Below are 230686 nucleotides of genomic sequence, written 5' to 3'. Positions count from 1 at the left end.
GTGACCACGTCGATGCGGACCTCGCGGCGCGGATCCTCGCCGGCCTGCTCCTCGAACTCCGCCGGCACGATCCAGGGGTCGCGGCCGGCCGGGATGGTGCCGAGGCGCGGCTCCGGGAACCAGGTGTCGAGGACGGTGCCGTCGGCGGCCACGGTGGCGAGCCCGTATCCCCAGGCGGAGACGGGCACGGAGGAGTCTGCGGAGTGCTCGAGGGTCATGCCGATCAGGGTAGCGCGGAGCGTCCGGCCGCTACCCTGGGGCGCATGGCCGATCCGACCACCGCCCCTCCGCTCGATCTGCGCACCGATCCGGTCGCCCTGACGCGGATCCTCTGCGACATCCCGTCCGTCTCGGGCGACGAGCTCGAGATCGCGGACGCGGTGCAGTGGGCGCTCGAGCAGTACGACCACCTCGAGGTCATCCGCGACGGCCACACCGTCGTGGCGCGGACGAACCTCGGCCTCGCCCAGCGCGTCGTGATCGCCGGGCACCTCGACACGGTGCCGGTCAACGGCAACCTGCCCGTCGTCGCCGAGACGATCGACGGCGTCGAGCACCTGGTCGGCCGCGGGACCGTCGACATGAAGGCCGGAGTGGCGGTGCAGCTCGTTCTCGCCGCCGAGCTCTCCGATCCGGCCGTCGACATCACCTGGATGTGGTACGACAACGAGGAGATCGCAGCGGACCTCAACGGCCTCGGCCGTCTCTCCCGGCACCGCCCCGACCTCTTCTCCGCCGACTTCGCCGTGCTCGGCGAGCCGACCAGCGGAGCAGTGGAGGGCGGCTGCAACGGGACGCTCCGGGTCGACGTGGTCACCCGCGGCGTCCGCGCCCACTCCGCCCGCAGCTGGGTCGGCGAGAACGCGATCCACGCGGCGGCGCCGATCCTCGACCGCCTCGCCGCCTACGTACCGCGCGAGGTCGAGGTCGAGGGCCTCGTGTACCGCGAGGGCGTCAACGCCGTGCGCGTCACCGGCGGGGTCGCGGGCAACGTGATCCCGGACCTCTGCACGGTGCAGGTCAACTACCGCTTCGCCCCCGACCGGTCCGGGGAGGAGGCGCTCGCCCACCTCGAGGAGCTCTTCGAGGGGTTCGAGGTGACGGTGGACGATCTGGCCGAGGGCGCCCGCCCGGGGCTGGACGCACCTCTGGCCCAGGCCTTCCTCGCGGCCGTCGGAGCCGAGGCGAAGCCCAAGTACGGCTGGACCGACGTCGCGCGGTTCTCCGCCATGGGCATCCCGGCTGTCAACTACGGACCGGGCGACCCGCTCCGGGCCCACGCCGACGACGAGCGCGTGGCGGTGCACGAGATCACCGAGTGCACCGAGGGCCTCCGCCGCTGGCTGACCGCGTCCTCATGAGCGCGACCGCCACGGCCGTCCCCGTCCGCCTCCGCCTGCGCCTGGTCCCGTGGTGGGCGCGGGTCCTCCTGGTGTACATCGCGACCCGCGTGGTCACGACGGTGATCCTGCTGCAGTTCGCCGCGCACCAGCTCGCGAACCCGTGGACCGGACCCTCCCCGTCCTACTCGGCCTTCGCGTCGATGTGGGACGGCCGCTGGTACGAGATCATCGCGGCCACCGGGTACCCCGGCTTCCTGCCGATCACGCAGGACGGGCACGTGGGGGAGAACGCCTGGGCCTTCATGCCGCTCTACCCGGGCGTCGTGAAGGCGCTGATGGCGGTCACCGGCCTCACCTGGGCTCCGGCCGCCGTGACCGTCTCCGTCCTGTGCGGAGCCGGAGCCTGCCTCGTCCTGTACCGCCTCTTCCGGCACTCCCTCGGCGAATCGCAGTCGCTGACGGCGGTGCTGCTGTTCTGCGTGGCGCCGACCTCGCCGCTGATGCAGCTCGCCTACGCGGAGTCGATGGCGATGCTGCTGACCGCGGTCACGCTCCTCCTCCTGGTGCGGCGGCGCTGGCTCGCGGTCGTGCCCGTCGTGCTGCTGCTGGGCCTGACCCGGCCGAGCGGGCTCGCCTTCGCCGCCGCGCTCGGCCTGTACGTCGTCTACCGGTTCGTCCGGCGCCGCACGGAGCCGTTCCCGCGGTCGGAGTGGCTGCCGGCCGTGGGCCTGACGGCGTGGGGGCTCGTGGTCGGCTTCCTCTGGCCCGCCGTGGCGTGGGCCGTCACCGGGTCGATGACCGCGTACACCGACACCGAGCTGGCGTGGCGTGCGGTCTACATCGGCTACCAGGAGCTGCTCCCGCTGACCCCGTGGTTCCAGGGCGGCGCCTGGTGGGGCTCGTGGTGGTTCGGTGCTCCGGCCGTCGGCGTCGTGCTGGTGGTGCTCCTGCTGGCGGCGTTCGTCGGGATCCTCGCCGCACCGTGGACACGGCGGCTCGATCTCTTCAGCCGGGCCTGGGTCGCCGGGTACGGCGTCTACCTGCTGGCGTTCTTCTTCCCGCAGTCGAGCACCTTCCGGCTGCTGGGCCCGATGTTCCCGCTCGTCGGAGCGCTGGCGGTGCCGCGCTCGCCGGTCTTCCGCGTCGCGCTGGTCCTGCTCGGGATCGGCGGCCAGATCGTCTGGATCTCGATCTGCTGGGCCGTCGCCGGATCGGACTGGACTCCGCCGTGATCGTGCCGCGCGCCCGCCCGGCGCGGTGCTCCTCCGGGGACTCCCGACTCCCGCACGGGTATGCTCGTCGGAATGTCTCCCCTCACGCCAGCCGGTGAGCCGCGACACGCGTCGCCCCTCCTCCGGCCGACCCGCCGGCGAGCCGCGGCGACACCCGCCCGCTCCCCGCTGACGACCCCCTCCGCCTCCTCGACGGACCGCGGGCCTCTCGCGTGAGCGCCACCGCGATCGCGCCGGAGACGGAGGACGCCTCTCCGTCCCGCTCCCGCTGGGGTCTGCTCCGGAGGATCCCGTGGTGGATCCAGGTGCTCCTGGTCTTCGCCGTGTCCCGCGTCGTCACGACCGTGATCATGCTCCGTGTCGGCGCCGTGCGTCAGGGCGTCGAGTGGACGGGACTCCGCGACACCTACGTCCGGTTCGCGACGACGTGGGACGGCGGCTGGTACGAGCGGATCGGGATGACGGGGTACCCGTCGGTCCTGCCGCTCTCGCCGTCCGGAGCCGTGGAGCAGAACCCCTGGGCGTTCATGCCCGTCTACCCGTTCACCGTCCGCGGCCTGATGAACATCACCGGGCTCGACTGGGCGAACGCGGCGGTGCTCGTCGCCCTGGTCTGCAGTGCAGCGGCGTGCCTGGTGATCTACCGGCTGTTCCGCGTCTCGCTCAGCGAGGGCCAGGCGCTGATGGGGATCGTCTTCTTCTGCGTCGCTCCGACGTCCCCGATCCTGCAGATCGGCTACGCGGAGTCCGGCGGCATCCTCCTGTCGGCCGTGCTGCTCCTCCAGCTGGTGCGCCGCAAGTGGATCTGGACGTTTCCCGTCGTGCTGGTCGTGGGGCTCCTGCGCCCGAGCGGTCTCGCGATCGCGGCGATGACGGGCCTCTACTTCCTCTACCGCGTCTGGCGGCACGTGCGCGGCACCGAGCCGTTCGCCCGCCGGGAGTTCGCCTTCACGGTCTCCCTCACGGTCTGGTCCCTCGCGGTGGGGTTCGCCTGGCTGCTCATAGCCTGGGCCGTGACCGGCTCCTTCACCGCCTACACCGACACCGAGCTCGCCTGGCGCAGCGTCTTCATCGGCGAGGGCGAGCTCATCCCCTTCACCTCCTGGTTCGCCGGTGGAGGCTGGTGGGGAGGCCTCTGGTTCGGCTCGCCGATCACGGGCATGGGCATCACCGTCGTGGTGGTGCTCGGATTCCTGGCGATCCTGTTCTCGCGGGCCACGCGCAGCCTCGACGTCTTCTCGCGGCTCTGGGTCGGCGGCTACGCGATCTACCTCTTCGCGTTCTTCTACCCGCAGTCGAGCACGTTCCGCATCCTGATGCCGATGTTCCCGCTGGCCGGGGCGCTCGCGGTGCCGCGGTCGACTCTCCTGAGGGTGTTCGTGGTGGCCGCATCGATCGTCGGGCAAATCGTCTGGGTGCTGCTGTGCTGGGTGTTCACCCCGGGCGACTGGTCCCCGCCGTGATCGGCTGACGCCCGACTTCCGGGCGCGGTTCGGAACACCCCCGCGGATGCACGATAATAGGGGGATACGTCACGAAAGGGGAACTCTATGGCGGCCATGAAGCCGAGGACCGGAGACGGACCGATGGAGGCTGTTAAGGAGGGCCGACTCATCGTCGTGCGCGTTCCGCTCGAAGGAGGCGGACGCCTCGTCGTCTCGGTCAACGATGCAGAGGCGAAAGAGCTGCACGACGCGCTCGCGTCGGTGGTGTCTCCCGCCTGATCCGCACCGTCGTGAACGCCCGTCGCACACCGTGCGGCGGGCGTTCCGTCTTTCCTCGGTCGGCCGCGCTCGTCAGGCGCGGCGCTTGTTGGCCTGCAGCAGGCCGTCGCCGATCGGCGAGAGCACGCTGACCACGGCGGGGGAGGCGCAGACCTCGGCCACCAGCGTGCGGAACGCCGTCGCGATCTCGTCGCGCTGCGCGGGGTTGGCCACGCGTCCGCGCCAGAGCGCGTGGGGGACGAGGACCGTCCCGCCCGGACGGACGAGCCGCAGCGCGTGCTCGACGTTCTCGATGACCTGCAGCGGATCGCCGTCGACGAAGACGATGTCGTAGGAGTTCTCGTTCATCCGGGGCAGCACCTCGAGGGCGCGGCCCGGGATGAGCCGCAGCCGGTTGGGCGAGATGCCCGCCTCGTGGAACTGGGCGCGCGCGTGCTGCTGGTGCACGGCCTCGGAGTCGATCGAGGTGAGCATCGCCTCGGGGGCGCCGTCGAGCAGCCACAGGCCGCTCACTCCGGTGCCGGTGCCGATCTCGATGATGGAGGTCGCGCGCGCCGCGGCGGCGACCAGCGCGGCCTGCGCTCCGATCGAGGGGGAGACGGCGTCGATGCCCAGCTCGACCGAGAGCCGGCGGGCCGAGGCGATGGCCTCCGACTCGACGACCGCGTCCTCGGCGTACTTCCAGTTGGCATCCTTGTCGGACACGGGGGCGCTCCTCTGATCGGTGCACCGAGCGGATCGCGCCCGGGCATCGTCAGGGTACGGTGGCGCGCGGGCTCCGCGAGGGAGGCGCGGCGGGTTAGTGTTGTCCTCGTGTTCGGTCTGACGTTCGACAAGCTCCTCATCATCGGGGTCATCGCTGTCTTCGTGCTGGGTCCCGACCGCCTCCCGCACTACGCCGCCCAGCTCGGGCAGCTCGTGCGCAAGGTGCGCGGATTCGCCACGCAGGCCCGGGAGCGCGTCAAGGACGAGATGGGCGACGAGTTCAACGACGTCGACTGGAAGAAGCTCGACCCGCGCCAGTACGATCCCCGCCGCATCATCCGCGACGCCCTGCTCGAGGACGATCCGGCCCCCACCGTGAAGCCGCCCACCGCTGTCGCCGCTCCGGTCGTGCCGGGCGGCACCGGCTCCGCGCAGGACAGCTACTACACGACGATGCAGCGCTCCGTCTCGTCCGGCACGCTCTCGAGCGTCGCGCCGCCGCCGATCGACTCCGAGGCCACCTGAGCCCTGCTCCGCGAGGAGCGTCGGGCGGGCGTCTCGACCGACGCCGCCCGCACGAAGCCGCGCGGAGGCGTCAGCCGACGGCGAGCGGAAGACGACGGCCGGTCAGTCCCCGCGGCCGCGCGGCGAGCGTCGCCGCCAGGGCGTCGATCGCCCGGGCGGCAGGATCCTCCGGATCGCCGACGACGACGGGCACGCCCTCGTCGCCCCCTGCCCGCAGCGCCACGGAGATCGGCAGCGACGCGAGCAGCGGCACCTCGTCGCCCGTCGCAGTGAGCCGACGCGCGACCTCGGCCCCGCCTCCGCTGCCGAAGAGCTCCAGCACCGAGCCGTCGGGCTGCGGAAGCCCCGACATGTTCTCGACCACTCCGACGATGCGCTGACCCGATTGGCGGGCGAGCGCGCCGCTGCGCTCGGCCACGTCGGCGGCCGCCGGCTGCGGGGTGGTGACGATGAGGACCTCCGCATGCGGGAGCAGCTGCCCGATGGAGATCGCCACATCCCCCGTGCCGGGAGGCAGGTCGAGCAGGAGCACGTCGAGGTCGCCGAAGTACACGTCGGTGAGGAACTGGGAGATGGTGCGGTGCAGCATGGGTCCGCGCCAGGAGACGGCCGCCCCCCGGGTGTCGCCCTCGAGGAACATCCCGATCGAGATGACCTTCACGCCGTGCGCCACCGGCGGCAGCATCAGCTCGCCGACGCGGGTGGGCCCCGCGACGCGCCCGTCGTGCATCAGGCCGAGCAGGCCGGGGATGGAGAAGCCGTGCACGTCGGCGTCCACGAGGCCGACCGCGAGCCCCCGCTGAGCGAGGGCGACCGCGAGGTTGGCGGTGACGGTCGACTTGCCGACACCGCCCTTGCCGCTGGTGACCGCGTACACGCGGGTGAGCGAGTCCGGGCCGAAGGGCATGCTCCGGCGCCCGCCTTGGAGGCGCTCGGTGAGGGCGGTGCGCTGCGCCGGCGTCATGACTCCGACCACGACGTCGACCGCCGTGACTCCGGGAGCCGAGGCCGCGGCCTCGCGCACGTCGCGCTCGATCGCGGAGGCGGCCGGGCAGCCGACGATGGTCAGCCGGATCGCGACGCGGACGGCTCCGTCGGCCCCCGCCTCGACCGACTCGAGCATGTCGAGCTCGGTGATGGGCTTCCGGATCTCCGGATCGACGACGCGGGCCAGCGCCGTCCTGACGGCGGTCTCGATGGCGGCGACGTCAGGCATCGCGCCGCTCGGGCTCCTGCGCCCGATCCTTCTCGAGCTCCTCGAGCAGGCCGCGCAGCTCCGAGCGGATGAAGTCCTTGCTCGCCATGTCGCGGATCGCCAGGCGCAGGGCCACGACCTCGCGCGCGAGGTACTCGGTGTCCGCGAGGTTGCGCTCGGCCCGCTGACGGTCCTGCTCGATCTGCACGCGGTCGCGGTCGTCCTGGCGGTTCTGCGCGAGCAGCAGCAGCGGCGCGGCGTAGGAGGCCTGCAGGGAGAGGATCAGCGTCAGCACCGTGAAGCCGAGGGCCTGCGAGTCGAAGCGCGCGTCCGCGGGCCCGTAGGTGTTGAACATCAGCCAGAAGACGCAGAAGATCGTCATCCCGACCAGGAACCACGGCGTGCCCATGCCGCGGGCGAACGACTCGGTCAGGCGGCCGAAGCGGTCGCTGCTCGGGCGGTTCCGCCGCGAGAGGACGCGGGTGCGCAAGCCCTTGGGAGCGTCGAGGCGCCGGTCCTGCTTGGTGTCCCTAGCCACGCGCGCCCCTCCGTCCCCGTCGTGTCCTGCCTGTCGCCGCGGGTGCCGGCGGCACGAGCGGGACGCCCTGCGTCGCCGTCGTCACCGGCTTCCTCGGTTCGTCGTCGTCGCCGTGGCTGCGCCAGTCGTCGGGGAGGAGGTAGTCGAGGACGTCGTCGATGGTCACGACGCCGACGAGGCGGTGGGACGCGTCGACGACGGGCACCGAGACGAGGTTGTAGCTGGCCAGGATCCGGGCGACCTCGGCCGCCGAGGTCTCGGGCGTGATCGGGTCCATGCTCTGGTCGAGCAGGGTGCCGAGGCGCTCGTGCGGCGGGTAGCGGAGCATCCGCTGGAAGTGCACCATGCCGAGGAAGCGGCCGGTCGGCGGCTCGTAGGGCGGCAGTGTGACGCAGACGGCGGCGCCGAGGGCCGGGGCGAGCTCGTGGCGGCGGATGAGGGCGAGACCCTCGGCGACGGTCGCCTCGGAGGAGACGATGATCGGCTCCGTGGTCATCAGACCGCCGGCGGACTCCGGGGCGTAGGTGAGGAGCATGCGGACGTCGTCCGCCTCCTCGGGCTCCATCAGCTCCAGGAGCGCCTCGCCGCGCTCCTCCGAGAGCTGGGCGATCAGGTCGGCCGCGTCGTCCGGCTGCATCTGGTCGAGCACATCGGCGGCGCGGTCGTCGTCGAGCCGGCCGAGGATCTCGACCTGCTCGCTCTCGGGCATCTCCTCGAGCACGTCCGCGAGGCGGTCGTCCGAGAGCTCGCCGGCGACCTCGAGCATCCGCTGCTGCGGCAGATCGAGGAGCGTGCTGGCGAGGTCGGCGGGCTTGAGCTCGGAGAGGCTGGCGACGTACTGCTCGGCGGACTGCGCCTCGGTCGAGACGCTCTCGCGGACCTCGCGCCAGCCGGCGAAGGCGGTCGCGCCCTTGGCGAAGGGGGAGGGGCTGGTCTTGGGCCGGCGGACGAAGAGCTGCGCGAGCTCCCACTCGCCGGGAGCGGCCTCCTCGATCGCGACGTCCTCGACGACCGCGTCACCGGAGCCGTCCACGAAGGTCACCCGGCGGCCGAGGAGCTCGGCGATGACGCGGACCTCGCCGCCCCGTTGCTCGAAGCGGCGCACGTTGATGAGCCCGGTGGTGATGATCTGGCCGCTGCCGATGCTGGTGACCCGGCCGATCGACACGAAGACGCGACGGCGCCCGGGGATCTCGACCACCAGGCCGACCACCCGCGGGGCGTCGTTCTGCCGGTAGACCAGGAGCACGTCGCGGACCTTGCCGACGCGATCGCCGGCCGGGTCGAAGACACTGCATCCGGCCAAGCGCGCGACGAAGACTCTGGCGGAACTCACGGCTACAAACCTAGTCCCGTGCAGCCGGGCGGACGCCGAGCGTTCCCGGCTCGCCCTCGGCCGGTTCTCCGAATCCGTTCAGAGACCTTCAAGTGGCCTGTGCGATTCTGTCCGGGTGACTCAGCAGACGCCGTTCAGCGGCCGAGGGCCGGCCTTCCCCACGATCCCGCGCGGGGAGATCCTCGCCACGTTCGACACGTACCAGGAGGCGCAGGCCGCCGTCGACGTGCTCGCCCGCGCCGACTTCCCGGTGCGCCAGCTCGCCATCATCGGCAACGAGCTCAAGAGCGTCGAGCGGGTGACCGGCAAGCTCACCTGGGGCCGCGTCGCTCTCGCCGGAGCGGCCTCCGGCGCCTGGCTCGGTGTCTTCCTGGGCCTCCTGCTCATCATCTTCTCGCCGACGACGGAGTTCTCCTTCCTCATCGCGGCGGTCCTCCTCGGCGCCGGCTTCGGGATGCTCTTCGGGCTCGCCTCCTACGCCGTGAACCGCCGCCGTCGCGACTTCACCTCGACCATGCAGGTGATCGCGACCAGCTACTCCGTGCTCGTGGACCCCGAGGTGGTCAACCGCGCGCGCAACCTGCTCGACGGCGGCACCTCCCCGGCGGAGGCGCCGCAGACGGCCTGGGCTCCGCCGCCCGCCGCGGTCGGCGACCCCCAGCCGCAGCCCGTCCGCCCCGAGGACGACCCGCGCTGACGATCCTCCACGAAAGCCCCCGGTCCGCCGGGGGCCTTATTCGTTCCCGGGGCGGGGCGGATCAGGCGGAGCCGACGGGCGGGAGGACGATGTCGACCGCGAGACCCCGGGGGGAGCGGTTGACCAGGGCGACCGTCCCGCCGGCCGAGAGCACGGTGGTGTGCACCAGGGCCAGTCCGAGACCGCTGCCGCCGGAGGCGAGGGTCCGGGAGTCGTCCGGGCGGGAGAAGCGGTCGAAGGCGACCGGGATGAAGGCGTCGGGCATCCCCGGTCCGTCGTCCGAGACGCTGAGCATCAGGCGTCCGTCCGACTGCGAGAGGGAGGCGACGACCATGCCGCCGCCGTTCATCGCCTGGATCGCGTTCCTCACGAGGTTGTCGATCACCCGGCCGAAGTCCTGGGACGCGACCGCGTAGAGCCGGGCCGGCTCGCGCTCGTCGATCTCGTAGTCGATCTCCACCCCCGACTCCGAGGCGAGCAGGCGGGTGCGGTCGACGGCGCCCACCAGCTCGTCGACGAGCTCGGCGAAGGGAGCGGTCGGGCGGACGGTGCGGCTCTCGATGCGCGAGATGTCGAGCAGGGCGGACGCGAGGCGCACGAGCCGGTCGACGCTCTTCTGCGCATCGAGGATGACCCGGTCGACCGCGACCGGATCGTCGACGCGGTGGTGGGCGATCTCGAGCTGCGCGGAGAGCGCGGCGAGGGGAGTGCGGAGCTCGTGGCTCGCATCTGACACCATCTGCTTCTCCCGGGCCAGCGACGCGGTCTGCTTGGTCAGGAACGCGTTCAGCGTCACCGCGAGCTCGTCGATCTCGTCGCGCGTGCCGACGACCGGGAGCTGGTCGCCCTGCCCGGGCTCGGCGGCGATCTGATCCGCGCGCGCCCGCATCCGGCGCACCGGGGCGAGGGCCGCGCCCGTCAGGATCCACGAGGCGAGCCCGAACGTGACGACGAGGAAGATCGCGGCGTAGACGAGCACGTGGGCGAAGTCGTCGAGGACGAGCTGCGACGCGGCCTGATCGCGGGCGGAGGCGACCTGCCAGACGCCGCGATCGCTCTCGATGGCCGTGAAGCGGACCAGGTAGCTGCCGTTCGCCGTCGTCACGTCGGCGTACCGGGGCGAGGTGTCGGCCGGCTCCTCCGCCAGAGCGCTGAGCACCTCGCCGCTCAGGCGCGAGGGCATGGTCGAGGTGCTGACGCTCCCGTCGGGAGCGAGGGCGAGGAACAGCTGGCCCGTCGACGAGCCCTGCGTGCGCGGGACGTTGCCCGCCGAGATGTCGCGGCGCACCTCGTCCTCGATCGACATCAGGATCGTCCGCTCGCTGCGGTCGACGATGCCGGTGACCACCTGGTAGAAGAGCAGCGCCGCGAGCGCGAAGAGGGCGGTCGCCACAGCGACCGTTCCCACGGTGATCCTCGCGCGGATCGAGAGCGCGCCGACCCTGCGGCGTGCCGTGCTCATCCGCGACACGGGCTACTCGACCGGGCGGAGGAAGTAGCCCTTGCCGCGGACGGTCACGATGCTGACGCCCGTGTCCTCGGTCGGGAGCTTCTTGCGCAGGTAGCTGACGTACTGGTCGACGATGTTGTTGTCGACGATCTCGCCGCCGCCCCAGATCTCGGAGAGGATCCGCTGGCGGGTCACGACGGAGCCGACGGGAGTGATGAGGAGCTTGAGGAGCTCGAGCTCCTTCGGGCTGACGTGGATGCGCGAGCCGTCGGCGGTGCGCCGGATGCTCGATCCGTCCACGGTGATGCGTCCGACGTCGATCGAGGTGGACATCAGCGACGGGCTGCGGCGCAGGAGGGCCCGGAGGCGCGCGTTGAGCTCGGTGAACGCGAACGGCTTGGTCAGGTAGTCGTCCGCTCCGGCATCGAGCCCGAAGACGCGGTCCTCGATCGCGTCCCGCGCGGTCAGCAGCATGATCGGCGTGGGCCGGCCGAGCTCGCGGATCCGGCGGCAGATCTCGAAGCCCGACATCGCCGGGAGCATGACGTCCACGATGGCGGCCGAGAACTCGGCGTTGCTGAACGCGACGAGCGCGTCGATGCCGTTCGTGGTCAGCACGGCCTCGTAGCCGGCGTCTTCGAGGCCGCCGACGAGGGCCTCACCCATGGCTGGATCGTCTTCGACGACAAGGATCTTCACGCGCTCACCCTACGGCCCGGCTCCCAGGAGGACGCACTGGGCGGGCCGTGTGTCGATCGGATGCGGGATCGACCCATCCGATCGGCGCTGGGCGACGAATGAGGAGCAACAGACCGCTCGGGGGCGTGGCGGGAGAGGCGCGATCAGTGGCGCATTTCTACTCTTCTCTCCCCGTCGACCCGATGATCCTGTTCGCGAAGTTCACCTCTACCGTCACCCGAAGGCGGCACAAAGTGCTCAATATTCTTTCCATCTGGGCGCGTCTCGCGCTGTCGGTCCTCCTGTGGAACGTCCTTCTTCCCGTCATGCTCGTCCTGCTGCCGTTCCGCACGGGCAGGAGCGCCTCGCTCCCCGCCCTGCGACCGGTGCCGGTTCCCGCACCGACGGTGGCGATCGACACCCGGAGCACCAGCGGCGCGTACCAGGCCCACTTCCCGGTCGTTCCGGGCTCGACGCCCCGCTCCCATGAGCTCCGGCGTCGTCCGCCCACCGATCCCCGACGCCCGAACAGCCGTGCCTCTCTCCGCCAGGAGGGGGCGCGGCTGTTCGTCGTTCCCCGGGTCGATCCCGACTGACCGACAGATGTCGATATCGGCTCCTCTCGATCGCGAGCCGCGTCAAGCCCTTCGCAGAATCTCAGGGACTGGCAATACAGCGCTCGCACATGGTTCACCGATCGGAAGGAACACGGATGCTTCGCGCCACGCGCGACACCGCTGGGATCCAGCTCGATTCGACCACGGGATCCCCCGTGCGCCCCGACACCCCGGTCTCGGTGGTCGCGTCGGCGCCTCAGAGCCTGATCTCGCAGATGCTCGGACGCCGCCGCTGCGAAGCCTGCGGAGCGGCCTCGGCCCGTCGCCGCGACGGCTTCTGCTCGGCCGACTGCGCCGGCACCTTCCACCTCTACGAGTGAGCCCGACCGGCCGAGTGCCGGTGGTGAACGTTTCGAAGGCCCGTGATCGACGATCGCGGGCCTTCGTGCTGTCCGGGGAGGGTCGGAGCGCCGGGTGAGGAGCGCCACGGTCGGACTCGGTCGCCCACCGGGTGACGCCGCTCGGTCCGTGGTGGAGGGGTGCGCCTCGAGGGGCGTCGAGCACCGGAGCTGAGCTCCCGCAGGCGAGGGAGGGGAGCGGAGGACCGCGGATGTGCCCCCAGTAGGATTCGAACCTACGCCCCTGCCTCCGGAGGGCAGTGCTCTATCCCCTGAGCTATGGGGGCCAGGAGTGCCTGACCACATTAGCACCCGGGCGGGGCGGGCCCCGACGCCGGGAGCGGTCCTCCCGCATGCCACGATGGAGCCATGCTGCGCACCGTCTCCGCCTCGCTGGATCTGCGTCTCAACGGCCCGACCGACCTGATCTTCCTGGTGGCGGCGACGCCCACGGGCGACTCGTTCGAGGACTCCTTCACCGTCCGGCTCGACGGGCAGGACGTGCCGGTGCGGGAGTTCCCGGCGCGGCACGGCGCCCGCGTGCACCGCGTCGCGGGGAACGAGGGCGACCTGCGGGTCGAGTACCGGGCGCGGGTCGCCGGGCACGGCGCTCCGGACGAGCCGAGCGAGCTCGAGCTCGTCGAGTACCTGCGGCCGAGCCGGTACGCCGAGGCGGACGTGCTCGGCGGGATAGCCCGGCGCGAATTCGGGCGGGCCCGGGGCTTCGAGGCGCTGACGGCCGTCGAGGAATGGGTGCACGGCCACCTGTCGTACGTCTACGGGTCGACGGTCGGCACCGGGGGAGCGGCGCAGGTCATCGAGAGCGGCCAGGGCGTGTGCCGGGACTTCGCGCACACGGTCGCCGGGCTGCTCCGCGCCCTCGACATCCCCGCCCGGGTGACGGCGGTCTACGCGCCGGGCCTCGAGCCGCGGGATTTCCACGCGGTCACGGAGGCCTGGGTGGGCGGCGCCTGGCACGTCGTGGACGCGACCCGGCTGGCTCCGCGCGGGTCGATGCTGCGCATCTCGTCCGGCCGGGACACGGCGGACACCGCGTTCCTCAGCAGCTACCTGACGGACCTGCGCCTGACCGGGATGAGCGTGGAGGCCGACTGCGACGCGGCGCTCGTCGACGACCACGTCTCGCCGGTGCGCCTGGGCTGACGCCGGGCTCAGCCGGCGAGGACGCCGATCGCCGACCGCACGAGCGGCTCGGGGTCGCCCGGCTCGACGAAGGAGGCGCTGGACGCCTCGATCCAGTACTCGCCGACGAAGGCGTCCGCGACGCCCCGCCCCTCGGCCACCTGGTAGTAGCCCTCGATCTCCGGCGGCTTGCCGTAGGTGGGGACGGCCTTGCTGGTGGTGAAGAACTCGTTCTTGAGCGCCTCGATCACCGCGGGGTCGAGGTGGGCCACGGCCAGCTGCAGCTCGGCGCCCGAATCGTCGGACCATCCGCATACCAGGCCGTCGTACTGGGCGATCTCCTCGGAGACGGCGGTGGTCCCGATGCCGTCGTCCGGGGAGAATCCGCCCCACAGGCCCGCGAGCGCCGAGGCCGGGACCAGCTGCTCGCAGGCGAGGGGGATCGGCGTGCCGCTGACGGCGCCGCTCGCGCTCGGCTCCGGGTCGGCCGCGGGGGAGCAGCCGGAGAGGGCCGCCGCGGCGAGGGCGACGAGGAGGAGGGCGGCGGGACGGCGCATGCGTCGCACCCTAGCAACGCCGCCCTGCCGAGCGGCCCCGCGGTGCAGGAGGGACGGGGGGCGCGGGCGCGGCGGCCGGTAGAATCGCTCCCCGTGACTCCCGAACAGCTCGCCGCCTCCTTGCACGCCCTCGTCCTCGACGCCGTGCAGCGACGGGGGAGCGATGCGGGCGTCGAGCTCTCGGACGTCGTGCTGGAGCGCCCGAAGAACCGCGACCACGGCGACTGGGCCTCGAACATCGCGATGAAGCTCGCGAAGCGGGTCGGCGCGAACCCGCGCGAGCTCGCCGCCGAGCTGGCCGAGGGGCTGGGCGCGGTCGAGGGCGTCGCCACGGTCGAGGTCGCCGGTCCCGGCTTCCTCAACGTCCGGCTCGAGGCCGCGGCCGCGGGCGCCCTGGCCGGCGCGATCGTCGAGGCGGGCGAGGCCTACGGCACCGGGTCCGCCTACGCCGGCGTCCGGATGAACCTCGAGTTCGTCTCCGCCAACCCCACCGGCCCCATCCACATCGGCGGGACGCGCTGGGCGGCGGTCGGCGACAGCCTGGCCCGGATGCTCCTCTCGCAGGGCGCCGAGGTGACCCGCGAGTACTACTTCAACGACCACGGCGCGCAGATCGACCGCTTCACGCGGAGCCTCCTCGCCGCCCACCGCGGCGAGCCGACCCCGGAGGACGGCTACGGCGGCGCATACATCGGCGACATCGCCGAGCGCGTCGCGGCCGCCTACCCGGGCGACCTCGCCGTCCTGCCCGAGGAGGAGCTCGCCGAGACCTTCCGCTCGATCGGCGTCGAGCTGATGTTCGGCGAGATCAAGCAGAGCCTGCACGAGTTCGGCGTCGACTTCGACGTGTACTTCCACGAGAACTCCCTGCACGAGTCGCGCGCCGTCGACCGCGCGATCGAGCGCCTCCGCGAGCTCGGGCACATCTTCGAGGCGGACGGCGCCACCTGGCTGCGGACCACCTCGTTCGGCGACGACCGCGACCGCGTCATCATCAAGAGCGACGGGGAGGCGGCCTACATCGCGGGCGACCTCGCCTACTACCTCGACAAGCGCGAGCGCGGCTTCGATCGGGCGATCATCATGCTCGGCGCCGACCACCACGGCTATATCGGCCGGATGATGGCGATGTGCGCGGCGTTCGGCGACACCCCGGGCGTGAACCTCGAGATCCTGATCGGCCAGCTGGTCAACCTGCTCCGCGACGGCGAGGCGGTCCGGATGTCCAAGCGGGCGGGGACCGTCGTCACGATGGAGGACCTCACGGAGGCCGTCGGCGTGGACGCCGCGCGCTATTCGCTGGTGCGCTCCTCGGCCGACTCGACCCTCGACATCGACCTCGACCTGCTGACCAAGCGGAGCAACGACAACCCCGTCTACTACGTGCAGTACGCCCACGCGCGCACCCGCCAGGTCGCGGCGAAGGCCGCGGCGTCGGGCGTCCCCGTCGAGCCGTTCGCGCCCGAGACGCTGGTGCATCCGACCGAGTCGGCGCTGCTCGGCGGCCTGCAGGAGTTCCCGCGCATCGTGGCGCACGCCGCGGAGCTGCGCGAGCCGCACCGCGTCGCGCGGTACCTCGAGGAGGTCGCCGGCCTCTACCACCGCTGGTACGACAACTGCCGGGTCGTGCCGCAGGGCGAGGACCCGGTCGAGGCCGTGCACTCGACCCGGCTGCGCCTGAACGAGGCGACCGGGCAGGTGCTCCGCAACGGGCTCTCCCTGCTGGGCGTCACGGCCCCGGACCGGATGTGAGCGCGTCGGGGGCTGCGCCGCGGCGCCGGCGCGGGGGACGCGCGGCCGTGGTGGTCGTCGTGGTGCTGGTGCTGCTCGTGGTCGCGGCGGTGGTGGGCGACTCGCTCGCCCGCCGCGCCGTCGCGGACCGCGCCGCCGCGAGCCTCCGCGAGGCGCTCGCACTGCCCGCGGACCGGGCGGTGGACGTCGACGTCGCCGGCTGGGCCGTGCTCCCGCAGCTCGTCTCGGGGCGGCTGGACCGGCTCGACCTGCGCAGCTCGGACGTGACGTTCGGCGAGCTCGACGGCGACGTCGCCGCGACCCTGATCGGGGTGCCGGTGAGCGGCGTCGGAGCGGTCGAGTCCGGCAGCACGACGGTCGCGATCGACGCGGCCTCGGTCTCGCGGCTCGTCACCGAGCGCAGCACCGTACCTGTCGACGAGGTGACGCTGGACGCTCCGCTCGTGCGCGTGACCGCTTCCGTCGAGGTGCTGGGCCTCCGGCTCGGCGCGGGCGTGGGGATGGAGCTCGCCGCCGTGGACGGCGCCATCCGGCTGACCCCGGCCGAGGTCTCCGCCGCCGGTGCGACCTTCTCGGCGACCGACTTCCGCGACCGCTTCGGCGCCGTCTCCGGCGACCTGCTCGCTCCGTCGTCCGTGTGCATCGCGGACTCGGTGCCGCGCGGACTGACGCTGACCGGAGTCGAGGTCGCCGACGAGTCGCTGAACGCGAGCTTCGCGCTCTCTCCGACGTTCCTCAGCGACCCCGCGGAGCAGGAACCGGGCACGTGCGCCTGAGCCCGCGCGGCGCCGCCGCCCCGGACCGGTAGGATCGGAGCCCTGTGCCGGCGTCTTCCGCGGGCAGAACACTGACATCGCTGGCTTCAGGGGTCAATCCGGACCCGCTCGCCCCGCAGTGACGCTCCCACTCTCTCCTGTGAGGTCTCACCCGTGGACACCGTCGACGCCCGCGCCCGCGCCCCCCGGCATCCGCTCGCGCCTGAGTGGCTGCACACGCCCGCCGACCCGAACGCCCTGGCCGACGGCGTGTGGCCGGACAGCGCCGAGCGCGGCGAGGACGGCGGGATCCGGATCGCCGGAGTGCCCGTCGCCGAGCTGGTGCGCGAGCACGGCACTCCTCTCTACGTGGTGGACGAGGCCGACGCCCGCCGCCGGGCCGTCGAGATGCGCGAGGTCTTCGCCCGCGAGCTCGGCCGCATCGGCACCGGCGTCACGGTCTACTACGCGGGCAAGGCGTTCCTCTCGACCGAGGTCGCCCGCTGGATGCGCGACGAGGGCCTGAACCTCGACCTCTCCAGCGGCGGCGAGATGGCAGTGGCCCTCGCCGCCGGGATCGAGCCCGAGCGCTTCGGCCTCCACGGCAACAACAAGTCGCTCCGCGAGATCGACAGGGCCGTCGAGGTGGGCGCGGGCACGATCGTGCTCGACAGCCTCGTCGAGATCGAGCGCGTCGCAGCCGCGGCCGAGCGGCACGGCCGCGTGCAGGCGGTGCGCCTCCGGGTCAACAGCGGAGTGCACGCGCACACCCACGAGTTCCTCGCCACGGCGCACGAGGACCAGAAGTTCGGCCTCGCACTCGCCGACTGCCCGGCCGCGGTCGCCTGCATCCGCTCCTTCTCCTCCCTGCGGTTCCTCGGGCTGCACTGCCACATCGGATCCCAGATCTTCGGCTCCGCCGGGTTCGCGGAGTCGGCGTCGCGCCTGCTCGACGTCCACGCGGCACTGCTCGCGGACGGCCCCGTGCCGGAGCTCAACCTCGGCGGCGGCTTCGGCATCGCGTACACCAGCGCCGACGATCCGACCCCGATCGCCGAGATCGCGGCCGCCGTCGCCGACGCGGTGGCCGAGCAGTGCGCCGCCCGCGGCGTCCCGGTGCCGCACATCGCGATCGAGCCCGGCCGCTCGCTGATCGGGCCCGCCGGCGTCACCCTCTACGAGGTGGGCACCGTGAAGGACGTGACGGTCGGCTCCGAGGGCTCGACCGCGGTCCGCCGCTACGTCAGCGTCGACGGCGGCATGAGCGACAACGCCCGTCCGGCGCTCTACGGCGCCGACTACACGGCGCGGATCGCCGACCGCTCCTCCTCGGCCGAGCCCGCCCTCGTGCGGGTTGCCGGGAAGCACTGCGAGTCGGGCGACATCGTCGTCCACGACGACTTCCTGCCCGCGGACGTGCGGCCGGGCGACCTGCTCGCCGTCGCCGCGACCGGCGCCTACTGCTGGTCGCTCGCCAGCAACTACAACTACCTCGGGCGCCCCCCGGTGGTCGCCGTCCGCGACGGGCGCTCGCGCGTCCTCGTGCGCGGCGAGACCGAGGAGGACCTCCTCCGCCGCGACGCCGGCATCGAACGAAAGGCCACCTCCCGATGATCGAGTACCGCAGCCTCCGCGTCGCCCTGCTGGGCGCCGGGTCCGTCGGTGCCCAGGTGGCGCGCCTCCTGCTCGACCACGGCGACGAGCTCGCCCAGCGCGTCGGGGCGCCGCTGGAGCTCGTGGGCGTGGCCGTCAGGGACGTGGACGCGCCCCGCACCGCCGACATCCCGAAGCACCTGCTCACCACCGACGCCGAGTCGCTGATCCTGGGCGCCGACATCGTGGTCGAGCTGATCGGCGGGCTCGAGCCCGCCCGCAGCCACATCCTCACGGCGATCTCGTCGGGCGCGGACGTGATCACAGCCAACAAAGCGCTGCTCGCCGCCCACGGCAACGAGCTCTTCGAGGCCGCCGACCAGGTGGGCGCCCAGCTCAACTACGAGGCGGCCGTCGCCGGCGCGATCCCGATCATCCGGCCGCTGCGCGACAGCCTCGCGGGCGATCGGGTCCACCGCATCCTCGGCATCGTGAACGGCACGACCAACTACATCCTCGACCGGATGGACACCGAGCACGCGAGCCTCGAGGACGCGCTCGCCCGCGCGACCGAGCTCGGCTACGCCGAGTCCGACCCGACCGCCGACATCGAGGGCTACGACGCGGCGCAGAAGGCGGCGATCCTCGCCCGCCTCGCGTTCCACACCGACGTCCCGGTCACCCTGGTGCACCGCGAGGGCATCACCGGCATCACGAAGGCGCAGGTCGACCAGGCCCGCGACTCCGGCTACGTGATCAAGCTGCTCGCGATCTGCGAGCGGTTGACCGACGCCAAGACCGGCGTGGAGGGCGTGTCCGCGCGGGTCTACCCCGCGCTCGTGCACCGCTCCCACCCGCTCGCGGCCGTGCACGGGGCCAACAACGCGGTCTTCGTCGAGGCGGAGGCGGCCGGCGACCTGATGTTCTACGGCGCCGGCGCCGGCGGGATCGAGACGGCCTCCGCCGTCCTCGGCGACGTCGTGTCGGCCGCCCGTCGCCACGTCGTCGGCGGCCCCGGCCTGGTGACCAGCGCGAGCTCCGGGCTCGCGGTCCTCCCGATCGGCCACGTCACCACCCGATACCAGGTCACCCTCGAGGTGCTCGACCGCCCCGGCGTGCTCGCGCAGATCGCGGGCGTCTTCGCCGACCACGGCGTCTCGGTCGAGACCCTGGTGCAGACCCCGCCCGGTGCCGACCCGCTGGAGGAGCAGGGCGGTGCGGAGCGGCGCGAGCCGACCGCTACCCTGGTCATCGGCACGCACGCCGCGGCGGAATCCGATCTGGCGGCCACCGTCACCGCCCTCCATTCGCATGGTTTCGTCGGCGCCGTGACGTCCGTTCTACGAGTTGAAGGAGCCTGAGATGGCCAAGCAGTGGCGCGGAGTCCTGCACGAGTACGCGGACCGCCTCGATGTCACCGAGGCGACCCCGGTCATCACTCTCGGCGAGGGCGGCACGCCGCTCATCCCCGCGGCGGCCCTCTCGGCGCGCACGGGCGCGAAGGTGTGGGTCAAGTACGAGGGCATGAACCCGACCGGCTCCTTCAAGGACCGCGGCATGACCATGGCGATCTCGAAGGCCGTCGAGCACGGCGCGAAGGCCGTCATCTGCGCTTCGACCGGCAACACCTCCGCGTCGGCCGCCGCCTACGCGACGCACGCCGGCATCACCGCGGCCGTCCTGGTGCCGGAGGGCAAGATCGCCCTGGGCAAGCTCAGCCAGGCGATCGCGCACAACGCGCAGCTGCTGCAGGTGCAGGGCAACTTCGACGACTGCCTCGACATCGCCCGCGACCTCGCGAAGAACTACCCGGTCCACCTGGTCAACTCGGTGAACCCGGACCGCATCGCCGGCCAGAAGACCGCGGCCTTCGAGGTCGTCGAGGTGCTGGGCGACGCGCCGGACTTCCACATCGTCCCGGTCGGCAACGCGGGCAACTACACCGCCTACTTCCGCGGCTACTCGGAGGAGCTGGAGCGCGGCGAGTCGACCCGCCTCCCGCGCATGTTCGGCTTCCAGGCCGAGGGCTCCGCTCCGATCGTGCACGGCGCCCCGGTCCGCCACCCCGAGACGATCGCCAGCGCGATCCGGATCGGCAACCCGGCCTCGTGGGAGCTCGCCCTCAACGCGCGCACCGTCAGCGACGGCTACTTCGGCGCGATCAGCGACGAGAAGATCCTCGAGGCGTACCGCATCCTCGCGGGCGAGGTCGGCGTCTTCGTCGAGCCGGCGTCGGCGATCAGCGTCGCGGGGCTCCTCGAGCGCGCCGAGGCCGGAGCGATCCCGAAGGACGCGACCGTCGTCCTGACGGTCACCGGCCACGGGCTCAAGGACCCGCAGTGGGCGCTCCGCACGGCCGACGGCGCGGACATCACGCCGACCGTCGTCCCGGTCGACACCGCCGCGATCGCGGACGTGCTGGGGCTGGCCGGCGCATGACCTCGGCGGTTCCCGTCGGCCGCACCGTCCACGTCAAGGTCCCCGCCACCTCGGCGAACCTGGGCCCCGGCTTCGACACGCTCGGCCTGGCGCTCTCGTTCTACGACGAGCTCGACGTGACGGCCGTCGCGGCCACGGGTGCGCGGGTCACCGTGCACGGAGTCGGCGAGGGCGAGGTGGCGACCGACGAGACGAACCTCGTCGTGCAGGCCATCGCGTACACGTTCGCCGACCAGCGGCAGGAGATGCCCGGCATCGAGGTGATCGCGCGCAACATCATCCCGCACGGCCGCGGGATGGGCTCGTCCGGCGCCGCGATCGTCTCCGGCATCATGGCCGCGAAGGGCCTGCTCGAGGGCGTCGTCGAGCTCGACTCGGACGACCTCCTCCGCATCGCCACCGAGATGGAGGGGCACCCCGACAACGTGGCGCCCGCACTGTTCGGCGGCCTCACCATCGCCTGGGTCGAGCCGCACGCCTCCGGCGCCGACGACTCGCCGCTGCGACCGCGCTCCAAGAAGCTCATGGTCCACCGCGGCGTGTCCCCGGTCGTCTTCGTGCCCGAGCACACCATGTCGACGCGGCTGGCACGCTCGCTGCAGCCGCAGAGCGTGCCGCACGAGGACGCGGTGTTCAACGTCTCGCGCTCCTCGCTCCTGATCGCCGCCCTCATCCAGAGCCCGGAGCTGCTGTTCGCGGCGACCGAGGACAAGCTGCACCAGAACTACCGCGCGGCCGCCATGCCCGAGACCTCAGCGCTGATCGCGCTGCTGCGCTCGAACGGCTACGCCGCCGTCGTCTCGGGTGCCGGACCGAGCGTCCTGGTGCTCTGCAGCGACCCCGCCCAGCGCCTCGCCGCCGCGGATCTGGTGGAGCGGGAGGCCCCCACGCCGTGGCGCGCGCACATGCTGGCCGTCGACTTCAAGGGTGCTACAGTGGGGACCGCATCCCGAGGAACCGCGTAACGAGCGGAATCTGTCCGACGGATCGTCCCGACAACCACGGCCATCACATCGTGTGAAGGGCGCCCCTGCTCCTCTTGCAGACCGGCGCCTGGTCTCCGGGCCCTCTCCTCGCTCTCTGCGGCAGTCGGTCCCGGCGGCCGAGAGCATCGCGTGGATCAGAACACGCGATGGCACCGCACGGTCGATGAGCTCTCCCGGTGAGCACTCGTTCCCGGGGGGAAGGAACCCTCTCCAGTGACAGACGTCAACACCTACGGCTCGACCGTGGACCTCACCGCCGACCTCTCCGGTCTGCGCGTCGCCGAGCTCCAGGCTCTCGCGACGCGGCTCGGCCTCGGCGGCGCCTCCAAGCTCCGCAAGGGCGAGCTGGTCCAGGCCATCTCGGACCTGCGCGCCGCCTCCGCCGAGGACGCGCCCGCCGCGATCGCCGACGCGGTCGCTCCGGACGACGCAGCGGTCGCCCCGGACGTCGACGCCACCGGCGTCGAGGCCGAGCCGGCCGATGTGGCCGAGCAGTCCGCTCCGCAGCCCGGGGCGCCGGCGGAGCTGCCGACGCCCGTCGAGAGCACCGAGGCCGACACGGCCGACGTCCTCGAGCAGGCCGCGCCCACCGTCGACGAGCCCTCCGCGACGGCCGCCGAGTCGGCCCCCGTCGAGCTCGAGCTCCCCGCGGCGGCCGAGCCGGTCGCCGAGCCCGCCGAGCGCGCGCCCCGCCGACGCAGCTCGCGCCGCGCCTCCAGCGGCACCGTCGCCGCCGGCGAGCACCTCAACATCCCCGGCGGGACCGGCGTCGAGTCGCTGATCCCCGACCTCCCCGTCATCGAGCAGGACCGCGACGCCGACCAGGCCGCGAAGCCCGTCATCGACATCGAGCTGCCCAACGGGCCGGAGTCGGACGACTCCTCCCGCGAGGGCGGCCAGCGCGAGCGCCGCGGACGCCGCCGCAGCCGCGGGGGCGCCTCCGAGCAGGCCGAGCAGGCGCCCGCCGAGAACGACGCCGACTCCTCCGAATCCGGCGACCAGCAGGAGCAGCAGGGCGGAGACCAGCAGCAGAACGGCGACCAGCAGGGCACCGGCCGCGGCCGCAACCGACGCAACCGGAACCGCAACCGCGGGGACGACCGCCAGAACGACGCTCAGCAGAGCCCCGCCGCGCAGTCCCAGCCGCAGAACGGTCAGGGCGCGCGCGCCGCGCAGTCCGAGGGCCAGCAGGCTCCTCAGCAGAACGGCTCCGGACAGCCCCAGAACGGCCAGCAGGCCGAGGGCGAGGACGGCCGCCGCAGCCGCTACCGCGACCGCAAGCGCCGCGGCGGAGCGATCGGCGACGACTTCGAGCCCGAGATCGGCGAGGACGACGTCCTCATTCCGGTCGCCGGCATCCTCGACGTCCTCGACAACTACGCCTTCGTGCGCACCACCGGGTACCTGCCCGGCGTCAGCGACGTCTACGTCTCCCTCGGACAGGTCAAGAAGTACAACCTGCGCAAGGGCGACGCGGTCGTCGGCGCCATCCGCCAGCCCCGCGAGGGCGAGGGCGGCGGCCGCCAGAAGTACAACGCGATCGTCCGCGTCGACTCGATCAACGGCCAGACCGTCGAGGAGGCCGCTGCGCGCGTCGAGTTCCAGAAGCTCACGCCGCTCTACCCGACCGAGCGCCTGCGCCTCGAGACGGAGCCCGGCAAGCTGACCCAGCGGATCATCGACCTGGTCGCCCCGATCGGCAAGGGACAGCGCGGCCTGATCGTCGCGCCGCCCAAGGCCGGCAAGACCATCGTCCTGCAGCAGATCGCCAACGCGATCGTGCAGAACAACCCCGAGGTCCACCTGATGGTCGTCCTGGTCGACGAGCGTCCGGAGGAGGTCACCGACATGCAGCGCACCGTGCGCGGCGAGGTCGTCGCCTCCACCTTCGACCGCCCGGCCGAGGACCACACGACCGTCGCCGAGCTCGCGATCGAGCGCGCGAAGCGCCTGGTCGAGCTGGGCCACGACGTGGTCGTGCTGCTCGACTCCATCACCCGTCTCGGCCGCGCCTACAACGTGACCGCTCCTCCCTCGGGCCGCGTGCTCTCGGGCGGCGTGGACGCCTCGGCGCTGTACCCGCCGAAGAAGTTCTTCGGAGCGGCGCGCAACATCGAGAACGGCGGCTCGCTCACCATCCTCGCGACGGCGCTCATCGAGACCGGCTCGAAGATGGACGAGGTGATCTTCGAGGAGTTCAAGGGCACCGGCAACATGGAGCTCCGCCTCTCCCGTCACCTCGCCGACAAGAGGATCTTCCCCGCCGTCGACGTGAACGCCTCCGGCACGCGCCGCGAGGAGATGCTGCTCAGCGCCGACGAGGTCAAGATCACCTGGAAGCTGCGCCGCGCCCTCGCCGGGCTCGACCAGCAGCAGGCGCTGGAGATCATCCTGTCGCGCCTGAAGGAGACCTCGTCCAACGTCGAGTTCCTCATGCAGGTCTCGAAGTCGGCCGTCGGCCCGGCCACCGCCGGCCACGGCAACGGCCACCACTAGCGCCCCGACGTCCGCGGTCGCCCCTGTCACCGGGGGCGGCCGCGGGCGTTTTCGCGTCCCCGGGCGATGAGCCCGACCCCGACCACCTCCGGAAGCCAGGACCCCATGTTCGAATCCGTCAGCGTCCTCCTCGCCGAGCACGAGGACCTGCAGACGCAGCTCTCCGACCCGGCCCTCCACGCCGATGCCGCCCGCGCCAAGAAGGTCAACCGGCGCTACGCGGAGCTGAGCCAGATCAAGTCGGCCCACTCCGCCTGGATCCAGGCCGGCGAGGACCTCGAGGCCGCGCGCGAGCTCGCCCGCGAGGACGAGGCCTTCGCGGAGGAGGTCCCCGAGCTGGAGGAGTCGCTGCGGGTGGCGCAGGAGAAGCTGCGGCGCCTGCTCATCCCGCGCGACCCCGACGACGGCCGCGACGTCATCATGGAGATCAAGGGCGGCGAGGGCGGAGCCGAGAGCGCGCTGTTCGCGGCCGACCTCCTCCGGATGTACCTGCACTACGCCGAGGCGAAGGGCTGGAAGACGGAGATCCTCGACCGCGACGAGTCCGACCTCGGCGGCTACAAGAACGTGCAGGTCGCGATCAAGAGCAACGCCACCGATCCCTCGCAGGGCGTGTGGGCGCACCTCAAGTACGAGGGCGGCGTGCACCGGGTGCAGCGCGTCCCCGTGACCGAGTCGCAGGGGCGGATCCACACCTCGACCACGGGCGTGCTCGTGTTCCCCGAGGTGGACGCGCCCGAGGAGGTCGCGATCAACCAGAACGACCTGAAGATCGACGTCTACCGCTCCTCCGGTCCCGGCGGGCAGTCCGTCAACACGACCGACTCCGCCGTGCGGATCACCCACCTCCCGACCGGCATCGTCGTGTCGATGCAGAACGAGAAGAGCCAGCTGCAGAACCGTGAAGCGGGCATGCGCGTGCTGCGCGCCCGCATCCTGGCCCGCCAGCAGGAGGAGATCGCCGCGGCGGCCTCGGACGCGCGCAAGACGCAGATCCGCACGATGGACCGCTCCGAGCGCATCCGGACCTACAACTTCCCCGAGAACCGCATCGCCGACCACCGCACCGGCTACAAGGCGTACAACCTCGACGGCGTGATGAACGGCGCGCTCGACCCGGTGGTGGAGAGCGCCATCCAGGCCGACGAGGAGGCCCGCCTGGCCGACATCGGCTCCGAGGAGGCGTGACCCTCGTGACCACCGGCGTCGACGCGCGCACCCTCCTCGCGGACGCGGTCGCCCGCCTCGCCGCCGCCCGCGTCCCCACGCCGGACGTCGATGCGGAGCTGCTTCTCGGGCACCTGCTCGGGCTCGGCCGCGGCCGGCTGCAGGCGCGCCTCATCACGGGGCTGACCGTCGACGACGAGCACGCCGCGGCGTTCGCGAGCGCGATCGAGCGCCGGTCGGCTCGCGAGCCGCTGCAGCACATCACCGGGATCGCACCGTTCCGCTCGCTCGAGCTCGCGGTCGGACCCGGCGTGTTCGTGCCGCGACCCGAGACCGAGGGCGTCGCGCAGATCGCGATCGACGCGCTCCGTGCGGTCGTCGACCCGGAGCCGATCGCCGTCGACCTCGGCACGGGCAGCGGAGCCCTGGCGCTCGCGCTCGCGCATGAGGTGCCGCACGCGCGAGTGATCGGCGTGGAGAACGCTCCCGAGGCGTTCATCTGGGCCCGCGGCAACCGCGAGCGGCTCGGGCTCGAGAACGCCCGCATCGTCTTCGACGACCTCGCCCGCGCACTTCCCGAGCTGGACGGCACCGTCTCGGTCGTCGTCTCGAACCCGCCCTACATCCCGGCCGCCGCCGTCCCGCGCGACCCGGAGGTGCGCCTGTTCGACCCGCCCTCGGCGCTCTACGGCGGCGAGGACGGCCTGGACGTCGTCCGCTCGCTCTCGGCGACCGCCCTCCGCCTGCTCCGCTCCGGGGGAGTGCTGGTGATGGAGCACGGCGAGCTGCAGGGCGCCGAGATCCGCGCCCTGCTCACCGCCGACGGCTGGCGCGGAGCGACCACGCAGCGCGACCTCACCGGCCGCGACCGCGCGACGGTGGCGGTGCGCTGACGCGTCGCGGAGCTCTGCTAGCGTCAGCGGCGATCCGGTGGCCGCACCGGGCAGGCAGGCTCGGGAGGCTCGCATCGCCGCCGCACGCGATCGGCCGCGCCGTGGGCTCCGCCGCCCGCTGCTGATCGTCCTGGCCGTCGTGGTGGTCGCGGCCCTCGTCGTGGTCGCCGTGCGGCTCCTCGAGCGGAGCGACGGAACTGCTCCCGTGGCCTGCGCGCCGTCGTCCGCCTCCGCGTCGCCCGCGCCTGCGATCGGCTCGGTCGACGACTACCTGGGCGGCCGGTCCTACCTCCGCGGCGTGAACGTGTTCGACCTGCAGTCGCGCGTCGACGTCGGAGTCGACTGCACCGCCGGGAATCCGGCCGAGAGCTACGAGTTCCTGGCGGACCGCGGACTCACCCTGGTCCGGCTCGCGGTGCCCTGGTCGCTCCTGCAGCCGCAGGCCGACGGGGAGAGCACCGACGACGCTCTGGCGAAGGGGCTCGATCCGGCGGCGGTCGCGCTGCTCCGGACCGAGATCGCCGCCATCGGCGCCGCCGGCATGCGCGTCGTGCTCGACCTGCACAACAACGGCACCTATCCGGCGAGCCAGGGCGATCTGCCCGAGGGGACCGTCTGGTTCGGATCCGGGCTCTCGGTATCCCAGGCGCAGAGGGTCTGGACTCTGCTCGCGGCGGAGTTCCAGGACGACGGACGCATCGCCGCCTACGACCTCTTCAACGAGGTGAAGCGGTCGCTGGTCCCCGTCGAGACCTACAAGGCCTACACGCAGGCCGTGGTGTCGGCCGTCCGGGGAACCGGCGATCGGCACACGATCTGGGTCGAGGGGATGCGGGAGGCGACGACGGGCACGGTCGCCGCGATCGCACCCGACGGGCCGTGGATCCAGGACCCGCTGGACCGGACCGTGTACTCGCAGCACTTCTACCCCGGCGGCACGGGCACGACCCTGCGCTCGGACAAGCAGGGCGGCACCGACGAGCATGTCTTCGTGGCGGCGGTGACGACCTTCGGGCAGTGGTGCCGGCGGTACGGGGTGCACTGCTCGGTCGGGGAGGTCGGCTGGCCCAGCGATCAGAGCCTCTCTCTCACCGCGGGCGACGCGGGCTCCTGGACGGACGTCGGCGAAGCCTTCTACACAGCACCGACTGGCTGTTCCCGCTGATCGAGAACGACGAGCCTCTGGTGGTGGTCGCCGTGGGCGGCACGCCGGAGTCCTCGGCCAAAGCGGCGGAGGCGGTCGCCGCCCGCACGTCCCGGATGACCTGGCTCGCGTACGACGGATTCGACCAGCAGTGGCACGGCATCGGCGAGGAGCGGCCGCTCGCCGAGTCGCTCGCCCGTGCCGATCTCGTCCTGGTCGGGATGGGCATGCCCCGCCAGGAGCGCTGGATCCTGGAGAACCGGGACCTCGCCCCGCGGGCGGCGTTCGCGAACGTGGGGGGGGCTGCCTCGACTACATCGCCGGCACGCAGGCGCTCGCCCCGCGGTGGATGGGCGCCCTGGGCGTGGAGTGGCTGTTCCGCCTGGCGCGCGACCCGCGCCGGCTCGCGGCCCGCTACCTCCTCGAGCCGCTGCAGCTGCTCCGCATCGTCCTGTCCGGCCGGTCCCGCGCGAAGCGGACGCCCGGCCCGTGCGACTCTCCGCGGCCCTCCGGCCGGGTGTCGACCGGAGTCGGTCCGCACTGATCCCCGCCGGCGGGCCGCCTCAGGCCTGAGCGGAGTACTTCTCCTCGGTGGCGGCCTTCGCGGGGCGCCACCAGTCCTCGTTGGCGCGGTACCAGTCGATGGTGGCGGCGAGTCCGGCGTCGAAGTCGGTGTAGCGGGGGCGCCAGTCGAGTTCGGTGCGCAGGCGGGTGGAGTCGATGGCGTAGCGGAGGTCGTGTCCGGCGCGGTCGGTGACGTGGTCGAAGGCGTCCTCGGGCTGTCCGAAGGCGGTGAGGATTCGGATGACGACGTCGAGGTTGCTCTTCTCGCCGTCGGCGCCGATGAGGTAGGTCTCGCCGATCTCGCCGCGGTCGATGATGGCCCAGACGCCGGTGTTGTGGTCGTCGACGTGGATCCAGTCGCGGACGTTGGCGCCGGTGCCGTAGAGCTTGGGGCGGATGCCGTCGATGGCGTTGGTGATCTGGCGGGGGATGAACTTCTCGACGTGCTGGTAGGGGCCGTAGTTGTTGGAGCAGTTGGAGATCGTGGCGCGCACGCCGAAGGAGCGCACCCAGGCGCGCACGAGGAGGTCGCTGGCTGCCTTGGTCGAGGAGTAGGGGCTGGAGGGGTTGTAGGGGGTGTGCTCGGTGAAGCGCGCGGGGTCCTCGAGCTCGAGGTCGCCGTACACCTCGTCCGTCGAGATGTGGTGGTACCGCACGTCGTGCGCGCGCACCGCCTGCAGGAGCGCGAAGGTGCCGATGACGTTCGTCGCGAGGAAGGGCGTCGGGTCGTGCAGCGAGTTGTCGTTGTGCGACTCCGCGGCGAAGTGGACCACCAGATCCGCATCGGCGACCAGCCGGTCCACCAGCTCGGCGTCGGCGACGTCGCCCTCGACCAGCCGCACGCGGTCGGCGACGGGGGCGAGGGAGTCGCGGCTGCCCGCATAGGTGAGCTTGTCGAGCACGGTGATCCGCGCGTCGGGACGCTCGCGCAGGGTGAGGTGGACGAAGTTGCTGCCGATGAAGCCGGCACCGCCGGTGACGAGGATCCGCACGGGTTCTCCTGGAGGTCGGGAAGGTCGGGGGAGGCCGGGCTCAGCGGCCCGCGTTCACGCCTTCGAGGCTGAGCAGGCGGTGGAGGTAGGCGCCGTATCCGCTCTTGACCAGCGGTGCGGCGAGCTCGGCGAGGCGGGCGTCGTCGATCCAGGAGTTGCGCCAGGCGATCTCCTCGATGCAGCCGATCTTGAACCCCTGCCTCTGCTCGATCACGCGCACGAACTCCGTCGCCTCGATCATGGAATCGAAGGTCCCGGTGTCGAGCCAGGCCGTTCCCCGGTCGAGCACCTGGACGTTCAGCCGCCCCGCCTCGAGGTAGCGCTCGTTGATCGTCGAGATCTCGAGCTCGCCGCGGGCCGAGGGCGTGATCGTCTTCGCGATCGCCACGACGTCGTTGTCGTAGAAGTAGAGGCCGGGCACGGCGTAGTTGCTGCGCGGCTGCTCGGGCTTCTCCTCGATGGAGACGGCTCGGAAGTGCTCGTCGAACTCGACGACCCCGTAGGCGCGCGGGTCGGCGACCTGGTAGGCGAAGATGACGGCGCCCTCGATCGTGGTGTTCGCCGCGAGGGCGGTGCCCAGGGCGGTGCCGTGGAAGATGTTGTCGCCCAGGACCAGGGCGACCGACTCGTCGCCGATGAACTCCTCGCCGATCAGGAACGCCTGCGCGAGCCCGTCGGGGGAGGGCTGCACGGCGTACTCGATCCGCATGCCCAGGCTCGACCCGTCGCCCAGCAGGGCGCGGAACTGGTCGTTGTACTCGGGGGTCGTGATCACGAGGACCTCGTCGATCCCGGCCATCATCAGCGTCGACAGCGGGTAGTAGATCATCGGCTTGTCGTAGATCGGCATCAGCTGCTTCGAGATGCCCTTGGTGATCGGCCACAACCGCGACCCCGAACCACCCGCGAGGACGATGCCCCTCATCGGAGCAGCCCCGGGTGAGGAGCGGCGGCGGGGGTCCGCTGCACCGCCGAGGGGAGCGTGAAGATCTGCGGGGAGAGGGTCACGGAGCCGACTCTATCGGCGGCGCCTCGGTGCCTCCGCATGCCGGTGCAGCGGGCGCGGAACCCGTGGCGGGGACTGACGGTCGAGCGACCGCTGCCGACGCGATCCGACTCCGTGAGCGGCGCGCACGCCGCCTCCGCGTCCGTATCGCGCCTCCCACTCGGAGGCCGCCGGGCACGGGGATAACTTCTCCGACGTCCGCGGCTCCGCCTGCCGCGACGGAGAGAGGTACCGCCCTGTGCACGAGGTCATCGACCAGCGGGACTCCGCGCTCCTTACGTCTCCCGGTCCCTGCCGCCGATTCCCCCTGACGGGGGGAGTCCGCCCGTGCTGACCATCGGGATCGTCGCCCTCGATGCCTGGCACGCGGCTCCGCTCGAGCGCGGCTGGCGCCGCCAGGGACACCGCGTGGTCGTGGTGACCGGTGACCCGGAGGGGTTCAGCGGGGCGGAGCTCCGCACCAGCGTGCTCGCCCGCTTCCTCGAGCCCGCCGGCCGGAGGGGCGCCGGGTCCGTCGGGCTCGCCGTCGTCACGCGCCGGGCCCGCCGACTGCTCGCTCCGGGCCGGCCCGACCTCGTGGTGGCTCTCCCGGGGACGGCCGTGGAGCTCGCCGGGCTCGCTCCGATGACCGTCCTCCTGGCCGACGACCTCCCGGCACTCCCGCGCCTCCGGTTCGAGGAGGAGCGCCGCGGTGCTGTCGTCGTCACCCCGACGGAGCGGCTCGCGTCAGCCCTCGCGGGAACGGTCGTGCCTCTGGGCCTGCCGGACGCGTCGTTCCCGACGCCGTCCGCCCCCGACGGGCCCCTCCGCTTCGCCGCCGTGGGAGCCTCCGGTCTCGACCGGGGCACCGAGCGGCTCGATCTCCTCGCCCGGCTGGACGGCACCGAGTACGTCACCGTGATCGACGACGGCGGCGGGATCGCCGACGACCTCGCATCGGGGCTGCGCTCCGTCGGCGAGCAGGACCGCGACGGCGTCGTCGAGGTGCTCCGCCACTCCCACGCGTACGCCCATCTGACGCCGTCGACGACCGGCGCGGCCGCCGGACTCGACGCGCTGGCGAGCGGGCTGCCGGTCCTCGCGATCGAGTCGAGCGTCCTGGCCGATCTCTGCGCGGCGGGGGCGGGCGTGGTCCTCTCCGACGACGCGACGCGCGAGGAGTACGAGGACGCCCTCCACCGGCTCCGACGCGAGTGGACGGCTCTCTCCCGGGGGGCCGCCGAGCTCGCGCGGGAGCGCCCGTGGTCCGTCGCGGCCGAGGAGATCCTCGCCCTCGCGGAGGGACGCGTCCGTGTCGCCTGAACCGGTCCCGGCTGTCGGCGCCTCCGCCGACGCGATGCTGCCGAACGCCGTCGCCCTGCGCCTGGCCGCCGTGCTGGTGCAGTACACCCTGCGGACGCACGGCGTCCGCAGCCTCGTGGTGAAGGGCGAGGGTCTGCACCGCCAGGGGATCCGCGCGCCGATGACGTCGGCCGACGTCGACCTCTGGGTCGACCCCGAGCGCTTCGACGAGGCTCTCGGGCTGCTCGCCTCGATGGGCTGGCGCCGCCGCGCCGAGGCTCTCAGCTGGACGCTCTTCGTCGACCACTCGATCACGCTCGTCCACCCCTCGTGGCCGTGCGACGTCGACGTCCACCGCTCCTTCCCGGGTGCCTTCGAGGAGGAGCGGATCGTCTTCGACCGCCTCTGGGCGGCCGCCGAGGATCTGCCGCTGAGCGACGAGACCCTGCGGATCCCCGGGCGCGCGCACCACCTCGTGCTGCACGCCCTGCACCAGCTGCGCAGCGCGCGCTCCGCCTCGGCGACCACGGCGCTGGCGGTTCTGAAGGCGCACGGCGCCGGCCTTCCGAGCGAGGAGCGCGAGGCGATCCGCGACGCGGCCGTCGAGCTCGGCGCGCAGACGCCGATGACGGAGCTCCTCACCTCCTGGGGAGTCCCCGCCGCGCCTGAGGAGCGCTACCGGCACGCCCAGACTCTCTGGGACGTGCGCCGCAGCTCCGACCGGCACACCTTCAACTGGCTGCACGCCGTGGCGTCCGCTCCCTGGCGCCTGAAGGGAGGCCTGCTGCTGAGAGCCGCCTTCCCCACCCGCGCGGATCTCGAGGCGAGCCATCCCGAGGCGACGACGATCCGACGTCGGCTCCGGCTCCGGGGGGAGCGGACCCTGCGGGCGCTCCGAGGCCTCCCCTCCGCCCTCACCGGTTTCGCCAGGGTGGCGCTGAGCGGCCGCAGCGAGGAGCAGGGCCCGGCGTCCTCGTTCGATGCGATCGCGGCGACCACGGCGCCGGTGAGCGACCTCCCGGCCTCGTCCGATCCCGCGGCGAGCGCCGTGCATCCGGTGGAGGCCTCCGCCGGGGCGCAGGGTGGCAGCGCGCCGCCGGCCCAGCGCTTCGCCGTCGAGCGCACGGACCGTCAGGTCTACGTGCTCGACCTGTCCCGCCCGTCGGTGCCCCCGATCGTGCTCTCGCTGAGCGCCGCCTCGGTCTTCGAGGCCGTGATCCGGCAGCGCCGACCCCGGGACGAGGTCGTCGACCTCCTCGCCGATCACTACGATGTCGACCGCGGGACGATGGGCCGCGACGTCGACGCCGTCCTGGCCGAACTCGACGTCCGCTTCCCGGGCGCGGTTCCCGACGGGGCGCTCTCATGAGGGCCGCCCGTTCCCGATCCCTGCGGATCCTGCACGTCCTCGACTCCTTCGAGGACGGCGGAGCGCAGCGTGTGGCCCTCTCCCTGGGCGCGTGGAGCCGCGAGCACGGCTGCGAGACCGCCTACTGGGGGCGTCCCGGGCCGCTCAGCGACCGCGCCGCGCAGGAGTCGCCCGTCTTCGTGGTGCCGAGACCGAGACAGGGCTTCGCCGCCGATCTCCGCGGCCTCGCTCTCGCCGTCCGCCGGTTCCGCCCGCACATCCTGCACGCCCACCAGCGCCGCGAGGCTCTGCTGGCCCTCCTCATCGGCGCCGCGCTCGGTGTCCCCGTGGTCGAGCACGCGCACACCGAGCTGCCCGGGATCGACAGGCGAGCGCTCTCCTTCCGCTCCCGGCGGGTGTTCGCCGTCTCCGCCTCCGTGGGGCGGATGGTCGTCGAGGGCTACGGCCGCCCGCAGGATCGCGTCGTGGTCACCGGCAACGCCCCGGCGAACGTCACCGCGGAGCCCGCGAGCGCGCCGGAACTCGCCGAGCCGGTCGTCCGCGTCCTCGGCATCGGGCGGCTCGCGGAGCAGAAGGACCCGGTCCGCTTCCTCGCGGCCGTCGAGGCCCTCGCCCGGGTCCGGCCCGTCACCGGCACCTGGCTCGGCGACGGTCCGATGCTGCCGGTGCTGCGCGAGCGCGCCCGGGGAGCCGGAGTGGTCGACTTCGCCGGTCCGTCGGCGGACGTGACCGGAGCGCTGGACGCGGCGCACCTCCTCCTGTCGACCTCGCGGTGGGAGGGGACTCCGCTCGTGATGCTGGAGGCGATGGCCCGCCGTCGCCCGGTCGTGGCGACCGACGTCGGCGGTGTGGGTGAGCTGCTCGCCGACGGTCGGGGCCTCCTGCTCCCCGCCGACGCCGACGGTCGGGGCCTCCTGCTCCCCGCCGACGCCGACGGGGAGCGGATCGCCGAGCTCCTCGCCGCCGCTCTGGAGCGACCCGAGGGGCTCCTGATGCAGGCCGACCGCGCGAAGGCGTGGGTGGACGAGGCCGCCTCGCCCGACGCCGTCTTCGGACCCGTCGTCGCCGCCTACCGCGAGCTCGGGGGCCGACGGTGAGCGGGGGCGTGCACTCGGTGACCGTCGTGGCTCCCTGCTACAACGCGATCGCCCGGCTCGACGGCTTCCTCGCGCGGCTCGCACTCACTCTCGGACCGGGGACGCGGGTCGTCCTCGTCGACGACGCGTCCTCGGACGGCACGGCGGAGGTGCTCGAGAAGTGGGCCGAGGGACGCGAGGACGCCCGGGTCCTGCTCCTCGAGCAGAACGGCGGCGTCGCTGCCGCCCGGAACCGCGCCCTCGACGGCATCGACTCCGAGTTCGTCTGGTTCGTGGACGTCGACGACGAGTGGGACACGGAGATCCTCCGGACCCTCACCGCCGAGGCCGAGCGGACGGCGGCCGACGTCGTCGTCTGCCGGGCGCTCTACCGCACCCGGCAGTCGACCTCCGGACGTGTGATCGACGGCCTCGACCGGCGCGAACTGGTCTCGTCCGAACTCGCTCTCGAGCGGATGGCGTCCGGGCGCCTGCACGGCTTCCTCTGGAACAAGCTCTTCCGCCGCGCCGTCCTGCAGGAGGAGCTCTTCCCGCGCTTGAGCTCCCAGTCCGACTTCGTCGGCGTGCTGCGGGCGGTCCAGGCGTCGGAACGGGTGCTCTTCGTGCCGGAGATCCTCTACTCCTACGTCTACACGGCGTCCTCGATCACCCGTCGGCGCGACCCGGACCTCCGGAACCTCCTGGTCTGCGCCGAGGAGATGCGCGCGGCGCTCGCCCGAACGTTCGAGGAGGTGCCGCGACCGCTGTCGGACTGGTTCACGACCTGGTTCTACGCCGTTCCCGTCGCGCTCACCCCGATCCGCCAGAACTCCGACGCGGCGCTCGTCGAGACCGGCGTCCGGCTCGGGTCCGAGGCGCTGCGCGACGTCCGCGTGCTCCGCTCCGCGCGGTCGCCGCGGCTGCTCGTCCTGGGGCTGGTGCTCAAGCACGTCCCCGACGCCTTCACGGCGCTCAGCCGGATCCTCTACGCCGTGCACGACACCCGCCGCCGGCTCTCCGATCGGAGGAGCACCCGGTGGACGACGTGACCGTCCCCGTGCAGGCGGCCGCGACCGGCCCCTTCCGCACACCAGCTCCGTTCCCTCCCTCCCGCACCGACCCCCGAGGAGCACCGGCATGACCTCCTACATCACCGGCCGCATCGAGCGGATGCCGGCCAGCATCACCACGCTCGACGAGGCGGCGGAGGCCGTGCTCGAGCTGTCCCGGAGCGGCCGCGACGAGCTGGTCGTCACGCCGAACACCGACCACTTCGTGCGCTGGAAGCACTCCGGCGAGTTCCGGCGGTACTACGGCCGGGCGTCCCTCGTGGTGCTCGACGGGGCGCCTCTGGTCTGGCTGGCCCGCTCGTACGGCCACCGCACGGCGAGCCGCGTGACGGGCATCGACCTCTTCACCGAGGTCTGCCGCCGCGCGGCGCTCGAGGGTGCGCCGGTCGCTCTCATCGGCGGACGCCCCGGAGTCGGCGATCGCGCAGCCGCCGAGCTGCAGCAGCGCTTCGCCGGGCTCCAGGTTCCGGTCGTCGTCTCGCCGGAGCCGGCCGAGCTCGCGGACGACGCCTACCTCGCCCGCCTCTCCTCGACTCTGCGCACGGCCGACGTCCGCATCGTCGCGCTCTGCCTCGGCTCCCCCAAGCAGGAGGAGGTTCGCGAGCGCCTGCTCGCCGTCGGCGGCACGGGAGCGGTGTGCCTCGGCGTCGGCGCCGCCGTGGACTTCCTCGCCGGCGAGATCCCGCGGGCGCCGCTCGTGGTGCAGCGCCTCGGCCTCGAGTGGGCGCACCGGCTCAGCCGGGAGCCCGGCAGGCTCTGGCGGCGCTATCTGGGCGACGCCGTGCGGGTGCTGCCGAGCGTGGTCGCGGCCCTCCGCTACCGGGTGCGCCGTGCCGTCCGCTGAGCACGCGGGCGGCGTCGCCGGCGAGAGGCCGCTGGTCCTGGTCTGGAAGCGCGCGTGGCTGCAGGACTCCGAGACGTTCGTCCGCAATCAGATGCACGGACTCGAGCGCTGGCGCGCCCTCGGAGTGGGCCTCGAGCGCACCGGCTCGGGCGTCCTCCACGACCGCACGGACATCGTCCTGCACGATCCGATCACCCCTCGCGGGCGGCGGTCCCTCCTCCTGCGATGGCTCGGAGTGTCACGACGGCTCGACGCGATCGTCGATGAGCACCGGCCCGCCCTCATCCATGCGCACTTCCTCATCGACGCCGTCTCCATCGCCCGGTACGCACGGAGGAGGCGCCTTCCGCTCGTCGTGACGGGGCACGGCTACGACGTGACCAGCTGGCCGCTCGCGACCGGAGCTCCGCGCCTGCTCCGACCCCTCGCCCGAGCTCACCGCGCCCTCGAGGCCCGCACCGTCTTCCGTACCGCGCACGCGGTGATCGGCGTGTCCCGCTTCATCACCGACGGGCTCCTGCGCCTGGGGGCGGACCCGCGGCGCACCGGAGTGGGCTACATCGGCGTCCCGACCTCCCGCCCCGAGGCCGCACCGGCTGCGGAGCGCGCGGGAATCGTCTTCGTCGGACGCCTCACCGACAAGAAGGGCGTTCCGGATCTGCTCGAGGCGGTCGCCGCCCTCCCCGGACCGATCCGGGACGTCCCCCTGACCGTCGTCGGCGACGGCCACCTGCGGGAGGCGCTCGTCGAGCAGGCGGCGCGGCTGGGCCTGCAGGTGACCTTCACCGGCTCCCTGCCCCCCGCCGAGGTCGCCCGCATCCTCGCCGGCGCCGCGGTCTTCTGCGCACCGTCGCGGACCGCGGCGACAGGCGACTCCGAGGGCTTCGGCATGGTCTTCCTCGAGGCCGCGCTCGCAGGCGTCCCCGTCGTCTCGTACCGCCACGGCGGCGTCCCGGAGGCGGTCCAGGACGGCGTCACCGGGCTGCTCGTCCCGGAGGGGGACGTGCCCGGCCTGACCGGGGCGCTCGCCGCCCTGCTCCGGGACCCGGACCGCGCGACGCGGATGGGCGCGGCCGGGCGGGAGCGCGTGCTCGCCTCGTTCGACCTCGCCGAGCGGATCCGCGACCTAGAGGACCTCTACGACCGGACGGCCGGGCGGTCAGCGTCGACGACGGACGGAGATCGCGGATGAGCCGCGCCGAGCACCGCGCCGACGATCCGCGACCGGGCCTCCGTCCGGCCTCCGCCGGGCGGGAGAGGTGAGCCTGCGCCGGAGCACCGTCGACGCGACCGCCTGGACGGCGGTCTCGTTCGCCGTCGCGCTCGTCGTGCAGCTCGGGCAGTTCGCGCTCCTGGCGAGACTGCTGGACCCCTCCGAGATGGGGATCATCGCGATCGTCGCCCTGCTCAACGCGTTCGTCGACATCTTCCTCGGAATGGGGGTCGCCCAGGCGATCATCCAGCGCCGGCGGGCGACCAGCTTCGAGCTCTCGTCGGTCTTCTGGCTCAACCTCTCCGTCGGGCTCCTGGTCACCGTCGCCGTCCTCCTGGGCGCCGCACCGATCGCCTCCCTGCTCGGGTCCGCCGCCGCGGCGCCGGTCCTCACCGTCGCCTCGCTCGTGTTCGTGGGCAGCGCAGCCGGGCAGGTGCCGAGAGCGGTGCTCGAGAAGGGGATCCGGTTCCGAGCGGTCGCCGTGTCCGAGACGATCGCTCTCGTCGGCGGCTTCGCCGTGACGGTCTGCCTCGCGGTCTCGGGCGCGGGGGCGCTCTCCTATGCGTGGGGGCTCGTCGCGACCGCGGCTCTGCGCTCCGTGCTCGCCCTCGTGCAGGCCCGCCGCTGGTTCCGGCTGCGGTTCCGGTTCCGGATCCGCGAGACCGCCCGCTTCCTCTCCTTCGGCGTCTTCCAGACCCTCGACGGCATCGTCAACTACCTGGGCTCGAACGCCGGCTCGCTCGCGATCGGCCGCCTGCTCGGACCGGCCCAGCTGGGCGGGTACACCCTGGGATACAACCTCGCCGTGAACCTCCCCGCGAGGGTCAACCCGATCGTGACGCGGGTGATGTTCCCGGTGTTCTCCTCGATCCAGCACGACCGTGAGCGCGTCGCGCGGAACCACCTCCGCGTCACCGCGGTGCTCAGCATGGCGAGCATCCCGCCGCTGATGCTGGTGGCGCTGCGCTCCGAGGAGATCGTGCGGCTGTTCTACGGACCCGGCTGGGGCTGGATCGCGGGCATGACGAGCGCACTGACGGTGGTGGGCGCGGTGCGGGCGATCGGCAATCCGGTCGGCTTCATCCTGATGGCGATGGACCGGGTGCGGTTCGGGCTGGTCGTGAACATCGTGAAGACCGCGATCACGGTCCCGATGATCGTCGGCGGGGGAGTGCTGTTCGGACTCGACGGCTTGATCGGCGGGCTGCTGCTCTCGAGCGCTCTCGGCTTCGCCGTCACCTGCGCCGTGCTGCGGGTGGTGCTCGGAGTGCGCCTCGGCGCGTTCCTGCGCGCGTGCGCCGCGGGGCCGCTGCTCGCCGCACCGATGGCGATCGTGCTGCTCCTGCTCCGCCTGCTCCCCGAGGGCGCGCCCCTGCGGCTGCTCCCGGTGGAGCTGGCGCTCGCGGGCCTCGTGCTGGGAGCGACCGCCCTCCTGGCGCCGGGGCGCGACATCGCCGAGGCGCGATCGCTCGTCCTGTCGCGACTGCCCGCCCGGCTCCGGCTCGGCTCCGCCGCCCCGGTCGAGGTCGCCGTGGTGCTGGCCGCCGAGGAGCGCTTCGACGGCAGCGGGGGAGCCGTGGCGACCTGGGTCCGCGAGACGGTGTCCCGGTCCTCGCTCCGGATCGCCGTGCACGCGCCGTGGTCGTCGGCGTCACCGGGCGTGGACGTCAGGCCCCATCGTCTGTACCGGCGGATCTACGCGGTTCAGCGGCGCGCGGCACTCCTCCTGGCGCATCGGCGCGACAGCGACCCGGGCGCCGAGCTGCGCCGGCTGTCCTTCGGCGGGCGCTTCTGGCTGCTGGTGCTCGCTCCGTCGCTGCGCCGTGTCCCGACGGTCTGGATCCACAACCGCCCCCGCTACGCCGTGCGCCTGCGCCGCCTGGGCTACCGGGGGCGGATCGTCGCACACCTGCACAACGACCTGCTCGATCACCTGCCACCCGATCCCGCCGCCGCCCGGCGCTACCTCGACGCGGTCGACGAGTGGATCTTCTGCAGCGAGTTCCTGCGCGCCCGGGCGGTCGACCGGTACGGCCTGATCGCCACAGCCGTCCTGTACAACGGGGTCGTCCCTCCGCCCGAGGTCCCGCCGGCGCCGCTCGGCGGTACTGCGGAGGCGGTCTTCGCCGGGAGGCTGGTGGCCGAGAAGGGAGCCCGCGAGGCCGTCGAGATCGTGAGGCGGATGCGGACCGAGCACGGCGCCGATCTGCGGCTGGTCATCGCCGGCGCATCGGGCCTCGGGGACGACGCGACGCCCACCCCGTACGTCCGAGCGCTCGACGAGGCTGTCGCCGCCCTGCCCGGCGTCGTGCGCCGGCTCCCGTTCCTCCGGCACGAGGACCTGCTGGAGCTGTTCGGCTCCTCGGCGCTCCTGCTCTACCCCTGCCGCTGGGACGAGCCGTTCGGGATGGTGGTGGTGGAGGCGCTCTCGCGGGGGATCCCCGTCGTGACGGTCGAGCGCGGAGGCCTCCCCGAGATCCTGCGCACCTCCGACGGAGTGGTCGACGGATCCGTCCTCGTCCCGCCGGGCACGGAGGAGGAGGTCGCGGACGCCGTCCTCGCGGAGCTCCCCGCCCTCATCGCCTCGCTGCGCGATCCCCGGCGACGCGCGGAGGTCGCTGCGGCGTCGCGGCGCCGAGCGGCGGACTTCGGCTGGCCGGGCATCGCCCGCCGCGCGGACGAGCTGCTGGCAGACCCCCGTGGCTGAGGCGCGGGGCCGCCGCGCGCACGCGGATCGACGTTCCGCGCCAAGCCCGTCGAGGCTCGTGCCGCGCGATTAGTGTCGGCGCGACATGCCACCTGCATCCCCTCTCCCGCCCGCGTCCGCCGACGCCACCGCCTCTCCCGTGCTGCTCGATCCGCCTCCCGCCCCGGACCGGCGCCCGCGGACGACCCTCCCGCCGCGAGAGGTCGGCCCGTCGTCCCGGAATCGGCGCGCCGCTCCTCCGCTCCGCCAGACGGAGGCCGCCACCAGCACCTCCGCGGAACGGCTCTGACATGGGCCGCCACGCCGACGATGCCCTCCTCCGCCGCCCGACCGCCTCTCGTCCCTCCGTCATCGCCGCGACCCGCGTCACCGACGCTCCGGAGACCCGCGGGCGGCCGTCGCGCGCGCCGGCGGATCCCGCTCAGCGGCGGCACGAGCGGATCGTCCTCGTCTTCCTCGCGGTGCTCCTGGCGCTGAGCGTCGTGCAGCTCTACACCCTGGGCCCCGTCACCGCTCCGGTCGCCTGGAGCCTGCTCTTCCTCCCGTACTCCGTGGCGCGGCTGCGCGGCGGGCGGATCGACCGGTTCGTGGTCGTGGTCCTCCTCGTGATCGCCGGCACCCTCTTCGCGCTCACCTACTCCGGAGCACGCGCGGCCGCGCTGCGCGACGTGGTCTCCGTCGTCTCCTTCCTCACTCCGTACCTGGCCGTCCGCGGGCTCGGCGACGGCGCCTGGCGTGTCGTCGGCCGCGCCCTCAACTGGGCGGCGCCCGTGTTCCTCCTCCAGGTGACGCTCACGATCCTCTTCCAGCTCGATCCCGTGCAGGAGACCGCCTACCTCCGGTGGCCGGAAGCGGTGCTGTTCTCCGACATCTACGTGCGGGACATCTTCACGACGTCCTTCAACAACGTCCTGCAGGAGAAGTCGGGAGGGTTCTTCCTCAACGGCAACATCGCCTCGATGTACATGGCCACGACCGGCGCGCTGGCCTTCGCCGTCTGGAGACGGCAGCGGGGGAGTCTCCTCCTGCTCGTCGCCGTCGCCGGGCTGGTCGGCGCCCTCTTCACGCTGTCCAAGACCGCGATCGTCCTCGCGATCGTCCTGCCCCTGCTGGTCGCCGCGATCCGCGGACTCAAGGGACGCAGCCTCGGTCCGGTCGCCTGGATGATCACCATCCCCTCCGGGATCACGGCCGTGTACGCCGTCGCCGTGTCCTTCCCGCAGCTGGCGGAGGCGGGCGTGCTCACGCTCGGGGCCCGCGGCGACTTCCTGCGCCTGGCTGCGAGCGCGTTCCCCGACAACTGGCTGCTGGGGCTGGGGTACGGCGGATGGCAGGAGCTGTGGCTGGCGCGCGGGTCGCAGTTCACCCAGCACAGCGAGCCGCGCCCGCCCCACAACCTCCTCGTCACCGCGTGGACCAACGGCGGACTCCCGATCGCGCTCCCCGTCCTCGCGTTCCTCCTCCTCGCCACCGTCGCCGTCGTGCGCCTGCTCCTCCGGGTCGCCCGGAACGAGGCCGTCGCCGTCGGTGCGCTCGCCGTCGCCGTCCTCTGGACGTTCCTGCACGGGATGGCCGACAACACCACCTGGTTCGGCGATCAGCACTCGCTCGCGACGCTCGCCGTCTCCGTGGCGCTCGTGGGCGTCCTGTCGGCGGAGGCGCCCGCGCCGGGCCGAGTGCCTCACGGAAGCGCTCCGGCGGCCTCGGCCGGCGCGGGTCGGGCGCCGCTGCGACGGCCGCCGAGCCCCGGCCTCGGGCGGCGCTGACGCGACCGCCGCGCCGCAGCCGGTCCGGACACGGACCGCGCCGGTATCATCGACCCGTTATGGCACGCATCTACGACTGCTCCGTCGACACGGACCTCCTGACCGGCACCCGTCTCGCGCGGACGGCCATCGGCCGCGGCGAGCTCGTGGTGATCCCCACCGACACCGTCTACGGCGTCGCGGCCAACGCGTTCGACGCCGCCGCGGTCCAGCGCCTGCTCGACGCGAAGGGACGGACGAGGCAGTCGCCGCCGCCCGTCCTGATCGGGGACGTGGCCGCCCTCGACGCCCTCGCCGAGAACGTGCCGGAGGCGGTGCGCGACCTCGCGCGCGAGTTCTGGCCCGGCGGGCTCACCATCGTCCTGCACGCCCAGCCCTCCCTGGTCTGGGACCTGGGCGAGACGCGCGGGACCGTGGCGCTGCGCATGCCGGACAACCCGGTGACGATCGAGCTCCTCGCCGAGACCGGTCCGCTGGCGGTCTCCTCCGCCAACCGCACGGGGCAGCCCTCGGCCACGACCGCACAGGAGGCGTTCGACCAGCTCGGCGACTCCGTCGACGTCTATCTCGACGCCGGCGCCGCCGGATCGCGCTACAGCGACCGCCCCGCGGGCGCCAGCGAGTCCTCGACGATCGTCGATGCGACAGCGCTGAGCTTCGAGGGCGGCACCCTGCGCATCCTGCGCCAGGGCGTCGTGTCGGCCGAGCGGATCCGCGAGGTCGTCGGCGACCTGCTGCCGGATCCGGACGCGCCCCGCGCCGAGACGTCGGAGCCCGACGCCTCCACGGTCGGCGCGGCGCAGGCCGGGGACCAGCAGGAGCCCGCCGAGACCGCGACCGGCAGCGACCCGTACGCCTTCGAGCGGACCCCGACAGCGCGCCCCGACTGGGCCTCCGGTGCCCGCCTGCAGGACGACTCCGCTCCCGTCGATTCCGCCGATGCGCCGGACACGGGTTCGTCGAGCACGAACGCGCCGACGCCCAACACCGGCACCGGCGCCGCCCGCACCGACTCCGCTCCGGGTGAGTAACCGGTGATCACCTTCGCCCTCGTCTCGCTCGCGGTCGCGCTCGTGACCGGAGCGCTGTCGTGGGTCATCTGGAAGCTGAGCCTGAAGTACCGGCTCTACCCGAAGATCCGCGTCAGGGACATGCACACGCGGCCGACCCCCCGCCTGGGCGGCATCGCGATGTTCCTCGGGATCCTCGTCGGCTTCGGCATCGCCTCCCAGCTGCCCTACTTCCGGCTGGTGTTCGCCAATCCCGAGCCGATCCTCGCGATCCTCGGCGCGAGCCTGCTCATCGTCCTCATCGGCGTCGCCGACGACATCTGGGACCTGGACTGGACCACGAAGCTGGCCGGTCAGCTGATCGCCGCGGGCCTGATCGCCTGGAAGGGCGTGCAGATCGTCTCCCTGCCGATCGGCGGCCTGACCGTCGGCTCGCCGTGGATGTCGCTGATCATCACCGTGCTCGCGATCGTCCTGGTCACCAACGCTCTCAACTTCATCGACGGCCTCGACGGCCTCGTGGCGGGCGTCGCCCTGATCGCCAACGGGGTCTTCTTCCTCTACAGCTACCTGCTGGTGCAGCAGACCTCGCCCACCGACTACTTCAACCTGGCCTCGCTCATCGCGGTCCTGCTCGTCGGCGCCTGCGCCGGATTCCTTCCCATCAACTGGCGTCCGGCGCGGATGTTCATGGGCGACAGCGGCGCACTGCTGATCGGGATGCTGATGGCCACCTCCGCGATCGCGGTCACCGGCCAGATCGACCCGGCCCAGCTCGCGGCGAAGGAGCTCCTGCCCGCGTTCATCCCGATCATCCTGCCGTTCGCGATCCTCGTGGTGCCGCTGATGGACTTCGGCCTCGCCGTGATCAGGCGCCTGCGCGCGGGAAAGTCGCCGTTCAGCGCCGACCGGAAGCACCTGCACCACCGCCTGCTCGACATGGGGCACTCCCACCTGCACGCCGTGCTGATCTTCTACGCGTGGACCGCCGTCGTCGCCGTCAGCTGCCTGCTGATGTTCGTGGTCGACGTGCTGTGGGTCCCGCTCGTCTTCCTCGGAGTCGGTCTGCTGGTCTGCACCGTCGTCACGCTCGCCCCGCTCAGCCGCCGCAAGCGGCTCGAGGCGGCGGCGCAGTCCGCGGAGGCCTCACCCGTCCTCGACCCCCTCGACCGCGCGTCCTCGACGGAGCTGCTCCGTCCGCCGGCCGGACTCCCGATCGACCGGGACACGACAGCGCCGACCACGGCGCGGAAGGAAGCATCATGACCGGAGCCTCCCCGGCCACCCCCCGTCCGCAGCCCGCGTCCGTCCCCGTCCTGCGCCGCGCGCTGGTCGTGGGCGGCCTCTTCGTGCTCGCCCTGGCCGTTCTCGGCACCGTCGTCGGCGGGATCGCCGCCGGGGGAGAGGGCGCGATCGGAGCCCTCCTCGGCGCGATCGTCGGCGGCGTGATGGTGCTCCTCACCGCCGCGAGCATCCTCGTCGCCAACCGCCTCGACATCGGCGGGTTCTTCGCCGTCGTCCTCGGCACGTGGCTCGCCAAGTTCGTGCTGTTCGTGATCGCCGCCCTGGTCCTGCGCGATCAGCCGTGGCTGAACAGCACCGCGATGTTCGTCACGATCATCGTCGCCGTCCTGGGGTCCCTGGTGATCGACGTCCTCGTCGTCTCGCGCTCGCGCATGCCGAACGTCAGCGACATCGCTCGATGAGGACGAGCCGAACGGTTCCTGAGAGGACCACGATTCGGCTCTCAGGCCGTTCTGTTGCTACAGTAGGGACGAATCCCGCAGGCGAACGTGTCCTCAGATCGTCTCATCGTTGATGGCGGTCGTCGAGCACGATCGCCGTCCGAGCGGAAAACCCCACCTTTCGTCGTCGCGAGAGCGTTGCGTCCGAATGATTCGATTCGGTCGGCTGCAACGTGCCACGCCCCGAATTCCAGGAGCTAGCGCTGTTTGCTAACGCTGTGACCCTGTTGGTCTCGTCCTCGACCGGTGAGAGTGACTTCCACACCCCGTCGATCTCCGAGTTCTTCCCGCCCGGTTTCCTCTTCGAGGGAACCCCTTTCGAGATCAACCGCGTCATGCTGGTCCGCTTCATCGCGGTCATCGCACTGATGCTGTTCTTCTGGCTCGGGACGCGCAAGCTGCGCCTCGTCCCCGGCCGCTTCCAGAACGTCGTCGAGCTCGCGTTCGACTTCGTCCGCGTCACCATCGCCAAGGACATCCTCGGCGAGAAGGACGCGCGCCGGTTCCTCCCGATCCTCGTGACGATCTTCTTCGCGATCATCTCGATGAACCTGACCGGCATCGTCCCGTTCCTGAACATCGCGGGGACCTCCGTGGTGGGCATGCCGCTCTTCCTCGGCCTGGTCGCCTACGTGACGTTCATCTACGCGGGCATCAAGGACCGGGGGATGGGCTTCTTCAAGAACGCCCTGTTCCCGCCCGGAGCGCCGTTCCTGATCTACTTCATCCTCACGCCGATCGAGCTGCTGCAGACGTTCATCATCCGTCCGCTCTCGCTCGCACTGCGGCTCGTGATGAACATGATCGTCGGCCACCTCCTGCTGGTGCTGTGCTTCTCGGCCACGCAGTTCTTCCTCTTCAGCTCCCAGATCGACCCGGGCTTCAAGCTCTTCGGCGTCGTGACCTTCGCCTTCGGCGGTGCGTTCACGCTCTTCGAGCTCCTCGTCGCCGTGCTGCAGGCCTACATCTTCACCCTCCTCGCTGCGGTCTACATCCAGTTGGCCGTCGCCGAGGAGCACTGACCCCACTACTCACGGGCTCCCGCCCGTTCTCACGATCACCCCACTGAAAGGACCCACTCGTGGACTCAGTCACCGTTCTCGCCGAACTCACCGGCAACATCGCGACGGTCGGTTACGGCCTCGCAGCGATCGGCCCCGGCATCGGTGTCGGCATCGTCGCGGGCAAGACCGTCGAGGCCATGGCGCGCCAGCCCGAGATGGCCGGCCGCCTCCAGACCACGATGTTCCTCGGCATCGCGTTCACCGAGGTGCTCGCGCTCATCGGCCTCGCCACCTACTTCATCTTCGCGGCGTAGTCGTGTTCAGCACCGCTGTGAACATCGCTGCGGAAGAAGGTGACGTCCCCGCGGTCATTCTGATCCCGGAGTTCTACGACTTCTTCTGGTCGGGGGTGATCTTCCTCATCCTGCTGTTCTTCTTCTGGAGGCTGGTCCTGCCGCGCCTGCAGAAGATGCTCGACGCGCGCTCCGCCGCGATCGAGGGGAACATCGCGAAGGCCGACGAGGCCCAGCGACAGGCCGAGGCCGCCCTCGAGAAGTACACCGCCCAGCTGGCCGAGGCCCGCGCCGAGGCCGGAGTGATCCGCGAGAAGGCGAACGCCGACGGCAACGCGATCGTGGCGGCGAAGAAGGAGCAGGCGCAGGTCGAGGCCGAGCGCATCCTCCACAACGCGCACGCCCAGATCGAGGCGGACCGTCAGGCCGCCGTGGTCTCGCTCCGCTCCGAAGTCGGAACCCTCGCCATCGACCTCGCCTCCGGCGTGATCGGCGAGAGCCTCAACGACGACGCGAAGGCGTCCGCGATCGTGGACCGCTTCCTCGCCGACCTCGAGGCCTCGGAGAAGGCGAACAACTGATGGGCAGCGCGTCCAGGCAGGCACTCGCATCGGCGAAGGCGGAGCTCTCCGCCCTCGCCGGTCAGGCGTCCCTCGACACGGCCCAGCAGCTCTTCGAGGCCGCACGGGTCATCGACGGCCAGGCGCAGCTGCGCGCGGCCCTCGCCGACCCGAGCGCCGACTCGAGCAGCAAGCAGGCTCTCGTCGCCCGCGTGTTCGGTCCCTTCGGCGAGCCGGCCAAGCGCCTGCTCACCGTGACCGTCGGCCACCGCTGGTCGAGCCCGAGCGACATGGTCGCCGGGGTCGAGGAGGTCGGGGTCCGCGCGATCGCGTCCTCCGCTCCGGAGGGCGTCAACCTCGAGAAGGAGCTCCACTCCTTCGGCGAGGTCGTCGCCTCCGACGCCCAGCTCGAGCTCGCGCTCGGCAGCAAGCTCGCCGCCGCCGACTCGAAGGTCGCGCTCGTGCAGCGCCTCCTCGAGGGCAAGGCCGCGGCCGAGACGCTGGCGATCCTCCGGCAGCTGATCGCGCACCCGCGCGGTCGCCGCATCCCGGAGCTCGTCCGCTTCGCAGCAGGCGTGGTCGCCGACCAGGGCGGGTTCATCCTCGCCACGGTCTCGGTCGCCGCACCGATCGCCCCCGAGCAGCTCGACCGGCTCCGCTCGGCGCTCACGCGCCAGTACAGCCGACCGGTCTCCGTCAACGTCGTGGTCGATCCCTCCCTCCTGGGCGGGATGCGCCTGCACGTCGGCGACGAGGTCATCGACGGAACCGTCTCCGCACGGCTGTCCGACCTGAAGCTCCAGCTCGCGTCCTGACGGGCGCACGTATCCTCAGAGGGCACTGCCCTCGACCCCCGCACCATCCAGGTCAGGCCCCGACGACCTCTTCGGCTCGCACGGACCCAACGAATAGGAATTCCCATGGCAGATATCACCATCAGCCCGGATGAGATCCGCGACGCGCTGAAGGACTTCGTCTCGTCGTACGAGCCGGGCAAGGCCTCCACCACCGAGGTCGGCTACGTCATCGACGCCGCCGACGGCATCGCCCACGTCGAGGGCCTCCCCGGCGTCATGGCCAACGAGCTCATCCGCTTCTCCAACGGCGTCCTGGGCCTGGCCCAGAACCTCGACGAGAACGAGATCGGCGTCGTCGTCCTCGGCGAGTTCTCCGGCATCGAGGAGGGCATGGAGGTCACCCGCACCGGCGAGGTCCTCTCGGTCCCCGTCGGCGACGGCTACCTCGGGCGCGTCGTCGACCCGCTCGGCAACCCGATCGACGGACTCGGCGAGATCGCCTCCGAGGGCCGCCGCGCCCTCGAGCTCCAGGCTCCCGGCGTCATGTCGCGCAAGTCGGTCCACGAGCCGCTGCAGACCGGCATCAAGGCCATCGACGCGATGATCCCGGTCGGCCGCGGCCAGCGCCAGCTCATCATCGGGGACCGCCAGACCGGCAAGACGGCCATCGCGATCGACACGATCATCAACCAGAAGGCCAACTGGGAGTCGGGCGACACGAACAAGCAGGTCCGCTGCATCTACGTCGCGATCGGCCAGAAGGGCTCGACCATCGCCTCGGTGAAGGGCGCGCTCGAGGACGCCGGAGCGATGGAGTACACGACCATCGTCGCGTCCCCGGCCTCCGACCCCGCCGGCTTCAAGTACCTCGCCCCCTACACCGGCTCGGCCATCGGCCAGCACTGGATGTACGGCGGCAAGCACGTCCTGATCATCTTCGACGACCTGTCGAAGCAGGCCGAGGCCTACCGCGCCGTGTCGCTCCTCCTGCGCCGCCCGCCGGGACGCGAGGCGTACCCGGGTGACGTCTTCTACCTGCACTCCCGTCTGCTGGAGCGCTGCGCGAAGCTGTCCGACGAGCTCGGCGCCGGCTCGATGACCGGTCTACCGATCATCGAGACCAAGGCGAACGACGTCTCGGCCTACATCCCGACCAACGTGATCTCGATCACCGACGGCCAGATCTTCCTCCAGTCCGACCTCTTCAACGCCAACCAGCGTCCCGCGGTCGACGTGGGCATCTCGGTCTCGCGGGTCGGCGGCGACGCGCAGGTCAAGTCGATCAAGAAGGTCTCCGGCACGCTGAAGCTCGAGCTGGCGCAGTACCGCTCGCTCGAGGCCTTCGCGATGTTCGCCTCCGACCTCGACGCCGCCTCGCGCCGTCAGCTCGCCCGCGGCGCCCGCCTGACCGAGCTGCTCAAGCAGCCGCAGTACTCGCCGTACCCCGTCGAGGAGCAGGTCGTCTCGATCTGGGCCGGAACGAACGGCAAGCTCGACGAGGTTCCGGTCCCCGACGTGCTGCGCTTCGAGCGCGAGCTCCTGGACTACCTGGGCCGCAACACCCAGGTGCTGAACACCCTCCGCGACACCAACGTGCTCTCCGACGACACCGTCGCCGAGCTCAACCGTGCCGTCGACGGCTTCAAGCTGGAGTTCCAGACCGGTGAGGGCAAGCCGCTCGCCTCGGTCGGGCGCGAGGAGCACCAGGCCATCGCGGCCGACGAGGTCGGCCAGGAGAAGATCGTCAAGGGCCGTCGCTGACCAGCGGCACCCCGTCGATTCGCCACTTTTAGGACAACAGGAGACACATGGGAGCGCAACTCCGGGTCTACCGGTCGAAGATCCGCTCGGCCCAGACGACCAAGAAGATCACTCGGGCCATGGAGCTGATCTCGGCCTCGCGCATCCAGAAGGCGCAGAACCGCGTCGCTGCCGCGGCGCCGTACTCGAACGCGATCACGCGCGCCGTGTCCGCTGTCGCCACCTACTCGAACGTGGAGCACCCGCTCACGACCGAGCGCGAGAAGCTGGACACGGCCGCGATCGTGATCTTCACCTCCGACCGCGGCCTCGCCGGCGCGTTCTCCTCGAGCGTGCTCAAGGAGGCCGAGGAGCTGGCCGCGCTGCTGCGCAGCGAGGGCAAGGAGGTCGTCTTCTACCTGGTCGGCCGCAAGGCGAACGCGTACTTCTCGTTCCGGAAGCGGGCCAGCGTCCGCGTCTGGACGGGCGGCACCGACCAGCCCGTGTTCGAGACGGCGAAGGAGATCGCGGACGCGGTCGTCGAGTCGTACAACCTCGATGACGAGGAGGGCGGCGTGGACGAGATCCACCTCGTCTACAACCGCTTCGTCAGCATGGTCACCCAGCAGCCGACCGTCGTCCGGCTGCTGCCGCTCGAGGTCGTCGAGGGCGCAGAGGAGCAGAACAGCGAGCTGTACCCGCTCTACGAGTTCGAGCCCGACCCCGAGACGGTCCTCGACCGCCTCCTGCCCGTGTACGTCGAGAGCCGCATCTTCAACGCGATGCTGCAGTCGGCAGCCTCGGAGCACGCGGCACGCCAGAAGGCCATGAAGTCGGCGAGCGACAACGCGGACACGCTGATCAAGACCTACACCCGTCTCGCCAACAACGCCCGCCAGACCGAGATCACGCAGCAGATCGCCGAGATCGTCGGCGGCGCCGACGCCCTGTCCTCCTCCAAGTAAGAGGGCTCCGCTCCACACAGTTTCGACTCCGCCCTCCGGGAGCGGTGAGACCACAGAAGGAAGTAGCAATGACACTGACCGCACCTGAGGCGGCGACCGGGACGTCGGGCGGGGCCATCGGCCGCATCGCCCGCGTCACCGGCCCCGTCGTTGACATCGAGTTCCCCCACGACGCGATCCCCGAGGTCTACAACGCGCTCTACACGCACGTCGAGGTCGAGGGCGTCTCGAGCAAGCTGACCTTCGAGGTCGCGCAGCACCTGGGCGACGACCTCGTCCGGGCCATCTCCCTGAACCCCACCGACGGACTCGTCCGCGGTCAGGAGGTTTACGACACCGGCCTGCCGATCTCGGTCCCGGTCGGCGACGTGACCAAGGGCAAGGTCTTCAACGTGATCGGCGAGGTGCTCAACGCCGACGCCGACGGGAAGATCAACGGAGAGTCGTTCGAGATCACCGAGCGCTGGCCGATCCACCGCAAGCCCCCGCAGTTCGACCAGCTCGAGTCCAAGACCGAGCTGTTCGAGACCGGCATCAAGGTCATCGACCTGCTCACTCCGTACGTGCAGGGCGGCAAGATCGGCCTGTTCGGCGGCGCGGGCGTCGGCAAGACCGTCCTCATCCAGGAGATGATCCAGCGCGTCGCGCAGGACCACGGTGGAGTGTCCGTGTTCGCCGGCGTCGGCGAGCGCACCCGTGAGGGCAACGACCTCATCGCCGAGATGGAGGAGGCGGGCGTCTTCGACAAGACCGCGCTCGTCTTCGGCCAGATGGACGAGCCGCCGGGAACGCGTCTGCGCGTCGCCCTGTCGGCACTGACCATGGCGGAGTACTTCCGCGATGTGCAGAAGCAGGACGTGCTGCTCTTCATCGACAACATCTTCCGCTTCACGCAGGCCGGCTCGGAGGTGTCGACCCTCCTGGGCCGCATGCCCTCCGCGGTGGGCTACCAGCCGAACCTCGCCGACGAGATGGGTGTGCTCCAGGAGCGCATCACCTCGACGCGCGGACACTCGATCACCTCGCTGCAGGCGATCTACGTCCCCGCCGACGACTACACCGACCCGGCGCCGGCGACCACCTTCGCCCACCTCGACGCGACCACCGAGCTCTCCCGTGAGATCGCGTCGAAGGGCCTCTACCCGGCCGTCGACCCGCTCACGTCCACCTCGCGCATCCTCGACCCCCGCTACCTGGGCGCCGACCACTACCGCGTGGCGACGAACGTGAAGCAGATCCTGCAGAAGAACAAGGAGCTGCAGGAGATCATCGCGATCCTCGGTGTCGACGAGCTGTCGGAGGAGGACAAGATCACGGTGTCGCGTGCGCGCCGGATCCAGCAGTTCCTCTCGCAGAACACCTACATGGCGAAGAAGTTCACCGGTGTCGAGGGATCGACCGTCCCGCTGAAGGACACGATCGAGTCGTTCGACGCGATCACCAAGGGCGAGTTCGACCACGTGGCCGAGCAGGCGTTCTTCAACGTCGGCTCGATCTCGGACGTCGAGGAGAAGTGGACCCAGATCCAGAAGGAGAACGGCTGATCATGGCCGGGACCCTGAAGGTCAGCGTCGTGTCCGCGAACGCCGAGGTGTGGTCCGGAGAGGCGAAGCAGCTCACGGCTCGCACGGTCGAGGGCGAGATCGGCATCCTCGCCGGCCACGAGCCGATGCTCGCGATCCTCGCCACCGGCGAGGTGCGCGTCACGGCCCTGGACGGCACGCGTCTCACCGCGCAGGCCGACGACGGCTTCCTGTCCGTCGAGAACGACGTGGTGACCGTGGTCGCCCGTCAGGCATCGCTGGTCTAGTACACCGCCGCTCACCGCGGCACGGAGGGGCCGGACGATCATCGCGATCGTCCGGCCCCTTCGTCGTTCCGCCCGTCCCTCTTCTCCGAAGGAGTCCTGTGCACGTCCTGCTGCCACCGTCCGAGACGAAGCGCGACGGCGGCGACGAGCCGTTCGTGCTCGAGTCGCTCGCCTTCCCCGAGCTCCACGCGAAGCGGCGCGAGCTGGCGGAGGCGCTGATCGCGCTGGCCGGGGACCCCGAGCTCTCTGCCCGGGCGCTGAAGCTCGGTCCGCGTCAGTTCGGCGAGATCGATCGCAACGCGGGGCTCGCGACCGCGACAGGTCTCCCCGCGGTCGACCGCTTCGACGGGGTGCTCTTCGATGCGCTCGACGCGCGCAGCCTCGATCCCGGTGCACGGGAGGTGCTCGGTCGGACGGCGATCGTGCAGTCCGCGCTCTGGGGGCCGATCCGCGCCCTCGACCTGATCCCTGCATACCGTCTGTCCCACGACTCCCGTGTGCCGGGCAGACCGCTCAAGCGGTGGTGGGCGGCGGAGTCCGGGCGGGTGCTGAGCGCGCTCGGCGGGCTCGTCCTCGATCTGCGGAGCGAGGCGTACGCGGCGCTCGGACCGGTCCCTGCGGGCGAGGGGCGGTTCTTCGTCCGCGTCCGCTCGCGCGGGGACGACGGCGTCCTCCGGTCGCTGAACCACTTCAACAAGCAGGGCAAGGGACGCTTCGTCAGGGCGCTGGCGGAGGACCGGGTGGCGACGGAGTCGCTCGGCGAGCTCTCGGCGTGGGCGGCCGGGCGCGGGTTCCTGCTCGCCGAGAACCGGCACACGGGAGAGCTCGACCTCGTCGTGCCGGAGTCGTAGGCGTCAGCGTCGGCGCCAGCAGCCGGTGAGGTGGTCGTCGACGACTCCGGCCGACTGCATCAGCGCGTACGCGGTGGTCGGTCCGACGAAGCGGAGCCCAGCGGCCTTCAGCGCTCGCGCGAGCGCCGTCGACCCGGGCGTCGTCGCAGGGACGTCGGCGGCTCGGACCACCCGGTCCTCGACGTCCGGATCGTGGAAGGACCACACGAGCTCGTCGAGCGCGCCCTCGCCTCTCTGCTCCAGGAGCGCGAGCACGGCCCGGGCGTTGTCCCGGGTGGCGATGATCTTCGCGCGGTTCCGGATGATGCCGCTGTCCTCCATCAGCCGCTCGACATCGGTGTCGTCGTACCGGGCGACGCGGGCCGGATCGAAGCCGTCGAAGGCCTCGCGGAACCTCGGCCGCTTGCGGAGGATCGTGATCCAGGAGAGGCCGGACTGGAACGCCTCGAGGGAGATCTTCTCGAACAGCGGGCGATCTCCGTGCAGCGGGGTGCCCCATTCCTCGTCGTGGTAGCGGCGGTACTCCGGATCCGCGCCGCTCCAGGCGCAGCGGACCAGGCCGTCCTCTCCCTCGACGAGTCCGTCGGCCGTGCTCATCGGTGGGGGATCCCCTCGTGATCGAGAAGCCAGGCTTTCGTGGCGACGCCCTCGCCCGCGCTGAAGCCGGTGATCCGTCCGTCGCTCGCGAGGACGCGGTGGCAGCCCACGATGATCGGCACCGGGTTCGCACCTACCGCTCCGCCGATCGGCCGGCCCGCCCGGGGGCGACCGGCGGCCGTGCCCAGTGCGCCGTAGGAGGTGATCTCCCCGAAGCCCAGAGCCTGGAGCCGCTGCCAGATCTCGAGCTGGAAGGGCGTGCCGCGCAGAGCGACCGGCAGATCGAAAGAGCGGCGGGTCCCGTCGAAGTACTCGTCCAGCTGCTCGACGGCCCGCAGGAGCACCGGGAGGTCCGACTCCGGGAGGTGCTCGTGCGGGAGCAGACCGGCCTGCTCGATGGCGAGCGAGACGATCGCATCGCCGTCGCTGCCCACTTCGATGCGGCCGAGGGGGCTCGTCGTCCGTCGGACGTGAAGGGGAGTCGTTCTCATGCGTCGAGAGTATCCGCGGGACTCCCCACCGACCGGCGGGAATCGGACACCGGTGCAGAACTCGGCCGATCGGTCCCTGTGGAGGGATTCCTGGGGGCCGGAGGGCGCCATCCGTGCGCCGGCGATTCGGTGTCGATGGGACCTCTCCCTCCACAGGCGGCGATCTCGAGATCCTTCCGATGATCCCGAGGGCCGTCGCTCCCGGCGGGTGCGAGGGTCGGCAGGATCGCAGCATGACCTCCTCAGCGATCTTCCTCCACCCCGCTCCCGCTTCGCGTGTCCCGGCCTCACCCGACGACGCCGCCCTGTTCCACGCCGCTCACGGGTCCCGGCGGGGTGCGGCCGAGGCGAGCCTCGTGCTCGTCCCGTTCCGGGCCGGCGCGCTGAGCGGCTCGCTCCGCTTCGAGCTGTCGGGGGCGGATCCGTCCCTGATCGCGCGGGCCAGCCTCGGTGCGCTCGGCCGGTTCGGGCGGGTGCAGCGAGCACTCGCGCTGGTGCATCCCGGCGAGGCGGGTCCGGAGTCGTGCGAGGGACTCGTCGCCGCCCTCGAGGAGCGTGCGCGCCGGCTCCCCGGCCTCGCCCTCCGCGTCGCCGTGCTCCCGTCGTCCGGCCGCGACGACGGGCTCGAGGCCGGCGACCGGGACGACCCGCGAGCGGTGGCCGCCGCGGTCGACCGTCTCCTCGACCGCCACCCGCGGGCCGAACTGCCCGACGTGCTGTTGCACGGCGTCGACGACCTCGTCCGGCGAGCTCTCACCGGTCCCGATCCCGAGGTCCGGCCTGCGGGCCTGGCTGCGCTCGTCGTGGCCGTGCAGCGCAGCCGCGGTGCGGACCGCGTGTTGCGGTCGGCGCGGAGCGGTGACCCCGGCGCGGCGGGAGCGCTCGCCCCGCTGCTCCGCCGTGCCGCCGTCGTCGCACCCGCGAGCGAGCGAGCCGGAGTGCTCGTCCTCCTCGCGCGGATCCTGGCCGGTGAGGGCCGTGCCGACGAGGCCGGACGGCTCGCCGACGAGGCCGTCGCTCTCGATCCGCACCACGCAGGTGCGCGCCGGGTCGCGGCCGCACTCGCCGCCGATCGGCGGGAGCGCGCCGCGTGAGGTCGCTAGAGCCGCGACCAGGCCTCGGTGAGAACGCTCCGGAGGATCTGCTCGATCTCGTCGAACTCGCGCGGGCCGATGGTGAGCGGCGGTGCGAGCTGCACGACGGGATCGCCTCGGTCGTCCGCTCGGCAGTACAGCCCCGCGTCGAAGAGCCCCTTCGAGAGGAATCCGCGCAGCAGCCGCTCCGACTCGTGCTCGTCGAACGTCTCCTTCGTCGCCTTGTCCTTCACCAGCTCGATGCCGAAGAAGTAGCCGTCGCCCCGGACGTCGCCGACGATCGGCAGGTCGAGCAGCTTCTCGAGCGTGGACCGGAAGACGGGCGAGTTCTCTCGCACGCGCTCGTTCAGGCCCTCCTCCTCGAAGATGTCGAGGTTCTCGAGCGCGACCGCGGCCGAGACGGGGTGGCCGCCGAAGGTGTAGCCGTGCGGGAAGACGACCTGACCGTGGCGGAAGGGCTCGTAGATCCGATCGCTGACGATCGTCGCGCCGATGGGGGAGTAGCCGCTGGTCATCCCCTTCGCGCAGGTGATCATGTCCGGCACGTAGCCGTACTCGTCGCAGGCGAACATGTGCCCGATGCGGCCGAACGCGCAGATCACCTCATCGGACACCAGCAGCACGTCGTGCTTGTCGCAGATCTCGCGGACCCTCTGGAAGTACCCGGGAGGGGGCGGGAAGCAGCCGCCCGAGTTCTGCACGGGTTCCAGGAACACGGCGGCCACCGTGTCCGGCCCCTCGAACTCGATCATCTCCTCGATGCGGTTCGCCGCCCACAGGCCGAACGCCTCCAGGTCGTCGCCGTGCTCGGGAGCCCGGTAGAAGTTGGTGTTGGGGACACGGAAGCCGCCCGGCACCAGCGGTTCGAACATCGACTTCATCCCGGGGATGCCCGTGATCGCGAGCGCTCCCTGGGGAGTGCCGTGATACGCGACCGAGCGCGAGACGACCTTGTGCTTGCCCGGCTTGCCCTGCAGCTTCCAGTAGTGCTTGGCGAGCTTGAACGCCGTCTCCACCGCCTCGCCGCCGCCGGTCGAGAAGAAGACCCGGTTCAGGTCGCCCGGCGCGTGGTCGGCGAGCCGGTCGGCCAGCTCGATCGCCGAGGGGGTCGCGTAGGACCAGAGCGGGAAGAAGGAGAGCTCGGACGCCTGCTTCGCCGCGGCCTCCGCCAGTCGGCGCCGCCCGTGTCCCGCATTGACGACGAAGAGGCCGGACAGGCCGTCGAAGTACTTGCGCCCGGTGCTGTCCCAGATGTGGTGTCCCTCGCCGCGCGTGATGATCGGCACGCCCGCGCCCGAGTCCATCGTCGACTGACGGGTGAAGTGCATCCAGAGGTGGTCCTTCGCCTTCTTCTGCAGGGAGGCGTCGTCGGTCCCCCCAGGCGCGTCGGTCCCGCGGACGGGATCGCCCGACTCGAGGCCGGAGGTCGAGAAGGCTGTCTCGGTGGTCATCTTTTACCGCGTTCCCCAGTTGTAGAACTGCTTGTGGAGCTTCAGATAGACGAAGGTCTCGGTCGAGAGCACGCCGGGAAGCGACCGGATCTCCTGGTTGAGCAGGGCGATCAGATCGTCGTCGTTCTCGCACACGACCTCGGCGAGGATGTCGAAGGAGCCGGCCGTCAGCACGACGTAGTCGACGGCGGGGATGGAGGCGAGCCGGTCCGCGACGTCGCGGGTGTCGCCGGTGACGCGTACACCGATCATCGCCTGGCGGTAGAAGCCGAGCTGCATCGGATCCGTCACCGCGACGATCTGCATGACGCCCGACTCGGTGAGCTTCTGCACCCGCTGCCGGACGGCCGCCTCGCTCAGGCCCACGGCCTTGCCGATCTCGGCGTACGAGCGCCGACCGTCGGCCTGCAGCTGCTCGATGATCGCCTTCGACACCTCGTCGAGCTGGACAGGACGCTGAGAGGGCGGGCGAGACGGGGCCATGCGGCGATTCTGGCAGTCCACGGATGCCCGGGCAAGTGGATCCGCACGTCGGAGCTCGATCCGGCATCGGATCCGGTGGTCGGAGCGTCGACCCGTCTGCGCGACGGACATCGGGCGACAGCGATGGCGGCCGGCTCGGCGGAGGGCCGTCAGCGACTACCATCGGGAGGCGGCCGGGCACCCCTGGCGCCGGCGGTCACGGGCCGTCGGACCGGACGGCCGCGGGCCACGGGGATGCGAGGAGCAGCGATGACGCAGATCGGCCGCAGCCGCGCGTCCGTCACCGTCCCCGTCTCCGCCTGGAGCTCCGACGCACCCTCGGCCGAAGTCACCCTCGGCTGGGCCGCGCGCACCGAGACCGGCCACGTGCGCAGCGCGAACGAGGACAGCTACCTCGCCAAGAGCCCGCTCTTCGCTGTCGCCGACGGGATGGGCGGGCACGCGGCAGGAGAGGTCGCCAGCGACGCGGTCGTGTCGCGCCTGTCCACCGCGGCGCTCGGCGCGACCGTCGGAGCGGAGGAGATCGACCGGGCGCTTCGAGAGGCGGTCGGGGACATCGCCCGGCAGTCGCACACGGCCGATGTCGGCACCGGGACCACGGTCACCGGGATCGCGCTCACGGTGGTCGGGGGAGAGCCCTACTGGTCCGTCTTCAACATCGGCGACTCGCGCGTGTACCTGAGCGTCGCCGGGACCCTCGTGCAGCTCACCGTGGACCACTCCATCGTCCAGGAGCTGGTCGACGCGGGCCTGATCTCCCGCGACGAGGCCGACGTGCATCCGCACAGCAACGTGATCACCCGCGCGGTCGGCTTCCACGAGGCGCCCGTCCCCGACTACCGGCTCGTGCCCGTCCTCGCCGGATCGCGTCTGCTGATCTGCTCGGACGGACTCACGAAGGAGCTGACCGATGCCGGCGTCGGCCACCTGCTCAGCGGCACCGGCTCCGCTCAGGAGGCGGCCGACGCCCTGGTCGACGCCGCGCTGGACAACGGCGGGCGCGACAACGTCACCGTGATCGTCGTCGACGTCCTCGCGGTCACCGGCGACGAGGAGGCCGGCGCGCCGGTCTGACGAGCAGCGCTCCGGCACGGGACGGCCGCGGTCGCGGTGCCGCCGGACCGCCCGCACGCGCCGAACGGCCGTACGACGGTCCTGCGCCTGCCGGTTCGCGTCGGGTTCGGCCGGCTCGAGGCTCCCCGCGCCGGCGCTGGGTACGATGGTGAGCGGAAGGGCGTTCTCGGTGATCTGCAGCACGTGTGGCTCCAACCTCGCTCCCGGGGCGATCCTCTGCGGCGAGTGCGGTTCGTCGGTGGCGGCGCATGCCACGACGGGTGCGTCCCGCCCCTCGTCCTCCGGCGACACGACGGTCCTCGATCCGTCCCGCCGTGCCTGGCTGCCGGGCCTGGCCCCCGGCCGGCATCGGCGTCCCGCCCCCGGCGCTCCGATGGCGCCGCCCTCGCAGGGGCTCGTGCGCCTCAGCTTCGCGACCGGGCAGCACGCGATCGTGACCGGCAACGGCCTGATCGGACGTCAGCCGCTCCCGGACCCCAACGAGACGTTCCGGCACATCCTCGCGATCCCGGATCCGTCGCGATCCCTCTCCAAGACCCACCTCGAGTTCGGCTTCGACGAGGGCGGGCTCTGGGTCAGGGACCGCTGGTCGGCCAACGGGTCCGTGCTGGTCGCACCGACCCAGGCGCCGCTCCCGCTCGAGGCCGGCCGCCGCTACCGCGCGAAGCTCGGCAGCCGGATCCTGCTCTCCTCGGTCGAGATGGCGGTCGAGCGCGTCGACGGGTCCGCCGGCGGCTCGGGACGCCCGCCCCTCACCCGCTGACGGCACGGCCTCCGGGGACCGAATCGGCGGTCGACACGGCCTCCGGGTGCGGAATTCGTGACGATCATGTTTCCGGATGAGCGTTCTCCTCCGTTCGCCGTGACAGGCGGATGAGCGCTGTGCCAGTATTTCCCCACGTTCGGCCCCCGAGGCACGAGCCCCGACGCAGTCAGGAGCCCCCGCCATGACCCGTCCCCTCCCGAGGGATCCCGTCCTCCGCCGGGCCGTCGCCGCGGCACGCTCGCACGAGCGCGAGCGCCGGGCGGTCCTCTCGCGTCGGGCGGTCCTCGGCGGGATCGGCCTCGGAGCGGGTGCCCTCGCCCTGGCCGCCTGCGCCCCGCAGACCCGTGCCGCTCCGACCGCCGCCGCCGACGGATCGGCCGGCGACCCGCGCCTGGTGTGGGACAACTGGCCCGCCTACATGGACGAGGACGACGACGGGAACCACCCCACGCTCCAGGGCTTCGAGGAGCAGACGGGCATCGCGGTGACCTACAACGTCGCCGTCGACGACAACAACTCGTACTACGGCAAGGTGAAGGACCAGCTCGCGCTCGGGCAGTACATCGGCGCCGACACGGTCTGCCTGACGGAGTGGATGGTCTCGCGCCTGGTCCGCCGCGGCTACGTGCAGGAGCTCGACCACGCGAACATCCCGAACTTCGCCAACCTCACCCCCTCGCTGGCGAACCCCGACTTCGATCCGGGCCGCCGGCTCTCCCTCCCGTACCAGGCGGGGTTCTCGGGCATCTGCTGGAACAAGGAGAAGCTGCCGAAGGGCCTCTCGAGCATCGAGGAGCTGTGGGATCCGTCGCTCCGCGGCCGCGTCGGCGTGCTGAGCGAGATGCGCGACACGATCGGGCTCATCATGCTCGCTCAGGGGACGGACATCGCCGGCTCCTGGGGCGACGACGAGTACATGAACGCGATCGACGTCTTCCGCGAGCAGGTCGACGCCGGACAGATCCGCAACATCAAGGGGAACGCGTACCTCAACGACCTGCAGAACGAGGACACCCTCGCGGCGATCTGCTGGTCCGGCGACATCACCCTGATCAACGCCGAGGCCGGCGACAAGTGGGAGTTCGCCTTCCCCGACTCGGGCGGCGCGCTCTGGAACGACACCTTCGTGGTCCCGATGGGCTCCGAGCGCAAGGCCAACGCCGAGGCCCTGATGAACTACTACTACGAGCCCGAGGTCGCCGCCGAGGTGGCCGCCTGGGTCAACTACATCACCCCCGTGGATGGAGCGAAGGACGTCATGGAGAGCATCGATCCGGAGCTGGCCGAGAACCAGCTGATCTTCCCCGACGAGGACACGCTCGCGCAGGCGCACGTGTTCCGGACCCTGACCGCCGCAGAGGAGAAGGAGTACCAGGCCGAGTTCCAGAAGGTGCTCCTGGGCATCTGATGGCGATCGGGACCTTCGCCGAGAGCGGCGCCGACCTCCAGCTGGTCGGGATCAGCAAGCAGTACCCGGGCTTCACGGCCATCGACTCCCTGGACCTCACCATCCCGGCGGGCTCCTTCTTCGCCCTGCTGGGCCCCTCGGGCTGCGGCAAGACGACGACGCTGCGCCTGGTCGCCGGGCTCGAGGAGCCCTCCGCCGGCCGGATCCTCATCGGCGGGCGGGACGTCACCGAGACGAAGACGTACCAGCGGCCCGTCAACACCGTGTTCCAGTCGTACGCGCTGTTCCCGCACATGTCGATCCTCGAGAACGTCGCCTTCGGCCTGAAGCGGCGGAGGATCGCCGACCCCGTCGGCAAGGCGCACGAGGCGCTCCGCCTGGTCGAGCTCGACCACCTCGCCCAGCGCCGCCCCGCGCAGCTCTCCGGTGGTCAGCAGCAGCGGGTCGCCCTCGCGCGCGCCCTCGTCAACCGGCCCGCCCTGCTCCTCCTCGACGAGCCGCTCGGCGCCCTCGACCTCAAGCTCCGCCGACAGATGCAGCTGGAGCTCAAGTCGATCCAGGAGGAGGTGGGCCTCACCTTCCTCCACGTCACGCACGACCAGGAGGAGGCCATGACGATGGCCGACACCGTCGCGGTGATGAACAAGGGCAGGATCGAGCAGATGGGCGCGCCGGAGGAGCTCTACGAGCTCCCGCGCACCGCGTTCGTCGCGAACTTCCTCGGCCAGTCCAACCTCTTCACGGGCGAGGTGGTCGGCAGCACCGACCGCGCACTCACCGTCGACGCGGGCGGGCACCGGATCGTCGTGCCCGTCGCCCGCTGCGCCCGCACGAGCGGGGAGATCACGGTCGGCGTCCGCCCCGAGAAGCTCCTGCTGCTGACGCAGGAGCCGCCGGCGGACTCCGGCCGGAACGTGCTCGGGCCCGGTCGCGTGGTCGACGTCTCCTTCAGCGGGGTCAGCACCCAGTACACGATCCGGATGCCGGGCCTGGGCTCGGTGGTCGTCTTCGCGCAGAACATGGTCTTCGGGCCGGTCGTCGGCGAGGGAGCGGAGGTGTGGGTCGGCTTCAGCACCGAGCACGGCTTCGGACTCGCGGACGAACCGGGCTCGGTCCCGCGCTTCGAGGCGGACGACTCCACCAGCGCCATCGCCGTGCAGCGCCGGGGGCTCCTGGCCGGTCGCAGCGGGGGAGCATAGGCATGGCCTTCGCCGCCTTCGCCACGGGGCAGGCGGATCCTCAGGACGCTCCGGTCCGCCGGCGGTCGACGATCGCGCTGGTCCTGCTGCTGCCGGGCATCGCCTACATGCTGCTGTTCTTCCTGGCGCCGCTCATCTCGCTCGTGCTCACGTCCTTCCAGGCCGAGGTGCCGGACGGGGACATCGGCGAGTACGCCCCCGGCTTCGCCTGGCAGAACTACCTCGTGGTGATGGGCGACTACTGGCCGCACGTGCTCCGCTCCTTCGGCTACGCGCTGATCGCGACGGTGCTCGCGCTGGTGATCAGCTACCCGCTGGCCTACTTCATCGGAGTGAAGGCGCGGCCCTGGCCGCTGCTGCAGAACCTGCTCCTGACGCTGGTGATCGCGCCCTTCTTCATCAGCTTCCTGCTCCGGACGCTGGCGTGGAAGCAGATCCTCGCGGACGAGAGCCCGCTCGTGCAGGCGCTCAAGGCCGTGGCGGTCCTGCCGAGCGACGGCCACCTCACGGGGACGCCGATCGCCGTGATCTTCGGCATCACCTACAACTTCATCCCGTTCATGACGCTGCCGCTGTACACGACGCTCGAGCGCCTCGACGTGCGCTTCCTGGAGGCAGGGTCGGATCTCTACGCGCACCCCGCCTCCGTGTTCTGGAGCGTGACCGTCCCCCTGTCGATGCCGGGCATCGTCTCCGGCACGCTGCTGACGTTCATCCCGGCGGCGGGCGACTACATCAACGCGAGCCGGGACTTCCTCGGCTCGTCGCAGACCTCGATGGTGGGCAACGCGATCGAGGCGAACTTCCTCACGCTCGAGAACTACCCGGCGGCAGCCGCGCTCTCGATCGTGCTGATGGCCGTGATCCTGGTCATCGTCGGCTTCTACGTGAAGCGCAGTGGAACGGAGGACCTCCTGTGACCGCGACGGCCGACCGTCCGCTCGCGAGCGCCCAGGAGGCGCTCGGCGCGCCGCCCCCCGCCCCGGTCCGGGGCCGCCGCCGCTTCCGCGGCCTCGGGCTCGGCGTCTACACGGCGCTGGCGCTGCTCTTCCTGCTCATCCCTATCGGGTACACCTTCGTCTTCTCCTTCAACGACTCGGGGAAGAGCAACCTCGCCTGGCGCGGGTTCACCCTCGACAAGTGGGTGTCGGCCTGGACCAGCGAGGAGGTGATGACCGCCTTCGGGAACAGCCTGCTGGTCGGTGTGATCGCCACCGTGCTGGCCACTGCGCTCGGCACCATGATCGCCATCGCGCTCGTGCGGTTCCGCTTCCGGTTCCGGTCGGCGATCAGCCTGCTGCTGTTCCTCCCCATGGCGACTCCGGAGGTGGTGCTCGGAGCCGGCCTCGCCGCGCAGTTCCTCAGCGTGGGCGCCGAGAAGGGGCTGGTCACGATCGTGCTGGCGCACACGATGTTCTGCATCAGCTTCGTCGTGGTCACCGTGAAGGCGCGGGTGGCGAGCCTGGACCCGAAGCTGGAGGAGGCGGGACGCGACCTCTACGCGTCGCCGAACCAGGTCTTCTGGCGGATCACCTTCCCGCTGCTGCTGCCCGGCATCCTCGCCGCGGCGCTGCTCTCGTTCGCGCTGAGCTTCGACGACTTCATCATCACGAACTTCAACTCCGGATCGGTCACCACGTTCCCGAAGTACATCTACATCGCGGCGGCGCGCGGCATCCCGGCGGAGGCGAACGTCATCGCATCGGCGGTGTTCGTCCTGGCGATCCTCGTGGTGGTGATCACGCAGGTCTCCGCGGCGGCCCGGGCGAAGCGCCTCGCGCGCGAGCAGTAGCTCAGGGCGTGCCGGGACGTGCGGTCAGACGTAGGAGGCGCGGATCGCGCCGACCGGGCGCCCGCCGCCCGACACGACCGGGTTCAGCCGCACCAGCACGTCGTTCGCCGCGGTCCGGTCCACCGCGTCCGCCTCGACCAGGAGCTTCAGCGCGACCACGGTCGCGGCGCGCAGGCTCCCGTCGAGGATCTTCAGGGCGACGGTGGTGCCGTCGGGCGAGGCCATCACGAGCACGCCCTCGGCGCCGAGCTTGGCGACCAGGCCCAGGCGCTCGATCACGACGGTGTTGTCCCGGCCCGGGCCGTCGATCGCCCACGCGTTCTCGAGGATCGCGGCCGTGAGGACGCCGGCCTGGCGGTAGAGGCCGAACGGTGAGGCGGGGGAGGAGGACACGATCCGTGAGACGCCCTTCGCCAGCGCGGTCAGAGGAAGGGCGTGCACGGGAGCTCCGCAGCCGTCGATCCCCGAGGCCACGACGCGCTCGCCGGTGAGGCGCTCGATCGTGTCGACGATGTGCTGCTGCAGCGGGTGCGTCCGCTCGAGGTAGTCCTCGGTGCTCCAGCCGTTCTGCACGCAGGCCAGCAGCATCGCCGCGTGCTTGCCCGAGCAGTTCATGTAGAGCGGGTCCGGAGTCGCGCCCGCCCGCAGCAGCTGAGCGCGGGTCCCGGAGTCGCCGGGCCAGTCGGCCGGGCACTGCAGGGCGGTGTGGTCCAGGCCGGCGCGGAAGAGCAGGTTCTGCACCAGCGCCACGTGCTGGGGGATGCCGGCGTGGCTCGCGGTGGCGATGACCGCCTCCGCGCCGTTCAGCTCGACTCCGGCGGTCATCACCGCGAGGGCCTGGAACGGCTTGAGGCAGGAGCGGGGGAAGACGGGAGCCGTCGGGGTGCCGAGGCTGCGGGCGACGCGGCCCTCGGAGTCGAGGAGGACGGCGGAGCCGGCGTGGCGCGACTCGACGAACCCGGATCGCTCGACGACGGCCAGCTCGACGGACTCGGCGACGGTGAAGGTTCCTGCTGGCATCCCCCCATCCTGCCCGATGCGTGGACCGGTCCCGCGTTCCCGGAGACGCCGAAGGCCACCGGGGAGCGCCTCGGCGCCCGCGGTGGCCTTCGGAGGATCGCGCCTAGAGGGTGGCGAACGCGTCGGCGATGACCGACACGGCGTCGTCGAGCAGCTCGTCGGTGAGGGCGAGGCTCGGCAGGAAGCGGACCACGTTGCCGTAGGTGCCGGCGCTCAGCACGAGGACCCCGTGCTGGGCGGCGTAGTCGATGATCGCCTGGACCGCGACGGCGTTCGGCTCCTTCGTGGTGCCGGCGGTGCCGGGCTGCACGAGCTCCATCGCCATCATCGCGCCGATGCCGCGGACGTCGCCGATGATGTCGTAGCGCTCCTGCAGGCCTCGAAGCGCCGCGCCCAGGCGTGCGCCGATCCGATCGGCCTCGGCGAGGAGGCCCTCGCGCTCGATGCGCTCGAAGACCGCGACGGCGGCGGCGGCGGCGACGGGGTTCCCGCCGAAGGTGCCGCCCAGTCCGCCGGCCTGCGCCGAGTCCATGATCTCGGCGCGGCCCGTCACGCCCGCGAGCGGCAGGCCGCCGGCGATGCCCTTGGCCGAGAGGACGAGGTCGGGGACGAGGCCGAGGTGCTCGCTGGCGAACCAGGCGCCGGTGCGGGCCATGCCCGACTGGATCTCGTCGGCGACGAAGACGATGCCGTTGGCCGTGCACCACTCCTGCAGTGCCGGGAGGAAGCCGTCGGCGGGGACCATGAAGCCGCCCTCGCCCTGGATGGGCTCGGCGACGAGGCAGGCCAGGGCGGACGCGCCGACGGTCTTCTCGAGGTACGAGATCGCGCGCTGGGCGGCCTCGGCTCCCGACAGGCCGTCGTGGTACGGGTACGAGCTCGGCGCACGGTGGACGTCGCTGGCGAAGGGTCCGAAGCCCAGGCCGTAGGGCAGCGCCTTGAAGTTCATGGCCATCGTGAGGTTCGTGCGTCCGTGGTACGCGTGGTCGAGCACCGCGACGCCGGGGCGGCCGGTGTGCTTGCGCGCGATCTTGACGGCGTTCTCGACCGCCTCGGCACCGGAGTTGACCAGGACGGTCTTCTTGGCGAAGTCGCCGGGGGTGTGCTGGGCCAGCAGCTCCGCGACGCGGATGTAGGGCTCGTACGGAGTGACGGTGAAGAGGGTGTGCGTGAGGCGCGCGAGCTGCTCCGCGGCGGCCGCGACGACGGAGTCGTCGGTGTGCCCGATCGTCGTCACGCCGATGCCGGCGCCGAGGTCGATGAAGCTGTTGCCGTCGACGTCGACCAGGATCGCGCCGTGCGCGCGGTCGATGTAGACGGGGAGCGCTGTGCCGACGCCGGTGGGCACGACGGCGAGGCGGCGCTCGTGCAGGGCCCGGGATCGCGGCCCGGGGATCTCGGTCGCGACGCGCCGCTCCTGGGGGACTGCGGACGTGGGAACCTGGGGGGCGAGCGTGTCTGTCATGGTCCTCGGAGTCTACCCGCGGGGGTTCCGCGTCCAGGGGTCCAGACCGGCGCGACCGGCCTGATCCACCGCCGTCGAGGAGGAGCCCGATGAAGTCCGAGCACGAGTACGCGGTGTCCGTCGTCTGGGAGGGCGACCGGGGCACCGGCACGAGCGGCTACCGCGAGTACGGGCGCCAGCTGACCGTCACGGCGGAGGGCCCGGCGCCCATCCTCGCCTCGGCCGACACGCCCTTCCGGGGCGACGCCGACCGCTGGAACCCGGAGCAGCTGCTCCTCGCGGCGCTCGCGCAGTGCCACCTCCTCTCCTACCTGCACGTGGCGGTCAAGAACGGAGTCGTCGTCACCGGCTACACGGACGACGCGGTGGGCTCGATGCTGCAGGAGGGGGAGAGCGGCCGCTTCACCTCGGTGACCCTCCGGCCCCGCGTCACTGTCGCCGAGGAGTCGATGGTGGCGATCGCCCAGACGCTGCACGCCGAGGCCTCCCGGCTCTGCTTCATCGCCAACTCCGTGAACTTCCCCGTCGCCCACGAGCCGGAGGCGTCCGCGCGCTGAGGCTCAGCGGCGCTCGTGCGGGAGCGCCCGGCGGATGCGCTCGACCGTGGTCGTCGGCGGCGACTCATTGTACGCACCGGCGAGCTCCTGCCCGGAGAGCGCGTGGACGGCCGCCATCACCTCGTCGGTGGCGTGGCGTCGGGCGCGGCCGGAGTCGGCGGAGCCGTGCCGCGAGAGGTCCAGCGGAGCCCCGAAGCGGACCGTGATCCGGTGCAGGCGCGGCACCCTCGTGCCCACCGGCTGGAGCTCCTGCGTGCCGATCATGCCGACGGGGACCACCGGCGCGCCCGTGGTGAGGGCGAGCCACGCCACTCCGGTGCGGCCCTTGTAGAGGCGCCCGTCGCGGGAGCGGGTGCCCTCGGGGTAGACGGCGAACGCCTCGTCCCGCTCGAGGATCGCCCGGCCGAGGTCCAGCGCCTCCTGAGCGGCCTGGCCGGCGCCGCGCTCGACCGCGACGGCTCCGACGCTCGTGAAGAAGGCGCGCGAGAGGGCGCCCCGCACGCCGGTCCCCGTGAAGTAGTCCGACTTGGCCAGGAACTGCACCGGCCGCGGGGCGAGCAGCGTCAGCACCGGGGAGTCGATGAACGAGAGGTGGTTGGCCGCCAGGATCACGCGTCCCTCGGCCGGGACGTTGTCGCGCCCCTCCACGATCGGCCGGTAGACCAGCCGGCCGACGCCGCCGATGGACAGGCGCGCCAGACGCGCGGAGAGGCCGATCCCCGGGGGAGTCGGCCTCTCGTGGTCGTCGTCGATCCGCATTCCGACGAAGCTACCGGGGCGTCCATGCCGCTCCGGTCATGCGGCGGATCAGCCGAACTGGGCGAGCGCCTCCTCGATGACCGTCGCGGCGTCGTCGATGAGCTCCTCGCTGATGACCACGCTCGGCATGATCCGCAGCACGCTGTCCCAGCTGCCCGCGTCGAGGACGATCACGCCGTTCGTGGTGGCGTGCTTCAGAATTGCGGTGAGCGCCTCCGGGTACTGCTTCTTCGTGCCCGGGTGGACGAGCTCGACGCCCCACATGGCGCCCTTGCCGCGGACCTCGCCCACGACCGCGAAGCGCTCGGCCCAGTCGCCGATCCGCGCCTGCAGCAGGCGCTCGACCCGCTGCGCCTCCTCCAGCAGGCCCTCGGACTCGATCGCCTCGAACGTCGCGAGCGCCGCGGCGGTGGAGACGGGGTTGCCGCCGAACGTGCCGCCGATGCCGCCGGGCTGCACGGCGTCCATGATCTCGGCTCGGCCGGTGACGGCGGCGAGCGGGAAGCCGCCGGCGATGCCCTTGGCCGTCGTGATGAGGTCCGGGACCACGCCGTGGTGCTCGATGGAGTACCAGGTGCCGGTGCGGGCGATGCCGGCCTGGATCTCGTCCGCGACGAAGACGATGCCGTTCTCGGTGCAGAACTCGGACAGGCGGCGGAAGTAGCCCGGCGCCGGGATGATGATGCCGCCGTCGCCCTGGATCGGCTCGACGAAGAGCGCGGCCAGCTCCTGCGCGCCGATGTGGGTGGTGATGTAGTCGATGGTGCGCTCGGCAGCCTCCTCGCCCGTCATGCCCTCGGGGTCGCGGAACGGGTAGCTGATCGGGAGGCTGTAGATCTCTCCCGGGAAGGGGCCCATGCCCGCGCGCTCCGGCCAGGGGCGGTAGGTCATCGCCATCGTGAGGTTGGTGCGGCCGTGGAAGGCGTGGTCGAGCGTCGCGATGGCGCGGCGGCCGGTGAACTTCCGCGCGATCTTGACGGCGTTCTCGACCGCCTCCGCGCCGGAGTTGACCAGGATCGAGTGCTTCTCGAAGTCCCCGGGGGTGATCTCGGCGAGCTTCTCGGCGACCCGGACGTAGTTCTCGTACGGAGTGACAGTGAAGAGGGTGTGCGTCAGCTTCTCGGCCTGCGCGGCGGCCGCCGCGGCGACCGCGGGGTGCGCGTGGCCGATGGTGGTCACTCCGATGCCGCAGCCGAGGTCGATCAGGCGGTTGCCGTCGACGTCGACCAGGACCGCGCCCGACGCGTGGTCCATGTAGATGTTCGCGAGCGTCCCGGCGCCGCGGGAGACGCTGGCGACGCGGCGCTCCTGGAGGGCGACGGAGCGCGGGCCGGGGAGCTCGGTGACGAGCTCTCGGGACTGGGGGACCGAGAATTCACGCATGCCCCGATGGTAGGCCTGGGACCGTTCGAGGACCCGCACCCAGCGCGTTGCGAGGCGCGCCGTGCAGGATGGAGGCGATCCCCGAACGTCCACCGGCCGCCGCCGGTCACGAAAGGTGCCCCTGTGCGCAGAACCCTCGCGATCCTCGCCGTCCTCGGCGCCTCCCTGAGCCTGGCGGCCTGCACCCCCGGGGAGCCGGATGCAGCGCCGTCCGCCTCCGCCACCCCGCTCGGCTGCGCGACCGAGGGCGAGGCGACCGCCGCGGTGCAGACCAGCGGCGACTTCGCCACCAAGCCGGTCACCGTGTTCCCCAGCCCGGTCAGCGTGGACGCCACCGAGCGCTCCGTCGCGATCGAGGGCACCGGCGAGGAGGTCGCCGAGGGCGACACCGTGCTGGTCGACTACACGCTCTACAACGGGACGAGCGGTGCCGAGTTCTCGGCGAGCAGCTACGCGTCCGGTGGCCGCGCGGCCTTCGAGGTCGACACCGACCAGTACCTCGCCGGCCTCGTGAAGGCCGTCAACTGCGCGACCGTCGGCTCGCGCGTCGTCGCCGTCGTTCCCCCGGCCGACGCGTTCGGCGACGCCGGGCAGAGCCAGTTCGGCATCGCCGCGACCGACTCGATCGTCATGGTGATCGACGTCGAGCAGATCGTGCCGACCGCCGCCGACGGCGAGCCGCAGCCCCCGGTCGACGGCCTGCCGACGGTGGCGCTCGCCGAGGACGGGGCGCCCACCGTCACCATCCCCTCGACCGACCCGCCCGCCGACCTGCAGCTCGCCGTCCTCAAGAAGGGGAGCGGCGCGACCGTGGCCGACGGCGACCAGCTGATCGTGCAGTACCAGGGCGTGGTCTGGGGCACCGGCGAGGTGTTCGACCAGAGCTGGGGGAAGCCCGCTCCCGCCGCCTTCGGCACCGGCGACGTGATCGAGGGCTTCAAGGAGGCCGTGGTCGGCCAGACCGTCGGCTCGCAGGTGCTGGTCACCATCCCGCCGTCGAAGGGCTACGGCGACCAGGGCAACCAGAACGCGGGGATCAGCGGGACCGACACCCTCGTCTTCGTGGTCGACATCCTCGCCATCAGCTGACGGGGAGGCGCTGGGTGCTCCGTGCCAGGATGGGCGGATGCGCAGGGTCATCATCCTCGGCTCGACCGGGTCCATCGGCACGCAGGCTCTCGACGTCATCGGCGCGAACCGCGAGCGGTTCGAGGTCGTCGGCCTCGCCGCCGGCTCGAACCGGGCGGCGGTCGCCGAGCAGGCGTCCGCGTTCGGCGTCGAGCACACGGCGTTCGGTGCGGACGAGGCCGAGCAGCTGATCCGCTCGGTCGACGCGGACGTCGTGCTGAACGGGATCACCGGCTCGGTGGGGCTCGGCCCGACGCTCGCGGCGCTCGAGGAGGGCAGGACGCTCGCCCTCGCCAACAAGGAGTCGCTGATCGTCGGCGGCGAGCTCGTCACCTCGCTCGCCGGTCCGGGCCAGATCGTGCCGGTCGACTCCGAGCACTCCGCGATCGCCCAGGCCCTCCTCGCGGGCGAGCACCGCGAGGTCCGCCGCCTCGTGCTGACCGCGTCCGGCGGGCCGTTCCGGGGACGCGACCGCGCCTCCCTCCGCGACGTCACCCCGGCGCAGGCGCTCGCACACCCGACCTGGGACATGGGCCTGGTCGTCACGACCAACTCCTCCACTCTGGTCAACAAGGGGCTCGAGGTGATCGAGGCGCACCTGCTCTTCGACGTGCCCTACGACCGGATCGACGTCACCGTGCACCCGCAGTCGGTGATCCACTCGATGGTCGAGTACGTCGACGGCTCGACGATCGCCCAGGCGTCGCCGCCGGACATGCGGCTCCCGATCTCGCTCGGCCTCGACTGGCCGCACCGCGTCGCCGGGGTCGGCGTCCCGCTCGACTGGACCCGCTCCCACTCCTGGACGTTCGAGCCGCTGGACGAGGAGGCGTTCCCCTCGGTCCGGCTCGCGAAGCGCGTCGGGGAGGCGGGCGCCTCCTACCCGGCCGTGTTCAACGCGGCGAACGAGCAGGCCGTGCAGGCGTTCCACGCGGGGCGGATCGGCTACCTCGACATCCTCGAGACGGTGGAGGCGGTGGTCGACGCGCACAGCGTCGACGGCACGCTGACCCGCGAGTCGCTGGCCGCGGCGGAGGAGTGGGCGCGCCGCACGGCGGACGAGCGGATCGCCGGAGTCTGACCAGGGGTCATCCGAACGGGCTCCTTCTCCGCGGATCCGTGTCGGCGGACGTCGCGCCGCTGATCCGCTCGGCCGCGGAGTTCATCGGATCCGTGCAGGCGCACCCCAGCGTGGACGGGCGGGCCCGGCCTACAGTGTGTCGGTGGAATCCGTGCTGCTCTTCGTCCTCGGCGTCGTCATCATCGCCGTCGGCGTCGCCCTCTCCATCGCCCTGCACGAGGTCGGGCACCTGCTCCCCGCCAAGCTGTTCGGGGTCAAGGTCACGCAGTACATGATCGGGTTCGGGCCGACCCTCTTCTCCCGGCGCCGAGGCGAGACGGAGTACGGCGTCAAGGCGATCCCGCTCGGCGGCTACATCGCCATGATCGGCATGTACCCGCCGAAGCACCCGGGGGACCGGCCCACGGAGTCGAGCACAGGCTTCTTCAACGGCCTGGCGTCCTCCGAGGCCCAGCTCGAGGAGCCCCGGCGCGGCGCCTACGCCACGATGATCGACGAGGCCCGTGCCGCCAGCGCCGAGACGATCGGCGACGGCGAGGACCATCGCGCGTTCTACCGGCTCCCCGTGTGGAAGCGCGTGATCGTCATGGCCGGCGGCCCCTTCATGAACCTCGTGATCGCCACGGTCCTCTTCACCGTCCTCCTCTGCGGCATCGGGATCCCGCAGAGCACCAGCACCCTCGCCGCGGTCTCGCAGTGCGTGGTCCCGGAGTCGCAGCGCGCGACCGCGACCTGCACCGCCGACGACCCGCTGGCACCCGGAGCCGCGGCCGGCCTGCTGCCGGGCGACACGATCACGGCGATCGACGGCACTCCGGTGAGCACCTGGAACGACCTGACCCCGATCATCCAGCGCTCCGCGGGCGTCCCGCTCAGCGTGTCCGTCCAGCGCGACGGCGCGCCGCTGACCCTCACGATCACCCCCGCCGAGAACGAGGTCGCGGTGACCGACGCGAACGGCGCCCCCGTCACCGACGCCTCCGGTGCGATCGAGACGCAGACGGTCGGCTTCATCGGCATCTCGCCCACATCGGCCCTCGCGCAGCAGCCGGTCACCGCGGTGCCCGAGACGGTCTGGTCGAACATCACCAGCGTCGCCCACGTCATCCTCAACCTGCCGCAGCGCCTCATCGACGTCGCCCAGGCGGCGTTCGGCTCGGAGGCGCGCGACGCCAACGGCCCGATCAGCGTCGTCGGAGTGGGCCGGATCGCGGGCGAGATCGCCGCCTCCGACCAGCTCCCCGTCGTGTCGAAGGTGCAGACGATGGTCGGCGTCCTCGCCTCGCTCAACGTCGCCCTCCTCGTCTTCAACCTGGTGCCGCTGCTCCCCATGGACGGCGGCCACATCGCCGGCGCCCTCTGGGAGGGCCTGCGCCGCCGGATCGCCAAGCTCTTCGGACGCCGCGACCCCGGCCCCGTCGACATCGCCCGCCTGCTCCCGCTCACCTACGTCGTCGTCCTCGTCCTCGGCGGCATGAGCGCCCTCCTCATCTACGCCGACATCGTCAAGCCGATCACGCTGTTCTGAGTTGGATTCCACGCCGGTCCTCGCCCGGCGTGGCGCGGTCGGCTTCTCGGGGTGGGGGCGTGGGTGGAGCGGGGTGCGGACGGCTGGGGCGAAACGCTGGGATGCGATTCACCCGTTCGCCTCGGGGCTGCGACCGTCTGAGGTGAATCGCTGGGACGGGATCGGCGGTTCGGCTCGGGAGCGAGGCGACCGCGGATCGTCGTGCGGTCTCGGGCTGAGAGCAGGTGCGGTGGGCGGGTTCCGAGGCCCGCAGGAGGGGCGGCGGCTGGGAAGGTGCGGCGAGCGGACGAGGGGTACCGCGGCGCGCGTACGATGGGGCGCGTGCCAGCAGTGAATCTGGGTCTTCCCAAGGTCCCCATGACCCTCGCCCCCCGCCGCAAGTCCCGCCAGATCAAGGTGGGCAAGGTGCTCGTGGGCGGTGACGCGCAGGTCAGCGTCCAGTCGATGTGCACCACACCGACGACGAACATCAACGCGACCCTCCAGCAGATCGCCGAGCTCACCGCGTCCGGCTGCGACATCGTCCGCGTCGCGGTGCCGAGCCGCGACGACGCGGAGGCGCTGCCGATCATCGCCAAGAAGAGCCAGATCCCGGTCATCGCCGACATCCACTTCCAGCCCAACTACGTCTACGCCGCGATCGACGCCGGCTGCGCCGCGGTCCGCGTGAACCCCGGCAACATCCGCAAGTTCGACGACCAGGTCGGCAAGATCGCCGCCGCCGCGAAGGCCGCCGGCGTCTCGATCCGCATCGGCGTCAACGCCGGCTCGCTCGAGCCGAGCATCCTGCAGAAGTACGGCAAGCCCACCCCCGAGGCCCTCGTCGAGAGCGCCGTCTGGGAGGCCAGCCTCTTCGAGGAGCACGACTTCCACGACTTCAAGATCTCGGTCAAGCACAACGACCCCGTCGTCATGGTGAAGGCCTACCGCCAGCTCGCCGAGCGCGGCGACTGGCCCCTCCACCTCGGCGTCACCGAGGCCGGCCCCGAGTTCCAGGGGACGATCAAGTCCGCCACCGCCTTCGGCATCCTCCTCGGCGAGGGCATCGGCGACACCATCCGCGTGTCCCTCTCGGCCCCGCCCGCGCAGGAGGTCAAGGTCGGCCTGCAGATCCTCCAGTCGCTGAACCTCCGCGAGCGCAAGCTCGAGATCGTCTCCTGCCCCAGCTGCGGCCGCGCGCAGGTCGACGTCTACACGCTCGCCAACGACGTCACCGCCGGCCTCGAGGGCATGAGCGTCCCGCTGCGCGTCGCCGTCATGGGCTGCGTCGTCAACGGACCCGGCGAGGCCCGCGAGGCCGACCTGGGCGTCGCCTCCGGCAACGGCAAGGGCCAGATCTTCGTCAAGGGCGAGGTCATCAAGACCGTCCCCGAGGCCGAGATCGTCCAGACCCTCATCGAGGAGGCCAACCGCCTTGCCGCCGAGATGCCGGCCGACGACACCTCGACCGGAGCCCCGGTCGTCACCGTCGGCGCGAACTGACGGCGCGGGGCGGATCGACGTGGTCCGCCCCGCACTGCGCCTCGCGCTCGTGGTCGTCGCCGCCGCGCTCCTCGCCTCCGGTGTCGCCGCGCTCCGCAGCGGCCCGTCCTCCGAGGCCGGCGAGTGCATCGACAGCCGCAGCCCGCAGGACCCCTTCGGCTGCGACCGCTGGGTGCTGACCGCGGCAGAGGGGGAGACCCCGTACACGGCCTGGGTCGAGGACGCCCGCGTCCGCCTCCGCTCGGAGAGCGTCGGGGGTGCGCCGACCCTGGTCGTCGGCACCGGCTGCCTCGTGGTCAGCGCCGCCTACCGGATCGACGACGGCGTGCTGATCCCCGGCGACGAGGTGACCGGCTCCGACACCTGCTCCGACACGCCGAGCCCCGAGGCCATCCGGCTCCGGGCGCTCCTCTCCGGCCCGATGACGATCGGCGGCACCCCCGACGACGTGCTGCTGGACGGCACGGGCGGAGCGGTCGTCTTCTCGCGGATCCCCGACTGAGGCTCCCGGCGCCCTCGCGAGCCGGGGGAGCGCAGCGGATAGGATCGTCCCTCGTGGTCACCCGTCTCTCGCATCTGTTCGTCCGCACGCTCCGGGAGGATCCCGCCGACGCCGAGGTCGCGGGCCACCGCCTCCTCGTCCGCGCGGGCTACATCCGCCGTCAGGCGCCCGGCGTCTTCGCCTGGCTGCCGCTGGGACTGCGCGTCAAGCGCCGCATCGAGCGGATCATCCACGAGGAGATGGAGGCCGCCGGCGCCCAGGAGGTGCACTTCCCCGCGCTCCTGCCCCGCGAGCCCTACGAGCTCTCGGGCCGCTGGACCGAGTACGGCGACGGCGTGTTCCGCCTGAAGGACCGCAAGGACGCCGACTACATGCTGGCTCCCACGCACGAGGAGTTCTTCACGCTGCTCGTGAAGGACCTCTACTCCTCCTACAAGGACCTGCCCCTGTCGATCTACCAGATCCAGGACAAGTACCGGGACGAGGCGCGGCCCCGCGCGGGCCTCCTGCGCGGCCGCGAGTTCACGATGAAGGACGCGTACTCCTTCGACTACACCGACGCCGGCCTCGACGCGAGCTACCAGCGCCAGCGCGACGCCTACGAGCGGATCTTCGCCCGTCTGGGCCTGGAGTACGTGATCGTGCAGGCCGACGCCGGAGCGATGGGCGGCTCCCGGAGCGAGGAGTTCCTGCACCCCACCCCCGTCGGCGAGGACACCTTCGTCCGGTCGGCGGGAGGGTACGCGGCGAACGTCGAGGCGTACCGCACGCCCGTCCCCGCGGCGCTGCCCGTCGAGGGCCTGCCCGAGGCGCGCGTCTTCGACTCGCCCGACACCCCGACCATCCAGACCCTGGTCGACCTGGCGAACGCGACGCAGCCCCGCCCCGACGGCCGCGCCTGGACCGCCGCCGACACCCTGAAGAACGTCGTCCTCGCGCTCACCGCGCTCGACGGCACCCGCGAGCTCGTGATCGTCGGCCTGCCCGGCGACCGCGACGTCGACCTCAAGCGCGCCGAGGTGGCGTTCGCCCCGGCCGAGGTCGAGGCCGCCACGGCGGAGGACTTCGCGAAGCACCCCGGACTGGTCAAGGGCTACATCGGACCCTGGTCGGCCGAGGGAGCCGTCCTGGGCGAGGAGTCGGCGACCGGCGTCCGCTACCTGCTCGACCCGCGCGTGGTCGACGGCACCGCCTGGATCACCGGGGCCAACGTCTCCGGGCAGCACGTCCTCGACCTGGTCGCCGGCCGCGACTTCCACGGCGACGCCACCGTCGAGGTCGCGGACGTCCGCACCGGCGACGAGGCGCCCGACGGCTCGGGCCCGATCGAGACCGCCCGCGGCATGGAGATCGGCCACGTCTTCCAGCTCGGCCGCAAGTACGCCGACGTCCTCGGGCTGAAGGTGCTCGACGAGAACGGGAAGCTGGTCACCGTCACGATGGGCTCCTACGGCATCGGCGTGACCCGCATCCTCGCCATCATCGCCGAGGCCACCCACGACGACCGCGGACTGCTGTGGCCCGCGAACGTCGCGCCGTTCGACCTGCACGTCATCGCGACCGGCAAGGACGCGGCGGCTCTCGAGCTCGCCGAGTCGGTCGCCGCCTCCCTCGAGGCCGCCGGCCGCGACGTGCTGATCGACGACCGCCCGAAGGTCTCGCCCGGCGTCAAGTTCGGCGACGCCGAGCTGATCGGGGTGCCCGTGATCGTCATCGCGGGGCGAGGAGCGGCCGACGGGATCGTCGAGCTGTGGGACCGCCGGTCCGGCGAGCGCGAGCAGCTCCCGGTCGCCGAGGCGCTCGCCCGACTGGGCGCCTAGACCCGACACGCCGAGGGCCCCGCCACCGCTTCCCGTGGCAGGCGGGGCCTCCGTGCGTCGGCAGGATCCGCGGGTGGAACCCCGGGCCGCGTCGGGTACCCTTGAGGGCTGATCCGGGTGAGAGCCCGGCAGGCGAACGACCGCGGTCACCACCGCGGCATCCAAGTGAATAGAGAGAAAGGCCCGCCCGTGGACATCGACCTGAGCGTTCTGCGACTCATGGAGCGCGAGCGCGAGATCCCCTTCGAGGAACTCGTGCAGATCATCGAGCAGGCGATCCTGACCGCCTACCTCAAGCACATCGGCCAGGCCGACGACGCCGACAAGGCCACCGCCGTCGACGCGCGAGTGCACCTCGACCGCAAGACCGGTCACGTCTCGGTCTTCGTGCCCGAGCTCGACGAGGAGGGCGCCGTCGTGGGCGAGGCCGAGGACTCCCCGCGCGACTTCGGCCGCATCGCCGCCTTCGCCGCGAAGCAGGTCATCAACCAGCGCCTGCGCGACATCGCCGACGAGCACGTGCTCGGCGAGTTCAAGGGCCGCGAGGGCGACATCGTCGCCGGCGTCATCCAGCAGGGCCCCAACCCGCGGATGATCCACGTCGACCTCGGCTCCATCGAGGCGATCCTCTCGCCCGAGGAGCAGGTGCCCGGCGAGGACTACAGCCACGGACGCCGCATCCGCGTCTACGTCACGAGCGTCGGCCGCGGACCCAAGGGCCCGTCGGTCCAGGTGTCCCGCACCCACCCGTCGCTGGTGCGCAAGCTGTTCGCCCTCGAGGTCCCCGAGATCGCGTCCGGCGTGGTGGAGATCGTCTCCCTCGCCCGCGAGGCCGGCCACCGCACCAAGATCGCGGTGCGCGCGACCGAGCCCGGCGTGAACGCCAAGGGCGCCTGCATCGGCGAGCTCGGCCAGCGCGTGCGCGCGGTGACCGCCGAGCTCAACAACGAGAAGATCGACATCGTCGACTACTCCTCCGACCTGCCGACCTTCGTCGCCAGCGCGCTCTCGCCCGCCAAGGTGACCAGCGCGTTCGTGATCGACCAGAGCCTCAAGGCCGTCCGCGCGCTCGTCCCCGACTACCAGCTCTCGCTCGCCATCGGCAAGGAGGGCCAGAACGCCCGCCTCGCCGCCAAGCTGACCGGCGCGAAGATCGACATCCAGCCCGATTCGGTGATGGACGGGGAGTGATCCCCGAGCATCGGCCGTGCGGGGGAGCGGTCCCGGAGGGGAGGGAGTAGAGTGGAAGCCGTCAGAACGTGCGTCGGCTGCCGTCTGCGCGCCCCCCGGGCCTCTCTTCTGAGGCTGGTCCTCCACTCGAACGTCCTCGCGGTAGACCCGCGTGCCGTTCGTCCTGGTCGGGGAGCGTGGCTCCACGACACAGCCGACTGCTACGAGCTCGCGGTCAAGCGCCGCGCGTTCGGAAGAGCGTTCCGGACACGCGAGAGCGTGGACGCGAGCGAGCTGGAGCAGTACATCGCACGATCCGACCGGCTCGGCCCCTCGACCGGAGGGGCCGGAGCAGCGCACGATCACACCATAGAGAACAGGCAGAACGGCCCGTGAACTGATCATGAGCGAAGACTGATGAGCGGCTCGAAATGAGACCCGTCCGTTCGTGACGCCTGCCCCCGTCTTGGGTGCAGGCCCAAGACAGGAGAGAAGTGGCAAAACCACGCGTACACGAGATCGCATCCGAACTGGGTGTCGATAGCAAGGTCGCACTTGCGAAGTTGAAGGAGCTCGGCGAGTTCGTCAAGGGCCCGTCCTCGAGCATCGAACCCCCGGTGGCGCGCAAGCTCCGCCAGGCCCTCCAGGGCCAGGGCGGTTCCTCCGCGGGAGCGTCGGCGACCCCGGCCGCCCCCGCCGCCGGCGCCCGTCCCGGGGCCCCGCGCCCCTCCGGCGCGCGTCCGTCCGCGCCCACGCCCGGACCGGCCAAGCCGCCCGCTCCGGCGCCGGCACCGCCGATGTCGGTCGCCGAGCGCCAGGCCCAGGCTCAGGCCGCCCAGGAGGCCGCGGCCGCTCAGCGCGCTCAGGCAGCCAAGGACGCGCCCGCCGAGGCCGCCGCTCCGGCTCCGACCGAGGCCCCCGCGGCTCCGGCCGCCGCCGAGAAGCCGGCGTCCGGCGCGACCCCCGGCGGACCCAAGCCCGTGACCCCGCGTCCGGCTCCCGCCGCGAACACCCCGCGCCCCGGCGGCGCCTCGGGCGGCTCCAACCGCCCCGGCGGCACCCCGCGCCCGGGCAACAACCCGTTCGCCAGCAACCAGGGCATGGGACAGCGTCCCGCCGCCCCGCGCCCCGGCAACAACCCCTTCGCCAGCTCGCAGGGCATGGGATCGCGTCCGACCCCGGGCAACATCCCCCGCCCCGCTGCTCCGCGCCCCGGCGCGCCCCGACCCGGCGGACCCGGCATGGGCCAGCGCCCCGCCGGCTTCGGCCAGCGTCCCGGAGGACCCGGCGGCGGAGCAGGACGTCCCGGCGGTGCCGGTCGTCCGGCCGGCGGCGGCTTCCAGCGCCCCGGCGGCGCTCCCGGTGCCGGTGGCGGCTTCGCCCCGCGTCCCGGTGGCGGCGGCGGTCGCGGTCGCGGCCCCGGCGGTGGAACCGCAGGAGCCTTCGGTCGCGGCGGCGGCAAGAGCAAGGCCCGGAAGTCCAAGCGCACGAAGCGTCAGGAGTTCGAGCTCAGGGAGGCCCCGTCGCTCGGCGGTGTCAGCGTCCCCCGCGGCGACGGCAGGACGGTCATCCGTCTGCGCCGCGGCGCGTCGATCTCGGACTTCGCCGACAAGATCGAGGCCATGACCGGCGTGCCGGTGCCCCCCGGCAACCTGGTCACCGTCCTCTTCGCCCTCGGCGAGATGGCGACGGCCACCGAGTCGCTCGACGAGGCCACCTTCGAGGTGCTCGGCTCCGAGCTCGGCTTCAAGATCCAGGTCGTCTCGCCCGAGGACGAGGACAAGGAGCTCCTCGAGGGCTTCGGTCTCGACCTCGAGCAGGAGCTCGACGACGAGACGGACGAGGACCTCGAGATCCGTCCCCCCGTCGTCACCGTCATGGGTCACGTCGACCACGGAAAGACGCGCCTGCTCGACGCGATCCGCAACGCCAACGTCGTCGCCGGCGAGGCGGGCGGCATCACGCAGCACATCGGTGCGTACCAGGTCGTCGCGGAGCACGAGGGCATCGAGCGCCCGATCACCTTCATCGACACCCCGGGTCACGAGGCGTTCACCGCCATGCGAGCCCGCGGTGCCCAGGTCACGGACATCGCGATCCTCGTGGTCGCGGCGGACGACGGCATCATGCCGCAGACCATCGAGGCGCTGAACCACGCCCAGGCGGCCAACGTGCCGATCGTGGTCGCGGTGAACAAGGTGGACAAGCCCGACGCCAACCCGGCCAAGGTGCGCCAGCAGCTCACCGAGTTCGGGCTCGTCGCCGAGGAGTACGGCGGAGACGTCATGTTCGTCGACGTGTCGGCTCGCGCGGGTACCGGCATCCAGGACCTCCTGGACGCCGTGCTGCTCACCGCGGACGCCGGTCTCGACCTGCGCGCCAACCCCAACAAGGAGGCGCGCGGAGTCGCGATCGAGGCGAAGCTCGACAAGGGACGCGGTGCGGTCGCGACCGTGCTCATCCAGTCGGGAACGCTGCGCGTCGGAGACGCGATCGTCGCCGGAACGGCCTACGGCCGCGTCCGTGCGATGGCGGACGAGAACGGCAACGCCGTCCTCGAAGCCGTGCCGTCGCGTCCGGTGCAGGTGCAGGGACTCTCGTCCGTGCCCCGCGCCGGCGACACCTTCCTCGTCACCGAGGAGGACCGCACGGCCCGTCAGATCGCCGAGAAGCGCGAAGCCGCTCAGCGCAACGCCCTGCTGGCCAAGGCCCGCAAGCGCATCTCGCTCGAGGACTTCACCCGTGCTCTCGAGGAGGGCAAGGTCGAGTCGCTCAACCTCATCATCAAGGGCGACGTGTCCGGTGCCGTCGAGGCGCTGGAGGAGTCGCTCGTCAAGATCGAGGTCGACGACTCGGTGCAGCTGCGCATCATCCACCGCGGTGTCGGTGCGATCACGGAGTCGGACGTCAACCTCGCGACGATCGACAACGCGATCATCGTGGGCTTCAACGTCCGCCCCGACCCGAAGGCCCGCGAGCGCGCTGCTCGAGAAGGAGTGGACATCCGCTTCTACTCGGTCATCTACAACGCGATCGAAGAGGTCGAGAACTCGCTCACGGGCATGCTCAAGCCCGAGTTCGAGGAGGTCCAGTCCGGTGTCGCCGAGATCCGCGAGGTGTTCCGCTCCTCCAAGTTCGGCAACATCGCGGGTGTCATCGTCCGCTCCGGCACGATCACCCGCAACTCGAAGGCGCGCGTCATCCGTGACGGCGTCGTGGTCGGGGACAACCTGGCCATCGAGTCGCTGCGTCGCTTCAAGGACGACGTCACGGAGGTCCGTACGGACTACGAGGCCGGTATCGGACTCGGAAAGTACAACGACATCCAGATCGGCGACGAGATCGAGACGATCGAGATGAAGGAGAAGCCGCGAGGCTGATCCGCTCCACTGGAAGGCCCGGGTCCGCCCGGGCCTTCCGGCGTCTCACGGCGCTGTTCGTGCGGGATCGGGAGGGGACTCTCGTCCTCTCGCGCCCTGCGGGAGGAATCGGGGGCCGCCGGTGTCCCGGAGGTGCGGACCCTCCAGTGGGCGCTTCCCCACCCCCGGGTGCGGGAGACCGACCCCGATCAGGCGCTCCTGTCTCGGTGGGTGCGCCCGCTGAGCGAGCAGCTCGCGAGCAGCGAGCCTGCGGGCGACGTCCGGCTCCCGATCCGGCACCTGAGCCTTCCCTCCCCACCCGGTCCCCGAGGATCAGGGAGCCGCGAGAAGGCACCCCACCCGTGCCGTCGCAGACGCGCGGTCGAGGGGCATCACGCCCCAGAAGCAAGGCCCCCTCGGACGCGACCGGTCGTCCGGGCGGAGAGTGGTTGAATGGCGAGCTGAACGGTTCGCCGAGAGAGATGTGAGGACCAGCCATGGCAGATCCGGCCCGGGCGAGGAAGCTCGCCGAACGTATCCAGGTGATCGTCGCGAAGCGGCTCGAGCGCGGTCTCCGCGACCCGCGCCTCGGCTTCGTCACCATCACCGATGTCCAGGTGACCGGCGACCTGCAGCACGCCTCGGTGTTCTACACGGTCTACGGCACCGACGAGGAGCGCGCCGATTCGGCCGCGGCCCTGAAGGCCGCCACCGGAATGCTCCGCACCGAGGTGGGCAGGAACATCACGTCCCGGCTCACGCCGTCGCTCGAGTTCATCCTCGACGCGGTGCCCGAGAACGCGAAGCACATCGAGGACCTGCTCGCCGCCGCGCGCAGCCAGGACTCGCAGGTGCAGTCGCTCGCCGCTCAGGCGGACTACGCCGGCGAGGCCGACCCCTATGTGAAGCCCCGCGAGGACGACGAGGACTAGGCGCCGAGCCCGAACACCGCGGAGCCCGTGGCGACGTCGACCGATTCCAGGACGACGACGACACGGGCTCCCGGCGTGAGCGGGGCCGGGACGTCGACGGTGATCTCCGGGTCGAGCAGCTGGACCGAGGAGCGGGTGCGCGCCGAGGAGACGACGATCCCGCTGAAGGAGGCTCCTTCGCGGCCGCGGAGGACGGCGGCCTCGACGATCGCGGTCGCCGCACGGGAGGCGGCTCCGGCCCGGCGGTCGCTCGCGGCGAGGAGCGGCGGGAGCAGGGGCAGCGCCTCGCGCAGCTGCGAGGGGATCGTTCCGCCCCGGGACACCGCGAGGCAGACGGCGAGGCCGAACCGGTCGACCAGGCGCCGCAGCGGCGCGGTGACGTGCGCGTACGGCGCGGCGAGGGCCGCCTGCGCGGGATGCTCCGGCGGGGCGCCGTCGAAGGCGGTGTAGCCGGCGCCGCGGAACAGGCTCGCCGCGGCGTACATGATGGCGAGCTGGGCGGGGTCGTCGGTGTCGAGGCGGCGCAGGTAGGCGCCGTAGGCCTCCTCCTCGGGCCACGGGACGCCGAGCGCCGCGGCTCGGGAGCGGAAGGCCGCGACGGTGGCGGGGTCGGCCTCGGGCATGGTCCGGAGGATGCCCACCCCCGCGTCGAGCATCATCGTCGCCGCCGCCATGCCGGTCAGCAGCGAGACCTGGGCGTTCCAGCCCTCGACGGCCAGGGGAGCGCGGCGCTCGACCCGGTAGCCGCCGTCGGCGGCGACGATCTCCTCCTCGGGCAGCGTCAGGCTCGCTCCTCCGCGCTCGGCCTCGCGCGCCAGGCGCTCGCGTCCGAACCAGGGGAGGAGGGCGAGGGAGGGGTGCGGATCGCCCGCGTCGACGCTGCGCTGCACGCCCTCGTAGTCGAGCCGGGCCACGCTGCGCACGAGCGCCCGCTCGAGGTGCACCGAGCGCGGCTCCGCCCGCTCGTCGAGGGTCAGCGTCCAGACCAGCGCTCGGCGCGTCTCGTCCGGCAGGAGCGACGCGGTCCCCTCGGAGAGGACCGCGGGGTGCAGCGGGACGCGGCCGTCCGGGAGGTAGTAGGTCTGGCCGCGACGGCGCGTCTCGGCGTCGAGCGCTCCGCCGGTGCGGACGACCGCGGGCACGTCCGCGATGGCGTAGCGGAGGACGACGCCCTCCGACGTGCGCTCCAGGTGGCGGGCCTGGTCCAGGTCGAGCGAGCCGGGCGGGTCGATCGTCACGAAGGGGAGGTCCGTCCGGTCGACGCGGTCCTCGTCGTCCGCTCCGGCGTCCGCGTGCTCGGCCTCGGCCAGCGCGGCCGGCGGGAACGGGCCGGGCATGTCGTTCTCGACGCGGACCGCGGCGAGGGCGCGCTGGACGTCCTGGGCGAGGTCGACGTCGAGGGCGCGCTCGACGGCGGCGTCGGGGCGGGGGAGGCGGAGGCGGCGACCGGTCACGGCGCCGACCCTACCCGCCTCCTCCGGCGCGGACGGCGGTCGACGGGCCCTCAGGAGCCGGGGAGGAGGTAGCCGTCCTCCGGGCCGCCCGTCGCCAGGCCGTCGGCGAGGAGCCCGGCCAGGGCGCGACCGCGCTGGTCGGCGTCCGGCCAGAGAGACTCCACCTCGGCCGCGGTGACCGGGCCGTGCGCGGCGCGCAGCTCGGCGAGGATGAGGCCGCGGACCTGGCGGTCCGAGCCCTCGAACCGCTTCTGCTTCGCCTTCACGGGCCCGGTGTGCTCGGGGTACCCCTCCGCCCGCCAGCGGCAGAGGTCGCGGATCGGGCACTCGTCGCAGCGCGGAGCGCGGGCGGTGCAGACGATCGCCCCCAGCTCCATCGCGCCCGCGTTGAAGGCCGCCGCCTCGGAGAGCGACTCGGGCAGCAGCGCCGACATCGCAGCGAGGTCGGCCCTCGCGCGGGGCGGGCCGGGCTCCGCCGCTCCGTCGACCGCGCGCGCGAGGACCCGGCGGACGTTGGTGTCGACCACGGGATGCCGCCTCCCGTAGGCGAAAACGGCGACGGCGCGGGCGGTGTAGTCGCCGATGCCGGGCAGCGCGAGGAGGGTCTCGACGTCGTCGGGGACCACGTCGCCGTGCTCCTCGGCGATCGCCACGGCACAGGCGTGCAGTCGCAGGGCCCGCCGCGGGTAGCCCAGGGACTGCCAGGCGCGCACCGCCTCGCCGGGCGGGACGGCGGCGAGTGCGGAGGGTGTCGGCCAGCGCTCCAGCCACTCCGCCAGACGCGGGACGACGCGGACCACCGGGGTCTGCTGCAGCATGAACTCGCTGACGAGCGTGCCCCAGGCGGGGAAGCCCTCGCGGCGCCACGGCAGGTCGCGGGCGCTCGTGCGGAACCAGGCGGTGATCGCGTCGGCGAGAGGGTCGGAGGGCATCAGCCCACACTAGGCGGCGGCGCGTATCGTGGGCGGATGACCAGGTGGGCTCCGCAGAAGGCCGATGTGCTCGACGCTCTCGCGGCGGAGGTGCTGCACAACTACGGGCGCGGACGGGTCAAGGTCGGGATCGACGGCGACGACCCCGCGGTGAGCGCGGCGTTCGCGCTCGACCTCGCGGAGGCGCTCCGCCGGGCCGGCAAGGACGCGATCGTCGCGCACCTCGCCGACTTCCGACGTCCCCGCGCCGATCGGGACGACCCCGCCGTGCCCGAGGAGCAGCGCTCCTACGCGGCCGGGTACGACTACGAGCTCCTGCGCCGCGTCCTGCTCGATCCGTTCACCCTCGGCGGCAGCACCGGGTTCGTGCTCGCGGGCTTCGACGCGGTGCGCGACGAGGCGCGGCAGGCGCGCTGGCGGACCGCCGGCCGCGACGCGGTGCTGCTCGTCGACGGCGAGTTCGCCCTCCGGCCGGAGCTGCGCGGCGCGTGGAGCACCAGCATCCGCCTCGACACGCAGGAGCCGCCGGTGGACGCGGCGTACCGCGCCACGACGGATCCGCGCCGGCTGGCGGGGATCCTCGTCGACATCCGCGATCCGGAGCAGCCCCGGCGCCTCTTCGCCGACTCCTGCTGAGCCTCGGGACGGAGGCCGCCGCCGCGGGCGGCGTCCGTCCGACAGGGCCGCGGGCTCAGACCAGGGCGGCGCGGCGCACGACCTCCGCCGGCGGCACGAAGGCGCCCGCCCGCTCGACCTCGTGCACCAGGTCGACCAGCAGCTGGTTGACCGGTGCCTCGCGCCCGCCGCGGTGAGCGTTGCGGACCACGGCCCCGGCCAGGTGGTCGATCTCGCTCGGCACTCCGCGGCGGACGCTCTGCAGCGTCGACCCGGGGTTCGGCACCTCGCCCATCCGCGCGGCCATCCGGCGGGGGAGCAGCTCGACCAGGGGCAGGGGAGCGGCGGCCAGGGCGCGGACGGACGTGTTCGAGAGTCCCTGCAGCGAGCCGAAGCGGACGCCCGACGCGAGGCCCGTCCGGGCGGCCTCGCGCATCGACCGGGCGAGGACGCGCCGCAGCCCCGGATCGTCGATCGTCTCCTGGACCGAGAGCCCGGTGATCGCGGGCAGGGCGTTGACCTCGTTGATCAGCAGCTTCGTCCACTGCGCTCCGGTGAAGTCGTCGGTTACGGCGGTGGGGACCGCCTCGCCGAGGACGGCGGCGGCCCGTCGGACGTCGTCGTCGGCCGGGCGGCCGGGGACGCCGAGCGTGGTCGTGGCAGGAGCCGTGACGGTGACCCGGCCGGGTTCGAGGTGGCTCGCGGCGAAGAGGGCGAGAGCACCCACGAGCCGGGCGTCGCGCACCTGCCGGGCCGCCGCGGTGAGTCCGTCCAGTCCGTTCTGGACGACGACGACGAGAGTGCCGTCGACCGTGCGGCGGTTGGTGCGCAGCGCGTCCTCGGCGTCCTGCGCTTTCGTGCAGACGAAGGCGAGATCGGGCACGAGGTCGAGGGACTCGCCGCAGCGGACCCAGGCGGTGTGCTCGCCCCACGCCCCGTCGAGCCGGATCCCCGACCGGCGGATCGCGGTGAGGTGGTCGCCTCGGGCGGTGACCTCGACGTCGTGCCCGGCGCGGTCGAGAAGGGCGGCGATGGTGCCGCCGACGGCGCCTGCTCCGAGTACTGCGATCCTCATCCGGACAGCCTAGGACGGGCGGGGGAGGGCTCCGGCTCCACCCCGGGAGTACTCCCGATCCGTCCGTGTATCCTCGCACCCGTGCTCGAGACCCCCGCCCCGGCTCCGAACGGGATCCTCCTGCTGGACAAGCCCGGCGGCATCACCAGCCACGACCTCGTCTCGCGGACCCGCCGTCGCGCGGGGACCCGCAAGGTCGGCCACGCGGGGACGCTCGATCCGATGGCGACCGGGCTGATGATCCTCGGTCTCGGCCCCTCGACGCGCCTGCTCACCTACCTCGTCGGCCTCGACAAGCAGTACGAGGCGACGATCCGGCTGGGCTCCTCCACCACCACCGACGACCAGGAGGGCGAGGTGCTCGCCTCGGCGGAGCCCGCCCTCGTCGCGGCCCTCGCCCCGGAGTCGGTGTCCGACGCGATCGCGGCCCTCACCGGAGCGATCGAGCAGGTCCCGAGCACGGTCAGCGCGATCAAGGTGGACGGCCGCCGCGCCTACGCCCGCGCCCGCGACGGCGAGGAGGTCGTGCTCGCCTCCCGCCCCGTGACCGTCTCGGAGTTCGCCGTCCTGGCGAGCCGCCCGGTCGAGGGGTTCCTCGACCTGGACGTGCGCGTCACCTGCTCCTCCGGCACCTACATCCGCGCGCTCGCCCGCGACCTGGGCGCGTCCCTCGGAGTCGGCGGCCACCTGACCGCGCTGCGGCGCACCGCGGTCGGCCCCTTCTCCGTGGCCCAGGCCGGCGAGATCGACGAGCTCGACGTCCCCGCCGCGCTCCTGCCGCCGACGCTCGTGGCGGGCGAGCTGTTCCCCCTGCTGCGCCTCGACGCCCAGGAGGCGGGCGATCTCGCGAACGGCAAGCGCATCCCGGCCCCGGAGGCGGTGGCGGGCGCGAAGGGCCTCCTCGCCGCGGTCGGCCCGGGGGAGCGGCTGATCGGCCTCGCCGAGCGGCGCGGCACCCAGCTCAAGAGCGTCGTCAACTTCCCGACCGAGGACCTGCGGACGGCCGCCTCGTGATCGAGTGGTTCACGATCCTCCAGGTGGGGATCGCCGTCGCGGCCGGCCTGCTCTGCCTCGTGCTCGGGCTGCTCGCCCGCCGTCCCTCGGACGTCTCGGTCGGCGCGACGGCGATCGTCGAGCTGCTGCTGATCGTCCAGCTGGCGGTCGCGATCGTGTCGCCGCTGGTCGGCAACCGCCCGTCGGGGAGCCTGCCGGAGTACTACATCTACCTGATCTCGGCGCTGCTCCTGCCGCTCGCTGCCGGGTTCTGGGCGCTCATCGAGCGGAGCCGCTGGAGCACCGTGATCCTGGGCGTCGCCTGCCTCTCGATCGCGGTCATGGTCTACCGGATGCACCAGATCTGGTTCTTCCAGAGCGCCTGATCGGGTCCGCCACCGGGCCCGGCCCGGCGAGCGCCTAGCATGGACGTGCGATGTCGAAACCAGCCAGCGATGCGTCCGGACGGGCCGCTCACGACCCCTCAGTCCCCTCGGCCCCCGGGAGCGGAGAGCCGAACCGTTCCGCCCGCTCGCGCGGGATCGGCAGCCTCCTGGTCGTGGTCTACGGGATCCTCGCGCTCGCCGCGACGGGGCGCTCCGTCTTCCAGATCATCGACCGGTTCGACGAGGCGCCGCTGGCGTTCTCGCTCTCGGCGCTCTCGGCCGTCGTGTACATCGTCGCGACTGTCGCCCTGATCGTCCCGGGCCGCGCCTGGCAGCGCGTCGCGTGGGTGACGATCACCTTCGAGCTGGTGGGCGTGCTCGTGGTCGGCGCGCTCAGCCTCCTCGCTCCGCAGCTCCTCGGGCTCGCGAGCGCCGACCCGTTCGGGCGCCAGTCGACGGTGTGGGCGGCCTTCGGCGCCGGCTACCTGCTCATCCCGCTCGTCCTGCCCGTGCTCGGCCTCTGGTGGCTCCGCGTGCAGGGGCGGCGCACGCCCCGGGCGGCCGCCTGATGCGCGTCGAGACCCGCCCCGGCGACCTGGCCGGGATCGGACCCTCCGCCGTCACGATCGGCAAGTTCGACGGCGTCCACTCCGGGCACCGGGCCGTCATCGGCCGGCTGCACGAGCGGGCCCGCGAGCAGGGGCTCGCCGCCGTCGTCGTCACCTTCGACCGCAATCCGCTCAGCGTGATCGCGCCGGAGAAGTGCCCGCCCGTCCTGGTCGGCAACGAGCAGAAGCTCGAGCTCCTCGCCGGGACCGGCGTGGACGCGACCCTGCTGCTCACCTTCGACGAGGCGTTCCGGGCGCTCTCGCCCGAGCAGTTCGTCGAGCAGGTGCTGGTGGAGGCGCTCGAGGCCCGCGTGGTCCTCGTCGGCTCCGACTTCCGCTTCGGCGCCCGGGGAGCGGGCGACGTCGACCTGCTGCGCGTGCTCGGCGGGCAGCACGGATTCGATGTGGAGCTGATCGACGACGTGCGGCCCGAGGACGGGCGCCGCGTCTCCTCCACCTGGATCCGCGAGCTGCTGGCCGAGGGCGACGTGGAGCACGCGACGCGCCTGCTCGGGCACGAGCCCGTGGTCCGCGGCGTGGTCGTGCACGGAGCGAAGCGCGGCCGCGAGCTGGGCTTCCCGACCGCGAACCTCTCGCCGCAGTCGCAGGGCCTGATCCCGGCCGACGGCGTCTACGCGGGCCGGCTCACCACCGACGGCGTCACGCATCCCGCCGCGATCTCGGTCGGCAGCAACCCGACCTTCGTCGGAGTGCCGCCCAAGCAGGTCGAGGCGTACGTGCTCGATCAGACGCTCGACACCCTCGACCTCTACGACCGCGTGGTCGACGTGGCGTTCGTCGGCCGGATCCGCGGCCAGGTCGCCTACGAGGGCGTCGAGCCCCTCATCCGCCAGATGAACCACGACGTGGTGCAGGTCCGCGAGGTCCTCGGCATCGACTGAGCGGGATGCCGGCCGCCGCCTAGCAGGGGCCGCGGGCCCGCACCAGCGGGAGAGGTCCCGGGGCCATCGGCGTACCGTGGCCGCATGAGCGAAACCCCCTCCGACTCGGCGCGCCCCCTCGCGCTCGTCACCGGCGCGACCGGCTACATCGGCGGCCGGCTGACGCCGCGCCTCCTCGAGGCGGGCTTCCGGGTGCGCGTCCTGGTGCGCGACCCGCGCAAGCTGGTCGACGTGCCGTGGGCGGAGGAGGTCGAGGTCGCCCAGGGCGATCTCGGCGATCCGGAGTCGCTGGAGGCCGCGGTCGAGGGCGTCGACGTCCTCTACTACCTCGTCCACTCGATGGGCTCGGGCAACGACCACGCCCACTTCGAGGAGGTCGAGAGCCGCGCCGCGCACAACGTCGCCACGGCCGCGGAGTCGGCCGGCGTCGGCCGCATCGTCTACCTCGGCGGCCTGCACCCCGAGGGCCAGGAGCTCTCGAAGCACCTCCGCTCGCGCGCGGAGGTGGGCCGGATCCTGATGGAGTCGGGAGTGCCGACGATCGCCCTGCAGGCGGGCGTGATCATCGGCTCCGGGTCGACCTCGTTCGAGATGGTGCGCCACCTCACCGACGTGCTGCCGTACATGCCCGCGCCGCAGTGGGTGCGCAACTTCATCCAGCCGATCGCCGTGCGCGACGTGCTGCACTACCTGATCGGCTCCGCGTCGCTCGAGGACGCCGCGCTCAACCGCACCTTCGACATCGGCGGGCCCGACGTGCTCCGCTACGGCCAGATGATGAACGGCTACGCGGTCGAGGCCGGGCTCCCGCAGCGGCCGATCGCGTCCCTGCCGGTGTTCACCCCGTGGCTGGCCTCGCAGTGGGTCAACCTGGTCACGCCGATCCCGCGCTCGCTCGCGGTGCCCATCATCGCCTCGCTGCAGTACGACTGCGTCGTGCACGAGCAGGACATCCGCGCGCTCATCCCCGACCCCGAGGGCGGGCTGACCTCCTACCGCCGCGCCGTCCGGCTCGCGCTGGGAAAGATGCAGGCGGGCGAGATCGAGACGAGCTGGCAGAACGCGGAGGTCGTCGGCGCTCCCAGCGATCCGCTGCCGAGCGACCCGGAGTGGGCCGGCCACACGGTCTACGTGGACCTCAAGGAGCGCCGCACCCAGGCCGACCCGGCCAAGCTCTGGCGCGTCATCGAGGGCATCGGCGGCACCAACGGCTGGTACTCCTTCCCGCTCGCGTGGGTGATCCGCGGCTGGATGGACCGCCTCGTCGGGGGAGTGGGCCTGCAGCGCGGGCGCCGCGACTCCGCGCGCCTGCACGCCGGCGACGCCCTCGACTTCTGGCGCGTCGAGGAGATCGAGCGGCCGAAGCTCCTGCGACTGCGCGCCGAGATGAAGGTGCCCGGCGGGGCCTGGCTCGAGATGCGCGCCGAGCCCTCCGGAGACGGCGGCTCGGTCTACACGCAGCGCGCGGTGTTCTTCCCGCAGGGCCTCGCGGGCAGGCTCTACTGGTTCGCGATCCTGCCCTTCCACGGCATCATCTTCAACGGCATGGCCAACCGCATCACGGCCACCGCAGCCGACCTGCCGGACTCCGGCGACGAGCGCTCCCCTGGCGGGCGCCGGGTGCAGCGGTGACAATGGAGGGGTCCGGCGGCGGCGAGGCCGCCCGGGACGCCGACGAGAGGAGCACGATGAGCGAACGGTCGAGTACGGACGCGGGGCGCGGACTCCAGCTGGGGAAGGTCCTCTTCATCGGGGACAGCATCATCCAGGCGGGAGCCTGGGGCGAGTGGCTGACGGAGTCGACGGTCGTCGACGAGGGAGTCGGAGGGGCCACCACGGCGGACGTCGTCGCGCGGCTCGCCGAGCTGGTCGCGCAGGAGCCGGACACGGTGGTGCTGCTGATCGGCACCAACGACCTCGCCTGGCACCGCACGACGGAGCACGTCGTGCGCAACATCGAGACGATCGTCGCGACGTTCCGGCGCGACCTCCCGGACGTGCGCATCCTGGTGACCTCGGTCCTGCCGCGCGGACACGAGTTCGCGCCGCAGATCCGCGAGATCAACCGCCACCTGTGGCAGTTCGCGCCCACGGCGCACGCGGGCTACCTCGACCTGTGGCCGGTGCTCGCGGGCGAGGACGGCGGGCTGCTCGAGCAGTACTCGCCGGACGGCCTGCACCTCAACGAGGACGGCTACCGCGCCTGGCGCGAGGCACTGGGCCCGGCGCTCGAGGCGGTCGTGCGGATGCCTCCGCGGACCCGCCCGATCACGCTGCCCTACGACGAGTTCGCGCGGCCGAAGACGGCCTAGCGCAGCACCGTGGAGGGGGAGTCGACCGCAGGGTCGGCTCCCCCTCCGTCATTCCGCGGCCAGGGCGGCCTCGAAGGCCGCGAGGGCGTCCGCGGAGAAGAGGACGAACCGGACCTCGTCGAGTGCGCCGTCCGCGGTCGCCTCGCGGACCGTCTCCACCGCGATGCGCGCCGCGTCGTCCATCGGCCAGCCGTAGACGCCCGCCGAGACGGCCGGGAAGGCGAGCGTCCGCGCGCCGAGACCGACGGCGGTGCGCACCGACTCGCGGTAGGCCGAGGCGAGGACGGCGCTGCGGTCCTCCGACCGCGAGTGGACGGGACCGACGGTGTGCACGACCCAGCGGGCGGGGAGGCGGCCGGCGGTCGTGGCGACCGCGGAGCCGGCGGGCAGACCGTCCGGCAGCTCGGTCCCGCGGAGCCGGCGGCACTCGGCGAGGATCTCCGGTCCGCCCGCGCGGTGGATCGCGCCGTCGACGCCGCCGCCGCCGAGGAGCGACGAGTTCGCCGCGTTCACGATCGCGTCGACGTGCTCGCGGGTGAGGTCGCCGCGCACGGCTCTCAGGGTGGTCACGACTCCTCCTCCAGGCTTCGTCCGAGGGCAGCGATCGCCGCAGGTCCCACGCGGCAGCAGCCGCCGATCAGATCCGCTCCCGCCGCGCGCCAGGAGGCGACCAGCGCGGGGTCGAAGGCCGCGTCGCCTGCCCAGCGACGCTCGACGGCGTCCCACTCCTCGCCGCTGTTCGGGTACACGACGACCAGCTTGCCGGTGACGGAGCGGGCGATGCGGACCGCCTCGGCGACGTCGCCGGGCGGGCAGCAGTTCACTCCCACGCCGACGACCTCCTCGGAGGCGGCGGCGACGGCGAGCGCCTCGGCCAGGGGCTCGCCGGACGCGGTGCGGCCCGAACGGCCGCTCACGCAGATCCAGGCGGGGACCGAGGAGCCCGCGAGGGCCTTCACGACGGCCCGCACCTCCCGCACCGACGGGATGGTCTCGACGGCGAGCAGGTCGGGCCCGGCCGCGGCCAGGGTCTCCAGGCGCGGGCGGTGCCAGGCGGCGAGCTCGCCGACGGTGAGGCCGTCGTCGCCGCGGTACTCGGAGCCGTCGCCGAGGCTCGCACCGAAAGGGCCGACGGAGGCGGCGACCCAGCCGCTCTGCGCGCGCCGGGCCAGGTCGACGCTCTCCCGGAGGGCGCGCTCGACGAGGCCCGGGGCCAGCCCCGCGGCTGCGAATCCGCTCGCGGACACCTGGTAGCTCGCGGTCACCGCGACCCGGGCGCCCGCCTCGGCGAAGGCGCGGTGCGCGGCGACGACCCGGCCGGGCTCCTCCAGCAGGACCCGGGCGCTCCAGAGCGAGGAGTCCACCGCGGCGCCCTGCGCCTCCAGCTCCGTGCCCAGGCCCCCGTCGAGCAGCAGCGGGCGCACCCGCGCCGCGGCGACGAGGCCGGCGGTCACGAGCGGTTGTTGGAGAGCTCGAAGATCTTCACGAGCTCGGCGATGGCCGCCTCGCGGGCGTCTCCGCCCTCCTCGAACATCGCGGTGATGTGCGTGCGGAGGTGGTTCTCGACGATGAGCTTGTTGAGCGAGCCGAGCGACTTCTGGATCGCGAGGGACTGCGTGACGATGTCGACGCAGTAGTCCTCGTTCTCGATCATCCGCTCGAGGCCGCGCATCTGGCCGCCCAGGATCCGGGCACGGTGCAGCGAGCGCTTCTTGAGGTCCTCGATCACTCCTCCAGCCTACGCGCCGCAGGCGGTACCCGGGCGGGGTATGCGCGCCTACGATCGAGGGGTGAGCACCCGCAAGCCGTCCCGCGCAACCGCCGCCCGCTACCCCTCGCGCGACCGCGCCCGCATGGCGCTCGCGCCCGGGATCCTCGGCGCGATCGTGCTGCTGGCCGGGCTCGCCCTCGTCGGCTCCGACGCCTACGACTTCATCCGCTACCCGGTCGCGATCCTCGCGGCGGTCATCGGCTGGTTCGCGATCCAGGCGCGCGCACTCCTCTGGCTGATCGGGCTCGTCCCCGTGCTCGTGCTGTGGAACCCGGTGCTGCCGTTCGCGTTCCCGGACGCGATCTGGTCCTCACTGAGCCTCGCCGCGGTCGGCGTCTTCGTGGCGGCGGGCCTCGTCATCCGCGTCCCGACCCCGGAATGACGACGAGCGCGACCGTCCGCGCGGCGGAGCGCCGACCGGACCGCCTCGAGGAGTAGACTGGCGCCGCACCCGCACGCCGGGGATGCTGCGACCGGGTCCCAGACCCGTTGCTCGGAGCTCCCGACGGCCACCGGATGCACCGACGCCCGACACCTCCCCGGAGGCGATCCGGCGGATGCACGGCGACGGCAGCGCGCGGGAACCCCTCCTCCGCCCCCGTCACACATCGAGGAGGAGCATGGCTCGCAGCGGCCAGCGTCAGTCCGGTCAGACGCGACGAGCGTCGAACGCCGCCGGGAGCCGACCCCGATCGCGCTCGCGCGGCGTGGACAACGCGGGGATCATCCCGATCCTCGCCCGCCGCGTCCGCGAGGTGGAGGCGAAGGCCCAGACCGGCAAGGTCGGGCCGACCAACCGGACGAAGTTCCTGGTGATCGCCCTCCTGATGCGCGAGGAGCGCAAGCGGGTCAAGGTCGATCCCTCGCTCAGCGACGCGCAGCGCGCCGAGGAGATGAAGCGCCTCGACGGCATCGCCACGATCCTGGCCAAGACGGCCGCCCGCGACACCAGCCTGATCGCGCTGCTCGAATCGGAGGCCGGCGTCACGGCGGCCGCGCAGAAGCTCCGCCGCGACTGGCTGCTCGAGGCGGGCGCGGAGCTCAGCCCCGACGAGCTGCTCATCGTGACCGAGCCGGAGCCCAAGCCCGAGGTGCCGGTCAACCAGGTCGTGCCGCAGTCGGTGCGCGCCCGCCAGCTGGCGAACCCCTTCCTCCCGCCGGACTTCTCGATCGCCGAGGCCTCCGCTCCGGCGCCGCGTCGCAGGCTCGACGACTGGGAGCTGCTCGGGCCGCTCTTCAAGGCGTTCGAGTACGGAGCGGGCGGACGGGCCGCGAGCATGGAGCTCCCGGAGCCGCCGAAGCTCGACCGGGTCTCGCCGCGCGGCCGCGAGCTGATGCCGCACCAGGCGCGCTTCATCGAGAGCGCCCGCGAGGGGCACCGCAGCTTCCTGCTCGCCGACGAGCCGGGTCTGGGCAAGACCGCGCAGAGCCTCCTCGCCGCCTCGGTGGTCGGGGCGTACCCGCTGCTCGCGGTGGTGCCGAACGTGGTCAAGATGAACTGGGCGCGCGAGGTGGAGCACTGGACGCCGCAGCGGCGCGCCACGGTGATCCACGGAGACGGCGGCACGCTCGACGCGTTCGCCGACGTGGTCATCGTCAACTACGACATCCTCGACCGGCACATCGGCTGGCTCGGGAGCCTGGGCTTCCGCGGCATGGTCGTCGACGAGGCGCACTTCATCAAGAACCTCCGCTCGCAGCGCTCGCAGAGCGTGCTCGCGCTGGCGTCGAGGATCCGCGAGACCACTCCGGGGCACGATCCGCTGATGATCGCGCTGACCGGCACCCCGCTGATCAACGACGTCGACGACTTCCGCGCCATCTGGCGCTTCCTCGGCTGGATCGACGAGACCAAGCCGGGACCGGAGCTGATGGGCCGCCTCGAGGAGACGGGCCTCACCCCCGCCGACACGGGCTTCTACCCGGAGGCGCGCGAGGCCGTGATCGACCTCGGCATCGTCCGGCGCAAGAAGATCGACGTCGCCGCCGACCTGCCGTCGAAGCGGATCGTCGATCTGCCCGTCGAGCTGGACGACGACCTCGGCCGCTCCATCCAGAAGGCCGAGCGCGAGCTCGGCGCCCGCATGCTGCAGCGCTTCAGGGCGGTCACCTCCTCGATCACGCACGAGCTCGACGACGACGAGCGCGAGCGGTTCATCCGCATCGTGGCGCAGAGCGAGCTCGAGGAGTCGAAGTCGGCCAAGACCGGCGAGAACGTCTTCACCATGGTGCGCCGGATCGGCCAGGCCAAGGCGGCGCTGGCCGCCGACTACGCCTCGCAGCTGGCCCGCTCGGTGGGCAAGGTCGTCTTCTTCGCGAAGCACATCGACGTGATGGACCAGGCGGAGGACACCTTCGAGAAGCGCGAGCTGACGTCCGTCTCCATCCGCGGCGACCAGACCGCGGCGTTCCGCCAGACGCAGATCGACGCCTTCAACGAGGACCCCGACGTCTCGGTCGCCGTCTGCTCGCTCACCGCGGCGGGAGTCGGCGTGAACCTGCAGGCGTCGTCCAACGTGGTGCTCGCCGAGCTGTCGTGGACCTCGGCCGAGCAGACGCAGGCGATCGACCGCGTGCACCGCATCGGCCAGGAGGAGCCGGTGACGGCGTGGCGGATCATCGCGGCGCACACGATCGACGCGAAGATCGCCGAGCTCATCGACGCCAAGGCCGGTCTCGCCGCCCGCGCGCTCGACGGCGCGGACGCCGAGACGGCCTCGGCCGACACGGTGCAGCTGGACGCCCTCATGCACGTCCTGCGCGAGGCGATCGGCTGAGCGCACCCGGCCGGGCCGGCTGAGAGCTCAGCCGGTCCGGGCGAGCGGTGCGGCGAAGAAGTCCTTCTCGAACGAACTCGACCGCAGGAACGCGTCCCTCATCGCGGCGCGCTCCCTCGGTGAGGCGTCGCGGGCGGCCTGCTCCGTGAACTCGATCGCCCGCTCGGTGGCCGTCGCGAAGACCGGGTCGCCGTAGGTGAGCAGCCAGTCCGCGTAGGGGTGCTCGGGGTGCCCGGAGGCGGCGAGGCGCGACCCGACGTCGGCGTAGAGCCAGAAGCAGGGGAGCAGGGCGGCGACGATCTCGCCGTAGCCGCCGCGCGCGGCGACCGCGAGCAGGTGGTCGGTGTAGCCGCGGGTCACGGGTGCGGGAGCCGCGTCCCTGGTCCCGAGCCGGTCGCGGTGCAGCTGCGCCTCCGCCGCGAGGGCGGACGCCGAGCCCTCGGCCCAGAAGACCTGCTCGGCGGTGGTCGGCGCGCGCTGCGCCGCGACGGCCAGGACGCGGGCGTACTCGGTGAGGTAGAGAGCGTCCTGCTCGAGGTACCACTCGAAGTCCTCCCGCCCGAGGGAGCCGTCGCCGAGGGCCCGCACGAACGGGAGCGCGTCGATCTCGTCGCGGAGGGTCCGCGTCCGCTCCCAGACGTCCGCGCAGAACGCCGGAGGACGTTGCCGGTGGAAGTGGTCGATCGGGCCGTTGCCGGTGCCGACCTCCAGGGCGTCGGCGGCGCGCAGGGCGCCGGTCAGCCACTCCTTGGCCTCCGTCAGCGCCTCGACCAGGGCGTCGGAGGAGGCATCGCGCCCGGCCAGGAGCGTCGCCATCGCGGACGAGAGCGAGCACCCGGTGCCGTGCGTGTTCGAGGTGGCGACGCGCTCGCCGGGGACCTCGCGCACGAGGCCGTCGGGGGTGACGATCGCGTCCGGGGTGGCGGGGCCGTCGAGGTGGCCGCCCTTCACCAGCACGGCGGCGTCGAGGGCGCGGGCGAGTGCCGCTCCCTGCGCGAGCGCGGCCGGCCAGTCGGAGGCGGTCGGCTCTCCGGCCAGCACGCCCAGCTCGGGGAGGTTCGGCGTCACCAGGTCGGCGCGGCGGAGCAGGTCGCGCACGGCGTCCTCGGCTTCGGGAGCGAGAAGCCGGTGACCGCTGGTCGCGACCATCACCGGATCCACGACCACGACGGGCGGGCGGACCTCGTCGAGCCACTCGGCGACGACTCCGGCGTACTCGGCCGTGGCGAGCATCCCGATCTTCACCGCGTCGATCGTGACGTCGTCGCTCACCGCGTCGAGCTGCTCGCGGAGGAACGCGGCGGGCGGCAGGTGCACGGAGCGGACTCCGTGCGTGTTCTGCGCGACGAGCGCGGTGACGACCGCCATGCCGTAGCCGCCGAGCGCGCCGATCGACTTGAGGTCGGCCTGGACGCCTGCACCGCCGGTCGGATCGGTGCCAGCGATGCTGAGGACACGGGGGACGCGGGCGCCGGCGGTCACCGGTCCCACTCCGCTCGGATCAGGCGGGCGGCCGCCGCGGGGTCGGCGGCCGTGCAGAGCGCCGACACGACCGCGAGGCCGGCCGCACCGGCGAGGCGGAGTGGCCCCGCGTCCGCGGCTCCGACTCCGCCGATGGCGACGCAGGGCAGCGCCGTGGCCGCGGCGAGGGCGGCGAACCCGTCGACACCGAGGGGAGCGGGGTGGTCGGGCTTGGTCGCGGTGGGCCGGATGACGCCGACGCCGAGGTAGTCGACCGTCCCCGCGGGCAGGGCGCGGACGGCGGCGAGGTGCTCGGGGGTGTTCGCTGTGAGCCCGATCACCGCGTCGGGTCCGAGCAGCGAGCGGGCGGCGGTGACGGGGAGGTCGGACTGCCCGAGGTGGACGCCGTGGACGCGGGCGCCCGCGAGGCGGGCGGCGAGGGCGACGTCGACGCGGTCGTCGACCAGCAGGGTCGTGCGCTCGTCGAGGACGGCGGCGACGGCCCGGGTCAGGGCGACGAGCTCGGCGGCGGAGGCGTCGTGATCGCGGATCTGCACGGTCGTGACTCCGCCTCGGACGGCGGCAGCGGCCACGGCGGGCACGCCGCGCGGGCCGCACTGGGCGGTGTCCGTGACGAGGTAGAGCGAGAGGTCGAGGCTCATTCGATCCGCGCCCCGGCCTCGGCGTCGGCCGGCTGGAGGGCAGCGAGGGCGTCGAGGAGGCCGACGGCGAAGGACCCGGGACCGCTGCTCGCGGCGGCGGCCCGCTCGGCGGCGAGGCCCCAGACCGCGGAGGCGCTGACGGCCGCGTCGAGCGGGCGGGCGCCCGCGCCGAGGAACGCCGCCATCACGGCGCCGAGCGCGCAGCCGCCGCCGGTCACGCGGGTCAGCAGCGGGTGGCCCCCCGTGACCCGGACGATCCGCTCGCCGTCGGTGACGAGGTCGACCGCTCCCGAGACGGCGACCACGCCGCCGGTGCGGCGGGCGAGGACGCGGGCGGAGTCGAGCGCCTGCTCGGCGGTGTCGACGGCGTCCACACCGCGGCCGCCCGCACCGGCTCCCGCGAGGGCGAGGATCTCGGAGGCGTTGCCGCGGATGATCGCCGGCCGCGCCTCGAGCAGGTCCACCGCCAGAGCGGTGCGGACGGGCAGCGGGCCGACGGCGACCGGATCGAGCACCCACGGGGTGCCGGCGCGTCCGGCCGCGGCGACCGCCTCGCGAGCACCCTCGCGCTGCTCCGCTCCGGGCGTGCCGAGGTTGACGAGCACCGCGGAGGCGAGGCCCGCGAAGACGCCCGCCTCGCCGGGCAGGTCGCACATCGCCGGGCTGGCGCCGAGGGCCAGAAGGCTGTTGGCGGTGAAGCCGGTGACGACCGCGTTCGTGATGCACTGCACCAGGGGCCCGGCGGCGCGGAGCTCGGCGAGATCGCGACCCACGGAGGCCGGGTCGGGCGCCGTGTCGGCGGGGAGGGTCGGGTGGACAGGCGTGCGAATGCTCATTCGCGACATCCCTTCGCTAGTACGAACTAGATCAGGTTCAACGGGTCTTCTCTCAGCCCTGGCGGGCACCCCGTGTCACTGCGCACGACCCTAGCAGCGGGCGCGGGCGCGCTCGCTGCTGCAGTGCGAGAGGAGGGAGCGGGCCGTCGTCGCCCCTTCGCCCGGGAGCGGCCGCTCAGCCGGTGAGGATCGTCGAGTCGCCGTGCGGCCCCACCGCGACGCGGAGGCCGATCGGCAGCCGCTCGCGCATCGCGTCGACGTGGCTGATCAGGCCGATCGTCCGACCGCCCGACCGCAGCTCGTCGAGCGTGCTGAGCGCCGTCTCGAGCGTCTCGGCATCGAGCGAGCCGAAGCCCTCGTCGATGAACATGGTCTCGAGCGAGATGCCGCCGGACTGCGCCGTCACCACGTCGGCGAGGCCGAGGGCGAGGGCGAGCGAGGCGAGGAACGTCTCGCCGCCGGAGAGCGAGGCGGGCTGCCGGCGGACGCCGGTGAAGGCGTCGAGCACGTCGATCCCGAGGCCGGAGGCGGCGCCGCGGTAGGCGAGCGAGTCGTCGTGGGCGAGGGCGTAGCGGCCGCTGGTCATCGCGTCGAGGCGGAGGTTCGCCGCGGTCACGATCTCCTCCAGGCGTCCGGCGAGGGCGAAGGCCTCGAGGTCCATCCGGCGCGTGTTCTGCCCCCGGCCGGAGACGGTCTCGGCCAGCGCGCGCAGCTCCTCGTGGCGGTGGAGACGCTCACCCAGCACGGCGAGGCGGCCCGCGGCCGTCGCGGCGAGCTCGGCCAGGCGCTCCGAGCGGTGCTCGAGCACGGAGAGGCCGGCTCGCGCCTCGTCGCGACGGGCGGAGGCCTCGCGCGAGCGCTCCTCGGCGGCGGCGAGGTCGACGGCCGTGCCCGGCAGTCCGCGGAGTTCCGGGTCGGCGAGCACCGCCTCCGTCGCGCTCCGCCGTCGCTCGTGCTCGGCGACGACGGCCTCGGCCCGCGCCCGGTCCCCGCTGGCCAGCGCGGCCGACTCGGCCTCCTCGGCGGTCGTGAAGCCGCGCTCGGCGAGGACCTCGGCGAGCTCCTCCCGGGCGGCGGCGGCGGCCTCGGACCGCGAGACGGCCGCCTCCTCGGCCTCGACCAGGGCGACGGCACGACGGCGCTGGGCGTTCAGCTGCTCGACGCGCGAGGCGACGCTCGTCGCGCCGTCGCGGAAGGCCTCGACGCGCTCCCGCAGCAGCCGCAGCGCTTCAGCGGCGAGGGCGGACTCGTCGGCGCGGGCGCGGTGCTCCTCGCGAGCGGCGTCCCGTCCGGACGTGAGAGCGTCGATCCGGGTGCGCAGCCGGGTGCGCTCGCGCCGCAGCTCCTCCATGCGGGCGGCGGCGCGGCGCGCCGAGGCGAGCCGCTCCTCGTGCGCCGGGCGGAGCGACTCCGGATCCGCGTCCTCGCCCACACGCTCCTCGAGCGCCGCGAGAGCCCGAGCCGCGGCTCCCTCGCGCTCGCGGGCGCCGTCGAGGGCGGCGGCGGCGCGCTCCACCGCGACGCGGGCCCGGTCGAGGTCGTCGGTGCCGACCGTCGTCGGGCCGTCGTGCTCGGCCGGGCGGGGGTGCTCGCACGAGCCGCAGACGGGGCAGGGCTCGCCCGGCTCCAGCCGCTCGGCGAGCTCCCCGGCGAACCCGGCGAACCGGCGCGCGATCAGGGCGGCCTGCTCCGCGGCGCGCTCGCCGTGGACGCGCGCCGCGTCGGCGTAGGCCGTGCGGAGCCGCTGCAGACCCGCCGCAGTGAGATCGCGCTCGAGGGCCGCGGCGATCCTCCGCTCGAGCGCGGCGAGCTCGTCGACGCGCGTGGGGACAGCGGCGGCCTCCCCGGCCAGGGACTCCTCCTCGGCGGCGAGCGCGTCGACGCGGGCGGGCAGCTCGCGCAGCTCCGCCTCGATCCCCGCGAGCGCGGTCGCCGCCGCCTGCTCGGCGCGTGCGGACCGCTCGGTGACGCGCTCCGCGTCGGGGAGCCGGCGCTCCTCTGCCAGCGCCTCGGCGAGGGCGCCGAGGACAGCGGCGAGCCGTTCGGCCGTCTCGGCGGCCGGGCCCCCGGACGCGTCCCCGTAGGCGTCGGCGGCGAGGTCGCGCTGCTGCCGGGCGGCCCGCTCCTTCTCGGCGGCTGCCCGGGCGGAGCGGAGCAGCGGCAGCACGCCGTCGGCCCGGCGCGCGCGCTCGATCGCGGCCCGCTGCTGCTCGACGTGCGCCTCGGCGACCACGAGCTCCTCCGCCTCGATGAGGGCGCGCCGGCGCCGCTCCTGGCCCCGGGCGATGCGCCGTGCCTCGTCGAGAGCGGTGCCCGCGGCCTCGTGCGCCGCGTCGGCCGCGGCGGAGCCGGCCCGGGCCGCCTCGAGCGGAGCGGCGAGCCGCGCCGGCAGCCCGGCGAACCAGGCGGCGTCCGGCAGAGGCGGCTCGGCTCCGTCATCGAGGAGCCGGACGGCCTCGTCCGCGAGCGCCGTCACGGCCGCGCGCTCCTCCTCGAGCCCGACGGCGCTCGCGTCGCGCTGCTCGAGCAGGCGGCGGCGGAGCAGATCGAAGCGCTCGGTCGCGAAGAGCGTGCGCAGGAGCCGCTGCCGGTCGTCGTTCTTCGCGAGCAGGAACTCGTGGAAGCGGTTCTGCGCCAGCAGGATCACCTGGAGGAACTGGTCCTTCGTCAGGCCGACGATCCGGCCGATGTCGGCGCCCACCTCCTTCGCGCTCGACGAGAGCCCTACCCAGGCGCCGTCGACCTGCTCCAGCAGCTCGACCTTCGCCGGCTGGGTCGTGGTGCCGGTGCCGCGCCGTTTCGGCCGCTCGTACTCGGGCGAGCGCCGGACGCGGTAGACGCGCCCCGCCGCCTCGAAGTCGAGCTCGGCGAAGGTCTCGTCCTCGGGGCCGCTGTGGTCGCTCCGGAGGCGCGAGGCGGTGCCGTCGAAGCGGGGGACCGAGCCGTAGAGCGCGAACGCGATCGCGTCGAGGATCGTCGACTTGCCCGCTCCGGTGCGCCCGGCGATGAGGTACACGCCCACGTCCTCGAGCCGGTCGAAGTCGACGCACTGCTCGGCGCGGAACGGTCCGAGTCCGGCGAAGGCGAGTCGGCGGATCCTCACCGCAGAGCCTCGGCCTCGACGGCCGCGAGCGCGTCGAGGGTGAGGGCGCGCTCGGTCTCCGTGGCGCCGTGACCGCCGCGGACGTGGGCGAGGAAGTCGTCGACGACCTCCACGTCGCTCCGCCCGCGGATCCGCTCGGCGTACGCGCGCGGCTCGGCCGCGGCGTGCGGGGGCCGGTGCTCGAGCGTGGCGCAGCCGGGGAAGCGCGACTGCAGGCGCGCCATCGCGTCGAGCGGGCGCACGGGATCGGTGAGCACCGCCGAGACCCAGTCGCCCTCCACCTCGGCCAGGGAGGGATCGCGCAGCAGCTGCTCGAGCTCGCCCTCGATCACGCTGAGCCTCCTCGGCACGGGGAGCGGCGACCACTCGACGCCCTCGAGCCCCTCGGGCCCGATCGTCACCAGCCAGGCGCCGCGCGGCTTCGACGCCTCGCCGAACGAGTAGTGCAGCGGCGCTCCGGAGTAGCGCACGCCCGGCAGCAGCTCGGCGCGTCCGTGGATGTGCCCGAGCGCCGCGTAGTCGGCCGCGGCGAAGTGCTCGACCGAGACGTAGTCGAGCCCGCCCGCCGTGATGTCGCGCTCGAGGACCGCGGCCGGGGCTCCGACCGCGAAGCAGTGCGCGAGCACGACCCAGGGACGGCCCGCCGCCTCGGCGGCGGCGCGCACCCGCGCCATCGCGAAGGCGAGCACGTCCTCGTGGCGGCGCAGCTGCTCCTCCGGGTGCCGGTGGCGGTAGAGGGCGGGCTCGAGGAAGGGGATGCCGTGGACGCCGACCTCGAGCCCGGACGCGTCGCGCAGCACGACCGGCTCGGCGTACGCCTCGGGGTCGGTGAGGACGTGGACGCCCGCTCCGCGAAGGAGCCCCGCCTGGAAGCCGAGCCGGGCGGGGGAGTCGTGGTTGCCGCTGGTGAGGACGACCTCGGCGCCGGCCGCGCGGATCGCCTCGAGCGTGCGGGTGAGGAGGGTGTAGTGCTCCGCGGCGGGCACGGCGGAGTCGAAGACGTCGCCGGCGATCAGCACCGCGTCCACGCGCTCGGCCCGCACCGTCTCGACCAGGGCCTCGAGCACGGTCGCGAGCGCCGCCGTCGTGGAGTGCCCGTGGAAGGTGCGGCCGATGTGCCAGTCCGAGGTGTGCAGCAGCTTCACGGTCGTCCTTCCTCTGCGTCGTCCGGGGGAGCGACTCCAGGCTAGTGAGGCCCTCCGACACCGGCGGCGCAGCGGACACCTCCCGTTCACCGGGAGGTGCACAATAGGGCGTCGGTCGAGCAGAGGAGATGGTCGTGAAGCTGCCCCGCGTCCCCGCGACGATCCTGGGTCTGGGCTCGCGCACCCGCGCCGCCGCCGAGGACACCGCTCCCATCCAGCGTCTGCGCCCGGACGACGAGCCGGCCCGCACCAGCACGGTCGACAACGCGATCTACCAGGACGGCCGCCGGGTCGTCTCACCCGGCAGCATCCCGGAGGCGCTCGCCGCCCTGCAGAAGCTGCCCGACGCGATGGCGTGGATCGGGCTGTACCGGCCGAACGCGGCCGAGCTCGCCGCGCTCGAGGACGAGTTCTCGATGCACCCGCTCGCCCTCGAGGACGCGATCAGCGCGCACCAGAGGCCCAAGCTCGAGCGGTACGGCAGCGACATGTTCGTGGTGCTGCGCGCCGCCAGCTACTCCGACCAGCGCGAGGAGGTCGACTTCGGCGAGCTCCACCTGTTCGTGGGGTCGAACTTCGTCGTCACGGTCCGCCACTCCGAGAAGCCCGACCTCTCGCTGGTGCGGCGGCGGATGGAGGCCGATCCGGAGCTGCTGCGCGTCGGCCCGGTCGCCGTGCTGTACGCGATCCTCGACGCCGTCGTGGATCAGTACTCGCCCGTCGTCGCCGGTCTCGAGAACGACATCGACGAGATCGAGGCGCAGGTCTTCGAGGGCGACCCGGCGGTGTCCCGACGCATCTACGAGCTCAGCCAGGAGGTGCTGGACTTCCAGCGTGCGGTCGCTCCGCTGACCGGCATGCTCGGGCGGCTCGTCACCGACTTCGAGGTGTTCCAGTCGGATGTGGAGCTGCGCCGCTACATCCGCGACGTCGCCGACCACGTCGCGCTCGTCACCGAGCGGGTCGACGGCTTCCGCACCACGCTGCGGGAGATCCTGGCGGTGAACGCGACCCTCGTCGCCCAGCGCCAGAACGAGGACATGAAGAAGCTCGCGGAGGTGGGCAACCAGCAGAACGACGAGGTCAAGCGGATCTCCGCCTGGGCGGCCATCTTCTTCGCGCCGACCATGATCTCGAGCATCTACGGCATGAACTTCGACGTGATGCCCGAGCTGCACGTGGCGTGGGGGTACCCGGCGGCGCTCGCGGCGATGCTCGCCTCGAGCGTGGTGCTGCACCGGCTCTTCAAGCGGTGGGGCTGGCTCTGAGCCCGCGTCCCGCGACGTGTCAACACCGTGACGGTCCCGGAGGCTCCGCGTAGCGTCGCTCGCGGGCCGTCCGGCCCCTGAACGGAGGGACTCCCGATGACTCCGGAGGACACGACCACGACGGCCCCGCGGCCCCGCTCCCTCTGGCGGGCGGGCGCGGCTCCGATCCCCTCCGACGAGTTCGTGCCGGGCGCGCACTACGACGACGTCGTGGTCGGCGCCGGGCTCACCGGGCTGGTCACCGCGCTCCTCCTGCAGCGGACCGGCCGGCGCGTGCTGGTGCTGGAGGCGCGGGAGGTCGGCGCCGTCACGACCGGGAACACGACGGCGAAGCTCAGCCTCCTGCAGGGAGCGCACCTCTCCCGGATCTCGGAGCGCAACATCCCCGCGGTGACCGAGGCCTACGTCGCGGCGAACCTCGCGGGCTTCCGCTGGCTGCTCGACTACTGCGAGGGCGCGGGCGTGCCGGTGCAGAGGCGCACCGCCTACAGCTACGCGCAGACGCCCGAGGGCGTGGACGCCGTCCTGAAGGAGCACGCGACCGCGCGCCGCTTCGGCCTCGCGACCCGCCTCGTCGGCGAGCTCGACGTGCCGTTCCCCAGCACGGCGGCCGTCGCCCTCGACGACCAGGCCCAGTTCGACCCGATGGACGTCCTCACGGCGCTCGCCGCCGACTTCCGCGCCGCCGGGGGCACCCTGGTGCAGGGCGTCCGGGCCCTCGGGATGCGAGCGACCGCTCCCGTCCGGGTCCGCACCAGCGCGGGCCCGGTGACCGGGGACCGGGCCTACCTGCTCACGGGGACGCCGATCCTCGACCGCGGCCTGTACTTCGCCAAGATCGCCGCGCTGCGCTCGTACGCGGTCGCGTTCCGCACCGACGTGCCGATCCCCGACGGCATGTACCTCTCGGTCGACGAGCCGTCCCGCTCGGTGCGCGACGCCGAGCGCGACGGCGAGCGGCTCCTCCTGATCGGCGGCAACGGCCACCCCGTGGGGCGCAGGCCCGTCACCTCGGAGGCGGTGGACGACCTGGTCGCCTGGACGCGGCGGTCCTTCCCGGGGGCGGAGCCGGTCGTGCAGTGGAGCGCCCAGGACTACGAGCCGTTCCACCGTGTGCCGTTCGTGGGCTGGCTGCCGCGGGGCCGCGGACGGATCTTCCTGGCGACCGGCTACGACAAGTGGGGGATGACCAACGCGGTGCAGGCCGCGCTGACGCTCGTCGCCGACCTCGAGGGCGGGACGCCGGCCTGGGCGAGGACGCTGCACCGCCGGCCCACGCTGCCGCGGGTGATGGCGGAGGGGCTCGGCGCCGGGCTGGCGGTGGGCGCCTGGTACGCCCGCGGGTGGTCGACAGCGCTCCGCGCGCCCCGCTCGGCCGGGGTGGTGCCGGCGGAGGGCCAGGGCTCGCTCGCCCGCGACGGCCTGCAGCCCGTCGCGGTCTCCACCGTGGAGGGGCGGCGCTGCGCGGTGTCGGCGGTGTGCCCGCACCTGGGCGGGATCGTCACCTGGAACGACTCGGAGCGCAGCTGGGACTGCCCGCTGCACGGCTCCCGCTTCGCAGCCGACGGGACGGTGCTGGAGGGGCCGGCGGTCGAGCCGCTCGCCCCGCTGGGCTAGGACGGCCGCCGGCTCAGCGGAGCCGACGGCCGAGGCAGGCCCCGCGGAGCAGGCGGCTCAGTCCTCGTCCGCTCCGGGCTCCGCGACCTCGTCGCCGTCCGCGCCCGAGGCGTCGCCGGTCGTGTGCAGATCGGTGTCGCCCGGGATGCTGAAGTCGCTCAGCGGGTCCAGGGGCTTCTTGTCGTCGGTATCGTCGCTCATGCCTGCCACCCTACGAGCGTCCGGCGAGGCGCTGCACCGCGGCGACCGGGATCGACAGCCACTCCGGCCGGTTGCGCGCCTCGTAGATCGCCTCGTAGACGGCCTTGTCGAGCTCGAACGCGTCGAGCACCGCCCGGTGCGCGGTGACCGCGTCGCCCGCTTGCTCGGCGTAGCCCTCGAGGAACGCGGCACGGCTCGCCGCCGCCCACGCCGCCCTCGAGGCGCCCGGCTCGGCCTGCTCGTGCGCACCCGCCGCGTAGTCGAAGGAGCGCAGCATCCCCGCCACGTCGCGAAGGGCCACGTCGGGAAGACGGCGCTCGTGCATGGGCCGCAGCGGCTCGCCCTCGAAGTCGAGGAGCACCCAGCCGCGATCGGGCACGGACAGGACCTGCCCGAGGTGGTAGTCGCCGTGGATGCGCTGGAGCCTCGGCCACGGCGCGGTCTCGGCGGCGCGGAACACGGCCTCGATCGCCTCCGAGTCCTCGGCGATCACGGGGACCTCTGCCGAGGCGATGCGCAGGCGACGGCGCATGGCCGCGACCATCCGCTCGACGACCTCGGACGTGGTGTCCTCGGTCGGCATGACCTCCGCCAGCGTCGCGTGCACCTCGGCGGTGGCGCGGCCCAGCTCGCGGGCGGGTCCGGTGAAGTCGGAGTCGGCGGCGACCGCCTCGAGGGCGACGCGCCACGCGTCCTGGACCCCGGGGAGGAACTCCTGCGCGAAGGCGAGGTGCCCGAAGGCGCGGCCCGTCTCCTCGCCCTCGTCGTCCCACTCGCCGGTCACGTTGCCGATCACGGGCGGGACGAGGGCGCTCCCGGCGGCGTTGAGCGCCGACTGCACCGTCACGTCCGGGTTGTCGCCGTGGTGGAGGGCGCGGAAGACCTTGACGATCACCGGGGTCGCGTCGGATCCGTCGTCGGCGGTGGTGCGGACGATTACCGAGGTGTTCGACTGCTCGCCGCTGAGCACCTTCGAGGACGCGAACGCCCCGATCGCGGCACCCGGCTGCCGGTGGCCCTCGGCGCGGGCGCCGCCCTGGGCGCCGTCCTCGTCGGAGCGGCCACCGTCGGCGATCATCCCGAGCAGGGCGCGGGCGAACACCGGGTCGCGCGGAGCGTCGTACACGTAGTGCGAGTCGTCGGAGTAGACGAGGGCGTCCTCGAGCCCGGGCACCGGAGCCGCGTGGACGGTCACCGGCACCTGGTACAGCACCGGGCTCGTGCCTGCCCGGTCGATGAAGAGGTGGTCCACCACCTCCGCCTCTCCGGGGTGCAGCGACCAGGCGCCGCGGACCTCCAGCTCGGGGCGCCGCCCCTTGCTCGCGTACCACCTCTGGTCCGCCACCCATGCGGCGATGCGGTCGATCGACAGGCCTGCGCTCATGCTCTTCCCTCCGTCGGCACCCCGAACCCTACTGGCCGCGGACGACGGGCGGAGGGGCTTGCGGCGGGGCGCTCAGGCCAGCTCGAGCACGTCCAGCGTCCAGGCGTACTCGAACGCGATCTCGCGCCAGCGCTCGTAGCGTCCGCTCACCCCGCCGTGTCCCGCGGTCATCTCGGTGCGCAGCAGCGCGGGAGCGCCGACCTCGCGGAGCCTGGCCACCCACTTCGCCGGCTCCACGTAGAGCACCCGGGTGTCGTTGAGGCTCGTCGTCGCGAGGATCCGGGGGTACTGCACGTCCTCGCGGACGTTCTCGTAGGGCGAGTACGACTTCATGTAGGCGTAGACCTCGGCGTCGTGCAGCGGGTCGCCCCACTCGTCCCACTCGATCACCGTGAGCGGGAGCGACGGGTCGAGGATCGAGGTGAGCGCGTCGACGAACGGGACCTGCGCGAGGACGCCGGCGAACGCCTCCGGGGCGAGGTTCGCGACCGCGCCCATCAGCAGGCCGCCGGCCGACCCTCCCTGCGCGACCAGGCGGTCCGGAGTGGTGAAGCCCGCGTCGACCAGGTGCCGCGCCGCGGAGACGAAGTCGGTGAAGGTCGTCCGCTTCGCCAGCGTCTTCCCGTTCTCGTACCAGGAGCGGCCCATCTCCCCGCCGCCGCGGACGTGCGCGACGGCGAAGACGACGCCGCGGTCGAGCAGCGAGAGGCGCGCGATCGAGAAGCCCGGGTCGATGCTCGCCTCGTACGAGCCGTAGCCGTAGAGGAGGAGCGGCGCGGGGGCCGAGTCCGGATCGGCGGCGTCGCGGCGCCAGACGAGCGAGAGGGGCACCCGCGTGCCGTCCTCCGCCACGGCCCACTCCCTCCTCTGCACGTACAGCGCGGGGTCGTAGTCGCCGAGCACCGGCTGCTGCTTGAGCACCGTGCGCTCGCCCGTCGCGACGTCGAGCGCGAGCACGGTCGAGGGGGTGACGAACGAGGTGTAGGCGAGGCGGAGGGAGGGCTGCTCCCACTCCGGGTTCCCCGCCAGGCCCGCGTCGTAGAGCGGCTCGTCGAAGACGATCTCCTCGAGCCGCGCTCCGGCGCCGTCCTCGCGGAGCAGCCCGAGCCGGGTGGCTCCGTCGGCGCGGTACGAGACGACGACGTGCCCGGCGAAGGCGTCGACGCCCTCGATCCGGCGACCCTCGCGGTGCGGCACCACCACGCGGCGCTCGCGGGCCCGGGCGTCGGCGTCGAGCGACAGGTCGGCCGGCTCCTCGACGATCTCGAAGTCGAGGGCGCCGTCGTTGTGCACGATCAGCAGGCGGTCGCGCCCGTCGACGACGGCGTGCTCGACCTCGTACTCCACGCCCTCGCGGCGCGGCCACACCGAGCGGAAGGAGCCGGTCGGGTCGGACGCGTCCAGCAGCAGGCACTCGCTCGTGATCTTGCTCCCGATCTCGATGACGAGGAAGCGGCGGCTGCGGGTGAGGCCCACGCCGATCCAGTAGCGCTCGTCGGGCTCGGCGAAGACGACCTCGTCCGGAGTCCCGGCGCCGACCTCGTGCCGCCAGATCGTGTCGGGGCGCCAGGACTCGTCGACGGTCGGGTAGAAGACGAAGCGCGCGTCCGCGCCGAAGGTCGCTCCGCCGCCGGTCCCCTCGATGACGTCCGGCAGGTCCTCGCCGGTCTCGAGGTCGCGGATGCGGAGGGTGTAGCGCTCGTCGCCCTCGACGTCGGTGCCGAAGAGCAGCCGTCGGCCGTCCGCCGAGACGTCGAAGCTGCCGAGCGAGAAGAAGTCGTGTCCCTCCGCCTCCGCGTTGCCGTCCAGGACGACCTGCTCGCCCTCGAGCGGGCCGCCCTCGGCGATCGACGGCGGCGTCCAGTCGTCCGGCCCGCTGATCGGCGCCCGGCAGTGCACGGCGTACTGGCGGCCCTCGTAGGAGCGCGAGAAGTACCACCAGGAGCCCTCCCGGACGGGGACCGAGAGGTCGGTCTCCTTCGTCCGCGAGCGGATCTCCTCGAACAGGCGCTCGCGCAGCGGGGCGAGAGGAGCCAGCACCGCCTCGGTGTACGCGTTCTCGGCCTCGAGGTGCGCGATCACCTCGGGGCTCTCCTTCTCGCGCAGCCACTCGTAGTGGTCGACCACCACGTCGCCGTGGTGGCGGCGCTCGAGGGGGACGCGGCGGGCGACGGGCGGAACGGGCGCGGTCATCGCTCCAGCCTAGGGCGAGGGCGCCCCTGGCCGCCCGGGGTGCCGCAGCGGCGCCGGGCGTGATCACAATGGAGCATGGCCAGCGGTGCGGAGAACGAGTCGGCGACGTCCCGGGCGGGCGGTGCGCGGAGAGTGCAGACCGAGGTCGAGCGCAAGTACGACGTCGACGCGGGCACCCGGCTGCCCGACCTGACCGGCACCGGGAGCGTCGCGAGCGTCCGCACCGAGGAGCCGGTGACCCTCCACGCCGAGTACTTCGACACCGCCGAGCGCACTCTGTCCCGGGCGCGGATCACGCTGCGCCGCCGCGAGGGCGGATCCGACCAGGGCTGGCACGTCAAGCTGCCCGGCTCCTCCGGCCGGACCGAGATACACGCGGAGCTCACGGCCTCGCGCACGGTCCCGTCCGCCGTCCGCGAGCCGGTGCTCGGGCAGGTGGGGCGCGCGCCGCTCGAGCCGCTGGCGCTGCTCGAGACGGTCCGCTCGATCACCCGCGCCCTCGACTCCCACGGGCGGGAGCTCGCCGAGATCGCCGACGACCTGGTGACCGCGCGCGACCAGCGCACCGGCCGCGAGCGGCGCTGGAGGGAGTGGGAGGTCGAGCTCGTCGACGTCCCGGGCGACGAGGGCGAGCGGGTCCTCGACGCGATCGAGCAGCGCCTCCTCGCCGCGGGCGCCCGCCCGGCCGCCAGCGCCTCCAAGCTCGCCCGGGCCACCGGCGGCCCGATCGAGGAGGCGGTCACGGATCCGCGGAACGGCGGGGAGGCGGCGCTCGCCGCGGTCCGCTCGCTCCTGCGCGAGCTGCGCGCCGTCGACCCGCGGGTGCGCCTCGAGGCCGACGACGCCCTGCACCGGATGCGCGTGCTCGCGCGCCGGCTCCGGTCCGTCCTCGCCGCCTCCCGCTCCGTGCTCGACCGTGCGGCGACCGACCCCGTGCGGGACGAGCTGCGCTGGCTGGGAGGGGTCCTCGGCGCGGCCCGCGACCAGGAGGTGCTCGCCGAGCGGTTCCGCACCTCCCTGGCGGCCGTCGAGGGCGCCCCGAGCACCCCCACCGCCCTGCTGGAGGAGATCGAGCACCGGCACGCCTCGGCGCTGCGCCGCGTCGACCGCACTCTGCGCGGCGGCCGCTACCTCGCGCTCCTCGCCTCGCTCGACGCCCTGCTCGCGGATCCGCCCCGCACCGCGCGGGCGGGCTCGAGCGCGACGGCGCTGGTGCGCCGCTCCGTCGCGAAGGACCTCGCGCGCATCTCCGCGGCGGGCTCCGCAGCGGCCGGCGGCTCGCTCGAGGCTCGTCACGACCTGCGGAAGGCGGCGAAGCGGCTCCGCTACACCGTGGAGGCGTGGCGGGCGGTCGTCCCCGAGGCCGTCGGCGCCCGGCGCCGCTCGCTCGCCGAGGCGGGAGAGGACCTCGCCGACGCCCTGGGGGAGGAGCGCGACGCGCTCGCCGCCCGTGCGCTGATCCTGGAGGAGGCCGATCGCAGCGGGGAGGGAGCCTTCGCGCTGGGGGTCGTCGCCGCCGAGGAGCGGCACCGCGCCAGGCGGGCCGCGAAGGCCGCGGAGAAGGCGGGGGACCGTCTGGGGTCGCTCTCGCGCTGACCGTGCGGCCCCGCGGTCGCTGTCAAGCCGACGGCCCGGTCACACGGACGAAATCCACGGCGGATAATGTGAATCATGCCTTCCGTCCGTGCTCTTCCGTCACCGCTCCTGCGCCCGCGCCACTTCGACCGCGACGACGTCGTGGTCCATGCCGGCCTGTTCTCGCTGGTGAACTCGAGTACGACGCCCCGTGCGGCCTGGACCGAGGATCTGATCGCCATCGGCGAGGTCCTCGACGCCGCCGAATTCCCCTACCGCCTCATCCGCGGCACCGACGGCTCGCCCTTCCTCGCGGTGGACCGCGTGCTCGGCGCCGAGCTGGCGACGCTGCTGGCGCGCGCCTTCGCGACCGAGCCCTTCTACGCCAAGACGGTCGACAAGCGGGGCACCCCGCCGCAGCTCCTGGCCGAGGGCGTGCTCGCGCCGTATCCGCGCGCCTCCGTCTTCAAGCTCTTCCGCCCGCGCGTCTCCTCCACGGGATCGCTGCGCTACGGCGCCCGCAGCGGCGTCCGCCTCGAGCTGTGGAAGGTGGGCGAGGAGGAGATCATCACTCCCGCCGAGAACGCGCTCATGCGCAACAGCCTCCCCGTCGCCGAAGCCATCGACGCCCACGTCGAGGCGTACGGCCGCACCTGGCCGACGTTCGAGGGCATGTTCGAGCCGCTCGTCAGCGACATCCGCTTCGAGGTCGACATCGTCTTCTCGTGGGTCGACGGCACCGACCTGGAGTTCCAGCGCGCCCGTGCGGCCCGCATGGCGAGCTACGTGGTGGGCGAGGGCGACGACGCTCCGGCGCGCTTCCGTCAGATCGACGAGCTCAAGTACGCCCTGCGCAGCGTCTACATGTACGCGCCGTGGATCCGGCACATCTACATCGTCACCGACTCCCCGCGCCCGCGCTGGCTGGACGAGCACCCGGACGTCACCCTCGTTCGCAGCGAGGACCACTTCCGCGACCTCTCGGTACTGCCGACGCACAACTCCCACGCGGTCGAGAGCCAGCTGCACCGCATCCCGGGGCTGGCGGAGCACTTCCTCTACTCCAACGACGACATGTTCTTCGGGCGCCCGGTCGATCCGTCGATCTTCTTCTCGCCCGGGGGCATCACGAAGTTCATCGAGGCGACGACGCGCATCGGCATGGGCGACTCCAACGCCTCCCGCAGCGGCTTCGAGAACGCGGCCCGCGTCAACCGGCGCCTGCTCCGCGAGCGCTTCGGCGCGATGACGACCCGTCACCTCGAGCACGCCGCCACGCCGCTCCGCAAGACCGTGATGGCCGAGCTCGAGGCCGAGTTCGAGCCGGAGTTCACCGCGACCGCCGCGAGCCGCTTCCGCTCCGCGAGCGACGTCTCCGTCACCAACTCGCTCTACCACTACTACGCGCTGATGACCGGGCGCGCGGTCGTGCAGGAGAACGCCTCGGTGAAGTACGTCGACACGACGATGCACCAGGGGCTGAAGGACATGCGCAAGCTCCTCAAGAACCGCGGAGTCGACTTCTTCTGCCTCAACGACGGCAGCTTCCCCGAGATCTCGGCGGAGGCGCGCACCAAGGCCGTCATCGGGTTCCTCGAGGAGTACTACCCGATCCCGGCTCCGTGGGAGCGCGAGGTCTGACCGTGGGCTGGGCCGTCGGGGGAGCGGTGGCCGGGCTGCTTCTCGGCCTGGCGAGCTCGCTCGTGTTCCCGGGCATCGGAGTGGGAGCGGGCGTCGGCGTGGGCGTCGCGCTGGCCGCGGCGCTGGCGTTCGCCGGATGGCTGTTCGCGCGGGACCGCGCCGGCGGGCGCTGATACCGCCGGCCGTGTCCGAGGACGCGGTCGACGCGGCGCCCGGAGGCGTCAGGGCGACCCCGACGCCCCGTCGCGTCGCTACGCGCTGACGCCCACCCGCTCCACGAGCGGCGGGTAGAGCTCCTCGTCCCGGGCGACCGGGGCCGCCGTCGCCGCGGCGATCTCGACGCCGTGGTCCGCGAGGATCCGCTGCGTCTCGTTCGCCGAGACGTAGGACACCTCGGTCGAGGCGCCGATCGGCACCACCGAGTGCAGCACCGTGCCGTCGTAGACGTGGATCAGGTTGAACGCCTGGGCGCCGTTGCGGGCGCGGGTCGCTCCCACCGGCACGTTGAGGTCCTGGGTGTAGCAGGTGGCCGACGCGACCGAGACCGGGATGCCGGCGAACATCGCCGTCGACGAGTAGTGCAGGTGGCCCGCGATGATGCTGCGGACGTCGGAGCCCTCGAGCACCTCCGCGAGGGCGGGCTGGTCGCGCAGCTCCACGAGGACCGACAGGTCGAGCACGCTCGGCACCGGCGGGTGGTGCAGCGCGAGGATCGTGCCGTGCGGGGCCGGGCTGGAGAGCTCCTCCGCCAGCCAGTCGAGCTGCGCGTCCGAGATCTCCCCGTAGTGGGCGCCGGGCACGGTGGAGTCCAGCGCGATGATCCGCAGCCCGTTCACGTCGTGCACGCGGTCGACCGGCTGCGTGGTCGGGAGCTGGTCGAGCAGCCCCGAGCGGAACGCGCCGCGGTCGTCGTGGTTGCCCATCACCCAGATCACCTCGGCGCCGAGGCGTGCGGCCGCGGGCTCGACGACGGCGCGCAGCTTCGCGTACGCCTCCGGCTCGCCCTTGTCGGCCAGGTCGCCGGTGACGACGATCGCCTCCGGACGTCCGCCGGACGCCTCCAGCTCGTCGAACAGGAGCCGCAGCTGGGCCTCGCTGTCGACGTCGGAGCCGTACAGGCCGCCGTCTCCGGCGATGAAGTGGGTGTCGCTCAGGTGAAGGATGAAGTGGTTGGGCCGGGGGTACTCGGCCTGGCGGAGGGACATGATCCTCGGGTTCCACGATCGGCGGGAGCCGGATCACGCGACCCGGCGTCGGCACTTGCGCACTGCTCCAGCGGAGGCGACCCCGCTGCGATCAGTCCATCATCGCGGGGTGAACTCCGGGCCAACACCGGTCGGCGCGTCATCGAACGGTTCTCCCAGGTTGCCGGTCGCTGCGCGGTCCTCCCGGACCCCGGAGGATCGCCGCGATCAGAGTCGGGCGAGCAGCCGCGCGTAGAACTCGATGGCGCGCTCGAACTGGTCGGCCTCGACCGACTCGTCGACCCCGTGGATCCCGAGCTGCTGACGCGGGCTGATCTCGAACGGGATGAAGCGGTAGACGTGGTCGCTGATCGCGTGGAAGTGCCGCGCGTCGCTGCCGCCGGTCTGCACGTACGGAGCGACGACCGCCTCCGAGAACGACTCCTGCACGACCGCGCGGAGCAGGTCGTAGGGTCCGCCGTCGCCGCGCTCGCCGGTGGGCGAGACGGGGGAGGGCTCGTGGGCGACCTTCACCTCGACCTCGACCTCGGGGTCGTCGATCACGGCGCGGATGCGCTCGACCACGCCCGCCACCGTGCCTCCGGGGTTGATCCGCACGTTCGCCGTCGCGCTGGCGCTGGAGGCGAGGACGTTCGCGCCGGTGCTGCCGCGCAGCTCGGTGATCGCGACGGTCGTCCGCAGCATCGCGGCCGAGCGGTTGGAGTGGGCGGCGAGCGCGCCGATGACGGCGTCCGGATGCTCGTGGGGCCGGCTGTACCAGACGGCGTGGGCTGCGTCCGCGTGGTCGGCGGCGGCGCGCACCAGCTCGGCGATCGGCTCGGGGAGGGTGGAGGGGAACGGGTTCTCGGTGAGGCGGTGGATCGCCCGGGCGAGCCGCTGGGTCGCCAGCAGGCCGGGCGGGGGCGGCGGGGCGGACGCGTGGCCGCCGGCGTCGCGGCAGGTCAGCTCGAGGTTCATGATCCCGCGCTCGGTGACCCCGATCACGGCGAGGGGGGTCGTGACTCCGGGCAGGATGCCGCGCCGCACGTTCCCGCCCTCGTCGAGCACCAGGCGGGGCCGCACCCCGCGCGCGCCCAGCAGGGCGACGACCGAGGGGGCGCCGTCGCCCGCCGTCTCCTCGTTGTGGGTGGAGAGCAGGTAGACGTCGTTGCGGGGCCGCTCGCCCCGCAGCACGGCCGCCTCGACCGCTTCGAGGAGGGCGACGAGCGAGCCCTTGTCGTCGAGGGCGCCGCGGCCCACCACGGAGGTGCGCCCGTCGGCTCCGACGACCGTCTCGGCCGCGAAGGGGGCGTGCGACCACTCCGCGGCAGTGACACTGACCACGTCGTAGTGCGCCATCAGGACGGCCGGCTCGCCCGGCTCCTCGCCGCGCCAGCGCCAGAGGAGCGAGTGCCCGGCGACTGTCTCGAAGTCCAGGGCCGCGTGCAGTGCCGGGTAGAGCTCGGCGACGAGCGTGCGGAACGCCTCGAAGCGGCTCCAATCGGTGGCCGTCTCGTCCGAGTGGGACACCGTCTCGACGCGCAGCAGGGCTTGGAAGCGCTCGAGCGCGGTCGTCGTCACCGGGCTAGCCTACGACGGCGGTGCCGGGCTCCCGGCCCCGGCGAGCGGAGGTGCGCGGTGGGACTGCCCGAGGTGTGCGTCGTCTACGTCCTCCGCGAGGGCCCGCGGGGCGCGGAGGTGCTGCTCGGCCGGAAGCGCCGCGGCCTCGGCGAGGGGCGCGTGGTCGCTCCCGGCGGCAGGCTCGAGCCCGGCGAGTCGCCCGTCGCCGCCGCCGTCCGCGAACTGCAGGAGGAGGCCGGGCTCGTCGCCCGAGCGGCCGATCTGGAGCCGCGCGGCGTGCTCGACTACTCCTTCCCGCACCGGCCGGCCTGGAGCCAGCGCTCGCACGTCTTCCTCTGCCGCCGCGTCACCGGCGAGGTCACCGAGTCGAGCGAGCTCGCCGCCGCCTTCGTCCCGGTCGAGGAGGTGCCGTTCGAGCGGATGTGGGATGACGCCCGCCTTTGGCTGCCGGGCGTGCTGCGCGGGGGCGCGCCCGTGCGCCTCCGGGTCGAGTTCGGCGCCGACCTCGCGAGCGTGGCCTCGTGGGGGCCGGCCGACGCTCAGACGAACGTTCCCGCCACCAGCAGCGCCAGCAGCGAGATCACCGAGGCGATCGAGAGCGTCAGCGAGTAGGCGGTGAACGTGCCCCGCACGGTGAGGCCGAGCACGGACTTGAAGAGCCAGAACGCGTTGGCGTTGACCATCCCGAGGAAGAGCGCGCCGGAGCCGGCGGCCAGGGCGATCAGCGCCGGGTTCACGTCGAGCACGGGGATCAGCGGGGCGACGATGCCGACCGCGGTGATCGCGGCCGTCGAGACCGAGCCGATCGCCGCGTGCAGCACGGCCGCGACGACCCAGGTGAGCAGGATCGGCGAGAGGGCCCGCCCGTCGAAGGCGCCGGCGAGCGCGTCGCCGACCCCGGTTCCTCCGACCACGGCGGCGAGGCTGCCGCTGACCCCGGTCAGGACGACGATCGGGCCGCTGCGGGTCAGTGCTCCGCCCAGTGCCGTGGCCACGGCGCCCTTCGGGAGCGTCCGCAGTGCCGTCGCGTAGGCCAGCACCAAGCCGGCCAGCAGCGCGATGTGCGCGTCGCCGAGGAACCGCAGGAGGGGGACGTCGAGCTCGGCCAGCTGGGTGAGCGAGTTCGCGGCGATCAGCACGATGGTGAGGGCGATCGGAGCGACGGCCAGCGCGAGCGGCACCCGCCGCGTCGCGAGCGCCGTGCCTCCCGTGGCCGCGCCCGCCTCGGGCTCGAGAGCGGGCCCCGGGACCGCCCCGCCCTCGAGGTCGCGCTCGTCCCGCCAGCCGCCGCGCTTCACCAGGGCGCTGTACACCAGCACGGTCAGCACGATGGTGACGATGCCCAGCGGGGCGCCGATGGCGACCATCGACGGCAGGGGAGCGCCCGCGATGCCTGCCGTGGCCAGCGCGGCGGCTCCGGGGACGACGAAGACCACGCCCACGATCATCCCGACGATGGAGGAGCCGGCCAGCAGCCCGTAGCCACCGGCACCGAGCCCCCGCGAGGCCAGACGAGTCAGCGGTGCGCTCATCACGACCAGCACGTCGGAGTAGATCGAGGGGAAGGCGACGCCCAGGGTCAGCGCGTAGGCGACCGGGAGCGCGCGCCGACCGAAGCGCTTCACGAGCCAGCGGGCGAGCAGCGGGGCCACGCCCAGCGCCTCCAGGAGCGATCCGAGCAGCAGGCCGAGCGCGATCAGCAGGCCGATGTCGCCGAGGACCGCGCCGAATCCGGACGTCATCGCGGTCACCGTCCCCTCGCCGCCCTGCCCCGAGACGAGGCCGAGCCCGAGGGCCGAGACGAGGAGGGCGATCACCGGCTCGACCTTCAGCACGACGATCAGGACCACGACGGCCACGATCGTGAGCAGGATGAGGAGCACGGGCCAGTAGTCGGTCATGGGCGGTCCTTCTGTCGAGGAGCGGGAGGGCACGGAGACCGGGTCGCCGCGAGCCGTCCAGCCCCGGCCGTGGTGCGCCGCCAGACGGACGATCGCGCGGATCCGCGGAGCCGGGAGAACGCCGCGGAGATGCGGCGCGTCAGCGGAACATACCGATCCCCGACCCTGCTCCCCGACGTCGACGACTTCTTTCGTCATGCAGCATCGCGAACACGCGGGCCGGATGCGCACGGTGCTACTTTCACCGGGCAGACGTCCTCGGGGGGAGGACGCAGCCGCATCTCTCCTCCGTGGTCACCCGCATCCGGACGGCCTCCGCCGTCCGACCCGCCAGGCGCCCTCCGTGGGGCGCCGCCGTCAGCGGGCCACACGACAGCGACGCGATCCGGCCCCGCCCGGACGCGCCCGAGCGCAGCAGGAGCACTACCCATGACGGCACAGATCATCGACGCGACCGATCTCGACGAGCTCCGGCGCGTCGGGCAGGAGCTCCGCGAGGGCGCGACCGTCATCGCGCAGACCGACACGAACTACGGCGTGTTCGCCAGCCCCTTCTCGCGCAGCGCCTGCTTCCGCCTCTACGACATGAAGAAGCGGGACGGCGCGAAGCCGCTCACCCTCTTCGTCTCCGCGCCCCGCGACTGGGCGACCTGGGCCTTCGCCCCGGAGACGGCCGACATGGACGCGCTCGTCGCAGCGTTCTGGCCGGGGCCGCTGAACGTCATCCTGCGCCGCAAGCCCGTCGTCCCGGACTGGGTCACCTCGGGCCAGGACACGGTGTCGGTCGTGCACAACCTCAGCGCCCCGATCAACCTGCTCTCGATATTCGCGGGCCTGCCGCTCGCGGCCACCTCCGCCAACATCAGCGGCACGGTGTCGACCGGACTCGTCGACTTCGACCTCGCCGCGGAGCACCTCGGCGGCGACAGCGACTACCTGATCCGCAGCACCACCGCCCCCGACTCCACGATGAGCAGCACGATCGTCTCCCTCGTGGGCGGCGCGTCGATCGTCCGTCAGGGCGACGTGGGCGCCGACGCACTGCGCGTCGTCGTGCCCTCCCTTGTCTGACCTCGGGCGCGGGGACGCCCCGCGCGGCCGCAGCGCCGCCGGGCTGATCACGGTCTACCGGATCGTCTCGCGCGCCTACTTCCACCTGCCCGTGGTCGCGGTGTTCCTGCTGGCGCGGGGCTACCCGATCCTGGCCGTGGCGCTGCTGCTGGCGCTCTACGGAGTGGTGGCGGCGCTCGCCGACGGCCCGCTCTCGCCGCTCACACGCCGCCTGTCCTCGGCGGGCGCGCTCGTCGTCGGCGAGGGCGTGAAGGCACTGGGCCTCGTCGTGATCGTGCTGGACGCGGATCCGGTCGCCGTCGTGATCAGCCAGCTGCTCGCCGGCTGCGGCTTCTCGCTGACGGCCGGGCGGGACGCCGCGCTGGCCTCCTCGCTGCGCGCCGGAGCCGATGCTCGCCGCCAGGAGACGCGGGTGCAGAGCGGAATGTTCCTCGCCTCCTTCGGCGCGGGAGTGCTCGGGGCCGCCTCGCTCGCGCTCTGGGACCGGCTGCCGTTCCTCCTCAGCGCGCTCGTGTCGTGCGCCGCGCTGGCCGTGGTGCTCCTTGCCCGCCTGCCGCTCGGCGCGAGCGCCGCCTCGGGAGTGGCGGCGCGCGCCGTGCGGCCGGCCGTCCTGCCCGCCGCGGTGCGCTTCTGGTCCCTCTACTACTCCGTGAACCGCGCCGTCCTGCTCGCCGCTTACACCTTCGTGATCCCGCTGCTGCTGTTCCAGGAGCTGCGTCTGACGCTGCCCGCGTTCGGCCTGGTGCTCGGCCTCTACACGCTCGCCGGCCTGGCCGCCGCCCGGCTCTCGCCGCTCATCGCCGGCACGCCCCTGGTCTTCCGGCTGACGGCGCTCACCCAGGTGCTGGGCCTCGCCCTGACCACCCTCGGGGTGCTCGGCGCCGCGATCGCCGGCCTGGCCCTGCTCGGGATCGCGGGCGGCTTCGTGCGGCCCGCGACGATGATCGCCCTGGCGCCGGCGATGAACGGGCTCGAGGACGGCGCCCGGGTCGCGGTGATGCGCGGACTGGAGCGCAACCAGGGGATCCTCCAGGCCGTCCTGCTCGTCGGCGCCGGGATACTCGTCCCCCTCACGGGAGGGACCGCGCCGACCCTCATCGTCCTCGTCGTCCTCGCGGTCCTCGCGCAGACGATCGGGGCCGTCTCGATGCGACGACAGGAGAGGAGGGCCGTCAACGCGGAAGCGGAGTGACAGAGGAAGTCCGGGACGAGCCCGCCGGCGGCGTCCCTCATCCACGTGCAAGGAGTGAAGCAATGCAGCCCATCTACACGTTCTCCGATTCCGACAGATCGACCCTCCAGCAGTCGCTGCTGGCGGTCGCCATCGACCCCTACAAGGACTACGACCGCTTCCGCGACGCGATCGCCGCGCTGATCGACAGCGGCGACGTCCCGCAGGGCTTCGTCGACGCGCTCGCCCGCATCCGGCGCGAGCGCGACGAGAAGATCACCTACGCGCACCTGATCTCGAACAACCCGGTCGACGACGAGATCCCCTGGCTCGACCAGGACGACGCGCTCGAGGACAAGTACCGCAAGAAGCTGACGTTCGTCGGCGAGGGCCTGCTCGAGCTGCAGTCGCAGTACCTCGGCTCGCCGCTGCTCGCGTACGCCACCCGCAACAACGGCGACTTCTTCCAGGACGTCTACGCCGACAACCGCTTCTCGAACACCCAGACGCAGAAGACCGACGGCGAGCTGTACTGGCACAACGAGCGGACCGCGCACCCGGTGCGCGCCGACTTCATCTCGCTCCTGGGACTGCGCACGCCCGAGACCGACCTCGTCTACACGAAGTACGTCGACGGCCGCGAGATCCTGCGCTTCATCTCACCCGAGAACCAGGCGCTCCTGCGCGAGGCGGTCTACATCACCCCGTTCGACGAGCTCTCGCGCGCCCAGAACAAGAACCAGATCGTGTCGGACCAGCACGCTCTGCTCGAGAACGAGCACAGCTTCCGCTACTACGACACCCGGACGGTGCCGGCCGACCCGGACGACCTGCCGCACCTGTGGGCGCTCTGGCAGTTCCGCGATGCGCTCTCGAAGGTCAGCGAGCAGTACCACCGGATCCGCGACGCGGACCTGCTGATCATCGCGAACCAGGACGGCCTGCACAGCCGTCAGCTCGTCGACGTCCAGGACCGCGACAAGACCCGCTTCCGCTGGCTGCTGAAGACGTACTCGTTCCGCGACGCGGCGACCGCGGACCGCCACTCCGACTACTGGCTCGACGGCGTCCGCGGCCGAGTCACCGACTGAGAGAGAAGGAGAACGACATGACCGATCTGACCAGGAGCACGCCCCCGCACCCGCTCGACTTCCTGCCCGCGACGGCGCCCCTGGAGGTGTCCAGCGACGACGTGACCGACGGCGAGCGGCTCGCCGAGGCCCAGGGGAGCGGCGACACCAGCCCGTCCCTGCGCTGGAGCGCCGGCCCCGAGGGCACGCAGTCGTACGCCGTGACCGTGTTCGACCCCGATGCGCCGACCCTCGGCGGCATCCACCACTGGGTCCTGGTCGACATCCCGAAGGAGGTCACCGAGCTGGCCGCCGGCTCGACGGAAGTGGGGCGCCCGGCGCTCAACGACCTCGGGTCGCTCGCCTACGCCGGTGCGGCCCCGCCGCCCGGTGACCGCCCGCACCGCTACCTCTTCACGGTGCACGCGCTCGGAGTGCCGACGCTGCCGGTCGACGAGTCGACTCCGGCCTCGCTGGTCGGCTTCCATCTGACCGTCAACACGCTCGCGCGAGGCTCGCTCACGGCCCTCGCCTGAGCCGTCCCGTCGGCGCGCCCGTCCGCGGCATCACCGCCGCGGACGACGGGAGGCGATCCGCTAGGCTTCCGCTCGGCCGGGGCCCCGCCCATGGCGTCTCTGGACACCACGAAAGGGAAAGAATGACCAGCACGACGGTGATCGAATGGCGTGAGCAGGCTCCTGCGGAAGCGGTGGACGCGCTCTACGCCCCCGGTGGACTGGTCGTCTGCGCGACCAAGGTCGGCTACATCCTGATGACGACCGACGGAGCGGGCCTCGAGCGCAAGTTCTCGGCCAAGCAGCGCAACCGCAACAAGCCGGGCGTCGTGCTCTGCTCCAGCATCGAGCAGCTCACCGAGCTCGCCGAGCTCAACGAGGAGGTCCTCGCCTTCTACCAGAAGCACTGGGACCAGGACGTCCTGCTCGGCTGCATCCTCCCGTGGAAGGCCGAGGCCGTCGACCTGATCGACGAGGACGCCCGCGAGCTGGTCCGCGACGGACGGGGCACCAGCTGCTTCGTCATCCGCTTCGGCCGCCCGGCCGAGCAGCTGGTCGCCACCATGTGGGAGCGCGACCGCACCCTCACCTTCGCCAGCTCGGCCAACCCCTCGGGCGTGGGCAACCGCGGCCGCGTCGCGAACATCGGCGAGCGGATCGAGAACGAGGCCGACGTCATCGTCTCGGCCGACTCCTACGTCTCCTCGATCCAGCCGGACAAGGACGAGGACTCCCGCCACGAGCAGGGCGTCATGGTCTCGATGGTGGACGCCTCGGGCGCCCTCATCCCGGTGCAGGGCGGCGAGCGCTCGATCACCCCGGGTCCCGTGCTCATCCGCCGCGGGCTCGACTACGAGCGCATCATGCTGAACCTCGCCGAGCAGTTCAACTCCTGGGACTACCGCCAGGGCGAGTACTACTGATCCGCTAGCGGATCGCGACGACGGCCGGGCCGGGGCTCGCCCCCGACCCGGCCGTCGTCGTCCCCGGCGTCAGAGCTCGAGCACGTCGCCGGGCTCGAGCGCGTGGTACTCCCCGCCCCCCTCGCGCACGGCCCAGCCGAGCCTGTCGTGGCCGAGCGCGCGTCCCGCCTCCGAGAGGACCTGCTCGTGGGTCGCGAAGGCGTGCCGCGGCGCGATCTCGAGCACGTAGTCCATCGCCTCGGCGATCTTCATCCACGGCGCGCCCGACGGGGCCGCGAGGACCTCGACGTCGACGCCCTCGGGGACGGTGAAGGAGTCGCCGGCGTAGTAGACGCGGCCGCTGACGAGGACGCCCACGTTGTCGATGACGGGGATGCTCCGGTGGATCACCGCGTGACGGGAGCCGAAGAAGCGCAGCTCGAACGGGCCCACCGTCACGACATCGCCGTCGGCGACCGTCTCGACGTCGAAGCCCTCGGCGGCGGCGGCGACCCCGGCCGGGCCGAGGATCCGCAGCGACGGGGCCGCGTCGCGCAGGCGCTGCAGCTGCTCCGGGGTCCAGTGGTCGGCGTGCTCGTGGGTGAGCACCACGGCGACGGTGTCGGTCGTCCCCTCGACGGGCCGGGTGAAGGACCCCGGATCGATCACCAGCCGGGCGCCGTCCTCCTCGATCAGGACGGCGGCGTGCTCGAGTTTCGTCAGTCTCATGCCCCGAGCCAACCGCCTCGGCGGGCGGCGGGCAAGGCCGGGGCCGAGCGGAGACCGGATGGGCCGGGCGCTCGATTTGCGTCGATGCGGATCCGTGTGCAACACTCTTCGAGTTGCAAAAACGCGGCCCCATCGTTTAGCGGCCTAGGACGTCGCCCTCTCACGGCGGTAACGCGGGTTCAAATCCCGCTGGGGTCACCACGGCAACACGAGAAGAACCCCCGGTCTGACCGGGGGTTCTTCTCGTTTAACAACCGGGTGCTCGCCACGCGGCACCCGCTCGACGCATCGCGCCGATCGCCTCGTTCCCGCTCCGCCTCCCCGGGGCCGCATCCCGCCGGATCGGCGCTAGGATCGCATCCGCGAAGGGGAGTATCCCGCCTTTCCGCTCCCGTCAGTACGCACCGCCCCTGCGCGGCGCCGGGGCGGGACGGGTGACGCGGACCGGCACGGCCGTCCGCTCCCCGGGGAGAGACTTTCGGCCCCTCATCCACTCGGAAGGCCCCCATGCTCGATCTGCCCGTCTGGTTCGTGATCGGCTCGTTCGTCGTCCTGAGCCTGATCCTCGCCGCCGACCTGCTGCTGGTCTACAAGCGCCCGCACGTGCCGAGCCTGAAGGAGTCGGGGCTGTGGGTCGGCTTCTACGTGTCGCTGGCGCTCGTGTTCGCGCTGCTGATGCTGATCCTCGGCGGCGGCGAGCTGGCCGGCCAGTTCGTCGCAGGCTGGCTGACCGAGTACAGCCTCTCGGTCGACAACCTGTTCGTCTTCGTCATCATCATGGGCCGCTTCGCGGTGCCGGCGAAGCTCCAGCAGGAGGTGCTGATGGTGGGCATCATCATCGCGCTGGTCTTCCGCGGCGTCTTCATCCTGCTCGGCGCGCAGCTCATCGAGAGCTTCAGCTGGATCTTCTACCTCTTCGGCGCGTTCCTGGTCTACACGGCCTGGAACCAGGCGTTCGGCGCGGAGGACGAGGACGAGGGCACCGACAACCTGCTCATCCGGCTCCTGCGCCGCCGCGTCAAGATCTCGGACTCGTTCGACGGCTCCAGGATCCGCACCACGATCGACGGCACGCGCCACTTCACCCCGATGCTGATCGTCTTCCTCGCGATCGGCTCGACCGACCTGCTCTTCGCGCTCGACTCGATCCCGGCGATCTTCGGCATCACCGAGAGCCCCTTCATCGTGTTCACCGCGAACGTCTTCGCGCTGATGGGGCTCCGCCAGCTCTACTTCCTGCTCGGCGGGCTGATCGACAAGCTCGAGTACCTCAAGTACGGGATCGCGTTCATCCTCGCCTTCATCGGCGTGAAGCTCGTCCTGCACGCCCTGCACGAGAACGACCTGCCCTTCCTCAACGGGGGCGAGCCGGTGCCGGTGTGGGACATCGACACGATCACCTCGCTCGTGGTCATCGTGCTGAGCATGACCGTGGCGACGCTGGCGAGCCTGGCGAAGATGCGCCGCGAGCACCGCCACATCCAGCTGCACGACGGGCACCCCGAGGTCGTCGCGGACGACGCCCGGTCCTCCGCCGAGGAGAAGTGATCCCGCGATGACGACGACCACGGTCGACCTGCCCCAGGGGGCGCTGCGGCTCGCCGTCAGCAGCAGCACCGACGTCGGCGCCGTCCGCCGCGTCAACGAGGACGCCCTCCTCGCCGACGAGCTGCTCCTGGCAGTCGCGGACGGGATGGGCGGGCACGCACGAGGGGACCTCGCGAGCGCAGCCGCCGTCGAGGCGCTGCGCGAGAACCGGCCGACGAGCCTGGGTCCGGTGGACGCGGTGTTCGACCTGGTGGAGGGCGCCAACACGGCCGTGCGCGCGCTCGACGTGGGCGGTGCGCTCTGCGGCACGACGCTGACCGGGCTGATGCTCGTGCTCCCCGAGCCCGCGGGCCCGGCCCGCTGGGCGCTGTTCAACGTCGGGGACTCCCGCGTCTACCGCTGGGACGGTGCCGAACTCCAGCAGCTGACGGTGGACCACTCCGCCGTGCAGGAGCTCGTCTCGGCCGGCCTGCTCACCCCCGAGTCGGCGGAGTCGCATCCCGACCGCAACATCGTCACCCGCGCCCTCGGCGCCGACGAGGAGGTCGAGACGGACGTCTGGACGCTGCCCGTCGTGCCGCGCGCCAGCTACCTGCTCTGCTCCGACGGGCTGACGAAGGAGCTCTCCGACCAGCGGATCGCCGCCCTGTTCGCCCGCCGCGACTCCGGCGACCCTGCCGACCTCGCTCAGGCGCTCGTGCGTGCGGCGGTCGAGGCCGGCGGACGGGACAACGTCACCGTCGTCGTCGTCGACGCCGTGCTCGACGCCCGCGCCTGAGCCGGGCGACTCCGTGCCGCGCCCGCCCGGGAGGCGGGGGAGCGCGGTGCTATTCTCGGTCCATGCTGAGTGGCCCGCACCTCCTTCCGTGCCGCGACGAGACCTCGAACTGACGGCCTCCCTCGTCGCGGTGCCTCGCCCGGCCGAGCAGCGACTCCAGGAGGAGAAGGAACCGTCATGATCGAGACCACACCCGGCACAGCCGCGCCCGCGTCGAGTGGAGCAGGGACCGGCAGGAGAGCCGAGAAGCCGCGCACCCTCGCCGAGAAGGTCTGGGACGACCACGTCGTCGTCGCGGGCGAGAACGGCGCTCCCGACCTGCTGTACATCGACCTGCACCTGCTGCACGAGGTGACCAGCCCGCAGCCGTTCGACGGCCTGCGTGCCGCGGGGCGCCCGCTGCGCCGGCCGGACCTCACCATCGCCACCGAGGACCACAACACGCCGACCCTCGAGATCGGACGCCCCATCGAGGATCCGATCAGCCGCACCCAGATCGACGCGCTGCGCCGCAACGCCGGCGAGTTCGGCGTCCGCCTGCACTCCCTGGGCGACGTCGAGCAGGGCATCGTGCATGTCGTCGGCCCCCAGTTGGGCCTGACGATGCCCGGCGTCACGGTGGTCTGCGGCGACTCGCACACCTCCACGCACGGCGCGTTCGGCGCGATCGCCTTCGGCATCGGCACGAGCGAGGTCGAGCACGTGATGGCGACGCAGACGCTGCCGCTGCAACCCTTCAAGACGATGGCGATAACGGTCGAGGGCACGCTGAAGGAGGGGGTGACGGCCAAGGACATCATCCTCGCGGTCATCGCGCGCATCGGCACCGGCGGCGGCCAGGGCTACATCCTCGAGTACCGCGGCTCCGCGATCCGCGCGCTCTCGATGGAGGGCCGGATGACGATCTGCAACATGTCGATCGAGGCGGGTGCGCGGGCCGGCATGGTCGCGCCGGACGAGACGACCTTCGCCTACCTGCACGGCCGCCCGCACGCTCCGGCGGGCGAGGACTGGGACGCCGCGGTCGCCTACTGGCGGACGCTGCCGAGCGACGAGGGCGCCGTGTTCGACGCCGAGGTCGTGATCGACGCCGACGCGCTCGAGCCGTTCGTCACCTGGGGCACGAACCCCGGCCAGGGCGTCTCGCTCTCGCAGGCGGTACCGGACCCTGACGTTCTCGACGATCCGAACGAGCGCGCCAGCGCTCTGCGAGCGCTGGAGTACATGGCGCTGGAGCCCGGCACGCCGATGAAGGAGATCCCGGTCGACGTGGTCTTCATGGGCTCCTGCACCAACTCGCGGATCGAGGACCTGCGGGCCTTCGCTGCCGTCGTCGAGGGGCGCACCAAGGCCCCCGGCGTCCGCGTGATGGTCGTCCCCGGCTCCGCCCGGGTGCGGCTCGAGGCCGAGGCCGAGGGGATCGACCGGATCGTCACCGCGTTCGGCGCGGAGTGGCGCTTCGCCGGCTGCTCGATGTGCCTCGGGATGAACACCGACCAGCTCGTCCTGGGGGAGCGCGTGGCCTCCACGTCCAACCGCAACTTCGAGGGTCGTCAGGGCAAGGGGGCGAAGACCCACCTCGTCTCGCCCCTCGTCGCCGCGGCCACGGCCGTGCGCGGCACCCTCTCCAGTCCCTCCGATCTGGAGCCGGTCCGCGAGAGAGCAGGAGTCTGACCGTGCAGAAGTTCGAGACCGTCACGGCCCTCGCCGCGCCACTGAAGCGCGCCAACGTCGACACCGACCAGATCCTCCCCGGCATCTACCTCCGCCGCATCACGAAGACCGGCTTCGAGGACGCGCTCTTCCACGGCTGGCGGCAGGACGCGGACTTCGTCCTCAACCAGGAGCGCTACCGCGGCGCCGGCATCCTCGTCGCCGGCCCCGACTTCGCCATCGGCTCCAGCCGCGAGCACGCCGTCTGGGCGCTGCGCGACTTCGGCTTCCGGGTCGTCATCTCCCCCCGCTTCGGCGACATCTTCCGGGGCAACGCCGGCAAGCAGGGACTGCTCGCGGCCGTCGTCTCGGAGCCCGACGTCGAGCGGCTGTGGGAGATCATCGAGGGCACCCCGGGAATAGAACCGACGGTGGATCTGGTTGCGCGTACGGTCACCGCCGGTGGCGAGACCTTCGACTTCGAGATCGACGACTACACTCGATGGCGCCTGATCGAGGGCCTGGACGACATCGGCCTGACCCTGCGCGACGAAGCGCTCATTTCCGAATTCGAGACCCGCCGCGAGAGCTGGCGGCCCAAGACATTGCCGGTGAAATAGCGTGAACACACTTCTTCAGGACGCCAAGGCCCTGCAGGACGCCAAGGCGTCGGGAGCACGGGTGGGAATGACGACCGAGCGGATCACCATCAACGGCGGGCGACCGCTGGTGGGCCGGATCGAGCTCAAGGGGGCCAAGAACCTGGTCACCAAGGCGATGGTCGCGGCGCTGCTCGGCGAGACCGCCTCCACCCTCCGCGACGTGCCCGACATCAGCGACGTCCGCGTCGTGAAGGGCCTGCTCGAAGTCCACGGCGTCAAGGTGAAGCAGGGCGCCGAGGTGGGCGAGCTGATCCTCGACCCCTCCAACGTCGAGTCCGCGCACTTCGCCGACATCGACGCGCACGCCGGCTCCAGCCGCATCCCGATCCTCTTCTGCGGCCCGCTGCTGCACCGCCTGGGCGAGGCGTTCATCCCCGACCTCGGCGGCTGCCGCATCGGCGACCGCCCGATCGACTACCACCTCGAGGTGCTGCGCAACTTCGGCGCCGTCGTCGAGAAGCTGCCCTCGGGCATCCGGATGTCGGCACCCGAGGGCCTGCACGGCGCCAAGGTGTCGCTGCCCTACCCGAGCGTCGGAGCGACCGAGCAGGTCCTCCTGACCGCGGTGCGCGCCTCCGGCATCACCGAGCTCTCGGGCGCGGCGATCGAGCCCGAGATCATGGACCTGATCAACATCCTGCAGAAGATGGGCGCCATCATCTCGGTCGACACCGACCGCGTGATCCGCATCGAGGGCGTGGACCGGCTCACCGGCTACTCCCACCGCGCGCTCTTCGACCGCAACGAGGCGGCCTCCTGGGCGGCCGCGGCCCTCGCGACCGACGGCGACATCTTCGTCGGCGGCGCCCGCCAGCAGGAGATGACCACCTTCCTCAACGTCTTCCGCAAGGTCGGCGGCGCGTTCGAGATCGCCGAGGACGGCATCCGCTTCTACCACCCGGGCGGCGAGCTCAAGCCGGTCATCATCGAGACCGACGTGCACCCCGGCTTCATGACCGACTGGCAGCAGCCGCTGGTCGTGGCGCTCACGAAGGCCAAGGGCGTCTCGATCGTGCACGAGACCGTCTACGAGCAGCGCTTCGGCTTCGTCGACGCGCTCGTCGAGATGGGCGCGACCATCCAGATCCACCGCGAGTGCCTCGGCGGGCAGGCCTGCCGCTTCGGGCAGCGCAACTTCATGCACTCGGCCGTGATCTCGGGACCCTCGAAGCTGCACGGCGCCGACATCGTCGTGCCGGATCTGCGCGGCGGCTTCTCGCACCTGATCGCGGCGCTCTCGGCCGAGGGCACCTCGACGGTCTCGAACGTCGGCATCATCAGCCGCGGCTACGAGAACTTCCTCACCAAGCTCGAGCTGCTGGGCGCCGACTTCTCGCTCGACGCGTAGCCGCCCACCGGGACCCCGGTGCCGCTGAGGACGACCGTCCTCAGCGGCCCGGGGTCCTGTCGCGCCCGGGCGCGCCCCACGCGGGCAGTTCCGCGTCCTCCTCCAGGCGTCCCCGGATCCGCTTCTCGAGGAGCGCGAGCGTCGTCTCCGGCGCGGGCCGGAGGCTCAGCGGTCCGGGCGACTCGACCAGGACCAGCGTGAGGCGTCCGCGCCGCGTGCCGGCCAGGACGACCTCGAGGGCCTCGCGCGGACGCAGGCCCACCAGCACCCACCGGCGCTCCAGCCGCGCGATCCGCGCCCAGGGCACGACGACGCCCCAGTCGCCGAAGGAGACGGTCAGTCCCCGGCGGCGCGGCACGACCACCGCGTAGGGCCGCAGCGTCGGCAGCGGGAACCGCGGCTCGACACGACGGAGGCCCGCTCCGAGCCGGCCGCGTCCGAGGACCGCGACGCCGCCGGTCGCCTCCGCCTCGACGTGGGCGAGCGGTGCCACCGCCACGCGCCAGAGGGCGTCGACCCCACCGATCACGAGGGCGACGGCCGCCGAGCCGCCGACGAGGACCGCGAGCGTCAGCAGGAGGCCGTCGCCGAGCGCGGCCGCGTCGCGTCCGGCCTGCGTGGCGAGCAGCACGACTCCCCACACGAGCAGGAGCACCAGGCCGGACTGCGCGATCGGCGAGTCGGCGAGGCGGCCGAGCGCTCGGCCGACGGCGTCCCACGGCGACGGGCGGCGACGCGGACGGGGCGTGCCGGTACCGTACCCGGCGGCCGGGCCGCTCCTCCCACCGCGGGGCCCCGCTGCTCCCGGGCGTGGGGACGCGGCCCCTCCGATGCGGGATGCGAGGATGGGCGGGTGTCTGAGCGAAGCCGTCCGTCCATCTTCTGGTTCCTCGCGGCGGCGGTGATCCCCGTGATGACCGCCTCGGTCGACCTGCGGATCCGGAACGGCGACAAGATCCCGAGCACCGGAGCCTTCGTGTTCGCGCCGAACCACTACAGCGAGATCGACCCGATCATCACGGGCTGGACCCTGTGGCGCGCCGGCCGCGCACCGCGCTTCCTCGCCAAGGCCTCGCTGTTCTCGGTGCCCGTGCTCGGCTCGATCCTGCGCGGCTCCGGGCAGATCCCCGTCGAGCGCTCGGGCTCGGTCCGCGGCAGCGAGCCGCTGAAGACCGCCAAGGCTCTCGTGGACGAGGGCCGCTCGGTCATCATCTACCCCGAGGGCACCCTCACCCGCGACCCCGAGCTCTGGCCGATGCGCGGCAAGACGGGAGCGGTGCGGATGGCGCTGCAGTACGGCCTGCCTGTCGTCCCGGTCGCGCACTGGGGTGCGCAGCAGCTGATGGGCCGCTACTCCAAGCGGATCACCCTCTTCCGCCGCAAGCGCGTCGACGTGATCGTCGGCGACCCCGTCGACCTGTCCGCCTTCCGCGGACGCAGCCTCGACTCCGCCACACTCAACGAGGCCTCCGCGGTCGTGATGGCGGCGATCACCGCCCTGCTCGAGGAGCTGCGCGGCGAGGCGGCGCCCGAGAAGCGCTGGAACCCCTCCGAGCACAACCAGAAGGGCACGGGTCGCTTTGAGTCCGAGCAGTAGGAAGGCGCCCATCCCCGTGCCCCGCCGCGTCGCCGTCCTCGGCGCCGGCAGCTGGGGCACCACGTTCGCGAAGATCCTCGCCGACGGCGGCTCCGACGTCGTGATGTGGGCGCGCCGCGCCGAGCTGGCCCGCGAGATCACCGAGGCCAAGCGCAACAGCGACTACCTCCCCGGCATCAACCTCCCGCGCAACATCCGGGCCACGCCGCGCATCGAGGAGGCGCTGGAGGGCGCGGACCACGTCTACCTCTCCATCCCGTCGCAGTCGCTGCGGAGCAACCTCGAGGCGATCACGCCGTTCCTCACCGAGCGCACGGTGCTGGTGAGCCTGATGAAGGGCGTCGAGAAGGGCACCGGCCAGCGGATGAGCGAGGTGATCGCGCAGATGCTGCCGGTCTCTCTCGACCGGATCGCCGTCGCCTCCGGGCCCAACCTCGCCCTCGAGATCGCCAAGGAGCAGCCGACCGCGGCGGTCATCGCCTCCGAGAGCCTCGTCACCGCGCAGGAGGTGGCTCTCGCGGCGACCAACCGCTACTTCCGCTCCTACGTCAACACCGACGTGATCGGCACCGAGTTCGGCGGCGTGCTGAAGAACCTCATCGCCGTGGCGATCGGCATCGTCGACGGCGTCGGCTACGGCGAGAACACGAAGGCATCGATCATCACGCGCGGTCTCGCCGAGATGACCGACTTCGCGGTCGCGTACGGCGGACAGGCCGAGACGATGGCCGGACTCGCTGGGCTCGGCGACCTCATCGCGACGTCGAGCTCGTCCCTCTCGCGCAACAACACGGCCGGGCGCCTGCTCGGCCAGGGCTACAGCTTCACCGACGTGGTGAAGTCGATGCAGCAGACGGCGGAGGGGCTCGCCTCCGTCGCGCCGGTCCTCGAGCTGGCGCGCGCCAGGGGAGTCGACATGCCCATCGTCGAGCAGGTGTCGCAGGTGCTCGCCGGTACGCTCGATCCGAAGGACATCGCGCCGCACCTGACCACGGATTCGGACGAGCCACAGGGTGAGAGGAACCTCGATGACCAGCAAGCTCCGCGTGGCCGTTCTGTTCGGGGGGCGCTCCAGCGAGCACTCGATCAGCTGCGCAACGGCGGCCGGGGTGCTGCGGGCGATCGACCGTGACCGCTTCGAGGTGATCACCGTCGGGATCACCTCCGACGGCGCCTTCGTGCTCGAGGAGGACCGTCCTGAGAAGTTCGCTCTCGATGCCGCGTCGCTGCCCCGCGTCGAGGACGACGGCTCCCGTGTGCGCTGGCCGGAGTCGGCCCTCTCGCGTGAGCTCACCGTGACGACCGAGGACGGCGCGACGCGCTCGCTCGGCGAGGTCGACGTGGTGCTGCCGATCCTGCACGGCCCGTGGGGCGAGGACGGCACCGTCCAGGGGATGCTCGAGCTCGTCGGGCTGCCCTACGTCGGCTCGGGCGTGCTCGCGTCGGCGCTCGGCATGGACAAGCACTTCACCAAGACGGTGCTGCGGGCCGCGGGCCTCGCGGTGGCGCCCTGGTACCTCGTGACCGAGGCGGAGTGGCGCGCCGACCCGGGCGACGCCTCCTCGGCCCTCGACGAGCTGGGCCTGCCCGCGTTCGTGAAGCCGGCGCGGGCCGGCTCGAGCGTGGGCGTCAGCCGGATCGACGAGCGCGAGCAGCTCGAGGCCGCGCTGGAGGAGGCGTTCGCGCACGACTCGCGGGTGCTGATCGAGTCGGGCATCGTCGGCCGCGAGGTAGAGATCGGCGTGCTCGGCGGCCGCCGCGGTGCTCCGGCCCGCGCCTCCGTCGCCGGCGAGGTGGTCGTCACCGGCCGCGGCTTCTACGACTTCGAGGCGAAGTACCTCGGGGCGTCCGGCATCGAGCTGGTCTGCCCGGCCGATCTCACCGACGGCGAGCTCTCCGAGATGCGGTCCCTCGCGATCCGCGCCTTCGACGCGATCGGAGCCGAGGGCCTCGCCCGGGTCGACTTCTTCCTCACCGTCGACGGCTTCGTCGTCAACGAGATCAACACCATGCCCGGCTTCACGCCGGTCTCGATGTTCCCGCGCATGTGGGGCGCGAGCGGCGTGGACTACCCGGACCTGATCAGCGAGCTGCTCGACTCGGCGCTCGACCGCGTCCCGGTCGCCGCCCGATGACGTCGGCGCTCGCGCTCCGCGTCGAGGCGGGCGCGGCCGCGGCGCCCTTCGAGCAGATCCGTGAGCAGATCACCGCTCTGATCGCCGCGGGCGAGCTGCCGGTCGGCACGCGGCTGCCGCCGGTGCGCGCGCTGGCCGAGACGCTGGGCGTCGCCGCGGGGACGGTCGCCCGCTCCTACCGGGAGCTGGAGTCGGCGGGCCTGGTCGAGACGCGCGGCCGTGCGGGCACGGTCGTCGCGGGAGGCGTGGACGCGCTGGAGCGCGAGCTGCAGGCCGCGGCCGCCGTGTTCGCGTCCCGCGCGCGCGAGCTGGGGGCGACCTCCGATGGTGCGCTCACCGCAGCGAGTCGAGCCCTCGGCGTCTGACGCTGAAGCTCAGCCGGTGGGCGTGTCCGTCGGATCGAGGGTGTCGGCGTCCGAGACGTCGGTGCACTCGCGCGTCTGCGGGACGTAGGAGACGGCGTTCGCCAGGTCGAGCGCGGCGGAGGATCCGGACGCGCGGCTCTGGTCGACGGTGATCTCCACCGCGGGATCGCGACCGTAGGTGGTCAGCGTGTAGATGTCCTCGTCCTTCTGCGTCTCGTCGATGATCCAGTCGACTCCGCTGACGTTCACGCAGAGGTCCGTCGTCGGGCCGGGCACCTCGACTCCGCAGTGGAGGATGACGGCGGCCGGGGTGCCCCAGGCGGCGGTGCCCTGAGCGTTCGTCTCGCGCTCGGGCTGCTCCGCGACCACGTCGGGCAGGCGCACCGAGACCTCCGCGCAGCCGGTGCTCGTCGCATCGGCGGCGGGCTCGAGGGCGACGCTGGCCGAGCAGCCCGAGAGCAGCAGGACGGCGGCGGCGGCGAGAAGGGGGGAGCGGAGTCGGCGGGGGGACATCGCCGTCAACGCTAGCGTGTGAACCATGGCAGAGGATCGGAGTCCCACCCTGGCCGAGCTCAGCGAGGGCGAGGTGCTCGCGAGGGTGCTGGCCCGGCTCGGCGGCCCGGGCGCGGAGACCCTGGTCGGGCCCGGCGACGACTGCGCGGTGCTGCGCGCTCCCGACGGCCGCTTCGTGGTGACCACGGACATGATGGTGCACGGCCCCGACTTCCGGCTGGCCTGGTCGCGCCCGGCGGACCTGGGCTGGAAGGCGGCGGCCTCGAACCTCGCCGACGTCGCGGCGATGGGGGCCCGTCCCACCGGGCTCGTCGTCGCGCTCGCGGCACCCCAGTCGCTGGGCGTCGACGTGCTGGAGGGGATCGCGGGCGGCCTCGCCGCCGGCTGCGCCGCGATGGCGCCGGGATGCGGAGTCGTCGGGGGAGACCTGTCCGCCTCCGCGACGCTGACGCTCTCGATCACGGCGTTCGGCTCGCTCGACGGACGACCGCCGGTGCTCCGCAGCGGTGCGAGGCCGGGGGACGTGCTCGCCGTGGCCGGTCCGCTGGGACGAGCGGGGCTCGGGCTGCGCCTGCTGTTCGAGCAGGCGCGGCGGGACGGGGAGCCGTCGGCCGACCTCGCCGCCCGGCTCCGCGAGCGGCATCCGTCCCTCCTTGAGGCGCAGCTGCGCCCGACCGCGCCGATCTCCGCGGGCGAGGCCGCGGGCGGGACCGCCACCGCGATGATGGACGTCTCGGACGGCGTGGTGCTCGACGCCCGTCGGATGGCGCGTGCGAGCGGAGTGGCGATCGACCTCGATGCCGCGGCGGTCGACGTGCACGCGCGCGGGCTCACGGGCGTGGAGGGCGTGGACCTCGACCTGGCGAGGGCGTTGGTGCTGGGAGGCGGCGAGGACCACGCGATGCTCGCGTGCTTCCCGCCCGCCGCGGCGCTGCCGGAGGGCTTCGTCCCGCTCGGGGTCGTCCGCGAGGGGGACCCGGAGGTGCGCCTGGGCGGGGTCGCGCTCGAGGGGCGCGGGGGCTGGGACCCGTACCTCGGCTGGGACGGCGCGGCGGGCTGAGGCCGGTCAGCCGGCCGCGGAGGAAGCGGGCGAGACGGGCGACGCCGGTGAAGCCCACCAGATCGTGGTCTCGCCGTAGTCCTTCCTCCGCTCCCGCTCCAGACCCGCGGGCCAGCGCGGCTCCGGGCTGCGGGAGCTCCGCTCCACGACGACCACCGCGTCCTCGCGCAGCAGCGGCAGCACGCCGGCGAGATCGGCGGCGAGGTCGTCCTCGCCGAGGTCGTAGGGCGGGTCGAGGAACACCGTGTCCGTGTTGAGGGCCGGGGACCCGTCGAGGAAGGAGCGGACCGAGCCGGTCACCACCTCGATCCGCGGGGCGGGCCGCTTGTTCTTGGCAGCCGCGGTCACGATCGCCCGTGCGTTCTCGCCCGCGGTCCGGGCGGCCTTCGGGTCGCGCTCGACCAGGACGACCGCGCTCGCTCCGCGGCTGGCCGACTCGAGCCCGAGGGCGCCGGAGCCCGCGTAGAGGTCGACCACCGTCGCGCCGTCGAGGGCGTCCCGGGCCTCGAGGGCCGAGAAGACGGCCTCGCGCACGCGGTCGCTGGTGGGGCGGGTGCCCGCGCGCGGGACCCGGAGGGTGAGCGAGCCGGCGAATCCGGCGATGATCCTGGTCACCGGATCGAGCATAGGGCGGCACCCCTGCCCACGGCGTCCGGCGGCCGCCGCGCGCTCCCGCCTGGCGGCACACTGCGAACTCTCGGAACCTGGACCCTTTTCCCGTCAGGACTGCGAGAATCCCTAGCTATGACGTCGCTCGAAGACACCCGCTCCGCTGTCGGCCGCCGAGCGGCTCCCGAGACGCCCCTGACCCGCGAGGAGTTCACGGCGCACTGCGGCGCCGTCCTCGGGAACCTCACCCGCGTGATCGACGGCAAGTCGGCCGAGGTCTCGATGGCGCTGACGGTGTTCCTCGCCGGTGGGCACCTCCTGATGGAGGACGTCCCCGGCACCGGCAAGACGGTCCTGGCGAAGTCGCTGGCGGCCTCGGTCGGCGGCAGCGTCGCGCGCATCCAGTTCACGCCCGACCTGCTCCCCTCCGACGTCACGGGGGTCTCGGTCTACAACCAGGCGACCCGCGACTTCGAGTTCAAGCCGGGCCCGGTCTTCGCGAACATCCTGATCGGCGACGAGATCAACCGGGCCTCGCCCAAGACGCAGTCGGCGCTGCTGGAGTGCATGGAGGAGCGCCAGGTCTCGGTCGACGGCACCACCCACCTCCTCCCGCGCCCCTTCGCCGTGATCGCGACGCAGAACCCGGTCGAGATGGAGGGCACCTACTCGCTGCCCGAGGCCCAGCGCGACCGCTTCATGGCCCGCCTCTCGCTCGGCTACCCCGATGAGCGCGCCGAGCTCGAGATGATCCGCACCCGCGACTCGGCCAGCCCGCTCGAGGAGCTGCGGCCCGTCGTGGGCCTCGCCGAGCTCGAGCGGATGATGGCCTACGTGCGCTCCGTGTACGTCGCACCACCCGTGCAGGAGTACGTGGTGGCGATCATGCAGGCCACGCGGGTCGACCCCGAGCTGCGGCTCGGGGGGAGCCCGCGCGCCACGCTCCAGCTGATCGCCGCCGCGAAGGCTCTCGCCGCCCTCAGCGACCGCGACTTCGTGGTGCCGGACGACGTCGACGCGCTCGCCGTCCCCGTGCTCGGCCACCGCCTCCTGCCCGCCACGCGCCTCCCCGGCCGCTCCGGCGCCGGATCCTCGCACTCGGTCACCGAGATCGTGCAGCGCATCGTCGCGGCCACCCCCGTCCCCTTCGGCAACCGTGGCGACTGAGGCCCGCGCCGCCGAGACGCCGTCGTCCCGTCTCGGCGGTCTGCCCGCGCTCCGCGGGGTCGCGCTGACGCTGCGCGGCTGGGCGCTCGTTCTGCTGGGCGTCGCGGGAGTGGTGATCGCGCCGCTGTCGGAGTTCCGCGAGCTGCTGTTCGTCGGCCTGGTGCTGCTGGGCCTGCCCCTGGGCGCGCTCGTCTCCCTGCTCCTGGCGCCGGCGTCGTTCCGAGTGCAGCGCCGCTTCGCTCCCCAGACCGTCGCGGCCGGCGACGTGGTGGAGGTCGACGTGCTGCTCGAGAACCGCGGCCGCGCCGTCCGCAGCGGGGCGCGCGCCCACGACCGGCTCGAGCGCGTGGAGCGCGGGGTCGTCGTCGGCCGGCCGGTCGCCGAGGGCGTCTTCGGGCTGCCGGGCGTCCCGTCGGGCGGCCGCGTGCGCGCCCGCTACCGTCTGCCCGCCGAGCGGCGCGGGATCCACCGCATCGGCCCGCTGCGCCTGGTGCGCGGCGACGGCCTCGGGCTCGCGCTCCGCGAGAGCGTCGTGGGGGCTGCGCAGCCGTTCGTCGTGACTCCGCGGGTCGTGCCGCTCCAGAGCGACGTCCTGGACGCGCACGGAGCAGGCGGATCGAGCCCGGTCGCGCACGCGACGGCCGGCGCCGGCACGGACGACGTGATCCCGCGCGACTACCGCCCGGGGGACGCCATGCGCCGGGTGCATTGGCGGGCGAGCGCCCGCTCCGGTGAGCTCATGGTCCGCCAGGACGAGCAGAACACCGATCCGCACGCGTGGATCCTCCTCGAGACCCGGGCCGAGCGCGTGCTCGAGCGGCGCGGCGACGACCGGCTCGAGTGGGCGGTGTCGATGACGGCCTCCCTCGCCGTGCACCTGCTCGACCGCGGCTTCGAGACCCACCTCGTCGAGACGGGTGCGGACGGCGAGCCGGAGCACTCGGAGGACGAGCGCGAGGTGGCGCACGACGTGCTGCTGCGCCTGGCCGAGCTGGCGCCCTCGCGCGAGTCGGTCGACGCGGTGACCCGGATCTCGGCCGACATGCGCGACACCGGGGGAGTGCGACCGGTCTTCGCCGTCCTCACCCGACTCCTCGAGTCGGACCTCGACGCCCTCGGCTCCCTGGCCGCGCAGTCGCGCCCCGCGATCGCCTTCGTCGTCGCCGGCACCGCTGAGGAGGAGGCGGCTCTCGCCTCGCTCGGCTGGTACGCGGTGTCCGTCGACCCGAGTGCCTCCGTCGAGGAGGCGTGGGCGCAGGCTCTCGCTCTGCGGGTGGTGGCGTGAGCCGCCGCGTCGAGAGCGATCCGCGCGCCGGGTCGGCTCCTCTGAGCGGTCTGCTCTTCCTCGCGATCACGGCCGCCGCCGCCGGGATCGGGCGGCTCCTCGTCGGCGTCGACTGGCTGGTGCTCCTCGCGAGCGCGGTCGCCGTGGTGCTCGGCGTCCCGGCCGCCGCCCGGGCTCTGCGCGTGCACCCCGTCGTCCCGCCGATCCTCGGCACGCTGACGATGGTCGGCGTGCTGACCGCGATGTTCGTGCCCGGTCGGGCCCTGCTGTTCGTGATCCCCACGCCCGGCGCCGTCGCGCAGGCGGAGGCGCTCGCGCAGGGCGGCTTCCAGTCCATCGCCCAGCAGGGGCTCCCGGCCATCGCCGACGACGGCATCTCGTTCCTCCTGATCGGCGGGGTGGTCGTGCTCGCCTGGGCGGCCGACCTGTTCGCCTTCTCCGTCCGCCTCCCCGCCCTGGCCGGTCTGTTCCCTGCGGCGCTGCTCGCGGTGCCGGCGATCGTGGACCCCTCCGAGGTGTCCTGGGCGAGCCTCGTCGTCACTGCGCTCGCCTACGCGGGCGTGCTCGCCGCCACGGCCGCCCCTCGCCGCCCGAGCGGCCCGAGCGCGGCCGCGGCCGTGCTGCCCGCCTTCGCGGCCGTGACCGTCGTCGTCCTGGGCGCGGGAGTCGTCGCCGGGTCGGCGGCAGGCTACGCGCGCACCACCGCCCCCTCGGGCGTCTCCGGCAGCCTCTTCAACGGCGCGATCGACCCGGTGGTCGCTCTCGGCGCGGACCTGCGCCGCCCGAACCCCGTGACCGTGCTGCGCTACGCCACCGACTCCGACCTGCCCGTCTACCTCCGCGTGCTGACCGTCTCGGACTTCGACGGTGACGACTGGGCGCCGAGCGAGACGGAGCAGACCGCTCCGATCGAGGCGCCGATCGCGCCCGAGGGGCTCTCCGAGAGCGTGCCGCGCGAGGCGGAGGAGGTCGACGTCTCGGTGGAGACGCTGCGGAGCCAGTGGCTCCCCGTGCCGTATCCGGTCTCGTCGCTGACGGGCGTCGGCGACGGCTGGCTCCAGGACGTGCAGGACGGCTCGATCCGCGGCGACGCGACGACCCGCTCCGGAGACGACTACCAGGTGCAGGCGCTGCGGCTCGAGCCCGACCCGCAGCAGCTGCTCGCCGCGCCCGCGCCGTCCGGCGTCGACCGGTACCTCTCGCTCCCCGACGACGTGCCCGAGATCGTCCGCACCACCGCCGAGGAGGTCACGGCGGAGGCTCCGACCGCCTACGACCGGGCGCGCGCGCTGCAGACGTACTTCCGCTCGTCCGAGTTCCGCTACTCCGAGGACACCCCCGCGGAGGAGGGCTACGACGGCGACGGAGTCGGCGTGCTCTCGGCGTTCCTGACGACGAAGGAGGGCTACTGCGTCCACTTCGCCTCGGCGATGGCGGTGATGGCGCGCGAGCTCGGGATCCCGTCGCGGCTCGCCATCGGCTACCAGCCCGGCTCCGTCGTGCCCTCCGGCGGCAGCGACCTGACCACCTACCGCGTCCTCTCCTCCGACCTGCACGCCTGGCCCGAGCTGTACTTCGAGGGAGTCGGCTGGCTGCCCTTCGAGCCGACGCCCAGCCGCGGCGCTCCGGCCTCCTACACCCTGCCGAGCGCGACGGCGTCCTCGGGCCCCACCGCCCCGGGCTCGACCGCGACCACCGCGCCCGGTGCGACCAGCGCTCCCGCCGCGACACCCACTCCGACGGCCGCGTCGGCGACGCCGACCCCCGGTGCCGTCGGCGCCTCGAGCACCACGGCGGCTCCCGCGGCCACGCTCTGGGTGCTGCTCCTGCTGCTCGTGCTCGTCCCCTGGCTGATGCGCGCCGTCCAGCGCGCGCTGCGGCGCCGGTCCGCGCGCTCCGGCTCCGTCGAGGCCGCGTGGGCCGAGCTGCTGGCGACCGCCCGCGACCTGGGCGTCCCCGTGGAGGACACGGAGTCTCCGCGCGCGCAGGAGGCCCGCATGGCTCCCGCCCTCGACCCCGGAGCGGCGGCACGTCTGCAGGGGCTCCGGGAGCGCGTCGAGCGCCGGCGCTACTCGCCGTCCGCGAGCGAGTCGGAGGCGTGGGACGACGCGACCGCCGTGGCCGCCGCGCTCCGCGGCTCCGCGGGTGCCGGTCGTCGGGTGCTCGCGTCGGTCGTGCCGCGCTCGGCGCTGGACCCGGTCGCCCGGCTCGCGCGCCCGAGGTCCGACCTATGATCGCTAGGTGATCCCGGACCCCCTCGACGCCTCGCTCGCGCCGCTGATCGGGCCGCGCACGGCGAGCGCGGTCGAGAAGGCCTTCGGGTACCGCACGGTCGGCGAGCTCCTGGGCCACTACCCGCGCCGCTACGCGAAGCGGGGCGAGCTGACGGCGCTCTCGCGCCTCCCCGTGGGCGAGAGCGTGACGATCGTGGCGGAGGTGCGCGAGGTGCGCGAGCGGCCGATGCGCAACCGGCGCGGCACCCTGCTCGAGGTCGTCATCTCGGACGGCTCGGGCACGCTCTCGCTGACGTTCTTCGGACAGCCCTGGCGCGCGGCGAAGCTCCACCGCGGCGTGCGCGGGATCTTCGCGGGCACGGTCTCGATGTTCCGCGACACCCCGCAGCTCACGCATCCCGACTACCGCCTGTTCGACGACGAGGAGGCCGCCGCGACGGAGACGGGAGGCGGTGAGCTCGCGAAGGACTGGGCCGAGCGGCCGATCCCGATCTACCCGGCGACCAGCGCGCTCTCGAGCTGGCAGCTCCAGGCCGCGATCGGCGTGCTGCTGGACGGCTTGCGCGACGTGCCCGACCCGATGCCCGAGCAGGTGCGCGCCGGCCGCTCGCTGCTGGGCCTCGGCGAGGCGCTGGAGCTGATCCACCGCCCGCAGCGGGAGGGCGAGGAGGCGCAGGCGCGCGAGACGCTGCGCTTCCACGAGGCGTTCCTCCTGCAGCTCGCCCTGCTCGAGCGCCGGGCCTCGGCGCGCAGCAGCCCCGCGACCGCCCGCGTGCCCGGCCCCGGCGGGCTGCTCGAGCGCTTCGACGCCGCGCTGCCCTTCGCCCTCACCGGCGACCAGACCGCGGTGGGGCACGAGATCGCCGCCGACCTGGCCGCTGAGAGCCCGATGACCCGGCTGGTGCAGGGCGAGGTCGGCTCCGGCAAGACCCTCGTCGCGCTCCGGGCGATGCTCGCCACGGCCGAGAGCGGCGGGCAGGCGGCTCTGCTCGCTCCCACAGAGGTGCTCGCGGGGCAGCACCTCCGCTCGATTGCGAGGACCCTCGGCCCGGAGCTCGCGGCCGAGCTGGTGCCGACCCTCCTCACCGGCGGGCTGGGGGCGGCGCAGCGCCGTGCGGCCCTCCTCCGGATCGTCTCGGGCACGGCGAAGATCGTCGTCGGCACGCACGCCCTCCTCGGCGACGCGGTCTCCTTCTACGACCTGGGCCTCGTCGTGATCGACGAGCAGCACCGCTTCGGCGTGGACCAGCGGGACGCCCTGCGCCGGAAGGGCGCCACCCCGCCGCACGTGCTGGTGCTGACGGCCACGCCCATCCCGCGGACCGTCGCCATGACGGTCTTCGGCGATCTCGACACCTCGACCATCCGCGAGCTGCCCGCCGGGCGCCCCGGCATCACGAGCCACGTGGTCCCGCTCGCCGACCACCCCGCGTGGATCGCGCGGGCCTGGGAGCGCGCCGAGGAGGAGATCCGCTCGGGGCACCAGGTCTACCTCGTCTGCCCGGCGATCGAGCCGGGGGAGCCCGCCGAGGGCGCGCAGCCGCCCGAGGAGGACGCCGCCGCGCCGCTCACGACCGTCGCGGCCACGCTGGAGGGCGTGCGCGCGCATCCGCTGCTCGGGAAGCGGCGGTCGGCCGCGCTGCACGGGCGGATGACGACGGAGGAGAAGGACGCCGTGATGCGCTCCTTCGCCGCGGGGGAGATCGACGTCCTGGTGTCGACGACGGTCATCGAGGTCGGCGTGGACGTGCCGAACGCCTCGATGATGGTCGTGCTCGACGCGGAGCGGTTCGGGGTCTCGCAGCTGCACCAGCTCCGCGGGCGCATCGGGCGCGGCGGCGTCGCGGGGGTGTGCCTGTTCGTGACGGCGGCGGAGGCGGGGACGGTCGCGCGCGAGCGGGTGGAGGCGGTCGCCGCGACGCTCGACGGCTTCGCGCTCGCCGAGGTCGACCTCGAGCTGCGCCGCGAGGGCGACGTGCTGGGCGACTCGCAGTCCGGCGGGCGCTCGTCGCTCCGCCTGCTGCGGGTGGTGCAGGACGCGGACGTGATCGTGGAGGTGCGGGCGCTGGCCGAGCGGCTCCTCGCGGAGGACCCGTCGCTCGCCGCGCACGACCGGCTCCGTGCCGCGCTCGCGCGCCGCGTGCAGGACCGCGACCGGGAGTTCCTCGCCAAGAGCTAGGCGGTGCCCGCCCGCTACTCTGTCGGCATGGCCCGCATCGCCGTCGTCCCCGGCTCCTTCGACCCCGTGACCCTCGGTCATCTCGACGTGATCGAGCGGGCCGCGCGCCTGGTCGACGAGCTGCACGTCGTGGTGGTGCACAACCCCGCCAAGACGGCGCTGCTGCCGATCGCCCAGCGCGTCTCGCTGATCGAGCAGTCGATCGCGGAGGCCGGGGTCGAGGGGCGGATCGTCGTCGCCTCGTGGAGCATGGGCCTGCTCGTCGACTACTGCACCGACGTCGGCGCGAGCATCCTGGTGAAGGGCATCCGCTCGCAGGTCGATGTGGCGTACGAGACCCCCATGGCGATCGTGAACCGCAACCTCGCGCACGTCGAGACGGTGTTCCTGCTGCCCGATCCCGCGCACGCCCACGTGTCGAGCTCGCTGGTGCGGCAGGTCTCCTCCCTCGGCGGCGACGTCGCCCCCTACGTGCCGCCCGCGGTCGCCGCGTACCTCGCCGCCGGCTGAGGCGCCGCCGATCGTCCACCCGGGCGATCCCGGGCCGTGGACCCGTGCGCCCGCGGCAGCCGGGAGAATGGACCGGTGAGCGAGACGCGCGTGCAGACCTGGGCCCTCGACGGCATCCCGGAGGTGACTCCCGGTGACGACCTGCTCGAGCTGATCCTCGCGGCCGTCGCCGCCGCCGCCGAGGAGGACCGGCCCGCGGACGGCGACATCCTCGTCGTCACGAGCAAGATCGTCTCGAAGGCGGAGGGGCGCGTCGTCCCCGCGGCCGACCGCGAGGACGCGATCACGGCCGAGACCGTCCGCGTCGTCGCCACCCGGGCGCACGGCTCCGGCGTCACCCGCATCGTGGAGAACCGCCTCGGGATCGTGCAGGCGGCGGCCGGAGTCGATGCCAGCAACGTCGCGGAGGGGACGGTCCTCCTCCTCCCCGTCGACCCGGACGCCTCGGCGCGGGCCCTCTGCGCGGGCCTCCGGGAGAGACTCGGCGTGGAGGTGGGCGTGCTCGTCAGCGACACCCTGGGCCGCGCCTGGCGGGTCGGGCAGACCGACGCGGCCATCGGAGCCGCGGGCGTCCTCGTGATCGACGACCTCCGCGGCGGGGTCGACGCCCTGGGGCGCACGCTGGGAGTGACCATGCCGGCCGTCGCGGACGAGATCGCCGCGCTCGGCGACCTGGTGAAGGGCAAGGCGAGCGGACGCCCCGTCGCCGTCGTCCGCGGGCTCGCCCGCCTGGTGACGAGGGTCGAGAGCCCGGGTGCCCGCACGCTGACCCGCACGGGCCCCGACGACATGTTCCGCCTCGGCGCCGACGAGGCCTTCGCCGAGGGCTTCGCGGCCGGAGCAGCCTCGCGCGAGGAGCGCGCGTGACCGGCTGGAGCGCGGTCGTCGTGTTCAAGGGCCGCGGCGGCTCGAAGACGCGCCTCGACGTGCCGGGCCGCGCGGCGCTGGCCGAGGCGTTCCTCCTGGACACGCTCGCCGCCGTGGCCGCCGCGGAGCCGGTGGCGAGCCTTCTCCTGGTCACCTCCGACGCCGGTGCGTCCGACCGCGCACGGGCGGAGCACCCGCAGCTGGTGGTGGTGCCCGACCCGGGGACCCTCGACGCCGCCGTGTCCGGGGGAGCCGAGGCCGCCCTGCACCGCCGGCCGGGCGCCCCGGTGATCGTGCTGACCGGGGACCTGCCCGCCCTGCTGCCGTCGGACCTCTCCGAGGCGCTCGCGACGCGGTCGCTCCCGGCCGTCGTCCCGGACCGTGAGGGGAGCGGCACCACGGCGCTCCTGCTGGCGGCCGGGGCCCTCGTCGCTCCGGCGTTCGGCCCGGGCTCGCTGGCCCGGCACCGCGACGCGGGCTGCGCCGTCGTCGTGCTGCCCGGCTCGTCGACGCTGAGGCTGGACGTCGACACGCTCGCCGATCTCGGAGACGCGGAGGAGGCCGGCGTCGGCCCGCACACCTCCCGCGCGCTGGCCGCAGCGGCCTGACGCGCAGGGAGTCCGGGCCGCGGACGCGATCAGCCGGCGAGCAGCCCCGCCTCGAACGCCGCCGTCAGGCCCGCGTCGATCGCGAGCGGTGCGCCGTCGACCGAGCGGACGGGGATCGCCCGCCGGGTGCTCGACACCAGCCACGCCGCATCGGCACCGGTGAGCGCCGAGACCGGCAGCTCGCGGCGCGACGACGCGAGCCCGCGGCGCTCGCCCAGCGCGAGGACCTGCTCGACCGTCGTGCCGGCGAGCACGCTGTCCGAGAGCGGCGTCGCGAGCACCCCGTCGCCGAGGAGCACCAGGCTCGATGTCGCCCCCTCGAGGAGAAGCCCGTCGCTCGTGCGCCAGACCACGTCGTCCGCGCCCCGGGACGCCGCCTCGCGCAGCGCCGCCCGGGTGACGGCGCCCGAGGTGGTCTTGACGCCCGGGAGCAGCCAAGGCGCGAGCGGACCGCTCGCGTACCCGCGGTCCAGCACGACGACGGCCGCGCCCTTCTCCCGGAGCGCTCTCGAGTCGGGAGTCGGAGTCGCGCGCACGGTGCACCGGGCGGAGTCGCCCGACCCGTGGGCGGCGATGAAGCGGACCGTCAGGTCGTCGACCCGGTCGTGCTCCGCCACGGCGAGGTCGACCGCTCGGGACCAGAGCGGCGCCTCCGGGATCGTCAGCCCGACGGCCCGGGCCGATCCGGCCAGCCGCTCGAGGTGCTCGCCGAGAGCGCGGGGACGTCCGTCGAGGACCGCGACGGTCTCGAAGACCCCGTCGCCGCGGAGGTAGCCCGCCTCGTCGACGCGGACGAGCGGACCCTCCGGGTCGCGGAGGACGACGGCGCCGGAGGTGATCTCGACCAGGACGGGGGTGCTCATCCGCCCATCCTGCCCCCGGCGGGGCCTCAGCGGGGGAGGAGGCCGCTCGCCACGTCGGACGGCTCGACGATCTCGCGCCACGGCTCCGGCCGGAGTCCTGCCGAGCCGAGCACGTCGGCCCCGGCGAGGAGGTCCACGTCGAGACCGGTCAGCTCGCCGATCGCGGCGACGGGCAGCTGGAACGTCCTGAAGCCGCCGAGCGGCACCAGGCCCTCGCGCACCCGCTCCACGAGCTCGCTCTGGTCGAGCAGGTACGCGCTCGTCGCGAGCGTCGATCCGTCCGGGCTCCACGCCGCGATCTTCCAGAAGTGGCGGGGGATGCCCGTACCGCGGTAGACCGGGTCGTCGTCCGCGAGCACGGGCCCGGTGAAGACGCTCAGGCGCGTGCGCCAGGTCTGCGCGTACTCGAGCACCAGCGTCTCGAGCCCGAGCCACAGCTCCTGCGACTGGTTGAAGCCGCTCGCCTGGGGCGCGGCGTTCGTGTAGCAGAAGCTGTCGCGGTTGGCCGCGGCGGCCTCGTCCCGGTCGCCCCAGACGGGGTCGCGGCGGCGGACCAGGTGGCCGCGGTCGAGGTCGTTGCGGGCGTACACCTCCGGCCCGGTCTGCTCGGAGGCGGGAATGCGGTCGTCGAGGTGCCAGTCGTCGCCACGGCCGAGCTCGACCAGGCGCGCGCCGTCGATGTTCACGGCCGTCGAGACGGCCAGGCGCCGCTCCGGATCCAGCAGCACCTCGAAGTGCGTGTACGGCAGGAGCCGCACCGGGCGCTCGACCCTCAGGCGCGGCGCACCCGCGGGGACGCCGAGGAAGTCCGCGTCGAAGCTCACTCCTCGACCTCCGCCGTCGGAGTCGCCGTGGCTGTCGCTGTCGGGGTCGCCGTGGGCGTCGCCGGGGGAGCCTCGGTCGCGGGGACTCCCGTGCCGGTCGGAGCCGGAGCCGGTGCCTGGGTGGCGGGAGCCGGGACCTGCGAGCCGTTGCTGATCAGCAGGGCGATGTCGGAGTAGCGCGCGACGGTCGTGCCCGCGGCCGGGTCGGTGCCCGCCACCACGCCGGCGGGGAGCGACGAGTCGATGGTCGCCCCCTCCTCGACGTCGAAGCCGAGGTCCTCCAGCGCCTCCGTGGCGTCGTCGACCGAGCGGCCGGAGACGGTCGGCACGGCGATCTGGCGGCCGTTCAGCAGGGCGCTGCTGGGCTCCTCGAAGTCGTCCCCGCCGTACTTCTGGTCGGCGCGGGTCATCACCGAGTTCCAGATGTAGTGGCGGATGTTGGAGGCGTACGGGCGGCTCTCGAGCTCCGAGTTCGGGAAGCGGACCTCGCGCATCGAGGTGTGGCCGTCGATGTTGCCCACCCAGACCACGGTCGCGACGCGCGAGCTCGCCCCGTCCATCCAGGTCGACTCCGCGTTGTCGGTGGTGCCCGTCTTGCCGATGTGCTCGATGCCGTCGTCCGGGTCGGACTGGGCGGCCGTGCCGCCGGTGACGACGCGCTGCAGGGCGTAGTTCGCGACCGCCGTCAGCTCGGGGCTGAGGGCCTGGTTGCAGGTGGAGGTCGGCGGCTGGACGGCGGCGCCGGTCGCGTCGGTGATCGAGTCGATGGCGATCGCGGAGCAGGCGGTGCCGTTGTTGGCGAAGCCGGCGAAGGCGGTGACCATCGAGAGGGGGGAGATGAGCGTGTCCGAGCCGAGGACGGCGGACGGCTTGTAGTCGACCTCGCCGCCGTCGGCCGCCTTCACGCCGAAGCCGACCGCGCGGTCGCGGATCGCGCAGAGGTCGAGCTGCTGCGCCATCGAGACGTAGACGGTGTTGATCGACTGCATCGTGCCGGTCAGCACGCTGTAGCTGCCGTTCTCGCTGTCGTCGTTGTTGACCTCGTAGGAGGTGTCGAGCTCGCCGCCCGGCGCGCAGCTGGCGGGGAAGCCCGAGAAGGTGCGCTCGCGGCCGTTGATCGTCTCGTTCAGGGTGCGTCCGCTCGCGAGCCACTGCGCGAGCGTGAACACCTTGTAGGTCGATCCGACCTGGAACCCGGCGGAGCCGCCGTAGGCCGTGTCGGTGTTGAAGTTGACGGCGGAGAAGTTCGCGCCGTTCACGGCGCCGGCCGCGTCGTAGTCCTTGTTCTGCACCATCGCCAGGATCCGGCCGGTGCCGACCTCCATCGAGACGGTCGCGCTGCCGATGTTGGTGTCGAGGGTGGGGACCTTGGGGACGGCGTTGTTCGTCGCGTTCGCCGCGGTGTCCTGCAGGTCGCGGTCGAGCGTCGTGTAGATCTTGTAGCCGCCGCGCTGGAAGTTCGCGAGGCGGGTGTCCGCGTCGTCGCCGAACGCCGGGTCGTTCTGGACGACGCGGGTGATGTAGTCGCAGAAGAAGGCCGCGTTGCCGGCGGTCTGGCAGCCCGTGGGCGTCTGCGTGATCGCGGGGACGACCTCCTCGGCGACGGCGGCGTCGTGGTCGGCCTGCGAGATCTTCCCCTCCTGCAGCATCTGGTCGAGGACGTAGTCGCGGCGGATCTTGTTGTCCGGGATGTTCTCGGGCTGGTCGATCCTGAGGCCGTTGGGGTTGTTGACCGTGGCGATCAGGCTCGCGGCCTGCGCCAGGCTCAGGTCGGCCGCGGTGGTCGAGAAGTAGTACTCGGCCGCCGCCTGGATGCCGTAGACCTGCCCGCCGAAGCCCGCGATGTTGAGGTAGCCGAGGAGGATGTCGTCCTTGCTGTACTTCTTCTCGAGGTCGACGGCGAGCTTCATCTCCTTGAGCTTGCGGCTCGGAGTGGTCGCGGTCGCCTCCTCGTAGGCGGCCTCGGAGGCCGCCTCGTCGGTCGCGCTCAGCGACTCCGCCTTCTGCACGAGGACGTTCTTGACGTACTGCTGAGTGATGGAGGATCCGCCCTGGAGGTCCCCGCCGACGATGTTGCTGAGCACCGCGCGGATCGTGCCCTGCAGGTCGACGCCGCCGTGGTCGTAGAAGCGCGGGTCCTCGGTCGAGACCGCCGCGTCCTTCACGGACTGGCTGACCTGGTCGAAGGCGACCTCCTCGCGGTTCTGCGCGTAGAAGGAGGCGAGCAGCTCGTCCGAGCCGTCGGTGCGCTTGGCGTAGATCTCGGTCTTCTGGGCCAGCTGGCCGAGCTCGAGGTACTCCGGCACCGTCTCGAACAGCCCGATCGGGTTGTTCTCGGCGAGACCGGTGACGGCGAGGGCGGGAGTGACCCCGACCGTGATCAGCAGGCCCCCGGCGAGGCTGGCTCCGACGATCCCGAGGACCCGGGCGAGCACGCCGCCGCGGGCGGTTCCTTGCGCAGACATGGCTACGAGAGTAGGCGACGAGTCTGGATCCGTCGTGCGGCCGCGCTCGGGGGCCCGGATGCCCGCCCTCCCGGCCCCGGGAGCGGCGGCCGCCGGTACGGTGAGCGGGTGACCAGAGCCCGAGCATGACCGCCTCCGCCGACCCCGCCGAGACGCGCCGCCGCGCGGTGCTCGTGGTGGCCGTCCTCGCCTCCTTCGTCGCCTTCCTCGACGGCACCGTCGTCAACGTCGCCCTGCCCGCCATCACCCGCGAGCTCGGCGGCGGGCTCGCGGTGCAGCAGTGGGTGGTCGACGGGTACCTGATCACGCTCGGCGCGCTGATCCTCGTGGCCGGCTCGCTCGCCGACCGCATCGGCCGGGCCCGCAGCATGACCATCGGCCTGATCGGCTTCGGCGTCACCTCGCTGCTGTGCGCGCTGGCCCCCACCGCCGAGGTCCTCATCGTGGCGCGGATGCTCCAGGGTGCCGCCGGCGCGATCCTCGTGCCCAGCTCGCTCGCCCTCATCATCGCGACCGTCCACGGCGCCGCGCAGGCTCGGACCATCGGTGCGTGGACGGCCTGGACCGGCACGGCGACGATCGCCGGGCCCGTGCTCGGCGGCCTGCTGGTGGACGCGGGCTCGTGGCGGTACGTCTTCGCGCTCAACCTGCTGCCGATCGCGGTGACGCTGGTCCTGCTGCGCAGGCTCGGCGCGGTCGACTCGGGGACCCGGGTGCCGATCGACGGCGTCGGCGCGGTGCTCGGGGTGATCGGCCTGGGAGGGCCGGTGTTCGCGCTGATCGAGCAGGAGCGGCTCGGGATCCAGCATCCGCTCGTGCTGACCGCCCTGATCGGGGGAGTCGCCGCCCTCGTCGCGTTCGTCGTGTGGGAGCGGCGAGCGGCGCATCCGATGCTGCCGCTGTCGCTCTTCGCGTCGCGGAACTTCACCGTCGGCAACGTCTCGACGGCGTTCGTCTACGGCGCGCTCTCCTTCGGCTTCTTCGCGCTGGGCCTGTTCCTGCAGCAGACCCTGGGCTTCTCGGCGACCCTGGCCGGGCTCGCGACGCTCCCGCCGACGATCCTGCTGCTCCTGCTCTCGCAGGTCTCCGGGTCGCTGTCGGCGCGGTTCGGCCCGCGGCTCTTCATGGGCGTCGGACCGCTGATCGCCGCGGCCGGGTTCCTCCTGCTCTCCTTCGTCGACGAGGGCGCCGACTACGCCACGCAGCTGCTGCCGGGGATCCTCCTCTTCGGCTTCGGCCTCGCGGTGACGGTCGCCCCGCTGACCTCGACGATCCTCGGCGCGGTCGAGGACGGGCACAGCGGAGTCGGCTCCGCCGTGAACAACGCCGTCTCGCGCATCGCCGGGCTGGTCGCCATCGCCGCGACCTCGCTCGTGGTCGGCGACTCGCTCGACGTCGAGGGCTTCTCCCGTGCCGCCGTCGCGACCGCTGCCCTCCTGATCGCCGGCGGCGTCGTCTCCCTCCTCGGCATCCGCAACCCGGCTCCCGCCGACCGCTGACGACTGCTCGGGGAGCGTCTCCGACCCCCGTCCGGGGTGCGGCGCTCCGTGTTCACGCGGTGTCCGCCGATCCTTCGACGGAACGTGGATGAAATAGTTGTCGCTACATGGAATACTGATCGACGTCGATGCGCTTGCATACATCGGACGGGGACGCTCTCCCCGCGACGACCGTCACACTCGAGGAGAAACCATGACCGACACCGTCACCATCCCCGGCTACAAGGCCGGCACCTGGGTCATCGACCCCACCCACAGCGAGGTCGCGTTCAGCGTCCGCCACCTGATGATCAGCAAGGTCAAGGGCAAGTTCGAGCGCTTCACCGCCACGTTCACCACCGGCGAGAACCCGCTCGACTCCAAGGTCGAGGCCACCGCCGAGGTCGCCTCCGTCAACACCAACGAGCCCAACCGCGACGGCCACCTCCGCACCGGCGACTTCTTCGAGGCCGAGAAGTACCCGGAGATCCACTTCGTCTCGACCGCCGTCCGCCCGAACGGCGACGACTTCCTCGTCGACGGCGAGCTCACCATCAAGGGCACCACCAAGCCCGTCACCTTCGAGGTGGAGTTCGGCGGCTTCGGCACCGACCCCTACGGCAACTACAAGGCCGGCCTCACCGCCAAGGCCACCATCGACCGCACCGACTTCGGTCTGACCTACAACGCGGCCCTCGAGACCGGTGGCGTGCTCATCGGCGAGAAGGTCACCATCACCCTCGACCTGCAGGCCGCCCACCAGGCGTAGTCCGAGCCGATCGACCGGAGCCGTCCCTCCCCCCGGGGAGCGGACGGCTCCGTCGTTCCCGGAGCCGGTCCGGGATCAGAGGATGCCGAGCTCCGTCAGCTGCTCGGAGATGCCCGCGCCGTCGGGCGCGAAGACCCAGGTCGTGCCGCTGGTCAGGGAGCGGTCCTCGGCCTTGGAGCGGCCTCCCGCGAGCACCGCCTCGCCGGTGGAGAGCTGGCGGATCGCGATCGCCGCGACCTTGTCGGGGTGCTCGTCCGCGAAGTCGGAGTAGATCTCCTCGTCGTGCTGCCCGTCGTCGCCGACCAGCAGCCAGCGCACGTCCGGGAACTCGGCCGCGAGTCGGCGGAGGTTCATCTCCTTGTGCTGCTTGCCGCTGCGGAACCAGCGGTCGTGCGTCGGGCCCCAGTCGGTCAGGAGGAGCGCTCCGGCCGGGTACAGGTGCCGCGAGAGGAAGCGGGTGAGCGCCGGGGCGACGTTCCACGCGCCGGTGGAGAGGTAGATGACCGGGGAGCCCTCGTACTGCCGGGCGAAGCGGTCGAGGAAGACCGCCATGCCGGGCGTGGGCATCCGGGCGTGCTCGTCGAGCACGAAGGTGTTCCAGGCGGCGACGAAGGGGCGGGGGAGCGCGGTGACCATCACCGTGTCGTCCACGTCCGACACGACGCCCAGCCGCGACTCCGGACGCACGATGAAGACGGGCGCCTCGACGGGCTTCGAGCCCGCGGTCGAGAAGGTGATGGTGTGCCAGCCGGGCTCGAGCGTGATCGGGAGGTCCGCGTCGACGACTCCGCCGCGGTCGGCCGTCACCCGGTGGGTCTGCCCGTCGGCCTCGACGGTCACGACGGCCCCGCTCACGAAGACGCTGGTGAAGCTCCGCCAGCCGCGCACGCCCTCGACGGGGCGGACCTCCTCGACCCCGGGAGGGGTCGGCCGCGTGTAGAGGACGCGGGCCAGGACGCGCAGCTGCGTCGTCGAGCCGTAGCCGGTGTAGGGGATGACCCTCGGGACGTAGCCCTTGCGCTTCACGCGCCTCATCCGGAAGGAGTGGAGTCGGTCCTCGAGGCGGGCGGCGCGGTGCATGACCTCCGCCTTGCCTGCGCTCAGGGGCTTGCTCTCGGGCGTCAGCGGCATCCACCCAGTCTGTCAGACCGGATGCCGGACCGCGGATCGCGCTCTCACGCGACCGTCAGGCTCCGGTGGGCTCGATCAGCTCGGGGCCGTTCGCCGAGACGGAGCCCACGGCCGCGCCGACGCCGTGCACCTCGAGCTCCTCGGCCAGCTCGGCCGCGCCCTCGGCGGCCGCGCGCAGCAGCTCGCCGTCCCCGGGGGACGCCGGGTCCAGCCAGTCCTCGATCAGCTCCGGCTGCAGCAGCACGGGCATCCGCTCGTGCACCTCGGCGAGCGGCCCGGCGGAGGGGCGGGTGAGGACCGTCGCCGAGAGCAGCCACGGAGAGCCCGGCTGGGCCGAGCGCCACCACTCGTAGAGACCGGCGAACAGGAGGAGCGAGCCCTCGCCCGGCGAGACGTAGACGGGTGCCTTCGCCCCGTCCGCGCCGACCCGCCACTCGTACCAGCCCGAGGCGGGCACGATCGCGCGCCGGGAGGCGTAGGACTCGCGGAACGACGGCTTCTCGGCGACGGACTCGATCCGCGCGTTGAACAGCGGCGGCCCCGCGGACGGGTCGGCGGCGGAGCGGGGCACCAGGCCCCAGCGGGCTCCGGCGAGCCGACGCCGCGGCGGGCTGCCCTCCTCGACCCCCTTCATCGACTCCGCGACGACAGCGATCCGCTGGGTCGGCGCGATGTTCCAGGACGGCTCCGGAAGGTCGGCGCCCGGCTCGTCGATGTCGAAGAGCGCCACCAGGTCGGCGGTGGTCTGCGAGAGGACGAAGCGTCCGCACATGGTTTCTCCCGGGTGGATCGGACCCGCGGAGCCGTCGCCCTTCCGGGGGCGCGAAACACGAGGGACTTTCGATGAGACGACCCCGACCGGCGGTCGCCGTGCGTACGATTGTAGGAACCACGACCGAAGGAGCCCGCCGTGCCTCTTGGAAACCTCGTCGATCGACCGTTCGGTGAATCGTCCCAGGTCCGCAACGAGCCGGTGCAGGTGCGCAGCGCCGCCCGTCTCGCCTCGCTGCTCGACGCGGCGGCCGCCGTCGTCGACGAGGTCGGCTTCGACCGCCTGACCACGGCGATGGTCGCCGAGCGCGCGGGAGCCGCGATCGGCACGGTCTACCGCTACTTCCCGGACCGCATCGCCGTCCTCCAGGCGCTGCGCGAGCGGGCTCTCGAGCGCTTCCGCCGCCGCGTCATCACCGAGATCCGCGACACCCACCCGGGCAACTGGTGGGGCGCGGTCGACTGCGCGATCGACGCCTTCTGCGAGATGCACCGCAACGAGCCGGGCTTCCGCTCCATCCGCTTCGTCGACACGATCCACGCCCCCGAGGTCGCGGGCGAGGCGTTCGAGGCCGGCTTCTTCGCCCGCCGCTTCGCCGAGATCCTCGCGTCCGAGTACGGCCTCCCGGGCGGCGCGCAGCTGTCCTTCCGCCTCGAGGTGACCATCGAGGTCGCGGACGCGCTGCTCACGCGGGCGTTCCTCATCGACCCCAACGGCGACCAGCGCTTCATCGACGAGAGCCGCTCGCTGCTGCGCCACTACATGACCTCGCACTACGGAGCCGTCGAGGAGTCCTGACCGGCTAGGACTGTCAAGGCCCTAGTCGCTCCCGGAACATCCCGCAACACTTCGCGGTCCGGGTTGGCAGGCGGCTGCTATTGGTGTTTTCCTTGCCGCCTGGCCCCGTTCGGGGCCGCGGGCCGTGCAACGGCCGGACGCGCGGAGCGAGAGCGGGCACAGTCGTGGACCAGGGACAGATCGGCGAGCACACCGCCGGACGGCGGGCGGCCTCGTGATCGAGTTCCGCAACGTCAGCAAGCAGTACCCGGACGGCACGCGGGCGGTCGACGACTTCTCGCTCGTGCTGCCCTCCCGGCAGACGACCGTCTTCGTCGGCTCCTCGGGCTGCGGGAAGACCACGATCCTCCGCATGATCAACCGGATGATCGAGCCGACCTCCGGCACCATCGAGATCGACGGCGAGGACATCTCGTCCCTGCCCGCCGTCGCGCTCCGCCGCCGCATCGGCTACGTGATGCAGAACTCCGGCCTCCTGCCGCACCGCAAGGTCATCGACAACATCGCGACCGTGCCGCGGCTGAACGGGGTCGCCAAGAAGCAAGCGCACGCCCGCGCGCTCGAGCTGATGGACACGGTCGGACTGGACCGTGCGCTCGCCGCCCGGTACCCCAGCCAGCTCTCCGGCGGCCAGCAGCAGCGCGTCGGCGTGGCGCGCGGCCTCGCGGTCGACCCGAACATCCTGCTGATGGACGAGCCGTTCGGCGCGGTCGACCCTCTCGTGCGCGCCGACCTGCAGCGCGAGACCCTGCGACTCCAGGACGAGCTCGACAAGACCGTGGTCTTCGTCACCCACGACATCGACGAGGCGTTCCTGCTCGGCGACCAGGTCGTCATCCTCGAGAAGGGCGGCCGGATCGCGCAGAAGGGCTCGCCCGCCGAGATCCTGGCGAACCCCGCGAGCGAGTTCGTCGCCGGCTTCGTCGGCGCCGACCGCGGCAAGCGCTCGCTCCGGATCGAGGAGCGCGACGGCGCCCGCATCGTGGTCGACGGCGACGGGCGCCCGACCGGAGTGCTGCGCGCGCAGGACGGCCCCGCCGCGTGAACTGGGTCGTCAACAACACGGACGCGATCGTCGCGAACCTGCTGGCGCACCTGGCCCTGTCGGTCCCGCCGATCCTGCTCAGCTTCCTCGTCTCGCTGCCGTTCGGCTGGTTCGCGAACCGCTACCGCTGGAGCCGCGGCACCCTGCTGACAGGGCTCGGCGTGCTCTACGCCATCCCCTCGCTGGCCATGTTCATCCTGCTGCCGGTGCTGCTGGGCATCCCGCTCCGCTCGACCGCCAACGTGATCACGGGCCTCACCCTCTACGGCGTCGCGCTGATGGTCCGCACCACCTCGGACGCACTGGGCGCGGTGTCGGACGACGTCCGCCAGTCGGCGACCGCGATGGGCTACTCCGGCTGGGCGCGCTTCTGGCGGGTCGAGTTCCCGCTGGCCGGTCCGGTCCTGCTCTCGGGCCTGCGCGTGGTCACGGTCAGCACGGTCAGCCTGGTGACGGTCGGCGCGGTGCTCGGGATCCAGAGCCTCGGCCTGCTCTTCACCGACGGCTTCCAGCGCGGCATCACCGGTGAGATCGTCACGGGCATCGTCCTCACGATCGTCCTCGCGCTGGTACTCGACGGACTGCTGGTGCTGATCGGCCGTCTCCTCATGCCCTGGACGGCTCTGGACCGCACGCGCCGCTCGCGCAGACCGGTCGCGGTCGAGAGGGCGGTGACGTCGTGAACCTCATCGCCGAGGCCTTCGCCTGGATCGCCGACCCCGCGCACTGGACCGGGGTCTACGCGATCCCGACCCGTGTCGCCCAGCACGTCGGCATCAGCCTGCTGGTGCTTGTGATCGCGGCCGCGATCGCGATCCCGATCGGCTACCTGATCGGGCACACCGGGCGCGGCAAGGGCATCGCCGTGCCGGTCGCAGGCGGCCTGCGCGCCCTGCCGACACTGGGCGTGCTCGTCCTCGCGGCGATGAGCCTGGGGCTCGGCCTCGGCGCTCCGGTGATCGCCCTCGTCGTGCTCGCGATCCCGTCGGTGCTCGCCGGCGCGTACTCCGGGCTCGAGGCGGTCGACCGCCGCACGGTCGACGCGGCGCGCTCGATGGGCATGACCGAGTGGCAGATCCTGACGAAGGTCGAGATCCCGCTGGGGCTGCCGCTGCTGATCGGCGGGCTCCGCTCGGCGGCGCTGCAGATCATCGCGACCGCCACGCTCGCCGACTACATCGGCGCCGGCGGCCTCGGGCAGTACATCTTCCGCGGAGTGAAGTCGGGGGACTACCCGCAGATGCTCGCCGGCTCGATCCTGGTGATCGTGCTGACGCTCCTCAGCGAGGTCCTGTTCGCCCTCCTCCAGCGGCTCGCCGTGCCGCGCGGAGTCGTGCTCGGCCTGGCCGGCACCGCCGGCCGCACAGGTTCCCGCGCTTCGTCGCCCCGACGACGCGCGGTGATGGGAATCCCCATCGAAGAAGGGAAATAGCAATGTTCACAGCACATTTCACGAAGGGCCGTGTCGCGCTCAGCGCACTCGCGGTCGGTGCCGTCGTGGCACTGGCAGGGTGTTCCTCGAGCGATCCGCTCGATGAGGGATCGGGTGCGACTGCGGGCAGCGAGACCATCGTGGTCGGCTCGCAGGACTACTACTCGAACGAGATCCTCGCCGAGATCTACGCGCAGGCGCTGGAGAACGACGGCTTCACCGTCGACCGCCAGCTGCGCATCGGCCAGCGCGAGATCTACCTGCCCGAGATCGAGAGCGGATCCATCGACGTCTTCCCGGAGTACGACGGCAGCCTCCTGCAGGCGCTCGAGCCCGACGCGACGGCCACCACCGCCGACGACGTGTACTCCGCGCTCGGCGACGCGCTGCCCGACGGCCTCCGCGCCCTCGACGCCGCCGAGGCCAGCGACCAGAACTCGTACACCGTCACCCAGGCCTTCGCCGACAAGTGGGACCTGACCGACATCGCGTCGCTCAAGAACGTCACCGACCCGATCGTGGTCGGCGGCAACTCCGAGCTGCAGACGCGGCCCTACGGGCCCGACACCCTGCAGTCGAAGTACGGCATCACGACCACCTTCCAGGCGATCGAGGACAGCGGCGGATCGACCACCGTCGACGCGCTCACCAGCGACCAGATCCAGCTGGCGAACGTCTACACGGCCGACCCGAACATCCAGAAGAACGACCTCGTCGCTCTCGAGGACCCGGACGGACTGTTCGTGGCCGACAACGTCGTGCCGATCGTCTCGAGCAAGATCACGGACGACGCGGCCGAGGTGCTGAACGCGGTCAGCGCGAAGCTCACGGCGGACGACCTCGTCGCCCTCAACTCCGAGAGCGTCAACGAGCAGAAGTCCGCGTCCGCGATCGCGGGCGAGTGGCTGAAGTCGGCGGGTCTCGTCGACTGATCCTCCCCGGATCCACGCCCGGAGGCGCGTCACTCGTCGAGGTGACGCGCCTCCGCTCTGTTCAGGAGCTTCTTCCCGAGGAGCACGAGCAGGGCGAAGACGACGATGACGCCCACGAAGACGTAGCCGGCGCCGTGCAGGCTCTCCGAGAGTTCCCGGTAGCTGCCCGCCGCGGCCGCGCCGACGCCGACGTAGGCGGACGACCAGAGCACGCACGCCGGGATCGTCCAGGCCATGAAGGTCCGATAGCGCATCCCGCTCATCCCCACCGTCAGCGGGATCAGCGAGTGCAGCACCGGCAGGAAGCGCGAGAGGAACACGGCGAACCCGCCGCGCCGCGCGAGGTAGCGCTCGGCCTTCAGCCAGTTCTTCTCGCCGAGCCGGCGTCCCAGGCGCGACGCGCGGATCCGCGGCCCGAACCAGCGGCCGAGGTAGAAGCCGACGGACTCGCCGCAGAGGGCGCCGATGACGACCGTGACGGCCAGCGCCGCGAACTGCAGCGGGCTGGTCACGCCGGTCGCGCTGACGATCACGATCGTGTCGCCGGGGACGACGAGGCCCGCCAGGATCGTGGTCTCGAAGAAGATCGCGAGTCCGGCGAGGAGCGTCCGCCAGACCGGGGGGACGCTGACGACGAAGTCCAGGATCCCGGTGAGGGTGTCGTTCACCGGGCGCCCCCGCCCGCCGGGGACTCGATCGGGGGCTGGGGCCGACGGCGGCTCCGGATGCTCGGCATGGCTCGATCGTAGGGGCGCACGGCTGGGCGGCGGCAGGGCTGCGCCCGGGAGGCCGGTGGACGCCGGGCGGTCAGGGGACGGCGACGAGCGCGGAGGCCGCCGGGCCGGTGCCGTTCGCCGTGACCGCCTGCACCGAGAGGGTGTAGCTGCGGCCCGGGACCAGCTTCGTGAAGGTCTGCGAGCGCTTGGTCGCGGCGACCACGGCGCTCCAGGCTCCGGCTCCGCTCGTGTCGGAACCGTCGCGTGACACCCGGTAGCCGGTGACCGCCGAGCCGCCGGTCCCCGCGGGGGGCGACCACGCGAGCGTCGCCGTGCCGTCCGAGCCCGCCGTGGCGGTGACCGCGGTCGGCGCGCCGGGGAGCCCGGCGGAGACGAGGGTCGCCGTCAGCGTGGTGCTGCTCCCGGGAGTGACGACGCTGTGCGAGGCGGCGCCGCCGTCCGACCAGGACGAGAACCGGTAGGCCGTGCCCGACGCGTCGGTCTGGTCCGGGACCTCCAGCTGGAGGGCCGAGCCCGCCCACGAGACGACGGTCGTGCCTCCGGCGACCTCGGTGCCGTTGACGACGACCGTCCGGCCGGCGGGAGCGGTGGCCAGGGTGACGGAGACCTTCTGCGGGGAGAACGTCCGCGTCGCCGTCGTCGACACTCCGCTCGAGTCCGTCGCCGTGACGCTGATCAGGAGGTCGCTGTCCGCGGCGGCGGCGAGGTCCTCCGGGCCGGGGGCGACGAAGGAGAGGTCGTTCCCCGTCAGCGGCCCGAGGAAGGGATGCGTGTGCTGAGCGTGGCGGCGCTGGACGGTCCAGGTGAGCGCCGAGGCGGGCAGGACGCCGTCCTCGGCGTCGGTCGCCGTGGCGCGGAGGCCGTAGCTCCGGCCCGTGACGAACATCCCTCCGTCGGCGGGTGCGGTGATGCTCACCGTCGGGGCACTGTCGCCCGAGGTGATCCTCGTCGTCGCGGGGGCGGAGACGGCTCCCTTCGGATCGCGGACGCGGAGGGACGCGGTCCAGCTGCCGGCGGCGTAGCTGTGGGTGAAGGTCGGGCCGGTCGTGATGCGGTCGGGGGTGCCGTCGCCGAACGACCACAGGTAGGTCAGGGCACCGCCCTCCGGGTCGCTGCTGCCCGAGCCGTTCAGCCGCGCGGCGAGAGGAGCCGCGCCGGAGGAGGGGGCGGCGGTGAGGGCCGCGGTCGGAGCGCGGTTCGCCGCGGCGGTGTAGGCGAGGCGCCGGACCTCGCCGCCGTTCGCGTAGCTGGTGTAGAAGAGGTCCTGGGTCCCGCGCGAGGGACCGAAGGCCATGGCGACGGCGCTGCTGCCGCCGAGGCCGGTCACGAGGTCGCCGGCCGCGCCGGTGCGCCCGAGGGTCCGGATCTTCCCGCACACGTAGTCGCCGAAGAGGTACGCGCCGTCGTAGGCGGCCGGCCAGACGCCGCGGGGGACGTAGGCGCCGCCCGTGATCGAGGCGCAGCCGCTGCTGTGCGCGTAGTCGTGGACCGGGTCGGTGAGCCCGGCGGGCGCCGCGGCTCCGCAGTTCGAGGCCGAGCCGGTCTTCGCGCAGTGGCCCTCACGGGTGTTCCAGCCGTAGTCGGCGCCGGCGACGCCCTGGTCGATCTCCTCCCAGGCGTCCTGGCCCACGTCGTTGATGCGGAAGACGGTGCCGGTCGCGTTCGGGTCGAAGGCCATCCGGAACGGATTGCGCAGGCCGCTCGCGAAGGTCTCGCGGCAGCGCAGGCCCTCGGCGGCCGGGGCGAGCCGGCAGGAGGCGGTCCCGGTGCCCAGGTAGGGGTTGCCGGCCGGGACGCCGCCGGTGAGGGTGATCCGGAGGATCTTGCCGTTCAGGATGTTCGGGTCGCGGGCGGCGTCGTTCCGGCCGCCGCAGCCGCTGCCGCCCGGCGAGCCGACTCCGCCGCGGTAGTCGCAGCCGCCGTCGCCGACGCTGACGTAGAGCAGGCCGTCCTTGCCGATGGCGAGGTCGCCGCCGTTGTGGTTGCTCGCGGGGGAGTAGATGCCGTCGAGGAGGACGCGCTCGGAGGCCGGGTCGATGCGGTCGTCGGTGCCGAGCTGGAACGAGGAGACGCGGTTGCGCGGGGCTCCCGCGGGGTTCACCGTGCCGCCGGCGTTGGTCGGGCAGGAGGAGTCGGAGCCCTTCGCGGTGTAGTAGACGACGACGGTGCGCGAGCCCGGTGCCGGGTCGACCGCGAGGCCGAGCACGCCGCGCTCGCCGTTGGCGCAGACCTTCGAGCGCAGGTCGAGGGCCGGGGTGGCGATAAGGCTGCCTCCGCGGATCACCCGGATCGCTCCGGTCTGCGAGGAGACGAGGGTGCGCCCGTCGGTCGTGAAGGCGAGGGCGGTCGGCGCGGGGACGGCCGCCACCCGGGAGTCGGTGAAGCCGGCGGGCACGACGGGAGCGGCGGACGCCGGACCCGCGGGCCCGGCGACGAGCGCGGCGGCCGTGATCGCCAGGACGGTGAGCAGGGCGAGACCGCGGGGGCGGATCCTCGAGCGGGGCATCGGTGACTCCGAGACGGTCGGCGCTGCTGAGCGAGCGGCGGTCTGCGGCGGTGCAGAGGGCGCTGTCGGCGATGACGCGGGGCCAGGATAGGCGCGCGCGGCGGAGGGGCCGTGTCCCCCTTCAGGGTCAACACTGGGGGCTCCGGGCGCGGTGTCCCCGGGCCGCTCACGTCGAGCGGGGCTGCAGTGCGTCGGCCCGCCGGTTCACTCCAGAGCGGGCAGGACCACCGCGCGGACCGCCTCCGAGAACCGGGCGTAGCCGGCCTCGTCGAAGTGCAGGCCGTCGTCGACGAAGAGGGAGGGGTCGACAGAGCCGTCGGAGGTGACGAGCGCGTCGGCGGTGGGGACGAAGGTGACGCGGTCGTCCGTCTCGGCGTAGGCGCTGACCGCGGTGTTGGCGGCGCGGACCTCGGCGCCGACGGAGGCGCGGGCGGGCGTCTCCGCGATCTCGACGTAGAAAAGCTCGGCGTCGGGGGCGACCTCCTCCACGCGCTGGAGGTACTCGACGACGGCGCCGGCGGTCTGGGCGCCGGTGCGCGAGCCCTCCTCGCCGCTGATGTCGTTCGCTCCCACGTACACGATCACGGCGCGGGGATCGAAGGGGACGACCATGCGGTCCAGCCACGCGAGGTGATCGGCGACGGTCGTGCCGCCGATCCCGATGTTGTAGGTCTCGAGCGGACGCAGGTCCTCCTTGGAGGTCGTCCAGCGGCCGATCGTGGAGCTGCCCGTGAGGACGATGCTGTGCTGCGGGAACCCGGCGGCGAAGCGCTTCTCGAGACCGGCGACGCGCTCGGCCATGTCGACGGAGGAGGTCGGGCCGGGGTCGGGGGAGCTCGCGGCCGGAGCGCCCGCGCCTCCGCTCCGCGAGGCGAGCGAGAGGGCGATGCCCGCGCCGGCGAGGACCAGCGCGAGCACCAGCAGCGCGACCAGGAGGCGGAGGCGGATGCGGCGGGGGCCGGGGGCGGAGCCGGAGGGCGTCGCTCGAGTCATGGCTCGATCCTCGGGCATCGGCGGGGGCGCGTCGTCCACGATGAGGCCGTCCGAGGACCCGCGCACCCGGTGGCCGTCTCTCCGTCACCGGATCGCCGTGATCGAATACGCGCAGAACATCACAGAGGATGCACAGCCGTGCGACACTTGCACATCGCCATCGCCATCGTCGCCGCCGGCCGACTTCCGATGGACGATCACGACGAGGACTCATGGCACGCGCACGCATCACCTGGGTGGACACGGCGAAGGGCATCGCGATCATCCTGGTCGCCCTGGCCCACTCCGTGCAGTGGACCACGACGGCCGGGATCGCCCCCGACTCGTGGAACGAGATCAACCTCCTCCTCATCACCTTCCGGATGCCGCTGTTCTTCCTCGCCTCGGGGCTGTTCGCCGGCTCCGTGCTCACCCGGTCGTGGCCGGAGCTCTGGCGTTCGCGGCTGAGCCTGCTGGTCTGGGCCTTCCTGCTCTGGTCCGTGGTGCGGTTCCTCTTCTTCCTGGTGGTGCCCAACCCGGGCGGCACCGACGAGTCCGACCCGCTCGCGCTGCTCCTCCAGCCGGTGATGCCGCACAACGGGCTCTGGTTCCTCTACGCGCTCACGATCTTCTTCGTGGCCGCCAAGCTCGCGCAGGGCCGGATCGACTGGCGGGTGCAGATCGGCATCGCGACCGCGATCGCCGTGGTCTGGTACGCCGTCCGCTCCAGCACCTCCGAGGGCACCGGGAACATCGCCTGGGACGGCATGGCCCGCTACCTGATGTTCTTCCTGCTCGGCCTCTACCTGCGGAACGCGGTGATCGCGTTCGTGGAGCGCCGCGGGATCCTCAGCGGAGTCGGCTTCGGCGTGCTGTTCCTCGTGCTCGCCGGCGTGATCCTCGCCGTCCGCGCCCGCTTCCCGCTGCTGACGATCGGGCTGGTCCTGGTGAGCGTGCTGGCGGTCCTCGCCGGGCTCGTGGTCGCCCGCTTCCTCTCGAACCGGCGCGGCGCGGGCTGGATCACCTTCATCGGCCGCAACACGCTCCCGGTGTACGTGGTGCACGTCCTCTTCGTCTCGCTCGCCACGAGCGCCCTGCTGCTCTTCGACGGAGAGCGCTGGCTCGACGTCATCGGGCCGGTCGTGCCGCTCCTGGTCTGCGGGATAGGCGTCGCGGCAGCACTGGGCTACTGGCGCCTCACCCGCGACCTGCCCGTGCTGAAGTACGGCTTCCAGGCGCCCGCCTGGTTCTCCGGCTCCCGCTCGCGCGTCGACGCCGGCTGACCGCGGGGCGCCCGCCGACGGCGCCTCGGCATCGGCCCCGGGAGTCTCTTGAACGGTTTCCCAGAGCCGATCTCGCGGATGTGCGCCTGGGAATCCGCTGAAGGCCCGTGAGAGGAAGTCTCAGCGCTCCGTCGCCCGCCTGATCGCTCGGCGTCGAGAGGCCGGCGGCGGCTGGTCCGACGGAGGCGAGCCCCGCTCGGCAGTCGCCGCGCGGTGGACTCCCTCGACGTCGAGAGGGACTGTCTCGACGTCGAGCGACCGGTCGGCGGGAGCGCTCGGAGGGGCGTCCGGGGCCACCCCGGAAAGGGTGCCGCCAGGAGCTCGCGGAAGGCCGCACATCCGCCCCAGTACTGGGATCGGAGGCCGTCGGACCCCTTCCGCCGACCTACTCTCGGAGCTGTGAACGAACTCCTGGACCCGCTCCTGCTGTCGAGATGGCAGTTCGGTCTGACGACGATCTACCACTTCCTGTTCGTGCCGCTCACGATCGGCATGGCGCTCACCGTCGCGATCTTCCAGACCTGCTGGGTGCGCACCGGGAAGGTGCACTACCTGCAGCTGACGAAGTTCTTCGGGAAGCTCTTCCTGATCAACTTCGCGATGGGCGTCGTGACCGGGATCGTCCAGGAGTTCCAGTTCGGGATGAACTGGAGCGACTACTCCCGCTTCGTCGGCGACGTCTTCGGGGCCCCGCTGGCGTTCGAGGGCCTGCTCGCCTTCTTCCTCGAGGCGACCTTCATCGGCCTCTGGATCTTCGGCTGGGACAAGCTGCCCGAGAAGCTGCACCTGGCCACCATCTGGCTGACCACGCTCGGCACCACGCTCTCGGCCTACTTCATCATCGCCGCGAACGCGTTCATGCAGAACCCGGTCGGCTTCCGCATCAACGAGACCAAGGGCCGCGCGGAGCTCACCGACATCTGGGCGCTCCTCACCAACAAGGTCGCTCTCGCCGCGTTCCCGCACACGATCTTCGCCTGCTTCATGGTCTCGGCCGCCGTCATCATCAGCGTCGCGGCCTACCACCTCTCGCGGAACCAGCACCTCGAGACCATGCGCCCCGCGCTGAGGTTCGGCGCCTGGATGATGCTCGTCAGCGGCGGCCTGACCCTGTTCACCGGCGACTCGCTCGGCCTCGCGATGGTCGACACGCAGCCGATGAAGATGGCGGCCGCGGAGGCGCTCTACAGGACCTCCACGGGCGTCGACGCCTCCTTCTCCGTCTTCACCTGGGGCACGCCGGACGGCTCGAGCGAGCTGTTCTCGATCCGCATCCCCTACCTGCTCTCCTTCCTCTCGACGCACACCTTCACCGGCACGGTCGAAGGCATCAACGACCTCCAGGCGCAGTACACCCAGGTCTACGGACCCGGCGACTACACGCCGATCATCTGGGTCACCTACTGGTCGTTCCGCTGGATGATGGCCCTCGGCGTCCTGGCCATCGGCATCGCCGCGGCCGGCCTCTGGTTCACCCGGAAGGGCCGCGAGCCGAAGCAGTGGATGTGGAAGGTCGCGATCTGGGCCGCCCCGCTGCCGCTGATGGCGATGATCGTGGGCTGGGTCTTCACCGAGATGGGCCGCCAGCCGTGGCTCGTGTTCGGACTGCTGAAGACCGCCGACGGAGTCTCGCCCGGAGTGAGCGGCCTCGAGGTCCTGATCTCGCTGCTCGCCTTCACCGCGATCTACGGCACGCTCGCCGTGGTCGAGTTCCGCCTGATCAAGCGGGCCGCGCAGGCCGGCCCCGACGACGCTCCCGAGGTCGACGAGGAGAGCGGTCGCCCGCAGCTCGTCGGCACCGTCTACTAGGAGGCACCCCTCATGGATCTCGCCGTTCTCTGGTTCTGGATCGTCGCGTTCTTCTTCATCGGCTACTTCGTCCTCGACGGGTTCGACTTCGGCGTCGGCATGTCGCTCCCGTTCCTCGGGCGCGACGACACCGACCGCCGCGTGCTGATCAACACGATCGGCCCGGTGTGGGACCTGAACGAGACGTGGGTGATCGTCGCCGGCGCCGCCCTGTTCGCCGCGTTCCCGGAGTGGTACGCCACGCTCTTCAGCGGGTTCTACCTGCCGCTTCTGCTCATCCTGCTCGCGCTGATCGCCCGCGGCGTCTCGTTCGAGTACCGGCACCAGCGTCCGGAGGCGCAGTGGAAGCGGCGCTTCGACACGATGATCGTCGTCGGCTCCGCGGTGCCCGCCTTCCTCTGGGGCGTGGCCTTCGCGAACATCGTGCAGGGCGTCCCGATGGACGCCGACCACAACTTCACCGGCACCGTCCTGGACCTGCTGAACCCCTACGCGCTCCTGGGCGGAGCGACGACCCTCCTGCTCTTCTTCACGCACGGAGTCGTCTTCGTCGCCCTGAAGACGGAGGGGGAGATCCGCGAGCGTGCGCGCCGCCTGGCGACCCGCGCGGGGCTGCTCACCGTGGTCGTCGCCGCGGTCTTCCTGGCCTGGACCAACCTCGGCCAGGGGAGCACCGCCTCCTGGGCGCTCTCGGCGGGCGCGGCCGCGACCCTCGTCGGCGGCTGGCTCGCGATCACGCGAGGCCGGGAGGGACGCGCCTTCGCGCTGCTGGCCGGCACCATCGCGCTCGCCGTGCTCGCCCTCTTCGCGACGCTGTTCCCCGCGGTGATGCCGGCCTCGAACGTCCCCGCCTACGGGCTGACGATCGAGAACGCCTCCAGCACGCCCTATACGCTGGCGGTCATGAGTTGGACCGCCCTGGTGTTCGTGCCGCTCATCGTCGGCTACCAGGCCTGGACCTACTGGATCTTCCGCAAGCGCATCAGCCGCGCGCACATCCCGGTCGACGCCCACTGACGTGAAGCCCCTCGATCCGCGCCTGCTCCGCTACGCCCGGGCGGCCCGCGTGTTCCTCCTGCTCGGCGGGGTGCTCGCGCTGGCGAGGACCCTGGCGATCGTCGCCTTCGCGTGGCTCGTGGCGCAGCTGGTGGCCGGTGCGGTCGACGGGAGGAGCGCCGACGATCTCGCGCCGCTGCTGGCCGCCCTGCTCGCGGTCGTCGCGGCGCGGGCGGCTCTCGCCTGGGCGACCGAGGTGAACGCGGTGCGCGGAGGAGCAGGAGCGAAGGCGCAGCTGCGGCAGGCGGTCCTCGCCGCACTGGTCGAGCTCGGCCCGGCGGGCCGCTCCGAAGGGGGCTCGGGCGGGGTCGTCGCGCTGCTGGGCGGCGGACTGGACTCCCTCGACGGCTACTTCGCCCGCTACCTCCCGCAGCTGATCGCCACCGCGGTGGCGACGCCGCTCCTGACGCTCGTGGTCTTCCTCGCCGATCCGCTCAGCGCGGTGTTCCTGGTGGTGACCCTGCCGCTCATCCCGGTGTTCATGGTGCTGATCGGCTGGGCGACTCAGGTCGTGCAGGCGCGGCAGTGGGAGCGGCTGCAGGCGCTCGCGTCCGGCTTCGTCGACACCGTCGGCGGCCTCGCAACACTCAAGATCTTCGGGCGGGCCGAGCGGCAGGCGACGCGGATCCGCGCGCTGACCGAGGACTACCGCGTGCACACGATGAAGGTGCTGCGGGTGACCTTCGTCAGCGGCTTCGTGCTGGAGCTCGCCGGCTCGCTCTCGGTCGCACTGGTCGCCGTCTCGATCGGGCTGCGGCTCGTCGACGGCTCGCTGGGGCTGGCCGTCGGGCTGTTCGTCCTGGTGCTGGCGCCGGACGTGTTCCTGCCGGTGCGCCAGGTCGGTGCCGAGTTCCATGCGGCGGCGGACGGGGTGCAGGCGGCGGACCGCGCCTTCGCCGTCCTCGAGCGCGCGGCGGCCCTGCCCGCTCGCGGGAAGGCCCCGGCGGCGACGGGGGCGCTCGAGCTGCGGGGTCTCGCGGTCGACGACGGACGCGGGCGGACGCTCGCTCCTGTCGACGCGGTGCTCCCCGTCGGGTCGATCACCGTGGTGACCGGGCCCAGCGGGTCGGGGAAGTCGACGCTGATCGCCGCGCTCGCGGGCTTCGTGCCCTTCTCGGGCACGCTGCTGCTCGGCGGGTCGCCGGTCGCGGATCTGCGGTCGACGCTCGCCTGGGCGGGCCAGCGGCCCGACCTTCTCCCGGGGAGCGTCGCCTCCGCCGTCGGGCTCGGAGCACTCTCGCCGGACCCCGAGCGCGTGCGGCGGGCCCTGGCGATCGCCGCCGTCGACGTGGACCCCGAGCGCCGGCTCGACGCCGAGGGGACGGGCCTCTCGGGCGGGCAGAGCGCCCGTGTCGCCGTCGCCCGCGCTGTGCACCGCCTGCTCGAGCGCGGGTGCGCGGTGCTGGCCCTGGACGAGCCGACCGCCGCCCTCGACGACGAGTCCGAGCGGGCGCTGCTCGCCGGACTCAGGTCGCTGGCGGAGAGCGGGACGATCGTCGTCGTCGCCAGCCACCGGCCCGCGACCGTCGCGGCGGCCGACGCCGTGATCGCCCTGGCGCCGGCGGAGGCGGTCGCGAGGTGAACCGCTCCGACGTCCTCCGCGCCGCGATGCCCGGGCCGCGCCGCTTCCTGCCGGGTCTGTCCTTCGGGCTGCTCTCCTCCTCCGCCGTCGTGGCGCTGCTGGCCTGCTCCGCCTGGCTGATCGTCCGCGCGGCCGAGCAGCCGCCGATCCTGTTCCTCTCCATGGCCGTCGTGGGCGTGCGGGCCTTCGCGCTGGCGCGGGCCTTCTTCCGCTACCTCGAGCGGCTGACCGGCCACGACGCCGCCTTCCGCGCGCTCGCGGAGCTCCGGGCGGGCGTCTACGAGCGCCTGGTGCCGGTCGCGCCGGACGGGCTGGGCCGCGTGCGCCGCGGCGACCTGGTCTCCCGGGTGGTGGCGGACGTCGACGCCCAGCAGGACGTGCCGCTGCGCGTCGTGCAGCCGCTGGTCGTCGCGGCGCTGGTCGCTGCGGTCTCGGTGGTCGGCGTCTGGCTGCTGCTGCCGGCGATGGGCGCCGTGCTGCTGGCGCTGCTGGTCCTCGCCTTCGCCGGTGGGGCCCTGGGCGCCGGCCGGCTCTCCGCGCAGGCGGATCGCGAGCTGGCGCCGCTGCGCGGGGAGCTCGCCGAGCGCCTCAACCTGCTGGTCACCCGCCTCGACGTGCTCATCGCCTTCGATGCGGCGGGTGACGCTCTGGCGGACGTGGCACGCGCGGAGGAGTCGCTCGCCCGGGCGGCGCGTCGGCGGGCGGCCTCCGCCGGACTGGCCGCGGCCGTCCTCGCCCTCTGCTCGGGCGGTGCGGTCTGGGCGGGCCTCGCGCTCGGGATCCCGGCGATCGGCGACCTCGGCGGTCCGGCGCTGGGAGTCGTCGCGCTCGTGCCGCTCGCGGTCTTCGAGGTCGCCGCCGCCGCGCCGCTCGCCGTGCAGGCGGCGCGCACCGCGCTCTCGAGCGCTCAGCGCCTGGCCGATCTGGACGCCGAGGCGGCGTCGCCGGCGCTCGCGACCGACGCGGACGTGGACCCGGATGCCCCGGCTCCCCGGGGCGCCGGCATCGTCCTGCGCGACCTGTCGGTGAGCTGGCCCGGCGCGCACACGCCCGCGCTGCGGGGCGTCTCGCTCGACCTGCCGGAGGGTGCGCGCGTCCTCGTCACCGGCGGCAGCGGCTCCGGGAAGACGACGCTCGCGCACGCTCTGGTGCGCTTCCTCGACCACTCCGGCAGCTACCTCCTGGGCGGGGTCGAGGCGCGGACGCTGCCGCAGGCGGAGGTGCGGAAGCGGGTCGGACTCGTGGAGCAGCAGCCGTACCTCTTCGACGACACGATCCGGCAGAACCTCCTCTTCGCGCGGCCCGAGGCCGATGGCGCCGTGCTCGAGGCGGTGCTCGAGCGGGTCGGGCTCGGGCCCTGGGTCGCTGCACGCGGCGGGCTCGACGCGCGGGTGGGGGAGCGGGGCTCGCTCGTCTCGGGCGGCCAGGCTCAGCGGATCGCCCTCGCACGCGCACTCCTGGCCGATTTCCGCGTCCTGGTGCTGGACGAGCCGACGGCGTCGGTGGACGCTCCCGTGGCCGACGCCCTGCTCGGGGATCTGCTCCGCGCCGCCGAGGGGCGGACGGTGGTCCTGATCGCGCACCGGGTCGATCCGGGCCTGGAGTTCGACACGCGGATCCGGGTGGCGGACGGCACGGCGGCTCAGGAGTACCGGGCCGCCTGAGCAGGCGTCCGGCTCCGCGGGGCGGTCGGTCCGAGCGGCCGTTCAGCCGTGCTCCGTCCGGACCGAGGCCCGCGCCAGGGAGGCCGCGCGCGCCAGGCGCCCGCCCTCCGCCTCCCAGCGGTCGAGGACCGCGTCCGCCCGGGTCCGCGCCGCACCGCGCAGCCCGGCCAGGAGCGGAGCGACGACGTCGCGGGCCAGCGGGTCGCTCAGCTCGTCCACGCGGGAGTCGCGGACGAAGCCCTCGAGCCGGGTGAGGTCGGAGCCGCGCAGCCACTCGGCTCGGGACTGCAGCAGCACGACGGCCGCCAGCCGCGGCTCGAACACCGCCTGCTCCCACAGCTCGGAGGAGAGGGCGGTCACGTCGTCGTGCTCGAGCGAGCGGAACTTCCTCAGCGCGTCGCGGACGGTGCCGCGGACCGCCCCGACCGAGGCGCCCGTCGAGTCGAGCCCTGATCCCAGGCGCTCGCGCACGTCCTGCGCGCGCCAGACGTCGCCCTCGTACTCCAGGGCCGAGCGGATGAAGTCGCCGGGGTCGCTCACCCCTCCATCATGCGTCGCGCGTCAGCCCCTGCTGGCCCAGACGGCCCGTCCGATGCCGTCGTACTCGACGAGGCGGCCGTCGTCCTGCAGCACGAGGCGGTAGGGCGCGACGACGCCGCTCTGGCCGATGCCGAAGGAGATCCTCGGGAACCGCAGCCAGAGGATCCGGGAGTCGGCCACGTCGAGCCGGCCCTCGGAGCTCATCGAGAAGGCGGCGCCGGAGGCGGAGGAGGTGTTCGTCGCCCAGTCCGCGCCGTTCGGCCCGTAGACGACGAAGTTGCCGTCGCGCTGCATCTCAGCCCGCCACTGCCCGCTCGCCGAGGTCAGCCGCGTGCCCGCGACGACGAGGCCGCTCGGGGAGAGCGAGTCGCGCACGACGAGCGCGGCACTGCTCCAGAGGACGCCGGAGTCGTCCGCGATCCGGAGATCGCCCTCGCGGAGGACCATCGTGGCGCCCGGCTCGCCGGACGTGTCCGAGGCCCAGACGGGCGCGCCGTCCGCGGTGTAGACCACGGCGTTCCCGTCGTCCTGCATCCGGAGGACGTTGCCCCGGCCGCGGGTGCCGCTCGCCCAGAGAGCCCCGCCCTGCCCGTAGACGACGAGGTTGCCGTCCGCCTGCATCACCGCCGTGGTGCCTCCCGGGGTGGCGAGCCGGTTCCCCGCGTAGAGGGTGCTGCCGCGGCGGAGGGTGTCGGTGCGCGGCTCGTCGATCCGGCCGCCGATGCTGCTGGCCCACGCGGCCGAGCCGCTGCGGCGGTAGATGACGAGATTGCCGTCGTCCTGCATCCGCAGCTCGCCGCCGGGGTCGGCCACCGTGCCGCTCGCCCAGACCGGGCGCCCGTCCGCGGCGTACACGACGAGGTTGCCGTCGTCCTGCATCCGCAGGCTGTCGCCGCGCCCCTGCGTGCCCGAGGCCCAGGTGGGACGGCCGCCGGCGGCGTAGACCACGGCGTTGCCGTCGGTCTGCATCACGAGGGAGGAGGCGCCGTCGGGGGACACCAGGCGCTCGCCGCGCGCGAGCTGCTCGCCGGCACGGAGGACCGCGGCGGAGGCGACGGCGGAGGACGCCGAGGGCGGGGCCTCGACCGCGGCGGCGGGCAGCGAGCCCAGCAGGAGCGCGCTCGTGGCGGCGAGCGCCGCGAGGGAGGCGGTCAGGGAGCGGCCGGAGGGGAGGTGCGTCATCGCAGGGGTCCTGTCGGGGAGGGCGGCGGGGTCGGGGAATCGTCCCACGGCGGGGGAGACGACGACGCCCCCCGGTCCGGGGACCAGGGGGCGTCGTGGCGGAGGGGCGTCAGCCGCGGCTGGCCCAGACCGCGCGGCGGCTGTCGTACTCGACGAGGTTGCCGTCGTCCTGCATGACGAGCTTGTAGGGGCCGACCGACGCGGCGGGCGGGACGACCGACCATCCGCTCGTCGTCTCGGTGCCCACGGCGATCTGCCCGCTGGTGTCGAGGGCGAAGAAGCCGCCTGCGCGGGTGGTCTTCGACGCCCAGATCGGGCCGTTCTTGCCGTAGACGACGAAGTTGCCGTCCGCCTGCATCACCGCTCGGTAGACGCCGTTCGCGGAGCGGAGGAAGCTGCCCGCCTCGAGCGAGTTCGCCGCGTAGAGGGTGGTCGAGGGGAAGGCGGCCTGGCTGGTCCAGATCACGTCCTCGGACGGGTTCACGATGATCAGCGAGCCGGCGTTGTTGATGCCCAGGCGGAGGTCCTTGCCGCGCGTGCCCGAGAACCACTTGACGGAGCCGTCGGAGCCGTAGATGACGGCGTTGCCGTCCTTCTGCATGGTGATGCGGTTGCCGGAGCCGCCGGTGCCGGTGCCCCAGACGGCGCCCTGGGGGCCGTAGCCGACGAAGTTGCCGTCGTTCTGCATGACGGCGCTGAAGCGGCCGTCGGCGGAGGTGAGCTGGTGGACGGGGCGGAGGGTCTGCTCCGTGAACAGCGTGTCGGTCACCGGCTCGGCGATGACGCGGCGGACGCTGCTCGCCCAGGCGGGCGAGCCGTTCTCGCGGTAGACGACGAGGTTGCCGTCGGGCTGCATGATCACCGAGGCGCCCGCCTCGTTGATCGTGTTCGTGCTCCACACGGGGCCGCCCTTGGCGGAGTAGACGACCATGTTGCCGTCGGTCTGCATGACCAGGTGGTCGCCGCGGCCCTGGGTGTTCGTCGCGAAGGTGGGGCGGCCCTGCGGGTCGTAGACCACCGCGTTGCCGTCGGTCTGCATCCGGAACGAGTAGCCGTTCGTGCCCGAGACGATCCGCTGTCCGGCGGCCAGCTCCTCGCCGCCGACGAGGGCGTTGTAGTAGCTGACGGCCGCGCGGGCGGTCTGCTGGGCGGCCTCGGGCGACTCGCTCGCGGGAGCGAGGCCGGTCGGCGCCTCCTCGGAGGAGGACAGGGGCTTCTGCGGGTTCTCCGCGGCGAGGGCCGGGGTCGCGCCGAAGAGCAGGGCACCGGTCGCGACGAGCGCGATCAGCCCGGAGGCGAGGGGGCGGGGGGAGGGGGAACGCGTCATCGCAGGACTTTCTCGAGTGGCCGGCGGGGGCCGGAAGAGGGGGTACTCGATGCTCGCACGGCGGACGCACGAGTGCGACCGGAACGGGGGCCCTCCGTCTGGGGGACGCGCGGGAGCTGAGGTCCTCCGCGGGTCAGAGCGCCGGGAGGGGCCGCCTGAGAGCGTCCAGCCGCTTCCGCCAGGCGTCCAGGCGACCCGGCTCCGCGGCGAGCGCCGGTCCGTCCACCCAGGCGGTCGCCAGCCGGAGACCGTGCAGGGCGTTGGCCGTCCAGACCTCACGGCCCTCGAGCGACTCCGGCTCGGCCGGGGCCTCGATCACGTCCACGCCGAGCGCGCCGGCGAGCACCGAGACGGTGCGAGCCGTCACGCTGCGCACGCGCGTACTCGTCGCCGGAGGGACGACCAGCGCATCGCCCAGCCACCACAGGATCGCGCTGCTCGCTCCGTCGATGACGGCGCCGTCGGCGTCGAGCAGCACGGCCTCGTCCGCTCCCGCGGCGTGCGCGCGCGTCCGCAGGAGGGCGAGACGTGCGATGTCCGGCCCCTTCCAGGACGGCGTCCGGCGCGGATCCACGGGGCTCGTCCACAGCACCACGGAGCGGGTCGTCGGCGGGGCGGATCGCAGCCGGAGCCGCAGGGCGCCTAAGGAGAGCTCGACGCGGGGGAAGGAGCGGCCCTCGCGGGGCAGGGCGGCGATCGCGGCGTGGAGGAACGGCTCGACGTCCGGGTGCCCGCCCGCCGAAGCGACGGAGGCGGCGAACCGCTCGCGGTGCAGGTCGAGCCCGCGGACGCGTCCCTCGTCCACCAGCCAGGAGTCGGCCGCGTCCAGGGAGGTGCCGGGCGGCTCGGGAACGCTCGTCAGGGCCCGCCCGTCCCACTCCCGAACCTGCTCGCCGTCCACGACCGCCTACGCTAGCCCAGTGGTCTCGGAGGATCGGCACGTCCGCTCGATCGAGCTGCCCTGGGTCGATCCGGAGCTCGCGCACCACGCCCTGTTCGCCACGGCCGAGGCGTCGTTCTGGCTCGACTCGGGCCTCGGAGCGACGAGCGGCCGCTCCTACCTCGGCGCGTGCGCCCGCGGGGACGTGCTCCTCGTCGAGGCCGGCGGCGACGTGGCGGCGGCGCTCGCCGCGGTCGACGACGAGGCCCCCGCGGGCGACCGCGCGCTCGGCCGCTACGGCTGGATCTCCTACGAGGCGGGAGCCGCCTCCGTCTCCCTGCCCTCGGCGCCGACCGGCCCCGCGGATCCGCCGGCCCTCGCCCTGCTCCGGGGCGACCCCGTGCTCGAGTTCGACCACGGCACCCGGACCGTCCGCCTGGTCGCCACGGGAGACGTGCAGGAGCTCACCGCGCGCCTGCTCGAGCTCGTCGGCGCGCCCGCACCCGCGGACCCCGCGGATCCCGAGCCCGCCGGCGACCCGGTCCGCCGCCACTCCGCCGCCGAGTACACGGCGCTGATCGGCCGCTGCCAGGAGGCCATCCGCGCGGGGGACGCCTACCAGCTCTGCCTCACCGACGAGATCGTCGTCGAGGGCCGGTTCGATCCGGTCGAGGCGTACCGTCGCCTCCGCCGCTCCAGCCCGAGCCATCACGGCGGGCTGATCCGCCTCGACCCGCTCGCGCTCGTCAGCGCCTCGCCCGAGCGGTTCCTCACCGGCGGGGCCGACGGACGCGTCGCCACGCATCCCATCAAGGGCACGCGCCCCCGGGGCCGGGACGCCGACGAGGACCGCGCGCTCCGGGACGAGCTCGTCTCGAGCGTGAAGGAGCGGGCCGAGAACGTGATGATCGTGGACCTCGTCCGCAACGACCTCGCCCGGATCGCCGCCCCCGGCTCCGTCGTCGTCGACCGCCTGCTCGAGGTGGAGAGCTACCCGCACGTCCACCAGCTGGTCAGCGAGGTCTCGGCCCGCCGCGCGCCGGGCGTCGGGATCGCCGAGCTGATCGCAGCCCTCTTCCCGGCCGGCTCGATGACGGGAGCGCCCAAGCGCCGGGCGGTGGAGCTGCTGCGGGAGTGGGAGGGCGGTCCCCGCGGCGTCTACTCCGGCGCCTTCGGCCGCCTGGGCTCGGACGGCTCGCTGGACCTCGCGATGACCATCCGCACCCTCGTGCTCGACGGCGAGCGCGCCCGCCTGGGGACCGGCGGCGGCATCACCGCGCTCTCGGTGCCGGAGGAGGAGGTCGAGGAGACGCGGCTGAAGGCGCGGGCGCTCCTCGCGGTGCTGGGCGCCGCCGAGGAGTGAGCGGGCGCCGCGTTCGTCTCCCGTGCGCGCAGGGCCAGTAGGGTTGATGGTCGAACGCAGCCGCCCACGCGTGCGCGTTCTCCCCCTCCTTCAGAAGTGAGAAGCACCTGTGGCAGAAGACACCTCCCGGCAGACCGGCGCGAGCGACGAGGAGCGCTACGACTTCCGAGCGCTCCAGGAGAAGTGGCTCCCGATCTGGGAGGAGACGCGCCCGTTCGCGACGGACGACCCCGACGACAAGCGCCCCCGCAAGTACGTGCTCGACATGTTCCCGTACCCCTCGGGCGACCTGCACATGGGCCACGCCGAGGCGTACGCGCTCGGAGACGTGATCGCGCGCTACTGGCGCCAGCAGGGCTTCAACGTCCTCCACCCGATCGGCTGGGACAGCTTCGGCCTGCCCGCCGAGAACGCCGCGATCAAGCGCGGGCTGAATCCGGTCACCTGGACCTACGACAACATCGAGCAGCAGAAGCGCTCGATGAAGCGCTACGCCGCGTCCTTCGACTGGGACCGCGTGCTGCACACCTCCGACCCCGAGTACTACAAGTGGAACCAGTGGCTGTTCCTCAAGATGTACGAGAAGGGCCTCGCCTACCGCAAGGACAGCTGGGTCAACTGGGACCCGGTGGACCAGACGGTCCTGGCGAACGAGCAGGTCCTCGCGGACGGCACCTCCGAGCGCTCCGGCGCGGTCGTGGTCAAGAAGAAGCTCACGCAGTGGTACTTCAAGATCACCGACTACGCCGACCGGCTGCTCGACGACCTGAACCAGCTCGAGGGATCCTGGCCGTCGAAGGTCATCGCCATGCAGCGCAACTGGATCGGCCGCTCCATCGGCGCCGACGTCGAGTTCGAGATCGAGGGCCGCGACGAGCGCGTCACCGTCTTCACCACGCGCCCCGACACGCTCTACGGGGCGACCTTCATGGTCGTCGCGCCCGACTCCGACCTCGCCTCCGAGCTGGTCGAGGGCTCCGAGCCCGCGATCCGCGACGCGTTCCGCAGCTACCTCGAGACGGTGCAGAAGTCGAGCGAGATCGAGCGCCTGACCGCCGACCGCCCCAAGACCGGCGTGTTCCTCGGCCGCTACGCGGTGAACCCCGTGAACGGCGAGCGGCTGCCGATCTGGGCCGCCGACTACGTCCTCTCCGACTACGGCCACGGAGCCGTCATGGCCGTGCCCGCGCACGACCAGCGCGACCTCGACTTCGCCCGCGCCTTCGACCTGCCCGTGCGCGTGGTCGTCGACACCAACGCGTCCGTCACCGGGGCGATCCCGGTCATCCCGGAGGACCCGGAGGAGCTGGCCGCGCTCGAGAAGGAGTACTCGCTCGACCCCGCCACGACCGGCGAGGCGCTGACCGGCGACGGCCGCCTGATCAACTCCGGGCCGCTCGACGGGCTCTCCAAGCGCACCGCCATCGAGCGCGTCATCAGGATGCTCGAGGAGCGCGGCCGCGGCCGCTCGGCCAAGAACTACCGCCTGCGCGACTGGCTGATCTCGCGCCAGCGCTACTGGGGCACCCCCATCCCGATCATCCACGGAGCCGACGGCGAGCTCGTGCCGGTGCCCGAGGACCAGCTGCCCGTCGTCCTGCCCTCCACCGACGGCCTCGACCTGCAGCCGAAGGGATCGTCGCCGCTCGGAGCGGCGGAGGACTGGGTGAACGTGCCGCACCCGGTGGACGGCTCGCCCGCCCGCCGCGACCCGGACACGATGGACACCTTCGTCGACTCCTCGTGGTACTTCCTCCGCTTCCTCTCGCCGAAGGACGACACGCAGGCCTTCGATCCGAAGCTCGCCGAGAAGTGGGCGCCCGTCGACCAGTACGTCGGGGGCGTGACGCACGCGATCCTGCACCTGCTGTACGCGCGCTTCATCACCAAGGTGCTGTTCGACCTGGGCTACGTGTCGTTCACGGAGCCGTTCACGGCGCTGCTCAACCAGGGCATGGTGCAGATGGACGGCGCAGCGATGTCGAAGTCGAAGGGCAACATCGTCCGCCTCTCGGACCAGCTGGACGAGTTCGGCGTCGACGCCGTGCGCCTGACGATGGCGTTCGCCGGCCCGCCCGAGGACGACATCGACTGGGCCGACGTCTCGCCCGGCGGCAGCGCGAAGTTCCTCGCCCGCGCCTGGCGCCTGGCGAAGGACGTCACCTCGAGGCCCGACGTCGAGTGGAAGTCGGGCGACGCGGCTCTGCGCCGCCAGACCCACCGCTTCCTCGCGGAGTCCCCGTCGCTGATCGAGGCGTTCAAGTTCAACGTCGTGGTCGCGCGGCTGATGGAGCTCGTCAACGCGACCCGCAAGGTCGTCGACTCGGGTGCCGGGGCCGGGGACCCCGCGGTCCGCGAGGCGGTCGAGGTGGTCGCGATGGCTCTCAACCTGTTCGCGCCGTACACGGCCGAGGACATGTGGCACCGTCTGGGCTACGAGGGCACCGTCGCGCACGCCCTGTGGCGCAAGGCCGACCCGTCGCTGCTGGTCGAGGAGAAGGTCACGGCGATCCTGCAGGTCGACGGCAAGGTCCGCGACCGGCTCGAGGTCTCGCCGAAGATCTCCTCCGACGAGCTCGAGGAGAAGGCGCGGGCCACGGCCGGCGTCGCCCGGGCTCTCGTCGGCCGCGAGGTCGTGAAGGCGATCGTGCGGGCGCCGCGCCTGGTGAACCTGGTGACGAAGGCGGTCTAGCCGCCGATCCGTCCCGACGGGGCTCCTCCTCTCGCAGGAGGGGCCCCGTCGTCCGTCCTGCGCCGGTGCTGCTCTCTCCTCCACAGGGAGGCGATCCGGCGGGCTGTCCCCGGATCGGTGTCGGCGGCCGCGCCGGGCGGTGACGCGGGTCCTACCGTCGGCGGATGCCAGAGACCAGCGGGACGGACGACGAGCAGCTGACGGCGCTGCTGCGGCCCCGCCGCGCCCGCCCGCGCTGGCGCGTGGGAGTGGGAGCGGCGGTCGTGCTCGTCATCGGCGCCGCGGTGGTCGCGGTGCTGCTCGCGGGAGCGCGGTCGAGCGGTCATGAGCGGGTCCTGGAGCCCGCCGTGTCGACGAGCGCGCCCGCTGCTGCGGCGGTCGAGTCGCTGTACGTGCACGTGGCCGGCGAGGTCGCCTCTCCGGGGCTGTACGTCCTGTCGCCGGAGGCGCGGGTGGCGGACGCGGTCGCCGCCGCCGGAGGGTTCCAGGAGTCGGCGGAGCGCGCGGCGGTCAACCTGGCCCGGAGGCTCGTGGACGGCGAGCAGATCGTCGTGCCGGCCGTGGGAGCGGCGCCGGCCGCGGCGGGAGCGGCTCCGGGCGGGGCCGCTCCAGGAGGAGCCTCCGCCGCCGGATCCGTGCTGAGCCTGAGCACGGCGACGGCGGCCCAGCTGGAGGAGCTGCCCGAGATCGGCCCGGCGACCGCGAAGAAGATCGTCGCCCACCGGGAGGCGAACGGCCCGTTCTCCTCCGTCGACCAGCTGCTCGAGGTCCCCGGGATCGGCGAGAAGACGCTCGCCGCGTTCCGCGACCAGGTCGGGCCGTGAGGAGCGTGCGGGCGGCGGACCTGCGGCTCCTGCCGGCAGCGGCGGCCGCGTGGACCACCGCGTGGGCGGCCGGGATGCTGCCGGTCGCGGCAGTGCTCGACGGGGGCCTCTCGTGGTGCGCCGCGGGCTGGGTGCTCCTCGGGGCGGCGTGCGTCCTGCTCCGGCGCGGTCTCGGCGGGCGGCTGGTCGGAGCGGTGCTCGTCGCGGGCGCGGGTGCCGTCCTGGCCCTCACCTCCGTCGTCGCTGCGGCGCCCGGTGGCCACCCGGCGTCGCTGCGGGAGGCCCAGGAGGATCGCGCCCTCACTCCGGTCACCGTGCGCGTCGACACGGGTGCCCGACCGCTCGCGACCGGGGGAGTGTGGTTCGACGCGACGGCGCTGCGGGTAGGAGACGCGTCGACCGCGGCCCCCGTCCGCGTGCTGCTCGCCGATCCCGGCGGTCGTCTGCCCGTGGGCGCCGAGCTCGACCTGGAGGCGCGTGCTGCGGCGCAGGAGGCGTCTGTCGGCGAGGCGACGATGCTGAGGGCGGCGTCCGTTCAGGACCGGCGCGGTCCCGGGGGAGCGGCGGCCGTCGCGGAGGTGCTGCGCTCGCGCTTCCTCGAACGCGCGGCGCTGGTCGGCGGCGACGTGGCGGGGCTGCTGCCGGGCCTCGCGACCGGCGACACGTCCGCGCTCGACGCGGGGCTCGAGGAGGCGATGCGCACCGCGTCGCTCACCCACCTGACCGCCGTCTCGGGCGCCAACTGCGCCGTGGTGGTGGTCGCCGGCTGGACGATCGCGGCGCTCCTCGGCGCCGGGCGCCGCCTCCGGACCGTCGCCGCCCTCGCCCTGCTCGCCGGCTTCGTGGTGCTGGTGACCCCCGAGCCGAGCGTGGTGCGGGCCGCCGTGATGGCGACGGTGGTCCTCCTCGCGCGGCTCGGGCGTCGCTCCGGAGCGGCCGTGCCCGCCCTGCTCGCGACCGTCGTCGTGCTCGTGGCCGCCGACCCCTCGATCGCGGGGAGGCTCGGCTTCGTGCTGTCCGTCCTCGCCACCGCCGGACTCCTGCTGCTCGCCGAGCCGATCGCGGGCGCTCTCGGTCGAGTGCTGCCCCGGCCTCTCGCCCTGCTGCTCGCGGTGCCGACCGCGGCGCAGCTCGCCTGCCAGCCCGTGCTGCTGCTCGTGGACCCGTCGGTGCCGGTGTACGGAGTGCTCGCCAACCTGCTCGCCGAGCCCGCGGCACCCGCCGCGACCGGGCTCGGGCTCATCGGCTGCCTGCTCGCCCCCTGGTGGCCCGGAGCCGCCGACGCTGCGATCCGGCTCGCCGCCGTCCCCGCCTGGTGGATCGCCTCGATCGCCCGCGCCGTCGACTCGTGGCCCGCCCCGAGGATCGCCTGGTGGCCCGGAGTAGGAGGAGCGCTCACGCTCACCGTGCTGACCCTGCTCGCCCTCGTGCTGGTCACGCAGTCGCCGCGGCTCGCGCGGGTGCGCCGGGTCGCCGCCGTCGGGCTGGCGTGCGCGATCGCCGCCGCCGGCGGCACCACCGTCGCCACGCCGCTCCTCCGCGCCGCCTCGGTTCCCGAGGACTGGCGTGTCGCGATGTGCGACGTCGGGCAGGGCGACGCGGTCCTCCTCCGCGGAGACGCGGGCGTGCTGCTCGTCGACACGGGGCCCGAGCCCGCACCGCTCGAGGCCTGCCTCCGCCTGATGGGAGTGGACCGGATCCCGCTGCTGGTGCTCACTCACTACGACCTCGACCACGTCGGCGGGCTCCAGGCCGTCCTCGGACGGACCGACGCCGCGCTCGTCGGGCCCGCCGCGGGCCGCGACGACGAGCGCGACCGGGCGGCGCTCACCGGCGCGGGGGTCGCCGTGCAGGAGGCGGTCCGCGGCGACAGCGGCGCGCTCGGCTCGCTGCGCTGGCGGGTCGAGTGGCCGGAGCGGCGGAGCGCGCTGCGGGGGAACGAGGCGAGCGTGACCCTCCGGGTCGACATCGGCCCGGACGCCCGCGGCGGCCCGCTCTCCGTCGCGCTCCTGGGCGACCTCGGCGAGCAGGAGCAGGGACGCGTCTCCCGGCTGCCGGTCGGCCGGGTCGACGTCGTCAAGGTCGCGCATCACGGCTCCGCCGACCAGTCGCCCGCCCTCTACGACGCGCTCGGCGCGAGCGTCGGGCTGATCTCCGTCGGGGCGGAGAACGACTACGGACATCCGAATCCGTCGCTCCTCGCTCTGCTGGCCGAGCGCGGGGTCGAGGCGCTGAGGTCGGATGTCGAGGGTACGGTCGTGCTCGCGTCCCGCAGCGACGGGATCGCGGTCTGGGTGAGCGGCGCGACGGCTCCCGCGGCGGCCTCGGGGCGCCGTGAGCGGGCCGTAGGGTGGAGGGCGCTCGGACGGGCGCGGCACGGAAGGACACGGCATGGCAGGCAGGGCCCCGGCGCGCGCGAAGGCAGCGCCCTCGAAGGCGGCCATCCCGCAGCTCGCCTGGAACCAGACCCGGCCGGCGCCGATCGTGCTGATCACCGGCCCGGAGCAGTTCCTCGCCGACCGCGCGCTGCGCTTCCTCCGTGAGTTCCTCCGGGCCGAGGATCCGAGCCTCGAGGTCAGCGACATCGACGCCGGCGGCTACGCGCCGGGGGAGCTGCTGACGCTCGCGAGCCCGTCCCTCTTCGACGAGCCCCGCCTCATCCGCGTCTCGAACGTCGAGAAGTGCACGGACGCGTTCCTCCTCGAGACCCTCGACTACCTCTCGGCGCCCGCGGACGGGGCGACCCTGGTGCTCCGCCACGGCGGCGGCAACCGGGGCAAGAAGCTCCTCGACGCCATCCGCTCGGGCACGGGCGGCGGCATCGAGATCGTCTGCGCCGAGCTCAAGCGCGAGAGCGACAAGGTCGACTTCGCGATCGCCGAGTTCCGCACCGCCGGCCGCACGGCGACCACCGGTGCCGTCCGAGCCCTGGTGTCTGCCTTCTCCGACGACCTCGACGAGCTCGCGTCGGCGTGCCAGCAGCTGCTGTCCGACGTCACCGGCGAGATCACCGAGGCGACCGTCGCGAAGTACTACGGCGGCCGCGTCGAGACCACGGCCTTCACCGTCGCCGACTCCGCGATCGCGGGCCGTCACGGCGAGGCGCTGCTCGGGCTCCGCCACGCCCTCGCCTCCGGTGCCGACCCGGTACCGATCGTCGCCGCGTTCGCGAGCAAGCTGCGGACCATGGCGAAGGTCGCCGGCTCGCGCGAGGGCTCGGGCCAGGTCGCCTCGCGTCTGGGCCTCGCTCCGTGGCAGGTGGACCGGGCCCGGCGCGACCTGCAGGGCTGGACCGGCGAGGGGCTCGGCACCGCGATCCTGACGGTCGCCGACGCCGACGCGAACGTGAAGGGCGCCACCCGCGACCCCGTCTACGCCCTCGAGCGCATGGTCTCCGTCGTCTCCGCCCGGGGCCTCTGACCCGCCCGAAAGGCCCTGCTCCCGCGATCAGCACCGACCTCGTCCCCGGCGGGTCTCGACCCGTTGCTCCGCGGCTACTCGACCAGCAGTGAGGGGATCACCTCCCCTCGCAGGGTCGCACCGCGGCCGACGAAGAGTCGGACGACGACCTCGCAGGGTCACCGGCGACCCGCGTGTCAGCGGATCGTCGTACCCGGAACGGAACCCGCTCCTCCCACCGCGACCACCCCTGTGAGCCGACCGCGCGACGGGCGACGAGGAACGAGGAGCCCGTCGAGATCGGTACGGGTCACCGCCGATCCGCGTGTCAGCGGATCGTCGTACCCGGAACGCAGGACGCTCCTCCCACCGCGACCCTCCGCGGTAGCCGACCGGGCCGCAGCCGATCGAGAGCCGGACGATGCCCTCGCAGGGTCACCGGCGATCCGCGTGTCAGCGGATCGACGTACCCGGAACGGAACCCGCTCCTCCCACCGCAACCAAGCGCGGAAGCCGACTGCGCGACGGGCGACGAGGCACGAGGAGCCCGTCGACCGCGAAGCGGAAACGACGAAGGGCCCGGCCAGAGGCCGGACCCTTCGTCGTTGCAGCTTCGCGCAGTATTACAGCGCGGCGACCTGCTTCGCGATGGCCGACTTGCGGTTCGCGGCCTGGTTCTTGTGGATGACGCCCTTGCTGGCGGCCTTGTCGAGCTTCTTGGCGGCGAAGGCGAGGGCGGTGCCGGCCTTCTCGGTGTCGCCGGCGGCGATGGCGGTGTGGACCGAGCGGATGGCGGTCTTCAGCTCGCTCTTGACGGCCTTGTTGCGCTCGTTCGCCTTCTTGTTGGTGAGGTTGCGCTTGATCTGCGACTTGATGTTTGCCACGTGGATTACCTTCTTCTCGGATGTGCGTGTGTGCAGCCGGCTACTCGACGGAGTGCCCCTTCCGCGGGCGTCTGAACGCCCTGCGGTGCGACTGGAGGTCGCCGGCTTCTGATCACTCCACGCCTGCCGGGTGTCCGGAGGGGGAGCGCAAGCCAACAAGGAACTTTAGCGCACCCGTCGTCACCCTTCAACCGCGCCGCGCCCGCGGGTGCGGCGCCGTCCGGGTCGGGGCCGCCGGCGCGACACGCCAGGGGAGGCGGACCGCCGTGGCGTCTCGCGGTCCGGGCCCGCCGGTAACGTGACGCCGGTGCCCCGTCTCGCCGATCACCTCTCCGCGGTGCCGCCCTCGGGCATTCGCCACCTGTTCGAGATCGCGCTGCGGCTCGACGGAGTCACCCTCCTCGCGGTGGGCGAGCCCGACGTGCCGACCGCGCCGCACATCATCGAGGCGGCCCGGGCGGCGTGGGCGGCCGACGACACCCGCTACGGGCCCAACGGCGGAGTCCCCGAGCTCCGGCGCGCCCTCGTGGAGAAGCTGGCGCGAGACAACGGCATCGAGGCGGACGTCGAGCAGGTGTGGGTGACCGTCGGCGCCACGCAGGCGCTGCACCAGGCGATGACGCTCCTGCTCGGGCCCGGCGACGAGGTGCTCATCCCCGACCCGGGCTACACCGTCTTCACGACCAACGCGCGGACCATCGGCGCCGTCCCCGTGCCGTACACGCTGCGCGCCGAGAACGCCTTCCTCCCCGATCCCGAGGAGGTCGAGCGCCTGATCACCGACCGGACCCGCGTCCTGATCGTCAACAGCCCGTCCAACCCGCTCGGCGTGGTGTTCCCGAGGGAGGTCCTCGAGCGCCTGCTCGACATCGCCCGGCGCCACGACCTGTGGGTGCTCAGCGACGAGGTCTACGAGTACTTCACCTACGGGCGCCCGCACGTGAGCCTCGCGGCGATCGCGCAGGAGCGCGGGGACGACGCCGACCGCGTCCTCAGCGTCTTCTCCTTCTCGAAGACCTACGCGATGACCGGCGTCCGCGTCGGCTACCTCGTGGCGCCTCCCGGCTTCACGTCGATCATGGTCACGGTGCAGGAGGCGGCGATCAGCTGCGTCGCCACTCCGGACCAGCGCGCCGCCCTCGCCGCTCTGACCGGGCCGCAGGACGCGGTGGCCGCCGCCTCCGACCACTACCTCGCCAACCTGCGGCTCGCGACGGGCGTGCTCGACGAGCGGGGGATCGCCTACCGCGAGCCCGAGGGCGCGTTCTACCTGTGGATCGACATGGCGCACGCGACCGGCGGGGACGTCGCCTCCTGGGTCGAGTCCTTCCTCCTCGAGACCCTCGTCGCCGTCGCGCCCGGCAGCGCCTTCGGCCGCACCGGCGAGGGCTGGATCCGCGTCTGCCTCGCCGCTGACCCCGCGGCGCTGGAGCACGGGCTGCGCGCTCTCCCGGCCCCGGTGCGCGGATGAGCGCCGCCGAGGTGCTGGTCCGGCGCGTCCGGGCGGAGGAGTACGACGAGGTCTCGCGCCTGCGGCTCGCCGCCTACGCCCACGACTACGAGCTGGGGGAGGAGTACGCCGCCGACGTCGCCGCGGTCGCCCGGCACGACGTCGAGGGCGAGGTCTGGGTCGCCGTCGAGGGCGACGGGCGGATCCTCGCGACGGTCACCACTGCGCGCCCGGGCGCGAACCTGTACGAGCTCGGCCGCCCCGGCGAGCTGGACTGGCGGCTGCTCGCCGTCGCCCCGGAGGCACGCGGGCGGGGTCTCGGGCGGCTGCTCACCGAGTTCGTCGTGATGCTCGCCGCCGAGCGGGGCCTCCAGCGGGTCGTGATGAACAGCGGCACGCTGATGACGACCGCGCACGCCCTCTACGAGAGCATGGGCTTCGTCCGCCTCGGCGAGCGGGAGAACCCGCCCGGCGTCGAGCCCACCCGCACCTACGGACTCGATCTGTAGCCGCCGGTCCCGGCCTCCGCCGCCGGGCATGGGACACTGGTCCCACGATGTCTCCACGTGCACACTCCGGGCTCGAGCCCGCCGCGACCGATCCGGCGTCCATCCGCAACTTCTGCATCATCGCCCACATCGACCACGGCAAGTCCACCCTCGCCGACCGGATGCTCGGCATCACGGGTGTCGTCGAGGACCGGGCGATGCGCGCGCAGTACCTCGACCGCATGGACATCGAGCGCGAGCGCGGCATCACGATCAAGTCGCAGGCCGTGCGGATGCCGTGGGAGCGCGACGGGCGCACGTTCGCCCTGAACATGATCGACACTCCGGGCCACGTCGACTTCTCCTACGAGGTCAGCCGCTCGCTGGCGGCCTGCGAGGGCGCGATCCTCCTGGTCGACGCGGCGCAGGGCATCGAGGCCCAGACGCTCGCGAACCTCTACCTCGCGCTCGAGAACGACCTCACGATCATCCCTGTCCTGAACAAGATCGACCTGCCGGCCGCGGACCCCGAGAAGTACGCGAAGGAGCTCGCGAGCCTCATCGGCGGCGACCCGGACGACGTCCTCCGCGTCTCCGGCAAGACCGGCATGGGCGTCGAGGCGCTGCTCGACCGCGTCACCGAGCTCATCCCGCCGCCCGTCGGCGACCCCTCCGCCCCTGCGCGCGCCATGATCTTCGACTCCGTGTACGACGCCTACCGCGGGGTGGTCACCTACGTTCGGATGATCGACGGCAAGCTCTCGCCGCGCGAGAAGATCCAGATGATGTCGACCCGCGCCACGCACGAGATCCTCGAGATCGGCGTGTCGAGCCCCGAGCCCGTCGCGACGCAGGGTCTTGCGGTCGGCGAGGTGGGCTACCTGATCACCGGTGTGAAGGACGTGCGCCAGTCGAAGGTCGGCGACACCGTCACCACGGCGTCCAAGCCCGCGACGCAGGCGCTGCCCGGCTACACCGAGCCGCTCCCGATGGTCTTCTCGGGCCTGTACCCGATCGACGGCAGCGACTACCCGGACCTGCGCGAGGCCCTCGACAAGCTCAAGCTCTCGGACGCGGCGCTCGTCTACGAGCCCGAGACGTCGGTGGCGCTCGGCTTCGGCTTCCGCTGCGGCTTCCTCGGCCTCCTGCACCTCGAGATCATCACCGAGCGCCTGCAGCGCGAGTTCGGTCTCGACCTCATCACCACGGCGCCCTCGGTCATCTACGAGGTCTCGACGGAGGACAAGAAGACCGTCACCGTCACGAACCCGAGCGAGTTCCCCGTCGGGAAGATCGCCGCTGTCACGGAGCCGATCGTCAAGGCCGCGATCCTCGCGCCGAAGGACTACGTCGGCACGATCATGGAGCTCTGCCAGAGCCGCCGCGGGACCCTGATCGGCATGGAGTACCTGGGCGAGGACCGGGTCGAGATCCGCTACCACATGCCCCTCGGCGAGATCGTCTTCGACTTCTTCGACAACCTCAAGTCCAAGACCGCCGGCTACGCCTCGCTCGACTACGAGCCCGCCGGCTCGCAGGAGGCCGACCTCGTGAAGGTCGACATCCTGCTGCAGGGCGAGCAGGTCGACGCGTTCAGCGCGATCGTGCACCGGGAGAAGGCCTACGCCTACGGCGTGCTGATGACGGGGCGCCTGCGCAAGCTGATCCCGCGTCAGCAGTTCGAGGTGCCGATCCAGGCCGCCATCGGCGCCCGGATCATCGCCCGCGAGTCGATCAGCGCGATGCGCAAGGACGTCCTGGCCAAGTGCTACGGCGGCGACATCACCCGCAAGCGCAAGCTCCTCGAGAAGCAGAAGGAGGGCAAGAAGCGGATGAAGATGGTCGGCCGCGTCGAGGTCCCCCAGGAGGCGTTCATCGCCGCGCTCTCGGGTGACGTCGAGACCAAGGACAAGAAGTAGGACTCCTCCAGCGGAGGCGCACCCCCCGAGAGGGGACCTGCGGTGAGGGGCCATTGCGGCGCCGATCACTTCCCAGGTAGCTTTCGAGCGCTGGACGCGGCTGCGGATCGAGGACGATCCGCTCGGGGGCTGGAGCGTCGACGGTCGGCCCTCTCATCACGATCAAGGGGGAAGCCCGTGGACTCTGCACGCACGAGGAAGCACTGGATCAGATCGGGGGCGGCGCTGCTGGGCGTCGCAGCGGTGACGGCGGGATCGCTCGTCGCCGCCGCACCCGCATCAGCCGCGAGCCGTGAGGTGCAGGCGTCGCCCGCGCCCTTCGTCTGGGAGGACATCGACCAGTTCGGCGTCGCGAAGGGCCTGTCCGTCTCCTCCGACGCGGAGACCATCACCGTCGAGCTCCCGGCCGCGAGCGCGTCCGCCGGGTTCACGGAGTGGTCGCACCCGGGGTACGAGACCGTGGACTGGCGCCTCAGCACCAGCGATGCCGACTTCGTGTCGGGCTCCTCGGCTGTAGACGCCGCCGCCAACACCATCGAGATCCCGCTCGAGCGCACGGTGGGCTCGTTCGAGCAGCCCGCGGTGAGGCTCGACCTCACCGCGGAGGCGCCGCAGGCGGACGACGCCTACGTCCCCCCGGCGCTCGAGTCCACGACGGGATTCGACCTCAGCGTCACCGCCGGCCTGACCGTCGCTCCGGCGAGCGGCGAGGACGCGGCCGTGGTCGACCTGTCCGCGACCACTCCGAGCTCGACCCGCCACGACGGCGTCTTCTGGGCCGGCGGCGGCAGCCTGACCGACGCGGGCGCCGGCGACGTCGTCGTCGTCGAGACGGGCGTGCCCGGCTTCTTCGGCACCTCCGTCCGGGCCACCGTCGGAACGGACGGCACCCCGGCGCTCACCGCCCCCGCTAGGGTCCTCGACGACGGCTCGTCGGTCGCGGTGAAGCCGAACCAGGACTTCTACGACCGGTACCAGAACTTCGGCGACACTTCGCTCACGGGCGCTCCCTCCATCCGCGTCACGGGAGCCGGCCGCGGTGTCGAGCAGCCGGCGGGCTCCGCCTTCGTCGTCCGGGTGCCCCTCAGGGTCGTCGCGTCGACGACTCCGCCGACCACCGGGCCGACCCCTGGCAACGGTCCGACGGTGACCCGCCTCGCGGGCACCGATCGCCAGGGCACCGCCGTCGAGATCTCGAAGGCGACCTTCGCCACCCCCGGCGTGCCCGTCGTCTACATCGCCACCGGCGCGAACTTCCCCGACGCGCTCAGCGCCGGTCCCGCCGCCGCGAAGCAGGGCGGCCCGCTCCTCCTGGTCGACCGCGACTCGGTGAGCCAGGTCGTGCGCGACGAGCTCACCCGTCTCAAGCCCCAGCGGATCGTCGTCGTCGGCTCCGACCTCAGCGTCAGCGACGCCCTCGCGACCGACCTCGGCCAGTACGCGAACGGGAGGGTCTTCCGCCTGGGAGGCACCGACCGCTACGACACGTCGCGGAAGATCATCGAGAGCGCCTTCGAAGGCACCTCGCCGAAGGGGGCCTGGCTCGCGACCGGCGAGAAGTTCCCCGACGCGCTCAGCGCCACCGCCGCCGCGGGCAAGAACTCGGCCCCCGTCGTCCTCGTGAACGGCGGCCTCCCGGCGGCCGACCCGACCACTGTCGGGATCCTGACGCGGCTCCGGCCGCCGGTGCTCACCATCGCGGGATCCGAGCTGTCGGTCAGCGCCGGCATCCAGAACTCCCTCACGGTGCCGGCCGGACCGGTCGTCAACCGCATCGGCGGGGTCGACCGCTACGACACCTCGGAGCAGCTCAACCGGGCGGCCTTCCCCCGCGGGTCGAAGACCGTGTTCCTGGCCACCGGAGAGAACTTCCCCGACGCCCTGGCGGGAGCCGCGGCCGCCGGGCGCACGGGGAGCCCCCTCTTCGCCGTGCCCCCGACCTGCGTGCCGGTCAAGGTGCTGCAGGACATCAAGGCCGGCGGAGCGACGAGCGTCGTCCTCCTCGGCGGCACCGGCACCCTGTCCGACGCCGTCGCGAAGCTGACTCCCTGCAGCTGACCCGACCCGCACCACGACGAGGGCCCTCCTCCCGCTCCGGCGGGGGAGGGCCCTCGGTCGTTCCCGGCTCGGGACGCCGACGGTCGGATACGCTGGGTCGGATGGACAGCACCACCCGGCACGCGGACTCGACGCGCGCCGCGCTCGAGGAGTCCGGGAAGAAGGTCGGGACGTGAGCATCCGCCGCTCCAACTTCGAGGGCCAGCCGCAGGTCACCTACGCGGCCGTCGGCGGCACTCTGGCACCCGACCTGCTCGAGTACCCGCCGGACGGCTTCACGGCCGAGCGCTTCGAGGCCCGTCTCGGCTCGGGCGACGAGCGCTTCGCCATCACCACCGCCTCCCTGATGACCTGGGGCGTGCAGCGCGGCAGCGGCATCGAGGTGACCGACATCACCAGCGGGAGCGGCGTGCAGTACACCGGCGTCAACTTCGACGCGGCGGGCACCCCGATCGACCTCGTCAGCCGGCCGACGGAGGAGCATTTCGCTCCCGACGGCACCCCCTACATCACCGCCGGCGTGACCGCCGTGCTCCGCGTGACCCTGCTCGGCCGCGTCTTCGACGCCCCGGTCCGCGTGGTCTACGTCGTCGACGAGCCCGACCAGGTCGGCTTCGCCTACGGCACCCTCGAGGGCCACCCCGAGAGCGGCGAGGAGTCCTTCGTCGTCGAGAAGCGCGCGGACGACTCGGTCTGGCTCGTCATCCGGGTCTTCTCGCGTCCCTCCACCCGCCTCTACCGCCTGGGCGCGCCGGTGCTGCGCGCCGTGCAGAAGCGCCAGGTCGCCAAGTACCTGCGCGCGCTGCTGCCGGCGCGCGTCACCTGACGTGGGGAGCGCCCTCCCGATCGCCGATCCTGCTCCGCTCGACGGCGGACTGCCCGCGTCCGTCGTCGACGGCGTGGAGCAGCGCGACCTCGGCCTCTACGTGCACGTGCCGTTCTGCCGGGTCCGCTGCGGGTACTGCGACTTCAACACCTACACGGCGACCGAGCTCCGCGGGGCGAAGCAGCAGGACTACGCCGACGAGGCGATCACCGAGATGGCTCTCGGTGCCGAGGTGCTCGAGCGCGCGGGCCTGCCCCGGCGCCCCGCCCGCACGGTCTTCTTCGGCGGCGGGACGCCCACCCTCCTGCCCGCCGGCGACCTGGTGCGGATGCTGGACGGTCTCCGCACCCACTTCGGGGTCGCGCCCGACGCCGAGATCACCACCGAGGCGAACCCGGACTCCGTCGACGCCGCCTACCTCCGCGCGCTGGCCGAGGCGGGCTTCACCCGCGTCAGCTTCGGGATGCAGTCGGCCGTGCCGCACGTCCTCGCCACGCTCGAGCGCACCCACGACCCGGAGCGGGTCCCGCTCGTGGTCGAGTGGGCGCGGGAGGCCGGCCTGCAGGTCAGCCTCGACCTCATCTACGGCACGCCGGGGGAGTCCCTCGCGGACTGGGAGCGGTCGCTCGACTCCGCGCTCGCCAACCGGCCGGACCACCTCTCGGCCTACGCCCTGATCGTGGAGGACGGCACGAAGCTCGCCCGGCAGATCCGCCGCGGCGAGGTCGCGACCCCGGACGACGACCTCACGGCCGACATGTACGAACTCGCCGACGCGCGCCTGGCCGCTGCCGGGTACTCCTGGTACGAGGTCAGCAACTGGGCGCGCGACGACGCCCACCGCTCCCGGCACAACCTCTCGTACTGGCTCGGCCACGACTGGTGGGGCGTCGGTCCCGGCGCCCACAGCCACGTCGGAGGCGTGCGCTGGTGGAACGTGAAGCACCCGGCGGCCTACGCCGACCGGCTGAGCACCGGGGCCTCGCCCGCTGCCGGGCGGGAGACGCTCGACGCGGGGACGCGGCGGGTGGAGGACGTGCTGCTGCGCTCGCGCCTGGCGGACGGGCTGCCCATCGACGCGATCGACGCCGGTCGGCGCAGCGAGGTGGCGGGGCTCATCGCCGACGGCCTCGTCGACGGCCGGGCGGCGCTCGGCGGCCGGATCGTGCTGACCCTGCGCGGCCGTCTGCTGGCCGACGCGGTCGTGCGCCGCCTCACCGACGGCTGAGGCCGGATCCCGGGGCGGCCGACGCACGGCCGCCCCGGTTCCGCGGCTACTTGAAGAACGGGATGCTGAGCGGATAGGTGTAGTACTCGCCCGCGCTGGCGCGCACCGAGGCGATGATCGCGAAGACGATCACCAGGATCGGCACGACCAGGAACACGATGAAGCCGACGAGGACGAAGGACAGGATCGTCCCGGCGACGTAGGCGATCAGCGTCGTCAGGTGGAAGTTGAGGGCCGTCTTGGCGTGCGCCTCGAGGAACGGTCCGCGCCCCTTGAAGACCAGGAAGACGATCAGCGAGGGCAGGAAGCTGAAGAAGATGCCGGTCACGTGCGTGACGATCGCCCAGGTCTTCTCGTCCGCCGGGTTCAGCGGCGGAGCCGGGGTCCCGTAGACGGGGGGCGGGGGAGGGGTGGCCGACATGATGGTCTCCGTTCCGGCGGCGGCGACGGGCGTCCCCCGTGCGCTCGGCGTCCATCGTGGCATGCGGCGACTCTCTCCGCACCGGGCCGCGCGGGACCTCCTCCTCGGGGATGACGGGGCTCCTCCCCGCGGCCCTGCAGGAGTGCACCCCGGCCGATCCCCGCGCAACCCCGCCGGGCGGTCCGCCTCCCGGTTATGATTGGCACTCAGAGTTGCGGAGTGCCAGGCTCCGCGCGGCGTCAGCGCCGCAGACGGTCGTGCCCGCGGGCACTCGGAGTCCGGCGGGAGGTCGGTCGTATGGTCACGGAGCGCGGTCTCCAGGTCCTGCGCGTGATCGTGCAGGACTACGTGGCGAACCGGGAGCCGGTGGGCTCCAAGTCGATCGTCGAGCGCCACGCGTTCGGCGTCTCGGCCGCCACCATCCGCAACGAGATGGCCCAGCTGGAGGAGGAGGAGCTGATCGCGGCTCCGCACACGTCCTCCGGACGCGTGCCGACCGACAAGGGCTACCGCCTCTTCGTCGACCAGCTCGCCGACCTCCGCCCGCTGACCTCCGCGCAGCGCCAGGCGATCGAGACGTTCCTCGGGCAGAGCCCGGACCTCGACGAGGTGCTGGTCAAGACCGTCCGCCTGCTCTCGCAGCTCACCAACAGCGTCGCGCTCGTGCAGTACCCGTCGTTCGGAGCCGCGCGGCTGCGCCACGTGGAGCTCGTCGCCCTCGCTCCCCGCCGCCTCCTGTCGGTGCTGATCACCGACACCGGCAGGGTTGACCAGCGCGTGCTCGAGACCCCGGAGGACGTGGACGACGCGCTCCTCGGCGAGATCCGCGCGAAGCTCAACACGGCCGTGCTGGGCCTCGGGCTCCAGCAGGCGGCCGAGACGCTCGGCTCCGTCGCGGAGCGCTTCAGCCCCGAGCGGCGCCACGTGCTGACGCCGATCGTGCAGACCCTGCTCGAGCAGGTCGGCGCCAACCGGCAGGACCGCCTGGTCATGGCCGGCGCCGCGAACCTCGTCCGCACCGAGGAGGACTTCTCGGGCAGCATCTATCCCGTGCTCGAGGCGATAGAGGAGCAGGTGGAGCTGCTGCGCCTCTTCGCCGAGATGACGCCGGACCCCCGGGGCATCTCGGTGCGCATCGGCCGCGAGAACGCGCCGTTCGGGCTGCAGGAGACCTCGGTGCTCACGAGCGGGTACAACACCGCGGGCGGCCAGGTCTCGCGCCTGGGCGTGCTCGGCCCGATCCGGATGGACTACTCCGGCAACATCACCGCGGTGCGCGCCGTCGCCCGCTACCTCTCCCGCCTCCTCGGCGAGGAGTAGGCCCGACCTCCCGGCCCCCGCCGGATCCCCCCGGTGCGCCGTGCCCGGCCCACCGACCCACGAACGAAGGACGAAGCCACCTGTGGCCGATCACTACGAAGTGCTGGGCGTCGACCGCGACGCCTCCGCCGACGAGATCAAGAAGGCGTACCGCCGACTCGCCCGCGAGCTGCACCCCGACGTCAACCCGAGCGCGGACGCCTCCGAGCGCTTCAAGCTCGTCACGCACGCCTACGACGTCCTGAGCGACGCCCAGCAGCGGGCGCAGTACGACCGCGGGCCCCAGGAGGGCTTCGGCGGCGGCGGCCAGGGCTTCGGCGGGTTCGGCGACATCTTCGAGACCTTCTTCGGGCAGGGCGCGCAGGGCTCGTCCCGCGGGCCGCGCTCCCGCCGCGAGCGCGGCCAGGACGCCCTGCTGCGCGTGGAGGTCTCGCTCGACGAGGTCATCTTCGGCACCCACCGCGACCTCGAGGTCGACACGGCGGTGCTCTGCGAGACGTGCCAGGGCTCGTGCTGCCAGCCCGGCACCTCGCCGGTGACCTGCGACATCTGCCACGGCTCCGGCCAGATCCAGCGCACGGTCCGCTCGCTCCTGGGCAACGTGATGACGGCGAGCCCCTGCGGCACCTGCCGCGGCTACGGCACCGTCATCGCGACCCCCTGCTCCACCTGCCAGGGCCAGGGACGCGTCCGCGCCCGCCGCACCATCCCCGTCGACGTCCCCGCGGGAGTCGACACGGGCCTTCGCCTGCAGATGCCCGGCAGCGGCGAGGTCGGCCCGGCCGGCGGCCCCAACGGCGACCTGTACCTCGAGATCAAGGTCAAGCACCACGACGTCTTCAGCCGCAACGGCGACGACCTGCTCTGCACCCTCGAGGTGCAGATGACGGACGCGATCCTCGGCTCCACGGCGTCGCTCAAGGCGCTCGACGGAGACATCGAGATCGAGATCAAGCCGGGCACGCAGAGCACCGAGATCGTCACGATCAAGGGCCGCGGAGTCACGCGCCTGCGCGGCAGCGGACGCGGCGACCTCCGCATCGGCATCCAGGTCGTCACCCCGACGAAGCTGGGCCACCGCGAGCGGGAGCTGGTCCAGGAGCTCGCGAAGCACTACAAGCCGCAGAAGCCCGCGCTGACCCACTTCCAGCAGGGCCTGTTCTCCAAGCTCCGCGACCGCTTCCTGGGCTGAGCCCGTGGCGCACCACTACATCGACGAGTCGCTGGACTCCGGCGGCTTCGTCGTCGGGGGCCGGCTCGCGCTCACCGGCGCGGAGGCGCGGCACGCCGCGACCGTCAGCCGGATCCGCGCGGGCGAGAGCGTTCGGGTCGGTGACGGGCGCGGACTCGTCGCGACCGCGGTCGTCGAGAGCGCGGAGCCGGCGCGAGTGGTGCTCGTCGTGGAGTCGGTGCAGGAGTCCCCGGTTCCGTCCCCGCGTCTTGTCCTCGTGCAGGCCCTCGCGAAGGGCGACCGCGACGAGCTCGCCGTGCAGGCGGCGACCGAGCTCGGGGTGGACGAGGTCGTCCCGTGGCAGGCCGCGCGGTCGATCTCGCGGTGGTCCGGCCCGAAGGAGGAGAAGGGGCGCGAGCGCTGGCGCGCCATCGTGCGCGAGGCGAGCAAGCAGTCGCTGCGCCCCCGGGTGCCCGAGGTCGCGCCGCTCGAGCAGGTGCGCGGTCTCGTCGCGCGCGCTGCGACGTCCCGCGTGCTGGTCCTCGAGCCCTCGGCGCAGGCGCGGCTCTCCCAGGTGGTCCCGGACGGACGCGACCTGGTGCTCGTCGTCGGGCCCGAGGGCGGCATCGCTCCGGAGGAGCTGCGGCTGCTCGCGGAGGCGGGCGCCGAGGCCGTCGCGCTCGGCGACTCCGTCCTGCGCACCTCGACCGCAGGTCCCGCTGCCATCGCCGTCCTCTCGGCCCGCCTGGGCCGCTGGTGACGCTCCTCCACAGCCGCCTCGGGGCGCCGGAGCAGGGTGCCGTGGGCGAACGCGGCGCCCGTCGCGCACGGGCCCCGTTTAAGATGAGTGCATGAGCGAACCCACCGTCTTCACGCGCATCGTCCAGGGCGAGATCCCGGCCGATGTGGTGTTCGAGAACGAGCGCATCCTCGCGATCACCGACATCGAGCCGAAGGCGCCCGTCCACCTCCTCGTCTTCCCGAAGACCCAGGAGCACGCCACGGTCGCCGCCCTCGCCGCCGCCGATCCCGCCCTGCTCGCCGAGATGGTGCAGGTCGCCCAGTCGCTCGCCGACGCCCACAGCAACGGTCAGTTCCGCCTCGTCTTCAACTCCGGCGAAGAGGCGGGCCAGACCGTGTTCCACGTGCACGCCCACGTCCTGGGCGGCCACCAGACGGAAGGCTCCCTTGCCACCGGTTGAGAACACGGGCGCGAGCCCCGACGAGCGTCCCGCCCCCGGCGCGGACGCGTCCGAGACGACGCGGCGCGTCGTCGCCGTCGACGGAGTCGCGATGGTGCGCCTCCTCGGACCCCAGGACCGCCTCATCCGAGCGGTCGAAGGACGATTCCCCGATGTCCGGGTGCACGTGCGCGGCAACGAGGTGACGCTCGACGGCGAGCGCGAGCCCGTCGCCGCTGCGACGCGCCTGGTGGAAGAACTGGTGCGCATGACCGCGAGCGGGCACGATCTCGATCCGGAGGGCGTGCGCGAGTCCGCCCGCATCCTGCAGAACGGCGGGCCGGTGAGCCCGGCCGAGGCGTTCGGCCAGGCCATCCTCACGGCGCGCGGACGGAGCGTGAGGCCCAAGACGCTCGGGCAGCGCGAGTACGTCGACGCGGTCGATCAGAACACCATCGTCTTCGGCATCGGCCCGGCCGGAACCGGCAAGACCTACCTGGCGATGGCGAAGGCCGTGCAGTCGCTGCAGCGCAAGGAGGTCGAGCGGATCATCCTGACCCGCCCGGCGGTCGAGGCGGGGGAGCGGCTGGGCTACCTGCCCGGCTCGCTCACCGACAAGATCGACCCGTACCTGCGCCCGCTCTACGACGCGCTGAACGAGATGATGGACCCCGAGATCGTCCCGAAGCTGCTCGCGGCCGGCACGATCGAGGTCGCTCCGCTCGCCTACATGCGCGGGCGCACGCTCAACAACTCGTTCGTCGTGCTCGACGAGGCGCAGAACACGACGCCCGAGCAGATGAAGATGTTCCTCACCCGCCTCGGCTTCGGCTCCAAGATGGTCGTCACCGGCGACATCACCCAGGTCGACCTGCCGACCGGCGCGAGCGGACTCCGCCTCGTGACGCGCGTGCTCGACGGCATCGACGACATCCACTTCTCGCGCCTGACCAGCGAGGACGTGGTGCGCCACAGCCTGGTCGGCCGCATCGTGGACGCGTACACCGAGTACGACCAGCAGAAGCAGGCGCAGCACTTCGAGCGCGAGCAGGCCCGGGAGTTCGCGAACCGCGCCGAGCGCCGCGGCCAGGCCGCCCTGCTGCGCCTCGCCGGCTACGCGCTCGACTCGCTCCACGTGCACCCCGACGCCGAGCTCGCGATCGTGCTGGTCGACGAGGGCGCGATGGAGCAGCTGCACGTGCAGTGGATGGACGAGCCGGGACCGACCGACGTGCTCAGCTTCCCGATGGACGAGCTGCGTCCCGGGACCGAGGACGAGCAGACCCCCGCGGGGCTCCTCGGTGACATCGTGCTCTGCCCGCAGGTCGCGCAGTCCCAGGCCGAGTCGGCCGGCCACTCCGTGCTCGACGAGCTGCAGCTGCTGACCGCCCACGGGCTCCTTCACCTGCTCGGCTTCGATCACGCCGAGCCGGAGGAGGAGCGCGAGATGTTCGGCATCCAGCGCGACATCCTGGTCGGCTTCCACATCAGCGAGCGACGCCGCTAGAGCGCGCCGTGCCCACTCTCCAGCTCCTCATCGCCGCCCTCGCGCTCGTCGCCGTCGGCGGCTGGTTCGCCGCGACCGACGCCGCACTCGGCGTCGTCTCGCGCAGCGACCTGCTCGACATGGCCCAGCACTCCCGCAGCGCCCGCGCTCTCCGCGCGATCGCGGGCGACATGAGCGCCCACGTCAACGTCGTCAACTTCTCGCGGATCGCGGCCGAGACGACGGCCGCGGTGTTCGTCACCACGGTGCTGGTCGTCGAGGTCCCGCAGCTCTGGCTCGCGCTCCTGCTGGCGGTCCTGATCATGGCGGCGGTCTCGTTCGTCCTGGTCGGCTCCAGCCCCCGCAGCGTCGGGCGCGCGAACGCCCGCGCGGTCCTGTCCACCAGCGCCTCGCTCGTGCACGTGCTCCGGCTCGCGCTGGGCCCGGTCGCGCACGGGCTCGTGGCCCTCGGCAACCGGGTGACGCCGGGGACCGGGCGCTCGGCGGGGTTCTCCTCCGAGGAGCAGCTGCTCAGCATGGTCGACGAGGCGACCGAGCAGGACGTGCTCGAGCAGGACGACCGCGAGCTGATCCACTCGATCTTCGAATTCAACGACACCTTCGTCCGCGAGGTGATGGTGCCCCGCACCGACATGGTGACGATCGAGGCGACCTCCTCCGTCGGCGCCGGCATGGGGCTCCTGCTGAGCCGCGGCATCTCCCGGCTCCCCGTCATCGGCGACGGCGTCGACGACGTCCTCGGCGTGCTCTACCTGCGCGACGTGGCCCGGCACACCTACGAGCGGCCGGACGACGACGACACGGTCGCCGATCTCGCGCGCCCCGCGCTGTTCGTGCCCGAGTCGAAGAAGGCCGACGAGCTGCTCCGCCAGATGCAGCTCGAGTCCAACCACCTCGCGATGGTGGTCGACGAGTACGGCGGCATCGCGGGCCTGGTGACGCTCGAGGACCTGATCGAGGAGCTCGTCGGCGACATCTCCGACGAGTACGACCGCGAGGTCGACCTCTTCGAGGAGACGGCGCCAGGGGTCTACCGCGTCTCGGCGCGCCTGCCGGTGGACGAGCTCGGCGAGCTGTTCGAGCTCGACCTCGAGGACGACGACGTCGACTCGGTCGGCGGACTGCTGACCAAGGCCTACGGGCGCCTCCCCGAGCGCGGCGCGACGGCGCGGATCGGCGGAGTGCTGCTCGAGGCCGAGCAGGCGGACCCGCGCCGTGGGACCATCTCCACGGTGATCGTCCGCCGCGATCCCGATCTGGACACCGCCGGCGAGCCCGGCACCGGCCCCGTCGCGATCATCGCGGACGGCGGCACCACCACCCCCAGCCCGAGCACGGCTCCCACCCGCGGAGCCACGGGCGATCAGCACGAGGACGCACGATGACCGACACCACTCCCGCCGCCGCTCCCTACCGGGCGGGCTTCGTGTCCTTCGTCGGCCGCCCGAACGTGGGCAAGTCGACGCTCACGAACGCCCTCGTCGGCGAGAAGATCGCCATCACGAGCTCGAAGCCCCAGACCACGCGGCGCGCTATCCGCGGAGTGGTGCACCGCACCGACGGCCAGCTGATCGTCGTCGACACCCCCGGCATCCACCGGCCGCGCACGCTCCTCGGCGAGCGGCTGAACTCGCTCGTCACCTCGACCCTCGGCGACGTCGACGTCATCGGGATGCTGTTCCCGGCGGACGAGCCGATCGGCCCCGGAGACCGCTTCATCAACGAGCAGCTCGACTCCTTCCCGCGCGCCCGAAAGGTCGCGATCGTCTCGAAGGTGGACCTCTCCTCGAAGAAGTCCGTGGCGAAGCAGCTGCTCGCCGTCTCGGAGCTGCGCGAGTGGGACACGATCGTGCCGATCTCGGCCGTGACCGAGGAGCAGCTGGACGTCCTGGCCGTCGAGCTCCTGCGCCTGATGCCCGTCTCGCCCGCCCTCTACCCGGAGGAAGCGGTGACCGACGAGGACCTGTCCTCGCGGATCGCCGAGTTCATCCGCGAGGCCGCCCTCGAGGGCGTCTCGGACGAGCTGCCGCACTCCCTCGCCGTGACGCTCGACGACATGGTCGAGCGCGAGGACGGCTCGCTGATCGACATCTACGCCAACGTCTTCGTGGAGCGCGACAGCCAGAAGGGCATCATCATCGGCAAGGGCGGCCAGCGCCTGCGCGAGGTGGGAGCCGTCTCCCGCGAGCAGATCGAGCGCCTGCTGGGCCGTCGCGTGTTCCTCTCCATCCGGGTGAAGGTCGCCAAGGAGTGGCAGCGCGACCCGAAGCTGCTCGGGCGCCTGGGCTTCTGACGCCGGAGGGACGACGGCGGTCACCCTCGCGGACGACGCCCCCGGGCGCGCGGACCCGTAGCGTGGTCCTCATGCGCGCCCTCCTCGACCGACCGGCGGCCCTGCCGATCGCCGGGGCGCTGCTCGCCGCCCTCCACCTGCTGCTCGGGCTCACCGGGGTCACTCCGACCGAGCGGATCGCCGGCGGCCTCGTGCTCGCGCTGGCCCTCGCGGTCGCGGGATTCCTGCCCGCGCTCGCCCCCTCGCTCGTCGCGGTCGGCGCGCTCGCCGACGGAGGCGTCCTGCTCGGCGGCGTCCCCGTCGACGGGGTGCTCGTCGGCCTGGTCGTCCTCTGGCAGACGACCCGCCGGGTGGGCCCCTGGACCCGTGCCCTGGCGCTCGCGGGCGGCCTGATCCTCGCCGGGATCGGCGGCGTCACCGTCGCGCTCGGCCTCTCCGGCCCGCTCGATCCGGCCGGGCTCCCGGCGCGCGTGGAGTTCGTGGTCCTCGCCCTGGTCGCCCTCGCGGTCGCCTCCGTGCTCGGTGCGGCGAAGGTCCTCGTGTACCTCAACGCGCTGCGGGCGCCGGTCCTCGCGGGCGATTGGATCGACGCGCTGCTGACCAGGGTCGCCGGTCCGCAGGACCCCTTCGCGGTGGGGGTCGCCGGTGGTCAGGCGCTGGTGCTCCTCCTCGTCGCCGGCCTCCCGTTCGCCGGGGTGGAGGGCGCGATGCAGCTGCTGGTCGCGGGCGTGCTCGCGGTCGCGCTGGTGCTGCACCGGCGGTCCCCGGTCCTCGCCCTCTCGATCGCCTGGGCCGGTGCCGCCCTGCAGATGAGCGCGAGCCTCGCTCCCGGACCCGCGGATCTGGCCATCCTGGCCGTCCTCTTCGGCGCCGGCGCGTCGGAGTCGCGGCGGATGCGGATCGCGGGAGCGGTGTCGGCCGTCCTCGGCGCCGTGGTCGCCGTCGTCTACCTCGTCCTCGTCTTCGACCTCGTCGCTAGCGCCTACGACGGCCTCCTGTCGGCCGGAGCCACCTTCGGCGGGATCCTCGCGACGCTCGGCCTCTCCTGGACCATCGGACTGCTCTCCCGCTCGGTCCGCCGGGCGCGTGAGGGCCAGACCCTGCGCGCGCAGGCCGAGCAGGAGCGCGCCCGGGCGCAGCGCGAGCTCGACACCGTGGAGGAGCGCAACCGGATCGCCCGCGACATGCACGACGTCGTCGCCCACTCCCTCGCCGTCGTGATCGCGCAGGCGGACGGCGCGCGCTACCTCGGCGCCACCAGCCCCGAGCAGACCGACGCCGCGCTGCTGACCATCTCCTCCGTCGCCCGGGACGCCCTCGGCGACGTGCGCGTGCTCCTCGCCCAGCTGCGGCACTCGCAGAGCGACGGCCCGCAGCCCGGCGCCCGCGACCTGCCGGCCCTCCTCGACAGCGTGGGCGGAGCCGGAGCCCCCGTCCGCGCCGAGCTCGCCGTCGACCTGGAGGCGGTGCCGCGCGCCGTCGGTCTGGCCCTGTACCGGATCGCCCAGGAGGCGACCACGAACGCTCTCCGCCACGGCCGCCCGGGCTCGCCGCTCGACATCGCCCTGCGCCAGGACGGCGGCGAGCTCGCCCTGACCGTGCGCAACGCCCGGTGCGCCGACGTCGAGCGCGACTCCCTGCCGGGCGAGGGCCACGGATTGGTCGGCATGCGCGAGCGCGCCGCGCTCGTCGGGGGAGTGCTCGCCGCCGGCCCGGTCGGGGACGACTTCGTCGTCGACGCGCGCCTGCCCTCCTCCCCGTCCCTCGCCCGCACCGCCCCACCCCTCGCCTCCGGAGGCAGCCCCGCATGACCGACACCATCCGCCTCGTCCTCGTCGACGACCAGGCCCTCTTCCGCGCCGGCATCCGCATGCTGCTCGGCTCGCAGCCCGACCTCGAGGTGGTCGGCGAGGCCTCGGACGGGGCGGAGGGCGCGGAGCTGGTCGCGCGGCTGGCCCCCGACGTCGTGCTGATGGACATCCGGATGCCCGGCGTCGATGGGATCGAGTCGACCCGGCGGATCCTCGCGGACGCGCAGGAGCGGCGGGTCGAGCCTCCGCGCATCCTCGTGCTGACCACCTTCGACCTCGACGAGGCGGCCGCGCGCGCCATCCGGGCGGGCGCGAGCGGCTTCCTCCTGAAGGACACGGAGCCCGGCTTCCTCCTCGCCTCCGTCCGCACCGTGCACGCGGGGACCGCCGTGGTCGCCGCCTCCGCGACCCGCGAGCTCTTCGAGCACTTCGGAGCGGCGGGCAGCGGACGCGAGACCCCGCCCGCCTTCGCGACCCTCACCGACCGCGAGCGCGAGATCTTCCACCTGGCCGCGCGGGGGATGAGCAACACCGAGATCGCCCGCGCCGAGTTCCTGAGCGAGGCGACGGTGAAGACGCACATCAGCCGCACCCTCGGCAAGCTCGGCCTGCGCGACCGCGTGCAGCTGGTGGTCTACGCCTACGAGAACGGCCTGGTCTCCTAGAGCGGGACGCCGGGGTGACGCGCCGCGGGGGCGGTGCTACCCTGACCGGGTGCGCTTCGGACAGCTCCTCCTTCTCCGCCGCGACGAGATCTGATCCTCAGGCCATCCTCGTCGCGGAGTCCGTCGTCGGCTGAACCATCCCTCGCCCGCGAGGTCGATCCGCATCCGGATCCCCGCGAGACCGCCCGACCGGCACCGCCCACCAGCGGAGCCGCATGCGAGCGGGATCGGTCACGAGCGAGAACAGACACGTGCGCACCACTGCGCCGGGAGAGCACCTCATGCTGAACAACCAGAAGCCGTCGCCCATGCCGATCGGCAAGTACCGTCCCTTCCACGAGCTGATCGCCGTGGACCTGCCCGACCGCACCTGGCCGTCGAAGCGCATCACGACCGCGCCCCGCTGGTGCGCCGTGGACCTCCGCGACGGCAACCAGGCGCTCATCGACCCGATGAGCCCCGAGCGCAAGCGCATCATGTTCGATCTGCTGGTCCGGATGGGTTACAAGGAGATCGAGGTCGGGTTCCCGAGCGCGAGCCAGACCGACTTCGACTTCGTGCGCAGCCTCATCGAGGAGGGCGCGATCCCCGAGGACGTCACCATCCAGGTGCTGACCCAGGCCCGCGACCACCTGATCGAGCGCACGTACGAGTCGATCCGCGGCGCGCGCCAGGCGATCGTGCACCTCTACAACTCCACGAGCGTGCTGCAGCGCGAGGTCGTGTTCCGCAAGGACCGTCAGGGCATCATCGACATCGCGCTGGCCGGCGCCCGCAAGTGCCGCGAGATGGAGTCGACCGTCCCCGGCACGGCCGTCTACTACGAGTACTCGCCCGAGAGCTACACCGGCACCGAGCTCGACTTCGCCCGCGAGATCTGCGACCGGGTCGTCGAGGTCTTCGAGCCGACTCCCGAGCGCAAGGTCATCCTGAACCTGCCCGCCACCGTCGAGATGGCCACCCCGAACGTTTACGCAGACTCGATCGAGTGGATGAGCCGCAACCTCGCGCAGCGCGAGAACATCGTGCTGTCGCTGCACCCCCACAACGACCGCGGCACGGCCGTGGCGGCGGCCGAGCTGGGCTACCTGGCCGGTGCCGACCGGATCGAGGGCTGCCTCTTCGGCAACGGCGAGCGCACCGGCAACGTCGATCTGGTCGCGCTGGGCGTGAACCTGTTCACCCAGGGGATCGACCCGCAGATCGACTTCAGCGACATGGACGGCATCAAGCGCACCGCGGAGTACTGCAACCAGCTGCCCGTGCCCGAGCGCAGCCCCTGGGCGGGCGACCTGGTCTTCACCGCCTTCAGCGGCTCGCACCAGGACGCCATCAAGAAGGGCTTCGAGGCGATGCAGGCCGAGGCCGAGCGGACCGGCCGCAGCGTCGACGAGCTCACCTGGGCCGTGCCCTACCTGCCGGTGGACCCGAAGGACCTGGGCCGCTCCTACGAGGCGGTCATCCGCGTCAACTCGCAGTCCGGCAAGGGCGGAGTAGCGTACCTGCTGAAGACGGACCACGCGCTCGACCTGCCGCGCCGGCTGCAGATCGAGTTCTCGGGCGTCGTGCAGGCCAAGACCGACGCCGAGGGCGGCGAGGTCACGAGCGAGCAGATCTGGACGGTGTTCCAGGACGAGTACCTGCCGGCGCCCGCCGAGCGCGCCGACGAGAAGTGGGGCCGCTTCGAGCTGCTGCGCACGAACACGTCGAGCGATCTGGGCGGCAGCATCGCGCTGGACGCGGTCCTCCGGGTGGGCGACGAGCGCGTGTCGGCCAGCTCGCGGGGCAACGGCCCGATCAACGCCTTCGAGGCCGTGCTGGAGCAGCAGGGCGTCGAGGTCCGGGTCCTCGACTACGTCGAGCACGCGCTCAGCGCCGGCGGCGACGCGCTGGCCGCCTCGTACGTCGAGTGCACGGTGAACGGTCGGACGCTGTGGGGCGTGGGCGTGGACGCCGACATCTCGACGGCCTCGCTCAAGGCCATCGTCTCGGCCGTCAACCGCGCCCTGCGCGAGGAGGTCCCGGTCCGCGAGCTGGCCGGCGCCTCCGCCTGATCGGGCCCGATCCCCGCCGGGGGAGCCGTGACGGGTCGCGGCTCCCTCGGCGTTCTGGTGCGCGGACCGCGCGGAACGCCGCTCCCTGCGGCCGAGTCGGGCGCCGCTAGGTCCGGCGGCGCCAGCGCAGGCGCGGCACGCCGCTGAGCGCGCGCTGCTCCGGCAGGCTCCAGCCGTAGCGGACCGCGAGCAGCCGGATGACCGTGGTCACGCCCACCGCGAGCGGCGCGGCGAAGTCGATCGTCACTCCGAAGCGCAGCGTGAGGACCAGGACGCCGGTGCCCACCGAGGCGGCGACCGCATAGAGCGAGCCGACGTGCATCAGCGCGATCGGCCGGTTCAGCAGGATGTCTCGGACGACGGATCCGCCGACGGCCGAGACGGTGCCGACGAACACGGCCGGCACCTCCGGCACGCCGAGCGACAGGGCCTTCGTGGTGCCGATCGCGCCGAAGAGCCCGAGGGTCAGCGCGTCGAGGGCGGTGATCGTCCCGTCGACCCGGTTCAGCAGGTGCTGGAGCAGCATCCCGAGCAGGGAGGCGGTCACCGCGACGATCAGGTACGCGTCGGTGTGCAGGGCCACCAGAGGCGTCTGGAGCAGCAGATCGCGGAGCACGCCGCCGCCGAGGCCGGTGGCCGTGCCGATGATCGTGACGCCGAGCAGGTCGATCCGGCGGTCGCGGAACTCGCCCGCGAACATCGCGCCCTGGAGGCAGCCGATGGCGATCGCGAGCAGGTCGGCCCAGGCCGGGATCTCGAAGAGGGAGGCTGCCACCCGGACATCGTTCCACGGCGCGGGCCCTGCTCCGGCCGGGCTGCCAGCCGGGTGTCGGGGGTCGGGGGGATAATCGGAGGATGCCCACCTATCGCGACGAAGCCGTGGTGCTCCGCACGCACAAGCTGGGCGAGGCCGACCGCATCGTGACGCTGCTCTCGCGCAGCCACGGCAAGATCCGCGCGGTGGCGAAGGGCGTGCGCAAGACCGGCTCCAAGTTCGGCTCGCGGCTCGAGCCGTTCATGGTCGCCGACCTCCAGCTCTACGAGGGCCGGAGCCTCGACATCGTCACGCAGGCCGAGTCGCTCGGCGCCTACGGTGCGCTGATCGCCGCCGACTACGACAGCTACACGGCGGCGAGCGCGATGGTCGAGACGGCGGACCGCCTCACCGACGCGGACGCCTCCCTGCAGCAGTACCTGCTGCTCGTCGGGGCCCTGCGCTCGCTCTCGAAGCACGAGCACGAGCCGGTGCTGACGCTCGACTCCTACCTCCTGCGGGCGCTCTCGATCGCGGGCTGGGCGCCCAGCTTCGAGGACTGCGCGCGCTGCGGCGCCCCCGGGCCCCACGGCGCGGTCGTGGTGCAGCTCGGAGGCGTCGTCTGCGCCGACTGCACGCCGCCCGGAGCACCGCGGGTCGCTCCGGAGGTCGTGGTCCTGCTGGGTGCGCTGCTCACGGGAGACTGGGCCCACGCCGAGACCACCGAGCCGACCACGCGGTCGCGGGCGAGTGGAGTGGTCGCCGCCTACACGCAGTTCCACCTCGAACGCGGTCTGAGATCCCTGGAGCACGTCACCCGATGAAGCCCTTCACCCACAAGGACGCCGAGCCGTACCGCCCTCTCGACTGGACCGGGATCCACCCGCCCGCGATCCCGCGGAAGGCCGTTCCGGGGCACGTCGCCATCGTGATGGACGGGAACGGCCGCTGGGCGAACTCCCGCGGCCTGACGAGGATCGAGGGGCACAAGCGCGGCGAGACGGCGCTGCTGGACGTCGTGGCCGGAGCGATCCAGATCGGCGTGAAGCACCTCAGCGTCTACGCGTTCTCGACCGAGAACTGGAAGCGCTCGCCCGAGGAGGTGCGCTTCCTGATGGGCTTCAACCGCGACGTGCTGCACCGCCGCCGCGATCAGCTCAACGAGTGGGGCGTGCGCATCCGCTGGGCCGGGCGGAAGCCGCGCCTGTGGGCGTCGGTGATCAACGAGCTGCAGTTCGCCGAGCGGATGACCGCGGACAACGACGCGCTCACCCTCACCATGTGCGTCAACTACGGCGGGCGCACCGAGATCGCCGACGCGGTGCAGCGGCTCGCCGCCGAGGTCCAGGCGGGGCGGCTCAAGCCCTCCGGCATCTCCGAGAAGACGATCGCCAAGGCGCTGTACGTGCCGGAGATGCCGGACGTCGACCTCTTCGTGCGCTCCTCCGGCGAGCAGCGCACCAGCAACTTCCTGCTCTGGCAGAGCGCCTACGCCGAGATGGTGTTCCTCGACCGGCTCTGGCCGGACTTCACGCGGACCGACCTCTGGGACGCGATCGAGCACTACTCCGGCCGCTCCCGCCGCTTCGGCGGCGCGGTCGACGTGCCGGGGGCCTCCTCGTGATCCGGGCCGGAATCGTCGGCTTCGGGCTCGCGGGCAGCGTCTTCCACGGTCCGTTCCTCGCGGCGGATCCCGCTTTCGAGGTCGTCGCCGTCTCCACCCGCGACGCCGGTCGGAGGGCCGCGGCCTCCGCCGCGCATCCCGAGGCCCGGATCGTGCCCGACCTCGACGCGGTGCTCGCCGAGCGGCCGGAGCTGGTCGTGCTCGCCTCGCCGCCGTCGGTGCACCGGGAGCAGGCCGTCCGAGTGCTCGAGGCCGGAGTCGCCGTCGTGATCGACAAGCCCTTCGCACCGAGCACGGCCGACGCGGACGCGATCATCGCCGCCTCCGAGCGGAGCGGTGCGCCCGTCTTCGTCTTCCAGAACCGGCGCTGGGACGCCGATCTGCTCACCCTCCGCCGCCTCCTGGGCGAAGGGGTCCTCGGCGAGGTCCTCCGCTTCGAGTCGACCTTCGAGCGCTGGAGCGCGCCGAAGACGGGCCGGTGGCAGAGCGAGACGGGTCCGGCCGAGGGTGGCGGGATCCTCTTCGATCTCGGCAGCCACCTGGTCGACCAGGCGCTGCTGCTGTTCGGCCCGGCGGTCGTCACGGCGGCCGAGACCCGGACCGTCCACGAGGGCTCCGCGAGCGAGGACGACGCGTTCGTCTCGCTCCTGCATCACAGCGGCGTCCGCTCCCACCTCACCATGAGCCGCGTCGCCCGGGCGACCGGCCCCCGCTTCCGCGTGCTCGGCACCCGCGCCGCCTTCAGCGTCGACGGTCTCGATCCGCAGGAGACCGCGCTCCGCACCGGCGGCGCCCGACCGGACGACGACGGCTTCGGCGAGGTCGCGCCGGAGGGATGGGGCGTCCTCGTCGACGACTCCGGCGCACACCCCGTGCCGAGTGAGCGGGGACGATACGCCGCGTTCCTCGAGCAGGTCGCGCGGTCCCTCCAGGACGGCGCTCCCTCGCCGGTCGACGTCCGCGAGGCCCGCGAGGTCGTCGCCGTGCTCGAGCAGGCGCACGCCCTCGCCGCCCGCTGACCGGGCCCGCCGCCGGCGCGCCCGGTCGCTCCCCGGTCTTGGCGATCCGGCTCCGGAGCGTCATCCTCGAGAGGTGAGCACCGCACTGCCGAACTCCGCCGACCTGCGCGCGCGCTTCGCCGGTGCCCGCGGCTACCACAACGCCTGCACCCTCGGCCTGCCGCCGCGGGAGACCGTCGAGGCGCTGCGGGCGGACCTCGACGGCTGGTCGTCCGGGGAGAGCACGGCCGCCGCCTACGGCGCTGTCGCCGAGCGCGCGCGTGCCTCGTTCGCCGCGATCGCCGGCGTCCCGGTCGACCGTGTCGCGATCGGCTCGCAGACCTCCGCCATGGCCGCCGTGCTCGCCGCCTCGCTGCCCGACGGGGCCCGCGTGCTCTGCGTGGACGGCGACTTCTCCTCCATCGTGTTCCCCTTCCTCGCCCAGGCGCACCGCGGAGTGACCGTGCGCTCCGTCGCGCTCGAGGCGCTGGCCGACTCCGTCGAGGACGGGGACGACCTCGTCGTCTTCTCCGCCGTGCAGTCCAGCAGCGGAGCGCTCGCCGATCTCGACGCCGTCCTCGAGGCGGCCGCGCGCCACCGAGTGCGGACCGCGTGCGACCTCACGCAGGCGGCCGGCGTCCTGCCGGTCGACGCCTCCCGCTTCGACGCGACCCTCACCCACGCCTACAAATGGCTGTGCTCGCCGCGCGGAGTGGCGTTCCTCACCGTCTCGCCCGCCTACGCGGCCGAGCTCGTCCCCGTGCAGGCGGGCTGGTACTCGGGGGAGGACGTGTGGTCGTCCTGCTACGGACCGGCCATGCACCTGGCCGAGAACGCCCGCCGCTTCGACGTCTCGCCGGCCTGGCAGGCGTTCGCCGGCGCCGAGGCGTCGCTCGCTCTGTTCCGCTCGCTCGACCTCGACGCGGTCTGGGCGCACGCCTCCGGCCTCGGCGACCTGCTGTGCGAGCGGCTGGACCGGGAGCCTCAGCACCGGGCGCTCGTGTCCTGGCCGGACGAGGGGGGAGCGGACCTGGAGCTGCTGCAGGCCGCGGGTCTGCGCGTCTCGGGCCGCGGCGGCCGGCTCCGCATCGCCTTCCACCTCTGGAACGACGAGTCCGACGTGGACGAGCTCGTCCGCGTGCTGCGGGAATAGCGGGGCGCCCCCTCCGTTGTCCTGGGGGTGAGTGCTGAGCCGAGCCCCCTGTCCGTCGACGTCTGGTCCGACATCGCCTGCCCCTGGTGCTACATCGGGAAGCGCCGGTTCGAGCGCGGGCTCGAGGCCTTCCGCGCCGCGCACCCCGAGGCTCCGGAGGTCGTCGTGGAGTACCGTAGCTTCGAGCTCTCGCCGGACACGCCGGAGGACTACCGCGGGGGAGAGGCGGCGTTCCTCGCCGAGCACAAGGGCATCCCGGAGGCGCAGGCGCAGCAGATGCTCGACTCCGTCACGGCGATCGCGGCGAGCGTCGGCCTCGACTACCACTTCGAGTCGGTGCGCCACGTCAAGACGGTCACCGCCCACCAGGCGCTCCACCACGCCAAGGAGAACGGACTGCAGCTCGAGCTCGTCGAGCGTCTCCTGAGCGCGTACTTCGTCGAGGGCCGCGACCTGGCCGATCCGGAGGTGCTCGCCTCGCTCGCCGGCGAGGTCGGGCTCGACCCGGCGGAGACGCGCCGCGCTCTCGAGGACCGGCGCTACCTCGGGCGGGTGCAGTCCGACATCGCGCAGGCCCGCGAGTACGGGATCTCGGGGGTGCCGTTCTTCGTCCTCGACGGGCGCTTCGGCGTCTCCGGCGCCCAGGAGCCGGCGGCGTTCACCGAGGTCCTCGAGCACGTGCTGGAGCAGCGGGCGGCCGTCGCGTGAGCGGGCCGTTCGAGATGCTCGGCGACTCCGGCGGGCCGCTGTGCGAGGACGGCGTCTGCGCCGTGCCGCAGGCCGCGGAACCGCAGGCCGAGGTGCCGCCGATCAGCGCGGAGGCTCCTCCACGGTGATGTCGGCCACGGTCGCGCCGTAGGCGGCCACGAGGGCGTCCGCGTCGACGAAGGCGCTGCGCCCGTCGGCGCCGGCTCCCATCGCCACGCGGCGGCCGAGGATCCGCTCGTCGGCGTAGACCGGCCAGGCCGTCGTGGAGCCGATCGGGGTGATGGTGCCGCGCCGGTAGCCGGTCGCCTCGAGGGCGGCCGTCTCGTCCGGGAGGCGGAGCTTGTTCACTCCGACCACCGCGCGCAGCTTCGGCCACGCGATCTGCCGCCCGCCGGGGACCAGGGCGAACAGGTAGCCGCCGTCGTGGCGCTTCACCACGAGCGACTTCACGATGTCGCCGGGCTCGATGCCGAGCAGCGCGGCCGCCTCGTGCAGGCTGCCGGCAGCGGGCCTCTCCACGATCTCGACCGCAAGGCCGCGGGCGGACGCGTCCGCCTCCAGCCGCTGCGAACCGTCCTCCACAGGTGTGCTCCCGTTCATCTCTCCACCTCTCCGCTCGTCACTCCGCCTTCCCCAACACAGGATCTGGGAGAATCGATACCGATGTCCTCCACTCTCACGGCCGCCCCGCCCGCGCGCACCGCGCCGGCGCTCCGGATCGGCCCCCTCGAACTCGACGCGCCGGTGGTGCTCGCCCCCATGGCGGGCATCACCAACACGGCGTTCCGCCGCCTCTGCCGCGAGTTCGGCAACGGCCTCTACGTGAGCGAGATGATCACCTCCCGCGCGCTCGTCGAGCGCACGCCGGAATCGATGCGCCTCATCCGCCACCACCCCAGCGAGTCGGTGCGCTCGATCCAGCTCTACGGAGTGGACCCGGTCACGGTCGCCGAGGCGGTCACCATGCTCGTCGCCGAGGACCGGGCCGACCACATCGACCTCAACTTCGGCTGCCCCGTGCCCAAGGTCACCCGGAAGGGCGGGGGAGCGGCCCTGCCGTGGAAGCTCCCGCTGTTCCGGCAGATCGTCGAGGGCGCCGTGAAGGCCGCCGGCGACGTCCCGCTCACCGTCAAGATGCGCAAGGGCATCGACCCGGACCACCTCACCTACCTCGAGGCCGCCCGTGCCGCCGAGGGCGCCGGAGTCGCGTCGATCGCGCTGCACGCGCGCACCGCCTCCGAGTTCTACAGCGGGCACGCCGACTGGTCGGCGATCGCCACGCTCAAGGAGACGGTCACGAGCGTGCCCGTGCTGGGCAACGGCGACATCTGGTCGGCCGAGGACGCGCTGCGGATGATGGCCGAGACGGGCTGCGACGGAGTCGTCGTCGGTCGCGGCTGCCTCGGGCGCCCCTGGCTCTTCGGCGACCTCGCCGCCGCGTTCGCCGGCTCCGACGAGCGGTTCCGCCCTTCGCTCGGACAGGTCGCCGAGGCGTTCCGCCGCCACGCGGAGCTGCTCGTCGACTTCTTCGAGAGCGAGGAGCGCGGCTGCCGCGACATCCGCAAGCACGTCGCCTGGTACTTCAAGGGCTACGCCGTCGGCGGCGACCTCCGCGCCCGCCTGGCCACGGTCGAGTCGCTCGCGCAGCTCGACGAGCTCCTGGCGACGCTCGACTGGACGCAGCCCTACCCGGGCGAGGCGGCCGAGGGGCAGCGGGGCCGCGCCGGCTCGCCCAAGGTCCCCTCCCTCCCGGACCGCTGGCTCGAGTCCCGCGAGCTCGACGCCGGGCAGCGCGACGCGGTCTCGGCCGCCGAGATCCACAACAGCGGTGGATGACCGCGCGCTCTGGGGGTACTCGCTCGTCGACACCGAGCGATTCCTGCCGGAGGACCACTCGACCCGCCGCTCCGACTTCGCCCGCGACCGCGCCCGGCTCTTCCACTCCAGCGCGCTCCGCCGCCTGGCCGCGAAGACCCAGGTGCTCAGCCCCACGGCGGGCGTCGACTTCGCGCGCAACCGCCTGACACACTCGCTCGAGGTGGCGCAGATCGGCCGGGAGCTCGCCACGAGCCTCGACCTCGACCCCGACGTCGTCGACACGGCCTGCCTCGCGCACGACATCGGGCATCCGCCGTTCGGGCACAACGGCGAGCGCGCGCTCAACACCTGGGCCGAGGGGATCGGCGGCTTCGAAGGCAACGCGCAGACCTTCCGGCTGCTCACGCGGCTCGAGCCGAAGGTGTTCGGCGACGACGCCCGCCCCTACGGGCTGAACCTCACCCGCGCCAGCATCGACGCGAGCTGCAAGTACCCCTGGCCCGACACGCGCTCGGTCGCGGACCCGTCGGGGCGCGCCAAGTTCGGCTTCTACGCCGACGACGCCCCCGCGTTCGCCTGGATGCGCGAGGGCGCCCCCGAGGGGGTGCGCTGCATCGAGGCCGAGGTGATGGACCTCTCGGACGACATCGCCTACTCCGTGCACGACTTCGAGGACGCGGTGGTCTCCGGCTACATCGACGTCGAAGCACTCGGCTCCCGCGCCGACCACGAGGACCTCGTGCAGTCGATGCACTCCTGGGTCGGCGGGGAGGTCGGACACGACGAGCTCGTCGCCGCCTTCGACCGTCTCGACTCGCTCGACGTGTGGGTCTCCTCCTGGGACGGCTCCCGCCGCGACCAGGCCCGGCTCAAGAACCTCACCAGCCAGCTCATCGGCCGCTTCGCCGCCGCCGCCACCGAGGCCACCCGCGAGGCGTACCAGCACCCCGACCTCGTCCGCTTCGGCGGCCACGTCGTCGTCCCCCGCGAGCAGCAGGCCGAGATCGCCGTGCTCAAGGGGATCGTCGCGACGTTCGTGATGTCGCGGAACACCCGCCAGCCCATCTACGCCCAGCAGCGCGAAGTCCTCACCCGCCTCGCCGACACCCTCCTCGACCGCGGCCCGGGAACCCTCGAGCCCGGCTTCGCCGAGGACTGGCACGCCGCCCCCGACGACGACGCCCGCCGCCGCGTCGTCGTCGACCAGGTCGCCAACCTCACCGACCAGAGCGCCCTCGCCTGGTTCGAGAGGCTGTGCTGATGCGCTGAGCCGGGCGGCGCCCGGCTCAGCTGTGCCGCCGGTCCCTGCCCGGCGTCACCGCGGTCGGCTTGTCGAGGTGGTGCGTTCCAGGGAGCGGGGTGCGTCCGCCTGAGGCGATCCGCTGTTACGCGGATCGTCCGTTCGGCGGTGCTCGATTGCACGCCGGTCCTCGCCCGGCGTGGCGCGGTCGGCTTCTCGGGGTGGTGCGGTTCGTGGAGCGGGGTGCGTCCGCCTAGGGCGATCCGCTGGCACGCGGATCGGCCGTTCGGCGGTGCCGGTGCACGCCGGTCACCGCCAGGCGTCGCCGCGGTCGGCTTGTCGGGGTAGTGCGATTCGTGGAGCGGGGTGCGTCCGCCTGGGGCGATCCGCTGGCACGCGGATCGGCCGTTCAGCGGTGCCGGGGCACGCCGGTCACCGCCAGGCGTCACCGCGGTCGGCTTGTCGGGGTGGTGGGTTCCAGGGAGACGGGTGCGTCCGTCTGAGGCGATGCGCTGGCGTGCGGGTCGGCGGGTACGGTGAGGGCGTGGGAGCGGAGCGGACACGGCAGCGGATCCTCGAGGCGGCGACGGAGGAGTTCGCGGCGCACGGGCTGGCGGGAGCGCGGGTCGACCGCATCGCGGCACGGTCGGGGATGAGCAAGCCGATGCTGTACTCGCACCGGCCGACGGCGCGCGAGGCCGTCGCCGCCGTCGTCCGCGTCAGCGCGGAGGGGTACTCCGCGCCCGGCACTCCTGCCGGCTGCTTCGTGCTGAGCGAGCCGCGGCTCGAGGCCCGTCGCCGCGAGATGGAGGCGCTCGTCGCTGCCCGGGTCGAACGCGGGATCGAGGAGGGCGACGTGCCGCCGGAGACGGACGCCGGATCCGTCGCCGCCTTCGTCGTCGCCGTGCTCAGCGGGATGTCGACGCAGGCCCGCGACGGAGCACCGGCGGACCGCATCGCGGTGATCGGCGAGCTCGCACTCGGCGCGCTGCCGGCGGCCACGGGCGTGCGAGCCGCAGGGCGCACGCCGGGAGCTCCCGGATGAGGCCGCGTCGGCCCCGTCTCGGCCTCCTCGCCCTGGTCGTCGCGGGGCTGCTGCTGGTCCAGCCCGCCGCGGCCTCGGCGGCACCGCTGCTCCCTCCCGCGAACGGCGTCCTCGACTACCAGCTGGGAGGCGCCTACGCTCCGGCGTCGAGCGTCACCATCGTCGACCGCGACCGCACGGACGCGCCCGCCGCCGGTCGCTACAGCATCTGCTACGTGAACGCCTTCCAGACCCAGCCCGGCGAGAGCGCCGCCTTCGCGAAGCGGCACCCCGAGCTCCTGGTGAGGCGAGCGGACGGGAAGCCCCTCGCCGATCCGGGCTGGCCGGACGAGTACCTCTTCGACGTCTCGACCTCCGCGAAGCGGACCGCTCTGCTCGCGATCGTCGGCGCCTGGATCGACGGCTGCGCCGAGGACGGCTTCGACGCCGTCGAGGCCGACAACCTGGACAGCTACACCCGCTCGGGCGGGAGGCTGACGAAGTCGCAGGCTCTGGCGTTCGCCACCCTCCTGGCGGCGCGCGCTCACCGCTCCGGCCTGGCGATCGGCCAGAAGAACGGAGCCGACCTCGCCGCTGCCGGGAAGAGGACGGTCGGCTTCGACTTCGCCGTCGTCGAGGAGTGCCAGGTCTACGACGAGTGCGCGGGATACACGGACGTCTACGGGCGCCAGGTCTACGAGATCGAGTACACCGACAACGGCCGGTCCGCCTACTCCGAGGCCTGCGCCGCGCAGGGCCGGAGCATCTCGGTCACCCTCCGCGACCGCGACGTCGTCCCCCGTGGCGCACCGGGCTACGTGAACCGGCACTGCTGACGCCGGGCGGACGCTACCGCAGGGCTCCCAGCACGACGGCCGCGGCGCGGGCGACCAGCGCGACGTCGTAGTCCGCCTCGGGGTCGTTGCGCGTCGAGAGGATCGACAGCACGACCGCGTCCCGCCCGGGAGGCGTCACCACGGCGACGTCGTTGCGGATCCCGCCGGCGCCCCCGGACTTGTCCGCGACGCTCCAGCCGGCCGGAGCGCCCGCACGGACGAGAGTGTCGCCGGTCGCGTTGCCGCTCATCCAGTCGAGCAGGAGCGCCCGGTCCTCCGCGGACAGCACGTCACCTGTGGCGACCGCGGCGAGGTCCGCCGTGAACGCGGCCGGGGTGGTGGTGTCCTCGGTGCTGCCGGGCTCGATCGTGTTCAGCGCGGGCTCCTCGTTCACCACCTCGGTGGTGGTGTCGCCGAGAGCCTCGAGTCCACGGTCGAGGGCGGAGGGTCCGCCGAGGCGCCGGAGCACGAGATTCAGCGCTGTGTTGTCGCTCCGGCGGACGGCCGCCTCGGCGAGCTGCGACAGCGGCAGGCCGGTGGCGGTGGTCTCCTCCGTGACGGGGGAGTAGCCCGCCGCCTCGACGTCGGCCACGGTCCAGGTGACCACCTCGTCCCGCTCGGCGGCGGGGACGGTGCGCAGGAACTCCGCTGCGGCGAGGGCTTTGAGGCTCGAGGCGAAGCCGAAGCGCTCGTCGGCCCGGTGATGGACCCGGCGGCCCGAGCCGGTGTCGACGGCGCTGACGCCGATCCGGGCGTCGAACTCGTTCTCGAGCGCGGCCAGCTCGGCGGAGACGTCGATCGGAGGAGGGGTGGCGGAGGACACCGACGACGGCACCGAGGCGGACGACGGCGGCGCGACCGGGGTGTCCGCCGTGGTGGTGCACCCTGCGAGGGCCAGGAGGAGGGCGGAACCCGCGAGTGCGCGGAGGGTCAGCGACGACCCTCTCGAACGGTTCACAGCGCGGAGTAGACGACGAAGAAGGCGACGGCGGCCGCCGCGGTGACGCCGAGCGCCGCGAGCGAGACGAGTGCGCGCGGCCTCCTCCGCACGACGGCCAGGACGAGGAAGCCCGCGCCCAGGACGATCTGGAGCCACCAGTACACCGGACTCGTGGTGTCGGCGACCGCGCCCAGCGCCCAGACGCCCTCGCCGATCAGCACGCCCGAGAGCGGCGCGACAGCCAGGACGCGCCACGTCCTCGAGCCGTAGAGGGTGAGTGCGGCGGCGGCGCCCAGGATCGGCCCGGCGGGGACGGCGAGCAGCCAGAAGACGTCCGTGAAGGGAGGCGAGTAGCCGAAGCCGCGCGCCGCGGTCACCAGGTCGTAGCCCTCGAGCAGCGCCCAGAAGCTCAGCAGGCCGAGAGCGGTCGCCGCCGCCGGTCGGGCGCCGCCGAGGCGTACGAGCGCGAACACGAGCATGGACCAGCCCCCGGAGGAGTTGGCGAACGAGCTCACCGACGGCGGGAGGGAGCCCTGCAGCAGGCTGGTGAGCCCGCCCAGGACGAGACCGCCGAGCAGGGCGACGAGCAGAGCACGCAGGAGAGGCGGGCGGGAGGCGGCAGGGGGCATGGGTCGATTCTCGGAGACGGCGGGCGGGTGCGGATCAGGGATGACCCTGATCTCGGGGTGCGGGTGGATCACAGGTCTCGGGGTGATCCGCGCCGCCCTGGTGCAGTTCTCCCCACCCCGGCTCGGCGGCCCCGGCGGCCGATACGATGGACCCCATGCCTCGGATCCGACAGTCAGATGTCGAGGAGGTCAAGGCGCGGGTGAACATCGGCGACGTGATCGGCGAGTACGTCACGCTGAAGTCGGCCGGCATCGGCTCGCTGAAGGGCCTCTGCCCCTTCCACGACGAGCGCAGCCCCAGCTTCCACGTCCGCCCGCAGGCCGGCTTCTACCACTGCTTCGGCTGCCAGGAGTCGGGCGACGTCTACAGCTTCATCATGAAGATGGACCACAGCTCGTTCAGCGAGACCGTCGAGCGCCTCGCCGGGCGGATCGGCTTCCCGCTGCAGTACGAGGACGGCGACGGCCGCGCGCCCGAGACCGGCGGGCGAGCGCGCCTCCTCGCCGCGAACGACGCCGCGGAGGAGTACTTCCGCGAGCAGCTCGCGACCCCGGGCGCCGACGTCGGTCGGCGCTTCCTCGGCGAGCGGGGCTTCGACCGCGCCGCCGCCGACCGCTTCGGCGTCGGCTTCGCACCCGACGGCTGGGACGGGCTCACGACCGCGCTCAAGCGCCGCGGCTTCTCGGAGGAGGAGCTGACCACGGCCGGCCTGGTCAGCAGCAACAACCGCGGCGGCGTCTACGACCGCTTCCGCGGCCGCCTCGTCTGGCCGATCCGCGACGTGACCGGCCAGACCGTCGGCTTCGGCGCCCGCCGCCTCCTCGAGGAGGACAAGGGCCCCAAGTACCTCAACACCCCCGAGACGCCCGTCTACCACAAGTCCCAGGTGCTCTACGGGCTCGACCTCGCCAAGCGGGACATCTCCCGCGGGCACCGGGTGGTCGTCGTCGAGGGCTACACGGACGTCATGGCCTGCCACCTCGCCGGCGTCACCACCGCGGTCGCCACCTGCGGCACCTCCTTCGGCGTCGACCACATCAAGGTGCTGCGCCGGGTGCTGGGCGACGACAGCGGCGTCGGCGAGGTCGTCTTCACCTTCGACCCCGACGCGGCGGGCCAGAAGGCGGCGATGCGCGCGTTCCAGGAGGAGCACCGCTTCGCCGCGCAGACCTTCGTCGCCGTCGCGCCCGAGGGCCTGGACCCCTGCGACCTCCGCCTGAACCGCGGAGACGACGCCGTCCGCCGCCTCATCGACGACAAGAAGCCGATGTTCGAGTTCGTGATCCGGCAGTTGCTGGACCGCTACGACCTCGAGACGGTCGAGGGCCGGATCGCGGCCCTGCGCGCGGCCGCCCCGGTCGTCGCCGAGATCCGCGACCCGGCGCTGCGACCCGGCTACTCCCGCGAGCTCGCCCGGATGCTCGGCCTGGACATGGCCGAGGTCAACTCCGCCGTGCGCTCCGCCGGATCCCGGCCCCGCTCCTCCGGACCCGAGGGCCGCGACCAGCAGGGCGGGCGGGGCGGCGGCGAATCGTCCGCGGCCGAGGCGCCCCTCGGCGCGCGCATCGCCGACCTCCCCGTCGACGTCGTCACGCGCATCGAGCGCGAGGCGCTGATGGCGATGCTCCAGCTGCCGCAGGCGATGGGTCCGGAGCTCCTGGCCCGGGCGGCGCACGCGGCGGTCACCAACGAGACCCTCCGCGTGGTCCGCGACGCCGTGGTCGCGAACCTCGAGCGGGCGGAGGACCGCGACTGGGTCGAGCACGTCGCCGACGACGTCCCCGGCCCCTTCGCCTCGCTGGTGCGCCAGCTCGCGGTGGCGCCGATCCCGGCCGCCGACGAGGAGGGGCTCGCCCGCTACTCCCGCGACGTGGCGATCTCGCTCATCGAGCGCGACCTGCTCCGCGAGATCGCCGAGCTGCGCGGGGCGCTCCAGCGCGCGTCCGCCGATCCGGTGATGGCGCGCGCAGTGCAGGTGCGACTGGTCGAGCTCGAGCGCGAGAAGCGGGCGCTGCGCACGGAGTGAGCGTGTTGCGGTCGTGTGAAGAATTCGGCCGCACGCCCGTGCCGGTTCGGAGAGCGCTTCCAACTGTGTTACCCATGAGGAACAGCAATGCGGGCGTCCAGTGTCGTGACGCCACAGCCCACAGGAGATCTGTGTGCCGAGAGTCCGCGCGCCCGGAGCGCGCCCGCATCCCATCCTTGACAGGAAGAGGCAGACGGAGATGAATTCCGCATCCACTCGCGGCACCCGTGCACTGGCCGCCGCCGCAGGCTTCGCCGCGGTCGCGCTCGTGCTGACGGGCTGCGCCGCCGGCGGGAACGACTCGTCCGGCGGCAGCGCCGGAGGGGCCCTGACCATCGGCACCACCGACAAGATCACGACGCTCGACCCCGCGGGCTCCTACGACAACGGCTCGTTCGCCGTGATGAACCAGGTGTTCCCGTTCCTGATGAACACCCCGTACGGCAGCCCGGACGTCGAGCCCGACATCGCCGAGTCGGCGGAGTTCACCGCTCCCACGGAGTACACCGTGAAGCTGAAGGAGGGACTGAAGTGGGCCAACGGCCACGACCTCACCTCCTCCGACGTGAAGTTCTCCTTCGACCGCCAGGTCGGCATCGCGGCCGAGAACGGCCCGTCCTCGCTCCTGGCGAACCTCGACAGCGTCGCGGCTCCGGACGACACGACCGTGGTCTTCACGCTGAAGTCCGAGAACGACCAGACCTTCCCGCAGATCCTCTCGAGCCCCGCCGGCCCGATCGTGGACGAGGAGGTCTTCTCGGCCGACGAGCTGACCGCGGACGCCGACATCGTCTCGGGCGACGCCTTCGCCGGCCAGTACACGATCGCGAACTACGACGTGAACAACCTCATCCAGTACAAGGCGTACCCGGACTACCAGGGCGTTCTCGGCGAGGCGAAGACGGACACCGTCAACGTCAAGTACTACGCGGACTCGTCCAACCTCAAGCTGGACATCCAGGAGGGGAACATCGACGTCGCGTTCCGCAGCCTCTCGGCGACGGACATCGACGACCTCCGCGGCAACGACACGGTCAAGGTCGTGGACGGCCCCGGCGGCGAGATCCGCTACATCGTCTTCAACTTCGACACCCAGCCCTTCGGCGCGACGACCGGTGAGGCCGACAGCGCCAAGGCCCTTGCCGTGCGCCAGGCCGTCGCCGACCTGATCGACCGCGACGAGATCGCCGACCAGGTCTACAAGGGCACCTACACCCCCCTCTACTCCTACGTCCCCGCCGGCCTGACCGGCGCGGTCGAGCCGCTCAAGTCGCTCTACGGCGACGGCAACGGCGCGCCCGACGCCGACAAGGCGAAGGCGACCCTCGAGGCCGCCGGCGTCACCGCTCCGGTCACCCTGAACCTGCAGTACTCGAACGACCACTACGGTCCGTCCTCGGGCGACGAGTACGCGCTGATCAAGGACCAGCTGGAGTCGACCGGCCTCTTCACCGTGAACCTGCAGACCACGGAGTGGGTGCAGTACTCGAAGGACCGCTCGAGCGACGTCTACCCGGCGTACCAGCTCGGCTGGTTCCCCGACTACTCCGACGCCGACAACTACCTCTCGCCGTTCTTCATCAAGGAGAACTTCCTCGCGAACCACTTCGACGACGCCGAGGTGCAGAGCCTGATCGCACAGCAGGTCTCGACCACCGACGCCGACGCGCGCACCGCGCTGATCGAGCAGATCCAGGAGAAGGTCGCGGCGCAGCTCTCGACCGTCCCCTACCTGCAGGGCTCGCAGGTCGCGGTCGTCGGCAGCACCGTGAGCGGAGCCGAGGACACCCTCGACGCCTCGTTCAAGTTCCGCTACGCGGCACTCAGCAAGGGCTGATCCACCCCCTCGCGGCCGGCGCCTCCCCGACAGGAGGCGCCGGCCGTTCTCCACGAAAGGCATCACGTGACGACAGCCACGACGGCTGCGGCGACGGCGCCCACCCGGCGACCGCGCGGCTCCGGGGGCGGACTCGGGCGCTACCTGCTCGTCCGCTTCCTGCTCATCATCCCCACCGTCTTCATCCTCGTGACGCTGGTGTTCCTCCTCATGCGCTCCACGGGCGACCCGATCACGGCGGCCCTCGGCGGCCGCCTGACCGCGGACCAGCTCGCCGAGCGTGTGGCCGCCGCCGGCTACGACCGGCCGCTGATCGTGCAGTACCTCGAGTACCTCGGCAAGCTGCTGACCGGCGACTTCGGCACCACTCTGAGCGACAACCGCCCCGTGACCGAGGTGCTCCTCACCTACGGCGCTGCGACGGTCGAGCTCGCCTTCTACGCCCTGATCGTGGCGTTCCTGGTCGGCATCCCGCTCGGGATGCTCGCCGCCTACCACCGCGACCGCACCCCCGACGCGGTGCTGCGCATCTTCGCGATCCTCTGCTACGCGACTCCGGTGTTCTTCGCGGGCCTGCTGCTGAAGCTGGTGTTCTCCGTCTGGCTGAAGTGGTTCCCCGTCGCCGGGCGCGCCTCGACGAGCACCGAGCTCTCGCTCCAGTTCCTCGAGAACAAGACCGGCATCTACCTGATCGACGCGATCCAGACCGGCGACCCGGCCGCGATCTCGGACGTGCTCTCGCACGCGGTGCTCCCCGCCGTCGCACTGGGACTGCTCACCGCGGGCATCTTCCTGCGCCTGGTGCGCACCAACGTGATCGGCACGCTCGGCACCGATTACGTGGATGCGGCGCGCTCGCGCGGCGTCAGCGAGTTCCGGCTCGTCCGCACCCACGCCTACCGGCCCGCGCTCATCCCGATCATCACCGTGATCGGCCTGCAGATCGCCCTGCTGCTCGGCGGCGCCGTCCTCACCGAGACCACCTTCGAGTGGAAGGGCCTCGGCTTCCAGCTCGCCGAGTACCTCCAGGCCCGCGACTTCGTGGCCGTGCAGGGCATCGTCGCCCTGCTCGCCGTCATCGTGGCGCTGACCAACTTCATCGTCGACGTCATCGCGGCGCTCATCGACCCGCGAGTGAGGTACTGAGCATGAGCACCACCTCCCCGGCGCGTCCGCGCCGTCGTCTCGTCGACCGTCTGCCGGTCGTCCACCAGCTCCGGCAGAGCGTCGGCCTCCAGCGGGGGATGCTCGTCACCGGCCTGATCATCACCGGCGCGTTCCTGCTGGTGGCCCTGTTCGCGCCCCTCATCGCGCCCTACGGATACTCGCAGCTGCGCTCGGGCGGCGAGTCGTTCGGCGCGCAGGAGCCGCCGAGCGCGGAGCATCTGCTCGGCACCACCGTGGGCGGCTACGACGTCCTCTCGCGAGTGTTCTGGGGAGCGCAGACCGCGTTCCTCGTGATCGTCGTCGCCGTGGTCCTGTCGATCTTCCTCGGCGTCTTCCTCGGCCTCGTCTCCGGCTACCTCGGCGGCTGGCTCGACCGCGTGCTCGTCGTGATCTGCGACGCGATCTACGCGTTCCCGACCCTGCTGCTGGCGATCGTGATGTCGATCGTCATCTCCGGCGGGCAGTCGAACCTCTGGGCCGGCATCTTCGCCGCGGCGGTCTCGATCACCGTGGTCTACATTCCGCAGTACTTCCGCGTGATCCGGGCCGAGACCGTGCGGATCAAGGGCGACGCCTTCGTCGAGTCGGCGAAGGTCATCGGAGCGTCGACGCCGCGGATCATGTTCCGCCACGTCCTGCGGAACGCGACGCGCACGCTGCCGCTGATCTTCACGCTGAACTCCTCCGAGGCGATCCTGACCCTCGCGGGCCTGGGCTTCCTCGGCTTCGGCATCGAGCCGACGTCGGCCGCGGAGTGGGGCTACGACCTCAACAAGGCGCTGTCGGACGTCACGAGCGGCATCTGGTGGACCTCGGTCTTCCCGGGCCTGGCGATCGTGCTCGTGGTGCTGGGCATCACCCTCGTGGGCGAGAGCCTGAACGACCTCGCCGACCCGCGCCTGCGCGGTCGGCGCGCGGTGGCCGCCGGTGCCGGCGACGTCGCCGCGACGTCCGTCGTGCCGGGCGGCGTCCTCGCCGCCGACGGCCTGGAGACGCCGGGGCACGACCCCGTCGCCGGAGTGGAGGAGACGCGATGAGCGACCAGCGCATCGTCCGGGACGCCTCAGCGCGTCCGATCGTGGACATCACCGACCTCGAGGTCGCGTTCGCGAGCGACCGCGGCGCCGTCCGCGCCGTCGCCGGGGTGAGCCTGCGCGTCGAGCGCGGCGAGGTCCTGGCGATCGTCGGCGAGTCCGGCAGCGGCAAGACCGTGACCGCGAAGACCATCCTCGGCCTCCTGCCCGAGACGGCCACCGCCTCCGGAGTGGTCCTGCTCTCGAAGAAGGACGGCAGCGCGGCGACCGACGTCGTCTCCGTGCCCAAGGCCCGCCTCCGGGAGCTGCGCGGCACCGACGTCGCCATGGTCTTCCAGGAGCCGGGCACCGCCCTCAACCCGGTCTTCACGGTGGGCTGGCAGATCGCGGAGGGACTGCGCGCTCACGGCTCTGTCTCGAAGAAGGAGGCGCGCAAGCGCGCGGTCGACGTCCTGCGCACCGTCGGCATCCCGGAGCCGGAGAAGCGGGTCGACTACTACCCGCACCAGTTCTCGGGCGGCCAGAAGCAGCGCGTCGTCATCGCGATGGCCCTGGTCCTGGATCCCGGCCTGATCGTCGCGGACGAGCCGACCACCGCGCTCGACGTGACCGTGCAGGCCGAGATCCTCGACCTGCTCCGCCGGTGCCGCGACGAGTTCGGCACCTCGATCGTGCTGATCACCCACAACATGGGCGTCGTCGCCGATCTGGCCGACCGCGTCGCCGTGATGTACCAGGGCGAGCTGGTCGAGGAGGCGACGGTCTCCGAGCTGTTCTCGGCGCCGAAGGCCGAGTACACGAGGAAGCTCCTCGCCGCCGTCCCGCACGTGGGCCAGGGCGTCGAGCGCGCCCGCGTCCGCGCCGTCGAGCGCGCCGAGGCCCCCGAGGCCGAGACGCTCGTCGCCGCCGAGGGCCTGCGGATCCAGTACCCCGGCCGGCTCGGCCGTCCCGGCTTCGTCGCGGTCGACGGCGTCTCGCTGCGCATCCGAGCCGGCGAGGTGCTGGGCCTAGTCGGCGAGAGCGGCTCGGGCAAGACCACCATCGGGCGCGCCATCGCGGGCCTGACGCCGGTGACCGGCGGGTCGCTGAAGGTCCTCGGCAAGGAGATGCGCGGCATCCGCGAGCGCGCCTTCCGGCCGGTCCGCGGCGACATCGGCTTCGTGTTCCAGGACCCGGCGTCGAGCTTCAACCCGCTGCTCACCATCGCGGAGTGCGTGGCCGAGCCGCTGATCGTGCACGGGCGGGCCGGCGACGCCGCCGGGGCGCGCTCGCGCGTCGACGAGCTCCTGGAGGCGGTGCAGCTGCCGCGCTCCTACGGCGACCGCTACCCGCACGAGCTCTCCGGCGGCCAGCGCCAGCGCGCCAGCCTCGCCCGGGCCCTCGCCCTCGAGCCGAAGCTGCTGATCGCCGACGAGCCGACCTCGGCGCTCGACGTGTCGGTGCAGGCCCGCGTGCTCGAGCTGTTCGCCGAGCTGCAGCGCGAGTTCGGCTTCGCCTCGCTGTTCATCAGCCACGACCTCGCCGTGGTCGACCTGCTCGCCGACCGCATCGCGGTGCTCTACCGCGGCGAGCTGGTCGAGGAGGGGACGGGGGCCGAGGTGCTCGCCGCGCCGAAGCACCCCTACACGCAGCGCCTGCTCGCCTCCCTGCCCGTGCCCGACCCGGTCGAGCAGGCCTCGAGGCGCGAGCTCCTGCGCAGCATCGTCGAGGCGGAGCGCCGGGCGTGAGCCGGACCGCCGAGGATCAGGCCCCCATCGTCGTCGACGACCTCAGCGTCGAGTACCCGCCGCGCGGCATCAGCCGCCGGTGGACGGCGCTGCGGGGAGTGAGCCTCCGCGTGGAGCCGGGGGAGGTGCTCGGGATCCTCGGAGGCAGCGGCTCGGGCAAGTCCACGCTCGCGCGCGTGCTCGGCGGCGACGGCCTGGGGCACGACGGAGGCCGCACGCGCCCGGTGATCATCGGAGGGGACGCGACGGTCGCGGGGCACCGCCTCCGCTCGCTCCCCGCCCGCGAGCTCAAGCGCTTCACCGTCGACGTCGCGCATCTCGCGCAGGACGCCGGAGCGGCCCTCCGCCCCGAGCTGACCGTCTCGGAGCTGATCGCCGAGCCGATCTTCCTCCGCGACCGCCACTACGACCCGAAGGCCGCGGCGGTGCGGGTGGCGACGCTGCTCGACTCCGTGCACCTGCCGCTGTTCCTGCTCGACCGCTACCCCTACGAGCTCTCCAGCGGCCAGCGCCAGCGCGTGGCCGTGGCCCGCTCGCTCGTGCTCGGGCCGAAGGTGCTGATCGCCGACGAGCCGACCTCGGGCATCGACGCGACGGTGCGCGAGTCGATCGTCGACCTCCTCGCCGACCTGCGGCGCCGGGAGGGATTCGCGGCCGTCGTGGTCAGCCACGACATCGACGTGCTGAGCCGGGCGACCGACCGGATCGCCGTGCTCGTCGGCGGCGAGGTCGTCGCGTACGGGCCGCTGCTGGACGTGCTGATCGAGGCCCGGCACCCCTACGTGCGCGAGCTCGGAGCGGCCTTCGCCGAGTACGAGCGCTTCGACGCCTCCCGAGCGCAGCGCGTCGAGGCGGCCGACCAGTGACCGTCCCGCGCGTCGCGGTGCTCCCGCGGCCGAAGCCGGTGTTCGCCGAGGCGGTCGAGTCGGGCGGGGGAGTGGTCGTCGGACTCGACGGGAGTCCGGACGCGCTGCTCTGGCTGTCCTACGGCCGCACGGACGAGCTGGCCGCTGTGCTGGAGGAGCACCCGTCGATCCGCTGGGTGCAGCTGCCCTGGGCCGGCGTCGACGTCTTCGCGCCCGTGCTCGCCGCGTCTCGCGCGGACGTGGTCTGGACCAGCGCCAAGGGCGCCTACGCGGAGCCGGTGGCGGAGCACGCGCTCGCGCTGGTGCTCGCCCTCCTGCGCTCGCTGCCGGAGCGGGCGCGCGCCGCGTCGTGGGGGCCGAAGAAGGCGGTCACGCTGCACCGCGCCTCCGTGGTGATCGTCGGAGCAGGAGGGATCGCTCGCGAGCTCCTGCGGCTGCTCGCCGTCTTCGACTGCCGGGTGACGATCGTCCGCCGCGGAGACGAGCCGGTGGAGGGCGCGGCCCGCACCCTGCCGGCGTCGCGGCTCGCCGAGGCCGCGGCGGACGCCGACGTGCTGGTCCTTGCCGCCGCCGCCACCGCGGGCACGGAGCGGATGGTCGACGCGGGTCTGCTCGCGCGGCTCCCCGCCCACGCCGTGCTCGTCAACGTCGCCCGGGGGAGCCTCGTCGACACGGACGCGCTCGTCGCGGCCCTCGCCGAAGGCCGTCTCGCGGGCGCCGCGCTCGACGTGACGGACCCCGAGCCGCTGCCGGACGGGCATCCGCTCTGGAGCGAGCCCCGGTGCCTGATCACGCCCCACAGCGCGGACACCCCCGAGATCACCGCGCCGCTCCTGGCCGAGCGCGTGCGCGCCAACGTGGCCGCCTGTGCCGCCGGCGGGCCGTTCGTCGGCCGCGTCGACCCGGGCTCCGGCTACTGAGTGCGCGCCCGATTTTGCGTTCGCGGAGAGTTTGCTAAAGTAGTACCGCGCTGATCGCCTCCGGGCGGTCGGATGATCCTCGATAGCTCAATTGGCAGAGCAATCGGCTGTTAACCGGTAGGTTCTTGGTTCGAGTCCAAGTCGGGGAGCGAAGGGTCCGGGACTCCACTCTCGGGCCCTTTTTTCGTGCCCGCGAGCGGTCGCCCTCGAGGGCCCACCCGCTCGGACCGACGATCGGAGGGGCGATGCGCGAGGACGTGCTCGCTCTCCTGCGCCGCCGCCCCGACGTCGAGGCGCCGGATCTCGTCGCCGTCGACGCCAGTGACCGTCTGCTGCTCGACCTCGCCGCCGATCGCGGCCGCCTCGCCGTGATCGGGGACGCCTACGGGGCACTGAGCCTCGGCCTCGCCGCCGACGGCCGTGCCGTGCGCGTCGTGCAGGACTCGATCACCGCCGAGCGCGCTCTCGCGCAGAACCTCGAGACGGTGCGGGGGTCGGGCGTCGATCTCGCGCCGATCGAGATCGTCGACTCCGTCGCGGAGGCCGTCCGCGACGCCGACGCGGTGCTCCTGCGCCTGCCGCGCTCGCTCGACGCGCTGGCCGCCGTCGCGGCCGGGACCGCACTCGCGAACCCGGCGGCGACCCTGATCGGCGCCGGCCGCATCAAGCACATGACCCGCACGATGAACGACGTGCTCGCCGTGCGCTACGAGCGGATCGACGTCTCCCTCGCCCGGCAGAAGTCGCGCGCCCTGCTCGCGAGCGGCGCGCTCCCCGACCAGCCGCCCGCGCCAGGGCCCGAGCGGCGCCGTCTGGACGAGCTCGACCTCGAGGTCGTCGCACTGCCGGGAGCCTTCGCAGGTGCACGACTGGACCTCGGCACCCGCGCCCTCCTCGCCGCCCTCGATCTCGACTCCCTCCCCGCGGGCACCGCACTCGACCTCGGCTGCGGAACCGGCGTGCTCGCCGCCGTGGTGGCCCGGGCCCGCCCCGACCTCGCCGTGACCGCGACGGACACCTCGCGTGCCGCGGTCGAGTCCGCCCGGGCGACTGCGGCGGCCAATGGGCTGGCCGTCCGCGTCCTCCGCGACGACAACGCCTCGACTCTGGAGGCGTCCTCCGTCGACGTCGTGCTCTGCAATCCGCCGTTCCACTCCGACGGAGCCGTCACCGACCTCGTCGCCCGGCGCATGCTGCGCGCGGCCGGCCGCGTGCTGCGCCCCGGAGGCGTGCTGTGGACGGTCTTCAACTCCCACCTCGCGCATCCGGCCGAGCTGCGCCGCGCGGTCGGGCCGACCACGGTGGTGGCGCGCGACCGCCGCTTCACCGTCACCCGCTCCGTGCGCTCCGACGGCTGAGTACGGCTCCGCAACCCCCTCCGCGGCCTCAGGTCCGCTGTCCGCGGCGCGGGTACGATCTCTCTCCGGCGCTCCTGTGCCGAACCCGTCCCGTCCCCCCGGAGGCCGTCGTGCTCGAAGTCGTCCTCGTCCTCGCCCTGATCGCCCTGGTCGCGGTCGTCGTGCTGTGGCGCCGCGCCGTCGGCGCCGAGCGCCGTGCCGCCGAGAGCCGTGCGGAGGAGGCGGCGCGCGTCGTCCGCCTCGAGCTGGCGGTCGGCGAGCAGGAGGCGAGGCTCCGCATCGTCGGCGAGCTCGAGCAGCTCGCGGTCCGCAGCGCCGCGCACGTCGTCGAGGAGGCCGAGAGCGTCCGTCTCACGATCGACCGCGACCCCGCCGCAGCCGCGCGGTCGGCGCAGCGTGCCGTGCGGGCGGCCGAGGCCTCGCTGGCGCAGCTGCGCCGCATCGCGACCGTCGCCTCCGTCGATCCGGGGGAGCTGCCGCGCACCGGCGGCTCCGTCCCCCTGATCGAGGGCGCCCGCGAGCGAGGCCTGAGCGTCCGCGAGGAGTCGTTCGGCGAGCCGTTCCCGCTGCAGGACGGCGCCGAGGTGGCCGTGCTCCGGGTGCTCGAGTACGCCTTCGACTCGGCGCTGGAGACCGGCGGCGCGGGGACCGAGGTCCGCATCAGCTCCCGATGGACGACCACCGGCCTCCGGGTGGAGGTCGACGACGACCGCGAGCAGCACGGCGCTGCGGAGCAGGACGCCAGCGCTCTCGAGGCGGATCTGCGCTCGCTCACCGAGCGCATCGACAGCCCCGCGCTCGCCGAGCTGCGCGAGCGGGCCGCCCTCTTCGGCGGTGACGTGACCGAGAAGCGGACGCCCGGCGTCGGCCGGAGCGTCACCGCCTCGTTCCCCGCGATCCGCCACCACAACGGCGTGCACGGGGTCGACCTGGCCTGAGTCAGTCCTCGAGGTGCTCCACGCCGGGCAGCCACGAGACGCCGGGGCCGCCCCAGCCGCGCTTCCGGGTGATCTTCGCGACCGGCTTGTGGTAGTCGTGCTCGAGGCGGTCGATGTAGAGCACGCCGTCGAGGTGGTCGAACTCGTGCTGGAACACGCGGGCGAACCAGCCGTCCGCGACGATCTCGAACGGCTCCTGCTCGAGGTCGACCGCGCGGAGGATCGCGCGCTCGGAGCGGCGGAGCGGGAAGCGCTCGCCGGGGAAGGAGAGGCACCCCTCCGACTCCGTGTCCTCGTCCGCCTCGCCGAGCGGGGTCGGCGTGACGAACAGCTCGGGGTTGATCGCGACGCCGCGGCGGGGGGTGCCGTCGTCGTCGGCGTAGTCGTAGACGAACAGGCGCAGCGGGACGCCGACCTGCGGGCCGGCGAGGCCGACTCCGGGGGCGGTGTCCATCGTCTCGAACATGTCGGCGACGAGGGTGCGCAGCGCATCGTCGAACTCGGTGACGGGGGCGGCGGGGGAGTGCAGGACGGGGTCGCCGGCGATGCGGATGGGGAGGACGGCCATGGTGGACAGGGTACCGCGGGGCCGCCGACCGGGTCCGCGAGGATCATCCGCTGGGCTCAGCCCCTCACCCGTGCGTCGGAGGACTCCCGGAGGCGTTCTGGGTAGGGTCGACCCATGCCCGCCGATCTCGCCGAACTCCTCAACGACCCGGCGAAGTTCATCGGCATCCCGATCGCTCTCGTGGGCGCGGTGTTCCTCTCCCTCGGCGCGCAGTTCCAGCACCGGGGAGTGGCGAAGGTGGAGCGGTTCTCGAAGCGCTCCGGCTCCTCCGGGCTCAGCGGCGGCCAGCTGGTCGCGCTGCTCTCGCGCCCCTCGTGGGTGATCGGCACCCTGCTCCTGGGTCTCGCGATCGTCTTCCAGCTGACGAGCCTCGGCTTCTCCCCGCTCATCGTGGTGCAGCCGCTCGGAGCGGTGGCGCTCGTGATCACCGCGGTCGTCAACGCGCGGGTCAGCCGGGTGCGCCTGAACGCGGCGTCGATCCGGGCGATCGTGCTCTGCGTCGGAGGCGTCGGCACGTTCGTCCTCGTAGCGGCGTTCAACGCGGTCGACAAGTCCATCCAGACGCCCGAGCTCATCACGATCCTCGTGATCCTCGCCGTGGTGCTCACGGTCTTCGTCGTCGCCTTCCGCGTCTTCCGCCGCGGAGCGAAGGCGATCTTCTACATCGTGGGCGCCGGAGTGGTCTACGGCTTCGTCGCGACTCTCGCGAAGGTCGTGCTCAACCGCATCAAGTACGGCGAGTTCGACCCGCTGACGGTGGTCTGCATCGTGGCGCTCCTGGCCGCGACCGCGCTCGGCGGGTACTTCGTTCAGAACGCCTACTCCTCCGGCCCGCCGGACCTCGTCGTGGCGGGCCTCACCGTCATCGACCCGCTGGTCGCCGTCGCGATCGGCATCGTCGTGCTCGGAGAGGCGCAGTACGCGGCCCCGTGGGCGATCCCGCTCTTCATCGCGGCCGGTGCCGTCGCCATCTACGGCGTCTTCCTCCTCGCCAAGCACCACCCGCAGGCGCGCTGACGGCGCGGGATCCCGAGTGGTGAGGACTCCTCTGCCTACAATGGGTCCGCGCCGAGAGCCACGAAACCGACCGACCTCCGCCGATCGCTCCCTTCTCTCCCCGAGCGGCACGACACCGATAGGACCTCCCGTGTCAGATCCCCGCGACGCGTCCCGACCGGGATCGCCCGACTCCCGACCGCTGACGGTCGTGATCGGCTGCGACACCTTCGCTCCCGACGTGAACGGAGCCGCGAAGTTCGCCGAGCGCCTCGCCGCCGGTCTCGCGCAGCGCGGCCACGAGGTCCACGTCGTCGCCCCCTCGGCCGACGGCTGGAGCGGCACCCGGGTCGAGACGCACGAGGGCCAGCGGATCATCGTGCACCGGCTCTACAGCTGGCGCTGGTACCCGCACGACTGGCTGCGCTTCGCGATGCCGTGGCGCATCCGGCAGAACAGCGCGCGCATCCTCGACGAGGTGAAGCCCGACGTCGTGCACTTCCAGTCGCACATCATCGTCGGCCGCGGCCTCGGGATCGAGGCGGCCAAGCGCGGCATCCGCATCGTCGGCACGAACCACTTCATGCCCGAGAACATGCTCGAGTTCACCCTCCTGCCGAAGGCCGTGCAGGCCAAGGCCGTGGCGATGGCGTGGCGGGCCGCGCGCCGCACCTTCGGCCGGGCGGAGGCGGTCACCACGCCGACCCGCAAGGCCGCGCAGTTCCTCGAGAAGTACACGGGCCTCCGGGGCGTCCACGCCATCTCCTGCGGCATCGACGCCGACAACTACACGCCCGACTTCACGGCGCGCGCCGGCGACTCGATCCTCTTCGTCGGCCGCGTGACCGGCGAGAAGCACATCGACGTCCTGCTCCGCGCCGTCGCCCTGCTCGATCCGGCGCTCGACGCGAAGCTCGAGATCGTCGGCGGCGGCGACCAGATGCGCAACCTCCAGCAGCTCGCCGCGACCCTCGGCATCGCCGACCGCGTCCGCTTCACGGGCTACGTCTCGGACGCCGAGCTCAAGGAGGCGTACACGCGCGCCACCGTGTTCGCCATGCCGTCCATCGCCGAGCTGCAGAGCATCGCGACCATGGAGGCGATGGCCTCGGCCCTCCCCGTCGTCGCCGCCGACGCGATGGCCCTCCCGCACCTCGTGCACGACGGCGAGAACGGCTACCTCTTCGCTCCGGGCAGCGCACAGGCCCTCGCCGAGCGCCTCACCGCCGTGCTCACGGCCGACCAGGAGGACCTCGAGGCGATGAAGCGCGCGTCCCTCCGCATCGTCGCCTCGCACGACATCAACCGCACGATCAGCACCTTCGAGAGCCTGTATCGTGGGGAGCCGGTGGCCGATCTGGCCTCCGACGCAGCGTCCGCACCCGCCGCCACCTGACGGCCGCTCGAACGGCCGCCGCGGGGCGTTAGCTCAGCCGGTCAGAGCAGCGGACTCATAATCCGTCGGTCACGGGTTCAAGTCCCGTACGCCCTACTCCGCTCCACCCGCGGTGGTTCCTCCTCTCCAGCGCCGGGTCGGGCATCCACCTGCTGTCGGTCTCGTCGGAGCGGGCGCTCCGGCCCTGTCGGACCGGCGTGCCGTGCCTCAGGACGCCGCCGACGCGGTCCTCGCCGGCACGCCGACCGCGGACGAGTCGGAGGCGACGTCGCGGACGACGACGGCGCCGGCTCCGACCCGCACACGGTCGCCGACGGTCACGTCCCCGACGATCGTCGCGCGGGCGCCGATGTAGACGTCGTCGCCGATCACGGGCGTCCGACCCTTCGACTCGCCGATGGTGACGCCGTGGTAGATGAACGCGTTCCTCCCGATGCCCGTGCGCGGGTGCAGGATCACACCGCGGCCCCAGTGGGGGAGACGCAGGCCGGGCCCGACCTGAGCGGCCGGCGGCAGCTCGGCTCCGACGATCATGCGGGTCCAGACGAGATCGACGAGGCGGTAGACGAGGTGGAGGGGGAGCCGGGTCCTCCGAGAGCTCGAGTACTGCCCGAGTCGGAGGACGAGGACGGTGAGCCGGTCGGAGGCGTGGCCCTTGGCGGCCAGGTCCGCGCGGACGACGGCTCGGAGGTCAGTGAGATCCATGCTCCCAGTCTGAGTGGGAGCCTCGAGGGTGAGGCCGGGCCGTCGGAGATCGTCCGGGGCGTGGCGAGCATCCGCGAGCGGACGACACGGTGGCGCGATGCGCTAGCACGTCCCGACGCGCCGCGCCCGTACTGGCCGCTCTCCGCTCGACGTGATTGCCTGATCCCGTGCCTGATCTTCCGATGTTCCCGCTCGGCTCCGTGCTCCTGCCGCACATGCCGCTCCCGCTCCGGCTGTTCGAGCCGCGGTACCTGCGGATGCTCGGCGACGTCCTCGAGGACGAGACCCTCGCGTTCGGCGTCGTGCTCATCGAGCGCGGCCAGGAGGTGGGCGGCGGCGACCAGCGGTTCGCGGTCGGCGCCCGCGCGCGCATCCTGAACATCGACGGGGCGGAGTCGTTCGTCACGCTCGACTCCGTGGGCGAGGAGCGCTTCGAGGTCGTCCGCTGGTACGAGGACGACCCGTACCCGCGCGCCGAGGTCCGCCTGCTGCCCGATCTGGAGTGGGACGAGAAGCACGCCCCCGCGCTGGCTGCGGCGGAGTCGGCGGTCCGCACGGCACTGGCGGTCGCGAGCGAGTTCGTCGAGCAGCGCTACGGCGCGGTCGTCGAGCTCGCCGAGGATCCGGCCGCGCACGCTTGGCAGCTCGCCGGCGTCGCACCGGTCACCGAGCTCGACCGCCTCGCGTTCCTCCGCAGCTCCACCATGGAGGAGCTGCTGGAGTCGGTCCGGGAGCGCTCCGCCGAGGCGACCGAGTCGTTCCGCGCCGGCTGGGCCTGAGCCCCGTCCCGGCGTCCCACGACGAGCCCGTCAGTCCTCGAGGCTGACGCCGCGCTCCTCCGCCAGCTTGACCAGGTCGTCGACGACCACGAGCGCCATCCGCACCGAGCGGTCGCGGCGGTACTCCTCGTCGTCCGGGTCGATCCGCGAGGTGCGGTCGAGGGTCTCCTCGATCGACTGCGCGAGCTCGCGCCACGCGTCCTGACGGGCGTCGTCGACGAGCGTCGCGAGGTACTCCTCGTCCTGCGCCCGCCTGTGGAGGGAGTCGGCGACCAGGAGCGAGAGCCGCTCGCGGTGGTCGAGGTTGTCGACGTCGGCCGAGCGGTAGTCGTGCACGTGGTCGGAGCGGCCGCCCACCGAGGTCACGTCGGCGGCGATGCCGCGCAGGCGCTCGGCGGCTGCCTCGGACTCGCGCGCCAGCTTCTCGAGCTCCTCCGCGGCGACGACGGAGTAGCGGCCCGAGTCGAAGGGGACGTCAGCACCGAGGCCGTCCATCAGCACACGGTTCTTCACGGCCATCCGGCTCGCGTACTGCGCGAGCATCAGGCCCTCCTCGGCGGCCTCCTCGACGGAGGCGGGCTCGCGCGACGGGTTCTCATCGGGGTCGTACGGCTCCATCTTGAACCTGCGTCGACGCCGGAACCACACGTGCGTCACCTACATCCCGGAGCAGGCGCCCCGCCCGCCGGAGCACCTCTTCGAGAGTACCCGGCGGGCGGGCGCCGTGGTCGGCGGCTCAGGCCTCGCGCCAGTCGTCCTGCCGGAGGTGGGAGCCGGCCTGCGGCCCCATCTGCAGCATCCCGCCGTCCACGACGTACGAGGATCCGGTGATGTAGGAGGCGGCGGGAGAGGCCAGGAAGGCGACCACCGCCGCGATCTCGCGGGCGTCGCCGGGGCGGCCGAGGGGGATGCCGGGGCGGTCGATCGTGACGGGGTCCACATCCTCGGCGTCGTTCATCGGCGTCGCGATCTCCCCGGGGGCGACGGCGTTGACGGTGATGCCGAGGGAGCCGAGCTCGAGTGCGGCCACCTTCAGCAGGCCGCCCAGCCCGTGCTTGGCAGCGGTGTAGGCGACGGAGCCGACCCGCGGCTGGTGCTCGTGGACACTGGTGACCGCGATGATCCTGCCGCCCGTGCCCTGGGCCGCCATGCGCCGCGCGGCGCGCTGGAGGCAGACGAACGCTCCGTCGAGGTTCAGGGCGACGGTCGAGCGCCAGCTGTCGAGGCTCTGCTCGAGGAAGGGCTCGCCTCCGCCTCCGCCCGCATTGCTGACGGCGACGTCGAGCCCGCCCAGTCGATCCGCGAGGTCGTCGATCACGTCGCCCGCGCCCTCCAGATCCGTCGTGTCGAGGCGCGCGATCTCGGCGCGCCGGCCGAGGGAGCGCACCTCCTCCGCCGTGCCCTGCGCGCCCTCCTCGTCGCTGTGCCAGGTGATGCCGACGTCCATGCCCGCCTCGGCCAGTGCCACCGCGGTCGCCCGGCCGATGCCGGAGTCAGAAGCGGTCACCAGTGCACGGGTGGGCTGGAAGTCTCGAGGTCCCTGGGTCATGTCGTCTCCTGTCTCGATCGGGCCGCCGATCCGGCGGACACGGGTCGATCCCATCAGCGGATCCGGCGCGCTCGGGAGCCGGTTGACAGGTCCGGGCTTGCGCGAGACGCGTGGCGGTGTCCCCGCTGAGCGCCCCGATCGCGTTGACTGGGCGGATGGATCACCGGCGCATCTCGGTCGTCGTCCCCGTGAAGGACGACGCCCGCCACCTCGAGCAGCTGCTCGAGCTCCTCCGCGAGCAGACGCTCGCTCCGTTCGAGATCGTCGTCGTCGACGACGGGAGCACCGACGACAGCGCCGCCGTCGCGCGAGCGGCGGGCGCGCGGGTGGTGCGGCACGACGGAGCCGGGATCCCGGCGAGCACGGCGCACGGCTTCGACGAGGCGCACGGCGACGTCCTCGCACGGCTCGACGCCGACTCCCGCCCGGGACCCGACTGGCTGGCGCGCCTGGCCGGCCACTTCGCCGATCCCGAGGTCGGAGCGGTGACCGGTCCCGGACGCTTCGACGAGCTCGGCCCGATCGCCCGGGTGATCGCGCGGGTCGCCTACATGGACGCCTACTTCGTGCTGATGGGGTCGGCGCTGGCCAACTGGCCGCTCTTCGGCTCCAACTGCGCCGTCCGCCGGTCGGCGTGGGAGGAGATCGCGGAGGAGATGCACCGGCACGACGCCTACGTGCACGACGACGTCGAGATCAGCGTGCACCTGGGACTCCGGCACCGGATCGTGCTCGACCGCCACCTCGAGGTCGGCATCTCGGCCCGCCCCTTCGGCGCCTTCGCCGACATGCTCCGCCGGTTCGACCGCGCTTTGCACACGCTGGCGCGGCACC

General features: G+C 72.7%; 211 protein-coding genes, 4 tRNA genes, 2 pseudogenes and 1 riboswitch (2 of these 218 running past the window's edge). Of the genes and pseudogenes, 155 read left to right on the top strand and 62 right to left on the bottom strand.

The annotated features are described in order from the left end of the window. On the bottom strand, positions 1-218 hold the beginning of the coding sequence (gene dapD / locus C5C44_RS01345) for a 2,3,4,5-tetrahydropyridine-2,6-dicarboxylate N-succinyltransferase (RefSeq protein WP_104335112.1). Its footprint begins 763 nt before the window's first position; the window shows 218 of its 981 coding nt (coding positions 1-218); it begins with the start codon at positions 216-218; its stop codon lies beyond the left edge, outside the window. A gap of 45 nt (positions 219-263) precedes the next feature. Here dapD and dapE point away from each other — a divergent pair, with 45 nt between their 5' ends. The 4 genes from dapE (at position 264) to C5C44_RS01325 (ending at position 4299) form a co-directional block, all read left to right on the top strand. Then, the gene (gene dapE, locus C5C44_RS01340; RefSeq protein ID WP_104335111.1) at positions 264-1361 is read left to right on the top strand and encodes a succinyl-diaminopimelate desuccinylase; all 1098 of its coding nucleotides are present in this window, start codon (positions 264-266) and stop codon (positions 1359-1361) included. Further along, positions 1358-2575, top strand: a complete 1218-nt coding sequence (locus C5C44_RS01335) for a hypothetical protein (protein ID WP_258066599.1) — start codon at positions 1358-1360, stop codon at positions 2573-2575. The genes dapE and C5C44_RS01335 overlap by 4 nt, the downstream gene beginning before the upstream one ends. 212 nt (positions 2576-2787) lie before the next feature. Then, positions 2788-4038 (top strand): hypothetical protein, encoded by a 1251-nt coding sequence (locus tag C5C44_RS01330; protein ID WP_104335110.1) that lies wholly within the window; start codon positions 2788-2790, stop codon positions 4036-4038. An 87-nt stretch (positions 4039-4125) separates the two neighbouring features. After that, positions 4126-4299 carry a DUF3117 domain-containing protein gene (locus tag C5C44_RS01325; protein WP_068208299.1) on the top strand — a complete coding sequence of 58 codons (174 nt, stop codon included), beginning with the start codon at positions 4126-4128 and terminating at the stop codon, positions 4297-4299. A 72-nt stretch (positions 4300-4371) separates the two neighbouring features. Here C5C44_RS01325 and C5C44_RS01320 read toward each other — a convergent pair whose 3' ends face one another. Next, positions 4372-5004 (bottom strand): O-methyltransferase, encoded by a 633-nt coding sequence (locus C5C44_RS01320; protein WP_104222989.1) that lies wholly within the window; start codon positions 5002-5004, stop codon positions 4372-4374. Between the two features lie 108 nt (positions 5005-5112). On the opposite strand from C5C44_RS01320, the gene C5C44_RS01315 reads away from it, so the two are divergent. Beyond that, a complete protein-coding gene (locus C5C44_RS01315; RefSeq protein WP_146076468.1) occupies positions 5113-5529 on the top strand; it encodes a twin-arginine translocase TatA/TatE family subunit in 417 nt (138 codons plus the stop codon). Between the two features lie 70 nt (positions 5530-5599). Here the strand turns inward: C5C44_RS01315 and C5C44_RS01310 are convergent, their stop codons facing one another. From C5C44_RS01310 to C5C44_RS01300, 3 genes are read right to left on the bottom strand one after another with little or no spacing between them, the layout of a single operon-like run. Then, a complete protein-coding gene (locus C5C44_RS01310) occupies positions 5600-6745 on the bottom strand; it encodes an Mrp/NBP35 family ATP-binding protein (protein WP_104222990.1) in 1146 nt (381 codons plus the stop codon). Beyond that, positions 6738-7262, bottom strand: coding sequence for a DUF1003 domain-containing protein (locus C5C44_RS01305; RefSeq protein WP_104222991.1), 525 nt, complete (start codon positions 7260-7262; stop codon positions 6738-6740). Before C5C44_RS01305 ends, C5C44_RS01310 begins: the two co-directional genes overlap by 8 nt. After that, positions 7255-8598: a magnesium transporter MgtE N-terminal domain-containing protein gene (locus C5C44_RS01300; RefSeq protein ID WP_104222992.1), complete on the bottom strand. Its 1344-nt coding sequence runs from the start codon at positions 8596-8598 to the stop codon at positions 7255-7257. The genes C5C44_RS01305 and C5C44_RS01300 overlap by 8 nt, the downstream gene beginning before the upstream one ends. 115 nt (positions 8599-8713) lie before the next feature. Here C5C44_RS01300 and C5C44_RS01295 point away from each other — a divergent pair, with 115 nt between their 5' ends. Beyond that, a complete protein-coding gene (locus C5C44_RS01295) occupies positions 8714-9295 on the top strand; it encodes a general stress protein (protein ID WP_258063423.1) in 582 nt (193 codons plus the stop codon). Between the two features lie 61 nt (positions 9296-9356). Here C5C44_RS01295 and C5C44_RS01290 read toward each other — a convergent pair whose 3' ends face one another. Together C5C44_RS01290 and C5C44_RS01285 are read right to left on the bottom strand one after the other, a co-directional pair. Beyond that, positions 9357-10757: a cell wall metabolism sensor histidine kinase WalK gene (locus C5C44_RS01290; protein ID WP_146084280.1), complete on the bottom strand. Its 1401-nt coding sequence runs from the start codon at positions 10755-10757 to the stop codon at positions 9357-9359. Positions 10758-10769: 12 nt separating this feature from the next. Further along, positions 10770-11444 carry a response regulator transcription factor gene (locus C5C44_RS01285; RefSeq protein ID WP_258059273.1) on the bottom strand — a complete coding sequence of 225 codons (675 nt, stop codon included), beginning with the start codon at positions 11442-11444 and terminating at the stop codon, positions 10770-10772. Positions 11445-11590: 146 nt separating this feature from the next. Between C5C44_RS01285 and C5C44_RS01280 the strand changes: the two genes are divergently transcribed. Both C5C44_RS01280 and C5C44_RS01275 read left to right on the top strand, forming a co-directional pair. After that, positions 11591-12019 (top strand): hypothetical protein, encoded by a 429-nt coding sequence (locus C5C44_RS01280; RefSeq protein ID WP_104335108.1) that lies wholly within the window; start codon positions 11591-11593, stop codon positions 12017-12019. A gap of 116 nt (positions 12020-12135) precedes the next feature. Next, a complete protein-coding gene (locus C5C44_RS01275) occupies positions 12136-12360 on the top strand; it encodes a hypothetical protein (RefSeq protein WP_104335107.1) in 225 nt (74 codons plus the stop codon). Positions 12361-12593: 233 nt separating this feature from the next. Here C5C44_RS01275 and C5C44_RS01270 read toward each other — a convergent pair. After that, positions 12594-12665: transfer RNA gene (locus tag C5C44_RS01270), tRNA-Arg, on the bottom strand. An 82-nt stretch (positions 12666-12747) separates the two neighbouring features. Between C5C44_RS01270 and C5C44_RS01265 the strand changes: the two genes are divergently transcribed. Continuing rightward, positions 12748-13542 carry a transglutaminase family protein gene (locus C5C44_RS01265; RefSeq protein ID WP_104232730.1) on the top strand — a complete coding sequence of 265 codons (795 nt, stop codon included), beginning with the start codon at positions 12748-12750 and terminating at the stop codon, positions 13540-13542. A gap of 8 nt (positions 13543-13550) precedes the next feature. Here C5C44_RS01265 and C5C44_RS01260 read toward each other — a convergent pair whose 3' ends face one another. After that, complete coding sequence (locus C5C44_RS01260) at positions 13551-14078, bottom strand: hypothetical protein (RefSeq protein ID WP_104237561.1); 528 nt, start codon at positions 14076-14078, stop codon at positions 13551-13553. 93 nt (positions 14079-14171) lie between these two features. On the opposite strand from C5C44_RS01260, the gene argS reads away from it, so the two are divergent. The 12 genes and pseudogenes from argS (at position 14172) to C5C44_RS17495 (ending at position 27847) form a co-directional block, all read left to right on the top strand. After that, positions 14172-15830, top strand: a complete 1659-nt coding sequence (argS, locus tag C5C44_RS01255; RefSeq protein WP_104222999.1) for an arginine--tRNA ligase — start codon at positions 14172-14174, stop codon at positions 15828-15830. 47 nt (positions 15831-15877) lie between these two features. Next, on the top strand, positions 15878-16606 hold the full coding sequence (locus tag C5C44_RS01250) for an LmeA family phospholipid-binding protein (RefSeq protein ID WP_104262485.1): 729 nt from the start codon (positions 15878-15880) through the stop codon (positions 16604-16606). 153 nt (positions 16607-16759) lie between these two features. After that, complete coding sequence (lysA, locus tag C5C44_RS01245) at positions 16760-18199, top strand: diaminopimelate decarboxylase (RefSeq protein ID WP_104335106.1); 1440 nt, start codon at positions 16760-16762, stop codon at positions 18197-18199. Continuing rightward, on the top strand, positions 18196-19539 hold the full coding sequence (locus tag C5C44_RS01240) for a homoserine dehydrogenase (RefSeq protein WP_104223002.1): 1344 nt from the start codon (positions 18196-18198) through the stop codon (positions 19537-19539). The genes lysA and C5C44_RS01240 overlap by 4 nt, the downstream gene beginning before the upstream one ends. Before the next feature lies 1 nt (position 19540). Next, a complete protein-coding gene (gene thrC / locus C5C44_RS01235; protein ID WP_104223003.1) occupies positions 19541-20617 on the top strand; it encodes a threonine synthase in 1077 nt (358 codons plus the stop codon). Further along, the gene (gene thrB, locus C5C44_RS01230) at positions 20614-21582 is read left to right on the top strand and encodes a homoserine kinase (protein WP_104225562.1); all 969 of its coding nucleotides are present in this window, start codon (positions 20614-20616) and stop codon (positions 21580-21582) included. The genes thrC and thrB overlap by 4 nt, the downstream gene beginning before the upstream one ends. A gap of 234 nt (positions 21583-21816) precedes the next feature. Further along, on the top strand, positions 21817-24099 hold the full coding sequence (rho, locus tag C5C44_RS01225; protein ID WP_104335105.1) for a transcription termination factor Rho: 2283 nt from the start codon (positions 21817-21819) through the stop codon (positions 24097-24099). Positions 24100-24204: 105 nt separating this feature from the next. After that, positions 24205-25287: a peptide chain release factor 1 gene (gene prfA / locus C5C44_RS01220; protein WP_104225564.1), complete on the top strand. Its 1083-nt coding sequence runs from the start codon at positions 24205-24207 to the stop codon at positions 25285-25287. Then, complete coding sequence (gene prmC, locus C5C44_RS01215) at positions 25284-26159, top strand: peptide chain release factor N(5)-glutamine methyltransferase (protein ID WP_104232723.1); 876 nt, start codon at positions 25284-25286, stop codon at positions 26157-26159. The genes prfA and prmC overlap by 4 nt, the downstream gene beginning before the upstream one ends. Positions 26160-26196: 37 nt before the next feature. Further along, a complete protein-coding gene (locus C5C44_RS01210) occupies positions 26197-27324 on the top strand; it encodes a glycoside hydrolase family 5 protein (RefSeq protein WP_104335104.1) in 1128 nt (375 codons plus the stop codon). Positions 27325-27344: 20 nt separating this feature from the next. Next, positions 27345-27587 (top strand): annotated as a pseudogene (locus tag C5C44_RS17500) (WecB/TagA/CpsF family glycosyltransferase); the annotation flags it as partial. Positions 27588-27652: 65 nt separating this feature from the next. After that, on the top strand, positions 27653-27847 hold the full coding sequence (locus C5C44_RS17495) for a hypothetical protein (protein WP_219812626.1): 195 nt from the start codon (positions 27653-27655) through the stop codon (positions 27845-27847). Between the two features lie 19 nt (positions 27848-27866). On the opposite strand, the gene rfbB is transcribed toward C5C44_RS17495, so the two are convergent. Beyond that, positions 27867-28859 (bottom strand): dTDP-glucose 4,6-dehydratase, encoded by a 993-nt coding sequence (gene rfbB / locus C5C44_RS01200; protein ID WP_104225567.1) that lies wholly within the window; start codon positions 28857-28859, stop codon positions 27867-27869. A 40-nt stretch (positions 28860-28899) separates the two neighbouring features. Beyond that, positions 28900-29784 (bottom strand): glucose-1-phosphate thymidylyltransferase RfbA, encoded by an 885-nt coding sequence (gene rfbA, locus C5C44_RS01195; RefSeq protein ID WP_104223010.1) that lies wholly within the window; start codon positions 29782-29784, stop codon positions 28900-28902. A 408-nt stretch (positions 29785-30192) separates the two neighbouring features. Here rfbA and C5C44_RS01190 point away from each other — a divergent pair, with 408 nt between their 5' ends. The 20 genes from C5C44_RS01190 to C5C44_RS01095 all read left to right on the top strand — a co-directional run bounded on the left by C5C44_RS01190 (position 30193) and on the right by C5C44_RS01095 (position 51966). Continuing rightward, complete coding sequence (locus C5C44_RS01190; RefSeq protein ID WP_104335103.1) at positions 30193-31167, top strand: hypothetical protein; 975 nt, start codon at positions 30193-30195, stop codon at positions 31165-31167. Beyond that, positions 31157-32515, top strand: a complete 1359-nt coding sequence (locus C5C44_RS01185) for a PqqD family peptide modification chaperone (protein WP_104225569.1) — start codon at positions 31157-31159, stop codon at positions 32513-32515. Before C5C44_RS01190 ends, C5C44_RS01185 begins: the two co-directional genes overlap by 11 nt. Beyond that, positions 32512-33612 carry a glycosyltransferase family 4 protein gene (locus C5C44_RS01180; protein WP_104335102.1) on the top strand — a complete coding sequence of 367 codons (1101 nt, stop codon included), beginning with the start codon at positions 32512-32514 and terminating at the stop codon, positions 33610-33612. Before C5C44_RS01185 ends, C5C44_RS01180 begins: the two co-directional genes overlap by 4 nt. Positions 33613-33620: 8 nt before the next feature. Next, entirely contained in the window at positions 33621-34640 is a 1020-nt protein-coding gene (locus C5C44_RS01175; protein ID WP_181132647.1) for a glycosyltransferase family 2 protein, read from the top strand. 88 nt (positions 34641-34728) lie between these two features. Further along, positions 34729-35505 (top strand): WecB/TagA/CpsF family glycosyltransferase, encoded by a 777-nt coding sequence (locus C5C44_RS01170; protein ID WP_104223015.1) that lies wholly within the window; start codon positions 34729-34731, stop codon positions 35503-35505. Further along, complete coding sequence (locus C5C44_RS01165) at positions 35492-36697, top strand: glycosyltransferase (protein WP_104291523.1); 1206 nt, start codon at positions 35492-35494, stop codon at positions 36695-36697. Before C5C44_RS01170 ends, C5C44_RS01165 begins: the two co-directional genes overlap by 14 nt. A 67-nt stretch (positions 36698-36764) precedes the next feature. After that, positions 36765-39425 carry an MOP flippase family protein gene (locus tag C5C44_RS01160; protein ID WP_104297147.1) on the top strand — a complete coding sequence of 887 codons (2661 nt, stop codon included), beginning with the start codon at positions 36765-36767 and terminating at the stop codon, positions 39423-39425. Between the two features lie 290 nt (positions 39426-39715). Continuing rightward, entirely contained in the window at positions 39716-41191 is a 1476-nt protein-coding gene (locus C5C44_RS01155) for an O-antigen ligase (RefSeq protein WP_104323883.1), read from the top strand. A 59-nt stretch (positions 41192-41250) separates the two neighbouring features. Beyond that, positions 41251-42222, top strand: coding sequence for an L-threonylcarbamoyladenylate synthase (locus C5C44_RS01150; RefSeq protein WP_104323882.1), 972 nt, complete (start codon positions 41251-41253; stop codon positions 42220-42222). A 3-nt stretch (positions 42223-42225) separates the two neighbouring features. Further along, positions 42226-43467 (top strand): MraY family glycosyltransferase, encoded by a 1242-nt coding sequence (locus C5C44_RS01145; protein ID WP_181065442.1) that lies wholly within the window; start codon positions 42226-42228, stop codon positions 43465-43467. Then, a complete protein-coding gene (locus C5C44_RS01140) occupies positions 43464-43907 on the top strand; it encodes a hypothetical protein (protein WP_104223021.1) in 444 nt (147 codons plus the stop codon). The genes C5C44_RS01145 and C5C44_RS01140 overlap by 4 nt, the downstream gene beginning before the upstream one ends. Positions 43908-44164: 257 nt before the next feature. After that, positions 44165-44968, top strand: a complete 804-nt coding sequence (gene atpB / locus C5C44_RS01135) for a F0F1 ATP synthase subunit A (protein ID WP_068254016.1) — start codon at positions 44165-44167, stop codon at positions 44966-44968. A gap of 59 nt (positions 44969-45027) precedes the next feature. Further along, positions 45028-45264, top strand: coding sequence for an ATP synthase F0 subunit C (locus C5C44_RS01130; RefSeq protein WP_055794702.1), 237 nt, complete (start codon positions 45028-45030; stop codon positions 45262-45264). Between the two features lie 2 nt (positions 45265-45266). Then, complete coding sequence (locus tag C5C44_RS01125) at positions 45267-45824, top strand: F0F1 ATP synthase subunit B (RefSeq protein WP_244229449.1); 558 nt, start codon at positions 45267-45269, stop codon at positions 45822-45824. Then, entirely contained in the window at positions 45824-46618 is a 795-nt protein-coding gene (locus tag C5C44_RS01120) for a F0F1 ATP synthase subunit delta (RefSeq protein WP_104335100.1), read from the top strand. Before C5C44_RS01125 ends, C5C44_RS01120 begins: the two co-directional genes overlap by 1 nt. Positions 46619-46723: 105 nt before the next feature. Next, a complete protein-coding gene (gene atpA / locus C5C44_RS01115) occupies positions 46724-48361 on the top strand; it encodes a F0F1 ATP synthase subunit alpha (protein ID WP_104223023.1) in 1638 nt (545 codons plus the stop codon). A 47-nt stretch (positions 48362-48408) separates the two neighbouring features. After that, positions 48409-49305 carry a F0F1 ATP synthase subunit gamma gene (locus C5C44_RS01110; RefSeq protein ID WP_104223024.1) on the top strand — a complete coding sequence of 299 codons (897 nt, stop codon included), beginning with the start codon at positions 48409-48411 and terminating at the stop codon, positions 49303-49305. A gap of 68 nt (positions 49306-49373) precedes the next feature. Then, the gene (atpD, locus tag C5C44_RS01105) at positions 49374-50849 is read left to right on the top strand and encodes a F0F1 ATP synthase subunit beta (protein ID WP_104335099.1); all 1476 of its coding nucleotides are present in this window, start codon (positions 49374-49376) and stop codon (positions 50847-50849) included. A gap of 2 nt (positions 50850-50851) precedes the next feature. Next, on the top strand, positions 50852-51115 hold the full coding sequence (locus tag C5C44_RS01100) for a F0F1 ATP synthase subunit epsilon (protein ID WP_104223026.1): 264 nt from the start codon (positions 50852-50854) through the stop codon (positions 51113-51115). A gap of 98 nt (positions 51116-51213) precedes the next feature. Further along, positions 51214-51966 carry a YaaA family protein gene (locus C5C44_RS01095; protein ID WP_104335098.1) on the top strand — a complete coding sequence of 251 codons (753 nt, stop codon included), beginning with the start codon at positions 51214-51216 and terminating at the stop codon, positions 51964-51966. Between the two features lie 3 nt (positions 51967-51969). On the opposite strand, the gene C5C44_RS01090 is transcribed toward C5C44_RS01095, so the two are convergent. Both C5C44_RS01090 and C5C44_RS01085 read right to left on the bottom strand, forming a co-directional pair. Then, positions 51970-52563 (bottom strand): DNA-3-methyladenine glycosylase I, encoded by a 594-nt coding sequence (locus tag C5C44_RS01090; RefSeq protein WP_104260210.1) that lies wholly within the window; start codon positions 52561-52563, stop codon positions 51970-51972. Further along, complete coding sequence (locus C5C44_RS01085) at positions 52560-53054, bottom strand: methylated-DNA--[protein]-cysteine S-methyltransferase (RefSeq protein ID WP_104223029.1); 495 nt, start codon at positions 53052-53054, stop codon at positions 52560-52562. Before C5C44_RS01085 ends, C5C44_RS01090 begins: the two co-directional genes overlap by 4 nt. Before the next feature lie 233 nt (positions 53055-53287). On the opposite strand from C5C44_RS01085, the gene C5C44_RS01080 reads away from it, so the two are divergent. Continuing rightward, entirely contained in the window at positions 53288-54148 is an 861-nt protein-coding gene (locus tag C5C44_RS01080; RefSeq protein WP_104335097.1) for a hypothetical protein, read from the top strand. Between the two features lie 5 nt (positions 54149-54153). Here C5C44_RS01080 and C5C44_RS01075 read toward each other — a convergent pair whose 3' ends face one another. Both C5C44_RS01075 and C5C44_RS01070 read right to left on the bottom strand, forming a co-directional pair. Further along, positions 54154-55599 (bottom strand): aspartate aminotransferase family protein, encoded by a 1446-nt coding sequence (locus tag C5C44_RS01075; RefSeq protein ID WP_104335096.1) that lies wholly within the window; start codon positions 55597-55599, stop codon positions 54154-54156. Positions 55600-55602: 3 nt separating this feature from the next. Then, positions 55603-56082, bottom strand: a complete 480-nt coding sequence (locus C5C44_RS01070; RefSeq protein WP_104223032.1) for an Lrp/AsnC family transcriptional regulator — start codon at positions 56080-56082, stop codon at positions 55603-55605. 249 nt (positions 56083-56331) lie between these two features. Here C5C44_RS01070 and C5C44_RS01065 point away from each other — a divergent pair, with 249 nt between their 5' ends. The 6 genes from C5C44_RS01065 to C5C44_RS01040 all read left to right on the top strand — a co-directional run bounded on the left by C5C44_RS01065 (position 56332) and on the right by C5C44_RS01040 (position 62321). Then, complete coding sequence (locus tag C5C44_RS01065) at positions 56332-57156, top strand: PP2C family serine/threonine-protein phosphatase (RefSeq protein ID WP_104225583.1); 825 nt, start codon at positions 56332-56334, stop codon at positions 57154-57156. Positions 57157-57394: 238 nt separating this feature from the next. Next, on the top strand, positions 57395-57919 hold the full coding sequence (locus tag C5C44_RS01060) for a hypothetical protein (RefSeq protein ID WP_104223034.1): 525 nt from the start codon (positions 57395-57397) through the stop codon (positions 57917-57919). A 184-nt stretch (positions 57920-58103) separates the two neighbouring features. Continuing rightward, complete coding sequence (locus C5C44_RS01055) at positions 58104-59330, top strand: PotD/PotF family extracellular solute-binding protein (RefSeq protein ID WP_104335095.1); 1227 nt, start codon at positions 58104-58106, stop codon at positions 59328-59330. After that, complete coding sequence (locus C5C44_RS01050) at positions 59330-60529, top strand: ABC transporter ATP-binding protein (protein ID WP_104335094.1); 1200 nt, start codon at positions 59330-59332, stop codon at positions 60527-60529. Before C5C44_RS01055 ends, C5C44_RS01050 begins: the two co-directional genes overlap by 1 nt. Before the next feature lie 2 nt (positions 60530-60531). Beyond that, a complete protein-coding gene (locus tag C5C44_RS01045) occupies positions 60532-61449 on the top strand; it encodes an ABC transporter permease (RefSeq protein ID WP_104223037.1) in 918 nt (305 codons plus the stop codon). 116 nt (positions 61450-61565) lie between these two features. After that, the gene (locus C5C44_RS01040) at positions 61566-62321 is read left to right on the top strand and encodes an ABC transporter permease (RefSeq protein ID WP_258060352.1); all 756 of its coding nucleotides are present in this window, start codon (positions 61566-61568) and stop codon (positions 62319-62321) included. Between the two features lie 24 nt (positions 62322-62345). On the opposite strand, the gene C5C44_RS01035 is transcribed toward C5C44_RS01040, so the two are convergent. Beyond that, positions 62346-63341: an asparaginase gene (locus C5C44_RS01035; protein ID WP_104223039.1), complete on the bottom strand. Its 996-nt coding sequence runs from the start codon at positions 63339-63341 to the stop codon at positions 62346-62348. A 103-nt stretch (positions 63342-63444) separates the two neighbouring features. Next, positions 63445-64806, bottom strand: a complete 1362-nt coding sequence (gene gabT / locus C5C44_RS01030) for a 4-aminobutyrate--2-oxoglutarate transaminase (RefSeq protein ID WP_104223040.1) — start codon at positions 64804-64806, stop codon at positions 63445-63447. 89 nt (positions 64807-64895) lie between these two features. Between gabT and C5C44_RS01025 the strand changes: the two genes are divergently transcribed. Next, positions 64896-65363, top strand: coding sequence for an OsmC family protein (locus C5C44_RS01025; protein WP_104223041.1), 468 nt, complete (start codon positions 64896-64898; stop codon positions 65361-65363). A gap of 3 nt (positions 65364-65366) precedes the next feature. On the opposite strand, the gene C5C44_RS01020 is transcribed toward C5C44_RS01025, so the two are convergent. Together C5C44_RS01020 and C5C44_RS01015 are read right to left on the bottom strand one after the other, a co-directional pair. Then, positions 65367-66122 carry a 1-acyl-sn-glycerol-3-phosphate acyltransferase gene (locus C5C44_RS01020; RefSeq protein ID WP_104223042.1) on the bottom strand — a complete coding sequence of 252 codons (756 nt, stop codon included), beginning with the start codon at positions 66120-66122 and terminating at the stop codon, positions 65367-65369. 48 nt (positions 66123-66170) lie between these two features. Continuing rightward, positions 66171-67505, bottom strand: coding sequence for an aminotransferase class III-fold pyridoxal phosphate-dependent enzyme (locus tag C5C44_RS01015; protein ID WP_104223043.1), 1335 nt, complete (start codon positions 67503-67505; stop codon positions 66171-66173). Between the two features lie 123 nt (positions 67506-67628). Between C5C44_RS01015 and C5C44_RS01010 the strand changes: the two genes are divergently transcribed. From C5C44_RS01010 to rbfA, 10 genes are all read left to right on the top strand, one after another. Continuing rightward, positions 67629-68594, top strand: coding sequence for an FKBP-type peptidyl-prolyl cis-trans isomerase (locus C5C44_RS01010; protein WP_159939270.1), 966 nt, complete (start codon positions 67629-67631; stop codon positions 68592-68594). Between the two features lie 37 nt (positions 68595-68631). After that, entirely contained in the window at positions 68632-69714 is a 1083-nt protein-coding gene (locus C5C44_RS01005) for a 1-deoxy-D-xylulose-5-phosphate reductoisomerase (protein ID WP_104335093.1), read from the top strand. A 142-nt stretch (positions 69715-69856) separates the two neighbouring features. Next, the gene (locus C5C44_RS01000) at positions 69857-71242 is read left to right on the top strand and encodes an RIP metalloprotease (protein WP_258062217.1); all 1386 of its coding nucleotides are present in this window, start codon (positions 69857-69859) and stop codon (positions 71240-71242) included. A gap of 321 nt (positions 71243-71563) precedes the next feature. Continuing rightward, on the top strand, positions 71564-72724 hold the full coding sequence (ispG, locus tag C5C44_RS00995; protein ID WP_173244694.1) for a flavodoxin-dependent (E)-4-hydroxy-3-methylbut-2-enyl-diphosphate synthase: 1161 nt from the start codon (positions 71564-71566) through the stop codon (positions 72722-72724). A gap of 19 nt (positions 72725-72743) precedes the next feature. Next, a complete protein-coding gene (locus C5C44_RS00990; protein WP_104225178.1) occupies positions 72744-73226 on the top strand; it encodes a hypothetical protein in 483 nt (160 codons plus the stop codon). Positions 73227-73279: 53 nt separating this feature from the next. Further along, entirely contained in the window at positions 73280-75046 is a 1767-nt protein-coding gene (locus tag C5C44_RS00985) for a proline--tRNA ligase (protein WP_104327283.1), read from the top strand. 189 nt (positions 75047-75235) lie between these two features. Further along, the gene (gene nusA / locus C5C44_RS00980) at positions 75236-76237 is read left to right on the top strand and encodes a transcription termination factor NusA (RefSeq protein ID WP_104225180.1); all 1002 of its coding nucleotides are present in this window, start codon (positions 75236-75238) and stop codon (positions 76235-76237) included. A gap of 51 nt (positions 76238-76288) precedes the next feature. Continuing rightward, positions 76289-76612: a YlxR family protein gene (locus tag C5C44_RS00975; protein WP_104225593.1), complete on the top strand. Its 324-nt coding sequence runs from the start codon at positions 76289-76291 to the stop codon at positions 76610-76612. Positions 76613-76710: 98 nt separating this feature from the next. Next, complete coding sequence (infB, locus tag C5C44_RS00970; RefSeq protein ID WP_104246572.1) at positions 76711-79596, top strand: translation initiation factor IF-2; 2886 nt, start codon at positions 76711-76713, stop codon at positions 79594-79596. 476 nt (positions 79597-80072) lie between these two features. After that, entirely contained in the window at positions 80073-80507 is a 435-nt protein-coding gene (gene rbfA / locus C5C44_RS00965; RefSeq protein WP_104223052.1) for a 30S ribosome-binding factor RbfA, read from the top strand. Here the strand turns inward: rbfA and C5C44_RS00960 are convergent. Then, positions 80504-81961, bottom strand: a complete 1458-nt coding sequence (locus tag C5C44_RS00960; protein WP_258066597.1) for a ribonuclease catalytic domain-containing protein — start codon at positions 81959-81961, stop codon at positions 80504-80506. The two genes, rbfA and C5C44_RS00960, sit on opposite strands and share 4 nt — an antisense overlap. A gap of 50 nt (positions 81962-82011) precedes the next feature. Further along, positions 82012-82893, bottom strand: coding sequence for an A/G-specific adenine glycosylase (locus tag C5C44_RS00955; RefSeq protein ID WP_104335092.1), 882 nt, complete (start codon positions 82891-82893; stop codon positions 82012-82014). Positions 82894-82929: 36 nt separating this feature from the next. Between C5C44_RS00955 and C5C44_RS00950 the strand changes: the two genes are divergently transcribed. Next, a complete protein-coding gene (locus tag C5C44_RS00950) occupies positions 82930-83529 on the top strand; it encodes a hypothetical protein (RefSeq protein ID WP_146082085.1) in 600 nt (199 codons plus the stop codon). Between the two features lie 55 nt (positions 83530-83584). Here the strand turns inward: C5C44_RS00950 and C5C44_RS00945 are convergent, their stop codons facing one another. Then, positions 83585-84583: a ketopantoate reductase family protein gene (locus C5C44_RS00945; RefSeq protein WP_104335091.1), complete on the bottom strand. Its 999-nt coding sequence runs from the start codon at positions 84581-84583 to the stop codon at positions 83585-83587. 81 nt (positions 84584-84664) lie between these two features. On the opposite strand from C5C44_RS00945, the gene truB reads away from it, so the two are divergent. From truB to C5C44_RS00915, 6 genes are all read left to right on the top strand, one after another. Beyond that, complete coding sequence (gene truB, locus C5C44_RS00940) at positions 84665-85597, top strand: tRNA pseudouridine(55) synthase TruB (protein WP_104223057.1); 933 nt, start codon at positions 84665-84667, stop codon at positions 85595-85597. Next, positions 85594-85962 (top strand): hypothetical protein, encoded by a 369-nt coding sequence (locus tag C5C44_RS00935; RefSeq protein WP_104223058.1) that lies wholly within the window; start codon positions 85594-85596, stop codon positions 85960-85962. The genes truB and C5C44_RS00935 overlap by 4 nt, the downstream gene beginning before the upstream one ends. Before the next feature lie 50 nt (positions 85963-86012). After that, entirely contained in the window at positions 86013-86531 is a 519-nt protein-coding gene (locus tag C5C44_RS00930) for a hypothetical protein (RefSeq protein ID WP_258066596.1), read from the top strand. Further along, on the top strand, positions 86531-87472 hold the full coding sequence (locus C5C44_RS00925; protein WP_104249656.1) for a bifunctional riboflavin kinase/FAD synthetase: 942 nt from the start codon (positions 86531-86533) through the stop codon (positions 87470-87472). The genes C5C44_RS00930 and C5C44_RS00925 overlap by 1 nt, the downstream gene beginning before the upstream one ends. Positions 87473-87556: 84 nt before the next feature. Further along, a complete protein-coding gene (locus C5C44_RS00920) occupies positions 87557-89104 on the top strand; it encodes an SDR family oxidoreductase (protein ID WP_104246567.1) in 1548 nt (515 codons plus the stop codon). A 56-nt stretch (positions 89105-89160) separates the two neighbouring features. After that, positions 89161-89784, top strand: a complete 624-nt coding sequence (locus C5C44_RS00915) for a GDSL-type esterase/lipase family protein (protein WP_104225671.1) — start codon at positions 89161-89163, stop codon at positions 89782-89784. Positions 89785-89832: 48 nt separating this feature from the next. Here the strand turns inward: C5C44_RS00915 and C5C44_RS00910 are convergent, their stop codons facing one another. From C5C44_RS00910 to C5C44_RS00900, 3 genes are read right to left on the bottom strand one after another with little or no spacing between them, the layout of a single operon-like run. After that, complete coding sequence (locus tag C5C44_RS00910) at positions 89833-90354, bottom strand: O-acetyl-ADP-ribose deacetylase (RefSeq protein WP_104225600.1); 522 nt, start codon at positions 90352-90354, stop codon at positions 89833-89835. Continuing rightward, positions 90351-91238 (bottom strand): homocysteine S-methyltransferase, encoded by an 888-nt coding sequence (mmuM, locus tag C5C44_RS00905; protein WP_104266982.1) that lies wholly within the window; start codon positions 91236-91238, stop codon positions 90351-90353. Before mmuM ends, C5C44_RS00910 begins: the two co-directional genes overlap by 4 nt. After that, the gene (locus C5C44_RS00900) at positions 91235-91513 is read right to left on the bottom strand and encodes a metal-sensitive transcriptional regulator (protein WP_104223062.1); all 279 of its coding nucleotides are present in this window, start codon (positions 91511-91513) and stop codon (positions 91235-91237) included. Before C5C44_RS00900 ends, mmuM begins: the two co-directional genes overlap by 4 nt. Before the next feature lie 61 nt (positions 91514-91574). On the opposite strand from C5C44_RS00900, the gene C5C44_RS00895 reads away from it, so the two are divergent. Both C5C44_RS00895 and C5C44_RS00890 read left to right on the top strand, forming a co-directional pair. Further along, positions 91575-91937 carry a DUF6804 family protein gene (locus tag C5C44_RS00895; RefSeq protein WP_244229446.1) on the top strand — a complete coding sequence of 121 codons (363 nt, stop codon included), beginning with the start codon at positions 91575-91577 and terminating at the stop codon, positions 91935-91937. 238 nt (positions 91938-92175) lie between these two features. Further along, the gene (locus tag C5C44_RS00890; protein WP_104225603.1) at positions 92176-94332 is read left to right on the top strand and encodes a DEAD/DEAH box helicase; all 2157 of its coding nucleotides are present in this window, start codon (positions 92176-92178) and stop codon (positions 94330-94332) included. A 27-nt stretch (positions 94333-94359) separates the two neighbouring features. On the opposite strand, the gene thiD is transcribed toward C5C44_RS00890, so the two are convergent. The 5 genes from thiD to C5C44_RS00865 all read right to left on the bottom strand — a co-directional run bounded on the left by thiD (position 94360) and on the right by C5C44_RS00865 (position 101539). Then, positions 94360-95814, bottom strand: a complete 1455-nt coding sequence (gene thiD / locus C5C44_RS00885) for a bifunctional hydroxymethylpyrimidine kinase/phosphomethylpyrimidine kinase (protein WP_104335090.1) — start codon at positions 95812-95814, stop codon at positions 94360-94362. Continuing rightward, the gene (thiE, locus tag C5C44_RS00880) at positions 95811-96455 is read right to left on the bottom strand and encodes a thiamine phosphate synthase (protein WP_104291503.1); all 645 of its coding nucleotides are present in this window, start codon (positions 96453-96455) and stop codon (positions 95811-95813) included. The genes thiD and thiE overlap by 4 nt, the downstream gene beginning before the upstream one ends. Next, complete coding sequence (thiM, locus tag C5C44_RS00875) at positions 96452-97291, bottom strand: hydroxyethylthiazole kinase (RefSeq protein WP_104309730.1); 840 nt, start codon at positions 97289-97291, stop codon at positions 96452-96454. Before thiM ends, thiE begins: the two co-directional genes overlap by 4 nt. Continuing rightward, positions 97283-97374, bottom strand: a riboswitch (TPP riboswitch). It overlaps the preceding gene by 9 nt. A 92-nt stretch (positions 97375-97466) precedes the next feature. Further along, complete coding sequence (locus tag C5C44_RS00870) at positions 97467-100394, bottom strand: AAA family ATPase (RefSeq protein WP_104335089.1); 2928 nt, start codon at positions 100392-100394, stop codon at positions 97467-97469. Continuing rightward, entirely contained in the window at positions 100391-101539 is a 1149-nt protein-coding gene (locus tag C5C44_RS00865) for an exonuclease SbcCD subunit D (RefSeq protein WP_104223069.1), read from the bottom strand. The genes C5C44_RS00870 and C5C44_RS00865 overlap by 4 nt, the downstream gene beginning before the upstream one ends. A 128-nt stretch (positions 101540-101667) precedes the next feature. Between C5C44_RS00865 and C5C44_RS00860 the strand changes: the two genes are divergently transcribed. Then, positions 101668-102807 (top strand): magnesium and cobalt transport protein CorA, encoded by a 1140-nt coding sequence (locus tag C5C44_RS00860; RefSeq protein ID WP_104223070.1) that lies wholly within the window; start codon positions 101668-101670, stop codon positions 102805-102807. A gap of 96 nt (positions 102808-102903) precedes the next feature. Further along, positions 102904-104424 (top strand): FAD-dependent oxidoreductase, encoded by a 1521-nt coding sequence (locus C5C44_RS00855; protein ID WP_104335088.1) that lies wholly within the window; start codon positions 102904-102906, stop codon positions 104422-104424. Between the two features lie 57 nt (positions 104425-104481). On the opposite strand, the gene C5C44_RS16845 is transcribed toward C5C44_RS00855, so the two are convergent. From C5C44_RS16845 to C5C44_RS00845, 3 genes are all read right to left on the bottom strand, one after another. After that, the gene (locus tag C5C44_RS16845; protein WP_159914626.1) at positions 104482-104625 is read right to left on the bottom strand and encodes a hypothetical protein; all 144 of its coding nucleotides are present in this window, start codon (positions 104623-104625) and stop codon (positions 104482-104484) included. Positions 104626-104635: 10 nt separating this feature from the next. Continuing rightward, positions 104636-106009, bottom strand: a complete 1374-nt coding sequence (locus C5C44_RS00850) for a phosphotransferase (RefSeq protein ID WP_104223072.1) — start codon at positions 106007-106009, stop codon at positions 104636-104638. 72 nt (positions 106010-106081) lie between these two features. Then, positions 106082-108202, bottom strand: a complete 2121-nt coding sequence (locus C5C44_RS00845) for a S9 family peptidase (RefSeq protein ID WP_104309734.1) — start codon at positions 108200-108202, stop codon at positions 106082-106084. Positions 108203-108277: 75 nt separating this feature from the next. Between C5C44_RS00845 and C5C44_RS00840 the strand changes: the two genes are divergently transcribed. The 3 genes from C5C44_RS00840 (at position 108278) to C5C44_RS00830 (ending at position 111591) form a co-directional block, all read left to right on the top strand. Next, a complete protein-coding gene (locus C5C44_RS00840) occupies positions 108278-109798 on the top strand; it encodes a CYTH and CHAD domain-containing protein (protein WP_104335087.1) in 1521 nt (506 codons plus the stop codon). A gap of 75 nt (positions 109799-109873) precedes the next feature. Next, on the top strand, positions 109874-111418 hold the full coding sequence (locus C5C44_RS00835) for a stealth family protein (protein ID WP_104225612.1): 1545 nt from the start codon (positions 109874-109876) through the stop codon (positions 111416-111418). Next, entirely contained in the window at positions 111400-111591 is a 192-nt protein-coding gene (locus tag C5C44_RS00830; RefSeq protein WP_104237889.1) for a hypothetical protein, read from the top strand. The genes C5C44_RS00835 and C5C44_RS00830 overlap by 19 nt, the downstream gene beginning before the upstream one ends. A gap of 78 nt (positions 111592-111669) precedes the next feature. Here C5C44_RS00830 and C5C44_RS00825 read toward each other — a convergent pair whose 3' ends face one another. Next, entirely contained in the window at positions 111670-112623 is a 954-nt protein-coding gene (locus C5C44_RS00825; protein WP_104225613.1) for a phosphodiesterase, read from the bottom strand. 207 nt (positions 112624-112830) lie between these two features. Next, complete coding sequence (locus C5C44_RS00820; RefSeq protein ID WP_181132645.1) at positions 112831-114183, bottom strand: M20/M25/M40 family metallo-hydrolase; 1353 nt, start codon at positions 114181-114183, stop codon at positions 112831-112833. 57 nt (positions 114184-114240) lie between these two features. On the opposite strand from C5C44_RS00820, the gene C5C44_RS16840 reads away from it, so the two are divergent. After that, positions 114241-114795: an 8-oxo-dGTP diphosphatase gene (locus C5C44_RS16840; protein WP_181132643.1), complete on the top strand. Its 555-nt coding sequence runs from the start codon at positions 114241-114243 to the stop codon at positions 114793-114795. On the opposite strand, the gene C5C44_RS00810 is transcribed toward C5C44_RS16840, so the two are convergent. Further along, complete coding sequence (locus C5C44_RS00810; protein WP_181028702.1) at positions 114723-116084, bottom strand: GntP family permease; 1362 nt, start codon at positions 116082-116084, stop codon at positions 114723-114725. The genes C5C44_RS16840 and C5C44_RS00810 overlap by 73 nt on opposite strands. A gap of 429 nt (positions 116085-116513) precedes the next feature. Here C5C44_RS00810 and C5C44_RS00805 point away from each other — a divergent pair, with 429 nt between their 5' ends. The 5 genes from C5C44_RS00805 (at position 116514) to C5C44_RS00785 (ending at position 120834) form a co-directional block, all read left to right on the top strand. Then, on the top strand, positions 116514-117155 hold the full coding sequence (locus C5C44_RS00805) for an L-threonylcarbamoyladenylate synthase (protein ID WP_104225616.1): 642 nt from the start codon (positions 116514-116516) through the stop codon (positions 117153-117155). Further along, entirely contained in the window at positions 117148-118347 is a 1200-nt protein-coding gene (locus C5C44_RS00800) for a hypothetical protein (protein ID WP_104223081.1), read from the top strand. Before C5C44_RS00805 ends, C5C44_RS00800 begins: the two co-directional genes overlap by 8 nt. A 62-nt stretch (positions 118348-118409) precedes the next feature. Further along, positions 118410-119417: a TauD/TfdA family dioxygenase gene (locus C5C44_RS00795; RefSeq protein WP_104223082.1), complete on the top strand. Its 1008-nt coding sequence runs from the start codon at positions 118410-118412 to the stop codon at positions 119415-119417. A 17-nt stretch (positions 119418-119434) separates the two neighbouring features. Further along, positions 119435-119932 (top strand): YbhB/YbcL family Raf kinase inhibitor-like protein, encoded by a 498-nt coding sequence (locus C5C44_RS00790; protein ID WP_104223083.1) that lies wholly within the window; start codon positions 119435-119437, stop codon positions 119930-119932. Between the two features lie 122 nt (positions 119933-120054). Continuing rightward, on the top strand, positions 120055-120834 hold the full coding sequence (locus C5C44_RS00785; protein ID WP_104223084.1) for an L-threonylcarbamoyladenylate synthase: 780 nt from the start codon (positions 120055-120057) through the stop codon (positions 120832-120834). A 69-nt stretch (positions 120835-120903) separates the two neighbouring features. Here the strand turns inward: C5C44_RS00785 and C5C44_RS00780 are convergent, their stop codons facing one another. Next, the gene (locus C5C44_RS00780; protein WP_104335084.1) at positions 120904-121542 is read right to left on the bottom strand and encodes an MBL fold metallo-hydrolase; all 639 of its coding nucleotides are present in this window, start codon (positions 121540-121542) and stop codon (positions 120904-120906) included. A gap of 125 nt (positions 121543-121667) precedes the next feature. Here C5C44_RS00780 and C5C44_RS00775 point away from each other — a divergent pair. The 6 genes from C5C44_RS00775 (at position 121668) to murA (ending at position 127531) form a co-directional block, all read left to right on the top strand. Next, positions 121668-121743, top strand: a tRNA-Glu gene (locus tag C5C44_RS00775). Between the two features lie 306 nt (positions 121744-122049). After that, positions 122050-123090 carry a TerC family protein gene (locus C5C44_RS00770; RefSeq protein WP_104223086.1) on the top strand — a complete coding sequence of 347 codons (1041 nt, stop codon included), beginning with the start codon at positions 122050-122052 and terminating at the stop codon, positions 123088-123090. Positions 123091-123097: 7 nt separating this feature from the next. Then, positions 123098-123868 carry a PP2C family serine/threonine-protein phosphatase gene (locus C5C44_RS00765; RefSeq protein ID WP_104223087.1) on the top strand — a complete coding sequence of 257 codons (771 nt, stop codon included), beginning with the start codon at positions 123098-123100 and terminating at the stop codon, positions 123866-123868. Positions 123869-124045: 177 nt separating this feature from the next. Further along, the gene (leuC, locus tag C5C44_RS00760) at positions 124046-125542 is read left to right on the top strand and encodes a 3-isopropylmalate dehydratase large subunit (protein WP_104223088.1); all 1497 of its coding nucleotides are present in this window, start codon (positions 124046-124048) and stop codon (positions 125540-125542) included. Between the two features lie 2 nt (positions 125543-125544). Next, a complete protein-coding gene (gene leuD, locus C5C44_RS00755; protein ID WP_104324183.1) occupies positions 125545-126141 on the top strand; it encodes a 3-isopropylmalate dehydratase small subunit in 597 nt (198 codons plus the stop codon). 67 nt (positions 126142-126208) lie between these two features. Then, positions 126209-127531, top strand: coding sequence for a UDP-N-acetylglucosamine 1-carboxyvinyltransferase (murA, locus tag C5C44_RS00750; RefSeq protein ID WP_181067970.1), 1323 nt, complete (start codon positions 126209-126211; stop codon positions 127529-127531). Between the two features lie 40 nt (positions 127532-127571). On the opposite strand, the gene C5C44_RS00745 is transcribed toward murA, so the two are convergent. Further along, the gene (locus C5C44_RS00745; RefSeq protein WP_104324182.1) at positions 127572-128186 is read right to left on the bottom strand and encodes a hypothetical protein; all 615 of its coding nucleotides are present in this window, start codon (positions 128184-128186) and stop codon (positions 127572-127574) included. A gap of 198 nt (positions 128187-128384) precedes the next feature. Here C5C44_RS00745 and C5C44_RS00740 point away from each other — a divergent pair, with 198 nt between their 5' ends. From C5C44_RS00740 to C5C44_RS00725, 4 genes are read left to right on the top strand one after another with little or no spacing between them, the layout of a single operon-like run. After that, positions 128385-129128, top strand: coding sequence for a 1-acyl-sn-glycerol-3-phosphate acyltransferase (locus tag C5C44_RS00740; protein ID WP_244229445.1), 744 nt, complete (start codon positions 128385-128387; stop codon positions 129126-129128). Between the two features lie 16 nt (positions 129129-129144). Further along, positions 129145-130260 carry an NAD(P)H-dependent glycerol-3-phosphate dehydrogenase gene (locus C5C44_RS00735; protein WP_181132641.1) on the top strand — a complete coding sequence of 372 codons (1116 nt, stop codon included), beginning with the start codon at positions 129145-129147 and terminating at the stop codon, positions 130258-130260. Beyond that, entirely contained in the window at positions 130157-131263 is a 1107-nt protein-coding gene (locus C5C44_RS00730; RefSeq protein WP_104335082.1) for a D-alanine--D-alanine ligase family protein, read from the top strand. The genes C5C44_RS00735 and C5C44_RS00730 overlap by 104 nt, the downstream gene beginning before the upstream one ends. Then, positions 131260-131628 (top strand): GntR family transcriptional regulator, encoded by a 369-nt coding sequence (locus C5C44_RS00725; RefSeq protein ID WP_104223095.1) that lies wholly within the window; start codon positions 131260-131262, stop codon positions 131626-131628. The genes C5C44_RS00730 and C5C44_RS00725 overlap by 4 nt, the downstream gene beginning before the upstream one ends. A 9-nt stretch (positions 131629-131637) precedes the next feature. Here the strand turns inward: C5C44_RS00725 and C5C44_RS00720 are convergent, their stop codons facing one another. Then, positions 131638-132141 carry a DUF3515 family protein gene (locus C5C44_RS00720; protein WP_104223096.1) on the bottom strand — a complete coding sequence of 168 codons (504 nt, stop codon included), beginning with the start codon at positions 132139-132141 and terminating at the stop codon, positions 131638-131640. 25 nt (positions 132142-132166) lie between these two features. Between C5C44_RS00720 and thiL the strand changes: the two genes are divergently transcribed. Further along, the gene (gene thiL / locus C5C44_RS00715) at positions 132167-133201 is read left to right on the top strand and encodes a thiamine-phosphate kinase (RefSeq protein WP_104225623.1); all 1035 of its coding nucleotides are present in this window, start codon (positions 132167-132169) and stop codon (positions 133199-133201) included. Positions 133202-133207: 6 nt separating this feature from the next. On the opposite strand, the gene C5C44_RS00710 is transcribed toward thiL, so the two are convergent. Then, complete coding sequence (locus C5C44_RS00710) at positions 133208-133816, bottom strand: RsmD family RNA methyltransferase (RefSeq protein WP_104223136.1); 609 nt, start codon at positions 133814-133816, stop codon at positions 133208-133210. 129 nt (positions 133817-133945) lie between these two features. Here C5C44_RS00710 and C5C44_RS00705 point away from each other — a divergent pair, with 129 nt between their 5' ends. The 7 genes from C5C44_RS00705 (at position 133946) to cofC (ending at position 142660) form a co-directional block, all read left to right on the top strand. Continuing rightward, positions 133946-134977 carry a MoxR family ATPase gene (locus C5C44_RS00705; protein WP_104225624.1) on the top strand — a complete coding sequence of 344 codons (1032 nt, stop codon included), beginning with the start codon at positions 133946-133948 and terminating at the stop codon, positions 134975-134977. Further along, a complete protein-coding gene (locus tag C5C44_RS00700; protein WP_104267002.1) occupies positions 134967-136262 on the top strand; it encodes a DUF58 domain-containing protein in 1296 nt (431 codons plus the stop codon). Before C5C44_RS00705 ends, C5C44_RS00700 begins: the two co-directional genes overlap by 11 nt. Then, the gene (locus tag C5C44_RS00695; RefSeq protein WP_104246549.1) at positions 136259-138496 is read left to right on the top strand and encodes a DUF3488 and transglutaminase-like domain-containing protein; all 2238 of its coding nucleotides are present in this window, start codon (positions 136259-136261) and stop codon (positions 138494-138496) included. Before C5C44_RS00700 ends, C5C44_RS00695 begins: the two co-directional genes overlap by 4 nt. A gap of 7 nt (positions 138497-138503) precedes the next feature. Continuing rightward, the gene (locus C5C44_RS00690; protein ID WP_374953965.1) at positions 138504-140675 is read left to right on the top strand and encodes an ATP-dependent DNA helicase RecG; all 2172 of its coding nucleotides are present in this window, start codon (positions 138504-138506) and stop codon (positions 140673-140675) included. Between the two features lie 27 nt (positions 140676-140702). Next, complete coding sequence (coaD, locus tag C5C44_RS00685) at positions 140703-141185, top strand: pantetheine-phosphate adenylyltransferase (protein ID WP_104223138.1); 483 nt, start codon at positions 140703-140705, stop codon at positions 141183-141185. A 75-nt stretch (positions 141186-141260) separates the two neighbouring features. Then, complete coding sequence (locus C5C44_RS00680) at positions 141261-142052, top strand: coenzyme F420-0:L-glutamate ligase (protein WP_258066594.1); 792 nt, start codon at positions 141261-141263, stop codon at positions 142050-142052. Then, the gene (gene cofC, locus C5C44_RS00675; protein ID WP_104335081.1) at positions 142049-142660 is read left to right on the top strand and encodes a 2-phospho-L-lactate guanylyltransferase; all 612 of its coding nucleotides are present in this window, start codon (positions 142049-142051) and stop codon (positions 142658-142660) included. Before C5C44_RS00680 ends, cofC begins: the two co-directional genes overlap by 4 nt. A 29-nt stretch (positions 142661-142689) precedes the next feature. Here cofC and C5C44_RS00670 read toward each other — a convergent pair whose 3' ends face one another. From C5C44_RS00670 to C5C44_RS00660, 3 genes are read right to left on the bottom strand one after another with little or no spacing between them, the layout of a single operon-like run. Next, the gene (locus C5C44_RS00670; RefSeq protein ID WP_104335080.1) at positions 142690-143523 is read right to left on the bottom strand and encodes an aminotransferase class IV; all 834 of its coding nucleotides are present in this window, start codon (positions 143521-143523) and stop codon (positions 142690-142692) included. Positions 143524-143549: 26 nt separating this feature from the next. Beyond that, positions 143550-144347: a DNA/RNA non-specific endonuclease gene (locus C5C44_RS00665; RefSeq protein ID WP_258062225.1), complete on the bottom strand. Its 798-nt coding sequence runs from the start codon at positions 144345-144347 to the stop codon at positions 143550-143552. Next, positions 144344-146812: a transglycosylase domain-containing protein gene (locus C5C44_RS00660; protein ID WP_104255131.1), complete on the bottom strand. Its 2469-nt coding sequence runs from the start codon at positions 146810-146812 to the stop codon at positions 144344-144346. Before C5C44_RS00660 ends, C5C44_RS00665 begins: the two co-directional genes overlap by 4 nt. 125 nt (positions 146813-146937) lie before the next feature. Here C5C44_RS00660 and C5C44_RS00655 point away from each other — a divergent pair, with 125 nt between their 5' ends. Continuing rightward, positions 146938-148311, top strand: a complete 1374-nt coding sequence (locus tag C5C44_RS00655) for a DHA2 family efflux MFS transporter permease subunit (protein ID WP_104326777.1) — start codon at positions 146938-146940, stop codon at positions 148309-148311. Between the two features lie 193 nt (positions 148312-148504). Beyond that, a complete protein-coding gene (locus C5C44_RS00650; protein WP_104223105.1) occupies positions 148505-149059 on the top strand; it encodes a YceI family protein in 555 nt (184 codons plus the stop codon). A gap of 75 nt (positions 149060-149134) precedes the next feature. On the opposite strand, the gene C5C44_RS00645 is transcribed toward C5C44_RS00650, so the two are convergent. Both C5C44_RS00645 and C5C44_RS00640 read right to left on the bottom strand, forming a co-directional pair. After that, positions 149135-150190, bottom strand: coding sequence for an App1 family protein (locus C5C44_RS00645; RefSeq protein WP_244230626.1), 1056 nt, complete (start codon positions 150188-150190; stop codon positions 149135-149137). Between the two features lie 55 nt (positions 150191-150245). Then, positions 150246-150962 (bottom strand): SOS response-associated peptidase, encoded by a 717-nt coding sequence (locus C5C44_RS00640; protein WP_104246545.1) that lies wholly within the window; start codon positions 150960-150962, stop codon positions 150246-150248. A gap of 138 nt (positions 150963-151100) precedes the next feature. On the opposite strand from C5C44_RS00640, the gene C5C44_RS00635 reads away from it, so the two are divergent. The 5 genes from C5C44_RS00635 (at position 151101) to C5C44_RS00615 (ending at position 155169) form a co-directional block, all read left to right on the top strand. Continuing rightward, positions 151101-151760 (top strand): TetR/AcrR family transcriptional regulator, encoded by a 660-nt coding sequence (locus C5C44_RS00635; RefSeq protein ID WP_104223107.1) that lies wholly within the window; start codon positions 151101-151103, stop codon positions 151758-151760. Between the two features lie 214 nt (positions 151761-151974). After that, positions 151975-152805: an ABC transporter ATP-binding protein gene (locus C5C44_RS00630; protein WP_104225631.1), complete on the top strand. Its 831-nt coding sequence runs from the start codon at positions 151975-151977 to the stop codon at positions 152803-152805. Beyond that, positions 152802-153488: an ABC transporter permease gene (locus tag C5C44_RS00625; protein ID WP_104223109.1), complete on the top strand. Its 687-nt coding sequence runs from the start codon at positions 152802-152804 to the stop codon at positions 153486-153488. The genes C5C44_RS00630 and C5C44_RS00625 overlap by 4 nt, the downstream gene beginning before the upstream one ends. Continuing rightward, on the top strand, positions 153485-154237 hold the full coding sequence (locus C5C44_RS00620) for an ABC transporter permease (RefSeq protein WP_104225632.1): 753 nt from the start codon (positions 153485-153487) through the stop codon (positions 154235-154237). Before C5C44_RS00625 ends, C5C44_RS00620 begins: the two co-directional genes overlap by 4 nt. A 2-nt stretch (positions 154238-154239) precedes the next feature. After that, the gene (locus C5C44_RS00615; protein ID WP_104223111.1) at positions 154240-155169 is read left to right on the top strand and encodes an ABC transporter substrate-binding protein; all 930 of its coding nucleotides are present in this window, start codon (positions 154240-154242) and stop codon (positions 155167-155169) included. Positions 155170-155198: 29 nt separating this feature from the next. On the opposite strand, the gene C5C44_RS00610 is transcribed toward C5C44_RS00615, so the two are convergent. From C5C44_RS00610 to C5C44_RS00600, 3 genes are all read right to left on the bottom strand, one after another. Further along, on the bottom strand, positions 155199-155837 hold the full coding sequence (locus C5C44_RS00610; protein ID WP_104223112.1) for a DedA family protein: 639 nt from the start codon (positions 155835-155837) through the stop codon (positions 155199-155201). A 139-nt stretch (positions 155838-155976) separates the two neighbouring features. Next, positions 155977-158412 carry a PQQ-dependent sugar dehydrogenase gene (locus C5C44_RS00605; protein WP_181132639.1) on the bottom strand — a complete coding sequence of 812 codons (2436 nt, stop codon included), beginning with the start codon at positions 158410-158412 and terminating at the stop codon, positions 155977-155979. 204 nt (positions 158413-158616) lie between these two features. Continuing rightward, positions 158617-159405 (bottom strand): GDSL-type esterase/lipase family protein, encoded by a 789-nt coding sequence (locus C5C44_RS00600; protein ID WP_181065445.1) that lies wholly within the window; start codon positions 159403-159405, stop codon positions 158617-158619. 212 nt (positions 159406-159617) lie between these two features. On the opposite strand from C5C44_RS00600, the gene C5C44_RS00595 reads away from it, so the two are divergent. The 5 genes from C5C44_RS00595 (at position 159618) to cydC (ending at position 166778) form a co-directional block, all read left to right on the top strand. Next, positions 159618-160667 (top strand): acyltransferase family protein, encoded by a 1050-nt coding sequence (locus tag C5C44_RS00595; RefSeq protein ID WP_104348320.1) that lies wholly within the window; start codon positions 159618-159620, stop codon positions 160665-160667. A gap of 399 nt (positions 160668-161066) precedes the next feature. Beyond that, positions 161067-162476, top strand: coding sequence for a cytochrome ubiquinol oxidase subunit I (locus C5C44_RS00590; protein WP_104261744.1), 1410 nt, complete (start codon positions 161067-161069; stop codon positions 162474-162476). A gap of 12 nt (positions 162477-162488) precedes the next feature. Beyond that, entirely contained in the window at positions 162489-163493 is a 1005-nt protein-coding gene (gene cydB, locus C5C44_RS00585) for a cytochrome d ubiquinol oxidase subunit II (protein ID WP_104246540.1), read from the top strand. A 1-nt stretch (position 163494) separates the two neighbouring features. Beyond that, positions 163495-165114, top strand: a complete 1620-nt coding sequence (gene cydD / locus C5C44_RS00580; protein WP_104335078.1) for a thiol reductant ABC exporter subunit CydD — start codon at positions 163495-163497, stop codon at positions 165112-165114. Continuing rightward, positions 165111-166778 carry a thiol reductant ABC exporter subunit CydC gene (gene cydC / locus C5C44_RS00575; RefSeq protein WP_104261742.1) on the top strand — a complete coding sequence of 556 codons (1668 nt, stop codon included), beginning with the start codon at positions 165111-165113 and terminating at the stop codon, positions 166776-166778. Before cydD ends, cydC begins: the two co-directional genes overlap by 4 nt. Positions 166779-166820: 42 nt before the next feature. On the opposite strand, the gene C5C44_RS00570 is transcribed toward cydC, so the two are convergent. From C5C44_RS00570 to C5C44_RS00555, 4 genes are all read right to left on the bottom strand, one after another. Next, entirely contained in the window at positions 166821-167318 is a 498-nt protein-coding gene (locus tag C5C44_RS00570) for a DNA alkylation repair protein (protein ID WP_104225639.1), read from the bottom strand. A 21-nt stretch (positions 167319-167339) separates the two neighbouring features. Then, positions 167340-168500: a hypothetical protein gene (locus C5C44_RS00565; RefSeq protein ID WP_104335077.1), complete on the bottom strand. Its 1161-nt coding sequence runs from the start codon at positions 168498-168500 to the stop codon at positions 167340-167342. Positions 168501-168609: 109 nt separating this feature from the next. Then, the gene (locus tag C5C44_RS00560; RefSeq protein ID WP_104335076.1) at positions 168610-169827 is read right to left on the bottom strand and encodes a hypothetical protein; all 1218 of its coding nucleotides are present in this window, start codon (positions 169825-169827) and stop codon (positions 168610-168612) included. Positions 169828-169960: 133 nt separating this feature from the next. Beyond that, on the bottom strand, positions 169961-170728 hold the full coding sequence (locus tag C5C44_RS00555; RefSeq protein WP_258066593.1) for an aminotransferase class IV: 768 nt from the start codon (positions 170726-170728) through the stop codon (positions 169961-169963). A gap of 19 nt (positions 170729-170747) precedes the next feature. On the opposite strand from C5C44_RS00555, the gene pabB reads away from it, so the two are divergent. From pabB to holA, 5 genes are all read left to right on the top strand, one after another. Further along, a complete protein-coding gene (gene pabB, locus C5C44_RS00550; protein ID WP_104308338.1) occupies positions 170748-172070 on the top strand; it encodes an aminodeoxychorismate synthase component I in 1323 nt (440 codons plus the stop codon). 109 nt (positions 172071-172179) lie between these two features. Then, entirely contained in the window at positions 172180-174762 is a 2583-nt protein-coding gene (gene leuS / locus C5C44_RS00545; RefSeq protein WP_104225642.1) for a leucine--tRNA ligase, read from the top strand. Between the two features lie 164 nt (positions 174763-174926). Further along, on the top strand, positions 174927-175586 hold the full coding sequence (locus tag C5C44_RS00540) for a ComEA family DNA-binding protein (protein ID WP_104335075.1): 660 nt from the start codon (positions 174927-174929) through the stop codon (positions 175584-175586). Then, on the top strand, positions 175583-178129 hold the full coding sequence (locus C5C44_RS00535) for a ComEC/Rec2 family competence protein (protein ID WP_146084279.1): 2547 nt from the start codon (positions 175583-175585) through the stop codon (positions 178127-178129). The genes C5C44_RS00540 and C5C44_RS00535 overlap by 4 nt, the downstream gene beginning before the upstream one ends. Continuing rightward, positions 178029-179006: a DNA polymerase III subunit delta gene (holA, locus tag C5C44_RS17270; protein ID WP_258059737.1), complete on the top strand. Its 978-nt coding sequence runs from the start codon at positions 178029-178031 to the stop codon at positions 179004-179006. The genes C5C44_RS00535 and holA overlap by 101 nt, the downstream gene beginning before the upstream one ends. 602 nt (positions 179007-179608) lie before the next feature. On the opposite strand, the gene rpsT is transcribed toward holA, so the two are convergent. Further along, positions 179609-179869, bottom strand: a complete 261-nt coding sequence (rpsT, locus tag C5C44_RS00525; RefSeq protein WP_097165711.1) for a 30S ribosomal protein S20 — start codon at positions 179867-179869, stop codon at positions 179609-179611. Positions 179870-180176: 307 nt separating this feature from the next. Between rpsT and C5C44_RS00520 the strand changes: the two genes are divergently transcribed. The 6 genes from C5C44_RS00520 to hemW all read left to right on the top strand — a co-directional run bounded on the left by C5C44_RS00520 (position 180177) and on the right by hemW (position 187838). After that, positions 180177-181340 (top strand): pyridoxal phosphate-dependent aminotransferase, encoded by a 1164-nt coding sequence (locus C5C44_RS00520; RefSeq protein ID WP_104335073.1) that lies wholly within the window; start codon positions 180177-180179, stop codon positions 181338-181340. Beyond that, positions 181337-181828: a GNAT family N-acetyltransferase gene (locus tag C5C44_RS00515; protein ID WP_104248214.1), complete on the top strand. Its 492-nt coding sequence runs from the start codon at positions 181337-181339 to the stop codon at positions 181826-181828. The genes C5C44_RS00520 and C5C44_RS00515 overlap by 4 nt, the downstream gene beginning before the upstream one ends. A gap of 47 nt (positions 181829-181875) precedes the next feature. After that, entirely contained in the window at positions 181876-183726 is a 1851-nt protein-coding gene (lepA, locus tag C5C44_RS00510) for a translation elongation factor 4 (protein WP_104223127.1), read from the top strand. 177 nt (positions 183727-183903) lie between these two features. Further along, positions 183904-185784, top strand: coding sequence for a cell wall-binding repeat-containing protein (locus C5C44_RS00505; RefSeq protein ID WP_146084278.1), 1881 nt, complete (start codon positions 183904-183906; stop codon positions 185782-185784). 172 nt (positions 185785-185956) lie between these two features. After that, positions 185957-186610 (top strand): DUF1990 family protein, encoded by a 654-nt coding sequence (locus C5C44_RS00500; RefSeq protein ID WP_258062229.1) that lies wholly within the window; start codon positions 185957-185959, stop codon positions 186608-186610. A gap of 1 nt (position 186611) precedes the next feature. Further along, the gene (gene hemW, locus C5C44_RS00495; protein WP_104223129.1) at positions 186612-187838 is read left to right on the top strand and encodes a radical SAM family heme chaperone HemW; all 1227 of its coding nucleotides are present in this window, start codon (positions 186612-186614) and stop codon (positions 187836-187838) included. Positions 187839-187884: 46 nt separating this feature from the next. Here the strand turns inward: hemW and C5C44_RS00490 are convergent, their stop codons facing one another. Then, the gene (locus tag C5C44_RS00490; protein WP_244229439.1) at positions 187885-188322 is read right to left on the bottom strand and encodes a DUF4870 domain-containing protein; all 438 of its coding nucleotides are present in this window, start codon (positions 188320-188322) and stop codon (positions 187885-187887) included. 234 nt (positions 188323-188556) lie between these two features. Here C5C44_RS00490 and hrcA point away from each other — a divergent pair, with 234 nt between their 5' ends. The 11 genes and pseudogenes from hrcA to leuA all read left to right on the top strand — a co-directional run bounded on the left by hrcA (position 188557) and on the right by leuA (position 200261). Next, positions 188557-189579 carry a heat-inducible transcriptional repressor HrcA gene (gene hrcA / locus C5C44_RS00485; protein WP_104223131.1) on the top strand — a complete coding sequence of 341 codons (1023 nt, stop codon included), beginning with the start codon at positions 188557-188559 and terminating at the stop codon, positions 189577-189579. Between the two features lie 82 nt (positions 189580-189661). Next, on the top strand, positions 189662-190771 hold the full coding sequence (gene dnaJ / locus C5C44_RS00480; RefSeq protein WP_104225203.1) for a molecular chaperone DnaJ: 1110 nt from the start codon (positions 189662-189664) through the stop codon (positions 190769-190771). Positions 190772-190775: 4 nt separating this feature from the next. After that, positions 190776-191510 carry a 16S rRNA (uracil(1498)-N(3))-methyltransferase gene (locus tag C5C44_RS00475; protein WP_104225202.1) on the top strand — a complete coding sequence of 245 codons (735 nt, stop codon included), beginning with the start codon at positions 190776-190778 and terminating at the stop codon, positions 191508-191510. Between the two features lie 91 nt (positions 191511-191601). After that, positions 191602-191952: an HIT domain-containing protein gene (locus C5C44_RS00470; protein WP_104225201.1), complete on the top strand. Its 351-nt coding sequence runs from the start codon at positions 191602-191604 to the stop codon at positions 191950-191952. A gap of 91 nt (positions 191953-192043) precedes the next feature. Next, positions 192044-192988: pseudogene (locus C5C44_RS00465) on the top strand (PhoH family protein); the annotation flags it as partial. A 78-nt stretch (positions 192989-193066) separates the two neighbouring features. Further along, positions 193067-193438, top strand: a complete 372-nt coding sequence (ybeY, locus tag C5C44_RS17265; protein WP_258059738.1) for an rRNA maturation RNase YbeY — start codon at positions 193067-193069, stop codon at positions 193436-193438. Positions 193439-193446: 8 nt separating this feature from the next. Next, positions 193447-194823, top strand: a complete 1377-nt coding sequence (locus tag C5C44_RS00460) for a hemolysin family protein (RefSeq protein ID WP_104335071.1) — start codon at positions 193447-193449, stop codon at positions 194821-194823. After that, positions 194820-195731 (top strand): GTPase Era, encoded by a 912-nt coding sequence (gene era / locus C5C44_RS00455; RefSeq protein ID WP_104223426.1) that lies wholly within the window; start codon positions 194820-194822, stop codon positions 195729-195731. The genes C5C44_RS00460 and era overlap by 4 nt, the downstream gene beginning before the upstream one ends. Before the next feature lie 71 nt (positions 195732-195802). Then, positions 195803-197542 (top strand): sensor histidine kinase, encoded by a 1740-nt coding sequence (locus tag C5C44_RS00450; protein ID WP_146084277.1) that lies wholly within the window; start codon positions 195803-195805, stop codon positions 197540-197542. Beyond that, entirely contained in the window at positions 197539-198207 is a 669-nt protein-coding gene (locus tag C5C44_RS00445; protein ID WP_104234459.1) for a response regulator transcription factor, read from the top strand. The genes C5C44_RS00450 and C5C44_RS00445 overlap by 4 nt, the downstream gene beginning before the upstream one ends. A gap of 281 nt (positions 198208-198488) precedes the next feature. Next, complete coding sequence (gene leuA, locus C5C44_RS00440) at positions 198489-200261, top strand: 2-isopropylmalate synthase (RefSeq protein ID WP_104238221.1); 1773 nt, start codon at positions 198489-198491, stop codon at positions 200259-200261. 106 nt (positions 200262-200367) lie between these two features. Here the strand turns inward: leuA and C5C44_RS00435 are convergent, their stop codons facing one another. Then, on the bottom strand, positions 200368-201036 hold the full coding sequence (locus C5C44_RS00435; protein WP_104273600.1) for a trimeric intracellular cation channel family protein: 669 nt from the start codon (positions 201034-201036) through the stop codon (positions 200368-200370). A gap of 80 nt (positions 201037-201116) precedes the next feature. Between C5C44_RS00435 and recO the strand changes: the two genes are divergently transcribed. From recO to C5C44_RS00410, 5 genes are all read left to right on the top strand, one after another. Continuing rightward, positions 201117-201839 carry a DNA repair protein RecO gene (gene recO / locus C5C44_RS00430; RefSeq protein WP_104223431.1) on the top strand — a complete coding sequence of 241 codons (723 nt, stop codon included), beginning with the start codon at positions 201117-201119 and terminating at the stop codon, positions 201837-201839. Next, positions 201836-202639, top strand: coding sequence for an isoprenyl transferase (locus C5C44_RS00425; protein ID WP_104335069.1), 804 nt, complete (start codon positions 201836-201838; stop codon positions 202637-202639). The genes recO and C5C44_RS00425 overlap by 4 nt, the downstream gene beginning before the upstream one ends. Continuing rightward, a complete protein-coding gene (locus C5C44_RS00420) occupies positions 202636-203658 on the top strand; it encodes a Gfo/Idh/MocA family oxidoreductase (protein ID WP_104335068.1) in 1023 nt (340 codons plus the stop codon). The genes C5C44_RS00425 and C5C44_RS00420 overlap by 4 nt, the downstream gene beginning before the upstream one ends. A gap of 73 nt (positions 203659-203731) precedes the next feature. Further along, positions 203732-204790 carry an aminotransferase class V-fold PLP-dependent enzyme gene (locus tag C5C44_RS00415; protein ID WP_104335067.1) on the top strand — a complete coding sequence of 353 codons (1059 nt, stop codon included), beginning with the start codon at positions 203732-203734 and terminating at the stop codon, positions 204788-204790. A gap of 27 nt (positions 204791-204817) precedes the next feature. Next, a complete protein-coding gene (locus tag C5C44_RS00410; protein ID WP_104238217.1) occupies positions 204818-205498 on the top strand; it encodes a DsbA family protein in 681 nt (226 codons plus the stop codon). Positions 205499-205600: 102 nt separating this feature from the next. Here the strand turns inward: C5C44_RS00410 and C5C44_RS00405 are convergent, their stop codons facing one another. Next, a complete protein-coding gene (locus C5C44_RS00405; protein ID WP_104223436.1) occupies positions 205601-206098 on the bottom strand; it encodes an aminoacyl-tRNA deacylase in 498 nt (165 codons plus the stop codon). Between the two features lie 63 nt (positions 206099-206161). Between C5C44_RS00405 and dusB the strand changes: the two genes are divergently transcribed. The 4 genes from dusB (at position 206162) to C5C44_RS00385 (ending at position 210416) form a co-directional block, all read left to right on the top strand. Further along, positions 206162-207334 carry a tRNA dihydrouridine synthase DusB gene (dusB, locus tag C5C44_RS00400; protein ID WP_104223437.1) on the top strand — a complete coding sequence of 391 codons (1173 nt, stop codon included), beginning with the start codon at positions 206162-206164 and terminating at the stop codon, positions 207332-207334. Further along, positions 207327-208577, top strand: a complete 1251-nt coding sequence (locus C5C44_RS00395) for a deoxyguanosinetriphosphate triphosphohydrolase (protein WP_104223438.1) — start codon at positions 207327-207329, stop codon at positions 208575-208577. Before dusB ends, C5C44_RS00395 begins: the two co-directional genes overlap by 8 nt. Before the next feature lie 523 nt (positions 208578-209100). Then, on the top strand, positions 209101-209601 hold the full coding sequence (locus C5C44_RS17260; RefSeq protein WP_104226690.1) for a TetR family transcriptional regulator: 501 nt from the start codon (positions 209101-209103) through the stop codon (positions 209599-209601). After that, positions 209598-210416 (top strand): endo alpha-1,4 polygalactosaminidase, encoded by an 819-nt coding sequence (locus C5C44_RS00385; RefSeq protein ID WP_104335065.1) that lies wholly within the window; start codon positions 209598-209600, stop codon positions 210414-210416. The genes C5C44_RS17260 and C5C44_RS00385 overlap by 4 nt, the downstream gene beginning before the upstream one ends. A 13-nt stretch (positions 210417-210429) precedes the next feature. On the opposite strand, the gene bla is transcribed toward C5C44_RS00385, so the two are convergent. Together bla and C5C44_RS00375 are read right to left on the bottom strand one after the other, a co-directional pair. Continuing rightward, entirely contained in the window at positions 210430-211374 is a 945-nt protein-coding gene (bla, locus tag C5C44_RS00380; RefSeq protein ID WP_258066591.1) for a class A beta-lactamase, read from the bottom strand. Beyond that, a complete protein-coding gene (locus tag C5C44_RS00375) occupies positions 211371-211985 on the bottom strand; it encodes a DUF6518 family protein (protein ID WP_181132638.1) in 615 nt (204 codons plus the stop codon). Before C5C44_RS00375 ends, bla begins: the two co-directional genes overlap by 4 nt. 155 nt (positions 211986-212140) lie before the next feature. On the opposite strand from C5C44_RS00375, the gene dnaG reads away from it, so the two are divergent. From dnaG to C5C44_RS00325, 10 genes are all read left to right on the top strand, one after another. Beyond that, positions 212141-214012: a DNA primase gene (dnaG, locus tag C5C44_RS00370; RefSeq protein WP_104292601.1), complete on the top strand. Its 1872-nt coding sequence runs from the start codon at positions 212141-212143 to the stop codon at positions 214010-214012. Between the two features lie 199 nt (positions 214013-214211). Next, positions 214212-215849 carry an ABC transporter substrate-binding protein gene (locus C5C44_RS00365; protein ID WP_104223443.1) on the top strand — a complete coding sequence of 546 codons (1638 nt, stop codon included), beginning with the start codon at positions 214212-214214 and terminating at the stop codon, positions 215847-215849. Positions 215850-215915: 66 nt separating this feature from the next. Continuing rightward, positions 215916-216995: an ABC transporter permease gene (locus C5C44_RS00360; protein ID WP_104223444.1), complete on the top strand. Its 1080-nt coding sequence runs from the start codon at positions 215916-215918 to the stop codon at positions 216993-216995. A gap of 2 nt (positions 216996-216997) precedes the next feature. Then, complete coding sequence (locus tag C5C44_RS00355) at positions 216998-218053, top strand: ABC transporter permease (protein ID WP_104335064.1); 1056 nt, start codon at positions 216998-217000, stop codon at positions 218051-218053. Further along, the gene (locus C5C44_RS00350; RefSeq protein ID WP_104308348.1) at positions 218050-219777 is read left to right on the top strand and encodes an ABC transporter ATP-binding protein; all 1728 of its coding nucleotides are present in this window, start codon (positions 218050-218052) and stop codon (positions 219775-219777) included. The genes C5C44_RS00355 and C5C44_RS00350 overlap by 4 nt, the downstream gene beginning before the upstream one ends. Continuing rightward, positions 219774-220643, top strand: coding sequence for an ATP-binding cassette domain-containing protein (locus C5C44_RS00345; RefSeq protein WP_167305248.1), 870 nt, complete (start codon positions 219774-219776; stop codon positions 220641-220643). Before C5C44_RS00350 ends, C5C44_RS00345 begins: the two co-directional genes overlap by 4 nt. After that, positions 220640-221563: an NAD(P)-dependent oxidoreductase gene (locus C5C44_RS00340; protein ID WP_258064092.1), complete on the top strand. Its 924-nt coding sequence runs from the start codon at positions 220640-220642 to the stop codon at positions 221561-221563. Before C5C44_RS00345 ends, C5C44_RS00340 begins: the two co-directional genes overlap by 4 nt. A gap of 76 nt (positions 221564-221639) precedes the next feature. After that, a tRNA-Asn gene (locus tag C5C44_RS00335) sits at positions 221640-221712 on the top strand. A gap of 96 nt (positions 221713-221808) precedes the next feature. Next, positions 221809-222921, top strand: a complete 1113-nt coding sequence (locus tag C5C44_RS00330) for a class I SAM-dependent methyltransferase (RefSeq protein ID WP_104297521.1) — start codon at positions 221809-221811, stop codon at positions 222919-222921. Between the two features lie 110 nt (positions 222922-223031). Continuing rightward, on the top strand, positions 223032-223859 hold the full coding sequence (locus C5C44_RS00325) for a hypothetical protein (protein ID WP_104223449.1): 828 nt from the start codon (positions 223032-223034) through the stop codon (positions 223857-223859). Position 223860: 1 nt separating this feature from the next. On the opposite strand, the gene def is transcribed toward C5C44_RS00325, so the two are convergent. Then, positions 223861-224427 (bottom strand): peptide deformylase, encoded by a 567-nt coding sequence (gene def / locus C5C44_RS00320; RefSeq protein WP_104223450.1) that lies wholly within the window; start codon positions 224425-224427, stop codon positions 223861-223863. Between the two features lie 114 nt (positions 224428-224541). On the opposite strand from def, the gene C5C44_RS00315 reads away from it, so the two are divergent. The 3 genes from C5C44_RS00315 to C5C44_RS00305 all read left to right on the top strand — a co-directional run bounded on the left by C5C44_RS00315 (position 224542) and on the right by C5C44_RS00305 (position 226915). Beyond that, a complete protein-coding gene (locus C5C44_RS00315; RefSeq protein WP_104234188.1) occupies positions 224542-225444 on the top strand; it encodes a DMT family transporter in 903 nt (300 codons plus the stop codon). A 130-nt stretch (positions 225445-225574) separates the two neighbouring features. Continuing rightward, the gene (locus C5C44_RS00310) at positions 225575-226819 is read left to right on the top strand and encodes a glycosyltransferase (RefSeq protein WP_258066590.1); all 1245 of its coding nucleotides are present in this window, start codon (positions 225575-225577) and stop codon (positions 226817-226819) included. Positions 226820-226841: 22 nt separating this feature from the next. Continuing rightward, positions 226842-226915: transfer RNA gene (locus tag C5C44_RS00305), tRNA-Ile, on the top strand. A gap of 111 nt (positions 226916-227026) precedes the next feature. Here C5C44_RS00305 and C5C44_RS00300 read toward each other — a convergent pair. Further along, positions 227027-227524, bottom strand: a complete 498-nt coding sequence (locus C5C44_RS00300; RefSeq protein WP_104335062.1) for a DapH/DapD/GlmU-related protein — start codon at positions 227522-227524, stop codon at positions 227027-227029. A 167-nt stretch (positions 227525-227691) separates the two neighbouring features. On the opposite strand from C5C44_RS00300, the gene C5C44_RS00295 reads away from it, so the two are divergent. Beyond that, positions 227692-228303, top strand: coding sequence for an LON peptidase substrate-binding domain-containing protein (locus tag C5C44_RS00295; protein WP_244229436.1), 612 nt, complete (start codon positions 227692-227694; stop codon positions 228301-228303). A gap of 30 nt (positions 228304-228333) precedes the next feature. Here C5C44_RS00295 and C5C44_RS00290 read toward each other — a convergent pair whose 3' ends face one another. Further along, on the bottom strand, positions 228334-228921 hold the full coding sequence (locus C5C44_RS00290) for a hypothetical protein (RefSeq protein ID WP_104223455.1): 588 nt from the start codon (positions 228919-228921) through the stop codon (positions 228334-228336). A gap of 118 nt (positions 228922-229039) precedes the next feature. Beyond that, positions 229040-229852, bottom strand: a complete 813-nt coding sequence (locus tag C5C44_RS00285; RefSeq protein WP_104273352.1) for an SDR family oxidoreductase — start codon at positions 229850-229852, stop codon at positions 229040-229042. A gap of 155 nt (positions 229853-230007) precedes the next feature. Here C5C44_RS00285 and C5C44_RS00280 point away from each other — a divergent pair, with 155 nt between their 5' ends. After that, a protein-coding gene (locus C5C44_RS00280; protein ID WP_104223456.1) for a glycosyltransferase family 2 protein crosses the window boundary here: on the top strand, positions 230008-230686 show its 5' portion. Its footprint extends 98 nt past the window's final position; only the first 679 of its 777 coding nucleotides appear in the window; it begins with the start codon at positions 230008-230010; its stop codon lies off the right edge, out of view.

Source organism: Rathayibacter sp. AY1F6 (genome assembly GCF_002932035.1).
GTDB lineage: Bacteria > Actinomycetota > Actinomycetes > Actinomycetales > Microbacteriaceae > Rathayibacter.
Note: the sequence above shows the minus strand (reverse complement) of the source record. Positions and strands in the feature narration are given on the sequence as shown.

Coding starts and splice junctions, on each gene's coding strand:
- C5C44_RS01035 (WP_104223039.1), bottom strand. CDS start 63,341: ATGCCAGCAGGAACCTTCACCGTCGCCGAGTCCGTCGAGCTGGCCGTC.
- C5C44_RS00795 (WP_104223082.1), top strand. CDS start 118,410: ATGCAGCCCATCTACACGTTCTCCGATTCCGACAGATCGACCCTCCAG.
- C5C44_RS01055 (WP_104335095.1), top strand. CDS start 58,104: ATGACCCGTCCCCTCCCGAGGGATCCCGTCCTCCGCCGGGCCGTCGCC.
- C5C44_RS01180 (WP_104335102.1), top strand. CDS start 32,512: ATGAGGGCCGCCCGTTCCCGATCCCTGCGGATCCTGCACGTCCTCGAC.
- thiL (WP_104225623.1), top strand. CDS start 132,167: ATGGCAGAGGATCGGAGTCCCACCCTGGCCGAGCTCAGCGAGGGCGAG.
- C5C44_RS00540 (WP_104335075.1), top strand. CDS start 174,927: ATGCCAGAGACCAGCGGGACGGACGACGAGCAGCTGACGGCGCTGCTG.
- C5C44_RS01290 (WP_146084280.1), bottom strand. CDS start 10,757: ATGAGCACGGCACGCCGCAGGGTCGGCGCGCTCTCGATCCGCGCGAGG.
- C5C44_RS00785 (WP_104223084.1), top strand. CDS start 120,055: ATGACCAGCACGACGGTGATCGAATGGCGTGAGCAGGCTCCTGCGGAA.
- C5C44_RS01120 (WP_104335100.1), top strand. CDS start 45,824: ATGGGCAGCGCGTCCAGGCAGGCACTCGCATCGGCGAAGGCGGAGCTC.
- C5C44_RS00385 (WP_104335065.1), top strand. CDS start 209,598: ATGAGGCCGCGTCGGCCCCGTCTCGGCCTCCTCGCCCTGGTCGTCGCG.
- C5C44_RS01075 (WP_104335096.1), bottom strand. CDS start 55,599: ATGACCACCGAGACAGCCTTCTCGACCTCCGGCCTCGAGTCGGGCGAT.
- C5C44_RS00770 (WP_104223086.1), top strand. CDS start 122,050: ATGCTCGATCTGCCCGTCTGGTTCGTGATCGGCTCGTTCGTCGTCCTG.
- hrcA (WP_104223131.1), top strand. CDS start 188,557: ATGGTCACGGAGCGCGGTCTCCAGGTCCTGCGCGTGATCGTGCAGGAC.
- C5C44_RS00705 (WP_104225624.1), top strand. CDS start 133,946: ATGACGTCGCTCGAAGACACCCGCTCCGCTGTCGGCCGCCGAGCGGCT.
- C5C44_RS01325 (WP_068208299.1), top strand. CDS start 4,126: ATGGCGGCCATGAAGCCGAGGACCGGAGACGGACCGATGGAGGCTGTT.
- C5C44_RS01140 (WP_104223021.1), top strand. CDS start 43,464: ATGACCGGAGCCTCCCCGGCCACCCCCCGTCCGCAGCCCGCGTCCGTC.
- C5C44_RS00645 (WP_244230626.1), bottom strand. CDS start 150,190: ATGCCGCTGACGCCCGAGAGCAAGCCCCTGAGCGCAGGCAAGGCGGAG.
- dnaG (WP_104292601.1), top strand. CDS start 212,141: ATGCCTCGGATCCGACAGTCAGATGTCGAGGAGGTCAAGGCGCGGGTG.
- C5C44_RS00915 (WP_104225671.1), top strand. CDS start 89,161: ATGAGCGAACGGTCGAGTACGGACGCGGGGCGCGGACTCCAGCTGGGG.
- C5C44_RS00290 (WP_104223455.1), bottom strand. CDS start 228,921: ATGGAGCCGTACGACCCCGATGAGAACCCGTCGCGCGAGCCCGCCTCC.
- leuA (WP_104238221.1), top strand. CDS start 198,489: ATGCTGAACAACCAGAAGCCGTCGCCCATGCCGATCGGCAAGTACCGT.
- C5C44_RS00810 (WP_181028702.1), bottom strand. CDS start 116,084: ATGACCGACTACTGGCCCGTGCTCCTCATCCTGCTCACGATCGTGGCC.
- C5C44_RS00945 (WP_104335091.1), bottom strand. CDS start 84,583: ATGAGGATCGCAGTACTCGGAGCAGGCGCCGTCGGCGGCACCATCGCC.
- C5C44_RS01080 (WP_104335097.1), top strand. CDS start 53,288: ATGACCTCCTCAGCGATCTTCCTCCACCCCGCTCCCGCTTCGCGTGTC.
- rbfA (WP_104223052.1), top strand. CDS start 80,073: ATGGCAGATCCGGCCCGGGCGAGGAAGCTCGCCGAACGTATCCAGGTG.
- C5C44_RS01045 (WP_104223037.1), top strand. CDS start 60,532: ATGGCCTTCGCCGCCTTCGCCACGGGGCAGGCGGATCCTCAGGACGCT.
- C5C44_RS01070 (WP_104223032.1), bottom strand. CDS start 56,082: ATGGCCCCGTCTCGCCCGCCCTCTCAGCGTCCTGTCCAGCTCGACGAG.
- C5C44_RS01265 (WP_104232730.1), top strand. CDS start 12,748: ATGCTGCGCACCGTCTCCGCCTCGCTGGATCTGCGTCTCAACGGCCCG.
- C5C44_RS01100 (WP_104223026.1), top strand. CDS start 50,852: ATGGCCGGGACCCTGAAGGTCAGCGTCGTGTCCGCGAACGCCGAGGTG.
- C5C44_RS00670 (WP_104335080.1), bottom strand. CDS start 143,523: ATGAGCACCCCCGTCCTGGTCGAGATCACCTCCGGCGCCGTCGTCCTC.
- C5C44_RS00560 (WP_104335076.1), bottom strand. CDS start 169,827: ATGACGCGTTCCCCCTCCCCCCGCCCCCTCGCCTCCGGGCTGATCGCG.
- C5C44_RS01085 (WP_104223029.1), bottom strand. CDS start 53,054: ATGAGAACGACTCCCCTTCACGTCCGACGGACGACGAGCCCCCTCGGC.
- C5C44_RS00315 (WP_104234188.1), top strand. CDS start 224,542: ATGCCCGCCGATCTCGCCGAACTCCTCAACGACCCGGCGAAGTTCATC.
- C5C44_RS01005 (WP_104335093.1), top strand. CDS start 68,632: ATGCGCAGGGTCATCATCCTCGGCTCGACCGGGTCCATCGGCACGCAG.
- C5C44_RS00805 (WP_104225616.1), top strand. CDS start 116,514: ATGACGGCACAGATCATCGACGCGACCGATCTCGACGAGCTCCGGCGC.
- C5C44_RS00930 (WP_258066596.1), top strand. CDS start 86,013: ATGTCGAAACCAGCCAGCGATGCGTCCGGACGGGCCGCTCACGACCCC.
- C5C44_RS00655 (WP_104326777.1), top strand. CDS start 146,938: ATGACCGCCTCCGCCGACCCCGCCGAGACGCGCCGCCGCGCGGTGCTC.
- C5C44_RS00595 (WP_104348320.1), top strand. CDS start 159,618: ATGGCACGCGCACGCATCACCTGGGTGGACACGGCGAAGGGCATCGCG.
- C5C44_RS00605 (WP_181132639.1), bottom strand. CDS start 158,412: ATGCCCCGCTCGAGGATCCGCCCCCGCGGTCTCGCCCTGCTCACCGTC.
- prfA (WP_104225564.1), top strand. CDS start 24,205: ATGTTCGAATCCGTCAGCGTCCTCCTCGCCGAGCACGAGGACCTGCAG.
- C5C44_RS00765 (WP_104223087.1), top strand. CDS start 123,098: ATGACGACGACCACGGTCGACCTGCCCCAGGGGGCGCTGCGGCTCGCC.
- C5C44_RS01155 (WP_104323883.1), top strand. CDS start 39,716: ATGGGCCGCCACGCCGACGATGCCCTCCTCCGCCGCCCGACCGCCTCT.
- C5C44_RS00720 (WP_104223096.1), bottom strand. CDS start 132,141: ATGTCCCCCCGCCGACTCCGCTCCCCCCTTCTCGCCGCCGCCGCCGTC.
- C5C44_RS00950 (WP_146082085.1), top strand. CDS start 82,930: ATGACCAGGTGGGCTCCGCAGAAGGCCGATGTGCTCGACGCTCTCGCG.
- C5C44_RS16845 (WP_159914626.1), bottom strand. CDS start 104,625: ATGAGCGACGATACCGACGACAAGAAGCCCCTGGACCCGCTGAGCGAC.
- atpA (WP_104223023.1), top strand. CDS start 46,724: ATGGCAGATATCACCATCAGCCCGGATGAGATCCGCGACGCGCTGAAG.
- C5C44_RS00925 (WP_104249656.1), top strand. CDS start 86,531: ATGCGCGTCGAGACCCGCCCCGGCGACCTGGCCGGGATCGGACCCTCC.
- def (WP_104223450.1), bottom strand. CDS start 224,427: ATGGCCGTCCTCCCCATCCGCATCGCCGGCGACCCCGTCCTGCACTCC.
- C5C44_RS00565 (WP_104335077.1), bottom strand. CDS start 168,500: ATGACGCACCTCCCCTCCGGCCGCTCCCTGACCGCCTCCCTCGCGGCG.
- C5C44_RS00615 (WP_104223111.1), top strand. CDS start 154,240: ATGTTCACAGCACATTTCACGAAGGGCCGTGTCGCGCTCAGCGCACTC.
- dapE (WP_104335111.1), top strand. CDS start 264: ATGGCCGATCCGACCACCGCCCCTCCGCTCGATCTGCGCACCGATCCG.
- thiE (WP_104291503.1), bottom strand. CDS start 96,455: ATGAGCCTCGACCTCTCGCTCTACCTCGTCACGGACACCGCCCAGTGC.
- C5C44_RS01015 (WP_104223043.1), bottom strand. CDS start 67,505: ATGCGTGAATTCTCGGTCCCCCAGTCCCGAGAGCTCGTCACCGAGCTC.
- C5C44_RS00730 (WP_104335082.1), top strand. CDS start 130,157: ATGACCAGCAAGCTCCGCGTGGCCGTTCTGTTCGGGGGGCGCTCCAGC.
- C5C44_RS00285 (WP_104273352.1), bottom strand. CDS start 229,852: ATGACCCAGGGACCTCGAGACTTCCAGCCCACCCGTGCACTGGTGACC.
- C5C44_RS00300 (WP_104335062.1), bottom strand. CDS start 227,524: ATGGATCTCACTGACCTCCGAGCCGTCGTCCGCGCGGACCTGGCCGCC.
- C5C44_RS00840 (WP_104335087.1), top strand. CDS start 108,278: ATGGCCAGCGGTGCGGAGAACGAGTCGGCGACGTCCCGGGCGGGCGGT.
- C5C44_RS00660 (WP_104255131.1), bottom strand. CDS start 146,812: ATGTCTGCGCAAGGAACCGCCCGCGGCGGCGTGCTCGCCCGGGTCCTC.
- C5C44_RS00600 (WP_181065445.1), bottom strand. CDS start 159,405: ATGACTCGAGCGACGCCCTCCGGCTCCGCCCCCGGCCCCCGCCGCATC.
- C5C44_RS01090 (WP_104260210.1), bottom strand. CDS start 52,563: ATGAGCACGGCCGACGGACTCGTCGAGGGAGAGGACGGCCTGGTCCGC.
- C5C44_RS00450 (WP_146084277.1), top strand. CDS start 195,803: ATGCGCGCCCTCCTCGACCGACCGGCGGCCCTGCCGATCGCCGGGGCG.
- rfbA (WP_104223010.1), bottom strand. CDS start 29,784: ATGAGGGGCATCGTCCTCGCGGGTGGTTCGGGGTCGCGGTTGTGGCCG.
- C5C44_RS00920 (WP_104246567.1), top strand. CDS start 87,557: ATGAGCGAAACCCCCTCCGACTCGGCGCGCCCCCTCGCGCTCGTCACC.
- lepA (WP_104223127.1), top strand. CDS start 181,876: ATGTCTCCACGTGCACACTCCGGGCTCGAGCCCGCCGCGACCGATCCG.
- C5C44_RS01170 (WP_104223015.1), top strand. CDS start 34,729: ATGACCTCCTACATCACCGGCCGCATCGAGCGGATGCCGGCCAGCATC.
- C5C44_RS00425 (WP_104335069.1), top strand. CDS start 201,836: ATGAAGCCCTTCACCCACAAGGACGCCGAGCCGTACCGCCCTCTCGAC.
- C5C44_RS00640 (WP_104246545.1), bottom strand. CDS start 150,962: ATGTGCGGACGCTTCGTCCTCTCGCAGACCACCGCCGACCTGGTGGCG.
- C5C44_RS00470 (WP_104225201.1), top strand. CDS start 191,602: ATGAGCGAACCCACCGTCTTCACGCGCATCGTCCAGGGCGAGATCCCG.
- C5C44_RS00375 (WP_181132638.1), bottom strand. CDS start 211,985: ATGCCCCCTGCCGCCTCCCGCCCGCCTCTCCTGCGTGCTCTGCTCGTC.
- C5C44_RS01025 (WP_104223041.1), top strand. CDS start 64,896: ATGAAGTCCGAGCACGAGTACGCGGTGTCCGTCGTCTGGGAGGGCGAC.
- C5C44_RS00445 (WP_104234459.1), top strand. CDS start 197,539: ATGACCGACACCATCCGCCTCGTCCTCGTCGACGACCAGGCCCTCTTC.
- C5C44_RS01065 (WP_104225583.1), top strand. CDS start 56,332: ATGACGCAGATCGGCCGCAGCCGCGCGTCCGTCACCGTCCCCGTCTCC.
- C5C44_RS00365 (WP_104223443.1), top strand. CDS start 214,212: ATGAATTCCGCATCCACTCGCGGCACCCGTGCACTGGCCGCCGCCGCA.
- C5C44_RS01310 (WP_104222990.1), bottom strand. CDS start 6,745: ATGCCTGACGTCGCCGCCATCGAGACCGCCGTCAGGACGGCGCTGGCC.
- thiM (WP_104309730.1), bottom strand. CDS start 97,291: ATGAGCATTCGCACGCCTGTCCACCCGACCCTCCCCGCCGACACGGCG.
- C5C44_RS01020 (WP_104223042.1), bottom strand. CDS start 66,122: ATGCGGATCGACGACGACCACGAGAGGCCGACTCCCCCGGGGATCGGC.
- C5C44_RS00350 (WP_104308348.1), top strand. CDS start 218,050: ATGAGCGACCAGCGCATCGTCCGGGACGCCTCAGCGCGTCCGATCGTG.
- C5C44_RS00330 (WP_104297521.1), top strand. CDS start 221,809: ATGCGCGAGGACGTGCTCGCTCTCCTGCGCCGCCGCCCCGACGTCGAG.
- C5C44_RS01275 (WP_104335107.1), top strand. CDS start 12,136: ATGCTTCGCGCCACGCGCGACACCGCTGGGATCCAGCTCGATTCGACC.
- cydB (WP_104246540.1), top strand. CDS start 162,489: ATGGATCTCGCCGTTCTCTGGTTCTGGATCGTCGCGTTCTTCTTCATC.
- C5C44_RS01240 (WP_104223002.1), top strand. CDS start 18,196: ATGATCGAGTACCGCAGCCTCCGCGTCGCCCTGCTGGGCGCCGGGTCC.
- C5C44_RS01110 (WP_104223024.1), top strand. CDS start 48,409: ATGGGAGCGCAACTCCGGGTCTACCGGTCGAAGATCCGCTCGGCCCAG.
- era (WP_104223426.1), top strand. CDS start 194,820: ATGACCGACACCACTCCCGCCGCCGCTCCCTACCGGGCGGGCTTCGTG.
- C5C44_RS01150 (WP_104323882.1), top strand. CDS start 41,251: ATGGCACGCATCTACGACTGCTCCGTCGACACGGACCTCCTGACCGGC.
- C5C44_RS00490 (WP_244229439.1), bottom strand. CDS start 188,322: ATGCCACGATGGACGCCGAGCGCACGGGGGACGCCCGTCGCCGCCGCC.
- leuC (WP_104223088.1), top strand. CDS start 124,046: ATGATCGAGACCACACCCGGCACAGCCGCGCCCGCGTCGAGTGGAGCA.
- C5C44_RS01260 (WP_104237561.1), bottom strand. CDS start 14,078: ATGCGCCGTCCCGCCGCCCTCCTCCTCGTCGCCCTCGCCGCGGCGGCC.
- C5C44_RS01335 (WP_258066599.1), top strand. CDS start 1,358: ATGAGCGCGACCGCCACGGCCGTCCCCGTCCGCCTCCGCCTGCGCCTG.
- C5C44_RS00890 (WP_104225603.1), top strand. CDS start 92,176: ATGGCTCGCAGCGGCCAGCGTCAGTCCGGTCAGACGCGACGAGCGTCG.
- C5C44_RS00515 (WP_104248214.1), top strand. CDS start 181,337: ATGAGCGCCGCCGAGGTGCTGGTCCGGCGCGTCCGGGCGGAGGAGTAC.
- C5C44_RS00860 (WP_104223070.1), top strand. CDS start 101,668: ATGGTCGTGAAGCTGCCCCGCGTCCCCGCGACGATCCTGGGTCTGGGC.
- dusB (WP_104223437.1), top strand. CDS start 206,162: ATGTCCTCCACTCTCACGGCCGCCCCGCCCGCGCGCACCGCGCCGGCG.
- C5C44_RS00825 (WP_104225613.1), bottom strand. CDS start 112,623: ATGTCCCTCCGCCAGGCCGAGTACCCCCGGCCCAACCACTTCATCCTT.
- C5C44_RS00650 (WP_104223105.1), top strand. CDS start 148,505: ATGACCGACACCGTCACCATCCCCGGCTACAAGGCCGGCACCTGGGTC.
- C5C44_RS00955 (WP_104335092.1), bottom strand. CDS start 82,893: ATGCCCTCCGACCCTCTCGCCGACGCGATCACCGCCTGGTTCCGCACG.
- C5C44_RS00835 (WP_104225612.1), top strand. CDS start 109,874: ATGCCTTCCGTCCGTGCTCTTCCGTCACCGCTCCTGCGCCCGCGCCAC.
- C5C44_RS00405 (WP_104223436.1), bottom strand. CDS start 206,098: ATGAACGGGAGCACACCTGTGGAGGACGGTTCGCAGCGGCTGGAGGCG.
- recO (WP_104223431.1), top strand. CDS start 201,117: ATGCCCACCTATCGCGACGAAGCCGTGGTGCTCCGCACGCACAAGCTG.
- C5C44_RS00790 (WP_104223083.1), top strand. CDS start 119,435: ATGACCGATCTGACCAGGAGCACGCCCCCGCACCCGCTCGACTTCCTG.
- C5C44_RS00845 (WP_104309734.1), bottom strand. CDS start 108,202: ATGACCGCGCCCGTTCCGCCCGTCGCCCGCCGCGTCCCCCTCGAGCGC.
- gabT (WP_104223040.1), bottom strand. CDS start 64,806: ATGACAGACACGCTCGCCCCCCAGGTTCCCACGTCCGCAGTCCCCCAG.
- C5C44_RS00855 (WP_104335088.1), top strand. CDS start 102,904: ATGACTCCGGAGGACACGACCACGACGGCCCCGCGGCCCCGCTCCCTC.
- coaD (WP_104223138.1), top strand. CDS start 140,703: ATGGCCCGCATCGCCGTCGTCCCCGGCTCCTTCGACCCCGTGACCCTC.
- C5C44_RS00850 (WP_104223072.1), bottom strand. CDS start 106,009: ATGAGCGCAGGCCTGTCGATCGACCGCATCGCCGCATGGGTGGCGGAC.
- C5C44_RS01050 (WP_104335094.1), top strand. CDS start 59,330: ATGGCGATCGGGACCTTCGCCGAGAGCGGCGCCGACCTCCAGCTGGTC.
- C5C44_RS17495 (WP_219812626.1), top strand. CDS start 27,653: ATGGGCGCCCTGGGCGTGGAGTGGCTGTTCCGCCTGGCGCGCGACCCG.
- atpD (WP_104335099.1), top strand. CDS start 49,374: ATGACACTGACCGCACCTGAGGCGGCGACCGGGACGTCGGGCGGGGCC.
- murA (WP_181067970.1), top strand. CDS start 126,209: ATGACGACCGAGCGGATCACCATCAACGGCGGGCGACCGCTGGTGGGC.
- thrB (WP_104225562.1), top strand. CDS start 20,614: ATGACCTCGGCGGTTCCCGTCGGCCGCACCGTCCACGTCAAGGTCCCC.
- C5C44_RS00355 (WP_104335064.1), top strand. CDS start 216,998: ATGAGCACCACCTCCCCGGCGCGTCCGCGCCGTCGTCTCGTCGACCGT.
- C5C44_RS00780 (WP_104335084.1), bottom strand. CDS start 121,542: ATGAGACTGACGAAACTCGAGCACGCCGCCGTCCTGATCGAGGAGGAC.
- thrC (WP_104223003.1), top strand. CDS start 19,541: ATGGCCAAGCAGTGGCGCGGAGTCCTGCACGAGTACGCGGACCGCCTC.
- C5C44_RS00725 (WP_104223095.1), top strand. CDS start 131,260: ATGACGTCGGCGCTCGCGCTCCGCGTCGAGGCGGGCGCGGCCGCGGCG.